The sequence below is a fragment of the Serratia sp. SM04 genome, assembly GCF_040280225.1.
Lineage (GTDB): Bacteria > Pseudomonadota > Gammaproteobacteria > Enterobacterales > Enterobacteriaceae > Serratia > Serratia sarumanii.
The window spans coordinates 166,256-392,235 of the sequence record NZ_JBEOQT010000022.1 but is presented as its reverse complement, the minus strand read 5'-3'; the positions used below and the strand labels follow the sequence as shown (position 1 = coordinate 392,235).

General features: G+C 60.2%; 222 protein-coding genes, 1 other RNA gene, 3 pseudogenes and 1 other annotated feature (2 of these 227 running past the window's edge). Of the genes and pseudogenes, 107 read left to right on the top strand and 119 right to left on the bottom strand.

What is annotated here, in order from left to right:
- Positions 1–672, top strand: partial view of an AI-2E family transporter YdiK gene (ydiK, locus tag ABTW55_RS22570; protein WP_033646299.1) — the 3' portion only. The gene continues 429 nt to the left of window position 1, outside the view; the window shows 672 of its 1,101 coding nt (coding positions 430–1,101); the start codon falls outside the window, past its left edge; its stop codon occupies positions 670–672.
- A 256-nt stretch (positions 673–928) separates the two neighbouring features.
- An RNA gene (gene rprA / locus ABTW55_RS22565) (antisense sRNA RprA) lies at positions 929–1,040 on the top strand.
- Between the two features lie 110 nt (positions 1,041–1,150).
- Here the strand turns inward: rprA and ppsA are convergent.
- Complete coding sequence (gene ppsA, locus ABTW55_RS22560; protein ID WP_041034881.1) at positions 1,151–3,529, bottom strand: phosphoenolpyruvate synthase; 2,379 nt, start codon at positions 3,527–3,529, stop codon at positions 1,151–1,153.
- Positions 3,530–3,988: 459 nt separating this feature from the next.
- Between ppsA and ABTW55_RS22555 the strand changes: the two genes are divergently transcribed.
- The 9 genes from ABTW55_RS22555 (at position 3,989) to ABTW55_RS22515 (ending at position 12,927) form a co-directional block, all read left to right on the top strand.
- Positions 3,989–4,849 (top strand): pyruvate, water dikinase regulatory protein, encoded by an 861-nt coding sequence (locus ABTW55_RS22555; RefSeq protein WP_049234269.1) that lies wholly within the window; start codon positions 3,989–3,991, stop codon positions 4,847–4,849.
- A 197-nt stretch (positions 4,850–5,046) separates the two neighbouring features.
- Entirely contained in the window at positions 5,047–6,093 is a 1,047-nt protein-coding gene (locus ABTW55_RS22550) for a 3-deoxy-7-phosphoheptulonate synthase (protein WP_004931381.1), read from the top strand.
- Positions 6,094–6,198: 105 nt separating this feature from the next.
- A complete protein-coding gene (locus tag ABTW55_RS22545) occupies positions 6,199–6,684 on the top strand; it encodes a glutathione peroxidase (RefSeq protein ID WP_038871031.1) in 486 nt (161 codons plus the stop codon).
- 171 nt (positions 6,685–6,855) lie between these two features.
- Complete coding sequence (hemP, locus tag ABTW55_RS22540; RefSeq protein WP_016927944.1) at positions 6,856–7,038, top strand: hemin uptake protein HemP; 183 nt, start codon at positions 6,856–6,858, stop codon at positions 7,036–7,038.
- 94 nt (positions 7,039–7,132) lie between these two features.
- Positions 7,133–9,214 carry a TonB-dependent hemoglobin/transferrin/lactoferrin family receptor gene (locus ABTW55_RS22535; RefSeq protein WP_033646303.1) on the top strand — a complete coding sequence of 694 codons (2,082 nt, stop codon included), beginning with the start codon at positions 7,133–7,135 and terminating at the stop codon, positions 9,212–9,214.
- A 66-nt stretch (positions 9,215–9,280) separates the two neighbouring features.
- Positions 9,281–10,318, top strand: coding sequence for a hemin-degrading factor (locus ABTW55_RS22530; RefSeq protein WP_033638353.1), 1,038 nt, complete (start codon positions 9,281–9,283; stop codon positions 10,316–10,318).
- Entirely contained in the window at positions 10,315–11,145 is an 831-nt protein-coding gene (locus ABTW55_RS22525; RefSeq protein WP_060420821.1) for a hemin ABC transporter substrate-binding protein, read from the top strand. Before ABTW55_RS22530 ends, ABTW55_RS22525 begins: the two co-directional genes overlap by 4 nt.
- Positions 11,145–12,149 carry an iron ABC transporter permease gene (locus ABTW55_RS22520; protein WP_033638351.1) on the top strand — a complete coding sequence of 335 codons (1,005 nt, stop codon included), beginning with the start codon at positions 11,145–11,147 and terminating at the stop codon, positions 12,147–12,149. The genes ABTW55_RS22525 and ABTW55_RS22520 overlap by 1 nt, the downstream gene beginning before the upstream one ends.
- Positions 12,142–12,927, top strand: a complete 786-nt coding sequence (locus ABTW55_RS22515; protein ID WP_039566401.1) for a heme ABC transporter ATP-binding protein — start codon at positions 12,142–12,144, stop codon at positions 12,925–12,927. The genes ABTW55_RS22520 and ABTW55_RS22515 overlap by 8 nt, the downstream gene beginning before the upstream one ends.
- Before the next feature lie 37 nt (positions 12,928–12,964).
- On the opposite strand, the gene ABTW55_RS22510 is transcribed toward ABTW55_RS22515, so the two are convergent.
- From ABTW55_RS22510 to ABTW55_RS22440, 15 genes are all read right to left on the bottom strand, one after another.
- On the bottom strand, positions 12,965–14,407 hold the full coding sequence (locus ABTW55_RS22510) for a protein adenylyltransferase SelO (RefSeq protein WP_033653924.1): 1,443 nt from the start codon (positions 14,405–14,407) through the stop codon (positions 12,965–12,967).
- Positions 14,408–14,664: 257 nt separating this feature from the next.
- The gene (locus ABTW55_RS22505) at positions 14,665–15,396 is read right to left on the bottom strand and encodes an EAL domain-containing protein (RefSeq protein ID WP_033646308.1); all 732 of its coding nucleotides are present in this window, start codon (positions 15,394–15,396) and stop codon (positions 14,665–14,667) included.
- 510 nt (positions 15,397–15,906) lie between these two features.
- Positions 15,907–16,920, bottom strand: coding sequence for a lipoate--protein ligase A (locus tag ABTW55_RS22500; protein WP_060422292.1), 1,014 nt, complete (start codon positions 16,918–16,920; stop codon positions 15,907–15,909).
- A gap of 59 nt (positions 16,921–16,979) precedes the next feature.
- Complete coding sequence (locus ABTW55_RS22495) at positions 16,980–17,444, bottom strand: NlpC/P60 family protein (RefSeq protein WP_016927954.1); 465 nt, start codon at positions 17,442–17,444, stop codon at positions 16,980–16,982.
- A gap of 176 nt (positions 17,445–17,620) precedes the next feature.
- Complete coding sequence (gene arnF / locus ABTW55_RS22490) at positions 17,621–18,013, bottom strand: 4-amino-4-deoxy-L-arabinose-phosphoundecaprenol flippase subunit ArnF (RefSeq protein WP_033638346.1); 393 nt, start codon at positions 18,011–18,013, stop codon at positions 17,621–17,623.
- On the bottom strand, positions 18,010–18,354 hold the full coding sequence (gene arnE / locus ABTW55_RS22485) for a 4-amino-4-deoxy-L-arabinose-phosphoundecaprenol flippase subunit ArnE (RefSeq protein WP_033646309.1): 345 nt from the start codon (positions 18,352–18,354) through the stop codon (positions 18,010–18,012). Before arnE ends, arnF begins: the two co-directional genes overlap by 4 nt.
- Positions 18,351–20,015, bottom strand: coding sequence for a lipid IV(A) 4-amino-4-deoxy-L-arabinosyltransferase (gene arnT / locus ABTW55_RS22480; protein WP_033653922.1), 1,665 nt, complete (start codon positions 20,013–20,015; stop codon positions 18,351–18,353). Before arnT ends, arnE begins: the two co-directional genes overlap by 4 nt.
- Positions 20,012–20,917: a 4-deoxy-4-formamido-L-arabinose-phosphoundecaprenol deformylase gene (arnD, locus tag ABTW55_RS22475; RefSeq protein ID WP_033646311.1), complete on the bottom strand. Its 906-nt coding sequence runs from the start codon at positions 20,915–20,917 to the stop codon at positions 20,012–20,014. The genes arnT and arnD overlap by 4 nt, the downstream gene beginning before the upstream one ends.
- Entirely contained in the window at positions 20,914–22,896 is a 1,983-nt protein-coding gene (gene arnA, locus ABTW55_RS22470; RefSeq protein ID WP_033638761.1) for a bifunctional UDP-4-amino-4-deoxy-L-arabinose formyltransferase/UDP-glucuronic acid oxidase ArnA, read from the bottom strand. Before arnA ends, arnD begins: the two co-directional genes overlap by 4 nt.
- The gene (gene arnC, locus ABTW55_RS22465; RefSeq protein ID WP_194243198.1) at positions 22,896–23,906 is read right to left on the bottom strand and encodes an undecaprenyl-phosphate 4-deoxy-4-formamido-L-arabinose transferase; all 1,011 of its coding nucleotides are present in this window, start codon (positions 23,904–23,906) and stop codon (positions 22,896–22,898) included. The genes arnA and arnC overlap by 1 nt, the downstream gene beginning before the upstream one ends.
- Complete coding sequence (gene arnB / locus ABTW55_RS22460; protein WP_033653921.1) at positions 23,863–25,017, bottom strand: UDP-4-amino-4-deoxy-L-arabinose aminotransferase; 1,155 nt, start codon at positions 25,015–25,017, stop codon at positions 23,863–23,865. Before arnB ends, arnC begins: the two co-directional genes overlap by 44 nt.
- Positions 25,018–25,414: 397 nt before the next feature.
- Complete coding sequence (gene btuD / locus ABTW55_RS22455) at positions 25,415–26,170, bottom strand: vitamin B12 ABC transporter ATP-binding protein BtuD (RefSeq protein ID WP_033638333.1); 756 nt, start codon at positions 26,168–26,170, stop codon at positions 25,415–25,417.
- Positions 26,171–26,175: 5 nt separating this feature from the next.
- On the bottom strand, positions 26,176–26,727 hold the full coding sequence (locus ABTW55_RS22450; RefSeq protein ID WP_060387687.1) for a glutathione peroxidase: 552 nt from the start codon (positions 26,725–26,727) through the stop codon (positions 26,176–26,178).
- Positions 26,728–26,772: 45 nt separating this feature from the next.
- Positions 26,773–27,780: a vitamin B12 ABC transporter permease BtuC gene (gene btuC, locus ABTW55_RS22445; protein WP_033638330.1), complete on the bottom strand. Its 1,008-nt coding sequence runs from the start codon at positions 27,778–27,780 to the stop codon at positions 26,773–26,775.
- 178 nt (positions 27,781–27,958) lie between these two features.
- Positions 27,959–28,375: a DUF2502 domain-containing protein gene (locus ABTW55_RS22440; protein WP_033638328.1), complete on the bottom strand. Its 417-nt coding sequence runs from the start codon at positions 28,373–28,375 to the stop codon at positions 27,959–27,961.
- A gap of 232 nt (positions 28,376–28,607) precedes the next feature.
- Here ABTW55_RS22440 and ABTW55_RS22435 point away from each other — a divergent pair, with 232 nt between their 5' ends.
- On the top strand, positions 28,608–28,739 hold the full coding sequence (locus ABTW55_RS22435; protein ID WP_033653919.1) for a hypothetical protein: 132 nt from the start codon (positions 28,608–28,610) through the stop codon (positions 28,737–28,739).
- A 185-nt stretch (positions 28,740–28,924) separates the two neighbouring features.
- On the opposite strand, the gene ihfA is transcribed toward ABTW55_RS22435, so the two are convergent.
- The 10 genes from ihfA to ABTW55_RS22385 all read right to left on the bottom strand — a co-directional run bounded on the left by ihfA (position 28,925) and on the right by ABTW55_RS22385 (position 38,327).
- Complete coding sequence (ihfA, locus tag ABTW55_RS22430) at positions 28,925–29,221, bottom strand: integration host factor subunit alpha (RefSeq protein WP_004931414.1); 297 nt, start codon at positions 29,219–29,221, stop codon at positions 28,925–28,927.
- A 4-nt stretch (positions 29,222–29,225) separates the two neighbouring features.
- Positions 29,226–31,613: a phenylalanine--tRNA ligase subunit beta gene (gene pheT, locus ABTW55_RS22425; RefSeq protein WP_033653918.1), complete on the bottom strand. Its 2,388-nt coding sequence runs from the start codon at positions 31,611–31,613 to the stop codon at positions 29,226–29,228.
- 14 nt (positions 31,614–31,627) lie between these two features.
- On the bottom strand, positions 31,628–32,611 hold the full coding sequence (gene pheS, locus ABTW55_RS22420; protein WP_004931416.1) for a phenylalanine--tRNA ligase subunit alpha: 984 nt from the start codon (positions 32,609–32,611) through the stop codon (positions 31,628–31,630).
- Between the two features lie 172 nt (positions 32,612–32,783).
- Positions 32,784–32,906, bottom strand: a sequence feature (Phe leader region).
- A complete protein-coding gene (gene pheM, locus ABTW55_RS22415; RefSeq protein WP_121626058.1) occupies positions 32,858–32,902 on the bottom strand; it encodes a pheST operon leader peptide PheM in 45 nt (14 codons plus the stop codon). (Overlaps the previous feature by 45 nt.)
- Before the next feature lie 113 nt (positions 32,907–33,019).
- A complete protein-coding gene (rplT, locus tag ABTW55_RS22410) occupies positions 33,020–33,376 on the bottom strand; it encodes a 50S ribosomal protein L20 (RefSeq protein WP_004931417.1) in 357 nt (118 codons plus the stop codon).
- Positions 33,377–33,419: 43 nt separating this feature from the next.
- Positions 33,420–33,617, bottom strand: a complete 198-nt coding sequence (gene rpmI, locus ABTW55_RS22405; protein ID WP_004931418.1) for a 50S ribosomal protein L35 — start codon at positions 33,615–33,617, stop codon at positions 33,420–33,422.
- Between the two features lie 98 nt (positions 33,618–33,715).
- A complete protein-coding gene (infC, locus tag ABTW55_RS22400; protein ID WP_048233542.1) occupies positions 33,716–34,267 on the bottom strand; it encodes a translation initiation factor IF-3 in 552 nt (183 codons plus the stop codon).
- A 3-nt stretch (positions 34,268–34,270) separates the two neighbouring features.
- Positions 34,271–36,199, bottom strand: coding sequence for a threonine--tRNA ligase (gene thrS / locus ABTW55_RS22395; protein WP_025159696.1), 1,929 nt, complete (start codon positions 36,197–36,199; stop codon positions 34,271–34,273).
- Positions 36,200–36,414: 215 nt separating this feature from the next.
- Positions 36,415–37,038 (bottom strand): hypothetical protein, encoded by a 624-nt coding sequence (locus tag ABTW55_RS22390; RefSeq protein WP_060420816.1) that lies wholly within the window; start codon positions 37,036–37,038, stop codon positions 36,415–36,417.
- A 239-nt stretch (positions 37,039–37,277) separates the two neighbouring features.
- The gene (locus ABTW55_RS22385) at positions 37,278–38,327 is read right to left on the bottom strand and encodes a hypothetical protein (protein ID WP_039566428.1); all 1,050 of its coding nucleotides are present in this window, start codon (positions 38,325–38,327) and stop codon (positions 37,278–37,280) included.
- A gap of 382 nt (positions 38,328–38,709) precedes the next feature.
- Here ABTW55_RS22385 and ABTW55_RS22380 point away from each other — a divergent pair, with 382 nt between their 5' ends.
- Positions 38,710–39,399, top strand: a complete 690-nt coding sequence (locus tag ABTW55_RS22380; RefSeq protein ID WP_033653915.1) for a MarC family NAAT transporter — start codon at positions 38,710–38,712, stop codon at positions 39,397–39,399.
- A gap of 36 nt (positions 39,400–39,435) precedes the next feature.
- On the opposite strand, the gene ABTW55_RS22375 is transcribed toward ABTW55_RS22380, so the two are convergent.
- The 6 genes from ABTW55_RS22375 to ABTW55_RS22350 all read right to left on the bottom strand — a co-directional run bounded on the left by ABTW55_RS22375 (position 39,436) and on the right by ABTW55_RS22350 (position 47,093).
- Positions 39,436–40,569, bottom strand: a complete 1,134-nt coding sequence (locus ABTW55_RS22375; RefSeq protein ID WP_033646319.1) for an ABC transporter substrate-binding protein — start codon at positions 40,567–40,569, stop codon at positions 39,436–39,438.
- Between the two features lie 150 nt (positions 40,570–40,719).
- Complete coding sequence (locus tag ABTW55_RS22370) at positions 40,720–42,003, bottom strand: serine/threonine protein kinase (RefSeq protein WP_033638320.1); 1,284 nt, start codon at positions 42,001–42,003, stop codon at positions 40,720–40,722.
- A 257-nt stretch (positions 42,004–42,260) separates the two neighbouring features.
- Entirely contained in the window at positions 42,261–43,598 is a 1,338-nt protein-coding gene (locus ABTW55_RS22365) for a cytochrome c (protein ID WP_033638319.1), read from the bottom strand.
- 12 nt (positions 43,599–43,610) lie between these two features.
- Positions 43,611–45,392, bottom strand: a complete 1,782-nt coding sequence (locus tag ABTW55_RS22360) for a GMC family oxidoreductase (RefSeq protein WP_060431868.1) — start codon at positions 45,390–45,392, stop codon at positions 43,611–43,613.
- 2 nt (positions 45,393–45,394) lie between these two features.
- The gene (locus ABTW55_RS22355; RefSeq protein WP_033638317.1) at positions 45,395–46,120 is read right to left on the bottom strand and encodes a gluconate 2-dehydrogenase subunit 3 family protein; all 726 of its coding nucleotides are present in this window, start codon (positions 46,118–46,120) and stop codon (positions 45,395–45,397) included.
- A 307-nt stretch (positions 46,121–46,427) separates the two neighbouring features.
- The gene (locus ABTW55_RS22350) at positions 46,428–47,093 is read right to left on the bottom strand and encodes a transglycosylase SLT domain-containing protein (RefSeq protein WP_004931439.1); all 666 of its coding nucleotides are present in this window, start codon (positions 47,091–47,093) and stop codon (positions 46,428–46,430) included.
- 109 nt (positions 47,094–47,202) lie between these two features.
- Between ABTW55_RS22350 and ghoS the strand changes: the two genes are divergently transcribed.
- From ghoS to ABTW55_RS22320, 6 genes are all read left to right on the top strand, one after another.
- Positions 47,203–47,502: a type V toxin-antitoxin system endoribonuclease antitoxin GhoS gene (gene ghoS, locus ABTW55_RS22345; RefSeq protein ID WP_033646321.1), complete on the top strand. Its 300-nt coding sequence runs from the start codon at positions 47,203–47,205 to the stop codon at positions 47,500–47,502.
- Positions 47,503–47,633: 131 nt separating this feature from the next.
- Positions 47,634–48,578 (top strand): metal ABC transporter substrate-binding protein, encoded by a 945-nt coding sequence (locus tag ABTW55_RS22340; RefSeq protein WP_033638313.1) that lies wholly within the window; start codon positions 47,634–47,636, stop codon positions 48,576–48,578.
- A complete protein-coding gene (locus tag ABTW55_RS22335) occupies positions 48,575–49,465 on the top strand; it encodes a manganese/iron ABC transporter ATP-binding protein (RefSeq protein WP_033638312.1) in 891 nt (296 codons plus the stop codon). Before ABTW55_RS22340 ends, ABTW55_RS22335 begins: the two co-directional genes overlap by 4 nt.
- Complete coding sequence (gene yfeC, locus ABTW55_RS22330) at positions 49,465–50,325, top strand: iron/manganese ABC transporter permease subunit YfeC (RefSeq protein WP_033638311.1); 861 nt, start codon at positions 49,465–49,467, stop codon at positions 50,323–50,325. The genes ABTW55_RS22335 and yfeC overlap by 1 nt, the downstream gene beginning before the upstream one ends.
- Complete coding sequence (locus ABTW55_RS22325) at positions 50,325–51,179, top strand: metal ABC transporter permease (protein WP_033646322.1); 855 nt, start codon at positions 50,325–50,327, stop codon at positions 51,177–51,179. Before yfeC ends, ABTW55_RS22325 begins: the two co-directional genes overlap by 1 nt.
- Before the next feature lie 239 nt (positions 51,180–51,418).
- Positions 51,419–52,288, top strand: coding sequence for a fructosamine kinase family protein (locus ABTW55_RS22320; protein WP_350429308.1), 870 nt, complete (start codon positions 51,419–51,421; stop codon positions 52,286–52,288).
- Positions 52,289–52,323: 35 nt separating this feature from the next.
- On the opposite strand, the gene ABTW55_RS22315 is transcribed toward ABTW55_RS22320, so the two are convergent.
- Positions 52,324–52,884 carry a YniB family protein gene (locus ABTW55_RS22315; RefSeq protein ID WP_033638308.1) on the bottom strand — a complete coding sequence of 187 codons (561 nt, stop codon included), beginning with the start codon at positions 52,882–52,884 and terminating at the stop codon, positions 52,324–52,326.
- 185 nt (positions 52,885–53,069) lie between these two features.
- Between ABTW55_RS22315 and ABTW55_RS22310 the strand changes: the two genes are divergently transcribed.
- From ABTW55_RS22310 to ABTW55_RS22295, 4 genes are all read left to right on the top strand, one after another.
- Complete coding sequence (locus tag ABTW55_RS22310) at positions 53,070–54,350, top strand: HdeD family acid-resistance protein (RefSeq protein WP_060420807.1); 1,281 nt, start codon at positions 53,070–53,072, stop codon at positions 54,348–54,350.
- A 64-nt stretch (positions 54,351–54,414) separates the two neighbouring features.
- Positions 54,415–55,080 carry a hexitol phosphatase HxpB gene (hxpB, locus tag ABTW55_RS22305; RefSeq protein WP_060420804.1) on the top strand — a complete coding sequence of 222 codons (666 nt, stop codon included), beginning with the start codon at positions 54,415–54,417 and terminating at the stop codon, positions 55,078–55,080.
- Between the two features lie 422 nt (positions 55,081–55,502).
- On the top strand, positions 55,503–56,051 hold the full coding sequence (locus ABTW55_RS22300) for a metal-dependent hydrolase (protein WP_060420801.1): 549 nt from the start codon (positions 55,503–55,505) through the stop codon (positions 56,049–56,051).
- Between the two features lie 181 nt (positions 56,052–56,232).
- The gene (locus tag ABTW55_RS22295; RefSeq protein WP_033653910.1) at positions 56,233–57,624 is read left to right on the top strand and encodes an L-cystine transporter; all 1,392 of its coding nucleotides are present in this window, start codon (positions 56,233–56,235) and stop codon (positions 57,622–57,624) included.
- 63 nt (positions 57,625–57,687) lie between these two features.
- Here the strand turns inward: ABTW55_RS22295 and phnX are convergent, their stop codons facing one another.
- Together phnX and phnW are read right to left on the bottom strand one after the other, a co-directional pair.
- Positions 57,688–58,497 carry a phosphonoacetaldehyde hydrolase gene (gene phnX / locus ABTW55_RS22290; RefSeq protein WP_060420797.1) on the bottom strand — a complete coding sequence of 270 codons (810 nt, stop codon included), beginning with the start codon at positions 58,495–58,497 and terminating at the stop codon, positions 57,688–57,690.
- Positions 58,498–58,506: 9 nt separating this feature from the next.
- Positions 58,507–59,610 (bottom strand): 2-aminoethylphosphonate--pyruvate transaminase, encoded by a 1,104-nt coding sequence (phnW, locus tag ABTW55_RS22285; RefSeq protein ID WP_060420795.1) that lies wholly within the window; start codon positions 59,608–59,610, stop codon positions 58,507–58,509.
- Positions 59,611–59,765: 155 nt separating this feature from the next.
- Here phnW and phnR point away from each other — a divergent pair, with 155 nt between their 5' ends.
- From phnR to ABTW55_RS22260, 5 genes are all read left to right on the top strand, one after another.
- Entirely contained in the window at positions 59,766–60,485 is a 720-nt protein-coding gene (gene phnR, locus ABTW55_RS22280) for a phosphonate utilization transcriptional regulator PhnR (protein WP_060420792.1), read from the top strand.
- A 175-nt stretch (positions 60,486–60,660) separates the two neighbouring features.
- A complete protein-coding gene (locus ABTW55_RS22275) occupies positions 60,661–61,671 on the top strand; it encodes a 2-aminoethylphosphonate ABC transporter substrate-binding protein (RefSeq protein ID WP_049196135.1) in 1,011 nt (336 codons plus the stop codon).
- 2 nt (positions 61,672–61,673) lie between these two features.
- Positions 61,674–62,804: a 2-aminoethylphosphonate ABC transport system ATP-binding subunit PhnT gene (gene phnT, locus ABTW55_RS22270; protein ID WP_373275071.1), complete on the top strand. Its 1,131-nt coding sequence runs from the start codon at positions 61,674–61,676 to the stop codon at positions 62,802–62,804.
- Position 62,805: 1 nt separating this feature from the next.
- A complete protein-coding gene (gene phnU / locus ABTW55_RS22265) occupies positions 62,806–63,669 on the top strand; it encodes a 2-aminoethylphosphonate ABC transporter permease subunit (protein WP_033653904.1) in 864 nt (287 codons plus the stop codon).
- A gap of 2 nt (positions 63,670–63,671) precedes the next feature.
- Complete coding sequence (locus tag ABTW55_RS22260) at positions 63,672–64,475, top strand: ABC transporter permease (RefSeq protein ID WP_060420789.1); 804 nt, start codon at positions 63,672–63,674, stop codon at positions 64,473–64,475.
- A 46-nt stretch (positions 64,476–64,521) separates the two neighbouring features.
- Here ABTW55_RS22260 and kdgR read toward each other — a convergent pair whose 3' ends face one another.
- Entirely contained in the window at positions 64,522–65,313 is a 792-nt protein-coding gene (gene kdgR / locus ABTW55_RS22255) for a DNA-binding transcriptional regulator KdgR (protein WP_060420786.1), read from the bottom strand.
- A 231-nt stretch (positions 65,314–65,544) separates the two neighbouring features.
- Here kdgR and ABTW55_RS22250 point away from each other — a divergent pair, with 231 nt between their 5' ends.
- A complete protein-coding gene (locus tag ABTW55_RS22250) occupies positions 65,545–66,939 on the top strand; it encodes an MFS transporter (protein ID WP_060420783.1) in 1,395 nt (464 codons plus the stop codon).
- A gap of 51 nt (positions 66,940–66,990) precedes the next feature.
- Here ABTW55_RS22250 and htpX read toward each other — a convergent pair whose 3' ends face one another.
- From htpX to ABTW55_RS22230, 4 genes are all read right to left on the bottom strand, one after another.
- Entirely contained in the window at positions 66,991–67,869 is an 879-nt protein-coding gene (gene htpX, locus ABTW55_RS22245) for a protease HtpX (protein ID WP_033638291.1), read from the bottom strand.
- 308 nt (positions 67,870–68,177) lie between these two features.
- On the bottom strand, positions 68,178–70,226 hold the full coding sequence (gene prc, locus ABTW55_RS22240; protein WP_033638289.1) for a carboxy terminal-processing peptidase: 2,049 nt from the start codon (positions 70,224–70,226) through the stop codon (positions 68,178–68,180).
- Between the two features lie 19 nt (positions 70,227–70,245).
- On the bottom strand, positions 70,246–70,956 hold the full coding sequence (gene proQ / locus ABTW55_RS22235; RefSeq protein ID WP_033638287.1) for an RNA chaperone ProQ: 711 nt from the start codon (positions 70,954–70,956) through the stop codon (positions 70,246–70,248).
- Positions 70,957–71,052: 96 nt separating this feature from the next.
- On the bottom strand, positions 71,053–71,550 hold the full coding sequence (locus tag ABTW55_RS22230; RefSeq protein ID WP_033638286.1) for a GAF domain-containing protein: 498 nt from the start codon (positions 71,548–71,550) through the stop codon (positions 71,053–71,055).
- A gap of 255 nt (positions 71,551–71,805) precedes the next feature.
- Between ABTW55_RS22230 and yebS the strand changes: the two genes are divergently transcribed.
- From yebS to ABTW55_RS22180, 10 genes are all read left to right on the top strand, one after another.
- Complete coding sequence (gene yebS, locus ABTW55_RS22225; RefSeq protein ID WP_033638760.1) at positions 71,806–73,053, top strand: membrane integrity lipid transport subunit YebS; 1,248 nt, start codon at positions 71,806–71,808, stop codon at positions 73,051–73,053.
- Positions 73,022–75,652, top strand: a complete 2,631-nt coding sequence (locus ABTW55_RS22220; protein ID WP_033647432.1) for a PqiB family protein — start codon at positions 73,022–73,024, stop codon at positions 75,650–75,652. Before yebS ends, ABTW55_RS22220 begins: the two co-directional genes overlap by 32 nt.
- Before the next feature lie 101 nt (positions 75,653–75,753).
- Positions 75,754–77,190, top strand: coding sequence for a 16S rRNA (cytosine(1407)-C(5))-methyltransferase RsmF (gene rsmF / locus ABTW55_RS22215; RefSeq protein WP_060420779.1), 1,437 nt, complete (start codon positions 75,754–75,756; stop codon positions 77,188–77,190).
- A gap of 273 nt (positions 77,191–77,463) precedes the next feature.
- Positions 77,464–78,003 (top strand): spore coat U domain-containing protein, encoded by a 540-nt coding sequence (locus ABTW55_RS22210; RefSeq protein ID WP_033638282.1) that lies wholly within the window; start codon positions 77,464–77,466, stop codon positions 78,001–78,003.
- Positions 78,004–78,005: 2 nt separating this feature from the next.
- Positions 78,006–78,509: a spore coat U domain-containing protein gene (locus tag ABTW55_RS22205; RefSeq protein ID WP_072008406.1), complete on the top strand. Its 504-nt coding sequence runs from the start codon at positions 78,006–78,008 to the stop codon at positions 78,507–78,509.
- Complete coding sequence (locus ABTW55_RS22200; RefSeq protein ID WP_033653897.1) at positions 78,509–79,063, top strand: spore coat U domain-containing protein; 555 nt, start codon at positions 78,509–78,511, stop codon at positions 79,061–79,063. Before ABTW55_RS22205 ends, ABTW55_RS22200 begins: the two co-directional genes overlap by 1 nt.
- 24 nt (positions 79,064–79,087) lie before the next feature.
- On the top strand, positions 79,088–79,852 hold the full coding sequence (locus ABTW55_RS22195; RefSeq protein ID WP_033653896.1) for a molecular chaperone: 765 nt from the start codon (positions 79,088–79,090) through the stop codon (positions 79,850–79,852).
- Positions 79,853–79,919: 67 nt separating this feature from the next.
- On the top strand, positions 79,920–82,340 hold the full coding sequence (locus ABTW55_RS22190; RefSeq protein ID WP_181424373.1) for a fimbria/pilus outer membrane usher protein: 2,421 nt from the start codon (positions 79,920–79,922) through the stop codon (positions 82,338–82,340).
- Positions 82,341–82,360: 20 nt separating this feature from the next.
- On the top strand, positions 82,361–83,296 hold the full coding sequence (locus tag ABTW55_RS22185; RefSeq protein WP_060420776.1) for a spore coat protein U domain-containing protein: 936 nt from the start codon (positions 82,361–82,363) through the stop codon (positions 83,294–83,296).
- A gap of 135 nt (positions 83,297–83,431) precedes the next feature.
- Entirely contained in the window at positions 83,432–83,671 is a 240-nt protein-coding gene (locus ABTW55_RS22180; RefSeq protein WP_004931517.1) for a DUF1480 family protein, read from the top strand.
- A gap of 55 nt (positions 83,672–83,726) precedes the next feature.
- Here the strand turns inward: ABTW55_RS22180 and ABTW55_RS22175 are convergent, their stop codons facing one another.
- Both ABTW55_RS22175 and ABTW55_RS22170 read right to left on the bottom strand, forming a co-directional pair.
- Complete coding sequence (locus ABTW55_RS22175) at positions 83,727–84,326, bottom strand: hypothetical protein (RefSeq protein WP_033646337.1); 600 nt, start codon at positions 84,324–84,326, stop codon at positions 83,727–83,729.
- Between the two features lie 4 nt (positions 84,327–84,330).
- Positions 84,331–84,723, bottom strand: coding sequence for an ASCH domain-containing protein (locus ABTW55_RS22170; RefSeq protein ID WP_033638276.1), 393 nt, complete (start codon positions 84,721–84,723; stop codon positions 84,331–84,333).
- Between the two features lie 338 nt (positions 84,724–85,061).
- Here ABTW55_RS22170 and yniD point away from each other — a divergent pair, with 338 nt between their 5' ends.
- A complete protein-coding gene (gene yniD / locus ABTW55_RS22165) occupies positions 85,062–85,154 on the top strand; it encodes a small membrane protein YniD (protein WP_223307179.1) in 93 nt (30 codons plus the stop codon).
- Between the two features lie 38 nt (positions 85,155–85,192).
- On the opposite strand, the gene ABTW55_RS22160 is transcribed toward yniD, so the two are convergent.
- Complete coding sequence (locus tag ABTW55_RS22160; RefSeq protein ID WP_162846222.1) at positions 85,193–85,345, bottom strand: hypothetical protein; 153 nt, start codon at positions 85,343–85,345, stop codon at positions 85,193–85,195.
- A gap of 157 nt (positions 85,346–85,502) precedes the next feature.
- On the opposite strand from ABTW55_RS22160, the gene ABTW55_RS22155 reads away from it, so the two are divergent.
- On the top strand, positions 85,503–85,712 hold the full coding sequence (locus tag ABTW55_RS22155) for a hypothetical protein (RefSeq protein WP_004931526.1): 210 nt from the start codon (positions 85,503–85,505) through the stop codon (positions 85,710–85,712).
- Positions 85,713–85,988: 276 nt separating this feature from the next.
- Here ABTW55_RS22155 and ABTW55_RS22145 read toward each other — a convergent pair.
- A pseudogene (locus tag ABTW55_RS22145) lies at positions 85,989–86,198 on the bottom strand (M10 family metallopeptidase C-terminal domain-containing protein); the annotation flags it as partial.
- A 47-nt stretch (positions 86,199–86,245) separates the two neighbouring features.
- Entirely contained in the window at positions 86,246–87,589 is a 1,344-nt protein-coding gene (locus tag ABTW55_RS22140) for a 2-hydroxycarboxylate transporter family protein (protein ID WP_060420773.1), read from the bottom strand.
- Between the two features lie 432 nt (positions 87,590–88,021).
- Between ABTW55_RS22140 and pckA the strand changes: the two genes are divergently transcribed.
- The 4 genes from pckA to ABTW55_RS22120 all read left to right on the top strand — a co-directional run bounded on the left by pckA (position 88,022) and on the right by ABTW55_RS22120 (position 94,026).
- Positions 88,022–89,641 (top strand): phosphoenolpyruvate carboxykinase (ATP), encoded by a 1,620-nt coding sequence (gene pckA / locus ABTW55_RS22135; RefSeq protein ID WP_060420771.1) that lies wholly within the window; start codon positions 88,022–88,024, stop codon positions 89,639–89,641.
- A gap of 207 nt (positions 89,642–89,848) precedes the next feature.
- Positions 89,849–91,153: an MFS transporter gene (locus ABTW55_RS22130; RefSeq protein WP_033653892.1), complete on the top strand. Its 1,305-nt coding sequence runs from the start codon at positions 89,849–89,851 to the stop codon at positions 91,151–91,153.
- Positions 91,154–91,327: 174 nt separating this feature from the next.
- A complete protein-coding gene (locus tag ABTW55_RS22125; protein ID WP_060420768.1) occupies positions 91,328–92,587 on the top strand; it encodes an MFS transporter in 1,260 nt (419 codons plus the stop codon).
- Positions 92,584–94,026: a glycoside hydrolase family 32 protein gene (locus ABTW55_RS22120; RefSeq protein WP_060420765.1), complete on the top strand. Its 1,443-nt coding sequence runs from the start codon at positions 92,584–92,586 to the stop codon at positions 94,024–94,026. The genes ABTW55_RS22125 and ABTW55_RS22120 overlap by 4 nt, the downstream gene beginning before the upstream one ends.
- A 41-nt stretch (positions 94,027–94,067) precedes the next feature.
- Here the strand turns inward: ABTW55_RS22120 and ABTW55_RS22115 are convergent, their stop codons facing one another.
- The 3 genes from ABTW55_RS22115 to ABTW55_RS22105 all read right to left on the bottom strand — a co-directional run bounded on the left by ABTW55_RS22115 (position 94,068) and on the right by ABTW55_RS22105 (position 97,072).
- Positions 94,068–95,069 carry a LacI family DNA-binding transcriptional regulator gene (locus ABTW55_RS22115; RefSeq protein WP_060420762.1) on the bottom strand — a complete coding sequence of 334 codons (1,002 nt, stop codon included), beginning with the start codon at positions 95,067–95,069 and terminating at the stop codon, positions 94,068–94,070.
- A 69-nt stretch (positions 95,070–95,138) separates the two neighbouring features.
- Complete coding sequence (locus ABTW55_RS22110) at positions 95,139–95,702, bottom strand: HutD family protein (protein ID WP_060420759.1); 564 nt, start codon at positions 95,700–95,702, stop codon at positions 95,139–95,141.
- Complete coding sequence (locus ABTW55_RS22105) at positions 95,702–97,072, bottom strand: formimidoylglutamate deiminase (RefSeq protein ID WP_060420756.1); 1,371 nt, start codon at positions 97,070–97,072, stop codon at positions 95,702–95,704. The genes ABTW55_RS22110 and ABTW55_RS22105 overlap by 1 nt, the downstream gene beginning before the upstream one ends.
- A 180-nt stretch (positions 97,073–97,252) precedes the next feature.
- Here ABTW55_RS22105 and hutC point away from each other — a divergent pair, with 180 nt between their 5' ends.
- From hutC to ABTW55_RS22085, 4 genes are all read left to right on the top strand, one after another.
- Entirely contained in the window at positions 97,253–98,008 is a 756-nt protein-coding gene (gene hutC / locus ABTW55_RS22100; protein ID WP_033646346.1) for a histidine utilization repressor, read from the top strand.
- Positions 98,009–98,165: 157 nt separating this feature from the next.
- Positions 98,166–99,389, top strand: coding sequence for an imidazolonepropionase (gene hutI / locus ABTW55_RS22095; protein WP_033646347.1), 1,224 nt, complete (start codon positions 98,166–98,168; stop codon positions 99,387–99,389).
- Positions 99,386–100,189 (top strand): N-formylglutamate deformylase, encoded by an 804-nt coding sequence (hutG, locus tag ABTW55_RS22090; protein WP_060420753.1) that lies wholly within the window; start codon positions 99,386–99,388, stop codon positions 100,187–100,189. Before hutI ends, hutG begins: the two co-directional genes overlap by 4 nt.
- Before the next feature lie 245 nt (positions 100,190–100,434).
- Positions 100,435–101,970 (top strand): serine hydrolase, encoded by a 1,536-nt coding sequence (locus tag ABTW55_RS22085; RefSeq protein WP_060420749.1) that lies wholly within the window; start codon positions 100,435–100,437, stop codon positions 101,968–101,970.
- Positions 101,971–101,973: 3 nt separating this feature from the next.
- Here the strand turns inward: ABTW55_RS22085 and ABTW55_RS22080 are convergent, their stop codons facing one another.
- Both ABTW55_RS22080 and ABTW55_RS22075 read right to left on the bottom strand, forming a co-directional pair.
- A complete protein-coding gene (locus ABTW55_RS22080; protein ID WP_060420745.1) occupies positions 101,974–102,504 on the bottom strand; it encodes a chorismate mutase in 531 nt (176 codons plus the stop codon).
- A 113-nt stretch (positions 102,505–102,617) separates the two neighbouring features.
- Entirely contained in the window at positions 102,618–103,103 is a 486-nt protein-coding gene (locus tag ABTW55_RS22075; protein ID WP_033646351.1) for an anti-virulence regulator CigR family protein, read from the bottom strand.
- A 443-nt stretch (positions 103,104–103,546) separates the two neighbouring features.
- Here ABTW55_RS22075 and ABTW55_RS22070 point away from each other — a divergent pair, with 443 nt between their 5' ends.
- A complete protein-coding gene (locus ABTW55_RS22070) occupies positions 103,547–103,726 on the top strand; it encodes a hypothetical protein (protein ID WP_025160261.1) in 180 nt (59 codons plus the stop codon).
- A gap of 53 nt (positions 103,727–103,779) precedes the next feature.
- On the opposite strand, the gene ABTW55_RS22065 is transcribed toward ABTW55_RS22070, so the two are convergent.
- The 5 genes from ABTW55_RS22065 to ABTW55_RS22045 all read right to left on the bottom strand — a co-directional run bounded on the left by ABTW55_RS22065 (position 103,780) and on the right by ABTW55_RS22045 (position 109,462).
- The gene (locus tag ABTW55_RS22065) at positions 103,780–104,661 is read right to left on the bottom strand and encodes a nucleoside-specific channel-forming protein Tsx (RefSeq protein WP_004941293.1); all 882 of its coding nucleotides are present in this window, start codon (positions 104,659–104,661) and stop codon (positions 103,780–103,782) included.
- A 372-nt stretch (positions 104,662–105,033) separates the two neighbouring features.
- A complete protein-coding gene (locus ABTW55_RS22060; RefSeq protein ID WP_004941292.1) occupies positions 105,034–105,306 on the bottom strand; it encodes a hypothetical protein in 273 nt (90 codons plus the stop codon).
- Positions 105,307–105,379: 73 nt separating this feature from the next.
- Positions 105,380–106,273, bottom strand: a complete 894-nt coding sequence (gene yddG / locus ABTW55_RS22055) for an aromatic amino acid DMT transporter YddG (RefSeq protein WP_060420742.1) — start codon at positions 106,271–106,273, stop codon at positions 105,380–105,382.
- Between the two features lie 91 nt (positions 106,274–106,364).
- Positions 106,365–107,735: an APC family permease gene (locus ABTW55_RS22050; RefSeq protein WP_033646354.1), complete on the bottom strand. Its 1,371-nt coding sequence runs from the start codon at positions 107,733–107,735 to the stop codon at positions 106,365–106,367.
- A 308-nt stretch (positions 107,736–108,043) separates the two neighbouring features.
- Positions 108,044–109,462 (bottom strand): glutamine synthetase family protein, encoded by a 1,419-nt coding sequence (locus ABTW55_RS22045; protein WP_033638248.1) that lies wholly within the window; start codon positions 109,460–109,462, stop codon positions 108,044–108,046.
- Positions 109,463–109,681: 219 nt separating this feature from the next.
- Here ABTW55_RS22045 and puuD point away from each other — a divergent pair, with 219 nt between their 5' ends.
- The 4 genes from puuD to ABTW55_RS22025 are packed head-to-tail and all read left to right on the top strand — an operon-like array spanning position 109,682 to position 113,801.
- Positions 109,682–110,443, top strand: coding sequence for a gamma-glutamyl-gamma-aminobutyrate hydrolase (gene puuD / locus ABTW55_RS22040; protein WP_043147308.1), 762 nt, complete (start codon positions 109,682–109,684; stop codon positions 110,441–110,443).
- Positions 110,440–110,997: an HTH-type transcriptional regulator PuuR gene (gene puuR, locus ABTW55_RS22035; protein ID WP_033638246.1), complete on the top strand. Its 558-nt coding sequence runs from the start codon at positions 110,440–110,442 to the stop codon at positions 110,995–110,997. The genes puuD and puuR overlap by 4 nt, the downstream gene beginning before the upstream one ends.
- A 15-nt stretch (positions 110,998–111,012) precedes the next feature.
- Positions 111,013–112,509 (top strand): aldehyde dehydrogenase PuuC, encoded by a 1,497-nt coding sequence (gene puuC, locus ABTW55_RS22030; protein WP_060420739.1) that lies wholly within the window; start codon positions 111,013–111,015, stop codon positions 112,507–112,509.
- Positions 112,510–112,520: 11 nt separating this feature from the next.
- Positions 112,521–113,801: an FAD-binding oxidoreductase gene (locus ABTW55_RS22025; RefSeq protein ID WP_033653879.1), complete on the top strand. Its 1,281-nt coding sequence runs from the start codon at positions 112,521–112,523 to the stop codon at positions 113,799–113,801.
- A gap of 43 nt (positions 113,802–113,844) precedes the next feature.
- On the opposite strand, the gene ABTW55_RS22020 is transcribed toward ABTW55_RS22025, so the two are convergent.
- Both ABTW55_RS22020 and ABTW55_RS22015 read right to left on the bottom strand, forming a co-directional pair.
- Positions 113,845–114,600: an SDR family NAD(P)-dependent oxidoreductase gene (locus tag ABTW55_RS22020; protein ID WP_025302549.1), complete on the bottom strand. Its 756-nt coding sequence runs from the start codon at positions 114,598–114,600 to the stop codon at positions 113,845–113,847.
- 315 nt (positions 114,601–114,915) lie between these two features.
- Positions 114,916–115,344: a universal stress protein gene (locus ABTW55_RS22015; protein WP_033638240.1), complete on the bottom strand. Its 429-nt coding sequence runs from the start codon at positions 115,342–115,344 to the stop codon at positions 114,916–114,918.
- 253 nt (positions 115,345–115,597) lie between these two features.
- Between ABTW55_RS22015 and ABTW55_RS22010 the strand changes: the two genes are divergently transcribed.
- On the top strand, positions 115,598–116,275 hold the full coding sequence (locus tag ABTW55_RS22010; protein ID WP_060420736.1) for an isochorismatase family protein: 678 nt from the start codon (positions 115,598–115,600) through the stop codon (positions 116,273–116,275).
- A gap of 213 nt (positions 116,276–116,488) precedes the next feature.
- Here the strand turns inward: ABTW55_RS22010 and ABTW55_RS22005 are convergent.
- A pseudogene (locus ABTW55_RS22005) lies at positions 116,489–116,566 on the bottom strand.
- 114 nt (positions 116,567–116,680) lie between these two features.
- Complete coding sequence (gene cspA / locus ABTW55_RS22000; protein WP_033638238.1) at positions 116,681–116,893, bottom strand: RNA chaperone/antiterminator CspA; 213 nt, start codon at positions 116,891–116,893, stop codon at positions 116,681–116,683.
- A 560-nt stretch (positions 116,894–117,453) separates the two neighbouring features.
- Between cspA and ABTW55_RS21995 the strand changes: the two genes are divergently transcribed.
- Positions 117,454–117,855, top strand: coding sequence for a hypothetical protein (locus tag ABTW55_RS21995; RefSeq protein WP_047571642.1), 402 nt, complete (start codon positions 117,454–117,456; stop codon positions 117,853–117,855).
- Between the two features lie 6 nt (positions 117,856–117,861).
- Here the strand turns inward: ABTW55_RS21995 and ABTW55_RS21990 are convergent, their stop codons facing one another.
- From ABTW55_RS21990 to ABTW55_RS21980, 3 genes are all read right to left on the bottom strand, one after another.
- Positions 117,862–118,506, bottom strand: a complete 645-nt coding sequence (locus tag ABTW55_RS21990) for a Qnr family pentapeptide repeat protein (RefSeq protein ID WP_033646359.1) — start codon at positions 118,504–118,506, stop codon at positions 117,862–117,864.
- Positions 118,507–118,550: 44 nt separating this feature from the next.
- Entirely contained in the window at positions 118,551–119,645 is a 1,095-nt protein-coding gene (locus ABTW55_RS21985; protein WP_230199939.1) for an SMP-30/gluconolactonase/LRE family protein, read from the bottom strand.
- Between the two features lie 151 nt (positions 119,646–119,796).
- Complete coding sequence (locus ABTW55_RS21980) at positions 119,797–120,006, bottom strand: hypothetical protein (RefSeq protein ID WP_025160266.1); 210 nt, start codon at positions 120,004–120,006, stop codon at positions 119,797–119,799.
- A 140-nt stretch (positions 120,007–120,146) separates the two neighbouring features.
- On the opposite strand from ABTW55_RS21980, the gene ABTW55_RS21975 reads away from it, so the two are divergent.
- Complete coding sequence (locus tag ABTW55_RS21975; RefSeq protein WP_033653875.1) at positions 120,147–120,497, top strand: GFA family protein; 351 nt, start codon at positions 120,147–120,149, stop codon at positions 120,495–120,497.
- Between the two features lie 12 nt (positions 120,498–120,509).
- Here the strand turns inward: ABTW55_RS21975 and ABTW55_RS21970 are convergent, their stop codons facing one another.
- Together ABTW55_RS21970 and ABTW55_RS21965 are read right to left on the bottom strand one after the other, a co-directional pair.
- Positions 120,510–120,926: a DUF2000 domain-containing protein gene (locus tag ABTW55_RS21970; protein WP_060420729.1), complete on the bottom strand. Its 417-nt coding sequence runs from the start codon at positions 120,924–120,926 to the stop codon at positions 120,510–120,512.
- Between the two features lie 99 nt (positions 120,927–121,025).
- Complete coding sequence (locus ABTW55_RS21965) at positions 121,026–121,484, bottom strand: hypothetical protein (protein WP_041034774.1); 459 nt, start codon at positions 121,482–121,484, stop codon at positions 121,026–121,028.
- A 227-nt stretch (positions 121,485–121,711) separates the two neighbouring features.
- Here ABTW55_RS21965 and ABTW55_RS21960 point away from each other — a divergent pair, with 227 nt between their 5' ends.
- On the top strand, positions 121,712–122,923 hold the full coding sequence (locus tag ABTW55_RS21960; protein ID WP_060420726.1) for a CynX/NimT family MFS transporter: 1,212 nt from the start codon (positions 121,712–121,714) through the stop codon (positions 122,921–122,923).
- Positions 122,924–122,987: 64 nt separating this feature from the next.
- On the opposite strand, the gene ABTW55_RS21955 is transcribed toward ABTW55_RS21960, so the two are convergent.
- Complete coding sequence (locus ABTW55_RS21955; RefSeq protein ID WP_162837928.1) at positions 122,988–123,125, bottom strand: hypothetical protein; 138 nt, start codon at positions 123,123–123,125, stop codon at positions 122,988–122,990.
- A 294-nt stretch (positions 123,126–123,419) separates the two neighbouring features.
- On the opposite strand from ABTW55_RS21955, the gene ABTW55_RS21950 reads away from it, so the two are divergent.
- Positions 123,420–124,535 carry an AI-2E family transporter gene (locus ABTW55_RS21950; protein ID WP_033646364.1) on the top strand — a complete coding sequence of 372 codons (1,116 nt, stop codon included), beginning with the start codon at positions 123,420–123,422 and terminating at the stop codon, positions 124,533–124,535.
- Between the two features lie 60 nt (positions 124,536–124,595).
- On the opposite strand, the gene ABTW55_RS21945 is transcribed toward ABTW55_RS21950, so the two are convergent.
- Positions 124,596–125,015 (bottom strand): GNAT family N-acetyltransferase, encoded by a 420-nt coding sequence (locus ABTW55_RS21945; RefSeq protein ID WP_033646365.1) that lies wholly within the window; start codon positions 125,013–125,015, stop codon positions 124,596–124,598.
- Between the two features lie 145 nt (positions 125,016–125,160).
- Between ABTW55_RS21945 and ABTW55_RS21940 the strand changes: the two genes are divergently transcribed.
- Positions 125,161–125,451 carry a hypothetical protein gene (locus tag ABTW55_RS21940; protein WP_060420723.1) on the top strand — a complete coding sequence of 97 codons (291 nt, stop codon included), beginning with the start codon at positions 125,161–125,163 and terminating at the stop codon, positions 125,449–125,451.
- A gap of 147 nt (positions 125,452–125,598) precedes the next feature.
- On the opposite strand, the gene tolA is transcribed toward ABTW55_RS21940, so the two are convergent.
- Positions 125,599–126,039 (bottom strand): cell envelope integrity protein TolA, encoded by a 441-nt coding sequence (gene tolA / locus ABTW55_RS21935; protein WP_033646367.1) that lies wholly within the window; start codon positions 126,037–126,039, stop codon positions 125,599–125,601.
- Between the two features lie 346 nt (positions 126,040–126,385).
- Here tolA and ABTW55_RS21930 point away from each other — a divergent pair, with 346 nt between their 5' ends.
- From ABTW55_RS21930 to uspF, 3 genes are all read left to right on the top strand, one after another.
- Positions 126,386–126,619: a YgdI/YgdR family lipoprotein gene (locus ABTW55_RS21930; protein ID WP_033638227.1), complete on the top strand. Its 234-nt coding sequence runs from the start codon at positions 126,386–126,388 to the stop codon at positions 126,617–126,619.
- 12 nt (positions 126,620–126,631) lie between these two features.
- Complete coding sequence (locus tag ABTW55_RS21925) at positions 126,632–126,859, top strand: YgdI/YgdR family lipoprotein (RefSeq protein WP_033638226.1); 228 nt, start codon at positions 126,632–126,634, stop codon at positions 126,857–126,859.
- A 217-nt stretch (positions 126,860–127,076) separates the two neighbouring features.
- On the top strand, positions 127,077–127,526 hold the full coding sequence (uspF, locus tag ABTW55_RS21920) for a universal stress protein UspF (RefSeq protein ID WP_033646368.1): 450 nt from the start codon (positions 127,077–127,079) through the stop codon (positions 127,524–127,526).
- 74 nt (positions 127,527–127,600) lie between these two features.
- Here uspF and icd read toward each other — a convergent pair whose 3' ends face one another.
- On the bottom strand, positions 127,601–128,854 hold the full coding sequence (gene icd, locus ABTW55_RS21915; protein WP_033638224.1) for an NADP-dependent isocitrate dehydrogenase: 1,254 nt from the start codon (positions 128,852–128,854) through the stop codon (positions 127,601–127,603).
- 131 nt (positions 128,855–128,985) lie between these two features.
- Here icd and rluE point away from each other — a divergent pair, with 131 nt between their 5' ends.
- The 4 genes from rluE to mnmA all read left to right on the top strand — a co-directional run bounded on the left by rluE (position 128,986) and on the right by mnmA (position 131,636).
- Positions 128,986–129,612: a 23S rRNA pseudouridine(2457) synthase RluE gene (gene rluE, locus ABTW55_RS21910; RefSeq protein ID WP_033653870.1), complete on the top strand. Its 627-nt coding sequence runs from the start codon at positions 128,986–128,988 to the stop codon at positions 129,610–129,612.
- A gap of 22 nt (positions 129,613–129,634) precedes the next feature.
- A complete protein-coding gene (locus ABTW55_RS21905) occupies positions 129,635–129,973 on the top strand; it encodes a lysozyme inhibitor LprI family protein (RefSeq protein WP_033638222.1) in 339 nt (112 codons plus the stop codon).
- Positions 129,974–129,982: 9 nt separating this feature from the next.
- Entirely contained in the window at positions 129,983–130,429 is a 447-nt protein-coding gene (locus ABTW55_RS21900) for an NUDIX hydrolase (RefSeq protein ID WP_041034763.1), read from the top strand.
- 106 nt (positions 130,430–130,535) lie between these two features.
- Positions 130,536–131,636 (top strand): tRNA 2-thiouridine(34) synthase MnmA, encoded by a 1,101-nt coding sequence (gene mnmA / locus ABTW55_RS21895; RefSeq protein ID WP_033638220.1) that lies wholly within the window; start codon positions 130,536–130,538, stop codon positions 131,634–131,636.
- A 47-nt stretch (positions 131,637–131,683) separates the two neighbouring features.
- On the opposite strand, the gene kup is transcribed toward mnmA, so the two are convergent.
- Positions 131,684–133,552, bottom strand: coding sequence for a low affinity potassium transporter Kup (kup, locus tag ABTW55_RS21890; RefSeq protein WP_033638219.1), 1,869 nt, complete (start codon positions 133,550–133,552; stop codon positions 131,684–131,686).
- 331 nt (positions 133,553–133,883) lie between these two features.
- Here kup and hflD point away from each other — a divergent pair, with 331 nt between their 5' ends.
- Together hflD and purB are read left to right on the top strand one after the other, a co-directional pair.
- Positions 133,884–134,510 (top strand): high frequency lysogenization protein HflD, encoded by a 627-nt coding sequence (hflD, locus tag ABTW55_RS21885; protein ID WP_033638217.1) that lies wholly within the window; start codon positions 133,884–133,886, stop codon positions 134,508–134,510.
- A 22-nt stretch (positions 134,511–134,532) separates the two neighbouring features.
- Positions 134,533–135,903 (top strand): adenylosuccinate lyase, encoded by a 1,371-nt coding sequence (gene purB, locus ABTW55_RS21880; RefSeq protein ID WP_033638215.1) that lies wholly within the window; start codon positions 134,533–134,535, stop codon positions 135,901–135,903.
- A gap of 51 nt (positions 135,904–135,954) precedes the next feature.
- On the opposite strand, the gene ABTW55_RS21875 is transcribed toward purB, so the two are convergent.
- The 3 genes from ABTW55_RS21875 to ABTW55_RS21865 form a co-directional block, all read right to left on the bottom strand.
- The gene (locus ABTW55_RS21875) at positions 135,955–136,659 is read right to left on the bottom strand and encodes a GNAT family N-acetyltransferase (protein ID WP_041034758.1); all 705 of its coding nucleotides are present in this window, start codon (positions 136,657–136,659) and stop codon (positions 135,955–135,957) included.
- 16 nt (positions 136,660–136,675) lie between these two features.
- On the bottom strand, positions 136,676–137,128 hold the full coding sequence (locus ABTW55_RS21870) for a GNAT family N-acetyltransferase (RefSeq protein ID WP_060425347.1): 453 nt from the start codon (positions 137,126–137,128) through the stop codon (positions 136,676–136,678).
- 115 nt (positions 137,129–137,243) lie between these two features.
- Positions 137,244–138,758, bottom strand: coding sequence for a PLP-dependent aminotransferase family protein (locus ABTW55_RS21865; RefSeq protein WP_060425345.1), 1,515 nt, complete (start codon positions 138,756–138,758; stop codon positions 137,244–137,246).
- A gap of 138 nt (positions 138,759–138,896) precedes the next feature.
- Here ABTW55_RS21865 and ABTW55_RS21860 point away from each other — a divergent pair, with 138 nt between their 5' ends.
- Positions 138,897–139,661 (top strand): GntR family transcriptional regulator, encoded by a 765-nt coding sequence (locus ABTW55_RS21860; protein ID WP_060425343.1) that lies wholly within the window; start codon positions 138,897–138,899, stop codon positions 139,659–139,661.
- Between the two features lie 21 nt (positions 139,662–139,682).
- Here ABTW55_RS21860 and ABTW55_RS21855 read toward each other — a convergent pair whose 3' ends face one another.
- On the bottom strand, positions 139,683–140,702 hold the full coding sequence (locus ABTW55_RS21855; protein WP_060425342.1) for an ADP-ribosylglycohydrolase family protein: 1,020 nt from the start codon (positions 140,700–140,702) through the stop codon (positions 139,683–139,685).
- Positions 140,703–141,082: 380 nt separating this feature from the next.
- Between ABTW55_RS21855 and phoP the strand changes: the two genes are divergently transcribed.
- From phoP to ABTW55_RS21835, 4 genes are all read left to right on the top strand, one after another.
- Positions 141,083–141,754, top strand: a complete 672-nt coding sequence (gene phoP, locus ABTW55_RS21850; RefSeq protein WP_033638204.1) for a two-component system response regulator PhoP — start codon at positions 141,083–141,085, stop codon at positions 141,752–141,754.
- Between the two features lie 5 nt (positions 141,755–141,759).
- Entirely contained in the window at positions 141,760–143,217 is a 1,458-nt protein-coding gene (phoQ, locus tag ABTW55_RS21845) for a two-component system sensor histidine kinase PhoQ (RefSeq protein ID WP_033638202.1), read from the top strand.
- Between the two features lie 84 nt (positions 143,218–143,301).
- Positions 143,302–144,423 carry a cupin domain-containing protein gene (locus tag ABTW55_RS21840; RefSeq protein ID WP_004941161.1) on the top strand — a complete coding sequence of 374 codons (1,122 nt, stop codon included), beginning with the start codon at positions 143,302–143,304 and terminating at the stop codon, positions 144,421–144,423.
- 270 nt (positions 144,424–144,693) lie between these two features.
- Entirely contained in the window at positions 144,694–145,479 is a 786-nt protein-coding gene (locus ABTW55_RS21835) for an ATP-grasp domain-containing protein (RefSeq protein WP_060420719.1), read from the top strand.
- Between the two features lie 420 nt (positions 145,480–145,899).
- On the opposite strand, the gene ABTW55_RS21830 is transcribed toward ABTW55_RS21835, so the two are convergent.
- The 12 genes and pseudogenes from ABTW55_RS21830 to pepT all read right to left on the bottom strand — a co-directional run bounded on the left by ABTW55_RS21830 (position 145,900) and on the right by pepT (position 154,400).
- Entirely contained in the window at positions 145,900–146,181 is a 282-nt protein-coding gene (locus ABTW55_RS21830; RefSeq protein ID WP_060420716.1) for a colicin immunity domain-containing protein, read from the bottom strand.
- Positions 146,178–146,606 carry a colicin D domain-containing protein gene (locus tag ABTW55_RS21825; RefSeq protein ID WP_230122093.1) on the bottom strand — a complete coding sequence of 143 codons (429 nt, stop codon included), beginning with the start codon at positions 146,604–146,606 and terminating at the stop codon, positions 146,178–146,180. Before ABTW55_RS21825 ends, ABTW55_RS21830 begins: the two co-directional genes overlap by 4 nt.
- Before the next feature lie 237 nt (positions 146,607–146,843).
- Complete coding sequence (locus ABTW55_RS21820) at positions 146,844–147,101, bottom strand: colicin immunity domain-containing protein (RefSeq protein ID WP_226873076.1); 258 nt, start codon at positions 147,099–147,101, stop codon at positions 146,844–146,846.
- Positions 147,102–147,106: 5 nt separating this feature from the next.
- Positions 147,107–147,433: a colicin D domain-containing protein gene (locus ABTW55_RS21815; RefSeq protein WP_072265006.1), complete on the bottom strand. Its 327-nt coding sequence runs from the start codon at positions 147,431–147,433 to the stop codon at positions 147,107–147,109.
- 117 nt (positions 147,434–147,550) lie between these two features.
- A complete protein-coding gene (locus ABTW55_RS21810) occupies positions 147,551–147,808 on the bottom strand; it encodes a bacteriocin immunity protein (RefSeq protein WP_060420710.1) in 258 nt (85 codons plus the stop codon).
- A 1-nt stretch (position 147,809) separates the two neighbouring features.
- Positions 147,810–148,149, bottom strand: a pseudogene (locus ABTW55_RS21805) (HNH endonuclease signature motif containing protein).
- A 173-nt stretch (positions 148,150–148,322) separates the two neighbouring features.
- Positions 148,323–148,583, bottom strand: coding sequence for a bacteriocin immunity protein (locus ABTW55_RS21800; RefSeq protein ID WP_072265005.1), 261 nt, complete (start codon positions 148,581–148,583; stop codon positions 148,323–148,325).
- Position 148,584: 1 nt separating this feature from the next.
- Entirely contained in the window at positions 148,585–148,962 is a 378-nt protein-coding gene (locus ABTW55_RS21795; protein ID WP_181423080.1) for a hypothetical protein, read from the bottom strand.
- Positions 148,963–149,109: 147 nt separating this feature from the next.
- Complete coding sequence (locus tag ABTW55_RS21790) at positions 149,110–149,367, bottom strand: bacteriocin immunity protein (protein ID WP_042784274.1); 258 nt, start codon at positions 149,365–149,367, stop codon at positions 149,110–149,112.
- 2 nt (positions 149,368–149,369) lie between these two features.
- Positions 149,370–151,622, bottom strand: coding sequence for an S-type pyocin domain-containing protein (locus ABTW55_RS21785; protein ID WP_072265004.1), 2,253 nt, complete (start codon positions 151,620–151,622; stop codon positions 149,370–149,372).
- 109 nt (positions 151,623–151,731) lie between these two features.
- Complete coding sequence (locus tag ABTW55_RS21780; protein ID WP_060420707.1) at positions 151,732–152,871, bottom strand: tail fiber domain-containing protein; 1,140 nt, start codon at positions 152,869–152,871, stop codon at positions 151,732–151,734.
- 299 nt (positions 152,872–153,170) lie between these two features.
- Positions 153,171–154,400 (bottom strand): peptidase T, encoded by a 1,230-nt coding sequence (gene pepT / locus ABTW55_RS21775; RefSeq protein ID WP_060420704.1) that lies wholly within the window; start codon positions 154,398–154,400, stop codon positions 153,171–153,173.
- Positions 154,401–154,457: 57 nt separating this feature from the next.
- On the opposite strand from pepT, the gene ABTW55_RS21770 reads away from it, so the two are divergent.
- From ABTW55_RS21770 to ABTW55_RS21745, 6 genes are all read left to right on the top strand, one after another.
- Positions 154,458–154,730, top strand: coding sequence for a hypothetical protein (locus ABTW55_RS21770; RefSeq protein WP_146224406.1), 273 nt, complete (start codon positions 154,458–154,460; stop codon positions 154,728–154,730).
- Positions 154,731–154,755: 25 nt separating this feature from the next.
- Entirely contained in the window at positions 154,756–155,871 is a 1,116-nt protein-coding gene (gene potA, locus ABTW55_RS21765; protein ID WP_060420701.1) for a spermidine/putrescine ABC transporter ATP-binding protein PotA, read from the top strand.
- A complete protein-coding gene (gene potB, locus ABTW55_RS21760) occupies positions 155,855–156,715 on the top strand; it encodes a spermidine/putrescine ABC transporter permease PotB (RefSeq protein WP_033646379.1) in 861 nt (286 codons plus the stop codon). The genes potA and potB overlap by 17 nt, the downstream gene beginning before the upstream one ends.
- Positions 156,712–157,494 (top strand): spermidine/putrescine ABC transporter permease PotC, encoded by a 783-nt coding sequence (potC, locus tag ABTW55_RS21755; RefSeq protein WP_033638190.1) that lies wholly within the window; start codon positions 156,712–156,714, stop codon positions 157,492–157,494. Before potB ends, potC begins: the two co-directional genes overlap by 4 nt.
- Positions 157,495–157,713: 219 nt before the next feature.
- On the top strand, positions 157,714–159,273 hold the full coding sequence (locus tag ABTW55_RS21750) for a PTS transporter subunit EIIC (RefSeq protein WP_060420698.1): 1,560 nt from the start codon (positions 157,714–157,716) through the stop codon (positions 159,271–159,273).
- A gap of 24 nt (positions 159,274–159,297) precedes the next feature.
- Entirely contained in the window at positions 159,298–160,683 is a 1,386-nt protein-coding gene (locus tag ABTW55_RS21745) for a glycoside hydrolase (protein WP_060420694.1), read from the top strand.
- Positions 160,684–160,700: 17 nt separating this feature from the next.
- On the opposite strand, the gene ABTW55_RS21740 is transcribed toward ABTW55_RS21745, so the two are convergent.
- On the bottom strand, positions 160,701–161,402 hold the full coding sequence (locus tag ABTW55_RS21740) for a MurR/RpiR family transcriptional regulator (RefSeq protein ID WP_033638186.1): 702 nt from the start codon (positions 161,400–161,402) through the stop codon (positions 160,701–160,703).
- On the opposite strand from ABTW55_RS21740, the gene ABTW55_RS21735 reads away from it, so the two are divergent.
- Positions 161,392–161,709 carry a hypothetical protein gene (locus ABTW55_RS21735; RefSeq protein WP_152903597.1) on the top strand — a complete coding sequence of 106 codons (318 nt, stop codon included), beginning with the start codon at positions 161,392–161,394 and terminating at the stop codon, positions 161,707–161,709. The genes ABTW55_RS21740 and ABTW55_RS21735 overlap by 11 nt on opposite strands.
- Positions 161,639–162,682: a spermidine/putrescine ABC transporter substrate-binding protein PotD gene (gene potD, locus ABTW55_RS21730; protein WP_033638184.1), complete on the top strand. Its 1,044-nt coding sequence runs from the start codon at positions 161,639–161,641 to the stop codon at positions 162,680–162,682. Before ABTW55_RS21735 ends, potD begins: the two co-directional genes overlap by 71 nt.
- Before the next feature lie 48 nt (positions 162,683–162,730).
- On the opposite strand, the gene cobB is transcribed toward potD, so the two are convergent.
- Genes cobB through lolC form a run of 5 tightly spaced genes read right to left on the bottom strand, consistent with a single transcriptional unit; the run spans position 162,731 to position 167,699 of the window.
- Entirely contained in the window at positions 162,731–163,567 is an 837-nt protein-coding gene (gene cobB / locus ABTW55_RS21725) for a Sir2 family NAD+-dependent deacetylase (protein ID WP_033638183.1), read from the bottom strand.
- A gap of 11 nt (positions 163,568–163,578) precedes the next feature.
- Entirely contained in the window at positions 163,579–164,499 is a 921-nt protein-coding gene (gene nagK / locus ABTW55_RS21720) for an N-acetylglucosamine kinase (RefSeq protein ID WP_041034741.1), read from the bottom strand.
- A 53-nt stretch (positions 164,500–164,552) separates the two neighbouring features.
- Positions 164,553–165,800: a lipoprotein-releasing ABC transporter permease subunit LolE gene (gene lolE, locus ABTW55_RS21715; protein ID WP_060420691.1), complete on the bottom strand. Its 1,248-nt coding sequence runs from the start codon at positions 165,798–165,800 to the stop codon at positions 164,553–164,555.
- Positions 165,800–166,504 carry a lipoprotein-releasing ABC transporter ATP-binding protein LolD gene (lolD, locus tag ABTW55_RS21710; protein WP_033638178.1) on the bottom strand — a complete coding sequence of 235 codons (705 nt, stop codon included), beginning with the start codon at positions 166,502–166,504 and terminating at the stop codon, positions 165,800–165,802. Before lolD ends, lolE begins: the two co-directional genes overlap by 1 nt.
- Positions 166,497–167,699 (bottom strand): lipoprotein-releasing ABC transporter permease subunit LolC, encoded by a 1,203-nt coding sequence (gene lolC, locus ABTW55_RS21705; RefSeq protein ID WP_060420688.1) that lies wholly within the window; start codon positions 167,697–167,699, stop codon positions 166,497–166,499. Before lolC ends, lolD begins: the two co-directional genes overlap by 8 nt.
- 38 nt (positions 167,700–167,737) lie before the next feature.
- On the opposite strand from lolC, the gene ABTW55_RS21700 reads away from it, so the two are divergent.
- The 4 genes from ABTW55_RS21700 (at position 167,738) to dauA (ending at position 174,027) form a co-directional block, all read left to right on the top strand.
- A complete protein-coding gene (locus tag ABTW55_RS21700; protein ID WP_060420685.1) occupies positions 167,738–167,986 on the top strand; it encodes a hypothetical protein in 249 nt (82 codons plus the stop codon).
- A gap of 22 nt (positions 167,987–168,008) precedes the next feature.
- The gene (gene mfd, locus ABTW55_RS21695; protein ID WP_060420682.1) at positions 168,009–171,482 is read left to right on the top strand and encodes a transcription-repair coupling factor; all 3,474 of its coding nucleotides are present in this window, start codon (positions 168,009–168,011) and stop codon (positions 171,480–171,482) included.
- A 138-nt stretch (positions 171,483–171,620) separates the two neighbouring features.
- Positions 171,621–172,106: a heme-degrading domain-containing protein gene (locus ABTW55_RS21690; RefSeq protein ID WP_060420679.1), complete on the top strand. Its 486-nt coding sequence runs from the start codon at positions 171,621–171,623 to the stop codon at positions 172,104–172,106.
- Between the two features lie 232 nt (positions 172,107–172,338).
- A complete protein-coding gene (gene dauA, locus ABTW55_RS21685) occupies positions 172,339–174,027 on the top strand; it encodes a C4-dicarboxylic acid transporter DauA (RefSeq protein ID WP_060420676.1) in 1,689 nt (562 codons plus the stop codon).
- Positions 174,028–174,074: 47 nt separating this feature from the next.
- Here the strand turns inward: dauA and kdsA are convergent, their stop codons facing one another.
- Genes kdsA through hemA form a run of 6 tightly spaced genes read right to left on the bottom strand, consistent with a single transcriptional unit; the run spans position 174,075 to position 179,449 of the window.
- The gene (gene kdsA / locus ABTW55_RS21680) at positions 174,075–174,929 is read right to left on the bottom strand and encodes a 3-deoxy-8-phosphooctulonate synthase (RefSeq protein WP_004941087.1); all 855 of its coding nucleotides are present in this window, start codon (positions 174,927–174,929) and stop codon (positions 174,075–174,077) included.
- 58 nt (positions 174,930–174,987) lie between these two features.
- On the bottom strand, positions 174,988–175,797 hold the full coding sequence (gene sirB1 / locus ABTW55_RS21675; protein ID WP_033646388.1) for an invasion regulator SirB1: 810 nt from the start codon (positions 175,795–175,797) through the stop codon (positions 174,988–174,990).
- Entirely contained in the window at positions 175,794–176,195 is a 402-nt protein-coding gene (locus tag ABTW55_RS21670; protein WP_170310367.1) for a SirB2 family protein, read from the bottom strand. The genes sirB1 and ABTW55_RS21670 overlap by 4 nt, the downstream gene beginning before the upstream one ends.
- Positions 176,196–176,236: 41 nt before the next feature.
- The gene (gene prmC, locus ABTW55_RS21665; RefSeq protein WP_033646390.1) at positions 176,237–177,070 is read right to left on the bottom strand and encodes a peptide chain release factor N(5)-glutamine methyltransferase; all 834 of its coding nucleotides are present in this window, start codon (positions 177,068–177,070) and stop codon (positions 176,237–176,239) included.
- Complete coding sequence (gene prfA / locus ABTW55_RS21660; RefSeq protein ID WP_060420673.1) at positions 177,070–178,155, bottom strand: peptide chain release factor 1; 1,086 nt, start codon at positions 178,153–178,155, stop codon at positions 177,070–177,072. Before prfA ends, prmC begins: the two co-directional genes overlap by 1 nt.
- Before the next feature lie 31 nt (positions 178,156–178,186).
- Positions 178,187–179,449, bottom strand: a complete 1,263-nt coding sequence (hemA, locus tag ABTW55_RS21655; protein ID WP_033638164.1) for a glutamyl-tRNA reductase — start codon at positions 179,447–179,449, stop codon at positions 178,187–178,189.
- 468 nt (positions 179,450–179,917) lie between these two features.
- Here hemA and lolB point away from each other — a divergent pair, with 468 nt between their 5' ends.
- The 3 genes from lolB (at position 179,918) to prs (ending at position 182,526) form a co-directional block, all read left to right on the top strand.
- On the top strand, positions 179,918–180,541 hold the full coding sequence (lolB, locus tag ABTW55_RS21650) for a lipoprotein insertase outer membrane protein LolB (protein ID WP_060420670.1): 624 nt from the start codon (positions 179,918–179,920) through the stop codon (positions 180,539–180,541).
- Entirely contained in the window at positions 180,538–181,404 is an 867-nt protein-coding gene (gene ispE / locus ABTW55_RS21645; protein ID WP_060420667.1) for a 4-(cytidine 5'-diphospho)-2-C-methyl-D-erythritol kinase, read from the top strand. The genes lolB and ispE overlap by 4 nt, the downstream gene beginning before the upstream one ends.
- Positions 181,405–181,578: 174 nt before the next feature.
- Positions 181,579–182,526, top strand: coding sequence for a ribose-phosphate diphosphokinase (gene prs / locus ABTW55_RS21640; RefSeq protein ID WP_004941061.1), 948 nt, complete (start codon positions 181,579–181,581; stop codon positions 182,524–182,526).
- Positions 182,527–182,711: 185 nt separating this feature from the next.
- Here prs and ychH read toward each other — a convergent pair whose 3' ends face one another.
- Positions 182,712–182,990, bottom strand: a complete 279-nt coding sequence (gene ychH / locus ABTW55_RS21635; RefSeq protein WP_025302491.1) for a stress-induced protein YchH — start codon at positions 182,988–182,990, stop codon at positions 182,712–182,714.
- A 301-nt stretch (positions 182,991–183,291) separates the two neighbouring features.
- Between ychH and pth the strand changes: the two genes are divergently transcribed.
- Positions 183,292–183,882, top strand: a complete 591-nt coding sequence (pth, locus tag ABTW55_RS21630) for an aminoacyl-tRNA hydrolase (RefSeq protein WP_004941053.1) — start codon at positions 183,292–183,294, stop codon at positions 183,880–183,882.
- Between the two features lie 37 nt (positions 183,883–183,919).
- Here pth and ABTW55_RS21625 read toward each other — a convergent pair whose 3' ends face one another.
- Positions 183,920–185,449 (bottom strand): SulP family inorganic anion transporter, encoded by a 1,530-nt coding sequence (locus ABTW55_RS21625; protein ID WP_033653847.1) that lies wholly within the window; start codon positions 185,447–185,449, stop codon positions 183,920–183,922.
- A 334-nt stretch (positions 185,450–185,783) separates the two neighbouring features.
- On the opposite strand from ABTW55_RS21625, the gene ychF reads away from it, so the two are divergent.
- Positions 185,784–186,875 carry a redox-regulated ATPase YchF gene (gene ychF / locus ABTW55_RS21620; RefSeq protein ID WP_033646394.1) on the top strand — a complete coding sequence of 364 codons (1,092 nt, stop codon included), beginning with the start codon at positions 185,784–185,786 and terminating at the stop codon, positions 186,873–186,875.
- 179 nt (positions 186,876–187,054) lie between these two features.
- On the opposite strand, the gene ABTW55_RS21615 is transcribed toward ychF, so the two are convergent.
- Positions 187,055–187,738 carry a helix-turn-helix transcriptional regulator gene (locus ABTW55_RS21615; RefSeq protein ID WP_230199940.1) on the bottom strand — a complete coding sequence of 228 codons (684 nt, stop codon included), beginning with the start codon at positions 187,736–187,738 and terminating at the stop codon, positions 187,055–187,057.
- Between the two features lie 375 nt (positions 187,739–188,113).
- On the opposite strand from ABTW55_RS21615, the gene ABTW55_RS21610 reads away from it, so the two are divergent.
- The 6 genes from ABTW55_RS21610 (at position 188,114) to ABTW55_RS21585 (ending at position 195,045) form a co-directional block, all read left to right on the top strand.
- Positions 188,114–188,647: a fimbrial protein gene (locus ABTW55_RS21610; RefSeq protein WP_015377562.1), complete on the top strand. Its 534-nt coding sequence runs from the start codon at positions 188,114–188,116 to the stop codon at positions 188,645–188,647.
- Positions 188,648–188,736: 89 nt separating this feature from the next.
- Positions 188,737–189,459, top strand: a complete 723-nt coding sequence (locus tag ABTW55_RS21605; protein WP_060387598.1) for a molecular chaperone — start codon at positions 188,737–188,739, stop codon at positions 189,457–189,459.
- A 20-nt stretch (positions 189,460–189,479) separates the two neighbouring features.
- A complete protein-coding gene (locus ABTW55_RS21600) occupies positions 189,480–192,014 on the top strand; it encodes a fimbria/pilus outer membrane usher protein (protein ID WP_060420664.1) in 2,535 nt (844 codons plus the stop codon).
- Between the two features lie 29 nt (positions 192,015–192,043).
- On the top strand, positions 192,044–193,384 hold the full coding sequence (locus tag ABTW55_RS21595; protein ID WP_043147257.1) for a fimbrial protein: 1,341 nt from the start codon (positions 192,044–192,046) through the stop codon (positions 193,382–193,384).
- Positions 193,384–194,133, top strand: a complete 750-nt coding sequence (locus tag ABTW55_RS21590) for a molecular chaperone (RefSeq protein ID WP_060420662.1) — start codon at positions 193,384–193,386, stop codon at positions 194,131–194,133. Before ABTW55_RS21595 ends, ABTW55_RS21590 begins: the two co-directional genes overlap by 1 nt.
- A 45-nt stretch (positions 194,134–194,178) precedes the next feature.
- A complete protein-coding gene (locus ABTW55_RS21585; RefSeq protein ID WP_060420659.1) occupies positions 194,179–195,045 on the top strand; it encodes a hypothetical protein in 867 nt (288 codons plus the stop codon).
- 5 nt (positions 195,046–195,050) lie between these two features.
- On the opposite strand, the gene ABTW55_RS21580 is transcribed toward ABTW55_RS21585, so the two are convergent.
- The 7 genes from ABTW55_RS21580 to ebgR all read right to left on the bottom strand — a co-directional run bounded on the left by ABTW55_RS21580 (position 195,051) and on the right by ebgR (position 202,677).
- Complete coding sequence (locus ABTW55_RS21580; protein ID WP_033638144.1) at positions 195,051–195,644, bottom strand: ATP-dependent Clp protease proteolytic subunit; 594 nt, start codon at positions 195,642–195,644, stop codon at positions 195,051–195,053.
- 43 nt (positions 195,645–195,687) lie between these two features.
- Positions 195,688–196,017: an SRPBCC domain-containing protein gene (locus ABTW55_RS21575; RefSeq protein WP_033646406.1), complete on the bottom strand. Its 330-nt coding sequence runs from the start codon at positions 196,015–196,017 to the stop codon at positions 195,688–195,690.
- Positions 196,014–196,328 carry a helix-turn-helix transcriptional regulator gene (locus ABTW55_RS21570; protein WP_033646407.1) on the bottom strand — a complete coding sequence of 105 codons (315 nt, stop codon included), beginning with the start codon at positions 196,326–196,328 and terminating at the stop codon, positions 196,014–196,016. The genes ABTW55_RS21575 and ABTW55_RS21570 overlap by 4 nt, the downstream gene beginning before the upstream one ends.
- 102 nt (positions 196,329–196,430) lie before the next feature.
- Positions 196,431–197,933, bottom strand: coding sequence for an amino acid permease (locus ABTW55_RS21565; RefSeq protein ID WP_060420656.1), 1,503 nt, complete (start codon positions 197,931–197,933; stop codon positions 196,431–196,433).
- Between the two features lie 58 nt (positions 197,934–197,991).
- The gene (locus ABTW55_RS21560) at positions 197,992–198,444 is read right to left on the bottom strand and encodes a beta-galactosidase subunit beta (RefSeq protein ID WP_060420653.1); all 453 of its coding nucleotides are present in this window, start codon (positions 198,442–198,444) and stop codon (positions 197,992–197,994) included.
- Complete coding sequence (gene ebgA, locus ABTW55_RS21555; RefSeq protein ID WP_060420650.1) at positions 198,441–201,530, bottom strand: beta-galactosidase subunit alpha; 3,090 nt, start codon at positions 201,528–201,530, stop codon at positions 198,441–198,443. Before ebgA ends, ABTW55_RS21560 begins: the two co-directional genes overlap by 4 nt.
- Before the next feature lie 166 nt (positions 201,531–201,696).
- Positions 201,697–202,677 carry a transcriptional regulator EbgR gene (gene ebgR, locus ABTW55_RS21550; RefSeq protein WP_033646411.1) on the bottom strand — a complete coding sequence of 327 codons (981 nt, stop codon included), beginning with the start codon at positions 202,675–202,677 and terminating at the stop codon, positions 201,697–201,699.
- 337 nt (positions 202,678–203,014) lie between these two features.
- On the opposite strand from ebgR, the gene ygjJ reads away from it, so the two are divergent.
- Together ygjJ and ygjK are read left to right on the top strand one after the other, a co-directional pair.
- Positions 203,015–204,085: a protein YgjJ gene (gene ygjJ, locus ABTW55_RS21545; RefSeq protein WP_047568003.1), complete on the top strand. Its 1,071-nt coding sequence runs from the start codon at positions 203,015–203,017 to the stop codon at positions 204,083–204,085.
- A 17-nt stretch (positions 204,086–204,102) separates the two neighbouring features.
- On the top strand, positions 204,103–206,478 hold the full coding sequence (gene ygjK, locus ABTW55_RS21540; RefSeq protein WP_080431127.1) for an alpha-glucosidase: 2,376 nt from the start codon (positions 204,103–204,105) through the stop codon (positions 206,476–206,478).
- Between the two features lie 43 nt (positions 206,479–206,521).
- On the opposite strand, the gene ABTW55_RS21535 is transcribed toward ygjK, so the two are convergent.
- Entirely contained in the window at positions 206,522–206,947 is a 426-nt protein-coding gene (locus ABTW55_RS21535) for a universal stress protein (RefSeq protein ID WP_060420647.1), read from the bottom strand.
- Between the two features lie 147 nt (positions 206,948–207,094).
- Positions 207,095–207,613, bottom strand: a complete 519-nt coding sequence (locus tag ABTW55_RS21530) for a hypothetical protein (protein WP_033638133.1) — start codon at positions 207,611–207,613, stop codon at positions 207,095–207,097.
- A 236-nt stretch (positions 207,614–207,849) separates the two neighbouring features.
- On the opposite strand from ABTW55_RS21530, the gene metQ reads away from it, so the two are divergent.
- The 5 genes from metQ to lhgO all read left to right on the top strand — a co-directional run bounded on the left by metQ (position 207,850) and on the right by lhgO (position 213,760).
- A complete protein-coding gene (metQ, locus tag ABTW55_RS21525; protein ID WP_033638132.1) occupies positions 207,850–208,665 on the top strand; it encodes a methionine ABC transporter substrate-binding lipoprotein MetQ in 816 nt (271 codons plus the stop codon).
- 185 nt (positions 208,666–208,850) lie between these two features.
- Positions 208,851–209,885 carry a TAXI family TRAP transporter solute-binding subunit gene (locus ABTW55_RS21520; RefSeq protein ID WP_033638131.1) on the top strand — a complete coding sequence of 345 codons (1,035 nt, stop codon included), beginning with the start codon at positions 208,851–208,853 and terminating at the stop codon, positions 209,883–209,885.
- A 13-nt stretch (positions 209,886–209,898) separates the two neighbouring features.
- Positions 209,899–211,854, top strand: a complete 1,956-nt coding sequence (locus ABTW55_RS21515) for a TRAP transporter permease (RefSeq protein ID WP_060420644.1) — start codon at positions 209,899–209,901, stop codon at positions 211,852–211,854.
- Positions 211,851–212,570, top strand: a complete 720-nt coding sequence (locus ABTW55_RS21510) for a FadR/GntR family transcriptional regulator (RefSeq protein ID WP_033638129.1) — start codon at positions 211,851–211,853, stop codon at positions 212,568–212,570. The genes ABTW55_RS21515 and ABTW55_RS21510 overlap by 4 nt, the downstream gene beginning before the upstream one ends.
- A complete protein-coding gene (gene lhgO / locus ABTW55_RS21505; RefSeq protein ID WP_060420641.1) occupies positions 212,570–213,760 on the top strand; it encodes an L-2-hydroxyglutarate oxidase in 1,191 nt (396 codons plus the stop codon). The genes ABTW55_RS21510 and lhgO overlap by 1 nt, the downstream gene beginning before the upstream one ends.
- 29 nt (positions 213,761–213,789) lie before the next feature.
- On the opposite strand, the gene ABTW55_RS21500 is transcribed toward lhgO, so the two are convergent.
- The 5 genes from ABTW55_RS21500 to ABTW55_RS21480 all read right to left on the bottom strand — a co-directional run bounded on the left by ABTW55_RS21500 (position 213,790) and on the right by ABTW55_RS21480 (position 219,224).
- Entirely contained in the window at positions 213,790–214,554 is a 765-nt protein-coding gene (locus ABTW55_RS21500) for an SDR family oxidoreductase (protein WP_060420638.1), read from the bottom strand.
- Between the two features lie 139 nt (positions 214,555–214,693).
- Positions 214,694–215,614 carry a sugar ABC transporter substrate-binding protein gene (locus tag ABTW55_RS21495; protein ID WP_033653836.1) on the bottom strand — a complete coding sequence of 307 codons (921 nt, stop codon included), beginning with the start codon at positions 215,612–215,614 and terminating at the stop codon, positions 214,694–214,696.
- A 64-nt stretch (positions 215,615–215,678) separates the two neighbouring features.
- A complete protein-coding gene (locus ABTW55_RS21490; protein ID WP_025160279.1) occupies positions 215,679–216,719 on the bottom strand; it encodes an ABC transporter permease in 1,041 nt (346 codons plus the stop codon).
- Positions 216,720–216,734: 15 nt separating this feature from the next.
- The gene (locus tag ABTW55_RS21485) at positions 216,735–218,219 is read right to left on the bottom strand and encodes a sugar ABC transporter ATP-binding protein (protein WP_033646419.1); all 1,485 of its coding nucleotides are present in this window, start codon (positions 218,217–218,219) and stop codon (positions 216,735–216,737) included.
- 75 nt (positions 218,220–218,294) lie between these two features.
- Positions 218,295–219,224, bottom strand: a complete 930-nt coding sequence (locus tag ABTW55_RS21480; RefSeq protein WP_033638124.1) for a sugar ABC transporter substrate-binding protein — start codon at positions 219,222–219,224, stop codon at positions 218,295–218,297.
- A 484-nt stretch (positions 219,225–219,708) separates the two neighbouring features.
- On the opposite strand from ABTW55_RS21480, the gene ABTW55_RS21475 reads away from it, so the two are divergent.
- From ABTW55_RS21475 to dcuR, 3 genes are all read left to right on the top strand, one after another.
- Entirely contained in the window at positions 219,709–220,551 is an 843-nt protein-coding gene (locus ABTW55_RS21475) for a class I fructose-bisphosphate aldolase (protein WP_060420635.1), read from the top strand.
- Between the two features lie 125 nt (positions 220,552–220,676).
- Entirely contained in the window at positions 220,677–222,290 is a 1,614-nt protein-coding gene (locus ABTW55_RS21470) for a sensor histidine kinase (RefSeq protein ID WP_060420632.1), read from the top strand.
- Entirely contained in the window at positions 222,283–223,002 is a 720-nt protein-coding gene (gene dcuR / locus ABTW55_RS21465; protein ID WP_060420629.1) for a two-component system response regulator DcuR, read from the top strand. The genes ABTW55_RS21470 and dcuR overlap by 8 nt, the downstream gene beginning before the upstream one ends.
- Positions 223,003–223,039: 37 nt before the next feature.
- Here dcuR and ABTW55_RS21460 read toward each other — a convergent pair whose 3' ends face one another.
- The 5 genes from ABTW55_RS21460 to ABTW55_RS21440 all read right to left on the bottom strand — a co-directional run.
- Complete coding sequence (locus ABTW55_RS21460) at positions 223,040–223,375, bottom strand: hypothetical protein (RefSeq protein ID WP_033653833.1); 336 nt, start codon at positions 223,373–223,375, stop codon at positions 223,040–223,042.
- A 43-nt stretch (positions 223,376–223,418) separates the two neighbouring features.
- The gene (locus ABTW55_RS21455) at positions 223,419–223,724 is read right to left on the bottom strand and encodes a hypothetical protein (protein ID WP_033646422.1); all 306 of its coding nucleotides are present in this window, start codon (positions 223,722–223,724) and stop codon (positions 223,419–223,421) included.
- A 171-nt stretch (positions 223,725–223,895) separates the two neighbouring features.
- Positions 223,896–224,114, bottom strand: coding sequence for a hypothetical protein (locus ABTW55_RS21450; protein ID WP_033646423.1), 219 nt, complete (start codon positions 224,112–224,114; stop codon positions 223,896–223,898).
- Positions 224,115–224,341: 227 nt separating this feature from the next.
- Entirely contained in the window at positions 224,342–225,541 is a 1,200-nt protein-coding gene (gene fabV / locus ABTW55_RS21445) for an enoyl-ACP reductase FabV (protein ID WP_033638117.1), read from the bottom strand.
- Positions 225,542–225,724: 183 nt separating this feature from the next.
- On the bottom strand, positions 225,725–225,980 hold the 3' portion of the coding sequence (locus tag ABTW55_RS21440; protein WP_033638116.1) for a DUF4377 domain-containing protein. It continues 95 nt past the right edge of the window; 256 of the gene's 351 nt are visible here — the last part of the coding sequence; its start codon lies off the right edge, out of view — the gene reads right to left on this strand; the stop codon is at positions 225,725–225,727.

Below are 225,980 nucleotides of genomic sequence, written 5' to 3'. Positions count from 1 at the left end.
CAGCCGTACTTCGGCCAAACCGCCACCTGGTTCGTGGCGCAGGCCGCGCATATCGGCCGTCTGCTGCTGCACTGCGCGCTGATGCTGCTGTTCAGCGCCCTGTTGTATGCGCGCGGCGAGCAGGTGGCGTTGGGCATCCGCCACTTTGCGGTGCGCCTCGGCTCTGCGCGCGGCGATGCGGCGGTGCTGCTGGGCGGCCAGGCGATCCGCGCCGTCGCGCTGGGTGTGGTGGTGACGGCGCTGGTGCAGTCGGTGCTGGGTGGCATCGGTCTGGCGGTGAGCGGCATTCCGGCCGCCACTCTGCTGACGATGCTGATCTTCATCTGCTGCGTGGCGCAATTGGGGCCGCTGCTGGTGCTGGTGCCGGCCATCATCTGGCTGTACTGGCACGGCGATACCACCTGGGGCACCGTGCTGCTGGTCTGGAGCTGCGTGGTGGCTACGCTGGATAACGTGCTGCGCCCGGTGCTGATCCGCATGGGCGCCGATCTGCCGCTGCTGCTGATCCTGTCCGGCGTTATCGGCGGCTTGCTGGCCTTCGGCATGATTGGCCTGTTCATCGGCCCGGTGGTGTTGGCGGTATCTTATCGCCTGCTGACCGCCTGGATGGATGAAGCGCCGGAGCCGACCACCGCGCCGGAGCAAGTCATCGAAGATTTGGAAAAACGCTGATTCTCCTCTTCCGCCCGCATCGTCGGGCGGAACTTTTCACTCCTGCCATTATTCCTACCCCATTCGAGTAATATCTCCGCCCAATATAATGCCGCCATATATTGATTACGGCACCGCGAATGAAAGGTGCAATGTAAATCCCTGTTTGTTGCAAACGGCAAAAAGAGATAACTCCCGCAAATAAAATGTGATGCCGCTATCGATTAGGATGATTCTTAATGACTAGTCGCGTTCAAAAATCTAGTATTATGGCCATCTATTGCTTCAAATCACTGATTTTAAAGCAACCTTTCTGAACAATGTAATGCCATACATGTGAATTGCTGTGTGTAGTCTTTGCCCATCTCCTACGGTGGGCTTTTTTTTTATTCTTTTTTCGTCGAATTGATTATTTTACGCGCCGTTATTTACATTCAGAAATAAAAAGGCCGCAGCGTTAACTGCGGCCCGGCGTTAATGCCTCAGCGATGCCGAGAAATTATTTCTTTTTCGACAAATTGATCCAGGTCTGCACCACGGTGTCCGGATTAAGCGACAGGCTGTCGATGCCCTGCTCCATCAGCCACTCGGCGAAGTCTTCGTGGTCGGACGGGCCTTGGCCGCAGATGCCGACGTATTTACCGTGGCGCTTGGCCGCCTGAATCGCCATCGACAGCAGCGCTTTCACCGCGTCGTTGCGTTCGTCGAACAGCTCCGACACCACGCCGGAATCGCGATCCAGCCCCAGCGCCAACTGGGTCATGTCGTTGGAGCCGATGGAGAAGCCGTCGAAGTGTTCGAGGAACTGATCCGCCAACAGCGCATTGGACGGGATCTCGCACATCATGATCACTTTCAGCCCGTTTTCGCCGCGCTTCAGCCCCTGACGCGCCAGCTCGGCCACCACCGCTTCCGCCTGCGCCACGGTGCGCACGAACGGCACCATGATTTCGACGTTGGTCAGCCCCATTTCGTTACGCACGCGTTTCACCGCCTCGCACTCCAGCGCGAAGCAATCGCGGAAGCTGTCGGCCACGTAGCGGCCCGCGCCGCGGAAGCCCAGCATCGGGTTCTCTTCGTGCGGTTCATACTTGTCGCCACCCACCAGGTTGGCGTACTCGTTGGATTTGAAGTCGGACAGGCGCACGATCACGCGCTTCGGCCAGAAGGCGGCGCCCAGCGTCGCGATGCCCTCGGTCAGGCGGCCGACGTAGAACTCGACCGGATGATCGTAACCCTGCATCAGCGCGCGAATCTCGTTTTGCAGCGCCGGCGTCTGCTGATCGAACTCCAGCAGCGCACGCGGGTGCACGCCGATCATGCGGTTGATGATAAATTCCAGCCGCGCCAGGCCCACGCCTTCGTTCGGCAAACGCGCAAAGTCGAAGGCGCGATCCGGGTTGCCGACGTTCATCATGATCTTCAGCGGCAGATCCGGCAGCTCGGTCACTTCGGAGCTCTGCACGCTGAAGTCCAGCATATCGCTGTAAACGAAGCCGGTGTCGCCTTCCGCGCAGGAGACGGTGACTTTCTGGCCGTCTTTCAGCACGTCGGTGGCGTGGCCGCAGCCCACCACCGCCGGGATCCCCAGTTCACGGGCGATGATCGCCGCGTGACAGGTACGCCCGCCGCGGTTGGTGACGATCGCGGCGGCCTTCTTCATGATCGGTTCCCAGTCCGGGTCGGTCATGTCGGTGACCAGCACGTCGCCCGGCTGGATGCGATCCATTTCGCTGATGTCGTGGATCACTTTCACCGGACCGGCGCCGATGCGGTGGCCGATGGCGCGGCCTTCCACCAGCACCGGGCTGGAGCCGTTCAGCTGGTAGCGCTCCATGGTCTGTTCGTTGGAGCGCACGGTTTCCGGGCGCGCCTGCACGATCAGCAGCTTGCCGGTATGGCCGTCTTTCGCCCACTCGATATCCATCGGGCGGCCGTAATGTTTTTCGATCAGGATCGCCTGCTGCGCCAGCGCCTGCACTTCGTCATCCGTCAGCGAGAAACGGCTACGCTGCGCTTCCGGCACGTCTTCGATGCGCACCTGCTTGCCGTGATCCTGCGACGGCGCGTACACCATGCGGATCTTTTTCGAACCCAGGTTGCGGCGCACGATCGCCGGCTTGCCGTTTTGCAGCGTCGGTTTGTGCACGTAGAACTCATCCGGGTTCACTGCGCCCTGCACCACCATTTCACCCAGGCCGAAGGCGGAGGTGATAAACACCACCTGATCAAAGCCGGACTCGGTATCGATGGTGAACATCACACCCGAAGAGGCCAAATCCGAGCGCACCATGCGCTGTACGCCCGCCGACAGCGCCACGCCGCGGTGGTCATAGCCCTGATGCACGCGATAAGAGATGGCGCGGTCGTTGAACAGCGATGCGAACACGTGCTTGATCGCCACCATTACGGCGTCGATGCCCTGCACGTTGAGGAAGGTTTCCTGCTGGCCGGCGAAGGACGCGTCCGGCATGTCTTCCGCCGTGGCGGAGGAGCGCACCGCGAAGGAAGCTTCCGGTTCGCCGTCGGCGAGCTGTTGGTAAGCCTGATGAATTTCGCGTTCGAACTCGGCGTGGAACGGCGTGTCGATCACCCATTGGCGGATCTGGGCGCCGGCCTTGGCCAGTTGTGCAACGTCGTCAACGTCGGTCTGATCCAGTAGCTGATAGATGCGCTGGTTAACACCGCTTTGTTCGAGGAAATCGTTAAACGCCTGTGCGGTGGTGGCAAAACCGTTCGGCACGGCCACGCCCAAATCGGAAAGATTGGTGATCATTTCACCGAGGGAGGCGTTTTTGCCGCCGACACGGTCAACGTCGTGCATGCCAAGCTGGTTGTACCAAAGCACATTACGCAAGTCTGGGCCATTGTTGGACATCGAGACAATCCTTATTGCTATCAGTAGGGTAAAGACGGATTTAATTCGCTTGCTTTACGGCGCCGCTAACACGGAGCCGAATCAGACTAGCACACTGATCCGGGGAAAATGGAAAGGTGAATCGATCAACCCACTGAAGAAAGTGGTTTTTAAGAGAATGTCCTAACCGGCTGATTTGCCTGGGAACCGTTCCCAATCGCACGAAAAGCTTAGTTCTCAACAAATTACGCTCTTTTTAAACTTCTGTTTTAATGACCACGCAAACGCTACCGTTTTTGGTGAAAATAGCGACAAATTTACGTTTCGGATCGAAAAGCGTCGCCGCGCCGCGATTTTTACCGCCGGCAAAACGCGCTTTTCTTCACGCGCCGCCGCAAGGCGCTTTACCGCCCCGCCGTCACAATTTTTCCCCTCGCCCCTTTACCGGTGGATCGTCTGCGGCTCATGATATTGACAGTGATGACAGCAGTAACACCGTTTTCAGGTAAGGAGCCTCGGGTGGAAAGAAGCGTTTTTTATATTTCGGATGGTACGGCGATCACCGCCGAAGTGCTGGGACACGCGGTGCTGTCGCAGTTCCCGGTCACGGCGACCACCTATACCCTGCCGTTTGTCGAAACCGAGGCGCGCGCTCGCGCAGTTCGCCAACAAATCGATGATATCTATAATGAAACCGGCGTGCGGCCGCTGGTGTTTTACTCCATCATCTCGCCGGAAGTGCGCGATGTGATCGTGCAGAGCCAGGGCTTCTGCCAGGATATCGTGCAGGCGCTGGTCGGCCCGCTGCAGGGCGAGCTGGAAGTGGAGCCGACGCCGGTGCCGAACCGCACCCACGGTCTGACCGCCAGCAACCTCGGCAAGTACGACGCGCGCATTGCCGCCATCGACTATACGCTGGCGCACGACGACGGCATTTCGCTGCGCAACCTCGATCAGGCGCAGGTGATCCTGCTCGGCGTGTCGCGCTGCGGCAAAACCCCCACCAGCCTTTATCTGGCGATGCAGTTCGGCATCCGCGCCGCCAACTACCCGTTTATCGCCGACGATATGGACAATTTGCACCTGCCGGCCTCGCTGAAACCGTTTCAGCATAAATTATTCGGCCTGACCATCGATCCGGAACGCCTGGCGGCGATCCGCGAGGAACGGCGTGAAAACAGCCGTTACGCTTCATTGCGCCAGTGCCGTATGGAGATCGCCGAAGTCGAGGCGCTGTTCCGCAAAAATCAGATCCGCTACCTCAATACCACCAACTATTCGGTCGAAGAGATCTCCACCAAAATCCTCGACATCCTCGGCATGAGCCGCCGCATGTTCTGACCTTTTCCTCACGGGGCCGCCGCGCCCCGCCACCTGCCGTTTATTTCAGCAGCCGCTGATTTTTTTGTGCTTTTTTTCGCGGCTTTGATCAACAGAACACAATCTCTACGGTTGAATTCAGCGCTTTTTGCGTTATTGTGATCGCCATCACTTCCCGGCACTCCTGCCGCAGAGAAGAACAGTTTCCAGGGAACAACATGCACAAAACAGATGAACTGCGGACCGCGCGCATCGACAGCCTCGTCACGCCGCAAGCGTTGGCGGACAAGCTGCCGATCTCGGCGGCCGTCGCCGACAACGTGACCGCGTCACGAAAACGCATTGAAAAAATCCTCACCGGTGAAGACCGCCGCCTGCTGGTGGTGATCGGCCCCTGCTCCATCCACGATCTCGACGCCGCCGTCGATTACGCCGGCCGGTTGAACGCCCTGCGCGAACGCTACCAGGATCGCCTGGAGATCGTGATGCGCACCTATTTCGAAAAACCGCGCACCGTCGTCGGCTGGAAAGGCCTGATCTCCGATCCGGCGCTGGACGGCACCTTCCAGGTCAACCGCGGCATCGAAATGGCGCGCCGCCTGCTACTGGAAGTGAACCAGCTCGGCCTGCCGACCGCCACCGAATTCCTGGACATGGTGGTCGGCCAATACATCGCCGATCTGATCAGCTGGGGCGCCATCGGCGCGCGCACCACCGAAAGCCAGATCCACCGTGAAATGGCCTCGGCGCTCTCCTGCCCGGTCGGCTTCAAAAACGGCACTGACGGCAACACCCGCATCGCCATCGACGCCATTCGCGCGGCGCGCGCCGGGCACATGTTCCTGTCGCCAGACAAACATGGCCAAATGACCATCTACCAGACCAGCGGCAACCCGTACGGCCACATCATCATGCGCGGCGGCAAAACGCCGAACTATCACGCCAGCGACATCGCCGCCGCCTGCGACAGCCTGCGCGAGTTCGATCTGCCGGAACACCTGGTGATCGACTTCAGCCACGGCAACTGCCAGAAAATGCACCGCCGCCAGCTGGAAGTGGCCGACAACGTCTGCCAACAGATCCGCGCCGGCTCCGCCGCCATCACCGGCGTGATGGCGGAAAGCTTCCTGGTGGAAGGCACGCAGAAGATCGTCGCCGGCCAGCCGCTGACCTATGGCCAGTCAATCACCGATCCTTGCCTGAGCTGGTCCGACAGCGAACAGTTGCTGGCGATGCTGGCGGATGCGGTCGATAGCCGTTTCTGACGCAACCTAGGCCGGGGCTTCGCCCCGGCTTTATCCCTCCCGCACCGCTCATCTATACTGATTGCAACCTATTTGCACCCGCCGAAACGCACCTGGAGCCCCGGCATGATTCACTCTCTGTTATCCATCCCCTGCGTCACGCTGCAGGGCGAGCAAAAAACGCTGGGCGATTTCCCGGCGCGCGCTTATCTGGTGGTCAACACCGCCAGCAAGTGTGGCTTCACCCCGCAATACCGCGGGCTGGAAAATTTGTGGCAATACTATCGCGAACGCGGCCTGGTGGTGCTCGGCTTCCCTTGCAACCAGTTTGGTTCTCAGGAGCCGGGCAGCCCGCTGGAGATCGCCAACTTTTGCAGCCTCAACTACGGCGTCAGTTTCCCGCTGTTCAGCAAGATAGACGTTAACGGCCCCGGCGCGCACCCGCTGTTCAATGAGTTGAAACGCCTGGCGCCCGGCATTCTGGGCAGCCGCCGCATCAAATGGAATTTCACCAAGTTCCTGCTCACCGCCGACGGCCAGCGCGTCACGCGCTTTGCGCCGATCACCAAGCCCGAGCGTCTGTTTGACCGCATCGAAACCCTGCTGAAATAACGCCCCTTTTTTACGGGCCGGGTACGCCCGGCCCGCCGCCGGATGTCCATTCGACAAAAAGGTTCCATCGGTAAGAAAATTTTCCTTGATGTAACCTTTCCTTCACATGATAATGATTCTCAGTTTGATATTAATTACCATTTAATGGTCTGTTTTATAAGCACAATGATAATGGATACTGCCAACACGCCTACCCCCGCCGCCGCGGCCCCGACCGAGCACAGCGCAAACGCGCCGCCCAGCTACGACAGCGCACAGCTGCTCGGCGCCGACGGCATCGCGTTCATTACCCATCAGGGCCAGCGCTATCAGCTGCGGCAGACCAAAGCCGGGAAATTGATCCTGACCAAATAACCACAGAACCCTCAAACGCCAGCCACCCCGATCTTTTGATCCAGGCAGCCAGCAAATCTATTGATATGTTTTATTACATACGGAGAGTTGCACCATGCCTCTGACATTTTCCACCCGGCTGCGTTTTTCCGCTTTGAGTCTGGCGATTGCCTGCGCTCTGCCTACGGTGGCCTTGGCACAAAACACCAGCACAACATCCTCTTCCAACGCGGCGCCGGCTAAAAAAGCCAAAGCCGCCGACGAGACCATGACCGTGGTCGCCACCGGCAACCAACGCAGCAGCTTTGAAGCGCCGATGATGGTCACGGTCATCGAAGGCAACTCGCCGGAAAGCCAAACTGCAGGCACCGCCGCCGATATGCTGCGCCGCGTGCCGGGCATTACCGTCACGGGTTCCGGGCGCAGCAATGGGCAGGATCTCATGATGCGCGGTTACGACCGACGCGGCGTGCTGACGCTGGTCGACGGCATCCGTCAGGGGACCGATACCGGCCATATTAACGGCACATTTTTGGATCCTGCGTTAGTGAAACGCATTGAAGTCGTGCGCGGCCCCTCCGCGTTGCTGTACGGTAGCGGCGCGTTGGGTGGTGTAGTGTCTTATGAGACCGTCGATGCCGCCGATCTGCTGCTGCCGGGCCACGATAGCGGGTTCCGCGTCTACGGCACCGCCGGCACCGGCGATCACAGCCTGGGCATGGGCGCCAGCGCCTATGGCAAGACCGATAACCTCGACGGCCTGCTGTCTTTCGGCACTCGCGACGTCGGCGATCTGCGTCAGGGCAACGGCTTCGATGCGCCTAACGACGAAACCATCAGCAACGTGCTGGCCAAAGGCACCTGGAAGCTCGACGACAATCAGTCGCTGAGCGGCAATCTTCGTTACTACAATAACAGCGCGCAGGAGCCGAAAAACCCGCAAACGCCAGCCAGCTCCAGTGGAAACTTAATGACCGATCGTTCGACGATTCAACGCGACGCGGCACTGAGTTACAAACTGAAACCCGCCGGCCAGGATTGGCTGGATGCGGAAGCGAAAGTGTATTATTCAGACGTAAAAATTAACGCTCACGCCAATGGCAGCGAAGATGAAGCACGCAAACAAACCACGAAAGGCGCCAAACTCGAAAACCGAACGCGCCTGTTTGCGGATACTTTCGCCTCGCACCTGCTGACCTACGGCACCGAGGCCTACAAACAGGAACAAACACCGGGCGGCGCTACCGAAAGTTTCCCACACGCAAAAATCAATTTCGCTTCAGGCTGGCTGCAGGATGAAATCACGCTGCGCGATCTGCCTGTCACTCTGCTCGCCGGCACCCGCTATGACAATTACAAGGGCTCAAGCGACGGCTATGCCGATGTGGATGCGGACAAATGGTCCTCTCGCGGTGCTGTCAGTATTACGCCTACCGACTGGCTGATGCTGTTCGGCTCCTATTCTCAGGCGTTCCGCGCGCCGACGATGGGTGAGATGTACAACGACTCCAAGCACTTCTCAATTCCAATGGGACCAACCACCATCACCAACTATTGGGTGCCTAACCCGAATTTGAAACCGGAAACCAACGAAACCCAAGAGTACGGGTTTGGTCTGCGTTTCGATGATTTGATGCTGGCCGATGACAGTCTGCAGTTCAAAGCCAGCTATTTCGATACCAAAGCCAAGGACTACATCACCACCGATGTCACGATGGAACTGGGACGCGGTCCGCGAGGTCCTTATTGCATCAGTTGCACCACATTCTCGACCAATATCGATCGCGCCAAAATCTGGGGTTGGGACGCTACGCTCAGCTATAAAACACCATGGTTCGGCTGGGATTTGGCTTATAACCGCACCCGTGGCAAAAATGAAGCAACCGGTGACTGGTTAAGCAGCATCAATCCAGACACCGTCACCAGTTCGCTGGACGTGCCGCTGGGCGAAACCGGCCTGTCCGCCGGCTGGGTCGCCACCTTCGCCGAACGCGCGACGCGCGTGGAGACCGGCACGGCCGAACAAGCCGGCTATGGCGTCAACGACTTCTATCTGAGCTACAAGGGCCGCGATCGGCTGCAGGGCATGACCACCACCGTGGTGCTGGGCAACGCCTTCGACAAGGAATATTACTCGCCGCAGGGCGTCCCGCAGGATGGCCGCAACGCCAAACTGCTGGTCAGCTACCAGTGGTAATCATTTGACTATCTGGCGGACAACCCGGTTGTCCGCCGTTCGCATTACAGCGCAGGAGAATCCCGCATGAGCAACACCCTATACGAACGCTACCAACAGGCTAAAATCGATCACCCCGGTAAATACGCCCGCGATCTGGCGGCGATCCTCGGCGTCAGCGAAGCGGAGCTGACGCACGCCCGCGTCGGCCACGACACCCGCCGCCTGCAGGCCGACGCGCGCACCCTGCTGACCGAGCTTGAGCAGGTCGGCGTCACCAAGTCCATCACCCGCAACAGCTATGCGGTGCATGAGCAGATGGGCCGCTACCGCAACCAGCACCTCAACGGCCACGCCGGGCTGATCCTCAACCCACGCGAGCTGGATCTGCGCCTGTTCCTCAACCACTGGACCAGCGTCTTCGCCATGAGCGAAACCAACAAGCGCGGCGTGCGCCACAGCATTCAGTTCTTCGACCAACAGGGCGATGCGCTGCACAAGGTCTACACCACCGAGGAAACCGATCTGCCGGCCTGGATGGCGCTGGTGGAGCGCCACCTGAGCGAAGAAAACCCGGCGCTGGCGCTGCAGCCCGCCGAGGCGGCCACCACCGATGAAACGACGCAGGATCATGCCAAAATCGACGGTGAGTGGCGCGCGATGACCGACGTTCACCAGTTCTTCCAGCTGCTGAGCCGCAACAAGCTGACGCGCCAACAGGCCTTCCGCGCCGTCGGCGACGATCTGGCCTACCAGGTGGACAACAGCGCGCTGTCGCAGCTGCTCGAAGCGGCGCAGCAACAGCAAAACGAGATCATGATCTTCGTCGGCAACCGCGGCTGCGTGCAGATCTTCACCGGCCAGATCGAACGTTTGATGCCGCAGGAAGGCTGGATCAACGTGTTCAACCGCCGCTTCACGCTGCACCTGATTGAAGACGCCATCGCCGAAAGCTGGATCACCCGCAAACCGACCAAAGACGGCATCGTCACCAGCCTGGAGCTGTTCGCCGCCGACGGCACACAGATCGCGCAGCTGTATGGCCAGCGCACCGAAGGCCAGCCGGAACAAACCCAGTGGCGCGAGCAGGTTGCCGCGCTCGCCGCCAAGGACATCGCCGCATGAAATCTTCCTTGATCCGCCGCCTGGCGTTGATGATGTCGCTGGCGCTGCCGCTCACCGCCGCAGCGGCGCAGCGCATCGTCTCGATCGGCGGCGACGTGACGGAAATCGCCTTCGCGCTCGGCGCCGCCGACGAGGTGATCGCCCGCGACAGCACCAGCCTGCATCCGGAAGCGGTGAAAAAGCTGCCGGACGTCGGCTACATGCGCCAGCTGAACGCCGAAGGCATTTTGGCGCTGAAGCCGACGCTGGTGCTGACGACCGAGCTGGCACAGCCGGCGCTGGTGCTCAAACAGCTGGCGGACAGCGGCGTCAACGTGGTCAGCGTGCCGGGTGACACCACCCTGCAGGCGGTGCCGCAGAAAATCGCTACGATCGCCGCAGCGCTGCAGCGCGTTGAGCAAGGCAAACAGCTGAGCGAGCGCTATCGACAACAGCTGGCGGCAGTGGATACCTCCCCGCTGCCGGTCAAGGTGCTGTTCGTGATGAGCCACGGCGGCATCACGCCGATGGCCGCCGGGCAACACACCGCCGCCGACGCGGTGATCGCCGCCGCCGGGCTGAAAAACGCCATGCAGGGCTTTGACCGCTACCGGCCGCTGTCGCAGGAAGGCGTCATCGCCAGCGCGCCGGATCTGTTGCTGGTCACCACCGACGGCGTGCGCACCCTCGGCGGCGAACAGCAGCTGTGGACGCTGCCGGGCCTGGCGTTGACGCCGGCAGGCAAGCAGCGCCGCGTGCTGATCGTCGATGACATGGCGCTGCTGGGCTTCGGTCTGGAAACGCCGGCGGCGCTGGCCAAGCTGCGCCACGCGGCGGAGCAAAAGTAATGCGCTGTCGCACCTCACCTCAGCTGGCCATCATCGGTCTGCTGGTGCTGCTGACGCTGCTGGCGCTGGTCGCCGCCAACCTGGGCGCGCTGACGCTGTCGTTTCGCACCCTATGGCGCGAGCCCTTCAGCGACGCAGCCTGGCACATCTGGTTGAACATTCGCCTGCCGCGCGTGCTGCTGGCGGTGGTGATCGGCTGCGCGCTGGCGGTGTCCGGCGCCGTGATGCAAGGGCTGTTCCGCAACCCGCTGGCGGATCCGAGCCTGCTGGGCATCAGCAGCGGCGGCGCGCTGTTTGTCGCGCTGTTCATCGTGATGCCGCTGGCGTTGCCGGTGACGATCGCGCTGTACGGTCATATGCTGGCGGCGTTCCTCGGCAGCCTGCTGGTGTCATTATTGATCTACGGCATCAGCCGCAGCGGGCACGGCAATCTGTCGCGGCTGCTGCTGGCGGGCATCGCCATCAACGCCCTGTGCATGGCGGCCATCGGCGTGCTCTCTTACGTCAGCAGCGATCAACAGCTGCGCCAGTTCTCGCTGTGGATGATGGGCAGCCTCAGCCAGTCGCAGTGGCCGACCCTGGCGGTTTCCGCCTCGCTGATCCTGCCTGCGGCGCTGCTGACGCTGCTGCAGGCGCGCCGGCTGAACCTGTTGCAGCTGGGGGACGAAGAGGCCCACTACCTCGGGGTGAACGTCCAGCGCGCCAAGCTGCAGCTGCTGTTGCTGAGCGCCCTGCTGATCGGCGCGGCGGTAGCGATGAGCGGAGTGATCGGCTTCGTCGGCCTGGTGGTGCCGCATCTGGTGCGCATGCGCCTCGGCGGCGATCACCGCTGGCTGCTGCCCTGCTCCGCGCTGGGCGGCGCCTGCCTGTTACTGGTCAGCGATACGCTGGCGCGCACGCTGGTGGCGCCGGCCGAAATGCCGGTGGGGCTGATGACCAGCCTGATCGGCGGTCCCTATTTCTTGTGGCTGGTGATGCGCCAGCGGGAGCGAGCCGGTGGATAACGCCGCCTGCCTGACAGCCCGGGAGCTGCGTTACAGCCTCGGTACGCGCCGGTTGATCAACGACGTTTCGCTCAGCCTTGCCGGCGGTGAAATGGTGGCGATTATCGGCCCTAACGGCGCCGGCAAATCGACGCTGCTGCGCTTGCTGACCGGCTATTTGACGCCGGACTGCGGCGAATGTCGGCTGCTTGACCGCCCGCTGGAACACTGGGCGCCGCAACAGTTGGCCAAAGTCCGGGCCGTGATGCGCCAGTACAGCAATTTGGCGTTTCCGTTCAGCGTGGAAGAAGTGGTCAGCATGGGGCGTTCGCCGCACGGCAAACGTGACGAGCATCAGGCGATCCAACAGGTGATGGCGCAAACCGACTGCCTGGCGCTGGCGCAGCGCGACTACCGCCAGCTGTCCGGCGGTGAACAACAGCGGGTGCAGCTGGCGCGGGTGTTGGCGCAGCTGTGGCAACCGCAGCCGTCCCCCGCCTGGCTGTTCCTCGACGAGCCGACCTCGGCGCTGGATCTGTATCACCAGCAGCACACCCTGCGCCTGCTGCGCTCGCTGACGCGCCAACAACCGCTGGGCGTCTGCTGCGTGCTGCACGATCTCAATCTGGCCGCGCTGTACGCCGATCGGATCCTGCTGTTGCATCAGGGGCGGTTGGTGGCGAGCGGCACGCCGCAGGAAGTGTTGCAAACGGAGATCCTCACCCGCTGGTATCAGGCCGATCTCGGCGTGGTGCATCATCCCGAAGTGTCGCTGCCGCAGGTCTACCTGCGCCAATAAAAAATTTAAGGGCGCTATCAAGCGCCCTTTCTTCATCTCAGCTGGAGCAGGAAATCTCCAGGTGCTTGCCCCAGTCCGGCGGCAGCGCGGCGAGATCGTCATACTCCGGCACATCGTCGAACGGCCGCAGCAGAGCCTGATGCAATCGCTGCAAACGGCCCACGTCGTCGTTCTCCGCGTCCTCAATCGCCTGCTGCGCCAGGTAGTTGCGCAGGATCAGCCGCGGATTCACCGCCTTCATCGCCCGTTGCCGCTCCGCATCGCTCACCTGCTCCTGTTGCAAACGCTGACGATACTGCTGATACCAGGCGTCGAACGCCGCGCGATCGATAAACTCGTCGCGCAGCGGCGACTGCGCCTGCTGCTGTTCGGTCTCGCTCAACAGGCGGAACGTGCGGGTATAGTCCCGCCCTTCCTGCGCCATCAGGCTCAACAGACCGGTGAGCACGTCGTTGTCCTGCGCCGTCGGCGTGAAGAAGCCGAGTTTGGCGCGCATCTGTTCGCCGTAGGCGCGCATCAGCGCCGGCTCATACGCCGCCAGCGCCTGCTGCAGCTGTTCGGTGGTCATCAGCCCCGATAGGGTCTGCGCCAGACGATGCAGGTTCCACAACGCCACCGCCGGCTGATTGTCGAAGGCGTAACGCCCCTGGTGATCGGAATGGTTGCAGATATAGCCGGGCTGGTAGTCGTCAAGGAAACCGTAAGGGCCGTAATCGATGGTGATACCGAGAATCGACATGTTGTCGGTGTTCATCACGCCGTGCGCGAAACCGACGGTTTGCCAATGGGCGATCAGGCGCGCCGTCCGTTCGACCACGTCGGTAAACCACAACAGGTAGCGCTCGGCCTGATCCTGCAGCTGCGGCCAGTGACGGGCAATGACGAAATCCGCCAGCTGCCGTACCTGCTCCGGCTGTTTACGGTAGTAAAAGTGTTCGAAGTGGCCGAAGCGCACGTGGCTTTCCGCCACCCGCATCAGCATGGCACCGCGTTCCGGCTGCTCGCGGAACACCGGCTGCCTGCTGGTGACGATGGTCAACGCTCGGGTGGTGGGGATCCCCAAATGGTGCAGCGCCTCAGAGGCCAGAAACTCGCGGATAACCGAACGCAGCACCGCGCGGCCGTCCCCCATGCGCGAATACGGCGTAAGCCCGGCGCCCTTCAGGTGCCAGTCGCGGTGGCTGCCGTCCGCCAGAACTTGTTCGCCAAGCAAAATGCCACGGCCATCGCCCAACTGCCCGGCCCACACGCCGAACTGGTGGCCACTGTACACCTGCGCCAGCGGCTGCATGCCCGGCAGCAGCGTTTCTCCCGCCCAAATCGGGGTTTTATCCTGAGTAAACCAGCTTTCATCCAACCCCAGCTCGCGCGCCAGCGGCTCGCTGTGGTACAGCAGGCGCGCATCCTTAAGCGGCGTCGGGTTCAGAGCGGTGTAGAAACCGGGTAACTGTTGGTAGTAAGCGTTATCGAACTGCGGCATAGGCCCTCCGTTTCAGCGTAGTGTAGAGCCTGAACGAGCGGATTAACACCGAAGGAATGCAGGGAGAACGCATCCGCCTGTCGTCAGGACGGATGCGGGGAGTTTGGCGTTCCGCCTGGCTGAGGAAGCGCGGTTTAATGCCGGCTGATAAACGGTGTTATCAGCCCAACAACGAGGATCAATAACGGTAGCGGAATCACGGTAACCTCACTCCGCGCATGATTTACCTCATTGTGTGTAATTTTTTATATCACTTCTTAATTATTGAACTCGCTGGGCGTCGCCAGCAAAGCTTGCAGATTATCCACACCAACGCTGGGCCATAAAAAACCTTGCAGACCTAAAACACCGGCGTACCTGAGTTTATTAAAATACTCTTTTTTCTCTATTCCTCCGACGATCACGCCTTTACATAACAGGTTGATATTCTTTAACAACGAGTCGATGACCACGTCATATCCCTGATGGGTAAACAGCTGCCAGTAAAAACGCTTGTCTATCTTTACGTAGTCAAACAAACCATCGTACAACGCGGTCAGCGTGGCTTTACCGGAACCGAAATCATCGAGCCACAGCGTAAACATTTCGCTTAATCGCCGCACGCTCGGGTTGTTCTTCCCGGCCGAAAGATTCGGAAAACTCTCACTCACTTCAAATGCAATAAAAGGATATTGCCCGATCCGTTGGCACAACGCCGAATCGGAAAGAATAAGCTCAACGATGGTTTCTTCGATATTGATGGTCAACTGCACGTTGTTACCGGTAAACCAAGCCGCATGCTGCTCCGCAAGTTTCAGTTGCTCATTAAATAACTCAATCCTTTGTTCAGGCGCCAATAAATTAATCCCAATTTCGGCCGGCATGGCTAAATCACCGTCGAGACTGTTGAATCGGCTCAACATTTCCACCGCCAACAGCCCGCCCTCCATTGAGTAAACAGGTTGAAAAACATAGCTACTAATAAAGTCAGCTTCGAGTTGGATGTTCATTTTAATGCCACAGGATGAATGGCTAGCGTATCATCGTATATCAATACATTTTATCGATCAATCCCTCTGGGATTAATCGGAAATATCAATGTAAATACCCATGAAATATCATTTAATTGATAGATTAAAGCTATACGACAATCGTGAAAGGCGCAAAGAAAAGCAGCCTAACTTATGCCATGGCGCCCGCCAAACGCGTTATGTGAAAAGGTATTTGGCTTAAGTGGAATGGATTGACGGCCAAATTTGACTTATCTCCTTTGTTTTATTTAAGAAAAATCTTAAATAAAGTAAAATAATCTTCCCGCCTTAACGCCGATTTTTCCTGCCGTTAACGATGACTGATTAAATTTAATAACGCATCAATTCCGCCCGTTATTCTCAGCATTGAAAACGCAAAAAAATGCCCACCTTGATTTTCAGAAAATCTGCGCTACCGCCGTGCAAAACGTCGATTTCAGCGATAAAAAAAGGGATGAGCACGCTCATCCCTTCATCACCAGGCCTTCGCTAACGGATCGTTTCACTCAGCCATTGCCGCAGTTCGGCTAATTCGGCCGCCTGCTGAGGATAGTCCGCCATCAGTCGATCACAGCAGGCGGCAACGGGCTCGCTTCGATACGGGCAGCCCACCAGCATATCCGCCAGCCGCTGCAGCGGGGCAGGATTAAGGCTGTCGGTGAACGCCTGCGCGCGAACGATAGCCCCCTTCTCCACATCGAAGAACAGGTCTACGCCGCCCCAGACAAAGCGCTCGTTAAGCAAGTGGCTGAACGCCGGCGCCTTGCCGAAATTCCATTCCCAGCTGCTTTGTTTGGCGAACTGCGCGGCAAAATCGGGCAGATCGGGGAACACGTCCGGCGAAATGATCTCCGGCTCGGCCGTTTCGCCATAGTGGGCGAAGAAAGCCTGCACGATGGCGTCGCATACCTGCTCATGGCTGATGCCCGGCAAAAACTCCGCCAAATTGGCGACGCGTGAACGCACCGAGGTGATGCCCTTGGCCTGCAGCTTTTTGGGATCGGGATTGAGGTAGTCCGCCAGCCGTTCCAGGTCGGCGTTCAGCAGCAGCGTGCCGTGGTGGAAACCGCGATCCTGGGTTTCTCGATAGGCTGAGCCGGATATTTTACGCGGCCCGTCGGCGGTTTCCATCACCAGATCGTTGCGCCCCGACGCGCCGGCCGCGACGCCCAGCTGCCGCAGCGCTTGCAGAATGATGTCGGTCGAGACGCTCTTGTCGTAGCCCGGCTTGCCGGCCATAAAGGTGAAACAGGTGTTGCCCAGGTCGTGAAATACCGCCCCGCCGCCGCTGCTGCGCCGCGCCAGCCGAATGCCGTCCTGCTCCATGCGCCGGGTGTTGCACTCTTTCCAGGGGTTCTGCGACTGGCCAATCACCACCGTTTCGGCATTGCGCCACAGGAAGAGAATTTTTTGCGTGGTCATTTCGCGGAAGATGCACTCTTCCACCGCCAAGTTGAACCAGGGATCGTAGGAGTCGGAGATCAGTAAACGCAGGCTGTTCATGGCAGGCACCGTCCAAAACATGAGATGCCGCCATGATACACCAAATCAATGGGTTAAGGCTAAATGCGTCGCGCCTGCCAGTACACCCGCTTCCAGTAGACGTTATCGAGCGAGGAGCGGATCACCCCGCGGCTGGTCGACGCGTGGATAAATTGGTCGTTGGTATCGTAAATGCCGACGTGCAGGCCGTTCTCACCGCCGCCGGTTTTGAAAAACACCAGATCGCCCGGCATCAGCTCATCGCGAGAGACCTTGGTGCCCAGCGAGGTCTGTTCTTCGGTCGAACGCGGCAGTTGCATGTCAAAACGATCGCGGAACGTGCGGTAAACAAAGCCGGAACAATCTACCCCGCCCCGATCCAGGCCGCCGTAACGGTATGGCGTGCCGTACCACTGGCGCAGCTGCTCATTGAGCTGGGCCACCACCACGATAGAGTCCGCCAGGCGGCCGCTGGGCGGCGGCGCATGGCTGCTGCACCCGGCGAGGATCAAACTGGCTAATAAAAACCACACACGCATCCGCATAATATCCCTTCATTGAACACGTTGCCGCATTATGCCATCCGGTACACCACCACACCGCCTGCGAGGCAAAGCCGGCACCACGTAAGGAGAGCGCTATTTGGCGTTAATTTATCTCCCGCACGGGGAAAAAGGCAAGCGCCATAAGGGAGATAATGACAGGATCGCCGGTTTTGGCCCTATTCCGGCGATTTAGTCTCGGACTTGCTGTTAATCAGCCAGACGCCGAACAGAATAAACAGCGTGCCCAGCGTTTTCAGCAGCGTAGCGGACTCGTTGAACCACGGCAGGATCACCGCCGCCAGATAGACCAGCGCGTAACTGACGCTCAACAGAGGATAAGCGCGGTTTAACGGCAGGTGGCGCAGCGCAAAGAACCAACACAGCATCGACAGCGCATAACCGCAGATGCCGCCGCCCACCGCCAGCAGCGGCAGCCAGTAGCCGCCGATCAGCGCCAGCGAGACGTCGGCGAACGACATCAGCGGGATTTGCACCATGCCCCACTTCATCAGCAACTGCGCCAACGTCACCAGCAACACGCTGGCGGCGCCCCAGGCATAGCCCCTCATGAATGCACGCTCATCAGCAGGATCCCCAACATAATCGACGCTACGCCGCACCAGTGGCGGGCGGTCGTCGGCTCATGAAACAGCCAGCGCGCCGCCAGCGTCACCATCACGAAGTTCAGGCTGAGCATCGGGTAAGCCAGGCTGAGCGGCAGGCGTTGCAGCACATTGAGCCACACCGCCATGCCCAGCCCCAGCAGCAGCACCGCCAGCGCCAACCAGCGCAGCGTCAGCTTCAGCCGCGCCTCGTCCCCCCGTTCCCAACAGTGCGCCGCCTGTTTCTGGCACAGCTGCCCACCACAGGTGAGCAGGCTGACCACAATCACCAACAGAAAACCCATCATGGTTGCTGTTTATACCACATCAGCACCAGGCGGTTCATGCGATCCACCTTGTCTGCGGCGGGCAGTTCCTGCGGCAGCGCTTCGCCACGGGACAGTTGCAGCACCAGCGACACGTTCCCCTGCTTGCGCGCCTGCGCCAGCCACTGCGGGAAGTCGGCATCGCTGATCAGGTGCCCCTTGGCGTCCGGGTACTCCAGACCATAGGCCACCTCACCTTTCTGGCTGTACATCAGCACGTCGCTGCGCTTCAGCTCCCAGGCCAGGCCGGCTGCCAGCCCGACGCTGTCGCTCAACACATAGCGGCTGTCGCTCAGTTCGGCCATCGTGGCGCGGGCAAAGTTTTGCGGCAGTTTGGAATCGGTCACCTGTTGCGGGATGGCGTAACCGATCACCAGGCACAGCAGCACCGGGCAAGCCGCCGCCCAGCGCCATTGGCGGCCGTTGTCGCGTACGGAAACCAGCGCGAACAGCAGCCAGCCGCCGAAAGCGATCAGGCCGAGCACCAGTTTCGGCCACTCCTGCGGAGTAAACAGATGTGCCTTCGGCAGCAGACCGGAGCTCAACACCACCAGCGCCACGATGCCGATCAGGCCGAACAGGCCGTTCAGCCAGGCGTTGGCCTTGAACAGCCTGGCGCGCAGCGTGGCGGCGTAGTCTTCCGCATAGGCGGTCATCAGCAGCGCCAGCGGGGCCATGCACGGCAGAATGTAGGTCGGCAGCTTGCCTTTGGCGATGCTGAAGAAGATCAGCGGCATCAGCGCCCAGCTCAGCAGGAAGAACAGCTCCGGACGCTGTACGCGCTCGCGCCAACCCTTGAGCAGCGCACCAGGCAGCAGCGCCAGCCACGGCAGCACCGCCGCCAGCAGGACCGGCAGGTAATACCAGAACGGCGCTTTGTGCTGGGCGTTATCTTCGGCGAAACGCTGAATATGCTCGACCCAGAAGAAGTAATTCCAGAAATCGGGTTCACGTTGCGCGATCGCCAGCGCCCACGGCAGGCTGAGCAGCGTAGCGGTCACGATCGCCACCGGGCCATAGCACAGCAGATCCTTGATGCGGCGTTGCTGAATGACGATCGGGATCACCGCGATCACCGGCACCGCCAGCGCCAGGAAGCCCTTGGTCATAAAGCCCATGCCGCAGGCCAGGCCCAGCAACGCGTAAGCGCCCAGCTTGCCTTTGACCGAGGTGGCTTTTAGCGTCAGGTAATAACTGACCATCGCCGCCGCCAGCCACAGCGAGATCATCGGATCCAGCACGCTGTAGGTGCCGATGCTGAACACCAGCACCATCGACAGGAACATCAGCGCCGCCAGGCTGGCGCGGCGCGCATTGCGCCACATCAGCATCGCCAGCGCAAACACCAGCAGCGCGGTCATGCCGGTGCTGAACACCGAGCCGAAACGCACCGCAAAGTTGTTTTCGCCAAACAGCCACTGGCTGATGTTATTGAACCAGTAACCCGCCACCGGCTTTTCGAAATAGCGCAGCCCCAGCAGGTGCGGCACGACCCAATCGCCGCGCTGCAGCATTTCACGGCTGATCTCGGCATAACGCGTCTCATCCGGCTGCCACAGCAGGCGGCCGTTAAGCGGGATCAGGTAAACCAGAGCAAAAAAAACGGCCAGCACAATGGCCCAGGATCCTTTTAGCGCCTTCATGTAACGTCCTTCACATCGGTTTGACAGCCCAGCCAACCTTCGCGGCCGGGGAAAGGAGCGCGCTTGATGCGGCCCAACGGCAGTGACGCCAAATCTTGCGGTAACAGCGCGCTCAGCGGACAGAATTCGATGCCCTGCCGCTGTGCGCGTTGCAATAACTGTTCGAACATCGCCGCCTGCGACATGCCTTCCACTTCGGTGTGAATGGTGTACACCGGCACGCCGCGATCGTTCTCGATGGCGCGCAGAATATAGTCGTTGAAGTCGGCCATGCTGACTTCGCTGCCAATCACTTCATCGAAGGTCGGCAGCGTCACCGGGATCTGCACCGTACCGTGGCGCCCGTCGCTCAGCACCGGACGGAACGGATGGGTGCCGCGGCAATCGCTGTTGTAATGGAAGCCGAAGCGTTGTTTGACCTCCAGCACGCGCGTATCGGCGCGCCAGCCCGCCACGGCGGAGCATTTCACCGGCTGGCCGGTGCTGGCGCTCAGGGCGTCGACGCCCAGCTGTACCTGTTCGGTCAGCTGCGCCTCGCTCCACTTGCCGACCCTGGCCTGCCACCCCTGGTGATCCCAGGCATGCAGCCCGACCTCATGGCCGGCTTCGGCGGTGCGCTTCATCAGCGGCCCCAGCGCGCGTGAAATGTTGCGCCCCGGCCAGGCGGTGCCGGCCAGCAGAATGTCCAGACCGTACAGCGAGGCGGCGTTCGAACGCAGCATTTTCCACAAAAATTTCGGACGCAAAAGGCGCCAAAGATGGCGCCCCATGTTGTCCGGTCCCACGCTGAAGAAGAAGCTGGCCTGAATGTCGTACTTTTCGAACAGATCCAGCAACTGCGGCACCCCTTCACGGGTGCCGCTGAAGGTATCTACATCAACCCGCAGACCGACTTTCTTCATGCACCGTTCCCTTCCTGAACGGTAGTGCGCAGGAAGTAGTCCAGCGTATCGGCGATGGTTTGCTTCATCTCGATGGTCGGCTGCCAGCCCAGCAGGCGGTGAGCATTTTTGATGCTCGGCGTGCGGTGCTCGACGTCCTGATACCCTTTACCGTAGTAGCTGCTGCTCTCCACATCCTTGAAGCCGGCAAACGGCGGGAAGCGGTCGCGCAGCGGATGGTTGTTGAAGCTTTCCAGCAGCATTTCTGCCAGTTCGCGGATGCTCGCTTCGTTGGTCGGGTTGCCGATGTTGACGATCTGGCCGTCGCACAGGCCGTCGCGGTTCTCGATGATGCGGAACAGCGCTTCGATGCCGTCGTTGATGTCGGTGAAGCAACGTTTCTGCGCGCCGCCGTCCATCAGTTTGATCGGCGAACCTTCCACCAGGTTGAGGATCAGTTGGGTGATGGCGCGGGAAGAACCGATACGCGCCGCGTCCAGGTTATCCAGGCGCGGCCCCATCCAGTTGAACGGACGGAACAGCGTGAACTTCAGGCCTTCTTTGGCGCCGTAAGCCCAGATCACCCGATCCAGCAGCTGCTTGGAGACCGAATAGATCCAGCGCTGCTTGTTGATCGGCCCGACGATCAGGCGTGAATGGTCTTCGTCGAACTCTTTGTCGTCGCACATGCCGTACACTTCAGAGGTGGACGGGAAGATGATGCGCTTGTTGTATTTCACGCAGTCGCGAACAATCTTCAGGTTTTCTTCGAAGTCCAGCTCGAACACGCGCAGCGGGTTACGGGTGTATTCGATCGGCGTCGCGATCGCCACCAGCGGCAGCACCACGTCGCATTTCTTGATGTGATACTCGATCCACTCGGAGTGGATGCTGATGTCGCCTTCCACGAAGTGGAAGCGCGGGTTGTCGAGGAAGCGGCTGATGGCGTCAGAGCCGATATCCAGACCGTAGATGTCGTAGCGATCGTCGCGCAGCAGGCGCTCGGTCAGGTGGTTGCCGATGAAGCCGTTGACCCCGAGGATCAGTACGCGGGTGCGGCGTTTCATCGCGGCGTTCGGCTTGGCGGCCAGACGCACGTCGGTGACGATGCCCATTTCCTGCGCCAGGCGGCTGCCCTGCACGTACAGACCGCTGTCGTTTTGACCGGCGACGATCTCCAGCGCGCCTTCGCCACAGGCGATGACCAGCGGCGAGGTGCTCAGCACGGTGCCCGGCTGCTTATCGTGTTGGGTATCCAGCACGCGAGAGCGCCAGACGATCAGCTGGCGCTGGCCGAGGTAGCTGAACGCCCCCGGGTACGGCTCGGTGACGGCGCGCACCAGGTTGTTGATCTCTTTGGCGGATTTGTGCCACAGGATCTCGCCGTCCGCCGCGCTGCGGCGGCCGAAGTAGCTGGCCTGGGACTCATCCTGCTTGGTGAAGGTGGCAGTGCCGTTCTTCAGCTTCGGCAGTTGCTCTTTCAACACGATCTGCGCGGCTTCCAGCACTTTTTTGTGCAGCGTCAGCGCGGTATCGCTGTCGGCGATGGCCACTTTTTGCTGCCCGACGATGTCGCCGGCGTCCGGGCGTTTCACCATCTTGTGCAGCGTGGCGCCGGTTTCGGTTTCGCCGTTCACCAGCGCCCAGTTCACCGGCGCACGGCCACGGTAACGTGGCAGCAGCGAACCGTGCAGATTGAAACCGCCCTGCGGTGCCAGCGACAGGATCTCGTCGCTCAGCATGTGGCGGTAATAGAACGAGAAGATCACGTCCGGCTGCAGTGCGCGAATGCGGTCAACCCACAGCGGGTGGTTTACGTCCTCTGGCGCATAGACCGGCAGATCCAATTCGGCGCCCAAACGGGCCACGGAGGAGAAGAAGTTGTTCTCGCCAGGGTCGTCGGTGTGCGTGAACACGGCCTGCACGTCATAACCCGCCTCAGTCAGCGCTTTCAGACCGGCGCAGCCAATATCATGGTAAGCAAATACAATAGCTTTCATCATTCTTCTTCCTGAGTATTGTGGCCCTGCTGTGCACCGACCACTTTCTGAACAAAATAGCGAGGACGCGCGCGCACGTCGGTATAGATGCGGCCGATGTATTCACCCAGTAGCCCCATGCCGACAAACTGGGCGCCGATAAAGGTGAACAGGACGGCGAAAAGGGTGAACACGCCGCCGGCGGCCCATTCAGGGCCGAGCAGCAGACGCAGCGCTATCAGCACCAGCGCCAGCACAAACCCGGACAGCGCCACGATGCTGCCGACCACGCTGAGCAAACGCAGCGGCGTGGTGGTCAGGCAGGTGATCAAGTCATACATCAGGTTGATCAGCTTCATCAGGCTGTACTTGGAGTCGCCAAACTCGCGTTCGGCGTGACGCACGTCGATCTCGGTCGTGCGGCGGGCGAAGGTATTCGCCAGGATCGGGATAAAGGTGCTGCGCTCATGGCAGTGCAGCATCGCCTCAACGATATGACGACGGTAGGCGCGCAGCATGCAGCCGTAGTCCCCCATCGACTTGCCGGTGGCGCGTTGAATCATCATGTTGATTACGCGCGAGGCGCTTTTGCGGAACCAGGAGTCCTGACGGTTGGCGCGCACGGTGCCCACCACGTCATAGCCCTCTTCCGCCACGCTGACCAGCCGTGGGATCTCCTCCGGCGGGTTCTGCAGATCGGCGTCCAGCGTAATCACCAGATCGCCGGTCACCTGATTGAAACCGGCCATAATGGCCGAGTGCTGGCCATAGTTGCGGTTCAGCAAGACGGCGATCACGTGGCTATCCGGCTTTTCCGCCGCCGCAGTCAGCATGTCAGCGGAGTTGTCGCTGCTGCCATCGTCGACGAGGATGATTTCATAAGGTTGAGATAACTGCTTACAGGCGGCAGTAGTCCGCTCCAGCAACGCCGGCAGGCTTTCCTGCTCGTTGTATACCGGGATGACTACCGAGACTTTTTTAATCGGTTCAACGCGAGGCACGTAAAGACTCCACAACAGAAGACAAGGCATTGACCACGCGATCCACGTCGGCGTCGGTCATATCAGGGAATAGCGGTAAGGTGCACAGCCGCGCCGAGTTCCATTCGGTATTCGGCAAAGAAAGCTGCGGATAACGCTCACGGTAGAATTTCTGAGTATGCGCGGCGCGGAAATGCAGCCCGGTGCCGACGCCAACCTCTTTCAGGCGCTCCATCAGCTGGTCGCGATCGATGCCGCAACGCGCGGGATCGACGCGGACCATAAACAGGTGCCAGGCGTGGTCATGCGGATAATCCGGCACGCCCAACGGTTGGAACGGCGAGCCTTCCAGCGCGCTCAGGTAGCGCTGTGCCAGCGCCTTACGGCACGCGTTCAGCTCAGCAAAGCGCGACAGTTGCACCACGGCGATCGCCGCATGAATGTCGGACAGGTTGTATTTGTAACCCGGCTCCACCACTTCGGCCTGCGGTTTGCGGCCAAGCTGCTGGCGATCGAAGGCATCGACGGCCAGACCGTGGAACTTCAGGCAACGCAGGCGATCCGCCAGCGCATCGTCGTCGGTGGCGATCAGGCCGCCTTCGGCGCAGGTCACGTTTTTAATCGCGTGGAAAGAGAAAATCGCCGTGCCGCGTGCGCCGACCCATTCGCCGTTGTAGCGCGTGCCGACCGCGTGGGCGGCGTCTTCGATCAGCGGCAAGCGATGGCGTGCGGCTACGGCGCGCAGCGCATCCATTTGCAGGGGAGCACCGGCGTAATGCACCGGAACAATCGCTTTGGTGTTCGGGGTGATGGCAGCCTCGACATCGGCGGCGCTGACCATCAACGTATCACGGTCAACGTCGATCATCACCGGCGTGGCGCCCAGCAACTCGATCATGTTGAGGGTGGAGACCCAGGTTTGCGAAGGGGTGATGACTTCGTCGCCGGGGCCGATACCCAGCGCCATCAGCGTGATGTGCATGCCCGCCGTGGCGGAACTGACGGCGATGGCGTGCTTACAGCCGAAAGTGGAGCAGAAGTCACTTTCCAGTTGCTGGTTTTGCGGCCCGGTGGTGATCCAACCGGAACGCAACACTTTCTCTACCGCGGCGATTTCTTCATCGCCGATGGCCGGACGAGAGAAAGGCAAAAATTGATCCATAGTTAACCCCAAACGTATCGAGCTGCTTTTGATGACACTGTAAATCCCTTTCGTTTAACGAATATTAAACGCCAGAGAAGAATCGTTTCCGTGGATTAACTGACAATGTAAGGCCGCAAGCTTAACTAAACCTTAAGACGAGACGTGTCATCAGTGGGAGAACTGATGGATAGGTGCCGTCATCATTAATTTAAATTTACTATGAAAATCAATTTATTATATATATTAATAATTATTTACTTATTTTATTTTTGCCGAATCAAGCCTAGCACGTCATTGACGTTTTTCAATAAAACCCACGATAAAATGAGCGGTGGAACAATAATAGCCGATGATTACCCGGCTATTTATATTCACTACGTTTAGTTTTCGTTTACATTTATGCTGCCGGGACGAATTAAGCCGTGCGCGTCATGATCCAACGCTGGTTCCCCACCCATTGCAGGTGAAAATCCACTTCATAGATCTGCGACAACAGGTCGGGCGCCATCACCTCACGGGTGATGCCCTGCGCGACCAGCTGCCCAGCGTGCAGCAACCAAACCCGATCGGCCTGCTGCAGGGTATGATTCAGATCGTGCGCGCACACCAGCGCGCTGCGCCCACTTTGGCAGAATTCGCGCAGCAGGCGATCCAGCGCGACCTTTTGCGCCACATCCAGGCTATTGGTCGGTTCATCCAGCAACAACAATCGGCTGTGCGGATTGACGCTGGGCCACACCTGCAGCAACACCGCCGCCAGCCGCACCCGCTGCCATTCGCCACCGGAAAGCTGCGTCAACGTGCGTGACAGCTTATCCACCAGCTTCAACCGCTGGCACAGATAGAGGATGGCGTGCTCCACCTCGGTTTGCGCCGCGCCGGCAGGCCGGTGCAACGCCAAATACTGAAACACCGGCATCAGCGATACCGGCGGCTGTTGCTGGCTGAGATAACCGCGTCGGCGCGCCAGCTCGCTCCCCGGATAATCGGCTAACGCGCGTCCGTCCAGGCAGATTTCGCCCAGCCCCGGCAGCATGCCCGCCACCCGCGCCAACAGGGTGCTCTTCCCTGCGCCATTGGGGCCGATCAGGTGAACCTGCAACCCGCCGTCAATCTGTGCCGAAAAAGGCGCCAGGCGCCCCGCCACCCCAACCTCAACGAGTTGCAGCATCTGTCTTATCCTGCCAGCGCTTGTTTCACCGCCGCCACCAGCGCCGGATCTTCCGGCGTAGTGTCAGGCGAGAAGCGCTGGATCACCGTGCCGTCGCGCGCGATCAGGAATTTCTCGAAGTTCCACAGAATATCGCCGGTGTGCTTCGGCGCACGCCCTTTGCTGGTCATCCGCGCCAGAAACTCGCTGCCCTGCGGTGCGACAGCCTCCGGCTGTGCGGCAATCAGCGCCTGGTACAGCGGATGACGGCGTTCGCCGTTCACCTCAATCTTGGCGAACATCGGGAATTGCACGCCGAAGGTGCCACGGCAAAACGCCAGGATCTCTTCGTTGCTGCCCGGCTCCTGGCCCAGGAATTCATTGGACGGGAACCCGAGGACTTCCAGCCCTTGATCGCGGTAGGCTTCGTACAGCGCTTCCAGCCCTTCGTACTGTTTGGTCAGGCCGCACTCCGAGGCCACGTTGACCACCAGCAACACCTTACCCCGGTAGGCGCCCAGCGTGGTCGGCTGATTTTCAATGGTTTGTAACGGCAGGTTGTCGATTGGCTTGCTCATCGGTTGTCATCCTTTGGTTTTGTAATGGCAGGTGAATGAAGAGAACTACCTTACGCCTTTTGCCCGGGTCAGTAACCAGATAAATAGCGGCGCCCCCAGCGTGGCGGTCACCACGCCGATCGGCAGCTCGGCCGCCAGCAGCGCAATGCGGGCAACCACATCGGCCACCAGCAACACCCCGGCCCCGGCCAGCGCGCAGGCCGGCAACAGATAGCGTTGGTCGGTCAGGCCGATAAGCCGCAAGATATGCGGGATCACCAGCCCAACGAAGCCAATCACCCCGGCGAGCGCCACGCTGACGCCGACCAGCCAGCCGATCGCCAGCACCAGCAGGTTACGCCACAGATGCAGCGACAGCCCTAGTTGCCGCGCCTGTACCTCGCCCAGCGCCATCAGGTTGAGCGCTTTGCCCTGGCCACACAACCACAGCAGCACCGGCAGCAGCGCCAGCACCAGCCACTTTTGGCGCCAGTCGACACCGCCGAAACCGCCCATCATCCAGTACATCAGCTGCCGCAGATCGAGGCTGGTGCTGAAATAGACCGCCCAGGTCATCAGCGCGCTGCACACGATGCCCAGCGCCACGCCGACCAGCAACAGCCGCGCATTGGTCAGACGTCGGCGGCGAGCGAAGCCCAGCAACAGGAAGGTCATCGCCAACGCACCGGCTATCGCGGCGGCGCTCATCAGCGCCACCGGCAACAACCCCTGCCCCAACAACACCGTGAGCACCAGCGCTACGCCGGCGCCGTTAGCGACGCCCAGCAGACCAGGCTCCGCCAGCGGGTTTTCAAACAGCGCCTGCATTACCGCGCCCGCCACCGCCAGGGCGGCGCCGACCAGCATCACCGCCAGCGCGCGCGGCAAACGCAGTTGCCAGACGAACAGTTGCGCCCGATCGCTAAACCACTCTGACGGCCATATCCATTGGTCGCCGGCGCAAAGGCTGAACAGCAACGCCACCGCCACGCCCAGCGCCAACAGACCGATCTGGCGTTTATCGCGGTAGCGTTGATGTTGCAACAATAAGGTGAAGGTACGGCTGGTTGGCATGGCGCGGCGGTTCCCTGCCGGCCGCTGTCGTGGCCGGATAATTGACGTTTGAGTCGAATATTAGGGGGTTAACGCCGCAAGGGGAAGCCTTGCGTGGATGATGGCGCAGGAAAGCAGCGGCTGGCCTTGCCCGTCATCGCAACGATGATGGCAAAACCAGCCGCCGATAAACTCAGGGTTAACGATGCGGGCCGGCGTTGCCCGGTGGATAAGGCTGGCCGCGGCCGTCATCGCGGCGGTCGGAAGCACCGCGATCGTCATGATTGCGCTCGTGGTCGCGATTATCGCGATCGCCGCGGAACGGATTGCCGCTGCGTGCCGGCTCACGGTGATCATAGCCACGCGGCGGCGATGGCTGCCAGCGGCCGCCGTCCCAGTACATGCCGCGCGCATTGCGCTCACCCAGACCGCGGCCCTGATGCGCATGCCACCACTGCGGTGGACGCCAGTCGTAACCATCCCAGTAGTAGCCGCGACGGTCCTGATCCCCAAGATGCAGAGAAACGCCCGGCACATTGATATCGACAGAGACATCGGCCTGCGCCGCCAGCGGCAGCAACAGCGGGAAACACACCAGCAACAGGATCTTTTTCATTTTGCCTTCTCACTCTATTTTTCTTGCTGCAGTGGTTATATCAGCGCGTTTATTTAACCACTATCTCACCGATGCCTATTTTCAGATTGTTTTCGACGGCCTTACACAATCCCTACACTGTTTGCCCTCGCCTTTAATTATCATAATCGCTGACAAGGCTTAACGAATAACTGACGGCTCTCAAGCGGCGCGGCAATTATAATTAAGCGAATTTCCATCGGAGGATAATAAGATGATTAAACGTATAGGCAGCCTGCTGGCCGTTGTGGCCCTGACAGCAAGCCTCAGCGCCTGCTGCTGGGGCCCGCACTGGGGCGGCGGCCACCGTGGCGATGGCCCTGGCCATTATCACGGCCGTTATTGAAGCGAAAACAATGCCTCTCACCAAATAAAAGTTAAGAATATTCCGAAATCGAGATTAAATAAACTTTCGCCGTAGCGTTTGAACGCAGGATTTTAATTCTTACATTGCCCATTAGGAATAAACTGAATTTTATACCCAAAAAGAAAAAGGCCGCGCAAGCGGCCTTTTTTGATATCACACGTCACTCACCCTTTCGGGCTGGCGTTTTCTACCCGGCTTTTCAGCTTCTGCCCCGGACGGAAGGTCACCACGCGGCGCGCCGTAATCGGAATGTCTTCGCCGGTCTTCGGGTTACGCCCCGGACGTTGGTTCTTGTCACGCAGATCAAAGTTGCCAAAACCCGACAGTTTTACCTGTTCGCCATTCTCAAGGGCCCGACGGACCTCTTCAAAGAACAGTTCCACCAGGTCTTTGGCGTCCCGTTTGCTAAGCCCAAGCTTCTCAAACAGGTGTTCTGACATTTCAGCTTTAGTAAGCGCCATAGGTTCAATCCCTCAAGGATGCTTGGAATCGCTGTTTTAGAGCCTCTACGCATTTTGCAACGGTAGCGGCTATCTCCTCTTCTTCCAGTGTACGAGCGGTATCCTGCAATACCAGACTGATAGCCAGGCTCTTGTCACCTTCTGCCACGCCCTTGCCACGGTACACGTCAAACAAGTTTACGCCAACTACCTGATTTGCGCCAACTTTCTTACACTCGGCCAAAATATCTTCTGCGGGGACGTTTTCAGCCACCACAACGGCGATATCACGGCGGTTTGCCGGGAAGCGCGAAATCTCCCGCGCCTGAGGCACGGCGCGGCTCGCAAGCTTGTTCCACTCCAGTTCAAACACCACGGTGCGGCCGTTAAGATCCAGTTTACGTTCAAGTTCCGGGTGAATCACACCGATGAAACCTACGCGCTCGCCGTGCAAATAAATCGCCGCACTCTGCCCTGGATGCAGGGCCGGATTGGCTTCCGCCCGGAACTGAATTTCGGATAATTTACCGGTCAGTTCGAGGACAGACTCCAGATCCCCTTTTAAATCATAGAAGTCGACGGGCTTGCGCGCCAGATCCCAATGCTCATCGTGCGTATGGCCGGCGATCACGCCTGCCAGCATGACGTCCTGACGAATACCCAGATCTGCCGCACTATCAGGCACAAAGCGCAGACCGCTTTCGAACAGGCGCAGACGCGTCTGCTGACGGTTCTGGTTATACACCACCGCGGACAGCAAACCGGTCCACAGCGACAGGCGCATCGCCGACATTTCGACCGAAATCGGGCTCGGCAGGATCAGCGCTTCTTCATTCGGGTGCAGCAGCGCCTGCACTTTCGGATCGACGAAGCTGTAGGTGATCGCTTCCTGGTAGCCGTGATCGACCAGCATGGTCTTCACGCGCTTGAGCGTCAGATCGGCTTCGCGATGCTGGGTCATCACCAGATCGGCGCGCACCGGCACATCCGGGATGTTGTCGTAGCCGTAAACGCGCGCCACTTCTTCCACCAGATCCTCTTCGATTTCCATATCGAAACGCCAGCTCGGCGCGACCGCTTGCCAGCTGTCGCCCTGCTCGGTCACCTGGCAGCCCAGGCGGCGCAGAATGTCGCTGACCTGCTCGCTCGGCACCACGTGGCCGATCAGACGATCCAGCTTCTCGCGGCGCAGCGTGATGGTGGCGCGCTTCGGCAGTTCGTTTTCGTGGGTTACGTCGATAACCGGGCCGGCCTGGCCGCCGCAGATGTCGAGCAGCAGGCGCGTGGCGCGCTCCATCGCTTTGTACTGCAGCGCCGGATCGACGCCGCGCTCATAGCGGTGAGACGCATCGGTGTGCAGACCGTGACGGCGTGCACGGCCGGTGATCGACAGCGGGCTGAAGAAGGCGCATTCCAGCAGCACGTCCTGAGTTTCCCCGTTGACGCCGGAATGCTCGCCACCGAAGATGCCGCCCATCGCCAACGCTTTTTGATGATCGGCGATCACTAAGGTGTCGGCGCTCAGTTTGGCTTCGTTGCCGTCCAGCAGCGTCAGGGTTTCCCCTTCTTCCGCCATGCGCACCACGATGCCGCCGTCGATGCGGCCCAGATCGAAAGCGTGCATCGGCTGGCCAAGCTCCAGCAGCACATAGTTGGTGACGTCTACCACGGCATCGATAGAACGGATGCCGCAACGACGCAGTTTTTCGCGCATCCACAGCGGGCTTGGCGCCTTGACGTCGATACCTTTCACCACGCGCCCCAGATAGCGTGGGCACGCCTGCGGCGCGTCAACGCGGATCGGCAGCGTGGCGTCGATGGTGGCGGCCACCGGGCTCATGTCCGGCTCGGTCAGCGCAACCTGGTTCAGTACGCCCACATCGCGCGCGACGCCGATGATGCCCAGGCAGTCGGCGCGGTTCGGCGTGACGCTGATCTCGATGGTGTTGTCGTTCAGTTTCAGGTAGTCACGGATGTCGGTGCCGATCGGCGCATCCAGCGGCAGCTCGATGATGCCGTCATGATCGTCGGAAATGCCCAGCTCGGAGAACGAGCACAGCATGCCTTCCGAAGGTTCGCCGCGCAGTTTGGCGGCCTTGATTTTGAAGTCGCCCGGCAGCACCGCGCCCACGGTGGCGACCGCCACTTTCAGGCCGGTACGGCAGTTCGGCGCGCCGCAGACGATGTCGAGCAGGCGTTCGCCGCCTACGTTAACCTTGGTGACGCGCAGTTTGTCGGCGTTCGGGTGCTGGCCGCACTCGACCACCTCGCCCACGACGACGCCGTTAAACGCGCCGGCAACCGGATCCACGCCGTCCACTTCCAGGCCGGCCATGGTGATTTGATCGGATAATGCTTCGCTGCTGATGGCCGGGTTTACCCACTCGCGCAACCAGAGTTCACTGAATTTCATGTGATATTCCCGCCTTACTTAAACTGTTTGAGGAAACGCAGATCGTTTTCGAAGAATGCGCGCAGATCGGTGACGCCGTAACGCAGCATCGTCAGGCGCTCCATGCCCATACCGAAGGCGAAACCGGAGTAAACTTCCGGATCGATGCCCACGTTGCGCAGCACGTTCGGATGCACCATGCCGCAGCCCAGCACTTCCAGCCATTTGCCGTTCTTGCCCATCACGTCCACTTCAGCGGACGGCTCGGTGAACGGGAAGTAGGACGGGCGGAAACGAACCTGCAGGTCTTCTTCAAAGAAGTTGTTCAGGAAATCGTGCAGCGTGCCCTTCAGATTGGTGAAACTGATGTCTTTATCGACGATCAGCCCTTCCATCTGATGGAACATCGGGGTGTGCGTCTGATCGTAGTCGTTACGATAAACGCGGCCCGGCGCAATGATGCGGATCGGCGGCTGCTGGTTCTTCATGGTGCGGATCTGCACGCCGGAAGTCTGGGTGCGCAGCAGGCGCGTGGCGTCGAACCAGAAAGTATCGTGGTCGGCGCGCGCCGGGTGATGCCCCGGAATGTTCAGCGCGTCGAAGTTGTGGTAATCGTCTTCAATCTCCGGGCCGGTGGCAACGGAGAAGCCCAGCTCGCCGAAGAAGGTTTCGATACGGTCGATGGTGCGGGTCACCGGATGCAGACCGCCGTTTTCCATGCGACGGCCCGGCAGGGAGACGTCGATGGTTTCAGCCGCCAGGCGCGCGTTCAGCGCAGCGCTTTCCAGCGCGTTCTTACGCGCGTTCAGGGCGTCTTGCACCTCCTGCTTGGCCTGGTTGATCACCGCACCGGCCGCCGGACGATCTTCCGCCGGGACGTCGCGCAGAGACTGCATCTGCAAGGTGAAATGACCTTTCTTGCCAAAATATTCGACGCGCACCAAATCTAACGCGGCAACATCCTGGGCATCTTCTACGGCTGCCTTGGCATTGGCAACCAGCTCTGCGAGATGTGGCATTGCTTTCCTCTTCCTCTGGCCGGGATGGCCCTAAGTAATTGTTATCTATATTCGAACACGCCTTTGAGCAATCTTCAAAGACTTTTCAATGCGTTGCCGGCCGGGCGGCTCACCTGAGCTGAACGCCAGCCGTACTCACCGCAACGCGTTGCAAGGCGGGACGATGGCCAAAAACAAAAAAGCCTCCACGAGGGAGGCTTAGGCGCTACTTTTCGTTTCTTTTCTTACGCGCAAAGCCTCCTGAAATCAGGCGCTAAAGTAAAAAAAGAAACGAAAAATAGCTGCGTGCATGATTGCGGTACCTTGTCGATGATTGCCCACCAGTGATATAGCTGCGGACAATGAAAGTCAATATTTGTCGCTGAAAACAAAGATTAAAAGAGGGAGCAAGCTCCCTCTTCTACTGACTTACGCCAGAGCTGCTTTCGCTTTCTCAACCAGTGCGCCGAAGGCCACTTTGTCGAAGACTGCGATGTCAGCCAGGATCTTACGGTCAATTTCGATCGACGCTTTTTTCAAGCCGTTGATGAACTTGCTGTAAGACAGACCGTTCTGACGAGCAGCTGCGTTGATACGTGCAATCCACAGCTGACGGAACTGACGCTTACGTTGACGACGGTCACGGTAAGCATACTGGCCTGCTTTGATTACTGCCTGGAAGGCAACACGATATACGCGCGAACGGGCACCGTAGTAGCCTTTCGCCTGCTTCATAATTTTCTTGTGACGTGCGCGTGCAATTACACCACGTTTTACGCGAGCCATATGCTCTCTCCTAAAGTCTTATTCTAAATTCAAAAAAAATGGCTTATGCGTACGGCAGGCACGCGGTAACCAGGACCAGATCGTTTTTAGACACCATGCCTTTCGGACGCAGGTGACGTTTACGCTTGGTTGCTTTTTTGGTCAGAATATGACGCAGGTTGGCATGTTTACGCTTAAAACCACCGCTGCCGGTTTTTTTGAAGCGCTTGGCTGCACCACGTACAGTTTTAATCTTTGGCATTTTAATTAAATCCACTTCGCATTGTTAAACAACGAATCAGTTGGGCGAATAAAACCCACACAGCGCAAGCGCCGCGCGGGTTCCATTACTTGTAAGCCTTACTGTTTCTTCTTAGGAGCGAGCACCATAATCATCTGGCGGCCTTCGATCTTCGTAGGGAAGGATTCGACCACTGCCAGATCCATATCTTCACACAGGTCTTTACGGACGCGGTTAAGCACTTCCATACCGATCTGCTGGTGCGCCATCTCACGCCCGCGGAAACGCAGGGTGATTTTGGCTTTATCGCCATCTTCCAGAAAGCGAATCAGGTTGCGTAGTTTGACCTGATAGTCGCCATCATCGGTGCCAGGACGGAATTTGATTTCCTTGACCTGAATAACTTTTTGCTTCTTCTTCTGTTCTTTCGTCGACTTGCTCTTCTCGTAGAGGAATTTGCCGTAATCCATGATTCGGCAAACTGGCGGTTCGGCATTTGGGCTGATTTCTACTAAATCAACGCCCGCTTCCTCAGCTTTTTCAAGAGCTTCATTCAGACTGACAATACCAATCTGCTCGCCATCGACGCCGGTTAGGCGAACTTCTTGCGCGCGAATTTCTCTGTTAATGCGATTAGGACGCGCCGGTTGAACTCGTTTTCCGCCTTTAATACTTTATTCCTCCAGTTGATGAAGACTACGGCTGCGAATCTCTTTCAGCAGCTTGTCTACGACTTCGTTTACGTCCAGGCTTCCTAGGTCTTTGCCACGGCGGGTACGAACGGCAACTTTGCCTGCTTCGACCTCTTTGTCGCCGCACACCAACATGTAAGGGACTCGACGTAAAGTATGTTCGCGAATTTTAAAGCCAATCTTCTCATTTCTCAAGTCCGCTTTCACGCGAATGCCTGCATCCTGCAGTTTTTTGGTCAATTGCTGGACGTAATCAGACTGGCTGTCGGTGATATTCATCACCACCACCTGCACCGGAGCGATCCAGGTCGGGTAGAACCCGGCGTATTCTTCGGTCAGGATACCGATGAAACGTTCCATGGAGCCCAAAATGGCGCGGTGAATCATTACCGGCACGACGCGATCGTTGTTTTCGCCAACATACGAAGCGCCCAAACGGCCCGGCAAGAAGAAATCGAGCTGCACGGTACCACATTGCCATGCGCGATCCAAACAATCATGCAGGGTAAATTCAATTTTCGGTCCGTAGAAGGCGCCCTCACCCGGCTGATATTCAAACGGAATGCCGTTCTCGGTCAGCGCGGCGGCCAGGTCTTCTTCCGCACGGGTCCACATGTCGTCGGTGCCGATGCGTTTTTCCGGGCGAGTGGACAGCTTGACAGCGATCTTGTCGAAGCCGAAAGTGCCGTACACGTCATACACCATGCGGATGCATTCGTTCACTTCGGCGCGCACCTGCTCTTCGGTACAGAAGATGTGGGCGTCATCCTGCGTGAATCCGCGCACGCGCATCAGGCCGTGCAGGGAACCCGATGGCTCATTGCGGTGGCAGCTGCCGAACTCGCCCATGCGCAGCGGCAAATCGCGGTACGACTTCAGGCCCTGGTTGAAGATCTGCACGTGGCCCGGGCAGTTCATCGGCTTGATGCAATATTCGCGGTTTTCCGACGCGGTGGTGAACATGGCGTCTTTGTAGTTTTCCCAGTGGCCGGTTTTTTCCCACAGCACGCGGTCCATCATGAACGGACCTTTCACTTCCTGGTACTGGTACTCTTTGAGCTTCATGCGCACGAAGGCTTCCAGCTCGCGGAAGATGGTCCAACCGTCGTTGTGCCAGAACACCATGCCCGGCGCTTCTTCCTGCATATGATACAGGTCGAGCTGTTTGCCGATCTTGCGGTGATCGCGCTTGGCCGCTTCTTCCAGGCGTTGCAGGTAGGCGTTCAACTGCTTCTTGTCTGCCCAGGCGGTGCCGTAGATACGCTGCAGCATTTTGTTTTTGCTGTCGCCGCGCCAGTAAGCGCCGGAGGTTTTCTGCAGCTTGAAATGGTGGCAAAAACGCATGTTCGGCACGTGCGGGCCGCGGCACATGTCGACGTATTCTTCGTGGTGGTACAGGCCAGGACGATCGTCATGGCTGATGTTCTCATCCAGGATCGCCACTTTGTAGATTTCGCCGCGCTCAGCGAAGGTGTCGCGGGCTTCTTGCCAGCTGACCTTCTTCTTGATGACGTCGTAATCCTTATCGGCCAACTCGTGCATCCGCTTTTCCAGCAGATCCAGGTCTTCCTGCGTCAGGGTGCGGTCGATATCCACGTCATAATAGAAACCGTTGTCGATCACCGGACCGATCGCCATTTTGGTATCCGGCCACAGCTGCTTGATCGCATGACCCAGCAGGTGAGCACAGGAGTGGCGCATGATTTCCAGGCCGTCCTCATCTTTGATGGTGATGATGGCCAGCTGCGCATCCGATTCGATCAGATCGCCGGCGTCGACCAGCTCGCCGTTGACGCGGCCGGCGATACAGGCTTTCGCCAGGCCAGGGCCGATATCGCGCGCGACATCCATCGGGGAAACGGGGTGATCGAAATGACGCTGACTACCGTCAGGAAGGGTAATAACAGGCATTAATAATTCCTTATCTACAGTGGTGACCCACACGACAGATCACATGCAGTACGAAAATTGGATTTTGGGTTTGGTCAGCCAGGTTTCAGATCTCGCCCACAATTGCCAGATTGAAACCTCACTGGGTATACAGAATGGAACGCATACCTTCTCAGCCACATTCGGCTAAGCGAATAGTATCACTAAAATTGTTCCGGATAAATAAAGCGCCGCCCTCACGCTTTCGCGTCAGCCGGCGCAAAAGCGGTTTTCATGTAGCTGAGGGTGGCCAGCAGGCACAGGCCGTAGCCCAGCAGTTCGCAGCCCTCTTCCACCATGTTTTTCACCACCCGGTTGTAGCCGTCCAGCATCAGCGTTTGCCACAGCGCGCTCATGCCGAACAGGCGTGAAAACACCAGAATGCACAGCAGGCCGGCGCACATCATGCCGTAGGCGGGATGCGTCACGAAATAGGCCAGGCCGCGCACCGTCGCCGCGATGTGCCGCGCTGCATGCACCAGGCAGGCCAAGGCGACCGCCAGCGCGAACCACACCCAGGCGCCGTGCCACAGCGCATCGAAGGCGAAATCCATCTCGCGGATCAGCATGCAGAGAAAGAAACCGCCGACCAGCATCCAGGCGGAGCGGCGTTCAGCCTGCCGCCGGGCCGCGGCGAAGAAACCGCCGGAGATGGCGAGCAGCAAAAGCTCCTGCGCCGCTTCGGTCAGCGAGGTTTCATGCACGAAATTATGCAGCCAGTGTACGTCGATAAATACCAGGCCGACCAAGGCCGCCAAAAAAGCGCAGTAGAGCAGAAAGGCAACGGCTTTCCCCAGCAAAATATGCAGTTCTTGTTTCATAATCACACTCATTATTATTTACAGCGCATCTATGTTATCCACCTGTCCCCAGGGATCGTGGCAATTGATGCCTAATACCCTACACAGCGATTAAGGTGGTCATTAATCACGCCGCAAACAATAAAAACCCCGGCACATGGCCGGGGTAGGCGCCAGTCTTTCCTGGCTGTCATTTCATCGTCGTCGGTATTTCAGGCTCTCATCCCTATATCATCGAGACGCGCAAACGAGCCTGGAGATTACGCCTGCGGAGATGATACGGTTACACGTCGGGCATTGGTGTTAACGCCCCACAAGCCTGCCAATGCACTGACCACTGCGCCAATCAACAACGCAAAGAATGACCACAGGGCAGCCCGAGACAATTCGTCCGCAGCCGCGGCAGCCTGTTCGCGCGCCTTCTGTTTCAGCTCAGCATACTCCTGTTTTGCCTGATTGATTTTTGCTTCGGCTTCATCCAAGCGCTGATTAACCAGCTGCGCAGTTTTATTTTTGGCGTCGACCAAATTCTTCACCGTCTGGTCCACTTCCTGCGGCGTCATATTGGTATTTTCAACCAGAGCTTTTTTCAGTGTGTCTTGATCCACATCTTGCGAGATGGCCTCACCATGTTTTTTAAGCTTGTCGACCAGTTGCTTAATAATCGCATCGCTATTGTCAGGCTGAAGTGCCAGGGCTTTTACTGCGTCTGCCAAATCAGTCTTGGCCGCATTCAACTGTTGCTGCATGAATTCAGGCTGCAATGACGGAATACCACTTTTTTTGAGCGCCGTAACCACATCACCATGCAGCTGTTCAGGTTCCAACGTGGTGTCGATACCCAACTTGTCAAACACCTTACCGCCCACGTCTGCCAACCCGGTTGCACCTTTGCCAATCGCGGAACCGGCGCCGGAAAGCAAACTGCCAGAGGTCGAAGCGATAGCACCCAGCGCATTACCGGTGGCCTTCACTGCAGACCCGACCAGCATTCCACCCAACACCGCCGCCACAATCAGTGACGTAGCCCATACCAGGAAGCCATGAATAAGGCCGTCATTAGCAGCCAAACGTCCGGCAATAAAAGCGCCGGCAGCCAAGCTAATGATGATTGAAACAGCGGACCAAATCACTACGGTGGTACCGGCTCCGTTGATCGGATCGTCTGATGTCGGATCCACGATGGAAAATCCCAAACTGGTGCCCAACGTCGACAGCAACAGTGAAACAGCCAATACGGTGATCACACCACCGATGACGCTGCCCCAGGAGATTTTTTTCGCCGCTACCCATTCTTTTGCCACTTCCATAGTAAAACTCCTTTTAAGCTTTTCGATTATGAAGAAATGCCACAAAGCCTTACCAGTATAGAAGCGTTTAATCTCTTAAGCGGTTAAACGGTAAAAACAGTTAAAAATAATTAATAATATGTGCCCAGTATTAACGACGCTGTATGGGCGGGTGCATTTTGGCTAGCGTTCGGTACCGCGGGCGATTGCGGTCAATGAAGCGCCACTGGGGTGCGAGGATGGACCGAAGCTCACCGGCGAGTGCAACGGCAGTGATGAAACGCCGGCCGACGGTTAATTAACGTTACGAGCTGTCCCCATTGCCGCCAGGCGCACGGCAGGCTAGGCTGTTCAGCTCATGGGCCGCCGCGTGGCGGCTTGAACGTTGCACAGGGAGTTTTTTATGACGGGTATTTTGCAGTTATTCCAGGCCATCGGACTGGGTTTGGTGCTGCTGTTGCCGCTGGCCAACCCGCTGACCACGGTGGCGTTGCTGCTCGGGTTGTCCGGCAATATGACGCGCGAAGAGCGTAATCAGCAGTCGCTGATGGCCTCGGTTTATGTGTTCTGCATCATGACGGTGGCGTTTTACGCCGGGCAGGTGGTGATGAACACCTTCGGTATTTCGATCCCCGGCCTGCGCATCGCCGGCGGCCTGATCGTCGCCTTCATCGGTTTCCGCATGTTGTTCCCGCAACAAAGCGCCGATGAGGCGCCGGAGGTGGAGAGCAAGTCGCACGAGCTGCGCCATAAGACCTCGGCCAACATCGCCTTCGTGCCGCTCGCCATGCCGAGCACCGCCGGGCCGGGCACCATCGCGATGATCATCAGCTCAGCGTCGAGCGTCAAAGATAACACGCTGGGTTTTGAACCCTGGGTGCTGGCGGTGGCGCCGGTCGCCATCTTCCTGACGGTCGCGGTGATCCTGTGGGGCTGCCTGCTCAGTTCCGGCGCCATCATGCGCTTGGTGGGGAAAAGCGGCATCGAGGCGATCTCGCGCCTGATGGGCTTCCTGCTGGTGTGCATGGGCGTGCAGTTCATCATCAACGGCGTGCTGGAGATCATCTCCACCTATACGCCGGCCGCCGCTTAAAGATCAAAAACGGGCGCGTCGTCGCGCCCGTTGCCGTTATTTCCCCGTCGGCGCCTGCGCGCCCAAAATGCCTTTGCCTTCCGGCACTTCGGTAAAGCGGCTGAGGATCTCGCTGTAGGTCTTGGCCGGATCCAGATCCGGGAACTGCGCCGGATAGATAAACTTCGCCAGATACTCCAACCCGACAATGTTGTACGGATGGTTGTAGAAGTTATGGTAGATGCCGTAGAACCGCCCTTCTTTCACCGCCGACACCTGCGCGAAGCCCGGGCGCTGTTTCATGCGATTGAAAGCCTCATCCACCTGCTGCTGCGTGACGCCATAGCCGAACGGCACCGCGGCGTTGGTCTTGCTGGCCCACTGCGAGCCGGAAACGATGTAGGCATCCGGTTTCATGGCGATCACCTTTTCCAGCGCCACGTCGCCGGTCGCGCCCGGCAACAGCGCAGAGCCGATGTTGCGCGCGCCGACCGCTTCCACCAACGCGCCCCAGCCGACGTGCGCATGGGTGAAGCAGCAGGACTCCAGCCCGTTCAGGCCGGCCTTGGCTTCAAAGAACACCAGCGGCTTGGGTTCCACCGCCTGCGTCTTGGCCAGAATGGCCTGATAATGCTGCTGATAATAATCGGTATATTGCTTGGCTTCACTTTCCCGGTTGAGGGTTTCCCCCAGCAGCGTCACGCTTTTCGGCGTGTTTTCCACCGGCTTGAGCATGGTGTCGATAAACAGCACCGGCACATTCAGCGCCTTGAGCTTATCCAGCACGCCGGTTTGGCTCAGCGAAGGTTTGGAACGCAGCTGGGCGATCATCAGATCGGGCCGCTTGGCGATCACGCTCTCCAGATTCACTTCACCTTTGTCGCTGAATCCCATATCGATGATGTTTTTCGCCGCCGGCCATTTGCTCTGCAAGATATCCCAGGTCGCCGCGTCGCTTTTCTTCAGCAGGTTATTCCAGGCCACCAGCCGGCCGAACGGGTTGGCGCGATCGAGCAGCGCCAGCGTGAGAATGTCGCGCCCGTCCTGCACCACGATACGTTTCGGTTCTTGCTGGAGGGTGAGCGTCTGGCCGGAGGTGTCGGTCAGGGTCAGCGGATAGGTGGTGGCCATCGCCGGAGAGGCGAGTAAGGCGGCGCAAATCAGCGCCGGCAAAGTGATTCGACGGTGCACGAAAGACTCCTTAGTCATGAACGCAATCAGGAAATACTAATGAGAATGGCTTGCATTATCAAAGATAACGCCCGGCAACCCGACGATTAATTGCAAAGGGATGTGTAACGCAGGATTGAGAGGCGCGCCGAAGGCGGCGCGCCCAGGGGATCACACCAGGCCGTAAATCAGGGCCGACAGCGCGATCAGGCCCATCACCAGCACGAAGACGTTGCTCGCCGCGCGGTATTTGCGCATCGCCGGCACCGCGCGCACCGCGTACATCGGCAGGATAAACAGGATAGCCGCAATCAGCGGGCCGCTGATGGTTTCGATGATGTGCAGCGCGCTGGGGTTCCACACCGTCGCCGCCCAGGTGAGCAGGAACAGCGAAACCGCCGAGATGCGGTGCGTCATGCGCGAGCTGAGCGGTTTGCCGACCGCGCGCGTGACGCCGTCGATCAGGCTGGTCGCCCCCTCCGTGACCCCCAGCGAGGTGCCGAGATAGGATTTCGCCATTGCCAGCATCGCCATCACCGGGCCGAGATAGGCGATCAGCGGGTTGGAAAACTTGTTGGCCAGGGTGGTCAGCACCGTGATGTTCTGATCTTTCGCCTGCTGCATGTCTTCATGGGACAAACTCAGCACGCAGCTGAACACGAAGAACAGCACGGTGACGCAGATCAGCACATAGCTGTAGCGCATGATGCGCGCGCAGCGGCGTTCCGCCTTATCGCCATACAGGCTCTTCTGGGTCGAGGCGAAGGAAGAGATGATCGGCGCATGGCTGAAGGAAAACACCATCACCGGCACCGCCAGCCACAGCGAATGCCACAGCCCCGGCGTGTCGAAGCGGGTGGCGGCCAGGCCGTGAACGAAATTGGCGGTATTCCAGCTCGGCATCAGGTACAGCGAAATGCCCATCAGGAACACCAACAGCGGGAACACCAGCATGCCCATCGCCGCCACGATGCTGTCTTTGCCGCGCAGCAGCACCAGATTGAGCACCACCACCACCGCCAGGCTTAGCCAGATGCGCGGCAGCGGCGCCACGTGGAACTGGTGGATCAGGAAGCTGTCCAGCGCATTGGTGATCGAAATGCTGTACACCAGCACGATCGGGAAGAACGCCATCAGATACAGCATCATGATGATTTTGCCGGCCAGTACGCCGAAGTGTTCGACCACCACATCGTGAATATTGCCGTCGCGGCTGGAGCCGGAAAGCACGAAGCGGCTGAGCGCGCGGTGCGGCAAATAGGTCAGCGGGAAAGCGAACAGCGCCATCAACAGCAGCACCAGCGGGCCGTTCAGGCCGGCGTTGATCGGCAAGAACAGCGTGCCGGCGCCCACCGCGGTGGCATAGAGACCGAACATCCAGACGGTGTCGGTTTTGTTCCATTTGGCGGGCTGAGCGGCCGTCAGCGTGCCTGAATCGGGAGAAATCGTACTCATGAGACAGTCTACCTTAATCTGCGGCGCCAACGATTGCGCCTAACGGGATATCCTTCTCCGCGAATTTTTTAATAATAATCAGTGAATTAAAGCGATATTTCATACTTGCGCCTGATGAAAGGACGGCAAAGGATAATGAAAAATCCGTTGCGGGTCTATGTTTTATCGGCCGAACGAACGATTTGCGAACAGAAAATGCTGAAAAAACCGGCGCACCCAGTAAAAACTAAGGGCCCCTTGCGGAGCCCTTAAACGGTTTACTTCTTCGCGTCCGGATGGTCCGGCACCTCGGCGCTGCCCATCTCCTTCTCGTCGCGGATCATCGAGCGGTCTTTACGCACGTCGGCCACGTCGGAGGCGCTCACCGGTTTGGCGCTGTTGCCCCAGCTGGTGCGGATGAAGTTCACCACGTCCGCCACCTGCTGATCGTTCAGACGCCAGCCGAACGGCGGCATGGTGATGTTGGACACCGCCCCCTGCACCGCCGGCGTGGTATTGCCGGTCAGCACGATGTGGATCAGCGAGGTCGCGTCCTCGGTCTGCACCACCGGATTGCCCTTCAGCGATGGGAAGGCGCGCTTGTAGCCCACCCCGTCAGTGCGGTGGCAGGCCGCGCAGTTATCGACATACAGCGCCGCGCCGGGCTTGCTGTCGTCGCCGCGCCACAGATCCTTGGCCACGCTGTCTTCGACCGGCGCCGCCTGCTGCTTGCCGTCTTTCGGCGGCAGCGATTTCAGGTAGCGTGCGATAGCGGTCAGATCGTCATCGCTCAGGTATTGCAGGCTGTGCTCCACCACGTCGCTCATGCCGCCGAATACGATCGCCTTGTCGTTACGGCCGGTTTTCAGGAACTCGGTCAGCTCGGCTTCGCTCCAGCTGCCCAGGCCGTCCTTGTTATCACCGCGCAGGCTGGAAGCCACCCAGCCGTCGATCGGCGCGTTGCTGCCGGACAGGTAATCGTCGCTTTCGCTGTTGCTCAGCGCTTTTTCCTGCATGGTGATGCTGCGCGGGGTATGGCAGGCGCCGCAGTGGCCCAGGCCTTCCACCAGGTAGCGGCCGCGCTCGATGATCGGATCGGCCTTGGCGTCGGCGACGAAGTCCGCCGGCGACGGCGCGAACATGCCGCGCCAGATGCTCAGCGGCCAGCGCATCGACAGCGGCCACGGGATGTCGGAATCCTTGTTGGCCTGCTCCACCGGCTGCACGCCGTGCATGAAATAGGCATACATGGCGCGCATGTCGTCTTCTTTCACCAGCGCGAACGACGGGTACGGCATCGCCGGATACAGGGTACTGCCGTTTTTGGCTACGCCCTTACGCACCGCGTTGTCGAAATCCTCGAAGCTGTAATCGCCGATGCCGGTTTTCTTGTCCGGCGTGATGTTGGTGGAGTAGATGGTGCCGATCGGCGTCTCCATCGCCAGGCCGCCGGCGAAGGTTTTGCCGCTCTTGCCGTCGGTGTGGCAGGCCACGCAGTCGCCGGCGCGCGCCAGGTATTCACCGCGCTTGATCAGCTCGCTGCTGACGGTGGCGTCCTGCGCCCAAACGGAAAAACTCACTGCACTGAGAACCAGTGCCGGTACAAATGCTTTCATCGTTCGCCGTCCTTATGCCTGCACCAATGGGCCTGGGTTTTTCAGATACTGCTCGCGAATGGCGCGGGCAGACCAGTAAGCCAGCGCCGCCACGGTGCCGGTCGGGTTGTAGCCCAGCCCCTGCGGGAAGGCCGATGCGCCGATCGAGAACACGTTGTGCACATCCCAGCTCTGCAGATAGCGGTTGACCGCGCTGGTCTTCGGATCTTCCCCCATCACCGCGCCGCCGTTCATGTGGGTGGTCTGGTAGCTGGTGGTGTCGAAGTGGCTGTTGGCGTTTTTCGGGCTGCCGGCGATCAGTTTCGGGTTCATCGCCTTGGCGATCGGCGCCATCTTGTCGTACATGAACCGCGCCATCTTGATGTCGTTCTCCTGCCAGTCGAACGTCATGCGCAGCAGCGGCTGGCCAAAGACGTTCTTGTAGTTGGGATCGAGATCCAGATAGTTGTTGCGGTACGACTGGTGCGCGCCGTGGGCGTCCATCGAAACGTGGTGAGTGTAAGCATCCGCCACCGCCGCTTTCCATTTGCTGCCCCAGGCCGGGGTGCCCGGAGGCGTCGGCAGACCGGAGATCGGCTTGGTGCCCGCCTGGTTGACCCAGAACGGCGAACCGCCGACGAAGCCTTCTTTGGCATGGTCGAAGTTGTCGGCGTTGAAGTCGTCCACGCCCACGCCGTTGCCGCCGGCGCCGATAAACGGGTTGGTGAACACGTCTTTATCGAAGAACGCCTTGATGGTGGTCATGTTCTGGTAGGCGAAGTTACGCCCGACCACACCCTCGCCGGTCACCGGATCGTAAGGCTTGCCGATGCCGGACAGCAGCATCAGGTGCACGTTGTGGAACTGGAACGCGCCCAGGATCACCAGATCGGCCGGCTGTTCAATCTCGCGCCCCTGCGCATCGACGTAGTTCACGCCGGTGGCGCGGGACTTGTCGTCGGTCAGGTTGACCTTCAGCACGTTGGCGTTGGTGCGCAGCTCGAAGCGTTTCTCCATGCGCAGCGCCGGCAAGATGTTGACGTTCGGCGAGGCCTTGGAATACATGTAGCAGGCGTAGCCGCTGCAGAAACCGCAGAAGTTGCACGGGCCCATCTGCGCGCCGTACGGGTTGGTGTAAGAATCCGAGGTGTTGGCGGACGGCAGGTTGTAAGGGTGGTAACCCACCTCCAGCGCCGCCTTCTCGAACAGTTGGGCGGAGTAGGTATTTTTCTGCGCCGGCAGCGGGAAATCGTCGGAGCGATCCGGCGCAAAGCGGTTGCCGCCCTTCTGCGCCACTTTCTGCCCTTTGATGGTCCAGGCGGTGCCGGAGGTGCCGAACACTTTCTCCGCCTTGTCGAAGAACGGTTCCAGCTCGTCGTAGGTCACGCCGAAGTCCTGGATGGTCATGTCCTTCGGAATGAAGTTTTTGCCGTAGCGCTCTTCATAGTGGCTGCGCATGCGCAGTTCGATCGGATCGACGCGGAAATGCACGCCCGACCAGTGCAAACCGGCACCGCCGACGCCGGTGCCCGGCAGGAACGCCGCCAGCTGGCGGTAAGGCACCGCGGTCTGGCTGCTGTTATGGCGAATGGTGACGGTGCTTTTCGACAGATCCTGGAACAGTTTGCGGCGGATGTTATAGGTCAGCTCGTCGATCACCTGCGGATAAGACCCGTCCGGATAGGTATCGCGCATCGGGCCGCGCTCCAGCGCCACCACGTTGAGGCCGGCCTCGGTCAGCTCTTTGGCCATGATCGCGCCCACCCAGCCGAAGCCGACGATCACCGCGTCTACTTTTTTCATTACCGTTGCCATGCTTAGCCCCTCTCCCCACGAATCGAGACCGGCGGGAAGGGATAACGCTCCCCTCGCTCAACCCAGTCCATAAAATCGGCGCGCGCGCCCGGAAAATTAATCAGCTTCCAGCCCACCATGTCTTTGTTGCCGCCATGGATGGGATCGCTGAAGAAACCTTCGCGGGTGTTTTGCAGCAGATAGGAGAAGAACAGTTTCGACGGCAGCTGCGGGAACTCCGCCTCGCCGGACTCGAACTTTTGCAGCATGGCGTCTTGCTGCGCGCCATCCAGTTCGGCGAAGGGCTTGCCGGCGGTTTTCTTGCTGTAGGCGTCGGCGTCACTGATGCCGAGGTTGTAGATTTGCTTGGGCACCAGCGGCAGCTGATAGCCCATCTCCTTCGGCACATCGGGGTTGAACGGCCCCTGCATGTACCAGATGGCGCCGGTGGCGTACGGGGTATTCATCTGGCGATCGATAAACTCCGGCACGCCGGCTTCCAGTGCGCCGGGGCCGCGCTCGTCGGCCGGGATCAGGCGCGCCACGGCGGCCTTGATGAAGGCCCACTCTTCCGGGGTGAAAAAGGTCGGTTGGTAATCGTTCTGCGTTGAGGTGTTCGAGGCCGCGACCGCCGGTGTCGGTGCCGTCAGCGCGCCAACGCCGCTGCCACCAATTACCGCCGCAGGAATTAAGGTCATCGATTTCAACAAGAAATCGCGCCGCGAATTGTTGGTTTTATGATTCGACATGTCACATTCCATCCAAAGATAGTCACAACTATTTAACCGCAACCTTGCGATCGATACGGGTTTTTAAAATAATTTGTTACTTATTTGTATATTTATTGAAGGTCAGAATGCATCCAAGCGCAAAAATGTTACCGGTAACTTATTGAATGAACGTAAAGATTTATCTGCTAACGTAAATTTAACTTTTCGTGCGGTTTTTCCGATAAGCGGTGAGGAAATAACGAAAAATGAGAAGCAGCTCGCGCGCTGGAACGGTGCCGGAAACAAAATCGGCCGCGTTCAGCGGCTGATTCGACAAGAGAGAGGGTTACTGCGACATCGCCTGATAGGCGGTGGTCACCTTCCACAAATAGCGCGGTGCCTGCGGCGCCGGATGCTTTTTCTGGATGTGCTGATAAAACTCATCCGGGCTCATCTGATTAATGCGATTGACCGCCACGCGCTTGTCCGATGAGAAGGTGCGCAACATGGCGCCCGCCCCGTTCACGTACGAAACGATGGTGGCATAACGCAAAGTCTGTGGGTTGTTGATCCCGGCTAGCTGCTGGCTTTGAAGAATATTGATATAGGCCGTTCCCAGATCAATATTGACCGCCGGATCCTTCAGCTCACGCGAGCTGGGTTGCCCGCTTCTTCCTTTCATGCGATAGGCGTCGCGGCCGGCGGTAGAAGCCTTAAGCTGCATCAATCCCACTGCGTTCGAGGTGCTGACCACGTTCGGGTTAAACCCGGACTCCACCTGAATAATCGCTTTAATCAGCGTTTCGTCAACGCCGTAGTTGCTGGCGGCCTGACGAATGTAATCGTTATAGGCAACCGGCGTGCCTGTGCGGTTTACCGGTGCCTGCGGAGGGGGTTTTAACCAACCGCCGCGCGTTGTGCCACTGCCTGAAATATTGCTTGCCGTTTGCGGATCTTTGGCGCACCCCGACAAAAGCAAAATTGCCGTAAGGCAACCTATTTTTGTTTTCACAGAATCCCTCACTCCTTTCAATGAGTTGCGTAGCATATACAACTTGTAAGGACACCTGCAGTAATTTTTTGGGCTAATCTCAAGCTATCCATATACCAAGAGGTGATTTATGAGTCAATCTGCAACAAACTGCTTTGTGGTGACTTTTCGCTATCAGGAAGAGGGATTAACCGACCTGGCGAAGCTGACCGGGCAATTGACGCGCGAAGGTTTTGTCACGTCGGTGACAGACGAAAATGGCGTGCACCATGAGCTCGGCAGCAACAGTTTTGCGTTCATAACCGTGCTGGATCAAGAGGATGTACAGCGCCTGGCACAGGGGTTCGGCCAGTTGGCATTGGGAAAACAGCCGGAGGTGGCGATATGCGCCTGTAAGGACTACCTTCAGCGGTTACATACTGATACATAAAATGCTATAACTTCCCGGAGGGTATTATTTTTTCAGTTGGAGATGTACCCCGCCGGCGGTGGGCAAGTGACGCTTGACTTCGCTTCAATTGATATTGATAATCATTTTCATTTGAACCAGGAGACGTCATCATGCCATTGATAAGTTGCGCTTTTCGTCGCAGTCGCCCTTTCCGCGCTGCCACACTGTTACGCCCTTTCACGCTCGCCTGCCTGCTGCTCGGCGCCGCCTTGGTCAGCCAAAACGCGCTGGCGGAAAAAAAGCTGCGCGTGGTGACGACCTTTACCATCATTCAGGACATCGCCCAGAACGTGGCGGGTGATGCCGCCGTGGTAGAATCCATCACCAAGCCGGGCGCCGAGATCCACGACTATCAACCGACCCCGCGCGATATCGTCAAAGCGCAGCACGCCGACCTGATCCTGTGGAACGGCATGAACCTGGAACGCTGGTTCCAGCGTTTCTTCGAAAACATCAAGCAGGTGCCGGCGGCGGTAGTCACCGAAGGCATTACCCCGCTGCCGATCCGCGAAGGACCGTATAACGGCAACCCTAATCCGCACGCCTGGATGTCGCCGAGCAACGCGCTGGTATACATCGAGAACATCCGCAAAGCGCTGGTGGAGCACGATCCGGCCAACGCGGCAACCTATAACCGCAATGCCAAGGCCTACGCAGAGAAAATCGGCGCGCTGGACGCCCCGCTGCGCGAACGCCTGGCGCGCATTCCGGCCGCACAGCGCTGGCTGGTGACCAGCGAAGGCGCCTTCAGCTACCTGGCGCAGGACTATCAGCTGAAAGAAGTCTATCTGTGGCCGATCAACGCCGATGAGCAAGGCTCGCCGCAGCAGGTGCGCCGGGTGATCGACGCAGTGCGCGCCCACCATATTCCGGTAGTGTTCAGCGAGAGCACCATTTCCGACAAGCCGGCCAAACAGGTGGCGAAAGAAACCGGCGCCAAATACGGCGGCGTGCTGTACGTAGACTCGCTGTCCACCCGCGACGGTCCGGTGCCGACCTACATCGACCTGCTTAACACCACCGTGCAAACCATCGCCAAAGGATTCGATCAATGACCCATGAACCGTTTGTCCGCCCTGAGTTGAACGTGGACGACGTCACAGTGACCTACAACAACGGACACACCGCCATTCACAACGCCAGCTTTACCCTGAGCGGCGGTTCGATCTGCGCGCTGGTCGGCGTCAACGGCAGCGGCAAGTCGACGTTGTTCAAAAGCATCATGGGCCTGGTCAGGCCCACCGCCGGCCGGGTATCGCTGAGCGACAAACCGGTGGCGGAGGCGCTGAAAAAGAATCTGATCGCCTACGTGCCGCAGACCGAAGACGTCGACTGGAACTTCCCGGTGCTGGTGGAAGACGTGGTGATGATGGGCCGCTACGGCAAGATGAACTTCCTGCGCATTCCGTCGCGCGAGGATCGGCTGCGGGTCGACAAGGCGCTGGAGCGCGTCGGCCTGAGCGAGCTGCGCGGCCGGCAGATAGGCGAGCTGTCGGGCGGCCAGAAGAAGCGCGTGTTTCTGGCGCGCGCGCTGGCGCAACAGGGCACCGTGCTGCTGCTGGATGAACCGTTCACCGGCGTGGATGTGAAAACCGAGAATGCCATTATCGATCTGCTGCGCGCATTGCGCGACGAGGGGCACCTGATCCTGGTCTCCACCCACAACCTTGGCAGCGTGCCGGAGTTTTGCGATCGGGTGATCCTCATCAACCGCACGGTGCTGGCCGCCGGCCCGACCGAAACCACCTTCACCCAGAGCAATCTGGAGCAGGCGTTCGGCGGCGTGCTGCGCCATATCAACCTCTCCGGCCCGGATCTGCACGACGACAACGATCCGCGCACCGTTACGGTATTGACCGACGATGAGCGCCCGGCGGTGTTCTACGGCCACACCAAGAGCGATCCGCCGGCCAACAGCCAGGCCAGGGAGAAACAATCCTGATGCTGGACCTTCTGCTGCAACCTTTCAGTTACAACTACATGGTGAAGGCCATCTGGGTCAGCGCCATCGTCGGCGCCGCCTGCGCGTTCCTCTCCGCCTACCTGATGTTGAAAGGGTGGTCGCTGATGGGCGATGCGCTGTCGCACTCGGTGGTGCCCGGCGTGGCCGGCGCCTACGCCCTCGGCCTGCCCTACGCCGCCGGCGCCTTCTTTACCGGCATGCTGGCGGCGCTGGCGATGACGCTGGTGCGCCACATCACCCGGCTGCGCGAAGACGCCATCATCGGCTTTATCTTCTCCACCTTCTTCGCCGTCGGCCTGCTGATCGTGTCGCTCAACCCCACCTCGGTCAACGTGCAGTCGATCATCTTCGGCAACATCCTCGGCATCGCCGACGAAGACGTGCTGCAGGTGGAAATCATCATCGGCGTTTCGCTGCTGATCCTGTGCCTGGTGTGGAAAGACCTGCTGGCGGTGTTCTTCGACGAAAGCCACGCGGTGTCGATCGGCCTGTCGCCGCTGCGGCTGAAGATCCTGTTCTTCACCCTGCTCAGCGCCTGTACCGTCGCCGCGCTGCAAACCGTCGGCGCCATTTTGGTGATCGCCATGGTGATCACGCCGGGCGCTACCGCCTATCTGTTGACCGATCGCTTCAGCCGGCTGGTGATCATCGCCATCATCATCGGCGCATTGACCAGCGGCATCGGCGCCTACCTGAGCTTCTTCCTCGACGGCGCCACCGGGGGGGTGATCGTCACCCTGCAAACGCTGGTGTTCCTGGCGGCGTTCTTCTTCGCGCCGAAACACGGCCTGCTGGCGTCCCGGCGCCGCGTGGCGCATTCGCAAACCGGAGGCCGCTGATGGACACCCTGTATCAACTGCTCAGCGAACCCTTCGCCTACCCGTTCATGCAGCGGGCGATCGTTGCCGCCATCGTCACCGGCGTGGTGTGCGCCGTGCTCTCCTGCTACCTGGTGCTCAAAGGCTGGTCGCTGATGGGCGACGCCATCTCGCACGCGGTGCTGCCCGGCATCGTGGTGGCGTTCGTGGTCGGCATTCCGCTGGCGATCGGCGCCTTCCTCTCCGGCATCTTTTGCGCGGTAGCCACCGGCTACCTGAAAGAGAACAGCCGGGTGAAAGAAGACACGGTGATGGGCATCGTCTTTTCCGGCATGTTCGCCTTCGGCCTGGTGCTGTTCTCGCGCATCGATACCGACCAGCACCTGAGCCACATTTTGTTCGGCAACATGCTGGGCATTACCGACGGCGAGCTGAAGCAAACACTGCTCATCGCCGGCATCACCCTGGCGGTGGTGCTGCTCAAGCGCAAAGACTTCATGCTGTACTGCTTCGATCCGCATCATGCGCGGGTGATTGGCCTGCCGGTCAAGCTGCTGCACTACGGGCTGCTGTGCCTGCTGGCGATGACCATCGTCGCCTCGCTGCAGGCCGTGGGGGTGATCCTGGTGATCGCCATGCTGATCGCCCCGGGCATCATCGCCTTTATGCTGTGCCGCCGCTTCGAACGCATGCTGGTGGTGGCGACGGTGGTGTCGGTGTTCTCCTGCGTGCTTGGCACCCTGATCAGCTTCCACATCGACGGCGCCACCGGGCCCTGCATCGTCATCGTACAGGCCGTGCTGTTCGTTATCGCCTTGTTGTACAGCAAGCTGCGTCCGTTACAGCGTAACCAAAACGCCCTCACCGGCGGTTAATCCCCTCCGATGCGGCGATGCCCTCTGCTCGCCGCATCGCCTGCCCCCGCTCATTGCGTTGTTGTCATCAAGTTGCAACCGGTATTGCGCTTAAATTAATCAATAGGGTATATACTTTGAGCTGGCGAGACGCTGAAAAAATCGCCGCCTTTGACGCCGGCTGTGCGCCGCGTCGTGTTTTCACCACGGGAAAGACGCTAACCTAATGAATTATCAGGCAGCACAGAGGGGGAGATACCATGTGGCAAGCCGTTAGCCGTCTGTTAAGTGAACATCTTGGCAGCGCAGAGATACGCGAAAGGATTGAACTGCCCGGGGGCGACATTCACCCGGCGTGGCGCGTGAGTTACGGTGACAACGAGGTGTTCGTGAAATGCGACGCCCGGGAACAACTGCCGATATTCACCGCCGAGGCCGATCAGCTGGCGTTGCTGGCACGCAGCAAAAGCGTGCGGGTGCCGGAAGTGTACGGCGTCGGCAGCGATCGCGACTACAGCTTCCTGCTGCTGGAGTATCAGCAGCTGAAACCCCTCGACGCCCACGGCGCCTACTGCCTGGGCCAGCAGCTGGCGCATCTGCACCAGTGGAGCGAGCAACCTCAGTTCGGTCTCGACTTCGACAGCGATCTGATCACCACCCCGCAACCCAACGCCTGGCAGCGCCGCTGGTCGGAATTCTTCGCCGAGCAGCGCATCGGCTGGCAGCTGCAGCTGGCGGCGGAGAAAGGCATGACCTTCGGCGATATCGACGACATCGTCGATCGGGTGTATCTGCGCTTGCAGCACCACCAGCCGCAGCCTTCCCTGCTGCACGGCAACCTGTGGCCGGGCAACTGCGCGATGACCGCCAACGGGCCGATTCTGTTCGACCCGGCCAGTTACTGGGGCGACCGAGAGTGCGATTTGGCGATGCTGCCGCTGTATCCGGAGCTGCCGCCGCAGATCTACGACGGCTATCAGAGCGTGTGGCCGCTGGGTGCCGGGTTTATCGAGCGCCAGCCGCTGTATCAGCTGTACTACCTGCTCAACCGCAGCAACCTGTTCGGCGGCCAGCATCTGGTGGCTGCGCAGCGCGCGGTGGAGGCGCTGTTGCAGCCCGAGGCGTCGTAACGTTCCGGGGCGCCGCTCGGCGCCCCGTTCATGCCTCAGGCCGCGCCGGCCAACTGCCCCAACAGGCGGATCACGAACCAGGCGATCACCGCAATCACGATCGGCAGGATGTACAGCGGGAAGTATTGCAGGAAGATGGTGTGGTGCGGCAGCGTAATGCGCTCCTCCAGCTGCTGGCGCGTGTGCCCTTCGCTGCCCTTGGCCTGCTCCAGGATCATCTGGTCTTCCAACCCTTCGCGGATGAACTTGACCTGGCGCGACATGCGCGCGCCGGAAGCCTGCAGCGCCAGCCCGACGAAGATCAGTATGTAGATGATGATGAACATCAGATTGGCGCCGCTGAACAGGCTTTTATCCACGTCAGGCACCGGGGAGTTGTACCAGAAAAGGTTCAGGAACGGCGTATTGAAACGCACCATGTCCACCATCACGTGGACAAAATCCAGCATCACCGCGTTGATGCCCTTGGTTTTTTCACTGTGCTGGTAGACAAAGCCCAGCACGGAAATCAGCGTAGACAGCAACGCCGGGATAAAAACCACCCATCCGAGAATGCGTTTCAAAATGGCGATACGCCCGGCCTGTTGATACGTCATGTGTTCCCCTTGTTAGCGACGTAACCGAATCGGCTAAGTCTACCTGCAGTTGGCAAAGCTCGCCCACCGTTTTCTTCATTCCCGCTGTGCTACAAGCTTAGCCGAATTCGCCGAAATCAACTGCTTAACGCCGTCCGGGCACTATCATTGAAGAGATAAAGTTATCCATTCGGGCAGAGGCCGCCATGATTCGACTGATTATCTTATTGCTGGGCGCGCAGGCGCTGCACGGCCAGCGCCGCCTGCTGGTGCTGTTCGGTTGGCTGTGGATAGCCGCAGGGGCGCTGGTGCTGTTCGACATACTGCAGGATGGCCGATCCGTGCTGGCGCTGGATGCGCTGGCGGTCATCCTGGCGCTGGAGGGGCTGGTGGCGATATCCGCCGCGCTGGTGATCGGCTCTTCTGCCAGCAGACCGGTGCTGCTGAAGGGGCTGGGCTTCGTGTTTATGGCCTTTTTAATGTTGGACGTGCCCGCAGACGATAACATCGTCGCCACCGTGGTGTTTGGCAGCGCGCTGCTGCTTGACGGCGCCGTGCGCATCGCCTCCTCCACGGTGATTCAACACAGTCGATGGAAAACCGTGGCGCTGGCGGGCGGCGGCGAGATCCTGCTTTCGTTGATGATTTTTGTCGGCTGGCCGGCGCCGCACCGGATGACGGTGCCCTTTTGCCTCGGCGTGATGATGGTGCTTTCCGGCTGGGCTTTATTGCGTATCGCCCGGAGGCTGGCAAGCTTCTCTCTGAATCAGTACCCCGCGCGGCAGCCACCGCCCCCGGCGGACGAGGCTACGCCGCTCACGGTGTATGTCTGGACACCGATTGGTGCGGCTAAAGATCCACGCCGGCGTTACATCGTCGACCGATACATCGCGGCGGTCGACGGCGGCGGCAATATCTCCACCGGTCATGCCGCCCTGGCGCTCGCGCCGGATGTGTATATCAGTCACTACCCGCTCAACGACATCAGCCATTCCGTTCAGGATTTCCGCCAGTTGCTGCATGCCGGCGAACAGAACAACGTCGACGGGCGTTTCCTGCCCGACCTGCCGGGCGAGATCGCCGCCTGGTGCCCGCCGGACAAGAAAATTCAGTTCTATCGCTATAACCCGGCGGCGCTGCGCGCATTCTGGCTGCGGTATCGGCAGGACGCGACTTACAACCTGACTCGGCGCAACTGCTCCACCACGGTCATCGGCGCGCTCGACAGCGCGCTGGAGGGCGTGCTGGGCGATAAACATCTGTGGCGCCGTTTTCTGTTATTGGTGCTGGATCCCAATCTGTGGATGCTGGCGGTGCTGCGCAGCCGTGGCGAAAGCATGACCTGGACGCCGGGACTGGTGCTGGACTATGCCCGCATGTTGCAACAGGTCACCGAGCGCCAACACCAACGCTGGTGGTTAAAATTACGCGAGGTGTGGAATATCCTTCGCTTTGGCAAAAGCCAAACGCGCAGGCAAAGATTTTAGTCTCGCCACCGGCGATGATAGAGTATCGGGCACATTCACCCGCGCCGGCAGGAGTTAACCGTTAATGGCTTATTCGCAACGCATTGAAACCGCAATTTTTGATATGGACGGCTTGTTGATCGACTCGGAACCGCTGTGGCTGCAGGCCGAGCTGGATATCTTCGGCGCGCTGGGTCTGGATCTGTCCGATCGCCACAAGCTGCCGGACACCCTGGGGCTGCGCATCGATCTGGTGGTGAAAATGTGGTACCAGGCGATGCCGTGGCAAGGCGTATCGCTCGATGAGGTGTCGGCGCGGATTATCGAACGCGCCATCGAGCTGGTGCACGAGACGCGCCCGCTGCTGCCGGGCGTCCGGCAGGCGCTGGAGCTGTGCCGCGAGCAGGGGCTGAACATCGGCCTCGCCTCCGCCTCGCCGCTGCACATGCAACGGCAGGTGCTGAAGATGTTCGATCTTGCGGGCTACTTCGATCAGCTGGTTTCCGCCGAATACCTGCCGTATAGCAAACCGCATCCGGAGGTCTACCTGATCGCCGCCGAGCGCCTGGGCAGCGATCCGCTGCGCTGCATCACGCTGGAAGACTCCTTTAACGGCATGATCGCCACCAAGGCCGCGCGCATGCGTTCCATCGTCATCCCCGCCGCCGAATACCGCCACGATCCGCGCTGGGCGCTGGCGGACCACCAGCTGGAGACCCTGGAACAGCTCACCCCCGCCCACTTTGCCTGACCTGCGGCGCCGGCCACCGGCGCCCTGGCTTTGCCGCTCTGCGCATAAAGGGGATCCGCGCCGCAAAACAAACGAAACAGTGTTTCATTATTATTGAATTGGCATGTTGTTATTATTATGCTGGGCGGCAGGGAAAGCGACGGCCCGCGGAGCGTTGTCACTGCCACGCAGCGCTGTTCAAGGCCGCCGCTTCCTCCCGCCGCACGCCAAACAACCGCCCTCGTTTCTTTCCGTTCCCCACCGCCCATCGCCCGCCGTTAATTCTCACCGGTCAAAATCGATGATTTGTTACGCATTGCCGTAACAACCCGTTGTAAAACAGGGGAAAATAAACAATTGGTTACAGGGTAACTGCTTCCACTACTGGGAATTTTCCCATATACTGGATAAATTAACAGTTTACCAGCCGGAATCGCAACAGCATGACCGCGGAAGGACACCTTATATTCTCTGTCGCTTGCGCGATCTTCGCCAAGAAGGCGGAAGTGACGCCAGAGCTGGCTACCGGCGACTGGTGGCACATCATACCCGCCGCGCTGCTGACCTCGCTGCTGCCGGACATCGATCACCCCAAGTCGGTGCTGGGCCAGCGTCTGCGCTGGCTCGCCATTCCCATCGCCCGCGCATTCGGCCACCGCGGTTTCACCCACAGCCTGCTGGCGATCGCCGGCGGCATGGCGCTGTTCCAGATGGACGTGCCGCGCAGCTGGCCGATCCCGGCCGACGCGCTGCACGCCATGATCATCGGTTACTTCAGCCATCTGCTGGCCGATATGCTCACCCCCGCCGGCGTTCCGCTGCTGTGGCCGTGCCGCTGGCGTTTTCGTCTGCCGCTGCTCAACTCGCAAAAGGGCAACCAGCTGGAGCGTGTGTTGTGTCTATGCCTGGTGGCGTTTGCCATCTGCTGGCAAGGTGATTTCACCCTGCCGGTGCAATCCTATGTCGAGCAAATCATAAATATTAGACCCTGATCACAAAAACCCGCTCAACCAATCACCTTCATGTATATAAAACGAACAAAAACACACAAAAAGCTATATCAAATTCCATTTGGATATAAGTGGGCCACCCGGCAAACTGTTACGATATTTACATCGCGACATACGTGATGCGTAGTCGTTTTTATAAGAAAGATGATTGGAGACATTGGGGATGAATTTTCCGCTCGTGATTAACGTGCTGGTGTTTGTCGCGCTCCTGTTGCTGCTGGCGCAAACCCGCCACAAGCAATGGAGCCTGGCGAAAAAAGTGCTGGTCGGCCTGGTGGTCGGCGTGGTGTTCGGCCTGGGCTTGCAGCTGGTGTACGGCTCCGACAACCCGGTACTGAAAGAATCCATCAGCTGGTTCAACATCGTCGGCAACGGCTATGTGCAGCTGCTGCAAATGATCGTCATGCCGCTGGTGTTCGCCTCGATCCTGAGCGCGGTGGCCAAGCTGCATAACGCCTCTTCTCTGGGCAAAATCAGCGTCCTGACTATCGGCACGCTGCTGTTCACCACGCTGATCTCGGCGCTGGTGGGCGTACTGGTCACCAACCTGTTCGGCCTGACCGCCGAAGGCCTGGTGCAGGGCGCGCAGGAAAGCGCGCGCCTGACGGCAATCCAGACCAACTACGTAGGTAAACTGGCCGATCTGACCGTGCCGCAGATGGTGCTGTCGTTCATCCCGAAAAACCCGTTCGCCGATCTGACCGGCGCCAGCCCGACGTCGATCATCAGCGTGGTGATTTTCGCCACCTTCCTCGGCGTGGCGTCGCTGCAGCTGCTGAAAGACGACAAGCCGAAAGGCGAGCGCGTGCTGGTGGCTATCGACACCCTGCAAGCCTGGGTGATGAAGCTGGTGCGTCTGGTCATGAAACTGACGCCATACGGCGTGCTGGCGCTGATGACCAAAGTGGTTGCCGGTTCCAACATTCACGACATCGTCAAGCTCGGCAGCTTCGTGGTGGCCTCGTACATCGGCCTGGGCATCATGTTCGTGGTTCACGCCGCCCTGCTGGCCTTCACCGGCGTTAATCCGCTGAAATTCTTCCGCAAGGTGTGGCCGGTGATCACCTTCGCCTTCACCAGCCGCTCCAGCGCCGCCAGCATTCCATTGAACGTGGAAGCGCAGACCCGTCGCCTGGGCGTGCCGGAATCCATCGCCAGCTTCTCGGCGTCGTTCGGCGCCACCATCGGCCAGAACGGCTGTGCAGGCCTCTACCCGGCAATGCTGGCGGTGATGGTTGCGCCGACCGTCGGCATCAACCCGCTGGATCCGGTGTGGATCGCCACCCTGGTCGGCATCGTCACCATCAGCTCCGCCGGTGTGGCGGGCGTGGGTGGCGGCGCCACCTTCGCCGCGCTGATCGTGCTGCCGGCGATGGGCCTGCCGGTGACGCTGGTCGCGCTGCTGATCTCGGTCGAACCGCTGATCGACATGGGCCGTACCGCGCTGAACGTCAACGGCTCCATGGCGGCGGGCACCATCACCAGCCAGCTGATGAAGCAAACCGACAAAACCGTGATGGACAGCGAAGACGAAGTCGAATTGGCTCACCGTTAACGCCGTCTCAAAACGAAAAAACCGGGGATTCTCCCCGGTTTTTTTATGCCCCGCGCCCGGTCGTTACGGCCGCTCGCCGTCCGCCAGCCGCCGGTTGATGTCGGCGATAACGCCCGGCAATTGCGCCAGCGTGTCTATCACATAATGTGCGCCCGCCGCATACAGCTTATCGGCGGCCGCCGTACGGCGCAGCTCGATCTCTGCCGCCGCCATTTGGCGGTACTCCTGCCAGGTCGCGCCAAACTCGTTGCCGGACAGCGCCAATCCGACGCTCCACATCCCGGCGTTCAGCCCTTCATGAATGCCCGGCACCGCGTCGTCCACCTTCACGCAGTGCGCCACCGCATCGATGCCCAGCGCGATGGCGTTCTGCAGCGCCATCCACGGCCCCGGCCGGCCACCGGCCGCGAGATCGTCAGTGGCGACCCAGTAATCCGGCGTGTAGCCGCGCTGCGCGGCGGCAGGCACCAGCACCTCCATCACCGCACGCGGATAACCGGAGCAGGAGCCGATTTTAATGCCCTGTTCGCGCAGCCCGGCAATCACCTGTGGCACACCCTCGATGGGATCGGCGAAGTCGATCACTTTGGCGATTTGCAGCGGCATAAACGCCTGATACAGCGCGTCGATGTCCTGGTGGCTCATCGAGCGGCCCAGCTTCTGCCGCCAGCGCGCGTCGACCGCCGGCAGCTTGCCCAGCGCCTCGATGTGCTGCCATTTGCCCAGCCCCATCGGAATGCGCGCCTCCGCCAGGCTGATGTCGATATCGAAGGTTTGTTTGAATGCCTCGACGAAAATCTGCGTTGGCGCAAAGGAGCCGAAGTCCACCGTGGTGCCGGCCCAGTCGAGGATCACTGCGTTGATCTGTTTCATGGTCAATCCTTATTGATTCCAGTACATCGCCTGCCCGACGGCCGCCAGCAAACGTTCGATATCTTGCGGGTAAATTTCCCCGATGTTGCCGATGCGGAAGCAGTCGCTCTGCGACACTTTGCCGGGATAGATCACAAACCCTTGCTGCTTCAGGCGCTGATAAAATTCGGCGAAGCGGTAAGTGTCGGCCTTTGGCGAATAGAATGCGGTGATGATCGGCGAATGCAACGCATCATCGAGCAGAGTCTCAAAGCCCAGCTCGCGCATGCCCGCCACCAGCCGCCGCTGATTGGTTTGATAGCGGTGGTGGCGCGCGGCAATGCCGCCCTCTTGTTCCAGCTCTTTCAGCGCCTGCGCGAAGGCCAGCACGGTGTGGGTCGGCGACGTAAAGCGCCATTTGCCGGCCTGGTCTTCCATACAGCGCCACTGGGCATACAGATCCAGCGACAGCGAGCGCGAGCGGCCAGCGCATTTCTCCAGTTCGCTGCGGCGGGCGATGACGAAAGCGAAGCCCGGCACGCCCTGAATGCATTTGTTGGCGGAGCTGATCAGAAAATCGATGCCCAGCGCGTCTACATCCAGCGGGATGCCGCCGAAGCTGCTCATGGCGTCGACGATAAAGGTCTTGCCGTTGCGCGCCGCCAGGCCGGCGACCTTCTGCAGCGGGTTGAGCATGCCGGTGGTGGTTTCGCAGTGCACCATGGCGATATGGCTGATGCGCGCATCGCTTTTCAGCACCGCCTCCATCGCCGCCACGTCCGGCCCATTGACCTCGCCGCAGTCGAAAGCGTGGTGGTCGATATCCATCAGCCGCGCCATTTCGATCATCCGCGCCCCATAGGCGCCGTTGTTGACGATCAGCAGCTTGTCCTGCGGGCCGATGGCCGTGCCCAGCACGCCCTCCACCGCAAAGCTGCCGCTGCCCTGCAGTAACACCGAGGTGTAACCGGCGGACGGCGTCGCCAGCGCCACCAGCTGCTGCCGGATGCTTTGCACCACGCCCAGGTTGTAATCTTCATCCCAGGTGCAGCTGTCGAACAGCATCGCCTCTTTTACCGTTTTCGACGTGGTCAACGGGCCGGGGGTCAACAGCAGGTAGTTTCGATCGGACATGTTATTCACCTATTTGGTCTATACCAGATTGCAGGCATTGTGGCGGCAAATTCCTTCCCTGGTCAAACGACAAAGCGCGGTGAAACAAAAAATTCATCTGGCTATGTATAATAAGCGCGTGCCGGAATGACGGGCCGATGCCATAGCGAGATGAAATGAAAGAACATCAGGGCGAAATGCCCCACTACCTGCAGATCAAGGATCAGCTTCAGGCGCGCATCACCCGCGGCGCGCTGCAGGCGGGCGACAAGCTGCCTTCGGAGCGCGAGCTGTGCGCCATCTTCTCCACCACCCGCGTTACCATTCGCGAGAGCCTGGCGCAGCTGGAGGCCACCGGCGCCATCTATCGCGCCGATCGCCGCGGCTGGTTCGTCACGCCGGAACGGCTGTGGCTGGATCCGACGCAGAACACCAACTTCCACCGCCTGTGCCAGGAGCAGGGGCGCGTGCCGCGCACCGCGCTGCTGTCCGGCGAAAAAACCACGGTGCCGCTTGACGTGATGCAGCCGCTGGCGCTCGAACCCTTCGACCAGGTGTATCTGCTGCGCCGCGTGCGCTACGCCGACGGCCGCGCCATCTGTTATTGCGAAAACCATTGCCTGCCGCAGCGGGTGCCGGAACTGCTCAGCCACGATCTCAACGGCAGCCTGACCGAAGTCTATCAACAGCATTACTCGTTGATTTACAGCAACATGCATCTGTCGTTCTACCCGACGGCCCTGCCTTACCGCGCCGCCAACGCGCTCGGCGCCATGGTCGGCCTGCCCGCCTTATTGCTGCGCCGGTTGAATTACGACCAGCACGGCCGCATTCTCGATTTCGATATCGAGTACTGGCGCCACGACAGCCTGCGCATCGAAGTCGATACGCTTTAACCCCGCATGACAGGGGCTGCGCCCGCCGCCCCGCCTTTCTCCCCCACGCCCAATTCCCCGTTGCCGGCAAATATATTTTGCCGCTTTCATTTGTTTGTCATATTCGCCGATTAGCGTGACCGCATATCTGGTGTATACCAGTTACGCTTAAATCCGCAACAGTGAGGCTGAAGCTATGAAACTTTCTCGTCTGGTCGTGATGACCGCCATCGCACTCGGCTCCGCGCCGGCCTGGGCCGCCGACGCGGTGGTGACCGTCTACTCCGCCGATGGTCTGCACGCCGGCGATCACAGCTGGTATCAAACCCAGTTCGACGCCTTCACTCAGGCAACCGGCATCAAGGTGCAGTACGTCGAAGGCGGTTCCGGCGCCATCGTAGAGCGGCTGTCGAAAGAGCGCAGCAACCCGCAGGCCGACGTGCTGGTGACGCCGCCGCCGTTCATCCAGCGCGCCGCCGCGGAAAAACTGCTGCAGGATTTCACCCCGCAGGATGCGGCGCAGATCGCCGACGCTCAGCCGCAGTTCGTGCCGCTGGTAAACAACTACCTGAGCTTCATCTATAACGCCAAACTGCTGCCGCAGGCGCCTGCCAGCTATCAACAGCTGCTGGACGCGCAGTTCCGCAACAAGCTGCAGTACTCCACGCCGGGCCAGGCCGGTGACGGCACCGCAGTATTGCTGCAGGCGTTTCACAGCTTCGGTAGCAAGGACGCCGGTTTCGACTACCTCGGCAAGCTGCAAAGCAACAACGTCGGCCCTTCCGCTTCCACCGGCAAGCTGACCGCGCTGGTCAATAAAGGCGAGCTGTTGGTGGCCAACGGCGATCTGCAGATGAACCTGGCGCAAATGCGCAGCAACCCGAACGTGCAGGTATTCTGGCCGGCCGGGCCGGACGGCAAGCGCAGCACGCTGGCGCTGCCTTACTATGTCGGCCTGGTGCAAGGCGCGCCGCAAAGCGCCAACGGCAAAAAGCTGATCGACTTCCTGCTGAGCAAAGAAGCGCAGAGCAGCGTTAGCGCCATGTCCTACGGCATGCCGGTGCGTAAGGACGTCATCCCGACCGACGATAACTTCAAGCGGTCGCAGGCGGCGCTGAAAGGCGTGGACATCTGGGCGCCGGACTGGAATCAGGTGGTAAGCAGCCTGTCCGCCGATATCTCACGCTGGCACAAGGTGACCGAATGACGCTGACAATGCCTTCTACCCTCTCTTCCCGCGCCGAGGCGCGGGATAACAGCCTCGACATCGCCGGGCCGTCGGGCATCCAACTCGACCGCGTCAGCGTGTCGTATCGCGGCACCGAAGTGCTGAAACCCCTGACGCTCACCATCGCCCCCGGCGAAGTGCTGGCGCTGATCGGCCCCTCCGGCTCGGGCAAAACCACCGTGCTGCGGGCGATCGCCGGTTTCGTGCAGCCTTCTGCCGGGCGTATTGCCATCGGTGACGTCGATGTCACCGACGTGCCGCCCTATGAGCGCGGTCTGGGCATGGTGGTACAGAACTACGCGCTGTTTCCGCATATGCGCGTCGAGGACAATGTGGCGTTCGGCCTGCGCGCCCAGGGCAAGCCGCGCGGCCTCACCGCCGAGCGCGTCGAGGAGGCGCTGGCCATCGTCGGCATGTCCGCCTACGCCAGGCGTTATCCCAGCCAGCTCTCCGGCGGCCAACAGCAGCGCGTGGCGATCGCCCGCGCCATCGCGGTGCGCCCCAAAGTCTTGCTGCTGGATGAACCGCTGTCGGCGCTGGACGCGCAGATTCGCCACAGCATGGTGGAAGAGATCGCCCGCCTGCACCGCGAGCTGCCGGAGCTGACCATCCTGTACGTCACCCACGATCAGGGCGAAGCGCTGACGCTGGCGGACAAGATTGGCATCATGCGCGACGGACACCTGATCGCCCACGGCGAGACCCGCGCGCTGTACCGTCATCCCACAAACCGCTTCGCCGCCGAGTTCCTCGGCCGCGCCAACCTGCTGCCGGCCACCGCGCTGGAGACCACCGCCGGCCAAGGCATGACCACCGTCAGCTGCGCCGGAAAAGTGATCGGCTGTTTCACCTACGGCGCACAACGCGGCTTCGACAAACTGCTGTGCATTCGGCCGCAGCATATTGCGCTCGATGCCGATGCCCAGCGCAGCAACTGCATCGTCGGCACGCTGCGCGATATTCACTGGCAGGGGGAGTTGACGCACCTGCAGTTCGACGCGCAAGGCCACCCGCTGCGCGTGGTCACCACCCATCAGAGCCGGATGCCGCAGATCGGCGAGCGCGTGCCGCTCTATTTCGCCCCTGACGACGCGGTACTGATCGAGGACTGACATGACCGACTCTACGCTTATTCGCCCGGCCCGGCGGCCGCGTTCACCGCGCCGTTTATGGATCCTGCTGCCGCTGCTGGTGCTGGCGACGCTGTTTTTCTATCCGCTGGCGCTGATCGTCAAACAGGCGTTTACCGACGATCAGGGGCTGTTCAGCGCCGGCGCGCTGCAGCAGGTGTTCGAATCCCGACGCTTTGTCAGCGCCCTGCTCAACACGCTGCAGATTGCGCTGCTGGCGACGCTGGGCTGCCTGGTGCTCGGCACCCTGCTGTCGCTGCTGCTGGTGTTCACGCCGTTCCCCGGCAGCCGGCTGATCGCCTGGGTGATCGATACCTTTATCGCCATGCCGACCTTCCTGATCACCTTGGCCTTCACCTTTATCTACGGCTCCGCCGGCCTGCTGAACGGTACGCTGATGGCGACCTTCGGTTTTACCCTGCCGCCGGTAGACTTTCTTTACTCCATCTGGGGCGTGATCCTGGCGGAAATCACCGTGTTTACGCCGCTGGTAATGCGTCCGCTGATGGCGGCGCTGTCGCAGATCGATCGCAGCCAGCTCGAAGCCGCCAGCATCCTCGGCGCCCGGCCGGGGCGCGTGGTGCGCCAGGTGATTTTGCCCGCCGCGCTGCCGGCCTTGCTGGCCGGCGGCAGCCTGTGCTTGCTGTTGACCACCAATGAGTTCGGCATCGTGCTGTTTATTGGCGCCAAGGGCGTCACCACGCTGCCGATGATGGTCTACTCCAAAGCGATTCTGGAGTCGGATTATGCCGTCGCCTGCGCGATCGCCGTCGTGAATATCGCGCTGTCGCTCGGGCTGTTCTCCCTTTACCGCTACGCCGCGGCGCGCGCCGGGCTGAGGAACTGACGATGTTGATTTGGTCTCGCACCGGCCGCACCCTGACCTGCACGCTGGCGGTCACGTTGTTCGCGCTGTTCTTCTGCCTGCCGCTGGCGGTGATCCTGATGTCCAGCCTGAGCGAACAGTGGAACGGCGTGCTGCCGAGCGGTTTCACCTTTAGCCACTTCCGCCAGGCCTTTGGCGGCGCCTCCTGGGACGCGCTGGTCGCCAGCCTGGCTATCGGTTTCAGCGCCAGCCTGTTCGCGCTGCTGTGCGGCACCTGGGCGGCGTTGGCACTGCGCCACCATCAGGGGCGCGGCCAGCGCCTGCTGAGCACGCTGTTCTTCATTCCCAGCGCGGTGCCTTCGGTGTCGATCGGTCTCGGGATGCTGGTGGCGTTCAGCCAGGGGCCGCTGCAGATGAACGGCACCTTCCTGATCGTGCCCGTCGCGCACTTCGTGCTGATTTCCGCCTTCACCTTCGGCAACGTGATGGCCGGGCTGGCCCGGCTGCCTGGCGACTACGAGAACGTCGCCGCCAGCCTGGGCGCTTCGCCGCTGTTCCGCCTGCGCCACGTCACCCTGCCGATGATCGCCCCCTATATGATCTCCGCCTTCGCCCTCAGCCTGTCGCTGTCGATGGGAGAGCTGGGCGCGACCATGATGATCTACCCGCCGAGCTGGGCAACGCTGCCGGTCACTATCTTCAGCCTGACCGATCGCGGCAGCATCGCCAACGGCGCGACGCTGACCATGATCCTGGTGGCGGCCACGCTGTTGCTGATGTTAGTGCTGGAACGGATTTCGCAGCGGCTGACGCCGGGCATGAAATAGCCGCAAGGCGCTGCCATGGCAGCGCCTTGTTCATGGAAGCGAAGGGTCAGAACGGATAGTCGTGATAGCCCTGCTGTTCACTGATGCGCCGGGCGGCGACGTGCAACAGCGCCACATACTCCTCCCGCGCCGCTTCGGAAAAGCGCAGCGTCGGGAAAGAGATGCTCAACCCGGCGATCGCCACCCCAAACCGATCGAATACCGGCACCGCGATACAACGGATCCCCACTTCCTGCTCTTCGGCATCTTCGCCGTATCCCTGCTCACGCACCCGCTCCAGCACCGGCAGCAGTTCGGCGGCGCTGGTCAGGGTATGCTCGGTGCTGAGTGTAAATTCAATCTGCGACAGGATCTGCGCCACCTCATCCCGATCGCGCCAGGCCAGCAGCACTTTACCGATGGCGGTGCTGTGCAACGGGTTGCGGCGACCGATGCGCGAATACATGCGCAGGTTGTACATCGCGTCGATCTTGTGGATATAGACGATACCGTCCTCATCCAGGGCGCCAAGGTGGATGGTTTCGCGGGTGCGGTTCGACAGTTCGCGCATCTGCACGTCGGCGCTGCGGATCAGATCGACGTTCTGCAACGATTTGGCGCCCAGCTCGAACAGCTTGAGCGTCAGCGCATATTTTTCTGTCTCGCCTTCCTGCGAAACGTAGCCCAGCGCTTTCATGGTCTGCAGAAAACGGTAGACGGTGCTTTTGGACATCATCACCCGCTGGGACAGTTCAGTAATGCCAATCTCGCGCTCATCGCCGAGCGCCTGCAAAATACCGAACACTTTCATTACGGATGAGACGGCATCCGGTTGCTTGTCTGAATCTGCGTTAGCCATGGCGAATACCCTACTTAACGGTTCTGTTTCAGGAAATTTAAACAAGGGTTTCAGTATAATCGGAACAGATCGCGACGCGCAACGCAGTTGAACGCTAAGCGATTGAAGCCAAATGGATAACCGCCGGCCCGCTCACCGCCGTTTACAATTCAGCGGACAAGGGGCATGCAATCACGGGCGAATATGATTAGCATGATAATACTCCCCTGAATAAATACCGCTGAGACCAACATGCGTCCTTGTTCCGACGGCCTCCCCGTCCCGCAACGCTATGGGGCGATCCTCGCCATCGCCCTCGGCATTACCGTATCCGTGCTCGACGGCGCGATAGCCAACGTGGCGCTGCCCACCATCGCGCGCGATCTCAACGCCAGCCCGGCCAGCTCCATTTGGGTGGTTAACGCCTATCAGCTGGCGATCACCGTCTCTCTGCTGTCGCTGGCGTCGCTCGGCGATCTGATCGGTTATCGCCGCATCTATCAGGCCGGGCTGCTGGTGTTCAGCATCACCTCGCTGTTCTGCGCCCTGTCCGACTCGCTGCTCACGCTGACCATCGCCCGCGTGCTGCAAGGCTTTGGCGCCGCCGCCATCATGAGCGTCAACACCGCGCTGATCCGCATCATCTATCCGCAGCGTTTTCTCGGCCGCGGCATGGGCATCAATTCGCTGATCGTCGCCTGCTCCTCGGCGGCCGGGCCAACGGTGGCGGCGGCGATCCTGTCGGTCGCTTCCTGGCAGTGGCTGTTCGCCATCAACCTGCCGATCGGCCTCGTCGCGCTGCTGCTGGGCATGAAGTTCCTGCCGGCCAACGGCCAAAAAAGCGATAACCGCCGTTTCGATCCCACCAGCGCCGTGCTGAACGCGCTGACTTTCGGCCTGCTGATCACTGCCATCAGCGGCTTCGCCCAGGGCCAGAGCCTGACGCTGATCTTCAGCGAGATCGCCGCGCTGCTGGCGATTGGCACGGTGTTCGTGCGCCGCCAGCTGCGCCAGGAATTTCCGCTGCTGCCGGTCGACCTGCTGCGCATCCCGATTTTCGCCCTGTCGATGGGCACCTCAATCTGCTCGTTCGCCGCGCAGATGCTGGCGATGGTATCGCTGCCGTTCTTCCTGCAAAGCGCGTTGAGCCGCGACGAGGTGGCGACCGGGCTGCTGCTGACGCCGTGGCCGCTGGCGATCGTCGTCATGGCGCCGATCGCCGGCCGGCTGGTGGAGCGCGTGCACGCCGGCCTGCTGGGCTGCATTGGGCTGGCGGTGTTCGCGCTCGGGCTGTTCTCGCTGGCGCTGCTGCCCGCGGCCCCGTCGAATGGGGACATCATCTGGCGCATGGTGCTGTGCGGCGCCGGTTTCGGCCTGTTCCAGTCGCCCAACAATCACACCATCATCTCCGCCGCGCCGCGTAACCGCAGCGGCGGCGCCAGCGGCATGCTGGGCACCGCTCGCCTGCTGGGGCAAACCTCGGGGGCCGCGCTGGTGGCGCTGATGTTCAACCTGTTCCCCACCTCCGGCACCCACGCATCGCTGGTCCTGGCCGGCGTGTTCGCCACTCTGGCGGCGGCGGTCAGCAGCCTGCGCATCACCCAATCGACGGCGCAAACGGCGCAGCCAAGCCGCGAGGTGAAATAGCGGACATAAAAAAACCCCGGCGAGCCGGGGTTTTTCCTTTCATTCAGCCGATTACTTCAGGTACTGGCCGGAACGCAGCGCTTCGATGCGCTTGTCGAGCGGCGGGTGCGACATGAACAGCTCGCTGAACGACTTGGATTTGCCGTTGATGCAGAACGCCATCATGCTGCCCGCTTCCTGCGGCTCGTAGCTGGTTTTCAGGCGCTGCAAGGCGGCGATCATCTTCTCGCGGCCCACCAGCTTGGCGGAGCCGGCGTCGGCGTAGAACTCGCGGTGACGCGAGAACCACATGGTGATGATGCTTGCCAGGATGCCGAACACCAGTTCCAGCACCATCGACACCGCGAAATAAATCATCGGGTTGCCGTTGCCTTCCCCTTCACCGTCGCGGTTGCCCAGGAAGCCGGCGGCAACCTGCGCGATCAGGCGCGAAATGAAGATGACGAAGGTGTTCACGATGCCCTGAATCAGGGTCATGGTCACCATATCGCCGTTGGCGACGTGGCTGATTTCGTGCGCGATGACCGCTTCCGCTTCGTCGCGGCTCATGCTCTGCAGCAGGCCGGTGCTGACGGCGACCAGCGAGGCGTCGCGGCGCGCGCCGGTGGCGAAGGCGTTGATGTCCGGCGCGTGGTAGATAGCAACCTGCGGCATGGCGATGCCCGCCTGCTGCGACTGACGGCGCACCGTTTCCAGCAGCCAGTTTTCGGTTTCGTTACGCGGTTGTTCAATCACTTCCCCGCCGACGGAGCGCAGCGCCATCCACTTGGACATCAGCAACGACACGAAAGCGCCGCCGAAGCCGAACAGACCGGCCATGATCATCAGGCCCTGAACGCTACTGGATTGGATTCCTGTCAGGCTGAGCACCAGCCCGAAAACCAACATCACCGCCAGGTTGGTGAGCAGGAACAGAGCTATACGCATCATAAAATGTTTACTTCCTCATAAATGTTAACAAAACGCTGTCGAAGATACCCTAGATCGTATGGGCATTCGTCACAGTTTCAAGAGTCGCGCGTCATTAACCTACTAAAAATACGAAACTTTACAAAAACGGCGCGCGACCGGGATTTGGCAAATTGTAAACGATTGTTGCGCAAGGCGGAGGGTTTTTTGCCATAAATTTGTCAGGCGACGCATAAGCCCGCCCCCATTCCCCTGCAGGGAAGCAGGCCTTCGCGTCACCATAAAAAAACGCACCCGAGGGTGCGTTTTTCATCCTGCCGGACGCGGCCTTATTTGGCCGGCGTTGGCTGCTGAGCGGGCCGATCTTTTTCCAGATGAGCCAGCTCCAGCGCGATATGCACGGTTTCATCCAGGTACGGATCCGGTTCCTGGTAATCCTTCGGCAAATCGTCGAGCGATTTCAGCGGCTTCTTGCCCGCACGTTCCAGGCGCTCGTTGATGCGTTTCAAACGGGTCGCATCGTCGTCGTGGTTCTCTTTCTCGCGCACCGCCAGATTGAGGGACACGATGTTGCGTTTATCCTTCAGCGCCTTGTAATGCGCGATATCCTGCGCGATGTACTGGAACTCCGGATTCTGCGCGATGCGCTGCTGGTGATCTTTCAGCAGCTCCGGCTCGAACGGCGCCATATCGCCGGTCTTGCTGTAGGTCGCCGCATTGATGCTGTCCCACGGCATGGCGTTGTCTTCAAACGCTTCGCCGGTTTCCGCCGGATCGACGCCGGTCGGCATCAGAATGTCCGGGGTCACCCCTTTGCGCTGGGTGCTGCCGCCGTTGACGCGGTAGAACTTCTGAATGGTGTACTGCACCGACCCCAGCGCCGGCCACTCAGGGCGCAGCATCTGATCGTAGATGCGGTTCAGCGAACGGTACTGCTGCACGGTGCCTTTACCGAAGGTCGGCTCGCCGACGATCAGCGCACGGCCGTAATCCTGCATCGCCGCCGCGAAGATCTCGGAGGCGGAGGCGCTGAAGCGATCGACCAGCACCACCAGCGGGCCTTTGTAGTAGGTCACGCCGTCGGTGTCGGCGTCTTCACGCACTTTGCCGTTGTTGTCGCGCACCTGCACCACCGGGCCGCTCGGAATGAACAGGCCGGACAGCGACACCGCTTCGGTCAGCGCGCCGCCGCCGTTGGTGCGCAGATCGATGATCACGCTCTTGACGTTCTGCTTGGCCATCTTCTGCAGCTGCACTTTCACGTCATCGGTCAGACCGACGTAGAAGCCGGGGATGTCGAACACCGCCACCTTCTCTTTGCCGACGGTCTTGATGGTCATTTTCACCGCGCGGTCTTCCAGGCGGATGCGCTCGCGGGTCAGGGTGACCACGCGGGTTTTGGTGCCCTTGCCGGCCGGCAGGATCTCCAGGCGCACCTTGCTGCCTTTCGGCCCTTTGATCAATGACACCACGTCGTCCAGGCGCCAGCCGATCACGTCCACCATCGGTTTGCCGGCCTGGCCGACGCCGACGATGCGATCGCCCACGGTGATCGCCTTGCTCTTCGCCGCCGGGCCGCCCGGCACCATCGAGTTGATCAGGGTGTAGTCGTCATCCATCTGCAGCACCGCGCCAATGCCTTCCAGCGACAGGCTCATTTCGGTGTTGAACTGCTCGGTGTTGCGCGGAGACAGATAGTTGGTGTGCGGGTCGATTTCATGCGCGAAGGCATTCATCGCCAGCTGGAAGACGTCTTCGCTGTTGCTTTGCGTCAGGCGCTTGATGGCGAACTGATAGCGCTTGGTCAGCGTGTCGCGGATTTCTTTGTCGGTCTTGCCGGTCAGCTTGAGGTTCAGCTCGTCATAGGTGACTTTCGCATCCCACAGACTATCCAGCTCGGCCTTGTCTTTCGGCCACGGCGCTTTGCTGCGGTCGAGATCGATAGTGCCGTTGCCGGTAAAGTTCATCGGCTTGTCCAGCAACGACAACGCATAGGTGTAACGCTCAAAGCGGCGTTTCTGCGCCAGATTGAACAGCGCGTAGAAGGTGTCCAGCTTGCCGGTTTTCAGCTCTTCGCCCACCTGATTGCGTTTGCCGGCGAACTGCGCCACGTCGGAGGCCAGCAACACGTTATGGCTGTAGTCCAGCATGTTCAGGTAGCGATCGAAGATCTTGCCTGAAAACTCCGCGTCGAGGGCGAACTGGCGGTAATGAGAGCGAGTGAAGCGCGAGGTGACGCGCTCACTCACCGTAGCGTGCTGAGGTTCCTGTTGCAGTTGAGGCAGTTGGCCGATGCGGATGTTGGCTGTTTCCGCGCCGTAACTGACACCCGCCCACAGCAGCCCTGCAATCGCTGTTAATCTGACGAATTTGTTCATGCCTGGGTTGGCCTCCGTATCAGAACTGCAAGTGTTCTGCGCGCACAATCATCGCCAGACCGGAAGAGAGCTGCACACGTACGCCATCTTTAGCGATTTCGAGTACGGTAGCATCCATCGCGCTCTTGCCTGCTCTGACTTTGATTTCCTGGCCAATTTGCAGTTTAGAGATATCCGTGACTGGCGCATAACGCGGCTGGTTTTCCTCTTTTGCTGCACGAGGTTGACGAGCTGGCTGTGGGCGAGTTTGTGGGCGCGGCTTGCGGTTCTCCGGCGCGGCTCCGCCTTCGCGACGTGCAGCGGGCTTTTTACCGGCTGGGCGCGGACGGCGTGGCGCGGCATCGGCGGATTCACCGGCGGCTTCACGTTTTTTGGCGTTTTGTTCGGCACGCTGTGCCTGAACGCGCGCTTTGGCTTCTTCAAGCTGCTGGCGAGCATGATCGACATGCTGCTGCTCCAGTTCACCGCACGGATTGCCGTCCAGATCGACGCGCTGCGCGCCGACTTTGACGCCGTACAGGTAACGCCAGCTTGAGGTGTACAGGCGCAGGGCAGAACGCAATTGCGTTTTGCTGAGATTCTCTTCCCCCTGCACGCGCTCTACCAAATCCTGAAAAATACCGATTTTCAGCGGACGAGCTTCGCCTTCGGCGCTAAAGCAGAGCGGAAAACGCTCGGCAAGAAAAGCAATGACTTCTTTACTAGAGTTCAACTTAGGTTGATTTTCCATGAAATTTCCTGATTACAACGGTATTGCCAACAAGCCACAGGCATGAACAGGCGTCATTATAATGACGCCATCGGTAATTGCCACGTTAACCGTCGATCAACTTGCCGCCACAGTCACATATTTCGCACTGTCGCACTGTTCCAGTTGCTCACAAAGCCCCGCCACCACTGCTTTCAAGCCCGCTTCGTCCTGTTCGTCGAAGCGTTGATAAACCGTGCTGTCGATATCCAAAACGCCGATCGCTCGGCCGCCAACCGCCAGCGGCAGCACGATTTCCGCGTTGCTGGCCGCATCGCAGGCGATATGGCCCGGGAACGCATGCACGTCGCCGACGCGCTGCACGCGATTTTCCGCCACCGCCGTGCCGCACACGCCCTTGCCCACCGGAATACGCACGCAGGCGATCTTGCCCTGGAACGGCCCCAGCACCAGCTGGCCGCCATCCATCAGATAGAAACCGACCCAGTTCACGTCATCCAGACGCTCGTTGAGCAACGCGCTGGCGTTGGACAACGCCGCGATAAAGTTGGTTTCCCCGCCGAGCAACGCGCTCAGGTCACGTTTTAATTCCGCGTAGAATTGTTCTTTTGTCATGTGATAACCATTGAAACAGTGAAGATGGCCAGAAGCCCAAAGCTTAGGCCCTATAAAATAAGCATTAAATGCGTATAGCCACAAGGTTAATCATCTGTTGCTTCACAAAACCCTGTCGCTCGGGGTATGTTTGCCGCTCAGAATCCCGGTTTACCTCGTTTTACCGTCCGGCGCCCGATCGCCAGTGACGCGGCCGGTTTATTTTTCAGCTACGCTGACAGTTCCGGCGGGCTCAAGGGCAGCGACTTGTCAAAGATGAAAATACACGCGATCACCGCCCCCCTTTCCAAAGCGCGCCACCAGCGCTGCTGCGAGTGCGATCTGCTGTTCGTGCTGCCGCCGCTCAGCGGCAACCAGGCCGCCTATTGCCCGCGCTGCAACGCCAAGGTAGTGAACGGCCGCGACTGGTCGATGACGCGCCTGACCGCCATGGCGATCGCCATGCTGCTGCTGATGCCGTTCGCCTTCACCGAACCGCTGATCAGCATCCGCCTGCTCGGCACGCGCATCGACGCCAGTTTGCTGGAAGGCATCTGGCAGATGAGCCGTCAGGGCGACCCGCTTACCGCCAGCATGGTGGCGTTCTGCACCATCGGCGCCCCGCTGACGCTGGCGCTGTCGTTGCTGTACCTGCGCTTCGGCCACGCGCTCGGCATGAACCTGCGGCCGGTGCTGCTGATGCTGGAGCGGCTCAAAGAGTGGGTGATGCTGGACATCTATCTGATCGGCATGGCGGTGGCGGCGATCAAGGTGCAGGATTACGCCGACATCCAGGCGGGCAGCGCGCTGATCGCCTACCTGTCGCTCACCCTGCTCAGCATCCTGACGCTGATCCACGCCAACCTGGAGCAGCTGTGGGAGCGTTACTATCCGCAGGAACAGCCGAAAGGCCCGCCGGCGGCGCTGCACATTTGCCTGTCCTGCCACTATACCGGCTACCCCGACGCGCGCGGCCGCTGCCCGCGCTGCCACGTGCCGATGTGCCATCGCCAGCCTTACAGCCTGCAGAAAACCTGGGCGGCGCTGATCGCGGCGATGATCCTGTTGATACCGGCCAACCTGCTGCCGATTTCCATCATTTACGCCAACGGCGTGCGCCTCGAAGACACCATATTCTCCGGCGTGGTCTCGCTGGCCACCTCCGGCAACGTGCCGATCGCCGCCATTGTGTTCATCGCCAGCGTGCTGGTGCCCTTTACCAAAGTGATCGTGCTGATCACGCTGTTGTTCAGCATTCACTTCAAAACCTCGCACAGCCTGAAGACGCGCATTCGTCTGCTGCGTCTGGTCGCCTGGATCGGCCGCTGGTCGATGCTCGATCTGTTCGTTATCGCCTTGATGATGTCGCTGGTAAACCGCGACCAGCTGTTATCTTTTACTATGGGACCGGCCGCGTTTTACTTTGGCTCGGCGGTCATTTTGACTATTCTTGCCGTTGAGTGGCTGGATAGCCGATTGATTTGGGATGCACATGCAACAGGAAACGCCGACTACACCGACTGAAGCGCGGGTCAAGAACAAGCGCCGCATTTCACCGTTCTGGTTACTGCCGTTCATCGCCCTGCTGATCGCCGGGTGGCTGGTCTATAACAATTTCCAGGAGCGCGGCACCACCGTCACCATCGATTTCCAATCGGCGGCGGGCATCGTCGCCGGCCGCACGCCGGTACGCTATCAGGGCGTAGAGGTCGGCACGGTGCAGAAAATCAGCCTGAGCAAAGATTTGCGCAGCATCGTGGTGGAGGCCAGCATCAAAAGCGATCTGGAAGACTCGCTGCGCGAAGGCACTCAGTTCTGGCTGGTGACGCCCAAAGCCTCGCTGGCCGGGGTCTCCGGGCTCGATGCGCTGGTCGGCGGCAACTATATCGGCATGATGCCCGGCAGCGGCAAGGAGCAAACTCACTTCACCGCGCTCGATACCCAGCCGAAATACCGCCTGAACACCGGCGAGCTGATGATCCACCTGCACGCCGACGATCTCGGCTCGCTCAACAGCGGCTCGCTGGTCTACTACCGTAAAATCCCGGTCGGCAAGGTGTATGACTACACCATCAGCGAAGGTAACAAGGGCGTGACCATCGACGTACTGATCGACCGCCGTTTCGCCAACCTGGTGAAGAGCAACAGCCGCTTCTGGAATGTCTCCGGTTTCAAGGGCGATTTCAGCCTGTCCGGCGCGACGGTGCAAATGGAGAGCCTGGCGGCGCTGGTCAACGGCGCCATCGCCTTCGATTCGCCGGCCGATGGCCAGCAGGCCAAGGGCGATCAGAGCTATACCCTGTATCCGGATCTGGCCCACAGCCAGCGCGGCGTCAATATCCTGCTGGATCTGCCGAGCGGCAACAGCCTGAGTGAAAACCGCACGCCGCTGATGTACCAGGGGCTGCAGGTCGGCACCCTGACCAAGCTGACGTTGCAACAGGACAGCAAAGTGGTCGGTGAACTGACCATCGATCCTTCGGTGGTCGATCTGATGCGCAGCGGCACCCGCATCGTGATGCGCAGCCCGCGCATCAGCCTCAACGACGCCAAGCTCAGCCAACTGCTGACCGGCACCACGCTGGAGCTGGTGCCGGGCGAAGGTGAGCCGCAGCAGCGCTTCAACGTGCTGGACAGCAGCGAAACGCTGTTGCAGCAGCCGGGCGTGCTGACCGTCACGCTAAATGCGCCGCAAAGCTACGGCATCGACGTCGGGCAACCGCTGGTGGTGCACGGCGTGAAAGTCGGCCAGATCCTGAGCCGCACCCTGACCGCCGGCGGCGTGGTGTTCACCGCCGCCATCGACGCGCAGTATCGCGGCCTGCTGCACAAAGACAGCAAATTCGTGGTCAACAGCCGGCTCGACGTCAAGCTGGGCATCGACGGTATGGAAGTGCTCGGCGCCAGCGCTCAGGAATGGGTGGACGGCGGCGTGCGCATTATTCCCGGCAGCAAGGGGGAACCGGGCGGCCAATACCCGCTGTACGCCAACAGCGAAAAAGCCGAGGAAGGCATCGTCGGCAACGCCCCTTCCACCACCCTGACCCTCAGCGCCACCAGCCTGCCGGATGTGCAGGCCGGTTCGGTGGTGCTGTACCGCAAATTCCAGGTGGGCGAGATCGTCAACGTTCGGCCGAAGGCCAACGAGTTTGAGGTGGACGTCTACATCAGCCCGGAATACCGCAAGCTGCTGACCCGCGAAAGCATCTTTTGGGCCGAAGGCGGCGCCAAGGTGCAGCTCAACGGCAGCGGGCTGACGGTGCAGGCTTCGCCGCTTAACCGCGCGCTGAAAGGCGCCATCAGCTTCGACAACCTGCAGGGCGTGACGCTCAACAAGGGCGCCAACCGCGTGCTGTACGCCAGCGAAACCGCCGCCCGCGCGGTGGGCAGCCAAATCATGCTGCGAACCTACGACGCCAGCAAGCTGTCGGCGGGCATGCCGCTGCGCTACCTCGGTATCGACGTCGGCCAGGTGGAGTCGCTGCAGCTGGCGCCGGAGCGCAACGAAGTGTTGGCCAAAGCGGTGCTGTATCCGGAATATGTGCACACTTTCGCGCGCCTGGGCAGCCGCTTCTCGATCGTTTCGCCGGAGATCTCCGCCGCCGGCGTCAGCAATCTCGATACCCTGCTCCAGCCTTATATCAACGTGGAGCCGGGGCGCGGCCGCGAGCTGCGCACCTTCGAGCTGCAGCAGGCCAGCATCACCGACTCGCGCTATCTCGACGGCCTGAGCGTAGTGCTCGACGCCGCCGAAACCGGCTCGCTGCAGATCGGCACGCCGGTGCTGTTCCGCGGTGTAGAGGTCGGCACCATCACCGGCTTCTACCTTGGCGCCATGTCCGATCGGGTGCACGTCGCGCTGCGCATCAGCAAGAAATATCAGCATCTGGTGCGCAACAACAGCGTGTTCTGGCTGGCTTCGGGTTACAACCTGCAGTTCGGCCTGACCGGCGGCGTGATCAAGAGCGGCACCTTCCAGCAGTTCATCCGCGGCGGTATCGCCTTTGCCACGCCGCCGACCATTCCGCTGGCGCCGAAAGCCACGCCGAACAAACACTTCCTGCTGAATCCGGAAGAGCCTAAGGACTGGAAAACCTGGGGCACCGCCATTCCGCGCGATTAAATTTCGCATTTTCCTCAGGGCCTGGCATCGCCGGGCCCTGTTTTTTTCCGCTTTGTGATAAACTCTCGCCCTTATCTTTTTTGCACCCTGAGAGTTCGCCCGTGGCCAAATCCACCGCCGTTTTTCTGCCCCCCGCTTTCCTTGACGCCACCCGCGCCATCATGCCCGCCGAGCTGGCGATGGACGATTTTATCGCCGCTTGCCAGCGCCCGCTGCGCCGCAGCCTGCGCGTCAATACGCTGAAAATCAGCGTCGCCGACTTCCTGGCGCTGGTGCAGGATTACGACTGGCAACTGGAGCCCATTCCCTGGTGCGCGGAAGGGTTCTGGATCGAGCGCGACGATGAAGAGCTGCGCCTGGGTAGCGCCGCCGAACACCTGAGCGGCCTGTTCTACATTCAGGAAGCCAGTTCGATGCTGCCGGTCAGCGCGCTGTTCGCGGGCGGCGCGGCGCCGACTCGGGTGCTGGACGTGGCGGCGGCGCCGGGATCCAAAACCACCCAGATCGCCGCGCTGATGGGCAATCAGGGCGGGATCGTCGCCAACGAATACTCCGCCAGCCGGGTGAAAGTGCTGCACGCCAATATTAGCCGCTGCGGCGTGAAGAACACCGCGCTGACCCACTTCGACGGCCGGGTGTTCGGCGCCGCGCTGCCGGAGAGCTTCGACGCCATTCTGCTCGACGCCCCCTGCTCCGGCGAAGGCGTGGTGCGCAAGGATCCGGACGCCATGAGCAACTGGTCGCCACAGAGCGTGGCCGAGATCGCCGCCACCCAGCGCGAACTGATCGACAGCGCGTTTCATGCTCTGGCGCCGGGCGGCGTGATGGTTTACTCCACCTGCACGCTCAATGCGCAGGAAAACCAGCAGGTGGTGCGCTGGCTGCTGGACACCTACGGCGACGCGGTCAGCGTCGAATCGCTGGGCGGGCTGTTCCCCGGCGCCGACAAGGCGCTGACCGCCGAAGGTTTCCTGCACGTCTTCCCGCAGATTTACGACAGCGAAGGCTTTTTCGTCGCCCGCCTGCGCAAACGGCGCGCCGTGGCGCCGTTGCCGAAGCCGACCTACAAAGTCGGTAAATTCCCGTTCAGCCCGCTGTCCGGCAAAGAAGCGGCGCAGGTCGCCCAAGCCGCCGCCGCATCCGGCTTAACCTGGGGCGATGACGGCCGGCTATGGGAGCGCGACAAAGAGATCTGGCTGTTCCCGGCCGAGCTGGAACCGCTGTTCGGCAAGGTTCGCTTCTCGCGCATCGGCCTCAAACTGGCGGAGCGTTTCCCTAAAGGTTTCCGCTGGCAGCACGAGGCGGCGATCGCGCTGGCCGGCACCGGCGGCAAAGCGCATTTCGAGCTGGACGCCGCGCTGGCGCAGGAGTGGTATCACGGCCGCGATCTCTACCCGGAACTGCCGCCGGCGGGCGATGAATGCATCGTCACCTACCAAGGGCAGCCGCTGGGCATCGCCAAGCGCATCGGTAGCCGTATCAAGAACAACCTGCCGCGCGAGCTGGTGCGCGACGGCGCGCTGGATTTCCACCTGTAAACAATACCGCGCCGGGGAATTAAACGCCCCGGCGATAAAATAACGCTAATAATATTCCCATCACCGTTCGTTATTATTCTAATCATTTCAATTTATCGGTATACCTCACCTGTAAGCCCCGTCAGCCGGGGGATGGGAATAAAAAGTTTCTCGCTTTCATCAAGACAATTCCCGATTCTTATTCTATTAATTAAAGTGCAGCTAAATGAATACGTTCAACCCACCTCTGGGTGGCGTCTTTGCGGGCTTTCTCTCATACGGCAAGGAATTAAGATGAAAAAAACTCTGATGGCATTGACCTCGGTAGCAACCCTGCTGTGCGCCAACGGCGCGGCTAACGCAGCAGGCACCATTCAAGGCACGCTAGGCGTGACGCTGACCATCGGCGCCGGTTGCGTCGTGGGGGGCGGCAACAGCAGCGGTTCCGTCAACGACTTCGGCTCCATCAGCTTCGGCACTTACTCTTCACTGGCCAACATCATCGACGCCAGCGCCACCGGCGCAGGGGGGGCCGGTACGCTGTCATTGACCTGCACCACCGGCACAGACTACACGGTGGCGCTGGACAACGGGCTCCACGTCACGTCAGGCACCCAACGCCGCATGGCCAGCACCGCAGGCGCATTCATCAGCTATAACCTTTACCAGGATGCCGCGCGCACCACCGCCTGGGGCAGCGGCGCCAACGCGCTAACCGGCACCGGCACCGGCGCCGCCGTTCCGCTGATTGTGTATGGCCGTGTGCCGGCGGCCGGTTCTACCCCAGCGGCGGACACCTATAACGACACCGTCACGATGACGGTCACCTGGTAACGGTGCGGCTCGCGCTTTGCTGCGGCGGATTATGGGCGTGCAGCCTGTTGGCGCTGGCCGACAGTAAAACGGCGACCCTCGGCGTCAGCGCGACCTTGCTCAGCGCCTGTGAAGCCGGCAGCAGCTCAGGCGGCAACGTCAGCTTCGGCACGCTGAATTTCGGCACGCTGTATTTTCTCAGCACCGCCACCAGCGTCGCCGGGCAGCAAAACGCCGGCGCCATTCGGGTGAAATGCACCAACGGCACCAGCTACAGCGTTCTGCTTGGCGGCGGGCAAAGCGGCAATACCGCGGCCCGCTACCTGCAAAGCGCGGCCGGCCAACGGGTGAATTACAACCTGTACACCAACGCCGCCCACAGCACCATTTGGGACAATCTGACGGGCGTGTCACAAACCGCCAACGGTTCGGACAACTGGCTGCCGGTCTATGGCATGATTCCGGCGCAGTCCACGCCCCCGACAGGCAGCTACACCGATACGGTACAGGTCACGATCAATTGGTAATGACGATGCGCGCTTCCATTTGCGGTTTGCTGTTCTGCCTGCCGCTTTCCCCGGCCCAAAGCGATACCGGCGTCAACGACTTGACCAAAAGCCAGCCGTTCACCGTAAATGCAACCGTGGTAAAAGGCTGCGTATTGGGCAGCGGCGTCAGTGACGTGACCACCTTCGGCACCCTGAACTTCGGCCAGCTGTCCTCACTGAGCAACGCGGTCAGCGTCGTCTCCAGCAGCGGCGCCGGTTCGGTGCTGTTTCGCTGCAACCCGGGGCTGAGCGTTACGCTGGCCCTCGGCGTCGGCAATCATGTGACCGGATCCATCGCTGGCGGCAGAAAATTACAAAACGCCGCCACGTCGGAAACGCTGCTGTATCAACTTTATCAAGACAGCAACTACGCCACCCTTTGGGGGGATGGCGCCAACGGCGGCGCGGTGCAGACCGTCGCCGCCACCGGCAGCACGCAAGAAATCAAGGTTTACGCCCGTCTGTTTTCGACCAGTACCCTGCCCACCAGTGGCGTTTACAGCGATACGGTCTTGTTGACGGTCACTTATTAAGTTTTTTTGCAATAAGGATGAGTTATGCGCATACCCTTCCGCCTGCCGTTAACGGCAGCCCTGCTCCTGGCAAGCCAGCAGCACGCCCTGGCCGCGGCCTCCATTCTCATTTGGCCAATCGATCCGGTGATTGAAGATCAACAACAGGCCACCGCGCTGTGGCTGGAAAATCGCGACAGCAAACCGGTCTATATGCAAATTCGCGTGTTGGGTTGGCGGCAAACCGCCGGCAAAGACGATTACAGCAACCAAAGCGACGTGATCGCCAGCCCGCCGGTGGCGTCGATCGCGCCAGGCAAACGCCAGCTGATACGCCTGATCAAACAGTCGGCCCCGGCGGCGGGACAGGAACGTGCCTACCGCATTTTGGTCGATGAGGTGCCGGTGAAAGAACAATCGTCGGGCGCCGCCCCCGGCGGTGCGGAGATGGGGCTGAAATTCCAGATGCGCTACTCGGTGCCGCTGTTCGTCAGCGGCAAGGGCATTTGGACCAAACAGGACAGCGAAAAACCGCGCGATTACGCGACCGCCAGCCAACCTCAGCTCAGCTATCGTCTACAGCAGCAAAGCAGCGAACGCTGGCTGGAGGTACGAAATCAAGGCGCAGTGCATGCCCGCATGTCGAAAGTGACGCTGCAAGGGCGCAGCCTGAATCCCGGCCTGATGGGATACGTGCTGCCCGGTTCGCAAATGCGCTTCGCCTTGCCGCCCGCCGGCGGTTTCAGCAGCGGCAAGCTGATGGCCACGGTCAATGACAACAAACAGCCCGTAGCCATTCCGTCTTATTGAGGCCCAGGTGCAGCCGACAGGGAGGCTATCGACGCGGCGTTTCAGCCTTAAGCCGCTGGCGTTTGCCATGCTGAGCATGGCGGCCGGCGGCTGGCTGCCGTTTGCGCTCGGCGACGATCTGCCGCCGCCGCCCAGCGCCGTCAGCATGCCGGACACCACGCTGTATCTGGAGCCGGTCGTCAACGGGCGCCAAACCGGCAACGTCGTGCCGGTCAACTACCGCGGCGGCCATTACTACATGACGCCCCAGCAACTGCTCGACGCCGGGCTGCCGGTAGCGGATAAGCAGGCGAAAGAGATCGCCGTCGATCGGCTGGAGAAGGTGGATGTCAGCTACAGCGGCGAGAGCCAGCAGTTGCTGATCAACGTGCCCAACGACTGGTTGCCGCAGCAAACCATCGGCGCCCATTCACCGTTGCAGCGCTTGCCGGCGCAAAGCAGCCTGGGTTTGCTGTTCAACTACGACATCTATGCCAGCCAAAGCAACGGCAATGGCCGGCCGGGCTACCTGTCGGCGTGGAGCGAACAGCGGCTGTTCGACGGGTTCGGCGTCATCGCCAACACCGGCATCTACCGCAGCGGGTTTAACGGCGGGCCGAACGACGATGGCGGGCGCTATATTCGATACGACAGCTACTGGCGTTTCAACGACGACCAGCAGATGCTGAGTGTGATCGCCGGTGACCTTACCACCGGCTCGCTCCCCTGGAGCAGCGCCGTGCGCATCGGCGGCTTGCAATTGGCGCGCAATTTCGCGGTGCGCCCGGATCTTATCACCTACCCGCTGCCGCAATTTTCCGGCCAGGCGGCATTGCCCAGCAGCGTCGATTTATACATCAACAGCTATAAAAACAGCACCACCAACATCAATCCCGGGCCGTTCACCCTCAACAGCGTGCCCTACATTAACGGCGCGGGTCAGGCCACCGTCGTCACCACCGACGCCCTCGGCCGCCAGGTCAGCACCACGGTGCCGTTCTACGTGGCCAGCAACCTGCTGCAGACCGGCATGAGCGATTTCAGCATTTCCACCGGTTTGCTGCGGCGCAACTACGGGTTGAGTTCTGCCGATTACGGGCAATGGGTCGGCAGCGCCAGCTTACGTTACGGCGTCACTGACTGGTTAACCCTGGAAGGACGCGCCGAAGGCGCAGCCGAGTTGGCGGTTGGCGGCGCCGGCGCCGACCTTCGCGTCGGGCAATGGGGGGTTCTCAACGCGTCCTACAGCGTCAGCCAGGCCGGTGATGAAGCGTTTAACGGCGGCCGGGCGATACAATCCCCCACCTATTACGATCCGCTGACCGGCAGGCCGTTGCAACAGCCGGATCCCCAGCCCGTCTATCGCTACACCGGCAACCACGGCGATCAGAGCAGCTTTGGTTACACCTACAGCAACCAACGTTTCAGCCTCAACGCCCAACGCATCCTGCGCAGCGCCGATTTTGGCGACATTTCCGTGTATAAAAGCGACTACCGCCTGAGCCGTCGCACCGATCAGTTGACCGGCAGCGTCAGCCTGGGCCGGCTCGGCAGCCTCGGCGCCGGTTATTTTGACGTCCGCGACGCCATCGCTCAGCGAACCCGCCTGGTGAACCTGTCCTACAGCGTATCGCTTTGGCGCAACAGCAGCCTGTACGCCTCGCTGAACCGGGAAATCGGCAGCAGCGGTTACAGTGCCCAACTGCAGCTCTCCATTCCGTTCGACAGTTGGGGGACCGCCAGCTTCAGCGCCGCGCGCGACAACAACAACCGCTGGAGCGAACGCGTCAGCTACAGCCGCGCCGCGCCGACCGATGGCGGTTTCGGCTGGAATCTGGCCTACGCTAATAACCCGAGCGGCGGCGATTACCGCCAGGCCGATCTGACCTGGCGCACCCGCAGACTCGAAGCCCGAGCGGGCGTATACGGCACCCGCGATGAAACCAACCACTGGGGAGAAATCAGCGGTTCGCTGGTGGCGATGAACGGCGGCGTGTACGCCACCAACACCATCAACGATGCCTTTGCGCTGGTGTCCACGCAAGGATACGCCGACATTCCGGTGAGCTATGAGAACCAACCGATCGGCAAGACCGACGCCCAGGGCTATTTACTGGTGCCGACCGTCACCTCTTACTACCATGCGAAATTCCAGATTGATCCGCTCAACCTGCCCGCCGACGTCGCGCTGCCGACGGTGGAGAAAACCGTCGCCATTCGCGATCACAGCGGTTTTCTGGTTGAGTTCCCCATCCAACCCATCTCCGCCGCCGACGTCGAACTGGTTGACGAGCAAGGCAAACCGTTGGCCAATGGCAGCCAGGTGGCGGTGGTTGGCGGCAATCAGCAAAGCTATGTCGGTTGGGATGGCATGACCTATATCGACCCGGTGCAACAGCACAATCGGCTGAGCGTGATCCCGGCCGACGGCGGCCCGCCGTGTCAGGCGGAATTCAGCCTGGCGAAGCCTCAGGGCATCCAGCGCGTCGGCCCGGTTGTCTGCCGCTAATTCAACGACGGAGAGTCACTATGTTTCGGGGATTGAAAGCCTTCTTATTGTTAACCCTCTCGCTGCTGTTCTGTCAGCGCGCATTCGCCGACTGCGCCACCACCAACGGCACCGTCACCTTACCGGGAAGCAGCTCTTTCGTGGTCTACAACGGGCAGATCAACGCCCAGGGCACCGCCGGCCTCAACTGCACCGGCCTCGGGCTATCGCTGCTGTCGCAGAACACCGTCACGGTCAAGGTTGCGTCGACCACCAACGGCATGGCGGTCGCCAACACCGACGGTTCCGGCGATAAAATCGCCTACCTGATCTATCCCGACGCCAACTATCAATATCCCTACAGCATCGGGCAGACCATTGACTACAGCTCGCTGAACCTGCTGTCGTTGATCCTGATCTCCTCCAACGTCAACTTTCCGCTGTATATCAAAACCACCGCCGGCGCCAACGTGCGTTCGGGCACCTATACCGACACCATCAACCTGATCTGGAACTACCATATCTGCGGCCTCGGCGTGCTCGGCCTGTGCATCTGGTGGGACGGCGTCAACAAGGCCAGCACGGTCAGCGTCAGCGTCGCCATCACCAAAGACTGCCTGATCGGCACCGCGCCCAACGTCAACTTCGGCAGCATGGCGTTGGTCGGGCAGTTCAATCCTGTCAATCAGAGCATCACCCTGACCTGCACCAAAACCGAGGGATACAACACCTATTTCACCAACGGCAATAACCCGGTCTCCGGTTGGCGGCGTATGAAAAGCGGCACCAGCAATTTCATGCAGTATCAGATTTACTTGCCCAATACGACGACCGTTTGGGATAGCACCAACAAACAGAGCGGCGCCGGCACCGGGCTGGCGCAAAGCATCCCGTATAAGGCGGCGGTCAATGCGGCGCAGACGGAAGTGACGGTCGGTAGCTATCAAGACAATCTCAGTTTTGTGGTGGAGTACTAGGCGCGGTGCTTTGCCGCCGTGGAAATTGTTTCCAAAATGTAATTTTTATGTGGCATTTTTTGCTCATTTGGCTATGCTGTTACCGATGGCCGCACTGGTCTAACCTCCTACCACACCATTGAGCAAGGAGTTCCCATGAGCAAAACCGTCGTAAAAATTGGCAGCTTCGAGGTCGATGACGCGCATCTTCACGCCGGCGCCGACCGCGCCGGCACCCTGAGCATTCCCTGCAAGTCCGATCCGGATCTGTGCATGCAGCTGGACGGTTGGGATGAACACACCAGCATTCCGGCGATCCTCGACGGCAAACAGTCACTGCTGTACAAGCAGCACTACGATCGGCAGGCGGACGCCTGGGTGATGCGGCTGGCATGAAAATGCATCAGAACTGCTGACGACGCGCTGTTTTCATCGGAAACAGCGCGTTTTTTTACGCGATGGCGATGCCGCGGCCGGCAAAGAAAGGGGTGAAGCGGCTGAGCGGCAGGTGCACCCGCTCGCGCGTCGCCGGGCTGTCGCCCGAAGGATTGTGGAAGGTCACGCTTTGCGCATCGGCGGCGGTGATCAGCACCAGATGCCCGCCCCGCTGCGGCGGTATGCTCTCCGGCCGGCGAATGGAGGGATGCACCGAGGCGATAAAGTAACGGCATTCTTGAAGCAGCGCCGGCACGTCAGCGGCCTCCAGCCCCACCTTCACCTCCGCTTGCAGCGCGAACTGCTCGCGTACGAACTCAACGAACGGCGCGTAAATCAGCCCCTTTATCCGCTCCCCTTCGCGCACATAGGCGCCGTAAGGCAGGCTGCGCCGCGCCAGCTCCAGCAGCGGCGGCGCTTCGCCGTCGCGGTGGCCCAGCACCATTTTCAGACAGGCCATGCCGCACACGTGATTGGCCCACTCGACGTACTCCGCCCGATCGCGGGCGCCGCTGCGCGCCCAATTTTCGTCTTGCGCCAGCGTCGCGCGGCCGGCGATCAGATCGGCGGCCAGCTCCGGGCTGGCCCACTGGCACTCGTAGGGAACGGCGCGCATAAGATTAGAATTTGTCGACGACTTTGAAATTCATCAGCACCAGCGTCATGTCCGGCGAGAACAGATCGTACTCTTCGAAGAAGCGCTGCAGCTCTTTGCGCCAGTGCGCCAGCGAGCGATCGCCCTCGCCTTCGGCAAAGGCGTGCGCTTCATCGACCTGATCGTAAGTTTTCATTTCCACCGCGGTCAGCTCGACCGCGCAGACCGGCTCACCCTTGCCGTCCACCACCAGGAACCGATCGCCGGCCTGCGGGATCCCCTCGCCGTCGAGGTTGGAACAGGTGGCCGTTTTGGTGCCATTGAGGATCAATTGCACCACTTCATCGGCCTGCTGCTCGGTATCGCCGAACGCCCAGCGCTCAAGGTGCTCGTATTTCTGTGGAATTGCCGTCGCCATGATTATACCTTTAGGAAAAATGCATCAATGCAGACAGGATAGTACAACGTATTGCCGGCCGTCTGCATCCGTCGCAAGCGCGACTGCGCGTTCCGCCACCGCCGCCTTTACGCGTTTTTACCGTTCTTCGCTGTGCCTGTCGCGCTGTCGGGCGCATACTGTGAACATTATTCACCCAATGGCGACCGCCAGGCGGCAACATGCGGCAAAATGACATCGATGCTGACGATACCTTCAGCGATTTACTCAACGGCGTCGCGTTAGTGACGCTTTTCCTCATCATCCTCGCCGGTGGATGGTATTTCAGCTAAAGGGGAAACAACGTGGCAACAAAACGCATGGGCGCCAAGCTCAGTAAAATGGTGGTGGTGCTGCTGCTGATCTGCCTGGCGTTGCTGCTGTTGCGTTGGGCGGCGATAGCCTTTGGTTAATCCCGCGAAACGACGCCGGCCAAACGCCGGCGCCCTGCTCACCGCCGCCGCGGCGCGGTCGGCTCCAGCAACTCCCGCAAATAGGCCAAGCGCGCCTCTCCCTGCGGCAACCAGCGGCGACACAGCCAATGCTGCGTTTCACCCGTGCGGCTCAGGCGGTAGTACTCCGTAAAGGTTTCGACCCAGTTCATGATGTTTTCTCCTGCTTTTCGACACCGCAAGTATTGAGCGTAAAAACCAGAAGAAATACTGATGGCTTGTTTTTTATGCTTCCTGTTTTAGGCAGCCGGTAGCGAAGCCGCAGTTCAGCTGCTACATTGGGCAAAAATCAACCAACCGAGGTAGGCCATGACGTTCTCGGAACAGGAGATTAAACCCGTATGGGATGAGGTCGCACGCCTGATCGGCGACGGCGTGATGCAACTGCGCCATCGCGGTGAAGCGCTGTCGGTGGAAACGCTGGAAAAACATCTGGCGCGGCAGCTGGCGGACAGCAACGATATCGAACGGCGCATCCTGCTCGGCGCCGCCATCAACATGCTGAAAGGCGGAAAATGAATCGCCAACCGAAAAGGTTGGCGATCCGACAGAAGCCCGAGGTATGCAAGCCCGGCCTTCTGCGCGCTACTATGTCACGCTAATATGACGGAATTAATAGGAATTGTCGGGTTTTTGCCCAAAACGCCCTATTTTTGTTGCCTGCATTACGCCAGCACGAAATCATCCGCATCCAGCGGCTGCCCCACCACTTTCACCAGGAAATCGCTGCCGGTGTTGAACAGCGTCAGATCGATCTTGTCTTCACCGCGCACGAAGTCGCGGATCCAATCCGCCGGTGGCGGTGAGGAAGTCGCGATCGGTATTGGAATTGAAACCGTAGATCGTATCGCCGATGCGGGTGTGCATGTTGGCGCCGTAGAAATGCGGGATCGCCGTGATGTCGTTGAGCAATGGCCCGGATGAGTACGCGCCTTTAAAGTCCTGCCCGATGTTGCTTTCGCTGAAATAGCTCATCACGCTGTGGGTGCGGCTGTCCTCGAAATAAAAAACCGGGGCAATCCAACCCCGGCTATCCATAAGAAATTCTGGACTCAGACTAACCAACCGAGCAGCAGCGTCGCGCCAATGACCGTGGAAGCGCCGCCGATGCGCGTGGCGATTTGGGCGAACGGCATTAGCCCCATGCGGTTCGATGCCGACAGGATCGCCACGTCACCGGTGCCGCCCAGGCCGCTGTGACAACAGGTGACGATCGCCGCTTCCACCGGGAACATCTTCAGGTAAGGCGCAATCAGGAAACTGACCAGCCCCATCGACAGCACCACCGAACCGCAGACCACCACATAACCGACCGAGAACACCGCCACCACGCTTTCCAGCGGCACGTACAGCATGCCCAGACCGATCATCAGCGGCCACACCAGCGCGGTGGAGACGAACTTGTAGAAACTGTGCGCGCCGATCTCCATCGAGGCCGGGATCATCCGGCAGTATTTGCACAGCACCGCGAACAGGATCATCAGCACCGGGCCGGGAATATGCACGATGTGTTCAAACAGGCCGCCGACGATAAAGAAAGCGCAGATCACCAGCAACCCGCCGCCCATCAGTTGGAAATCGACGTTGCCGCTTTGCTCCTTGATGGCGAACATCGCGTTCTCCTGCGCCGAGCGGATCAGCATGCCGTCGCCGCTCAGCGCCTTGCGCTGCATGCCGATGCGCGCCAGCACCCCGGCGGTCACGATGGCGAAGATGTTGCCCAGCACCGCCGCCGGCGCCAGCTGCGCGACGTAGACGTCCGGCGTCGAGCCCAGGATCGCCGAATAGGCCAGCGACAGCGGTAAAATCCCCTCGCCGATGCCGCCGCCGATGATCGGCACGATGATGAAGAAAAAGGTGTGATAAAAGGTAAAGCCGAACAGCTTGCCCACCAGCAGCCCGGTGATCACCGCCGTCACCGTACCGACCACCAAGGGCACAAACATGCGAATCATCCCCTGAATCAGGATCACCCGGTTCATGCCGAGAATGCTGCCGACCACCAGACTGGCGATGACGAAATAGAGCAGGTTGGCGTCTTTCATCAGTAGATGAACGGTGCCCATGACGTTAGGCTGGAAGACATTGAAATAGACCAACACCGACGGCACCATCAAACACAGAATGGCCGGCCCGCCGATATCGCGCAGCACGGGAATGCTTTTTCCCAACTGCGCCAGCGCAAAGCCCAGCGTCATTATCACCGCCAGGCCGCCGATCATATTCTTCGGCAGGAAGTTGGCGTAGGCGGAAATCGCCACGACCGCGCAAATCGTGATAAACAACGCGATCGGCACCGCACCGATATCTATTTGACGAAGTTGATTAATTAATCCTGAGGATTCGGACGATGCCGCATTTTTATCACAGGCCAGTTCTGCATTTATCTGTTTCATTATTCACCCTGCTGACAAGCGTACAGTACGGTTAGATTCACCTGGCGCAACAGTCCTGCCATAGCCAAGCAAAAACAAATGATTACGAAAAATCCTATTGTGGATTTCGCTTTTTCTAATAAGAAATAAAACAGTGGACAGCCCTGACGATATGATAAAAAATAAAAATGCAAAACTAAATTACGCCGGCGAAATTCAATATTGTGACCCTCCGCCAAGGTTGGTTTTAATTAATTATCGTCAGCATTTTGTAATTAAAGTAAGCAGGCTTAAATTCGCTGCTATGCTATAGGAGGGCGAAAAAGCCCCCTGTTTTATTAATAAAGAACCGGAAACGCATTAGCTGAATCCGGTCAGCTTGATCCGAACCTTAATCCTGCGCGCGGCACCGCACGGGAAAGAGGCATAATATGACTCATAAGGAAGTAGAATATGTCTTCACGCGCTGTTACCCCACAAACCCTCGCTCGCTACGGCATCCATCAGGCCGCCGACATCGTCTATAACCCCAGCTATGAATTGCTGTTCGCCGAAGAGACCCGCGCCGACCTGCCGCCGCTGGAACGCGGCACCCTCACCCAACTCGGCGCGGTCAACGTCGCGACCGGTGAGTTCACCGGCCGTTCGCCGAAGGACAAATACATCGTGCGCGACGACACCACGCGCGATACCGTCTGGTGGTCCGACAACGGCACCGGCAAGAACGACAACCAGCCGCTCTCTCCGGAGGTCTGGCAGCATCTGAAAACGCTGGTGGGCAACCAGCTCTCCGGCAAGCGTTTGTTCGTGGTCGACGCGTTCTGCGGCGCCAACGCCGACACGCGCCTGAAAGTGCGCTTCATCACCGAGGTGGCCTGGCAGGCGCACTTCGTGAAAAACATGTTTATTCGCCCGAGCGACGCCGAACTGGCGGACTTCGAGCCGGACTTCGTGGTGCTGAACGGCGCCAAATGCACCAACCCGGACTGGCAGCAGCAAGGGCTGCATTCGGAGAACTTCGTCGCCTTCAACCTGACGGAACGCATGCAGCTGATCGGCGGCACCTGGTACGGCGGCGAGATGAAGAAAGGCCTGTTCTCGATCATGAACTATCTGCTGCCGCTGAAGGGCATCGCCTCGATGCACTGCTCGGCCAACGTCGGCGAGCAAGGCGACGTGGCGGTGTTCTTCGGCCTGTCCGGCACCGGCAAAACCACCCTCTCCACCGATCCGAAGCGCCAGCTGATCGGCGATGACGAGCACGGCTGGGACGACGATGGCGTGTTCAACTTCGAAGGCGGCTGCTACGCCAAGACCATCAAGCTGTCGCCGCAGGCGGAGCCGGAAATCTATCAGGCGATCCGCCGCGATGCGCTGCTGGAAAACGTCACCGTGCTGGCCGACGGCAGCATCGACTTCGACGACGCCAGCAAGACCGAGAACACCCGCGTTTCCTATCCGATTTATCACATCGAGAACATCGTTAAACCGGTGTCCAAAGCCGGCCATGCGCGCAAGATCATCTTCCTGACCGCCGACGCCTTCGGCGTACTGCCGCCGGTATCGCGCCTGACGCCGGAGCAGACCCAGTACCATTTCCTGTCCGGCTTCACCGCCAAGCTGGCCGGCACCGAGCGCGGCATCACCGCGCCGACGCCGACCTTCTCCGCCTGCTTCGGCGCTGCGTTCCTGACGCTGCACCCGACGCAGTATGCCGAAGTGCTGGTGAAACGCATGGAGGCCGCCGGCGCCCAGGCTTACCTGGTCAACACCGGCTGGAACGGCAGCGGCAAACGTATTTCGATCAAGGATACGCGCGGCATTATCGACGCCATTCTGAATGGCGACATTGAGCAGGCCGAGACGTTCACGCTGCCGATCTTCGGGCTGGAGGTGCCGACCGCGCTGCCGGGCGTCGATCCGTCGATCCTCGATCCGCGCAAAACCTACGCCGACGAGTCGCTGTGGCAGGAGAAAGCGCAGGATTTGGCGCAGCGCTTTATCGATAACTTCGCCAAATATACCGTCACCCCGGCGGGTGAAAAATTGGTGAGCGCCGGGCCAAAACGGTAACGGCATTCCCCCGCTCAAGGGCCGATTCGTCGGCCCTTTTTTGTTTTCACTCTTCCGCCATCCCCTGCGTTCGCCGATGTTTGCCCCGAATGGTGGCGTATCGACAGCATGCGCTGAGCGCCTCACAGTTCCCGCTGAAATCAATTGATTGTTTTGTCGTATAAATTTAGAACTGACAAACAATAATTCAAAAGTATGGGAACGGGGATGAATCAACAGACTCTCGACGCGCGCCGCTCGCGTCAGGCGTTGCTGGCCGGCTCGGTCGGCAACTTTATCGAATGGTATGAGTTCGGGGTGTACGGGTTCCTGGCCACCGTTATCGCCGCCAATTTTTTCACGCTGCAGGGTGAAAACGAAATCACCAGCCTGATCCTCACCTACGCCGCCTTCGCGCTGGCGTTTTTCTGTCGGCCGATCGGCGCGGTGATATTCGGCCGCATCGGCGATCGCATCGGCCGTCGCCCAACGCTGATTGCGGTTCTGCTGTTGATGACGCTGGCCACCGCGCTGATCGGCGTCATGCCGACCTATGCCTCGATCGGCGTCGCCGCCCCGCTGCTGCTGACGCTGCTGCGCATGTTTCAGGGGCTGTTCGCCGGCGGTGAATTCGGCGGCGCCGTGTCGCTGATGACCGAGTTCGCCCCGAAGGGCAAGCGCGGGCTGTTCGGCGCCTGGCAATCGCTGACCGTCGCGCTCGGCCTGCTGGCCGGGGCCGGGCTGGTGGCGCTGTTGGCCGCGCTGCTCAGCGTGCAGCAGCTGCATGACTGGGGCTGGCGCATTCCGTTCCTGCTGGCGCTGCCGCTGGGCGCCGTGGCGCTGTGGCTGCGGCTAAAGCTCGAGGAAACGCCCACGTTCACCCAGGCGCAGCAACATGCGGAACACGCCGCCGCGCCGCCGGAAGCGAAGCTGGGTGGCGTGGTGAAAACCATTTTGATCGGCATCGGCCGCATGATGGGCTGGTCGGCCGCCGGCTATACCTTCCTGGTGGTGATGCCTTCCTATTTGCAAACCTCATTGCACGCCACCTTCCAGCAGGCGCTGGTGGCGACGGTGCTCGCCAACGTCGGCTTCGCCCTGACCATTCTGCCGGCGGGCATTGTCAGCGACAAACTGGGGCGTAAAACGGTGATGCTGACGGCGGTGGCGGCGGTGATCCTGTTCACCTTCCCGCTGCTGCACCTGTTGCAGGATGCGCAGAGTTCACTGTGGGCCAAAGGGCTGGCGGTCATGATCGCCGGCGCCGTGGTTGGCCTGCTGGCCGGCCCCGGCCCGGCGATGCTGGCGGAGATGTTCCCGACCCGGGTGCGCTATACCGGCTTGGGGCTGGCTTACTCGTTGTCCAATGCGGTGTTTTCCGGCTCGGCCGGGCTGATTATCACCGGCCTCATCAAACAGACCGGCAATATCGACATTCCCGCCTACTACGTGGTCGCCACCTCGGTGGTCAGCCTGTTTGCGCTGATGACGCTGCGCCGCGACGATCATCTGCGCTCGCTGAACGAACGTTAATCCTCCGGGGGCGCATCGCCCCCTTGCCAACCCGTGACCTCGATCACAAGGCATAAATGTTAATGTTAACGTTAACTTTTGTGATTAACATCGCATGCGTGACATCTGCTGGCTTCATCCCTTTACGAGTTAACGTTAACAATGGAGTTAACTTCACTCACCGGGGCCCTACCCATGAACCGCGAAACTAAAAAATATTACGTGCTGCTCAGCGGCCTGCTGTTCTTCTTTTTCTTCACCTGGTCTGCCAGCTTTTCGCTGATCTCGCTATGGCTGAATCAGAAGATCGGCCTGAAAGGCGCCGAGACCGGCCTGATCTTCTCCGCTATCTCGTTGGTGGCGCTGTGCGCCCAGCCGCTGTACGGGTTTATTCAGGACAAACTTGGGCTGCGCAAGCACCTGCTGCAGTTTCTCGGCGTGATGCTGCTGCTGACCGGCCCGTTCTTTATCTACGTTTACGCCCCGCTGCTGGCGAGCAGCCTGCCGCTCGGCGCGCTGGTCGGCGGGGTATTTATCGGCGCCACCTTCTTCGCCGGCATCGGCGCGCTGGAATCTTATACCGAGCGAGTCAGCCGCATCAGCGGTTTCGAATTCGGCCGCGCCCGCATGTGGGGATCGCTCGGCTGGGCCAGCGCCACCTTTTTGGCCGGTTTTATCTTCAATATCGATCCGAACATCAATTTCTGGCTGGCCTCTGCCGCCGCCGTGGTATTCCTGTTGCTGCTCAGCCAGGTGCGCGAGCTGAAGCCGAACGCCATGGCCGGCCTGGCGTTCGGCAAACCGGAAAATCTGCGGCTGCAGGATGCGCTGGCGCTGCTGCGTATGCCGGGCTTCTGGGCGCTGGTGGTGTTTGTGCTCGGCATCAGCGTATACAACGTTTTCGATCAGCAATTTTCGGTCTACTTCGCCTCACAGTTCGCGTCACGCGAACAGGGCAACGAGATGTACGGTTTTCTCAACTCGCTGCAGGTCTTCCTCGAAGCCGGCGGTATGTTTCTGGCTCCGCTGCTGGTGAACCGCATCGGCGCCAAGCAGGGGCTGTTGCTGGCGGGCAGCGTGATGGCGCTGCGCATGTTCGGCTCCGGCTTGGTCAGCGGCGCCTTGATGATCTCCGCCATGAAACTGCTGCACGCCGTAGAGTTGCCGATCCTGCTGATCGCTATCTTCAAATACATCGCCAGCCGCTTCGACAGCCGCCTCTCCTCCACGCTGTACCTGGTGGGCTTTCAGTTTATCACCCAAGTGATGGCCAGCTTCCTGTCGCCGCTGGCGGGCTACGGTTATGACCGCATCGGCTTTGCCGACACCTATCTGCTGATGGGCTGTGCGGTCGCCGCCACGACGCTTGTTTCCTGTTTCCTGCTGCGCGGCGAACGTTCCGCCGGCGCAACCCCCTTTCAATCCGCCATTAAATCAAGCGAGTCTATCCAATGAACACTGCCTTAGCTCAAGCCGACCATGCGGTCGAGGCCCTGCGCGCAGAGCGCCAAGACGAATACTACCCGCAGTTCCATCTCGCGCCGCCCGCCGGCTGGATCAACGATCCCAACGGCCTGATCTGTATTGACGGCGTCTATCATGCCTTCTTCCAGCATCACCCCTACAGCGAACACTGGGGGCCCATGCACTGGGGGCACGCGACCAGCCGCGATCTGATCCGCTGGCAGCACCAGCCCATCGCCCTGGCGCCCGATGCGCCCTATGACAAAGACGGTTGTTTTTCCGGCTGCGCCGTGGATGACAACGGCGTGCTGACGCTGATTTACACCGGCCACGTGTGGCTGGGCGAGCCCGGCGACGACAGCCAGGTGCGGGAAGTGCAATGTCTGGCCACCAGCGAAGATGGCATACGCTTCGTTAAACATGGGCCGGTGCTGGCCCCGCCGGACGGCATTCAGCATTTCCGCGATCCGAAAGTCTGGCGCGAGAACGGCGAATGGTGGCTGGTGGTCGGCGCCAAAGAAAACGGTCTCGGCCAGGTGCGCCTGTACCGTTCTGCAGACCTGCGCGCCTGGCGCTTCGATCGGGTGCTGGCCGGCGCGCTGGCGGCGCATCAAGGGTATATGTGGGAATGCCCGGATTTCTTCCCGCTGGGGGAACAACACCTGTTGCTATTTTCGCCGCAGGGGCTGGCGGCACAGGGCTACCGCTACCGCAATCGCTTCCAGAGCGGCTATCTGCTCGGCCACTGGCGGCCGGACGGCGACTTCAGGGTGACGCAGCCCTTCTGCGAGCTGGATGCCGGGCACGATTTCTATGCGCCGCAAACCTTCACCGCCGCCGACGGCCGTCGGCTGCTGTTTGCCTGGATGGATATGTGGGAATCCCCGATGCCCAGCAAAGCGCACCGCTGGGCCGGCGCCCTCACCCTGCCGCGCGAGCTGACGCTGGCCGCCGACGGCAGCGTCCTCATGAACCCGGCGCGTGAACTGGCGGCGTTGCGCCGAGAATCGCACACCTTTTTGGCACAGACGCTGACCAATCAACATCTGCCGCTGGCGGACGACGTGCAGGAACTCACCCTGACGTTGAGACCGGCCGACAACGACGCCGAGCGTTACGGGCTGGCCATCGGGAATGCGGCGCGCCTGTTCGTCGACAATCAGGCGCACCGGCTGGTGCTGGAACGTTTTCATGACAACCCCGCCCTGTGCACCTGCCGCAGCGTGCCGCTGCCGGAAGGTGACACCCTGTCACTACGTCTCTTCATTGACCGCTCATCGCTGGAGATCTTCGTCAATCAGGGCCAGGCCTGCCTGACCAGCCGCATCTATCCGACGGCGGGCGAGCGCCACCTCAGCCTGTTCGCCGCAGGCGGCCGGGCACAGTTCGAGCCCATCACGGGATGGCGGTTGGCAAGCATCTGGGGATAATGGGAATGAGCACCGGGCGCGCAGCGACGCACCCGGTGCGCTTACAGCGAACCACGCTCCAACAGCGGGCAAGGCACTTTCACCGTCTCACGCTGCTCCCGCTGCTCAATCACATGCAGCGCCGCAAGGCGGCCCAGCTCGTAATGCGGCAGTTGCACCGTCGTTAATGCCGGCAGGAACAGCTCGCCGGTGCCGACCATATTGTCGTAGCCCAGCACCGCCACCTGTTGCGGTATCCGCCACCCTTGCGCCAGCAATACCTGATACACCAGAAAGGCTATCCGATCGTTTCCGCACACCACGACGTCGCAATCGCGCCGCCCGGGAGAGAAATGCCGCTCCAGCAGCGCGACGCAGTCGCGATAGCTTTGATCGCCGCCGCTCAGATCGAGATGATACTGCCGCAGCTGTTCAACATCGCGCCCCGCTTCGCGCCAGGCGCGTTCCAGACCGCGGCGGCGCAGGCCCGCCGCCAGCGTATCCGCCGGTAAATGAATGCACAGTGGCGCGCGATAGCCTTTGGCGATCAGCGTGCGCGTGGCGTCATACTGCCCTTGCTCGTCATCAGGAATGTAGCTGGCGATCGAATGCGCCGGGCTGACGCAGTTGGCCAGCACCAGCTTTTTGTCCAGCAGTTTGGCCGGCAATGTCACCTCGCGCAGCCCCATCGTGGTGAAGATCACCCCATCCGGACGATGCGCCAGCAGCAGATCGACGGTCTGTTCGGCGTTGTCGTCGGCAAACAGGTTGACGACGAAGCTGTTCCAGCCGCGTTCACGCGCGGTTTTCTCAATCGACAGGATCATTTCCACCGAGAACGGCGTCGTGGCGGTGTCCAGCGCCAGCACGCCGAGCGTCTGCACGCGATTTCCGTCACCGCGAATACGCCGCGCCGACAGATCCGGCACGTAGTCCAACTGGTCGATAGCCTGTTTGACGCGGCGGTAGGTTTCCGGCCGCAGCTTGCCGGGTTCATTGATGGCGCGGGACACCGTCATCAACGAGACTCCGGCAAGTTTTGCGACGTCTTTCAGCGAAGCCATGCGCCCTTCTTTATGATTAATGGGGAAAAGTGAATAATCCCATAACCGGGCGCAGGACTCTACTCTGCGTTAGCAGGCTATGATGTTCGCCCACAGGAGAGCGCCGTCGGCCGTCAGCGGCGCCACTTCACCGCCCGCCGCCTGCGCCGCCCACCAGACGCCCTCGCGCGCCCGCAGTTCGCCGCCCCCCGGCAGCGACCAGACCCCGCTCAGCACATACAGCACGCCCGCCTGGTTGGACTGCAGGGGGACGGGCGCCGTGCTGCGCCGCACCTCGGCCGCCTGCCGGCCGCGGCGCGTCATGATGTTGAAATCCTGGCTGGCGCCGCCCAGCAGCGTCGCTTCCAGCGCCACGTCGCCGGAGAACGCGAACGGCTCCCCGACGCGCGCCAATTGATGGTCGATATGCCCGGCGCTGAACAGCCGCACGCCGTCGCCTTCCAGCAGCGTGATCGAACGATCGATGCCCGCAAAGGCGGAAAACGGCCCGTCCTGCGCGATGGTGGCGATGCTGGCGCGCCAGTCAAAATCCTGCGCGCCCGGCGGCCAACTGACGATTTCACGGGTTTCCCCACCGCCGTTGCGCCACGGGCTGACCGGCAGCGCGGCGAAGCTAAAACGGGTCAGGCTCATTACGCCTCCTGCTGAAAGGTTTTCAGCACCTGCAGGAACTCGGCGCTGCTCTGCTGCTGTAGCGCGTGCCGCCCCTGCTCGATCACCTGCCGGCCGCCGACGAACACGTCGCGAATTTGCTCTTTACCGCCGGCGAACAGCCAGCGGTTGAGGATCGAGGCGTCCGGCGCCGCCGCCAGATACGGATCGTCGCCGTCCAGCACCAGCCAGTCGGCGCGATAGCCGCTCTGCAACCGGCCGATCGGCGCGCCGCACGCCTGCGCGCCGCCCTGCAGCGCCTGCAGGTACAGCACATCGCCCACCGCCGACTGTTCCGGCGTCGTCAGACGGTTGCGGCGCTGATCGCGCAGCCGCTGGCCGTATTCGAACCAGCGCAGCTCTTCCACCACGTTGAGCGAAACGTGGCTGTCGGAACCGATGCCCCAGCGCCCCTGCTGCTGCAGGTAAGCGTCGCCAGGGAAGATGCCGTCGCCGAGGTTGGCTTCGGTGGTCAGGCATAGGCCGGCCACCGCGCGGCTGCGCGCCAGCGCTTCCAGTTCGTCGCGATCCAGATGGGTGGCATGCACCAGGCACCAACGCTGATCGACCGGCAGATGGTCATACAGCCAGGCCACCGGGCGCTGCCCGCTCCACGTCAGGCAGTCGTTCACCTCTTTTTGCTGCTCGGCGATGTGAATATGCACCGGCAAAGTGCGATCCGACGCGGCCAAAATCTGCTGCATCTGGCCCAGCTCCACCGCACGCAGCGAATGGAAGCACAGCCCCTGATTCTGCAACGGGCGATCCACCAGCTGGCGGGCAATCACCTGCTGCTGGTGCAGATAGCTTTCGGTATCCTGGATAAAACGTTTCTGCCCCGGCTGCGCCGGCTGCGCGCCGAAACCGGCGTAGCTGTACAGCACCGGCAGCATCGTCATGCCGATGCCGGCCTGATGCGCGGCCTCGCTGAGGCGGCCGGTCATCTCACCGCGATCGGCGTAAGGCTTGCCGTCAGCGTCGTGATGCAGATAATGGAATTCGGCCACCTGGGTGTATCCGCCCTTGAGCATTTCGATATACAGTTGACGGGCGACTACCTCCACCTGCTCCGGCGTCAGGCGCTGCACCAGGCGGTACATCAGATCGCGCCAGGTCCAGAAGCTGTCCTGCGGGTTGCCCGCCACTTCCGCCAGCCCGGCCATCGCGCGCTGGAAAGCGTGGGAGTGCAGGTTCGGCATGCCCGGCACCGCATCGCCGTGCAGCCGGGTGCAGCCTTGCGGCTCAGCGTCGGCGGTAACTTGAGTCAGATAACCTTGCGCATCGACGTCCAGCCGGACGTTATGCGCCCAGCCCTCAGGGAGCAAAGCGCGTGGGGCAAAATAAGCAGGCATGGCAGTATTCCACTGTTGGTGTAACGGCGAATGAGGCGCGGCGATGGCGCGCCTTCGGAAATTTTTGGCGGCCGCCGGCAAGTTTCTGGCGCGACGGCCACTAGTTGTATATACATATACATACGCCGACATCAACAGTAAACTGGTGTTATTATTTTTTTATTTGACGAGGTTAACGTCGTGGCTGAACAACAGACCGTGTTACAACTGGCGGCTGCAATGAGCGATGCCCCCGCCCCGATCTACCAACGGGTCAAACAGGCGATCGTGAATCAAATCCGTGCGGGGCATTGGCAACCGCACCAGCGCGTGCCCTCCGAAAGTGAACTGGTGGCGGAACTGGGCGTCAGCCGCATGACCATCAACCGCGCGCTGCGCGAGCTGACCAGCGAAGGCTTTTTGATCCGCATGCAGGGCGTCGGCACCTTCGTCGCCGAAGCCAAGGCGCATACCGCGCTGCTGGAAGTGCACAACATCGCCGATGAGATCGCCGCGCGCGGTCATCGCCACAGCAGCAAAATCCTCGAGCTGAAGGCCCGTGCGGCCAGCGAGGAAGAAGCGACGGCGCTGGGCATTCAGCCCGGCCAACGGCTGTTCTACTCGCAGATCGTGCATTACGAGAACGATGTGCCGGTGCAGGTGGAAGACCGCTGCGTCAACCCGCTGGTGGCGCCGGACTACCTGAAGCAGGATTTCGATCGCGTCACGCCTTACACCTACCTGACGCAGGCCGCGCCGCTGACCGCCGGCGAACACATCGTCGAAGCGGTGATCCCCACCCGGCGCGAGCGCGAGCTGCTGCAGCTGGAGGACCACGAACCCGGCCTGCTGATCCATCGCCGCACCTGGTCCGGCAAAACCGTAGTGACCTCGGCCCGGCTGCTGTACCCCGGCAGCCGTTATCAACTGTTCGGCCGCTTCACCAGCGAAGTCTGATCCCCGGCGGGCGCGCCCTGCGCCCGCATCTCCGCTATCGATCACATCCTGATAACAAAATTTCGCCCGCCTCTTGTGACATCCCGATGAATGCGTTAGGTTGTTTTTAATTGTATATACAACCATGTGGGAGCTGCGGCTCCGGCGGAGGAAAGCAATGACGTCTGAGATTCACTGTGACAGCCTGTGGCACGGCGCCGATATCGTCACCATGCGCGACGGCAAGTATCACACCCTGACCGACGGCGCGATCGCCGTGCGCGACGGCAAGATCGTCTGGATTGGCGAACATGCGGCGCTGCCGTCCGGCCTGATCGCGGACGAAACGGTGAAATTCGACGGCGGCATCATCACCCCCGGTTTTGTTGACTGCCACACGCACCTGGTGTTCGGCGGCAATCGCAGCGGCGAGTTCGAACAGCGGCTGAACGGCGTGAGCTACGCCGAGATCGCCGCGCAGGGCGGCGGCATCATTTCCACGGTGAAAGCCACCCGCGCGGCCGACGAAGCGCTGCTGCTGGAGCAGGCGCTGTTCCGCCTGCGGCCGCTGCTGGCGGAAGGCGTCACCTGCGTGGAGATCAAATCCGGTTACGGCCTCAGCCCGGAAAGCGAACTGAAGATGCTGCGGGTGGCGCGCAAGTTGGGCGAGCTGTTGCCGGTCGAGGTGAAAACCACCTGTCTGGCGGCCCATGCGCTGCCGCCGGAATACGCCAACCGCGCCGACGACTACATCAATCTGGTCTGCGACACCATCATCCCGCAGGCGGCGGCAGCCGGCCTGGCGGATGCGGTTGACGCCTTCTGCGAACATCTGGCGTTCTCACCGGCGCAGGTGGAGCGGGTCTTCGCCGCCGCCGAGGCCGCCGGTCTGCCGGTCAAGCTGCACGCCGAGCAGCTCTCCGCCCTCGGCGGCAGCACGCTGGCGGCACGCCATCACGCGCTATCCGCCGACCATCTCGAATACGCCACCGAACAAGATGCCCGCGCCATGGGCGACGCCGGCACCGTGGCGGTGCTGCTGCCCGGCGCCTATTACCTACTGCGCGAAACCCAGTGCCCGCCGGTGGAGCTGTTCCGCAAGCACCAGGTGGCGATGGCGATCGCCAGCGACGCCAACCCCGGCACCTCGCCGGCGCTGTCGCTGCGCCTGATGATCAACATGGCCTGCACGCTGTTCCGCCTGACGCCGGAAGAAGCGTTGGCGGGCGTCACCACCCACGCCGCCAAAGCGCTGGGGCTGCAACACAGCCACGGCACGCTGGAAACCGGCAAGGTGGCGGACTTCGTTCACTGGCCGCTGTCGCGGCCGGCGGAACTGGCTTATTGGTTGGGCGGTCAGCTGCCCTGTACGGTGATTTTCCGAGGAGAAGTACGTCAATGACCATTCGCGATCCTTTTAGCTTCCAGACCGGCAGCCTGCCGCTGCTGATCAGCATCCCGCACGCCGGCACGCAACTGACGCCGGCGGTCGAGACCGGGCTGACCGACGACGCCCGCCCGCTGCCCGATACCGATTGGCACATACCACAGCTGTACGACTTCGCCCGGGCGATGGGCGCCAGCGTGCTGGTCGGCAACTATTCGCGCTTCGTCATCGATCTGAACCGCCCGGCGGACGACAAGCCGCTGTACACCACCGCCACCACCGGTCTGTATCCCGACGTGCTGTTCGACGGCCGCCCAAGCTTCCTGCCGGGCAAAGCGCCGACGGACGCAGAGCGCGCCGGCTATCTGCAGCAAATTTGGCAACCTTATCATCAGCAACTGCAAGACGAACTGGCGCGCCTCAAAGCGCGGCACGGCTATGCGCTGCTGTTCGACGCGCACTCCATCGCCTCGGTGATCCCGCGGCTGTTCGAGGGCAAGCTGCCGGATCTCAATCTCGGCACCAACGGCGGCGAAAGCTGCGCCCAGGCGCTGAGCGATCGGCTGGTCGCCTGCTGCGAGCAGCAACAGCAGTTCACCCACGTGCTGAACGGCCGCTTCAAGGGCGGTTACATCACCCGCGCCTACGGCCAGCCGCAGCAGCAACAGCATGCGATCCAGCTTGAGCTGGCGCAGGTGAACTACATGTCCGAACAGTATCCTTACGCGTTCGAACCGCAGCGCGCCGCCTCGCTGCAGCGCCTGCTCAAGCAGATGATTGAAGGCCTGTTGGACGGCGCCGCCAGACTCAACTGATCCCCTTTGCAGGCGCCGCCGGGCGCCTGTCTCTCCCCCTGCCTTTAACCGCATCGTCAGCCGCGTTCTGCGCGCCATATCAAAGTTTCGCGTGATTCCCCACCGACTGGTCTAAACAGCGCACAAAACAGCGGCCGACGAAAAACGCACTGCGCCACAATCAGCCGAAAAGCCCGCGCTCCTCGTCAGCGCCGGGCGGCGTGTGGCCGAACTGGCCCGTTTCGAACCATCACTCTGGAGGCCCTATGTCTGTAACACCGTTAAACTGGCGCGCTGCCGGCGCCGTTGCCGAACAATTGCTGGCCGGCTGGCAACGGCATGGCGAACCCGGCGGCGCCATCACCCTGTTTGACGCCGAACAACTCCGCGCCACCGCCTGCGCCGGCCTGGCCGATCTGGCGCAGAATACCCCCTTCACCGCCGACAGCGTGGTGCGCTACGCCTCCGTGACCAAGCACATCTTTGCCGCGCTGGCGCTGAACGCCACCGGCAGCGCCATTCGGCTCGAACAGCGCCTGGGCGAACTGCTGCCCGCCCTGCAGCCTGCGCTGGCGGACGTCACCGTCGGCCAGGCGCTGGACATGACCGGCGGCCTGCCCGACGTGCGCGAGACGCTCGGCCTGCTCGGCATCCCGCTGCACGCCGTCAGCGAGGCGCTGCCGGTGATGCAGTTTGTCGAGGGGCTGGAAAGATTGAACTACGAAGCCGGCAGCGAGGTCGCCTACAGCAATACCGGCTATCGGCTGCTGGAGGCCGCGCTGCGCAGCAAGGGGTATGATTTCGACCAACTGGTGCAACAGCACATCGCCCGGCCGCTGCAGGTGCAGATGCGGGCGCCGGAAAGCTGGTTCGACGTGGTGCCAGGGTTGGTGCCGGGTTACTGGCGAGCGCCGCAGGGCTGGCAACACGCCAGCGCCGGCCTGCACCTTTCCGCCTCCGGCAGCCTGACCGGCAGCCTCAACGCCCTCACCCGCTGGCTGCAGACGCTGCTGGCCAACGAAGGCACCGGCCAGGGCGTGCTGGCGCAACTCGGCGCACCGCGCCGCCTCAATCAGGGCCAACTCAGCGCCTATGGCCTGGGGCTGGCGCAAACCCCGCTGGGCCGCCGGCGCTTGCTCGGCCACGGCGGCTCCCACGCCGGTTACAAAACCTATTTCCTGCTGGCGCCCGATCGCCAGGCCGGCGTCGCGCTGGTGGCCAACCGCGAAGACTGCGACAGTTTCGGTATGGCTTTGCAGGTGATGGCGGCGCTGCTTGGCGAACCGCTGCCGCAGCGCAGCATGGCGATCCCCGACGGCCTTTACGCCACGCCGGCGGAGCCGCACTGGCTGGAGGTCAAAAATGGCAATCTGGCCTATCTGGGCAGCGATGAACCGCTGTATCAGGGCGAAGACGGCTACGCGGTGTCGCTGTCCGCCCATATGCCGATCAAATTGAAGTGGACTGGCGAAGCGGTCGAGGGCGAGGTCGGGCATGTGGCGCGCCGTTTCCTGCCGGTCACGGCCAACGGCGACTGCCTGAAGCATGTGCAGGGACTTTGGTATCACCCGCACTATCGCACCGCCTTTGAAATTCGCGGCGATCGGGTGCATATCGGCGTCGGCCCGGCGGCGCAGACCGGGACGCTCAGCCCGCTCGGCCAGGGCCGCATGCTGGTGGAGTGCCAGGACGGCCCGTGGTTAAAACGCTTTTGCCTCTATTTCCGCGGTTACAACGTGGATCTCATCGCCAACCGCAGCCGGATGCTGACCTTCCGCCGCAGCACCGTCGGCCGCGACTGACGCTCAGCGTGCGCTGCCGGTTTTGACCGCCAGCAGCGCATCCGCCAGCTGCCGTTTGTCGGCGGCGCTGAGATTCACCTGATCCACTGACGCCATAAACGCCGCCCGATCCGCCTCGCCGAGCGGGCCGGCGCGCAGCCGCTCCGCCAGCCGTTGCAATATCTGGCTGCTCAGCTGTGCGATCTGCGGGCGCACCTGCGCCAACGGCCGCGGCTGCCAGCCGGGTTCCGGGCTCGCCAGCCAGTCGGCGCGATAGCGGTACTGAATCGCCTTGGCAGCGTCCATCTGCGCGGCGATAAAAGGCCGCACCGACGCCGGCTCCAACCCCAAACGCCCCGCCTCCGCCTGCGCGCTGGCCAACACCTTCGCCTCCTGCGCCAGGTCTTCGATCGGCAAATGCCGCTGCGCCTTGTAACCGGCGACGTCCTTCATCAACGACAGCCGTTGGTTCACCAGCTCGCCGATAGCGGCTGCGCCCTCTGCCAACGCGGGAAAACTGGTCAAACAGCAGGCTATCAATAACGCCCTGAACATGGCGCCTCCCTTATGATGCAGTGAAACGTAAGGCCCAAAGTTCACCACGTCCGCCCCGCGCTGGCAAATAAAAAGGCCCCGCCGCAGCGAGGCCCGATAACGCTCGACAAACCTTAGTCGAACACGCCGTTGATGACGGAAGCCACAATCGCGGTGCTGAGTGCGACCAGCACCAGATCGTCGCCGGCGATACGCCACTCATAACCCGGGTACTGCGGCAGATCACGCAGCATCGAGTAAGGCACCACTTTTTTGGCGATGCCCGGCGGCAGCGGTTTACCGCGCGCCAGATTCTTGGCGATGCCCGGTGGCAGCGAGCTGTAGCCGGTCAGGCCGTAGTTGCGCGCCAGCGAACGGGCGCGGTCGCGCGAGAGGCTGACGGAAACCAGATTATCGTCGTTTCTATAACCGCCTTTATCTTTATTGCCTTTGTTGCCGTTGTTGCCATGGTTACCGCTATTACCGTGATTGCCGCTGTTGCCATGGCCATTACCGTTGCCGTTACCATTGCCGCCTTTGTCAGCCAGGGCCGGGGCGGATGACAACCCCAGCGACGCGATCAGCGCCAACACCGTGAGGGTCGTACGACGTTTGTTCATGTTGTGTATTCCTGCGTGGGGGACTCTGTTGACTATAGCGGGTCTTTTCCGGACGAAGTATAAGGAAAACTCCGAGATAACAAGTGCAGTTTGACGGCAGTCGCGCCAATAGCTTGTTTCAACACAACACGCCTCGAGAATTCCGAAACTTACCTCAGATTTTTCTTGAAGAAAAATAAGCCTTACGCTAGCGTGGGAGGGTAACAAAAAAGAGTTAGCGTGCTCTTTTTCGTCGCACCTCAAATCTTATTCTTATCATCCATAATGATAATAGCGAACACTTCCCGCCTCTCCGTGCGGGATTCTTTTTCCCGCCGCTGTCGCCCCAATCTGGTGCTTTATGTTGAGATTTGGTTGCCAATAATTTACATTCGCTGTCTGAGAAACCTCAACCTCCCGCGGTGGCCAGGCTGGCAACGGGTGGGCGTTCAGGAGCAAAAGACGTGCAAATGACCCTCATGGAATACATCACTCGGCACTTTAACGGCGATCTTCATCGTTACGCGCAGTCGGAAGGCGTCAGCCGTGAACAAATCATTAGTTGGATAAATAATGAATGTCACGTGATCAAAGGCAGGCTGTTTATGCCGGTGAAGCATCTCCCGGTTGAACAAGCCCAGTGATGACAAAAAAAACCCCGCCAGGCGGGGTTTTCTGTTTCTGATAACACGGAAAATCAGAAGTTATAGCCGACCACGAGGTAATAACCCCAGCCGGTAGACTTGATTGGGCCCTGCGGGGTGCCGATATCCGCGCCATCCTGCCACTGGCCGCCGTTATGGAAGTAACGCGCCACGAAAGAATAGTGCCAGTGATCGTAGTTCAGCGCCAAAATATGGCTGGAGGCGATCGAGTTGCTGGTGCGCACCTGTTTGCCGGTGCCGTCAACCCAATGGCTGTCCTTGCCCAGATCGGAACCGAAGTCGAAGTTGGTGAAGCCGATGTAGCTCAGGTTGCCGCCCCACACCTGGGTCAGCGGCACGAAGTATTTCACCTTGAAGCGGTAACCGTCCCAGCTGTTCTCGTTGGCGGCCTGGTAGTTTTCCCACTGGTATTTGGCATAGATGTTCATCGACAGGCTCATCGGCAGGCCGGTGTCGATATCGGTGCCCAGACCCATGTACCAGGTGTTCTGACGGCCGTCGGCGTTGTGGCCCAGATCATAGATGTAGTTGTTGGCGAAGTACCACTCTTTGAACGGACCGAAGCTCAGATCGGTGCCGGTCAGCTTGTCGATGGAGAAGCGCGGTTCAATCTCCATAAACAGCGGGGAACCTTTGTCCCAGATGCCGCGATCCGGGGTATTGCCCACGCCGAAGAACTTCGGCACGTCAACGTAACCGTAGAAATCGAACCAGTCTTTCTTGGCGAAGGCTTCGTATTCGAGATACACGTCGTTATTCAGCTGCGGCCCGAAGCGGGTGTGGTAGCTGCCCACCACGTTGACGCTCTGGTGCCACCAGTCGGAGACATATTGACTGTCTTTGCTATCAGCCATTGATGATGCACTGTAAGACGCTGCGAGCAGTACACCTGCTGCGAGAGCTATTTTTTTCATTTTATTACCACATGCTTAAAGGGCCATTTCCTGCCCGTTTAGAAAAGATGACAATGAGTCTGCCGACACCTGGCGTTGTCTTCACACAGAAACTCGGATGACGCGCGCATTATAGAAACCACTGACTGTAAGAATCTGTGATCCAGTTACGCATTTCGCGAATAGGTAATCGATTGCGTTCACATTTGTCAAATTATGTTTCATTCAAATTCACATTCGTTGTGATTTTTGTCATGCACATCGATTTTTAGCGCAGTTTTTGAGCCAACTGTCATCAGGGCGTCACCTGCCCGCCATTGAGCCGCGGCAAAGAAAAAGCCGACGTATAAACGTCGGCCTTCATAAAATCAGTAAAAAATACGCAAAGCGAAATCAGTTCACCGCTGGCACCGCCTTGGCGATGTTTTCCTGGCGGAACGCCACCTCTTCGCCGTTTTTCACCTCCCAGCTGGCGACCGGGATATCGGTCTTGGGCGCCGCCGCGACGACCGAGCCGTAAATCAGCTTGTCGTCGCGGCGCAAAATATAAACGTCGAGCTGATATTCATGCCGCAGATTCGCCGTGGTCAGGCGCACGGTATCGCCGCGCTCGTAGTGATGCACGTCGATTTCGGGTTGTTGAATAAATTGAATGTCGCTTCTCATCGTCGTCGTTCCTTCAGGCAACATGGCTAGTTAAATTCTAGTTCAACATTGCGCCGACGGCGGATAATTTCCGTTAATTTCCACGGGTTGCCCGCCAACAGATCAGCGAGCCGAGAGTGACCATCGCCACGCCCTGCCAGAAATTGACGGTCAGCGAGGTGTGCAACACCAGCGCGGCGAACACTGCCGACAGGACCGGGGTAAAATAAGAGACGGTCGCCAGCAGCGTCATGTTGCCGTGCAGAATGCCGACGTTCCAGGCGGCATACCCCGCCCCCATCGCCACCCCGGCGCACAGCAGCGTCACAGTCACGCCGGCGCTGAACTGCATGCCGCTTTCCGCGCTGAAGGCATATTTAAGCCACAGCGCCAGCGCGGTCAGCACAATGAACAGCACCACGCCGTTGCTGCCCTGGGCGATCTTCTTGGTCAGGTTGCAGTACAGCGCCCAGATCACCGCGCCGCTGAACGCCAGCCCGTAGCTGAGCGGATTGCTGCGCACGTTGGCCAGCATCTGCGCCGGTGACCAGCCGCCCTCGCCGCTCATGATCCAGCCGATGCCGAACAGCGACAGCAGCAGCCCCGGCAGCAGCCACCATTTCGCCTGTTGGCCGTTGAGTGCCAGCGCCATCAGCACGGTGAAACAGGGCCACAGGTAGTTGATCATGCCCACTTCTATCGCCTGCAGGCGGGTATTGGCGTAGCCGAGCGACAGCGACAGGCAGATCTCGTAGCTGACGAACAGCAGGCTGCCGACGATGAGATAAGGCCGCGGAAAGCTGCGCCATTTCGGCACGCCGAGCGCCACCAGCAAAAACGCCGCGCTGACGCTGTAGATCATCGCCGCGCCGCCGATCGGCCCCAGCCCTTCGCTGACGCTGCGAATCAGGCCGACGACGCTGCTCCACAGCACAATGGCCAACAAACCGAACAGCGTGGCGCGGGTACGCGAGGGTAAAGCGGGCATAAGGCGGATCCAATGGGTTATTTTTTATCAGGTTTTTCACTCTACTGCCGCACGCGCCAAAAAGAAAGGCGGGAAATTCCCGCCTGTGAGTTTATTGCTGCGGCTGCCGCTCGAGCTGCGGCGGCGGCTGGCGAAAACGCCGGGTCAGCCAGGCCAAATAGCCGAAGCCCAGCGTCGCCCAGATCAGCCCCATGGTCAGCGAGCTCTTCTCCAGGTTCAGCCACAGCACCCCCACCGTCAGCGCCCCCACCAGCGGCAGGAACAGGAAGTTGAAGCGATCCTTCCAGCTTTTATTGCGCCCTTCGCGAATGAAGAAGTGGCTGATCACCGACAGGTTGACGAAGGTAAAGGCCACCAGCGCGCCAAAGTTGATCAGCGCCGTGGCGGTCACCAGATCGAACGACAGCGCCGACAGCGCCACCAGCCCGACCATCAGCACGTTGAGCGCCGGCGTGCGCCATTTAGGGTGAATGTAGCCGAAGAATTTCTCCGGGAACACGTTGTCACGCCCCATCACGTACAGCAGGCGCGACACGCTGGCGTGCGACGCCAGACCGGAGGCCAGCGTGTTGATAAAGGTCACGCACAGGAAGATCGACTGGAACAGCTTGCCGCCGACGTACAGCGCGATCTCCGGCAGCGCGGCATCGGGCTGGTGGAAACGCTGAATGGTCGGGAAAAACAGCTGGATGAAGAACGACACGCTGATAAAGATCACCCCGCCATACAGCGCGGTCAGGAAGATGGCGCGCGGGATCACCTTGGCGGCGTCGGGCGTCTCTTCGCACAGCGTGGTGACCGCGTCAAAGCCGAGGAACGAGAAGCACAGGATAGTGGCGCCGGTAATGATCGGCAGCAGGTGCGCATTCTCACTGAGGAACGGCCGCAGGCTCCACACCGTGCCCATCCCCTCGCCGTTGTGCAGGCCGCGCACCACCAGGTAGATGAACACCAGAATGATCGCCACCTGCGCCAGCACGAACAGGGTATTGAAGTTGGCCACCAGATTGACGCTTTTCAGATTGATGGCGGTAATCAGGATAACGAAGCCCACCACCCACACCCAGGGCGGCACTTCCGGGAACAGCGCGGTCAGGTAAATCTTCGCCAGCAGCGTGTTGATCATCGGCAGGAACAGATAATCGAGCAGCGATGACCACCCCACCAGAAAACCGACGTGCGGGTTGATCGCCTTCTGCGCATAGGTGTAGGCGGAGCCGGCGGTAGGAAACTGGCGCACCAGTTTGCCGTAGCTGATGGCGGTGAACAGCACGCCGGCCAGCGCCAGCAGATAGGAGGTCGGCACATGGCCGTCGGTGAGGCCGGAGACGATGCCGAAGGTATCGAACACCGTCATCGGCGTCAGATAGGCAAGGCCCATCATCACCACCTGCCACAGCTTGAGGGATTTGCGCAGCTGCGGTTTGCCCGCCGGGCCGCCGTCGGTGGCTTTAATCGTCATGGCATTTCCCCTCTTGGTCCTCTGCTGTCAACCGTGCAACGTCATTCAGAGAGGCCGCGGGGAAACTGCTGCTCAGGCGGCGGGAAAAACGGGTTGAGGTCACTGTCGGGCGGCCGGCGACCGGCCCGTAGGCACTGCGGCACAGGCAAACGTCTGCGCATGGGAATGACTGAGTCATGGTTATTTCCTCGTCGGCGTCCTGTACGCCGTGATAGAAGAAATTCAGTACCGCAGCGCGCAGCCTCACCGGCCACAGGAGAGCCGATGAAATGCGCCGGACGCGCGCGGTAGTCGCAGGGTGAGTGGGATCAGGCGTTTTTCAGCATCCACTCGATTTCGGTTTCGGTGATCAGGCGCTCGAACTGCACCAGCTCATCGGTTTTGCAGGCCAGATAGACGTGGCTGAAACGTTCGCCCAGCAATGCATTGAGCACCGGCTGATGTTCGAACTCGTACAGCGCGTCGCTCTGGCGGATCGGGAACGGCAGCCCGTCCTGCTCCAGCCCGTTGCCGGTCACCGGCTCAGGCAGCGGCAGCGCGGTTTCCAGCCCGTAGACGATGCCGGCCAGAATGGCCGCCATCACCAGATAAGGGTTGGCGTCGGCGCCCGCCACGCGATACTCCACGCGGTGGTTGTCGCGATCGCCGCAGGGAATGCGCAGCGCCACGGTGCGGTTGTTATGCCCCCAGGAAGCCTGGGTCGGCACATACATGCCGGGCTGGAAGCGACGGTAAGCGTTGACGTTAGGCGCCAACAGCGCCATCGAGGACGGCATCAGGGCGATCATGCCCGCCAACGCCTGTTTCAGCAGCGCCGAGTCTTCGCCGTCGTCGTCGGCGAACACATTGTCGCCCTGCGCGTTCAGCATGCTGATATGCACGTGCATGCCGCTGCCGGCGTGTTCCTCATACGGCTTGGCCATAAAGGTCGCCTGCATGTTGTGGTTCTCGGCCACCATGCGCACCAGCCGCTTCAGCGCCAGCGCGTGATCGCAGGCCTGCAGCACGTCGTCGGTATGGTGCAGGTTGACCTCGAACTGCCCCGGCGACGCCTCCGCCACCGCGCCGTCCGCCGGAATGCCCTGCAAACGCGCCAGTTCGTCGATCTCGCTCAGCACGTCGGCGAAATGGTTGAGGTTATCGACGGAATACACCTGGCTTTGGGTGTTGCGCTCTTGCGTGCCCGGCGCGCACGGCGGCTGCAGATAGCCCTCCGCGTCGCGTTGACGATCGATGAGATAGAACTCCAACTCTACCGCTACCACGGGGGAAAGCCCGCGCTGACGCAAGCGCTGCCACACTCGGTTCAGCACATTGCGCGGTTCAACGTCAAAGGGAGTGCCATCTTCATCCAGCATGGTGAGCAGCACCTGCGCGATATATTGCGGGTCCGCCGCCGACGGCGTCAGCGTGCCCGGCACCGGCACGCACACGTGATCCGGTTCGCCCAGCTCCTGCCCCAACCCGGCCTCTTCTACGACGTTGCCGAGAATATCCATCGCAAATACCGACGCCGGGAAGTAACAGCCCTTCTCAAGTTTGTTCAGGCCGCCGACCGGGATGCGTTTGCCGCGGAAGCTGCCGTTCAGATCGGTCAACAGTACGTCGACATGTTGGGTTAACGGATAACGTTCCAGATACTTCTTCACTTCGCGCTGGAACGCGCTACTTCGTCTCTCTTCACTGTGCTGAACAAAGTTTTCCACTTCTACGATGTTGGTCTGCATGGTTCACCCGCCGTTTGTGTTTTGCTGTCGTCGATATTTATTGACCGTCTTGTTCAATATAATGCCCACAAATGAAACGTAGATGAAACAAATTTGTTTTGCAAGTGTTACTTTTGGTTTGAATATTGCCCAATCGACTGCTAGATTTATAGAATATTGAACGAAATCGGCGGTGGAGATGCTTATCGTTCATAATTTCGAACGTACCAAGGGGATAGCATGGACAATATATTTAACAGACCAGTCATCGGCGTCGTCATGTGCAGGTATAGGTTAAACGGGCACCTCACACAGACCTTGCAAGAAAAGTACCTGAATGCCGTTATCGCCGCCGGCGGCCTGCCGATCGCCCTGCCGCACGCGCTGGCGGAGCCGGAAATGCTGGCGGAACTGCTGCCGCGACTCGACGGCATTTTGCTGCCGGGCAGCCCCAGTAATGTGCAGCCGCACCTTTATGGTGAAAACGGCGATGAGCCTGACGCCGATCCTGGCCGAGACGCGTTGAGCCTGGCGCTGATCCGCCAGGCGTTCGACAGGCGCATTCCCCTTTTCGCCATTTGCCGCGGCATGCAGGAGATGGTGGTCGCCACCCAAGGCACCCTGCACCGCCGCCTGTACGAACTACCCGAGCTGCTGGAGCATCGTGAAGACCACGACCTGCCGCTGGAACAGCAATACGCCCCCGCCCACGAAGTCATCGTTCAGGAAGGGGGGCTGCTTTCGCAACTGATACCGGATTGCAACAGATTCTGGGTGAACTCGCTGCACGGCCAGGGCGCCAAAACCCTGGGCGCGAGCGTGCGCATCGAGGCGCACGCCGCCGACGGGCTGGTGGAGGCGATCAGCGTGCGCGATCAGCCCTTCGCGCTCGGCGTGCAGTGGCACCCGGAGTGGAACAGCGACGAGTACGCCCTGTCGCGCCTGTTGTTTGATGGTTTCATCACCGCCTGTCGGAACTATCAAAAGGAAAAACGCCCATGAGCGACGTCAGCTTGGCACCGGGAAAACGTCTGTCGCAGATCCGTCAACAATTAGGGTTGTCGCAGCGCCGGGTCGCCGAACTGTCTGGGTTAACCCACAGCGCCATCAGCACTATCGAACAAGATAAGGTCAGCCCGGCCATCAGTACGCTGCAAAAGCTGCTGACGGTATACGGTCTGTCGCTGTCGGCGTTTTTCGCCGAGCCGGAAAAACCGGCGGAGCCGCAGATCGTGATCGGCAGTGACGATCTGATCGAAATCGGCAGCCAGGGCGTTTCGATGAAGCTGATCCACAACGGCGACCCGAACCGCACGCTGGCGATGATGATCGAGACCTACGAACCGGGCACCACCACCGGCGAGCGCATCAAACATCAGGGGGAAGAGATCGGCACGCTGCTGGAGGGCGAAGTGGTGCTGCAGGTCAACGGCCAGAGCTATCACCTGCTGGCCGGGCAGAGCTACGCCATCAATACCGGCATCCCCCACAGTTTCAGCAACACGTCGGCGCGCATTTGCCGGATTATCAGCGCCCATACGCCGACGACATTCTGATCAACGGAGCCAGGCATGAACTTTCACCATTTGCAGTATTGGCAACAACGGGCGCAGACCCTGAAGATTGAGCACCGGTTGTTTATCGACGGCCGCTACCAGCCGGCCGCCGCGGGGAAATTTTTCGCCGTGGAAGATCCCGCCGGGCGCCGTGAGCTGGCGCAGGTTGCGCGCGGCGAAGCCGCCGACATCGATCGGGCGGTCAGCGCGGCGCGCGCCGTCTTTGAACGCGGCGACTGGGCGCAGGCCGCCCCGGCGCAGCGCAAAGCCACGCTGCTGCGCTTCGCCGATCTGATGGAGCAGCGTCACGAAGAGCTGGCGCTGCTGGAAACGCTGGACACCGGCAAACCGATTCGCCACAGCCTGCGCGACGACGTGCCGGGTGCCATTCGCTGCATTCGCTGGTACGCCGAAGCGATCGATAAGGTCTACGGCGAAATCGCCCCCACCGGCCGCGATGCGCTGGCGCTGATCGAGCGCGAGCCGATCGGCGTAGTCGGCGCCATCGTGCCCTGGAACTTCCCGCTGCTGCTGGCCTGCTGGAAGCTTGGCCCGGCGCTGGCCGCCGGCAACAGCGTGGTACTCAAACCCTCCGAAAAATCGCCGCTCAGCGCCATCCTGCTCGGCAAGCTGGCGCAGCAGGCCGGGCTGCCGGACGGCGTGCTGAACGTGGTGCCCGGCTATGGCCACGACGCCGGCAAGGCGCTGGCGCTGCACCGCGACGTCGACGCCCTCACCTTTACCGGCTCCACGCCGGTGGCGAAGCAGCTGATGATCTACGCCGGCGAATCGAACATGAAACGCGTCTGGCTGGAGGCCGGCGGCAAGAGCGCCAACATCGTCTTCGCCGACTGCCCGGATCTGGATCAGGCCGCCCGCAGCGCCGCCGCCGGCATCTTCTATAATCAGGGGCAGGTGTGCATCGCCGGCACTCGCCTGCTGGTCGAAGCGAGCATTGAGCAAGCGTTCCTGCAGGCGCTGCGCAAACACGCGGCGGCCTTCGTTCCCGGCGATCCGCTCGATCCCGACACGGTGATGGGCACGCTGATCGACAGCGGCCACTGCGAAAAGGTGGCCGGCTATATCGACCAGGGGCTGAGCCAGGGCGCCGCGCTGTTCCTCGACGGGCGCGACCATCCGCAGGGCGACCACGCCGGTTATCTGGGGCCGACCATCCTCACCCAGGTGAACAACGCCATGAGCGTGGCGCGCGATGAAATCTTCGGCCCGGTGCTGACGGTGACTACCTTCGACGACGAGCAACAGGCGCTGCAGCTGGCCAACGACAGCGACTACGGCCTCGGCGCCGCGGTCTGGACCCGCGATCTGGCCCGTGCGCACCGCATGGCGCGCCAGCTGAAAGCCGGCACGGTATTCGTCAACAACTACAACGACGGCGACATGACCGTGCCGTTCGGCGGCTACAAGCAGAGCGGCAACGGCCGCGACAAATCGCTGCACGCGCTGGACAAGTTCACCGAATTAAAAACCACCTGGATCTCGCTGGAATAAGGGCTTATCTCATGACTGAACACGTAAAAAGCTACTATGCGGCCACGGCCAACGCACATCAGCCCTATCCGCAACTGAACGAATCGATCGAGTGCGACGTCTGCGTGATCGGCGGCGGCTATACCGGCCTCTCCTCCGCGCTGTTCCTGGTGGAAGCCGGCTATAACGTGGTGGTGCTGGAAGCGGCGCGCATCGGTTTCGGCGCCAGTGGCCGCAACGGCGGCCAGTTGGTCAACTCCTACAGCCGGGACATCGATGTGATTGAAGAGCGCTACGGCGCGGAAAGCGCCCGCCTGCTCGGCAGCATGATGTTTGAAGGCGCGGAGATCATCCGCAGCCGCATCAGCCGCTACGCCATCGACTGCGACTATCGCCCCGGCGGCATCTTCGCCGCGCTGAACAACAAGCAGTTCCATGCGCTGATCGAGCAAAAACGCAACTGGGAACGTTACGGCAATACCCAGCTCGAGCTGCTCGATGCGGACCGGGTGCGCCAGGAGGTTGCCAGCGATCGCTACGTCGGCGCGCTGCTCGATCACAGCGGCGGCCACATCCATCCGCTCAACCTGGCACTGGGTGAGGCCGAGGCGATTCGCCTGCAGGGCGGGCGCATCTTCGAGCAATCGGCGGTGACGAACATCCGCCACGGCGAACCGGCGCTGATCAGCACCGCCAACGGCCAGGTGAAGGCGCGTTTCGTCATCGTCGCCGGCAACGCCTATCTGGGCGACAAGCTGGAGCCGCGGCTGGCCAAGCGCAGCATGCCGTGCGGCACTCAGGTGGTGGCCACCGAGCCGCTGGCGCCGGAGATCGCGCAGGCGCTGATCCCTCAGAACTACTGCGTGGAAGACTGTAACTACCTGCTGGATTACTACCGCATCACCGCCGATCATCGCCTGCTGTACGGCGGCGGCGTGGTGTACGGCGCGCGTGATCCGGACGACATCGACAACCTGATCCGGCCAAAATTGCTGAAGACCTTCCCGCAGCTGAAAGGGGTGCGTATCGACTATCGCTGGACCGGCAACTTCCTGCTGACGCTGTCGCGCATGCCGCAGTTCGGCCGGCTGGAGAATAACGTCTACTACATGCAGGGCTACAGCGGCCACGGCGTGACCTGTACCCATCTGGCGGGCAAGCTGATCGCCGAGTTGATGCGCGGCGACGCCGAACGCTTCGACGCCTTCGCCAAGCTGCCGCACCTGCCGTTCTTCGGCGGGCGCAATCTGCAGATCCCGTTCACCGCCATCGGCGCGGCCTACTACACGCTGCGCGACCGTATCGGCGTCTAAAACAGCAGGCCCGGTCATCCTGGCCGGGCCTGTGCGTTAACGCTTAGACGATCTTCGGTTGGCCGTCCGAGGCGGTCGCCCCGCCATCGACCGGAATGTTGGCGCCATTGATAAAGCTGGCGTCGTCGCTGGCCAGAAACGCCATCACCGCCGCCACTTCTTCCGGCTCCGCCGCGCGCCCCAGCGCGATGCGCTCATTGAACTTGTCGCGGATTTCCTGCGGCCAACCGTTGGTCATGTTGGTTTTCACCAGGCTCGGGCAGACCGAGTTGATGCGCACGCCGTCACCGCCGTGATCCAGCGCCATGGCGCGCGTCAGGTTGACCACCGCGCCTTTCGCCGCGCAGTAATAGGCCGCGCCCCAGTCGCCGCCCAGGCCGGACACCGACGCGGTATTGACGATGCAGCCCTTGGTCTTCAGCAGATGCGGCAAGGCGAATTTGGAGCAGAACACCACGCCGTCGATATCGACCCCGGCGATGCGCCGCCAGTCATCGACGCTGGTTTCCAGCACGCTGCCCGCCACGTGTACGCCGGCGTTGTTCAGCAGAACGTCGATGCGGCCCAGTTTTTCCGCCACCTCGTTCATCATTTTTTCAACCGCGACGTGATCGGACACGTCGATATGCACCGCCATCGCCCGGCCCTTCGGCAGCGAAGCAGCAACCTTGTCTACCGCCTCTTTAGCCCAGTCGGCCAGCACCACGATGGCGCCCTCGGCGGAGAACCGCCGCGCCGCCGCTTCCCCCATGCCATTGCCCGCACCGGTGATAACCACGACTTTATTGTCAAAACGCATGAGACCTCCTCCATGTGAACGTATTTATATAAGTCATACAAATCTCATTGCCCCGAGGATAAGACGCCCCTCCCCTGAGCGCCAGTCAAAACGTGCGGTTTATTAACCAAAAGGAGGTATGTCAGTGATTTCAATGCGCTGGGTTAACCTTTATCGGATTTTGACCAACATATTGATGGATAGAATAAAATTCCGGCCTGTCACTATTTTCAAGGCGGATTGTCAGCCAGCGGGACTATTGCGGATAGGAGGTTATGGCCGCTCAGAGATAAGCGATGTGAATGAAAAACGGCAGCCGCCCGCAGGCGGCCGCGACTATTTTTTCTCGATGGGGATCACCAGCAGATCGACGTTCAGCTCGTTGATCGCCTGACGCGCCGAAGAGACCAGTCGGCTCCAGACATCGTGATGGTGGCCGAAGATCACCAGATCGAACCCTTTCTCCTTCGCCACCCGGTTCAGTTCCTCCGTCAACGCGCCGCGGCTGACGATCACCTCTTCAACCGGATACGACGACTGCCCTTTGATCGCATTGAGCATATTCTTCACCCGCTCTGAAAAGGTGCGATCGGTGTAGTTATAATCGCCCACGCCCAGATCGACGTAATAACCGGCGCGATGAATGTCGATATAGATCAGGGAAAGTTGGGCATTGAGCGCGGCGGCCAGCCTGGCGCCCTTGCCCAGCAGGAACTCGGCGTCTTCGCTGAGATCCGTGGCGACAACGATATGCCGATAAGCCATGATGGCGGCCCTCCTCGTCAACTCCGTAAACAGGATGGCGCTCCTTGCCGCATGTTTCTCATGCACCTTAAGTTTAGCCTAGCGCCGGTTCGCTCGCCTGTCTCGCAATCGTTCCATCTGTGGAACGATGCATCCCGCCTTTGCGGTCTACCGGATTTTTCTCCCCTCCCTACACTGTAGGCAAGCGCTGAGTTTCAGCCTTATCAATCAAAGCAGATATCCATTGACCTCACGACAAGAGAAGGAAAAAACCATGAACACTCCAGCCAACTTCAACGGCCAGCGTCCTGTTATTGATGCCAATGACGCCGTCATGCTCCTGATCGACCACCAGAGCGGCCTGTTCCAGACCGTCGCCGACATGCCGATGACCGAACTGCGCGCCCGCGCCGCTGCCCTGGCCAGCATCGCCACCCTCAGCAAACTGCCGGTGATCACCACCGCTTCAGTGCCGCAGGGCCCGAACGGCCCGCTGATCCCGGAAATCCATCAGAATGCGCCGCACGCGCAATACGTCGCCCGCAAAGGGGAAATCAACGCCTGGGACAACCCGGACTTCGTGGCGGCGGTCAAAGCCACCGGCCGCAAGACTCTGATCATCGCCGGCACCATCACCAGCGTCTGCATGGCCTTCCCGTCCATCAGCGCGGTGGCCGAAGGCTATAAAGTGTTCGCGGTGATCGACGCCTCCGGCACCTACTCGAAAATGGCGCAGGAAATCACCCTGGCGCGCGTGGTGCAGGCCGGCGTGGTGCCGATCGACACCGCCGGCGTGGCCTCGGAGCTGCAGGGCAGCTGGAACCGCGCCGACGCTCAGCAGTGGGCCGAGGTTTACACCAAGATCTTCCCGGCCTATCAACTGCTGATCGAGAGCTACCTCAAAGCGCAGGACGTAGTGAAAAACAACGAACTGCTGGACTCCCAGCGTTAAGATCGCGGGCATAAAAAACCCCGGCCAAGGCCGGGGCTATTAATCGCGTGCCGGTGACTTTCCCGGCTGTCATGTTATGGCGTAAGCGTCCATCCAACACTCCAACATTACGCAGCCTAAGCGCGACTTTTTCACAACAGAAAAATAGACTGAAACGCGGCGTTATTAATTCTGCGGCAATCTGTTTTTCTGTTGCCAATAATAATTAATTATTGGAACGTCATCGAGGAATCGAACCCCAGTCCGCCAACGGATATTTCGTTGCCGCTCTTCCTGCTGAGCTAATGACGTATTGGTAAAGACTCCGGGCGAACCCGGAGTTTATTCAGGCTGAGGACGTTATTTCTTAACTGCTCCGGCTTAAACCCTCATCGCTATCGTAAGAAATCGGACCTCGGCCGAAAGTTATAACGCGACCACGTTGCCGGCAGAAGGGCCCTTCATGCCATTTTCGATAGTGAACTCAACCTGTTGGCCTTCGTCCAGCGTTTTGAAATCGTTGCTCTGGATAGCAGAGAAATGTACGAACACGTCTTTGCTGCCGTCTGCCGGGGTGATAAAGCCGAAGCCTTTACCTGCATCAAACCATTTTACCAAACCAGTCATTTTAGTAGACATAGAGATACTTCCTTTATATTTTTGCGACGCCATAGGGCGATAGAGGTCTGTTTTTATTGGAAACTTATGGGGCACTAGAGAAGAAAATTCGCGGAAGAAGAGGTATCTGAGGGATATCGCTAATACTGAGAACTGCTTTACTAAAACTGCTTTCATAAGGTCTGTACTACAAACCGATGACGCTATTTACACACGGCTGAGTTATTTAAGCAAGATATATTTTAAATTATATTCATATGCCTCATAAATTTATTATCGCAAAAGGCCGCTGACGCCTGTCGCTACGGGCGGAGTGAAACACAACGAACAGCTAGACTCGCAGCGCTGATCGCCAAAGATCACAGCACCGGGGCTGACTATGAAAGCGCAAATAGCCGCCGCTTCCGCGTTATGTTCTTCCCTTCACGCGAAACCGCTCTCTGCTATAAAAGCGGGGAGAAGCGCTTAATCGTCATGAAAAAGCCATAAAAACTTAATAAATCAATCTGTTCTCGACACTGGTACATTATCGTTGCTACGATAATTATTTATATTCGCAGGAAATGACCTCAAGGATGGCTATGATTGGCAAAAGAACACTGACGCTAGCTGCGCTGACACTCAGTTTGGCAGGCTGCCAGCCGGCACCGCCAAGCTATGTGGAAAACGCGAATGCCTTGATCGCCAAACAGATCAGCGCAATTAGCCTGCAAACGGCACAGTGCAAATTTGCCCAAGACGGGCACTATTGGATTTCGGCTTGCTCGTTGGGTACTGCGCACACCGCACCGGTGTTCGCCCTGTTCGAACAGGAAGGCGTTATGCAGGCCAACGACAATCTGGCCATCGCCGTCGTGCCGCTCAACGAGCAAGCTCGCCACCTCTCACAGGATCCGCGCTTCACTATCCCGGTAATGCAACGCCGCATTCCCGTAGACGCGGATAAAGCCTTCAATCGCTTATTTGCCCAATCATCGCCTTAACCCTTCTCAGCCGACGATCGCGATCCCCAGCCGCTCCAGCAGCTGCGCGGCCTGGTGGCTGTCCATTTTGACGCCCTGCAGATCGGTGGTGCGTAAATCCAATTCGCCCAGTTCCGCGTTGCTCAAATCGCACTGGGTGACATCGGCGGCGCGCCAGTCGAATCCGGAGAACTCGCCGCCGGACAGATCGGAGCCGCTGAAGCTGGCGCCGAGCACCTGTGCGCCGTGCCAGCGGTTTTCCCACAGCTCGCATTTCTCCAGCACCACCTTGGCGAAGTTGGCGTAGCTCAGGTTGCTTTTAGTGATATAGGCGCTGCAAAACCCGATGCGGCTGGTGATCATGTTCATAAAACTGGCGCCGCGAAAATCGGCGCCCTGCGCGCGGCATTCGCGGATCTCCAGCCCCAGGGCGCTGGCGTAGCGGAAGTCGGCCATCGACAAATCGCAGCTTCTGAAGCTGGCGTCTTTCAGTATCGCGCGGCTGAAATTGCCGCCCTGTCGGCTGTCACGATCGTAAAACTGGCAGCCGATAAACTCGGTGCCGGTCAGATCGGCGCCCGAAAAATCACACAGCATAAAGCTGCCGTTTTCAATCTTCTCGCCGGTAAAGCGGTTACGGTCAATCTTTTCACCCTTCAACATCAGACTCATCGCAGCGCACCTGTTTATTTATACAGTCAGTGCGGCATTTAATCCTATTCCGGCAGGGTTGGCAACCGTCGCCGATCGGCGGGCCTCCGCTCTAACGCCACCTTGACGATGCTGAATGTCCTGACGCTCTCCGCCTGAGCGACGTCGGCAAACAAACGAGGGTAACGGGAGTTGACCACCCACACTTCGCCATCGCGCAGCGCGGCGCCGGTCGGCCCATCCAATTCCGGCGGCGTGGCGACCGCCGTGATATGCGCGCTGGCCCAACCGTCGTTCGAGGCGAGCAGCGTTACGTTGCCGGACATGCCCCCTTTTCTCCCCGGAAAAGACTGTACGATCACCAATTCATGGGCGTTTTTGAGCCGCAGCCCGTCCGGCCCTTTCAGCCGCTGCGGCAGCCTGATTTCACTTATTGCAGATGCGTTATCCAGCGTCACCTTCCACAACAGCCCGCGGGTGTAGTCCGCCGCAATCAGATAGCCATCCGGGTGATACACGATGCCGTTGAGATAAGGCTGCGTGCCCTGCGCTGCGGCGGGTGCGTCGGCGGGCATCAAACGCGCCGAGCGCACCAGAATAGACACCTGGCGCGTTGCCCGGTCAATCTTGTAAATCTGCGGCTGGAAGCTGTCGGTCACGTAGATATTGCCCTGCGCGTCGAGCGCCAGATCGTTGGCCAGCGTCGGCCCACGGCTTAACGATGAAAGATCGTACGTCTGCTGCAGCGCGCCGGTATCGAGATTGAACTCCAGCACCTGCGCCACGCGATTGCGCGTGCCGGAGGTTGAGTTGAGGGATACGCCCACGTCTTCGTTGCACACCAGCACCCGGTTGCGCTCGGCGTCCACCAGCATGCCGGAGGTGGTGATAAGCCCATTGCCGGTGGAAAAGCGCCGATAGCGGCCATCCGGGTAGACCAGGCCGAGCTGCCCGCCACGCAGGGACGACACCAGGAACGCGCCGGCGCGCGCATTCCAGGCGATGCCCTCAGGATAAGCGCCGGCGGCATCCGGCGAGAAGTCGATGCGCTGCGCGGCCTGCGCCTGCATGACGCCGCTGAGAAACAGCGCGGCGCCGGCAAGCTGGGTGAGGCGCCGGCACCGCGGCAACAAGAAAGAAACGAGGCTGAAGCGGAACATAAGCATGATCCTGATGAGGACTCGGATCGCTAGAGTAGGATCGCGCCGCTCACGGCACCAGCCGGGAAAAAGGCAATGCGCTACTAAAAAAATCGCAGTAATCGCCGCAAAAAAAACCGCCCGGGCGGGCGGTTGAGGCGACGGCGAACCGTTACTTCAGGGCTTCCTGAATGGCGTCGGCCATCGGGCCGATGTGCTTCTCCGCCGCCTTCAGCTGGAAGTCCACGCCGTTGCCGTCGTTGGTATCCGACAGCGTGGCCTTGATCAGCTCCAGCGCCGCCTGCACCGCCACCAGCCGTTTATGCTGTTCGTCCGTGACCGGTTTGGCGCCCATATTGGCCGGATAGTAATGTTCTAACATCGCGATCTCCTTTTGATGACGTTAACCTCTAACCTACCAGAAAACCGCGCATTTACTAAGGAAACCAGGCCCTGCGCGGCCGAGTGACGATAAATTGCACTATACTGGGCAAACACGCCCCCTGCTACAGGACCATCGCCATGCCATTCCAGGGAAGCTGCCACTGCGGCGCCGTCACCTTCTCCGTGGACGCCGAACTGCCCACCGAGGCCCTCAGCTGCAACTGTTCGATCTGCCGCCGCAAAGGGCTGCTGCTGTCGTTCTTCCCCATCAGCGCTTTCACACTCAACAGCGGCCAGGACCAACTCAGCGCCTACACCTTCAATCAGCACAAGATCCGCCATCAGTTCTGCCGAGTCTGCGGCGCTCAGCCCTTCGCCTACGGCACCGCGCCGGACGGCGCCGCGATGTGCGCCGTCAACCTGCGCTGCGTGCCTGACGTCGCGCTGGATGCGTTGCAGATCCACAGCTACGACGGCGCCAGCGTCTGAGATGCCGCGTTTTCAGCGGTAGACGGAGAACTTCTTGGTCAACGGCTTAAGCTGTTCGGCGTCGCCGTAGAGCGCCACCGCCACGAAATCCAGCTGTTCGTAAGGGGTGGTGGCGGTGTCGGCGATCTGCTGTTCGGCGGAGTGCGACAGCATGGTGGTGGTGAAGAAGTTGGACAGTACACCCTCCTCCTTGCATTTGAGGATCAGGTTGCTGAGCTGGCTGCTGTTTTTAGCCTGCAGGATCACTATCGGATAGTGGCTCATATTGGCGCTGACGCCGTCGAGGCTGCTCGGGTAGTGGTGAAACTGGCGCTGTTCGATCAGATCGGTGATGCCCGCCGTCAGATGGCAGGAGGCGTTAAACAGCGTGGCCGGTTCGTGATTGCGGTTGAGGATGATATAAAACTTTTTCTCGTTGTCGCTGTACATACTCTTCTCCTTGAATAGGCAGTCAGTTTTATCCAACCTGCGCACGGTTTCAAGGCGCGATAAGGGGCCGCGTCCGGCCCCCGTAATAACGCTGCCGGCTCAGACGGCGCCTTCACCCGGGCCGAGCGGCTGCGCCACCTGATGCAGCACGGTGATGTGCTGCAAAAGCGTGCCGCCGTCGATCGGTTTCATCTGGCCATCGCGATCTTTATAGTGCGTCGGCTTGGCGCCGTGGAAGAACAGCCCGGCGTTGACCTGCACGCCCAGATAGCCCGCGCTGGCCGGCAGGCGCTGCACGTCGGTCCAGGGGTTGGAAACCGGCACGTACTGGAAACCCTCGCTCGTTTTGGCGTACAGCGGGCGCAGCAGCGTGACAAAGGCCATCATCGGCGACAGCGCGTCTTTAAAGATCTGCACCGGCCGATCGACCGTCATCAAGAAACCCAGCGGCTGCTCCTCAACCGTGTCGAGGCTCAGGCTGCTGCTGATATCATCACCCCGGCCGCCATAGCTCCATTCAATGGCCGGCGCCCCACTTTCGTTCATCATCTCTGACATACACTGCTCCTTATAAAATGAATTCAACACGCCTGCTGCGTGCCGGAACAGTAAACCGCTGCAGGGGGATCAGCGTCCACGCCGGGCGGCACGCTGGCGAACCAAACAACGAAGGCGCTCAATAAAGCTCGAAATGAATAATTTCCCCACGTGATAGCGCAGCATTTGAACGACCTCAGCCGTTGCAAGAGCACATAGTGATGGCGTTACCGCCACTGGAGAGTGTTATGACCGCGATTAAACCGGACGCCATCGACCGCGTTCTCCCCGCCGCCACGCCCTGGCTAGCCGTCATCAATGTGCTGTTCGCCGGCATCGCCGCGGCGCTGCACGTGGGCAAGGCCACCATCGCGCTGCCGGCGCTGGAGGCCGAGTTCGGCCGTTCGCTCGAGGCGCTGAGCTGGGTTATTTCGGCCTTTCCCTTCGTCGGGGTGTTCGGCGGCATCGCCGCCGGGCTGCTGGTGCGCCGCTGGGGCGACCGGCGGCTGCTGGCGCTCGGGCTGCTGATCATCAGCGCCGCCAGCTTTACCGGCGCCGCGCTGCACGACTTCAGCGGGTTGATCGTCAGCCGCTTTGTCGAAGGCCTCGGCTTCGTGATCGTGGTGGTCGCCTCGCCGGCGGTGCTGAACCGCATCGTCGCCCCGGCGCAGCGCAGCCTGGTGTTCGGCATCTGGAGCACTTTCATGCCGGCGGGCATCGCCATTTCGCTGTTTTTCGGCCCCCATCTCGCCGGCTGGCAGCAGAGTTGGCAGGCCGGTGCGGCGCTGACGCTGCTGGCCGCCCTGCTGCTGCCGCTGACCACGTCCCGCCGAACCGCCGAGACGCACGCGCCGTCCTTGCCGCTGCGGCAAGCGCTGGGCGCCCTGCTGCGGGCGCGCCGACCGCTGTTGCTGGCGCTGATGTTCGCCGCCTACAACCTGCAATTTTTCTCGGTGATGACCTTCCTGCCGATTTTCCTGATGCAGCGCATAGGCCTGACGCTGGCGGCCGCCGGCGGTATCAGCGCGGCGGCGGTGGCGGCGAACATCATCGGCAACCTCGCCGCCGGGCTCTTGCTGTCGCGCGGTCTGCGCGCCGGTAGCCTGCTCGCGGCCACCAGCCTGATCATCGGCGTCTTCGGCATCGGCATTTTCTTGCCGATAACGCCCAACGCCCTGCTGATCCCGCTGTGTTTCCTGTTCTGCGCCATCGCCGGCATGCTGCCCTCCACCATTCTGGCCGCCACGCCGGCGGCGACGCCGGAACCGACGCTGCTGCCGCTGAGCCTGGGGCTGGTGATGCAGGGGAACTATCTCGGCCAGGTGATCGGCCCGGTTGCGCTGAGCGCCATCGTGGCCGCAGCCGGTTGGGCGGCCCCGGCCTGGCTGGTGCTGGCGGCGGCCGTGTCAGGGGCGCTGTTGGCGCTGGCTTTTCTCAGCCGGCGGCATAAGGCGGGGTGATAAGCAGAAAGGTGGTTCTGTTTGTTATAAGCGGTGCTGAATTTTCCCTGGTGCAGGTGCCTGCCTATCGCGAAGGATAAGGCCAATGATGATCGAGACCCGACAATGACAAGGCGCCGGTGGCCGCGAAATACACCAGCAGGCCGGCAAAGGCGATCAGTAGCGTCTTCTCGATGACGCCGAGTCGTTTGTGTTCAGTCATTTGCATACTCCTTCGTGGTATCGGGCGAACGGCCGCCCTCATCAACACTAGGAAAGCCTGGCGCAGGCGGCAAGCGCGGCTCACAAAATGAAACACAATCGATAAATTTTGTTAATTATTTAGCCCTCTTTCTTTTCTCACGCCGCCGCCTGTTCACCCTGCGGCGCCCGCCTTGCCCTTAATAACCCTATGGAATACGCCACTAAAAATCCCCTACCGGTTAAGTAAAGGTGATGATAGTGTTGTTTTCATTCAGTTCATCTATGCTGAAAATTCATCTTTTGAGGGACGACTATGATGTCTAAAGGCATTTCCAAGGGATTCTTTATTCTGATCCTGTTCATCGTTACCGCCGCCTTTCTCGACGTGCTGGGGCCTTACTACTCCTCGGTGCTGTGGGCGGTCATTCTGGCGGTGATTTTCCATCCGGTAAAAAAGAAACTGAAGCAGTACGTCGGCGAACGCAACGGCGTGGTGTCGCTGCTGACGGTGGCGCTGATCTGCCTGATCGTGTTCACGCCGTTGGCGATCATCGCCTCGTCGCTGGCGATGGAATTCAACGTGATCTACACCAAGCTGCAGACCAACAACAGCCAGTTGCCGACCATGCTGGCGGACTTTATGCGCCACCTGCCCGGCTGGGCGCAGCGCTTCCTGGCGGAACATAACCTCAACAGCGCCGCCGAGATACAAAAGCAGCTTTCCGAGGTGGCGCTCAAGGGCGGGCAATATCTGGCGGGCAGCGTCTTCCTGATCGGCAAGGGCACCTTCAACTTCGTCGTCGGCTTCGGCGTGATGCTCTACCTGCTGTTCTTCCTGCTGAAAGACGGCCCCTATCTGGTGAACCTGGCGCTCGAAGCGCTGCCGCTCTCCCAGCACGTAAAACACCACCTGTTCGTGAAGTTCGCCGCCGTCTCCCGCGCCACCGTCAAGGGCACAGTGGTGGTCGCCGTGGTGCAAGGCGCGCTCGGCGGGCTGGCGTTTTACTTTACCGGCATCGACGGCAGCCTGCTGTGGGGCGCGCTGATGGCGTTCCTGTCGATTATCCCGGCCGTAGGCTCCGCTATCATCTGGGTGCCGGCGGTGATCTACTTCTTCGCTACCGGCATGCTATGGAAAGCCATTTTCCTGGTAGTGTTCTTCGTGGTGGTGATCGGCCTGGTGGACAACATTCTGCGCCCGCTGCTGGTGGGCAAAGACACCAAAATGCCGGACTACCTGATCCTGATTTCCACCCTGGGCGGCATGGAGATCTACGGCATCAACGGCTTCGTCATCGGCCCCTTGATCGCCGCGCTGTTCATCGCCTGCTGGAACATTCTGTCCGGCCGCGACAGCGAGGAGAACATCGAAGAGATCGACGAAGCGTTTATCGAGGAAGGCAAAAATCATCCCGACGCGGTGGAGTAAACCTCCCGCAGCGAATCACGCAGGGGCCCAATGGGCCCCTTTTTTGTCAGTGGTTTTGTATCAGCGCGCCGGGATAAAAAAGACCTGCTCCGGATCGCCGTCATCGAGATTGTCAATCTGGCCGCTGGCGACAAATCCGGCGTTCAGCAGCAGCCGCTGCATCGGCAGGTTGGAGCGATTGGTGGAGGTGAACAGCTTCGGGTGCCGGCAATGAGACTTCAACACCGCAATCAGCGCCTGCCCGACGCCCCGGCGGCGATAGCGCTCGCCGACCATCAACATCTCGATAAAGCCGCAGCCGAAGAAGTGATAGTGCAGCACCCCATAGCCCATCACCATGCCCTGTTCCTCGGCAAGAAAACAGATGCCCTGCGCGCACCAGGCACGGATTTGCGCCGCACGCTGCGGCGCATTCTGAGCAACGCTGTCCAGGGCGATCAGCGCTGCGGCATCGGTTTCAGCAGCAAGGCGCACAAGCATATTTAACCCCTCATTCATATGGATGACGGCGGTGCCGCTTCAACGAAACGGCAACCGAAGCGGGATAATTTTTACATCCCCGCCAAATTTTGTAATCCTATTATAGAGTTACTAAAAACACGCCAAGGAAGGAAAACATTTCCCGATGAAAATACCGCAAATCTCCGCCGCCCTGCTGTTTACCCTGCTGCTGGCGGGCTGCCAGTTCCACAAAACCGTGTTCCCGCCGCCGTATATCGGCACTCCGCAAGAGATCAGCACCTACGAAGTGAAAGGGCTGACCTTCGTCACCACCGTCACCTTCAGCGGCCTGTTTGCCGAAGAGCTGGTGCGCGAGTACGCGCAGAAACACCACTACCGCTATTACGTGGTCACGATGCGCAGCAACGGTTTTAAAGATCAAAGCGAGCGCGTGAGCGCAATGATGTATCGGTAAGTCTTGGCAACATATGCCGTGAAGACTGGATTCAACATTAGGAAACGCTATACGAAATATTGCACAACCCAATACTCACAGGCCGCATGAAAGTACGGCCTGCGACTTCTGTTTAACCCAGTTGCCGCCCTTTACCTTCTACTGTCACTACGGGCTAAATTCCAACGTGATAATTTGGAACGCCTTATGGACCTCTTCCGTTGGTGGCTTAGGAAAGCGAGAATCGCCAATTGCCTGCATGGCGGCACGGCAAAGAGCCGGATCGCCGCCTTCTGTTCGAACATTGATTGGCAGGCCGTCCGGTGCCGACGTAATGCGCAATGTGCAACGCTTGCCTGAGTAGGCTTCGGCGTCTTTAAAATGGCGTTGAATCTCAGCTTGCACCTGGGCCATGTAATGTACTTTCTCTTTTCCCGGCGCAGGCGTCTTTGGGTCACCAAGGTTGGCGAAAAGATCATCGGCCTCTTTCTTCGCCGGAACGGTTTGGCTGGGGACAGTGCTCTTGGCACACCCCGTTAATGCCAGTGCGAGCATCGCCGCCAATAAGGTGGCGGCGCCGGTTTTATAGCCTGAATGCGTTATTTTCATATCCCTTTCCTTATGGATGATTATCAGCCGAATCAACGTTGTATTCGAAAAGATCCCCGGTGAATACTTATACAGAATTAACGCCAAACCACCAATGACATCACGCACTGGCACGCGGAAAATCGTGAGTAGATGATGATATGAAACCCTAACCCCCTCACCGGGCCGCACGCCTGAGCCACCTGACCTATCGACATCTCCCGAATGGGTAATCACCCCATCAATAAATTAAGTTATTCTTACTTTTTTATCCCACCATAAGCACTTTCAACCCTGGCAATCTGGAAAATCTGCCTATACTTATTTTCCTGATATTAAATTCGTTTAAGTAACCAGGATGGTAGGTATGAAAAGCAAACGACTCTTTGCCGCGCTTCTTGCTGCAACTACGGTGATGTTCATTGCGGGCTGCGCTTCCAATCAGGCGATCAAAACAACGGATGGCAAGACCATTGTCACCGACGGCAAACCTCAGGTCGATACAGATACCGGGTTAGTCTCCTATCGAAACGCTGAAACGGGCAAAACGGAACAGATCAATCGAGACCAGATTGCAAACATGAGTGAGTTGGATAACTAAAAGGAGCTTCAAATGAAAAAAACGCTTGTTCTTCCCGCGATCGCCCTGGTTGCCATCGCCGCACTGTCAGGCTGCACACGCACCAGCTACGCCATCCATACCCACGACGGTCGAACGCTCATCAGTGACGGCAAGCCGAAAGAAACTTCTGCCGGGTTGCTCGGTTATACCGACGCCAATGGCGTTAAACAGCAAATCAACAAGACGGAAGTCAAAGAGGTTTCAGAGATCCCTCATTAAGGTTCCGATAATCTCAGCCAGCTAACACCAAGGGAGCCAATGGCTCCCTTTCTACTCTAAACCCGGCGTACTTGCCTGCATTTAACGATAACGTCGATAAACACCTGACATTTCAGCAGACAACGCTCTCAGGTTTGCCATACGGATCTCTCCTTTCCCTGCGTCGAACAGCTATAATCCAAGAAGTGGAGTTATTTGATAATGATAAGGAGGGAGTATGTATAAAACTATCTTGGTTCCAGTCGATATTACCGAGCCGGAATTAACGCAGCAGGTCATCCCACATGTCAACGCGCTCGCCAGGCTCGAAGACTCCCACGTCCATTTCCTGGCGGTGATCCCGTCACGCGCCACCTACGCCGCTTTCGGCTTTGCCGCCACCGCGGCGATAGAAACCAAAGACGAAATCATTGCGGTAGCGACCGAAGGGTTGGCGAAAGCGGCCAAAGAATTCAGCGTGCCTGAAGATAGAGTGACCACGCACGTTGCCGTCGGCGATCCTAAAGATCAGATCCTGGAACTCGCTGATGCGCTTAACGCGGAGATTATTGTGATGGGTTCCAACCGCCCTTCTGCGATCACTTACCTCCTCGGCTCCAATGCCACCGCCGTCGTGCGCCACGCCAATTGCCCGGTGCTGGTGGTGCGTGAATCGGCCAATCCTTGATATCCCATGCCCATTTGAACAATAAAAAAACGGGAGCCCTAAGGCTCCCGCTCTCATTCAAACGCCAAACACACTTACATGTGCTCTACGATAGCGTCGCCAAACTCTGAGCATTTCAGCAGTTTAGCACCTTCCATCAGGCGTTCGAAGTCATAGGTCACGGTCTTGGCGGCGATGGCGCCTTCCATGCCTTTAACAATCAGGTCAGCCGCTTCGAACCAGCCCATGTGACGCAGCATCATCTCTGCGGACAGGATGATGGAGCCTGGGTTCACTTTGTCCTGGCCGGCGTACTTCGGCGCGGTGCCGTGAGTCGCTTCGAACAGCGCGCAGTCGGAGCCGATGTTGGCGCCCGGTGCGATGCCGATGCCGCCGACCTGGGCAGCCAGGGCGTCGGAGATGTAGTCGCCGTTCAGGTTCATACAGGCGATCACGTCGTATTCCGCCGGGCGCAGCAGGATCTGCTGCAGGAAGGCGTCGGCGATCACGTCTTTAACCACGATCTCTTTGCCGGTGTTCGGGTTCTTGATCTTCAGCCATGGGCCGCCGTCGATCAGCTCACCGCCGAACTCTTCGCGCGCCAGCTCATAGCCCCAATCCTTGAAGGCACCTTCGGTGAACTTCATGATGTTGCCTTTGTGAACCAGGGTCACAGAGTCACGGTCGTTGGTGATGGCGTATTCGATCGCCGCACGCACCAGACGCTTGGTCCCTTCTTCGGAGCATGGCTTCACGCCGATACCGCACTGCTCCGGGAAGCGGATTTTTTTCACGCCCATTTCGTCGCGCAGGAATTTGATCACTTTGTCCGCTTCGGCGGAGCCGGCTTTCCACTCGATGCCGGCGTAGATGTCTTCGGCGTTTTCACGGAAGATCACCATGTCGGTCAGCTCAGGCTGTTTCACCGGGCTTGGGGTGCCCTGGTAGTAACGCACCGGGCGCAGGCACACGTACAGGTCCAGCTGCTGGCGCAGGGCCACGTTCAGAGAACGGATGCCGCCGCCGACCGGGGTGGTCAGGGGGCCTTTGATGGCGACGCGGTAGTCGCGGATCAGGTCCAGAGTTTCGTCCGGCAGCCACACGTCTTTACCGTAAACGTGGGTAGATTTTTCGCCGGTGTAGATTTCCATCCAGGAGATTTTACGTTCGCCGTGGTAAGCCTTTTTAACGGCCGCATCAACCACGTGGATCATGGCAGGAGTCACGTCAACGCCGATGCCGTCGCCTTCGATGAACGGGATGATCGGGTTATGAGGAACAACCAGTTTACCCTGGGCGTCAACCGTGATTTTTTTACCTTCTGCCGGAACAACTACTTTGCTTTCCATCAACCTCTCCTTCAAGCGCAATTTTGTTAATGCTTTGTAAGATGCGTGTAGATACTACTTGAATATTCGGTCCGCGCCAATCCGAAACGGATTCGGTTATAATGCGCTTATCATCCGTAATCTCAACCGTTATGAAAAAATTCTCTGTTAGAAATCACAAAGTTAAACGATTCAGCAAGCCGAATGCCGCCAAACCCGCCGCGCCGAAGGGGCCGCGCCGAATTGTGTTATTCAACAAGCCCTTCGACGTGCTGCCGCAGTTCACCGACGAAGCCGGCCGCGCCACGCTGAAAGAGTACATCCCCTTCCCCGACGTTTACGCCGCCGGGCGCCTGGATCGCGACAGCGAAGGGCTGCTGGTGCTGACCAACGACGGCCAGCTGCAGGCGCAGCTCACCCAGCCGGGCAAGCGCACCGGCAAAATCTATTATGTGCAGGTCGAGGGCGCGCCGCAGGAGAGCGATCTGGCGCCGCTGCGCAGCGGCGTCACGCTGAAAGACGGCCCCACGCTGCCCGCCGGGGTGGAGTTGGTGGCCGAGCCGCAGTGGCTGTGGCCACGCAACCCGCCGATCCGCGAACGTAAATCCATCCCCACTTGCTGGCTGAAAATCACCCTGTATGAAGGGCGAAACCGCCAGGTGCGTCGCATGACGGCGCATATCGGGTTCCCTACCCTGCGCCTGATTCGCTACAGTATGGGTAATCTTTCGCTGGGTTCACTGCAACCTGGTGAATGGAAAAGCATCGATTCCCTGTAGACCGATAACTGATGGAGGCGCCATGAGGAACACACTGACAGCGCTGCTGTTCACCGCACTGGCGGCCCCGCTCGCCGCCCAGGCCGCCAGCTTCGACTGCGCCAAGGCGGCAGGCAGCGATGAACGCGCCATCTGCGCCGACCGCACGCTGAACGATCTGGACGTGCAAATGGCCACAAAATATCAATTCCTGCGCGGCCTGTTCGCCATGGGCGCGCGCGGCGCGATGCAGGACAGCCAGCAGGACTGGCTGGCAAAACGCCAGCGGTGCGGCGGCGACACCGCCTGCCTGCTCAAAAGCTATCGCACCCGCATCGCCGAGCTGGACGATATCTACCGGCGCATCGACAAACCGCTGTAAGGAGAGCGCATGTTCAAACCGCACGTCACCGTGGCCTGCGTGGTGCACGCCGCCGGCAAATTTTTAGTGGTCGAAGAGACCATCAACGGCAAAGCGCTTTGGAACCAGCCGGCCGGCCACCTGGAGGCCGACGAGACGCTGGTGCAGGCCGCCGAGCGCGAACTGTGGGAAGAGACCGGCATCCGCGCCGCGCCGCAGGCGTTCCTGCGCCTGCACCAGTGGATCGCGCCGGATCGCACGCCGTTCCTGCGTTTTTGCTTCGTTATCGAGCTGGAACAGCCGCTGCCGACCGAGCCGCACGACAGCGACATCGATCGCTGCCTGTGGCTGAGCGCCGACGAGATCTTGCAGGCGCCCAACCTGCGTTCCGCGCTGGTGGCGGAGAGCATTCGCAGCTACCAGCAGCCGGAGCGCTACCCGCTGTCGCTGGTCGGCAGCTTCGCCTGGCCGTTTTAAGGGCGCGGGGCAGCACAAGATGAACAGTGCGCCGGCGCGGCCAACGTGGTAAAATCCTGCGCTTGTTTTTATCAGCACGGTTCGTGTTCAAGTTCGTGAGATCCCCATGTCAGACAACAGCCAGAAAAAAGTAATCGTCGGTATGTCCGGCGGCGTCGACTCTTCCGTTACCGCCTATCTGTTACAGCAACAGGGCTATCAGGTCGCTGGGCTGTTCATGAAGAACTGGGAAGAAGACGACGACGAAGAGTACTGCTCCGCCGCGACCGATCTGGCCGACGCGCAAGCGGTCTGCGACAAGCTGGGCATCGAACTGCACACGGTGAACTTTGCGGCGGAATACTGGGACAACGTGTTTGAGCTGTTCCTGGAAGAGTACAAGGCCGGCCGCACGCCGAACCCAGACATCCTGTGCAATAAAGAGATCAAATTCAAAGCCTTCCTGGAGTTCGCCGCCGAAGATCTGGGGGCCGATTTTATCGCCACCGGCCACTACGTGCGCCGCCAGGACGTGGACGGCAAGAGCCGCCTGCTGCGCGGCGTCGACGGCAACAAGGATCAGAGCTACTTCCTCTACACCCTGAGCCACGAGCAGGTGGCGCAAAGCCTGTTCCCGGTCGGCGAGCTGGAGAAGCCGGAGGTGCGCCGCATCGCCGAGCAGCTGGAGCTGGTCACCGCCAAGAAGAAAGATTCTACCGGCATCTGCTTTATCGGCGAGCGCAAGTTCCGCGACTTCCTCGGCCGTTACCTGCCGGCGCAGCCGGGCCCGATCGTCAGCGTTGACGGCCAGACCGTCGGCGAACACCAGGGCCTGATGTATCACACCCTGGGCCAGCGCAAAGGGCTGGGCATCGGCGGCCTGAAAGACAGCAGCGAAGATCCGTGGTACGTGGTGGATAAAGACGTGGCCAACAACGTGCTGGTGGTCGCCCAGGGGCACGATCACCCGCGCCTGATGTCTACCGGCCTTATCGCGCAGCAGCTGCACTGGGTGGATCGCCTGCCGCTGAGCGGCCCGTTCCGCTGCACGGTGAAGACCCGCTATCGCCAGCAGGATATCCCTTGCACCGTGACCCCGCTCGACAGCGAACGCATCGAAGTGCGTTTCGACGAACCGGTCTCCGCCGTCACACCCGGCCAGTCGGCGGTGTTCTACCAGGGCGAAATCTGCCTCGGCGGCGGCATCATCGAACAGCGCCTGGCGTAACTGCCCGGCAAAAGAAAAACGCTGCGTTTACCGCAGCGTTTTTTTATTCAAAATTCCACCTGCGCCCCCAGTTCGATCACCCGATTCGGCGGGATTTCGAACAGATCCGGCGCGCGCAGCGCATTGCGCTGCAACAGCTGGAACACCTTGCCGCGCACGCGCAAATACCAGGGCCGCTTGCCCAGCACCAGCGTATCGCGCGACATAAAGAACGAGGTCTCGTTCATGGTGAAGCTCATCCCCTCCAACCCACAGCGGTAAAGGATGTCCGTGACGTTGGGCGTCTCGCGCCAGCCGTAGCTCGCCACCACCCGCCAGAAACTCGCCGACAGCTGTTCGATCGCCACCCGCTGCACGTTATGCACGTACGGCATGTCGGTGGTGACGATGGTCAGCAGCACCACGCGCTCATGCAGCACCTTGTTGTGCTTCAGGTTATGCAACAGCACCAGCGGCACCGCGTGCGGCGTGCGCTCCATAAACACCGCGGTGCCCGGCACCCGCTTCGGCGGCGCCTCCTCCAGCGACTCGATCAGCGCGCTCAGCCCCTCCTGGTTGTCGCGCAGCCGGCGGATCAGACGCGAACGCTCGGTCTTCCAGGTCAGCATGATCAGCAGAATCATCAGCCCAAGCACCACCGGCAGCCAGCCGCCGGTCGCCAGCTTGATCAGGTTGGCGCCGAACAGCGGTACGTCGATGCACAGCATGATCAGCAGCATCAGCCCGCCCAGCGCGCGCGGCCAGCCCCAGTTTTTCACCGCCACGATGCTCAGCAAAATCGACGACAGCAGCATGGTGCCGGTCACCACGATGCCGTAAGCCGAGGCCAGGTTGCTGGAGTGTTTGAAACTGATAATCACGATCAGCACCGCCGCGAACAGCAGCCAGTTCACCACCGGAATGTAGATCTGCCCGGACTCCTGATCGGAGGTATAGATGATGCGCATCGGCGGCAGGTAGCCCAGCCGCACCGCCTGGCGCGTCAGCGAGAACACGCCGGAGATTACCGCCTGCGAGGCGATCACCGTCGCCAGCGTGGCGATCACCAGCAGCGGGATCAGCGCCCAGGTCGGCGCCAGCAGGAAGAACGGGTTGTTGATCGCCGCCGGATTGGTCAGCAGCAGCGCCCCCTGGCCGAAGTAGTTCAGCACCAGCGCCGGCGCCACCAGCGTAAACCACGCCAGACGGATCGGCTTTTTACCGAAGTGGCCCATATCAGCGTACAGCGCTTCGGCGCCGGTGACCGACAGCACCACCATGCCCAGCGCAAAGAACGACACCGTCTTGTATTCGAGGAAGAAATTCACCGCCCAGTAAGGGTTCAGCGCCCGCAGCACGCCAGGGTGCTGCAGAATGCCGCCGATGCCCAGCAGCGCGAGCGTCAGGAACCAGATAACCATCGCCGGGGCGAACAGTTTGCCGACGCTGCCGGTGCCGCGCTTTTGTATCGCGAACAACGCGGTCAGCACCAGCAGCGACAGCGGCACGATAAAGCTGTCCAGTTCGGGGGCGATAATCTGCAGCCCCTCGATGGCCGAAAGCACCGAAATGGCCGGGGTGATCACCCCGTCGCCGTAAAAGAAGCTGCCGCCCACCAGCCCGATCAGCACCGCCGCCGGCACCCAGCGCGCATCCAGCCTGCGGATCGCCAGCGACATCAGCGTCAGGATCCCGCCCTCGCCGTCGTTGTCGGCGCGCATCACGAAACAAATGTATTTAATGGACACCACCAGCGTCAGCAGCCAGAAAATCAGCGACAAAAAGCCGTAGATTGAGGCCGGCGTCATGGTGATGCCCTCCTCCGCCGTCAGGCATTCGCGCAGGGTATACAGCGGGCTGGTGCCGATATCGCCGTACACCACGCCGATGGCCGCCAGCGTTACCGCCGGCAGCGGCTGCTTGTTTTTTACGTGCATATGAAGATCTTTATTTGAGGGCTCACGTTGGCAGTATAGATGCAGCCGCCGCACTTTATTTGCCGCCGCAACAATAAGTTCGCACCGCCGCGCCGGCGATTTTCGCCGCCTGTCTGCGCAGTTCTGCGGCGTACGGCGCCTCCGCCTCGTCTCGGGCGTATTAGACGCTGGGTTTAGCCTCGATTTTGTGGCATGATCCGCGGCATTCGTTGTCATCGTTGTTACAGCCACGCCCGTTCGTTACCGTTCGCGGCCGCCGCCGTTACCCCTGCGATACACACAACCTTATGCAGTAAGCCATGTACCGTTCACAGCGTTTACAGGAGTAATCGTGGCGAAGAATTATTATGACATCACGCTGGCCATGGCGGGTATCAGCCAGTCGGCGCGTTTGGTTCAGCAGTTGGCCCATGAAGGGCAATGCAACCGCGAAGCCTTTCAGACCTCGCTGAAAAGCCTGCTGCAGATGGACCCGCCCTCCACGCTGGCGGTGTTCGGCGGTGAAGAACGCAATTTGATGGTCGGCCTCGAAACCCTGATGGGCGTGCTTAACGCCAACAACAAAGGGCCGGGCGCGGAACTGACCCGCTACACCATCAGCCTGATGGTGCTGGAGCGCAAGCTCAACGCCAACAAACAGGCGATGAACACGCTCGGTGAACGCCTCAGCCAGCTCGAACGCCAGCTGGCGCACTTCGATCTTGAGTCGGACACCATCATCAGCGCGCTGGCCGGCATTTACGTCGACGTGGTCAGCCCGCTCGGGCCGCGCATCCAGGTGACCGGCTCGCCGGCTATCTTGCAGAACCCGCAGGTGCAGGCCAAGGTTCGCGCCACGCTGCTGGCCGGCATTCGCGCCGCCGTGCTGTGGCAACAGGTCGGCGGCAGCCGCCTGCAGTTAATGTTTTCCCGTAATCGTCTGTTCAAACAGGCGCAAAATATCGTTGCTCATTGTTAATCGATCCCAGGAGTTGCTACCGATGGAATTATCCTCACTGACCGCCGTTTCCCCCGTTGATGGACGCTACGGTGATAAAGTCAGCGCACTGCGCCCCATTTTCAGCGAATACGGTCTGCTGAAATTCCGCGTACAGGTTGAAGTACGTTGGCTGCAAAAACTGGCGGCCTGCGCAGAAATCAAGGAAGTTCCCGCTTTTGACGCCGACGCAAACGCTTTCCTCGACAAAATCGTCGCGGAATTCAATGAAGAAGACGCTCAGCGCATCAAAACCATCGAGCGCACCACCAACCACGACGTGAAAGCGGTCGAGTATTTCCTGAAGGAAAAAGTGGCGGCGGTGCCTGCGCTGCACGCGGTGTCCGAGTTCATCCACTTCGCCTGCACCTCCGAAGACATCAACAACCTGTCGCATGCGCTGATGCTGCAAAGCGCCCGTCAGGACGTGGTGCTGCCTTACTGGCGCAAGATCATCGACGCGCTGAAAGGGCTGGCGCTGGAATACCGCGATATTCCGCTGCTGTCGCGCACCCACGGCCAGCCGGCGACCCCGTCGACCGTCGGCAAAGAATTCGCCAACGTGGCTTACCGCATGGAGCGCCAGTACCGCCAGCTGGAGCGCGTGGAGATCATGGGTAAAATCAACGGCGCGGTCGGCAACTACAACGCCCACATCGTCGCTTACCCGGAAGTGGACTGGCATCAGTTCAGCGAAGCGTTCGTGACCTCGCTCGGCATCACCTGGAACCCGTACACCACCCAGATCGAGCCGCATGACTACATCGCCGAGCTGTTCGACTGCGTAGCGCGTTTCAACACCATTCTGATCGACTTCGACCGCGACATCTGGGGCTACATCGCCCTGAACCACTTCAAGCAGAAGACCATCGCCGGCGAAATCGGTTCTTCCACCATGCCGCACAAGGTCAACCCGATCGACTTCGAAAACTCCGAAGGCAACCTGGGCCTGGCCAACGCCGTGCTGGGCCACCTGGCGGGCAAACTGCCGGTGTCCCGCTGGCAGCGCGACCTGACCGACTCCACCGTGCTGCGTAATCTGGGCGTAGGCCTGGGCTACGCGCTGATCGCCTATCAGGCCACCCTGAAAGGCATCAGCAAGCTGGAAGTGAACCAGGCGCACCTGCTGGACGAACTGGATCACAACTGGGAAGTGCTGGCCGAGCCGATCCAGACCGTGATGCGCCGCTACGGCATCGAGAAGCCTTACGAGAAACTGAAAGAGCTGACCCGCGGCAAGCGCGTGGACGCCGCCGGCATGCAGGCGTTCATCGATGGCCTGGCGCTGCCGGAAGAAGAGAAAACCCGTCTGAAGGCGATGACCCCGGCCAACTACATCGGCCGCGCCACCACCATGGTCGACGAGCTGAAATAAGCGCTTTAGCCTGACAACGCCAAGGCGGCCTGCGGGCCGCCTTTTTCTTTGCTATTCGCCGCGCAGCACCTGCAGCCGGGCTATCTGCCGCCCCTGCGCATCGAAGTTGTCCGCACTCAGCCAGCGCGCCAGCGCCTGCCGCACCGTCGGCCAGCGGTCGGCGGTGATGGCGAACCAGTCGGTATCCCGGCTGCGCCCCTTGACGATCACCGCGAAGCGGAAGTTGCCCTCGTAGCGAAAGCCAAAGCGCAGCGCGGCCTGGCGCGACGGCGCGTTATGACTGTCGCACTTCCACTCGCAGCGGCGGTAGCCCAGCGTGTCGAAGGCATAGCGCAGCAGCAGCGCGATGGCTTCGGTGGCGCTGGAGCGCTGTTTCATCAACGGCGACCAGCTGACGTGGCCGATCTCCAGCACCCCGTTGGCTTCGTCGATGCGCATCAGCGCCACCGTGCCCACCGGCGCATCGCTGGCGGCGTCGAACACCGTCAGATTAACCAGCGCCGGGTTGGCCTGCAGCGTCTCCAGATGCTGCAACATCGCCGCCGGCGTATCGGGCCGTTCGATAGACAGATAGGTCCAGTCGCGGCCGTCCGGCGCCAGCTGAAACGCCTCGAACAGCGCGGCGTAATCCCGCTGCGGCTCGAGCGGCGCCAGCGAACAGAAACGCCCGCCGAGCGTCGCGCCGCCGGGGCGGCGAGCCGGCTGCCAATCCGGCATCGGTTCCCCGATCGGCTGACCATAACGATTCATTGCCATAAACGCCCTCCTGCGATTAACGGGTATAAACGATAAACGAGCTTCTTCTGCCGATTTTGTCGTACAGCGAACGCGCCGGCGCGTTGTACTCCTGGGTCATCCAGTAGACCCGATCGCTGCCGCGCGTCTCTGCCAAGCGATACGCCTGTTCGAACAGCTTTTCCGACACCTTGTGGCCGCGCGCCTGCGGCGACACATAGAGATCCTCGATATAACAATAGCCGACCGCGCTCCAGGTGGACGGATGGAACACCAGGTTCATCAGCCCCAGCAGTTGGCCGTCGGCATCCTGCGCCACCAGCCCGTACACCTGTTCATCCTGCCCCAGGCGTTCGAAGGTGCGATCGGTCACCTGTGGCGCCACGTCGGCGCGGTAAAAATCGAGATAGCCCTGCCACAGCGCCAGCCATTGCGCTTTGTCGTCGCCATTGATTCTGCGGATAGTCACTTCAGGGTTGGATAGGTTCATAGCGCCTCACGGAGTAAGATATTATTTCCATTAGGGAAATAATCGGATAGCGGCAGAATACACCGCACGGCGGCGGTGCAATACGGACCAATTCAAAACGCAGAGCAGACCAATTTTAGCCGTCGCTTGCCACCGACAGCGCGTTGAACACCTGCGCCAGCGTCGCGATAAAGCGCACGATCTCATCCGGCGTATAGGCCGAGAAGCCGAGCACCAACGCCCCGCGCTGCGGCGTGCCGGTGTAGAAGTCCGCCAGGCCGTACAGCCGAATCCCCCGCTCGGCGGCCGCCGCCACCAGCCGCCGCTCCGTCGCCGCATCCGCCAACGGGCAAACCAGCTGCAGCCCGCCCTGCGGCAGCGCCGGGCGCGTCCAGGCCGCCAGGTGACGATGCACCGCGTCGTACAGCGCGTCCAGCCGCGCCTTGTACAGCGTGCGCATATTACGCAGATGCTCGGCGTAGCCGCCCTCGTGCAGGAAGTGGAACAGCGTCATCTGCGCCAGCGCCGACGTGTAGCCGTCCTGAAACTGCCTGGCGGCGACCAATGGCCGCACCAACTGCGGCGGCGCGATCATGAAACCGATGCGCAGCCCCGGAAACAGCGTCTTGCTGAAGGTGCCGATGTACAGCGTGCGCCCGCCGCTGTCCAGCCCCTGCAATGCCGCCTTGGTTTGCCGGTCATAGTTGAACTCGGCGTCGTAGTCGTCTTCGATGATCCAGGCCCGCTGCCGCTGCGCCCACTGCAGCAGCGCCAGCCGCCGCTCGAGGCTCAGCGAATACCCCAGCGGGTAGTGATGGGACGGCGTGATGTAAACGCCCCGTCCGCCGCCCGAGGCCTGCATCAACTGCCCGACGTCCAATCCCTGCTCGTCGATGCCGATCGGCCGCGCCTGCAGCCCCGCCGACTGCACCAGCTTTTTCGCCCCCTGGTAACCCGGCTCTTCGACGAACACCGCATCGCCGGGATCGAACAGCACCTGGGTACACAGCGCCAACGCCTGCTGAGAGCTGGTCACCACGATCACCTGTTCCGCCGTCGCCTTCACGCCCCGCTCCCGCTGCAGATAGCGCGCGATCTCCGCGCGCAGCTCCGGCAACCCTTGCGGATCGGCATACCCCAACAGCCGCTCGCCGTGCCGCCGTAGCGCCTGCTTTTCCTGCTGCAGCCATTGCTCGATGGGAAACGCCCGCAGGTCCGCCAGCGAAGGCGTCAGCGAAGCCTGGCGGCTGGTGTGCGGCGTATGGCTGACCGCCAGCAGCGCCCGGCCGCGATCGCTCAGCTCGCGCTCCGCCAGCCGCGCCTCTTGCCCCGCCGCCGTCGCCAGCAGTTCACGGCCGAGCAGCGTGTCGCAGCGATAACGCACAAAGCTGCCGCGCCCCACCGTTCGGCTGATGAACCCCTCCGCTTCCAGCCGCGCGTAGGTCTGTTCCACCGTGTCGCGCGCCACCGTCAGCCGGGCCGCCAACGCACGGCTCGGCGGCAGCTGCGTCCGCCAGGCCAGTTCTCCGGCGGCGATTAGTTGTATCAGGGCCTGATGCAGCGCCGAACGCCGGGTCAGACCTTGCCGCCGCTGCTGCGCGAAGGCGGCCAGGATCGCCGCGTCGTCCGCGTGTCGTGGGGTATCGCTCATGGGGTATTTGTTTCTCCTGGCTCAGGGGCCGACGCACTACTCTACCTCATTTCCTCCCAGCGGCGGCAGCAGTTGCGCTGCCCGGCGAAATCCCCTTAAATAAGCCATCGCATTGCGGCTACAGGACTTCCGTCGGCTATGAGCAAGGAGACCAACCAGCGTCTGCTGGACAAACTGCAGCAGGATCTGGCCAGCGCGGGCGCGATGCCGCTGTATTTGCGCTTCAACGCCTCGGTGCGCCAGGCCATCGAGCAGGGGTTGCTGAATGCGGGGGATTTTTTGCCCAGCGAGCGCCTGTTCACCGAACGGCTTGGCATCTCGCGCATCACGGTGCGCAAGGCGCTGGCCTGCCTCGAGCAGGACGGCATCATCGGCCGTTCGCGCGGCTACGGCACCTTTATCCAACCGCAGCGGCCCAAGCCGAAGCTGTTCTATTCATTGGCGGACGTCAAAGGATTCTCACGCGAGGTAATACAGCAGGGGCGCCGGCCGGATACGCAGTGGATCAGCCGCGAACGGATACCCGCCGGCGCTGAACTGGCTGAAAAGCTCCAGCTGGCGGCCGGAACGCCGATCTACCAGCTCAAACGCATTCACCTGATCGATCGGCGGCCAATGTCGGTGGCGGTGTCCTACGTAGTGGTGACGGCGATTGCCAACGTCGACGAGATCGGCATCTCGCTGTACGATTACTTCCGGCGCAATAAGGTGGAGATGGGATCGCTGCGCAGCCAGGTCAGCGCCGCGATGGCCGACGACGATATCCGTCAGGCGCTGCGGCTCTCGGAGCCGATGCCGCTGCTGATCGTGCGCCAAACGCTGTTCGACCACCAAAAAAAGCCGATCGAATACAGTGAAAGCTTCTGCCGCAGCGACATGTACGAATTTACCAGCGAAAGCTGACCCGTTGCGTCACGCGGCGGCTTACGCCTCGCCCTGCCGGCGGCGGCGAAAACGCGCAAACGCCTGAACGTAAGCCCCGATATCCAGCGGATTCACCCGTTTTAACTCCGCCAGCAGCCCCGGCTCAATCGCCTCGGCGCCGTGCAGCGCGCCGCAAACCGCGGTGGCCATCGCGCCGATGGTGTCGGTATCGCCGCCCAGGTTGGCGCACAGCACGGCGCACCGGGTAGGATCGGTTTGCGCCAGCTGCACCATCGCCAGCGCTGCGGGTACCGACTCGATGGTGCTCACCCCAGCGCCGATCAGCTGATATACCCGCTCGGAGGCCTGCTCGGTGTCGGTGGCTTCATCCACCACCTGAAACGCCAGTTCGATGCGCGCCGCCAGCGAAGGGCTGAACGTCGTCTCCTGCCGGCGCTGGGCATACTCCGCCACCTCCGGCAACGCCAGGCGAATGGAGGCCCAGTCAGCCCCTTCCACCGCCCGCGCGACGGCCCAGGCGATCGCCACGGCACCGGCGACGGCGATGTCGGATTTGTGCGTCGGGCTGCAGGCCAGCCACACCTGCTGGCAGAAATCCTCCAGCGGCGCGGAAGGCAGCACGCAGCCCAAAGGCGAAATGCGCATCGCCGCACCGTTGGTGATGCCGTTGTTTTCCAACTCGGCGATCGGCGTGCCCGCTTTTTGCTCGCTCAGCGCCAGTTTGGAACTGGGGCCAAGAATGTTCTTGTTGAAAGCGTCAAAACCGTCCACCCAGCGGATCACGTTGCGGGCGATCAGCTCCGGCACCACCTCGCCTTGCGCCTCCACCAGCGCATCGGCCAACGCCAATGCCATCGCGGTATCGTCGGTATATTGCCCGGCCTTGAAATAACAGGCGGCGGTGTTCTCCGCCGGCCCGTCGAGAAAGCCGTCTATCCAGCCGAAGTGGCGCTTAACCCGCTCGCGCGGCCACAGCTCGGAAGGCATGCCGAGCGCGTCGCCCAGCATCTGTCCGTAAAGTGCGCCCGCTATGCGTTCCGCCTGGGTTAACTGCTTCATCCGTCGCTCCTGAGAAAATGTGCCGATGCCTCAATAATACCTTATTAGTACCTTTAAAGCTTATCAAGCGCCCCGGCTCACACGTTCTTTCCGCGGGCAATGCCCAGCGCGTTTAAGTTGCGTTTAACGTCGCCCCGCCGCTGTTTATCCGACGTTTATCAGAACTTGTCGATAATGTCGGCGAACAAATTGATAACGCTTATTTTAATACATTGCTTCGGCTCTCTTGCGAGCCGGGCGGGTTATACCTACCATAGCCTCAGCACTTTTTGTCAACATGGTTCAGGTGGCCGCGTTATCCCCTGACACGCCGCAGAGCGTGTTCCCTTTTTATCGCGTGGGTGACAGGACGTTCACCCGCATAGTCACAGGAGTTCGCCATGCGAGTACTGGTTGTTGAAGATAATGGTCTGCTGCGCCACCACCTTTCCGTTCAGATGCGCGAGATGGGCCATCAGGTCGACGCGGCCGAAGACGCCAAGGAAGCCGATTACTTCCTGCAAGAGCACGCGCCGGATATCGCCATCGTCGATCTCGGCCTGCCGGGTGAAGACGGCCTGAGCCTGATCCGCCGCTGGCGCGCGCACCAGGCCAAGCTGCCGATCCTGGTGCTGACCGCCCGCGAAAGCTGGCAGGACAAAGTGGCGGTGCTGGAAGCCGGCGCCGACGACTATGTCACCAAGCCGTTCCACCTGGAAGAAGTGATCGCCCGCATGCAGGCGCTGATGCGCCGCAACAGCGGCCTGGCTTCGCAGGTGATCGTGCTGCCGCCGTTCCAGATCGATCTGTCGCGCCGCGAACTGAGCGTCAACGATCGGCAAATCAAGCTGACCGCCTTTGAATACACCATCATCGAAACCCTGATCCGCAACGCCGGCAAGGTGGTGAGCAAGGATTCGTTGATGCTGCAGCTCTACCCGGACGCCGAGCTGCGCGAAAGCCACACCATCGACGTGCTGATGGGCCGCTTGCGCAAGAAGGTGCAGGCGGAATACCCGCATGAAGTGATCACCACGGTACGTGGCCAGGGCTATCGTTTTGACGCGAAGTGAACATAATGTTCAACAAGAATAAAAAACCGTTTTCGCTGCGTGCCCGCTTCCTGATGGCGACCGCCGGGGTGATCCTGGCGCTGTCGCTCTCTTACGGTTTGGTGGCGGTCGTCGGCTATATCGTCAGCTTCGACAAAACCGCCTTCCGCCTGCTGCGCGGCGAGAGCAACCTGTTTTTCAGTCTGGCGCAGTGGAAAGACAACAAGCTCACCATCGCCATTCCCCCCGATATCGATCTCAACTTCCCGACGCTGGTATTTATCTACGACGATAAAGGCAACCTGCTGTGGAGCCAGCGCAAGGTGCCGGAGCTGGAGAAGCTGATCAACAAGGAATGGCTGGAGGAGTCCGGCTTTTACGAAATCGACACCGACACCCGCGTCAGTAGCGAAGTGCTGGGGGACAACCCCAAAGCGCAGGATCAGCTGAAGAATTACGACGATACCGATCAGAACGCGCTGACCCACTCGGTGGCGGTCAATACCTATGCCGCCACGCCTCGCCTGCCGGCGCTGACCATCGTGGTGGTCGACAGCATTCCGCAGGAGCTGCAGCGATCTGACGTGGTGTGGGAGTGGTTCAGCTACGTGCTGTTGGCCAACCTGCTGCTGGTGGTGCCGCTGCTGTGGCTGGCGGCCTACTGGAGCCTGCGGCCGATCAAGGCGCTGGTCAATCAGGTGGGCGAGCTGGAGAACGGCGAACGCGATCAGCTGGATGAGAACCCGCCCAGCGAGCTGCGCGGGCTGGTGCGCAATCTGAACATTCTGGTGCGCAACGAACGCCAGCGCTACACCAAGTACCGCACTACCCTGTCGGATTTGACCCACAGCCTGAAAACGCCGCTGGCGGTGCTGCAAAGCACCCTGCGCTCACTGCGCAGCGGCAAGCAGACCACCATCGAAGAAGCCGAGCCGATCATGCTGGATCAGATCGGGCGCATCTCGCAGCAAATCGGTTACTACCTGCACCGAGCCAGCATCAACTCCGGCCAGACGGTGCTGACGCGCGAGATCCATTCGGTGCCGGCGCTGCTCGACAGCCTGGTGGTGGCGCTGAATAAGGTTTATCAGCGCAAAGGGGTGGTGATCACGCTGGACATCTCGCCGGAAGTGACCTTTATGGGCGAGAAAAACGACTTTATGGAAGTGATGGGCAACGTGTTGGAAAACGCCTGCAAATACTGCCTGGAGTTCGTGGAGATCACCTCGCTGCACTCCGAGAAAAACCTCACCATCGTTATCGACGACGACGGCCCGGGGATCCCGGAAAGCAAGCGCCAGCTGATCTTCCAGCGCGGCCAGCGGGTGGATACTCTGCGCCCCGGCCAGGGCCTGGGTTTGTCGGTGGCGGCGGAGATCATCGAGCAGTACGACGGCGAAATCGTCATCAGCGACAGCCCGCTCGGCGGCGCGCGCATGCAGGTCACCTTCGCCCGCCAGCACGACACCCACCACAACGAGTAAATTATGCCGCTGCGGCCCCGATCCACGGGGCCAAACTTCCGTTATAATCGCACACAGGCTCACTCCTCTCTCCTGGAATAGAACATGGATTATCAATTAGACCTGGACTGGAACGATTTTTTGCAACGTTATTGGCAAAAGCGTCCGGTGATTCTGAAGCGCGGCTTCAAAAACTTTATCGATCCGATCTCCCCGGATGAGCTGGCCGGGCTGGCGATGGAAAACGAAGTGGACAGCCGCCTGGTCAGCCACCAGGACGGCCGTTGGCAGGTCGCGCACGGCCCCTTCGAGAGCTTCGATCACCTGAGCGAAAACAACTGGTCGCTGCTGGTGCAGGCGGTGGACCACTGGCATGAGCCTTCCGCGGCGCTGATGCGCCCGTTCCGCCAGCTGCCGGACTGGCGGATGGATGACCTGATGATCTCCTTCTCGGTACCGGGCGGCGGCGTCGGCCCGCACCTCGATCAGTACGACGTGTTCATCATTCAGGGCACCGGCCGCCGCCGCTGGCGCGTCGGGGAAAAAACGCCGCTGAAACAGCACTGCCCGCACCCGGATCTGCTGCAGGTGGAGCCGTTCGACGCCATCATCGACGAAGAGATGGAGCCGGGCGACATTCTCTACATTCCGCCGGGCTTCCCGCATGAAGGCTACGCGCTGGAAAACGCGCTCAACTATTCGGTGGGCTTCCGCGCGCCGAACGGCCGCGAGCTGGTGAGCGGCTTCGCCGACTACGTGCTGGCGCGCGAGCTGGGCAGCAAACGCTACGGCGATCCGGACGTTAAACTGCGCGAACACCCGGCGGAGATCCTGCCGCAGGAAGTGGACGCCTTACGGCAGATGATGCTGGATCTGGTGCAACAGCCGGAACACTTCCAGCACTGGTTCGGCGAGTTCATCTCCCAGTCGCGCCACGAGCTGGATCTGGCGCCGCCGGAGCCGCCGTATCAGGCCGGGGAAATCTACGAGCTGCTGCAGCAGGGTGAAGCGCTGCAGCGCCTGGGCGGGTTGCGCGTGCTGCGCGTCGGCGATCGCTGCTTCGTCAACGGCGAGCTGATCGACACCGACCAGTTGCAGGCAGCAGACGCCCTTTGCCAGCACTTCAGCGTCGACGCCGCCCTGCTCGGCGACGCGGTGGACGACCCGTCGTTCCTGGCGCTGCTGACCGCACTGGTCAACAGCGGCTATTGGTACTTTAACGACTGAGTTCTCGGGGCGACGGCGCCTACTGAATATGTCTACCGGCCCGCTTATGCGGGCCTTTTCTTTAGGGGGAAAAAGCTGGCCCGCCCTCAACAATACGTTTCTATCAAGACCTCAATTTATCCACCACACGAATACCCCTATTATTATTATTTTGAAAGTAATGCGTACCACATAAAATCAAACAAACCATTGCTTCTCAGCCCCACTGACGTTATTTTTAATGCCATTCACTGAATTATTTACAATACTAATTAATACAAGGTGTTATCCATGCAAATTATTTATCCTGATGATTATTCAAACCTAGGCAGACCGGATGAAAATTTTGCCGAGGAATTTACCTGCGTCAAAGATAGAGGAATACGCTGCTTTCTACTTTCCTCAGAAGCCGCAGCATTAGGAAAAACCCGTTTTTCGGGCCGCTTTGAACCAGGCATACCGGTAATCTGGCGTGGTTGGATGCTGAATGCAGAGGAGTATCGCCAACTGCACCGTACGGTAGCAGCTAATGGAGGGGAAATGCTTGAATCCCCGGATGACTATTTGCGTAATCACCATATAACCGGCTGGTATGAGCCATGTAAGTCATATACCGCAGAGACCGTGCTCGCCACGGCTGATACCGATTTCGACACTCTGGTCACCCAACTTTGTTGGCCCGCCTACTTTGTTAAGGATTATGTGAAATCGCTGACCACATCCCGAGGCTCGGTAGCTCACAATGCCGCCGAAATCAGAGAGGTTATTAAACTGATTGCGCATTACCGAGGGGAGCTTGAAGGCGGCGTTAGCTTAAGACGCTTTGAAAACTTGATTGACGACAGTGAGCGCCGATACTTTTCGCTAAACGGCCAGGTTTTTTCCGCCGATGGCGAAATACCTGATATCGTTCATCAGATCGCATCGCGTATTAAAACGCCTTTTTATTCGATCGATATCGCCAAAAATGCCAATGGCGAATTGCGCCTAATCGAAATAGGCGATGGTCAGGTATCGGATACCAAAGAGTGGAACGTTGCAGACCTGGTTACTGCATTTTGTATAGCGGGCGGTTAACACCCCATTAAATTCGAGTGGCTATAAGTAAGGTCAGCGTATCCAAAAAAACCTCCATCATGTGAATAACCGGGGTGATGCAGGCCATCTGATTCGCTGTACGTTATCGATATTTGATGTCACTACCGTCCCCGTATGCATAGGGGTTGCTAGTGCCAAAAAATAAAAATGCGCTATGTTAAAAGGACATTCTTTCTGACCTGACAGCATCTATCACTGTAGATTTCCAGATAAGCTAACGTCTCGACGCATCTAAATCAGCAATATTAGAATATCGGACTACAATACTAATGCCCACCATAAGCAAACATGAGTAGGTAAAAGCACCCAATAAACTTTCTTTACTGGGTGCTAAGAAAACCCTCTTTCTCATCGTCATGATGGGAGAGCGTGTCTATTTATTTACAAAATATATAGAACTTACTCTTTTTTGAGGAAATTATACTTCCCAAGCGTTTTTTTTACCTCTATCTTGAGTTCATTCTCATCCAAATCGCTACCATCCCGATTTGGAGAAGATGTATAGCAATCAGCCAAGCTGAAAAGCTCTGCTGCACAATACCCAACATCATTACTATCTTTTCTTAATGTCCCGTCATCGCGTTCTTTTCTCCACACATTAAGATACTGTGACTCATACTCATCAGCGGTTAATTTAGAGTCGAGTAATGCCTGCGCGATTTCAATCAACCTCATACTCATAACAACACTCCTTTTTCCATATAGTTTTTATACTGTGGCGTCCCAGGGCTTAATTTCATTCCCGTCGAGAAATATCCATCACGTCTAATTACAACAACATTATTGGTCCTTGAGTTAAAAAAGACTTTGGAGTCTTTCTCTCTTATGTAAGTCCCTTTTTCTACCGTGTCCTTATCATTCAAATGGGCCTCGAGCGCATCGCGATATTGAGTCAGAGTCTCTCTGTTTTTTCTGGTGTCCGCAACACCAAAGTCACTCGCGTGCTTGTACTTCTTATCCAGTTGCTGACGCGTAAAACGCCCCGAGTCCAACGGATCACTGACCATCACATAGACAGCTTCAACTCCGGTTTCCAGCGCATCCGGCTGCCAGAGGATAAAGTCTTGCAGATCCTGCACCACATCCGCCGGGAAGGTCGTGACCACGATGCTGTCCGCCTGCCTGATGCCGGACCTTGAAGGGTAACCGAGTAACCGTTATCAAATTAGCTCTTCACTTCCTTGCCATCGTTACGAAAAAATAAAATGCCCAATAGACTCTCGTCTATTGGGCGTTAGGGTCACTTTTGTTAACTATTCTGTCACTATGAAGGCGGTTCTTTTTACCTTCCCCCAATACCCAGATAATTTCAAATATACTAGAGCACCCATCCTAATAAGTGTTCAGATAAAATTGAATTTTTCTAGTGTCGTTATAACTGCGGCACGCAATCCGGCATCATCAAGTTCATAATCAGCACGTTCTGAATCAGGATTGTAAACTTCAGCTATCATAAATAGCTCTTCCCCACAATTCATAACGTTTCTATCCTGATCCTTAACCCCGTAGAGCATACGTCTTTCTACACATATTTTTTCGGAGAACTCCAATGCACCGACCTCTTTTCTTAGAAAACTCTTAGCCAGATCAATAATTGCCATCCGATTCATAAATCCCCCGTATCTAAATATATCCTACCGTTATCTGCGTCTGGATTTATCTTCCACCCTGATAAGAAATCGCCGTTTTCTTTTAAAACAGCAACATTCATTGTGTTAGGATTGAAAAACACCTTAGACCCTTTTTCTCGTCTATAAGTCCCTTTCTCAACCGTGTCCTTATCATTCAAATGGGCCTCGAGCGCATCGCGGTATTTAGCCAGAGTCTCTCTGTTTTTTCTGGTATCCGCAACACCAAAGTCACTCGCGTGCTTGTACTTTTTATCCAGTTGCTGACGAGTAAAACGCCCCGAAGGTGGTGAGCTTCGTAACACCTTCTGATAGCTAGGTTAGTTGATTGAAATACGAAAAAAAGCCCAACAAACGCTAGTTTTCCGGGCGTAGCTGAAATGCTCATTGCCGTTTAATCATCATAAGACGATTAGACACCGTTACCCTTGTTTGAAGCCCGGTTTCGCGTTCTTGGCACGCCATTCCTTAACTGTCTTAGTTACCCCTTCCGCTGAGTTATCCGCGCCAGAAACCGGATGATAGATGAGATCCCAGCCATCGGGGTGTTCTGTTAACTGACCAAATTGATAAATAGCATCATCATGCTCTGCTTCTGTAGGAAAATCGGCTTCTTTTATCCTCCTTACAAAATCAATAAATTGATTCTCTGTAAAGTCAGAAATGTTTTTAATCGTCATCTTACTTTCCTTTATGAATTTCGATATGTCGCTTAGGTGTCACCACATTAAGGTTATCGACATTGTAAACTTCACCACCTTTCGCCACTTCGTCCCGGTGATGAATCTCATACTTAACTCTTTTGCCTACTGAATCTTTAAGTTCGACCCAGTTTCAAACGCTCCATGTCATCAGAACCAAACTGTTTACTTAACTCAGGATCTGCGACAACTGCTTTCCAGAAAGTACTTCTGAAAGAATCAAAGCTCGCAAACTCCCGCCCACGCAGTTTATCCGCAATCTGGCTGGGAACCGGGGAACCCAGTTCCTGCCCCGCTGTATTCAACCAGCCGTCCCCCACTTGCTGCCCTTTACCGCTCACTTTACCCGGAGTTTACATCGAACTTCATAGCACCTTTAGATAGCTAGGCGAGCTGATTGAAATACGAAAAAACGTCCAACAAACTCTGGTTTGTTGCACGTTGCTTAAATCACCATCAGTGTTTACTAACCATAAGGCGGCTTAACGCACGGTTACCCCTGCTTGAAACCGGGCTTACCGTTTTTGGCGCGCCATTCTTTGACCTCTTTTACAATACCTTCAGGACTATCATCTTGACCATCTTTAGGATAATAAATCAGGTCAGAACCGTCAGGGTGTTCTGTTAAATTTTCAAATTTCAAAACGGCGATAGTGTGATCATTTTCTGTTTTATAATCAGAGACATTGCAAATTTTTCTAACGAAATTTAAAAACTCAGTTTCTGTATATTCTGAAATAGTGCTCTTTTCCATCTCATTTACCTTCTTTATGGATATCAATATGACGTTTTGGCGTCATTACACCTAAATTATCAACATCATAAACAGCGCCGCCATCTTTAATCTGTCTTATGTGGTGAAGTTCAAATCTAGCCCTTTCTCCAACACGTTCTGATTTGGGACTAAATGGAGAATATCCATTTTTTAAGTTTTCTAGATTATTACCTCTAAATTGTTTGCTCAACTCAGGATCTTTCCCCACCTCAGTCCAGAACGCCTTACGAAACGCGTCAAAGCTCGCAAACTCTCGCCCACGCAGTTTATCCGCAATCTGGCTGGGAACCGGGGAACCCAGTTCCTGCCCCGCTGTATTCAACCAGCCGTCTCCTACTTGCTGTCCCTTTCCGCTCATTTACCCTAAGTCTACTTTAGACTGCGCAGCACCTTCAAATAGTTAATCGAGCTGATTAAATACGAAAAACGCCCAACAAACACTAGTTTGCTGGACGCTGATGAAATGCTCATCACCGTTTATTAATCATAAAATGATTAAACTCGGTTACCCTTGTTTGAAGCAAGGCTTACCATTTTTGGTTCGCCACTCCTTAATTTCTTCGATAACGGCTTCAGGGCTTCCATTATTATTTCCTTCGGGATAATAAATCAAATCTGAACCACTAGGGTGCTCAGTAATATTGATAAAACTCTCGAGGTTGTTATCTTGAGTTTTCTCATCACCGTCACAATTAATGATTGCTTCAATTAGTTTTTTGAATTCAATTTCAGTGTAATCACTGATGTTTTTTTTCAGTTCCATTACTATTTACCTCTATGAATGTCAATATGGTGTTTAGGTGTAAGCACACGGAGATTGTCCATATCATAGACTCCACCATCCTGACTGATTAGTTTATCATGATGAAGTTCGAATGAACGCCGCCCCCCAACAGTATCTTTATTTCTAGCACGTGGAGCCAACCCTTGACTCATTCGTTTTTTATTAGCTGGAATAAATTGTTTACTCAGTTCAGGATCTTTCCCCACCTCAGTCCAGAACGCCTTGCGAAACGCGTCAAAGCTCGCAAACTCCCGCCCACGCAGTTTATCCGCAATCTGGCTGGGAACCGGGGAACCCAGTTCCTGCCCCGCTGTATTCAACCAGCCGTCTCCCACTTGCTGTCCTTTACCGCTTACTTTACCCGGAGTATATCTCGGACTGCGCACCATCACATAGACAGCTTCAACTCCGGTTTCCAGCGCATCCGGCTGCCACAGGATAAAGTCTTGCAGATCCTGCACCACATCCGCCGGGAAGGTCGTGACCACGATGCTGTCCGCCTGCCTGATTCCGGTGCCGGTATGCACTGGCGATTTAGGCCCCGGTGAGCCGTTGCCAGTATGCGCCGGCGCTGCCGGCCCGGTCGGTACCGGGTTAATCAGTATCGTCCTCGCCGGCCCCCCCGCCATTGCGGGCAGCGTGATTTTGTCCAGCCCCGTCAGCTCATCGCGAACGGGTCTGAATACCGGCACGCTCGGCGATACGCCGCCGACGCCCGTTCTGACGAAGTTGACGCTCTGTCTCCCGTCATCGTCAGTGGTGACAAATCCGCGCACCGGCAAATCGACCGAGGTCATGCCGGGCTGGATGGTCGCCCTGCCCGCCGCCGCCAGGCTCGCCTGGAGGGCAAACAGATTGACATCACGCCCTGGCACCCGATCGCTCCCTGCACCGACCTCCGTCGGGTAGAAGCCGAGGGCAAAAGCCCCCAGCACCGATCCAGCGGCGACTGCGGTGCCGGCGCGTATACTGCCAACTTCGTAGGCCGCCCGCCACGACGCGCTCGCTGCCCAGCCAGCCAGTTCGCTCGTGGTCGTCATCACACCTTGCCCGACCATCGACGTCTGCAGCATCGCGGGCGCGCGGTTAAGCACCATGGCGCCTGCGGCAGCCAGTGCCGCATTGGCCGCTTTTAGCTTTTCCGGGGAGTATGCCGGTGCATCCAGAATCCCCGCTTTGGCGAACAACGCTTTTCTTGCGGCTTCCGCCTTGCGGGCTTCTTCTATTTTTCGAGCCTCTTCAGCCTTACGGGCTGCCTCGGCCTTGCGGGCTTCTTCTGCTTTTCGAGCCTCTTCAGCCTTACGAGCTTCTTCGGCCTTGCGGGCCTCTTCTGCTTTCCGAACCTCTTCAGCCTTACGGGCTGCCTCGGCCTTGCGGGCTTCTTCTGCTTTCCGAGCTTCTTCAGCCTTACGGGCCTCTTCGGCCACTTCTCGTTCTACCTGTTTAAATTGCTGGTAGGCCGAGGTTAAAGAAGGCACTTCGACATTACGTTGCCGATACCCTGTGCGATCGCTCCCTTTGCCGCCGCCGTTGATCTCATACTGCTCAGTAATTTCGGTCATTACCCTATTATTATCAAGCCAGAAACCCGGTGGAATTTTCCCATTAAGCACCTCGGAATAGGTGGCTAATGACGCCTTATCCTCTGCGGCAGAATTGTTGCCGTTATTGTTCCCGTTGGGTACGTTCTGATAATTACCGATTCTATGATTGGTATCGATATTGCCAGCGAACACGATCCCGCCTTGAGCAGGCAACCCCACGCCAAGTACATTTTTAACTTGTGAGACAGAGGTAATAGCCCTGCTAACGGCGGCTTCATCGCTTGTACGAATTTCACCAACCTGCACCTGTATTTTTCCGTCAGCCTCCACACTTTTCAAAGCTACCTTTGCATAAGCTGTAACCGCACGTACTTTTTTTTGTAACTCCTTCAGGATATTACTAACTTTAGGGTCATTTTTGATTGCGTTCACCTGTCGCCGTATTGCCGCTCCTTGGGAGTCTCCACTGCTGCTACTGTCCCTGCCACCCTTACCGTTCCCCCCCTCCCAGTTGGTACTGTTATCTTGACCGGGATTTAAACCGTGTACTCCATCGATATGCACATCCCCCATGCCAGGAATATTTGTATCCATAGATCCACCGTGTCCTACATTGGGCCCCTGGTCTGAAGCCCCACCTTTAATACCGCCAGTTGGGCCACGGCTGTCTTTTCCATCTCCGCCACTCATGTGTCAGTCCTTTTATTTCGTTATTCGGCAGCAGAGTAAATTCTTAAGTGCTTATTACCTGCAACACCATCGATTAATACTCTGCGCAACCTACAAAAAAGTTTATTCATCAGGCGATCGCAATCGCTTTTTCCAAAGCAACCAATCGAGCTTCAAATGCTTCGCGCTCGGCATCTCGAAGTGAGCGCTCCTCCTTAAGCGCCTCAACCAGCAACGCCACCACGCCGTTGATATTGATGCCCCGCGCATCCTTCAGCACGCTGCCGTCGTTGAGCTTCAATTCGGTTTGGGTGACCGCCTGCGGCAATACGCTCTCCACTTCCTGAGCGATCACCCCGGCTTCAGGCACGCCCTGTTTGAGGTAGGTGTAGCCGCCGATGCGGGCTAGTTTGTCCAATGCGCCTTCGATTTGGGTGATGTCCGTTTTCATGCGGGCGTCGGAGCTGCTGTTCCAACCACCTCCGGTAACGGCATAGCCATCTTCTTTGAAAACGAACCAACTATTCCGACCGCCATTGCCCACGTTGATAACGAGTTCGTTGTATTTCACATGGTCATGGTGATAAATATTGGCATGCTTGTTATTCGGAGCTTGCAAGTACAATCCCTTGGTAAGGGATTCTTTATTGCTATCTGCATTCTGAGGAGGGCTGGCAAAAAACCAGCCGTCAGAATTGCGTTTGGTCAATTGCCCGACGGAAAGTTCCGCGTTAGTTCTGACCTGAAGTTCGTTCCAATTCCCCTGCCAGTCGCGGTAAGAAATTAACCCGAAGTTATCCTTCCCCGGAATGACGCGGGATCCCAACATGGTGGTTGTGGTGACATTGCCGCTAGTGAAATCACTTTTTAAAGGTGCGGAGTTATAGATTTGTCCATTGATAAGCGGGGTCGGGCCGGTGGTCGAGGTGGAGATACCTGCGTTGTGTGACACCACCGCCCCACCAGAAATGTCCACGCCGTTTTGCATCGCAACCCGGCCAGAAGCCAAATTGAATGAGAACGGGCGTAAGGTATTCCACTGCCCGTTAAGCGCCTGCCCTACCGGCGTCGTCAGCGCATAAAAATCGCGTCCATCGTTGCGCAGCATCACGCCGGTATTGCCATTTGCCAGCCGAAAACCGTTGGCCGATTTGGAGACGATTTCACCGTCGCTGACCACGCGCTGGCGCAGCGTAGACAGCGATTTCAGTTCGGCAATATCGTCGTTAACGCCGTTAATCACCTGAGCATTTTTCTTTTCTTCTGCCATGATTATTACCCTCTTACGTCCTGTTTGATGGCGGTTAACAGCGCTCATTCCCCCAGCATTCCCTGGCCACTGGGCTCACCGCACCGAAGCTGTAAAACCGGTTAAGCACACAGCAATCCTGTATGCATAACCAGCACTCTATCTCTGAGGATAACGGGATTCCCTCACCACGGGTTGTATGGTCAAGGGGACAACAATGAGGCAGGGAACGATAAGAGAACGGCGGGCGCGCTGTGCCCGCCGGGCGTATCAGAAAAGGGAATGCGGGCCGGCGCAAGCCGGCCGGGGAACGAAGGTGTTTACCGCGCCCTCTCGGCGGCCAGCGCCGCGATGCGCATGATCACCGCCACCGCTTGCTCCATGCCTTCCAGCGTCACGAACTCGTGCTTGCCGTGGTGGTTGTAGCCGCCGGTGAACAGGTTCGGGCACGGCAGGCCGCGGAACGACAGCTGCGCGCCGTCGGTGCCGCCGCGGATCGGCTTCATCACCGGTTCGATGTCGCAGTCGCGCATCGCCTGCTGCGCCAGCGCAATCACGTGCGGGTGCTCCGCCACCTGTTCGCGCATGTTGTAATAGCTGTCTTCGATGCTCACTTCGATATAGCAATCGCGCGGCAGGCCTTTGCCGACCTCGCGGGCGATGTCCACCATCTTGCGCTTCCGCGCCTCGAACCCTTCGCGCTCGAAGTCGCGCAGGATATAGTGCATTTCGGCGCGCTCTACGCTGCCCTTGATGCTGCTGAGGTGATAAAAGCCCTGGTAGCCTTCGGTGGTCTCCGGCGCTTCGTCCGCCGGCAGCGCCTGATGAATGCGGGTGGCCAGCGACAGCGCGTTGACCATCACGCCCTTGGCGCTGCCGGGGTGCACGCTGTTGCCGAGGATTTTGATCGTCACCGAGGCGGCGTTGAAATTCTCGCACTCCAGCTCGCCGACGCCGCCGCCGTCCACGGTATAAGCCCATTCGGCATTGAAGGCCGCCACGTCGAACAGCTGCGCCCCCTTGCCTACCTCCTCGTCCGGGGTGAAGGCTACGCGGATGTCGCCATGCGGGATTTTGCGCGCGCGCAGGCGCACCATGGCGGTGAGGATCTCGGCGATGCCGGCCTTGTCGTCGGCGCCCAGCAGCGTTTTGCCGTCGGTGGTGATCAGGGTTTGCCCCAGCATCTGGTGCAGGATCGGGAACATCACCGGCGACAGCACTTCATCGCCGATGCCGAGCGCGATGTCGCCGCCGCGATAGTTCTCGACGATCTGCGGATTGACGTGTTTGCCGCTGAAATCCGGCGAGGTATCCAAATGGGCGATAAAACCGACCGCCGGCACCGGCCAGGCGACGTTGCCCGGCCAGGTGCCCATCACGCAGCCGTGTTCGCTGAGCGACACCCGCTCGAAGCCGAGCGCGATCATTTCCTGCTGCAACGCGCGCGCCAGCTTCAACTGCCCGTCGGTGCTCGGCACATGCTTTACGTTCGCTTTGGACTGGGTGTCGAAAGAGACGTAGTTGAAAAAGCGGTCAAGTAATTTGTCCATGGTAGCGGCCCCTCAGAATATCGCGTTTCATTATGCGGAACCGATCAGGATCAAATATTGCGTCAGGTCATTTTTAACCAGAATTCGCCAATATCATTAATCTTTGTGATGATTTCTGAGGGAAATAACACTGTCATCACAGGGTCATTTGTCGCTATCATGATGAAAAACGCGGCATCTGGGCCGGATTGGCTTTCAATTCCGGCATTCAGCGTCTATCATGCGCGCTCGAAAAATTTCCATTGGCGCAACTGGTTTGAGCTTCATTTGATCAGCGGGCATCCCGCAAGCTCCGGCAGTCTTTTCCAGTTGCGGTTCTATCTGCATTAGCCCACGGGATAGAGTAATACGATAAATGACTGAGACATCCTCTCGAGCACCCCTTGTTGAACTGCATGCCCTGAGCAAAGCGTTCGATGGCAAAACCATCATTGCCGATCTCGAACTGACGATTAACCACGGCGAATTCCTCACCATTCTCGGCCCCTCCGGCTGTGGCAAAACCACGGTGCTGCGCCTGATCGCCGGTCTGGAAGACGCCGATTTGGGCCGCATCGTGCTCGACGGCCAGGACATCACCGCCATTCCGGCCGAGCATCGCCACGTCAACACCGTGTTTCAGAGCTATGCGCTGTTTCCGCACATGTCGGTGTTCGACAACGTCGCCTTCGGCCTGCGCATGCAAAAGGTGCCGGCGGCGGAACTGACGCCGCGCGTCGAAGAGGCGCTGCGCATGGTGCAGCTGGATGCCTTCGCCCAGCGGCGGCCGGGCCAGCTCTCCGGCGGCCAACAGCAGCGCGTGGCCATCGCCCGCGCGGTGGTCAACAAGCCGAAGGTGCTGCTGCTGGACGAATCGCTGTCGGCACTGGACTATAAGCTGCGCAAACAGATGCAGAACGAGCTGAAGGCGCTGCAGCGCAAGCTGGGCATCACCTTCGTGTTCGTCACCCACGATCAGGAAGAAGCGCTGACCATGTCGGATCGCATCGTGGTGATGCGCGAAGGCCGCATCGAGCAGGACGGCACGCCGCGCGAGATCTACGAAGAGCCGAAGAACCTATTCGTCGCCAGCTTTATCGGCGAGATCAACATTTTCGACGCGGTGGTCTTGCAGCGCCTCGATCCGCAGCGGGTGCGCGCCAACGTCGAGGGCCGCGAGTGCGACATCTACGCCGATCTGCCGGTGGAGCCGGGCCAAAAGCTGAAGGTGCTGCTGCGCCCGGAAGACCTGCGGGTGGAAGAAGTGAACGACAGCGCGCAGCACGACGGGCTGATCGGCTACGTGCGCGAGCGCAACTACAAAGGCATGACGCTGGAATCGGTGGTCGAGCTGGAGAGCGGTAAAATGGTGATGGTCAGCGAGTTCTTCAACGAAGACGATCCGGACGTCGATCACTCGCTCAATCAGAAGATGGCGGTGACCTGGGTTGAAAGCTGGGAGGTGGTGCTGGCCGATGAAGAAATCGCGTAAAGTCTTCCAGAATGTGGTGATCGTCGGCGTCGTCGCCTGGCTGCTGCTGTTCGTGTTCATGCCGAACCTGATGATCATCGCCACCAGCTTCCTGACCCGCGACGACGCCAATCTGGTGCAGATGGTGTTCACGCTGGACAACTACCGGCGCTTGTTCGATCCGTTGTATGCCCAGGTGCTGCTGCACTCGCTGAACATGGCGCTGATCGCCACCCTGTGCTGCCTGGCGATCGGCTACCCGTTCGCCTTTATCCTGGCGCGGTTGCCGCAGAAGGTGCGGCCGCTGCTGCTGTTTCTGCTGATCGTGCCCTTCTGGACCAATTCGCTGATCCGCATCTACGGCCTGAAGCTGTTTCTCAGCACCCGCGGCTATCTCAACGACGCGCTGCTGTGGATCGGCGTCATCGACAAGCCGCTGCGCATCATGTACACCTCGGAAGCGGTGATCCTCGGCCTGGTGTATATCCTGCTGCCGTTTATGGTGATGCCGCTCTACTCCAGCATCGAAAAGCTCGATAAGTCCTGCCTGGAGGCGGCGCGCGATCTCGGCGCCGGCAAGCTGCAGACCTTTATCCGCATCATCGTGCCGCTGACCATGCCGGGCATTATCGCCGGCTGCCTGCTGGTGGTGCTGCCGGCGATGGGGCTGTTCTTCGTCGCCGATCTGATGGGCGGCGCCAAGAATCTGCTGATCGGCAACGTGATTAAAAGCCAGTTCCTCAATATCCGCGACTGGCCGTTCGGCGCGGCCACCAGCATCTGCCTGACGCTGGTGATGGGGCTGTTGCTGCTGGTCTATTACCGGGCCGCCCGCCTGCTGAACAAGAAGGAGGATCTGGCATGATCGGACGTCTGCTGCGCGGCGGCTTTATGGCGCTGGTGTACGCCTATCTGTATATCCCGATCGTCATCCTGATCGTCAACTCCTTCAACGCCTCGCGCTTCGGCATCAGTTGGCAAGGAGCCACCACCCAGTGGTACAGCACGCTGCTGAATAACGACAGCCTGCTGCAGGCCGCGGGCCACTCGCTGACCATGGCGGTGCTCTCCGCTACCTTCGCCACGCTGATCGGCTCGCTGACCGCGGTGGCGCTGTACCGCTACCGCTTCCGCGGCAAGCCGTTCGTCGGCGGCATGCTGTTCGTGGTGATGATGTCGCCGGACATCGTGATGGCCATCTCGCTGCTGGTGCTGTTCATGCTGCTGGGCATTTCGCTCGGCTTCTGGTCGCTGCTGTTCTCGCACATCACCTTCTGCCTGCCGTTCGTGGTGGTGACCGTCTACGCGCGCCTGAAAGGCTTCGACGTGAAGATGCTGGAGGCCGCGCGCGATCTCGGCGCAAGCGAGTTCACCATTCTGCGCAAGATCATCCTGCCGCTGGCGATGCCGGCGGTGGCGGCCGGCTGGCTGCTGAGCTTCACCCTGTCGATGGACGACGTGGTCGTCTCCTCCTTCGTTACCGGCCCGAGCTACGAGATCTTGCCGCTGAAGATCTATTCGATGGTGAAAGTCGGCGTCTCGCCGGAGGTCAACGCGCTGGCCACCATTTTGCTGCTGCTGTCGCTGGTGCTGGTGATCGCCAGCCAGTGGGTGATGCGCGATCGCGCGCCCAAGGCCGAATAATCCTCCCCGCCGGGCGCTGCGGCGCCCGGTTGTGATCCCCTTCACAATCGGCACCGGTTGTCACTCCCTGACCATCGGTGCCTATTTCCGCCCCGCCGATTGCAGCGGCGAAAACTTCCCCCTATAACTGAATCCAGGCAAGGTGCCTTATTTTTTTCTCGCTTCCAGGGAGTTTATTCAGCAACGTCGTCATCCATTAAAATATAAAAAGGAACTGCCATGAAAGGTATTATCGATAATATCTTAAGCAAGCTGCAGCTTTTCTCCAAAGCCATGATGGGGCCGATATTTTTCCTGCCGGTGATCGGTCTGATTCTGGCGCTCAGTTCTATTCTCACCAATGCCACACTTATCAATGAACATTCCGCCGTGTTCTCTATCGGTAAAATGATCGGCGATACCTTCTGGCCGTTATTCGGCAATCTCGGGCTGATTTTCTGCATCGGCATCACCTACGGCCTGGCCAAAGACAAAAAAAGCGAAGCGGCGCTGGTTGCGGTGATGTGCTTTATCATGTTCCTCGGTGCCAATTCGTCTTATCTGCAACTCAGCGGCCACGTCGCGGCCAAGATCAACGGCGAATATTACGGTACCGGGCAGACTGAACTGCTGGGCTTTACCGTGGTGGATATGGGCATTTTCCTCGGTCTTATCCTCGGCGTCACCATCGCCTGGGTGCACAACCGCCTGTGCAACGTCGAACTCAACGGCGTGTTCTCGGTCTACGGCGGCGCCAAACTGGTGCTGATCGCCATGACGCCGATCATCATGCTGTACGCCGTCGCCTTCAGCTACCTGTGGCCGGCCATCTCACAGGGCCTGATCGCGCTGACCGGCTTTATGAAAAGCTCCGGCTCGCTCGGGGTTTTCGTCTACGGCTTCTTCGAAAAATTCCTCATCCCCACCGGGCTGCACCACTTTATCTGGTCGCCGTTCCAGCTCACCAGCATCGGCGGTTCGATCGTGCAGGACGGCCAGACCGTCTCCGGCTCGCAGGCGATTTTCCTGGCCTATATGCGCGACCCGAGCATCTCGCCGCTGATGAACGAAGCGCTGCGCTTCTCGCAGCAAGGGATGGTGACCATCTTCGGCCTGCCGGGCGCGGCATTGGCTTTCTATCACACCGCCAAACCGGAAAAGAAAATGCTGGCCAAGGCAATTCTGATCCCGGCCATCACCACCTCGATCCTGGTCGGCATCACCGAGCCGATAGAGTTCACCTTCCTGTTTATCTCTCCGCTGCTGTGGGTGATCCACGCCGTGTTGACCGCGCTGTCGCAGGTGGCCTGCAACCTGTTCCAGGTGCGCCCCTGGGGCGCCAGCGGGCTGGTCGAGTTCCTGGCCTACAACCTGCCGCTGCCGGTCTCCCTCACCCGCTGGCCGCTGTATGTGGTCATCGGCCTGGTGCAGTTTGCGGTGTATTACCTGGTGTTCAAAACGCTGGTGCTGAAGCTCAATCTGAAGACGCCGGGCCGCGAAGATGATCAGGACGTCAAACTCTATTCCAAACAGGATTACCGGAACCGCAAAAATACCCCGGACGAACTGAGCGGCATCATTATTCGCGCGCTGGGCGGCAAGGAAAACATTATTTCCGTCGACAACTGCTTCACCCGGCTGCGGGTGGAATTAAAGGATATGGCGCGGGTGGATGAAGCCGCGTTGAAAAGTACCGGCGCCAAAGGCGTGGTGAAGAATCGCCGTGAAGTGCAGGTGATTTACGGCGTCACGGTCGGCAAGGTCAAAAATCAGGTAGAGAAATATTTAGCGGCACTCTAACGCTTTATTAATGGGAGATATCGAATGAAATTAACCGTTCTCGGCGGCGGCGGCGTGCGTTCCCCGTTCCTCGCCAAATCCATCGCCTATAACGCCCATCGCATCGGCATTACCGAAGTGGTGTTTATGGATACCGATGAGCGCCATCTGGCGATCTACGGCGCCCTGGCGCAGGGCGTATTCCAGCGCATTCGCGGCGACATTGCTTTCAGCCTCAGCAGCGATGCGCGCCAGGCGCTGCAAGGCGCCGACTACATCATCACCACCCTGCGCATCGGCGGCGAGGAAGGCCGCATCCATGACGAGCGCATCGCGCTCAATCACCAGTTGCTTGGGCAAGAAACCACCGGCGCCGGCGGCTTCGCCATGGCGATGCGTTCGATTCCGGCGATCCTCGACTATTGCCGCCTGATCGAGCAGCTTTCCTCGCCGGACGCGGTGTTGTTCAACTTCACCAATCCTTCCGGCATGGTGACCGAGGCGATCATCAAATCCGGCTTCCAGCGCCGGGTCTACGGCATCTGCGACGCCCCCAGCGAGTTCATCCGCGAACTGGCCGAGCTGCTGGACTGCCGCGAAGACCAGCTGAGCGTCGACTGCTTCGGCCTCAATCACCTTTCCTGGTTCCGCAATGCGCGCGTCAACGGCGAGCCGGTCACGGAACGGCTGCTGGCGGATCCGCGCCTGTATCGCGAAACCTGCATGAAATACTTCTCGCCGGAGCTGGTGGCGCTGTCGGACAACCTGATGCTCAACGAGTATCTCTACTATTACTACTACCGTGAGCAGGCGATCGCCGCCATCGTCGAGGGCGGCGAGACCCGCGGCGAACAAATCGCGGCGATCAACCGCCAAATGCTGTCGGAGTTGGGCGAGCTGGACATCCCCCGTCAGTTGGAGCACGCCTTCTCTGTCTACTTCAGCCATTACCTGCAGCGCGAAAATTCCTATATGCAGCGCGAGTCCAGCCAGGGCAAGGTGAAAACGCGTGAGATGCTGACGCTGCAACAGTTTATCGAACAGCCTGACAGCGGCGGCTATGCCGGGGTGGCGATCGATATTCTGGAGGCGGTCAACAGCGGCCGGCAAAAACGCGTGGTGGTATCGATGCAAAACCGCGACACGCTCGATTTTCTGCACCCGGAAGACGTGATCGAAATCAGCTGCGAATTGAGCAGCGCCGGCATTCAGCCGGTCAAAATGCGCGATATTCCCGACACCCAGAAGAACCTGATTTCGCAGGTGAAAGAGTACGAACGGCTGGCTGTGGCAGCGATCCTGACCGGCAACCGCCAGTTGGCCATCAAGGCGCTGATGGTGCACCCGCTGGTCAACTCCTACTCGCTGGCGAAAACGCTGGTGGAGGAGTACCTGCAGGCCCACCGTCAGTATGCCGGGCACTGGCGCTAAGCGATGCGGCGCGGCCGTCAGCGGCCGCGTCGTTCAAACCAGGCGGTGATCACATTCTCGAATCCCAACAGACAGTGGCCGAAAAACGGATTGGGATAGTAGATATCGTGATCGTATTTTTGCCGGTCCTCAAACAGAAAGGTCATGTCGGCCTGCTGCGCCAGCGGGCTGTCGCCATCGCCGCAGAAGGCCGCCAACAGGATGCGGTTACGCTTCACCGCCTCGCTCCAGCTCAGCGCCGAGCCGCTGTTGCCCGACTTTGAAATCACGATCACCATATCGAAGCGAAAGCGCGTCTCACGGTCAAGAATGTCGAAATCCGGCCACAGCGACAGGTAACTGTCTACGCCCAGCGTCATAAACTTGTTGTACATATACTGCGCCACCAATTGCGAAAAACCGCTGCCGTGGATCAGGATTTTGCCGCTGTCGAGCAGATCGAGAAACTGCGCCGGCGGTGCCGCCGGCGTAGCGCGCTCCGCCTGATAGGCCGGCGCCATCGTCAGGTTGAATTTGATGAAATAGACCAGTTCGAGATAGCCGCGAAAGCCCAGCTTTTTGGCCAGCCGCACCAGCGTCGAGGGGGAACTGTAGCAGCGTGCGGACACCGCGCGGATGCCGTCGTCGATGCAGGCGTCCGGATTATCGAGAATGCAGTGCAAAATCGTCAGATCCGTCTTGCTGAGCTCCGCCTGGCTGAAGACCTGTTTGAAATTCATCGCCGCCCTCGTTTATTCGCCAAAATTATTGTTTCGCACGCGCTTCACCGCCTGTCCAGCGCGAGACAATCAAATTGTGATGCGCTTTAAGCCGCCAAACCCCTTGATTTGCCTGCGGGATAACCGCCTTTACCCACCCCGCCCCGCCCCCTATAATGGCCCCTTTCTGGGGTATGGCGCGGCCGAAAACGGCGGCTCATACGGGTTCGGCTCACTACTGCTGAAGGATACGCTGCATGAAAAAGTGGTCACATCTGCTCGCAGCCGGGATGATGGCGCTGAGTATCTGCTCTGCAAACGCCTCTGACGGCAAAACACTGTACTTCTATAACTGGACTGAATACGTCCCGCCGGGGCTGCTGGAGCAGTTCACCAAGGAAACCGGCATCAAGGTGATTTATTCCACCTATGAATCCAACGAAAGCATGTACGCCAAGCTGAAGACCTATAAAGACGGCGCGTACGATCTGGTGGTGCCTTCCACGTACTTCATCGCCAAGATGAGCAAGGAAGGCATGCTGCAAAAAATCGACAAGAGCAAGCTCAGCCACTTCAAGGATCTCGATCCTACCCTGCTGAACAAGCCGTTCGATCCCAACAACGACTATTCCATTCCTTACATCTGGGGCGCTACCGCCATCGGCGTCAACAGCGACGAGCAGGATCCCTCTACCGTTACCGCCTGGGCCGATCTGTGGCAGCCGCAGTACAAGGGCCGCCTGCTGCTGACCGACGACGCGCGCGAAGTGTTCCAGATGGCGCTGCTCAAGCTGGGCTATTCCGGCAACACCACCGACCCGAAAGAGATCGAAGCCGCCTATCACGAACTGCAGAAATTGATGCCGAACGTGCTGGCCTTCAACTCCGACAACCCGGGCAACCCGTTTATGGAAGGGGAAGTCAACGTCGGTATGGTGTGGAACGGTTCGGCCTTCGTGGCGCGCCAGGCCGGCACGCCGCTTGAGATCGTCTGGCCGAAGGAAGGCGGGATCTTCTGGATGGACAGCCTGGCCATTCCGGCCAACGCGCGCAACGTCGAGGGGGCGCTGAAGCTGATAGACTTCCTGCTGCGGCCGGAAATCGCGGTGCAGGTGGCGGAAACCATCGGTTACCCGACGCCGAACCTGGCGGCGAAAAAGCTGCTGTCGCCGGAGATCGCCAACGACAAGTCACTCTACCCGGACAAGGCGGTGATTGAGCACGGCGAGTGGCAAAACGACGTCGGCGACGCCAGCACGCTGTATGAGAGCTACTTCCAAAAGCTGAAAGCCGGGCGCTAATACGCCCCGCCATCCCATCAGGGCGCGCAGTGCGCCCTGATGCCTTTATCAGGGCCTGTCGGCCCGCGCTACCTTGCCCACCAGGAACTTGTGCACAAAGCGCGGCACCACTTCGCTGGCCAGGCCGTAGTGCTTCTCGTCGAACTGGCTCTCCACCTGGCTTGGCTCCAGGTTCAGCTCCATGGCGTAGGCGCCGCCCAGCCGCGCCTCATGCACGAAGCCGGCCGCCGGGTAGACATGGCCGGAGGTGCCGATGGCGACGAAGAAATCGGCCTTGCTCAGCGCCTGGTAAATGTCGTCCATGCCCAGCGGCATCTCGCCGAACCATACCACGTGCGGCCGCAGCGGCGCCGGGAACTGGCAGCAGTGGCAACGGTCGTCAACGCTGAGATCGCCGGGCCATTCGAACACCTGCCCCGACTGGGTGCAGCGCACCTTCAGCAGTTCGCCGTGCATGTGCAGCACCCGCTTGCTGCCGGCGCGCTCATGCAGGTTATCGATGTTTTGCGTAACCAGCAGGAAGTTTTCCCCCAGCCACTCTTCCAGATCAGCCAGCGCGCGGTGCGCGGCGTTCGGGGCGATCTCCTCCGTCTGCAGCTGGCGGCGGCGTTCGTTGTAAAACGCCTGCACCAGCGCCGGATCGCGCTGAAAACCTTCCGGCGTGGCGACGTCCTCCACCCGGTGCTCTTCCCATAGCCCATCCGCGGCGCGGAAGGTGCGAATGCCCGACTCGGCCGAAATGCCGGCCCCGGTCAACACCACCACAAACGGCTTTTTCAGCTCGGCCGCCGCCATGGTGTCACGGTGAAAAATGCGTGAACGAAAGCGCTGATGCAGCACATGCTTACTCTTGCGAAACTGACACAGCCGATGGCGAGTGTGCATTAACTCTCTCCTTACTTTTCCCTGTTTACCAAATTGAGGAACGCTGCGCCGCGCACGCCGCCGGCGTCGCCATAGCGCGCCTTCTCGATGCGCGGCAGCCGGGCCACCCGCAGCAGGTGCGCCGGCAACCGCTGCGGCAACGCCTGGTAAATGGCGTCGAAGTTCGACAGCCCGCCGCCGATCACCACCAGGTGCGGATCCAGCACCGTCAGCAGGTTGCCCAGGCAGATCGCCAGCACGTCCATAAAGCGGTCGACGTGAGCCACCGCCTGCGCCTCACCCGCCTGATAATGCGCAATGATCTCGGTGGCGGGCAAGTGCCGGCCATAGAAATGGGCGTACATCCATTCGAAACCGCGGCCCGATATGTAATTTTCAATGCAACCCTGGTGGCCGCACCCGCAGGCGACGCGAGGCACATCACGCCCCAGCACCTCGAGCGCGTCCACCGGCAGGCGCAAATGGCCGAACTCGCCGGCGATATAGTTGCGCCCAGGCACCGTCTTGCCGTCGACGATCAGGCCGCCGCCAACGCCGGTGCCGAGGATGATGCCCAGCACCGTCGGGTAGCGGCGAAACTCGTCGTCCCAGGCCTCCGACAGCGCAAAGCAGTTGGCGTCGTTGTCGACGCGCACCTCGCGCCCGATCAGCGCCGCCAGATCGCGCGGCAACGGCCGCCCCATCGCCGCCGGCACGTTGGCGGTAAACAGCGTGCCGTCATCGTCGTTGGGCAGGCCCGGAATGCCGATGCCGACGCTGCCGCGCCGGCCGCAAAACGCATCCGCCTCGAGGGTCAGATCGCCCAGCGTGGCCAGCAGCTGCCGGTAGTCTTCACGCGGCGTCGGCACCCGCTTTTGCCAAATGCGCTGCAGGTTGTCGTCGAATACCCCCAGCTCAATCTTGGTGCCGCCCATATCGAAACCGTAGTACATAACCCATCCCCAGGCTAAAAAAACGGGGCGGCATCGCTGCCTCCCCGTAGGTTTTATTGTCCGCTGAGCACCCGCGCCGGATCGATTCGGCTGGCGCGCCTCGCCGGATACCAACTGGCCAACAGGCTCAGCACGATGGCGGTCGCCAACACGATCAGCACGTCCAGCCAGTGCAGCTCGGAAGGCAGAAAATCGATGAAGTAGATATCGCCCGACAGGAAGGAGTGGCCGACCAGTTTCTCGATGCCCCGGATAATGTTGGTCAGCTGCAGCGAGGCGATCACCCCGATCACCACGCCGCTCAGGCTGCCCAGCAGCCCGGCCAGCAGCCCGTACCAGATGAAGATGGCGCGGATAAAGCCGTCTTTGGCGCCCAGGGTGCGCAGCACCGCGATGTCGGCGCTTTTGTCTTTCACCGCCATCACCAGCGTGGACACGATGTTGAAGCAGGCCACGCCGATCACCAGCACCATCGCCAGGTACATGATGGCGCGGATCATCTGGATATCGCGGTACATGTAGCCGTACTTGCCGATCCAGCTCTTGATGTAAATGTAGGCGTTGGTCACTTCGCCGGCGTCGCGCACCAGTTTGTTGGCGGCAAACACGTCGTTCATCTTGAGGGCGATACCCGTGACGCTGTCACCCATGTCGAGATACTGCTGCGCGTCGGCCAGCGGCACCAGCGCCAGGCTGTGATCGAGCTGGCCGCTGAGCTGCAAAATGCCGGTCACGTGCAGGCGAATACGCTTCGGTTGCAGCAGCTTCATTTCCGGGTCGCTGTTGGGGATCATCACCGTCACATAGGCGCCTTGCTTCACGCCCAGCGCGTCGGCCACGCCCTTGCCGAGGATCACCTGCTGTTCGCCGGCCTTGAAGTTGACCCAGGCATCACCCTGCACATACTGCGGCAGCGCGCTCAGCCGGCTCTCCTGCTGCGGATCCACGCCTTTGACTTCCACCGCGCGCAGTTGCGCGCCGTTCTCCATCAGGCCGGTAAAGTTAATGTACGGCGCGGCGGCCACAATGCCCGGCACCTTCTCCACCCGCTGCAGAATCGACGGCCAGCCGCTGAACGGCTGATTGACCGGTTCGAGTTCGCCGTGCGGCACCACCGCCAGAATGCGGTTTTTCAGCTCGCGCTCAAAGCCGTTCATCGCGCTCAGGCCGACGATCAACACCGCCACCCCCAGCGCGATGCCGATGGTGGAGATGACCGAAATCAGCGACACCATGCCGCCGCGTTTACGGCCGCGGCTGAAACGCAGGGCCGTCAGGAAGGACAGTGAGGCTCCCGCCATTACTCGGCCCCCATCAGGGTCAGCTGCGCCTGCAGGTGGCCGTCGGCCATTTCCAGCTGGCGGCTCAGGCGCTTGGCCAGTTGCAGATCGTGCGTCACCACCAGAAAAGCGGTGCCCTGACGCACGTTCAGCTCGCCCAGCAGATCGAAGATGCTGTCCGCGGTGCGTTTGTCCAGGTTGCCGGTCGGTTCGTCCGCCAGCACCAGCGCCGGATTATTGACCAGCGCGCGCGCGATCGCCACGCGCTGACGCTCGCCGCCGGAAAGCTCGGACGGGCGGTGCTTGCTGCGTTTTTCCAGCCCGACCGCCGCCAGCATCTCCCGCGCCTTCTCCTGCGCCTGCGCCGGTTTGGCGCCGCCGATCAGCAGCGGCATGGCGGCGTTTTCCAGCGCGGTGAAGTCCGGCAGCAGATGGTGAAACTGATAGATGAAGCCGAGCTGGCGGTTGCGCAGCTCAGCCTTGGCCGCCGAAGACATGGCGTTCAGCGATGCGCCCTTGAAGATCACCTCGCCGGAGGTCGGCGAGTCCAGTCCACCCAGCAGGTGCAACAGGGTGCTCTTGCCGGAACCCGAGCTGCCGACAATCGCCATCATCTCGCCCTGCTGCATGGCAAAGCTGACGTTGCGCAGCACGTCGGTGTGCAGATTGCCTTCCTGATAGGTCTTGCACAGGTTGTCACACTGCAGCAAAAGATGGTTACTCATAACGTAAAGCCTCAGCGGGTTGTACGGCGGCAGCGCGCCATGAAGGATAAAGCGTGGACAACAGGGAAACCGCCATCGCCACCACGGCGATGATCGTCACCTGCAGCGGATCGACCGCCACCGGCAGCGAAGCGCCGTCGATCAGGGCGCCGAGGATCGGCATTAGGTTATTCAGGTTGGTGGCCAGCAACACGCCGAGCAGCGTGCCGAGCAGCGAGCCGATGATGCCGGCGCTGGCGCCCTGCACCATAAACACCGACATGATCTGGCGGCGGGTCAGCCCCTGGGTCTGCAGAATGGCGACCTCGCCCTGCTTCTCCATCACCAGCAGGCCGAGCGAGGTAATGATGTTAAACGCCGCCACCGCCACGATCAGGCTGAGCAGCAGCCCCATCATGTTCTTCTCCATGCGCACCGCCTGGAACAGCTCGCCCTTGCGATCGCGCCAGTCTTTCCAGACCGTGCCCGCCGGCAACGGCTGTTGGCTGAGGGTATCGACCGTCAGAGACTGTTGCAGGAACAGGCGCCAGCCGGTGATGTTGCCGGCCGGGTAGCGCATCAGGCGCGAAGCGTCCTGTTGGTTGACCAGCAGCTGATAGCCGTCCACCTCGCTGTTGGCGTGGAAGGTGCCGATAAGGGTGAACAGGCGCTGGCTGGGAATGCGGCCCATCGGCGTGAACTGGCTGGCGCTCGGCACCATCACGCGCAGCGAATCGCCGCGTTTGACGCCGAGTTGCCCCGCCAGCTGTTCGCCGATGATGATGTTGTATTGGCCCGGCTGCAGCTGCTGCTGCTTGACGTTGACCAGATACGGGGTCAGCGGATCGGCCTCGTCGGGATTGACGCCGAGCATCACCCCGACCGCCACGCTGCGGGCGCTTTGCAGCACCACGTCACCGGTGGTCAGCGGCGCAACGCGCGTGACGCCCTGCAGCTTCTGCACCTCGGAGGCCGGCAGCTGCTGCGGGTTGACCGATCCTTGCGGGCTGGTGATCAACGCCTGCGGCATCAGGCCGAGGATGTTGTTCTCCAGATCCTTTTCGAATCCGTTCATCACCGACAGCACGGTGACCAACGCCATCACCCCCAGCGTAATGCCGATGGTGGAAAGCCAGGAAACAAACCGCCCGAAGCGGTCTGAGGCTCGCCCGCGCATGTAGCGCAGGCCAATGAATAACGCGACAGGTTGATACATGAAATCCGTTTGATAGCCGTGGCTTAAGCAAAGTGATCATGGATGATAAAGGCTCTCCCTCGTTTAGGGAACACCCGACGGCCTTTTATTGCGTGGCGCAGAGGAAAACGGCGGCGGCAGATGAGCGCAATATTGACCCGTCGCCGCAAAAAGTCGATGGCGTCAACCGGTTAAATAATCGGCAAAAAAGCGATGAGCAGCGCTTTTTGCTGTGTCAGTTTGCCGGCCGCTGGGCTACTATAAACAGCATAAAGGCGCTGGGTTATCCGTGCCGGAACGCCCTCTAACACATTGATTAAAGATACCTGAATGAGCACTTCCGATAGCCGTAACCGTTCCTCATCCCCTCGTTATTCTCTGCCCGATCGCGCAGGCGATCTGCGCCAGCTGGGGCAATTGACCGGCGCGGCCTGCGCCGTGGAGTGCGCCGAGATCGTCGAACGCCACCCTGGCCCGGTGATGCTGATCGCGCCGGACATGCAAAACGCCCTGCGGCTGCGCGACGAGATCCAGCAGTTCACCGACCAGATGGTGACCACGCTGTCCGACTGGGAAACCCTGCCGTATGACAGCTTCTCGCCGCATCAGGAAATCATCTCGGATCGTTTGTCGAGCCTGTATCATCTGCCGACCATGGCGCGCGGCGTGATCATTTTGCCGGTCAATACCCTGATGCAGCGCGTCTGCCCGCACGAGTTCCTGCACGGCCACGCGCTGGTGATGAAGAAAGGTCAGCGCCTGTCGCGCGACAAGCTGCGCGCGCAGCTGGAACAGGCCGGCTATCGCAGCGTCGATCAGGTGATGGAACACGGCGAATTCGCCACCCGCGGCGCGCTGCTCGATCTTTACCCGATGGGCAGCGATGAGCCTTACCGCATCGACTTTTTCGATGACGAAATCGACAGCCTGCGCATCTTCGACGTCGATACCCAGCGCACGCTGAGCGAAGTCGAGGCCATCAATCTGTTGCCGGCCCACGAGTTCCCCACCGACAAGAACGCCATCGAGCTGTTCCGCAGCCAGTGGCGCGAGCAGTTCGAGGTGCGCCGCGACGCCGAACACATCTATCAGCAGGTCAGCAAAAGCGCCTGGCCGGCCGGCATCGAATACTGGCAGCCGCTGTTCTTCAGCCAGCCGCTGCCGTCGCTGTTCAGCTACCTGCCGGCCAACACGCTGATCGTCAATACCGGCGATCTGGAGGGTGCCGCCGAGCGCTTCTGGCAAGACGTCAACCAGCGTTACGAAAGCCGCCGCGTCGATCCGATGCGCCCGCTGCTGGCGCCGGATACGCTGTGGCTGCGCGTCGACGCGCTGTTCGGCGAGCTGAAGGCCTGGCCGCGCATCGCGCTGAAAACCGATGAGCTGCCGGCCAAGGCCGGCAATACCAATCTGGACTACCACGCCCTGCCCGATCTGGCGGTGCAGGCGCAGCATAAATCCCCGCTGGATAACCTGCGGCGCTTTATCGAAGGCTTCGACGGCAGCGTGATTTTCTCCGTCGAGAGCGAGGGGCGGCGTGAAACGCTGCAGGATCTGCTCGGCCGCATCAAGCTGGCGCCGGCGCTGATTCAACGCCTCGATCAGACGGAAACGGCGGGCCGTTACATGATGGTCGGCGCCGCCGAACACGGCTTCCTCGACGGCCTGCGCCGGCGGGCGCTGATCTGCGAAAGCGATCTGCTCGGCGAGCGCGTCAGCCGCCGCCGGCAGGACAACCGGCGCACCATCAACACCGATACCCTGATCCGCAACCTGGCGGAGCTGCATCCCGGCCAGCCGGTGGTGCACCTGGAGCACGGCGTCGGCCGCTACGTCGGCCTGACCACGCTGGAGGCCGGCGGCATCAAGGCCGAATACCTGATCCTCTCCTACGCCGGTGAGGACAAGCTGTACGTGCCGGTTTCTTCGCTGCATCTGATCAGCCGCTACGCCGGCGGCGCGGACGAAAACGCGCCGCTGCACAAACTGGGCGGCGACGCCTGGACGCGCGCGCGGCAGAAAGCGGCCGAGCGGGTGCGCGACGTGGCGGCGGAGCTGCTGGATATCTACGCCCAGCGCGCCGCCAAGGCCGGTTTCGCCTTCAAACACAACCGCGAACAGTATCAGCTGTTCTGCCAGAGCTTCCCGTTCGAAACCACGCCGGATCAGGAACAGGCGATCAACGCGGTGCTAAGCGACATGTGTCAGCCTTTGGCGATGGACCGCCTGGTGTGCGGCGACGTCGGCTTCGGCAAAACCGAAGTGGCGATGCGCGCCGCCTTCCTGGCGGTGGAAAACGGCAAGCAGGTGGCGGTGCTGGTGCCGACCACCCTGCTGGCGCAGCAGCACTTCGACAACTTCCGCGATCGCTTCGCCACCTGGCCGATCCGCATCGAGATGATGTCGCGCTTCCGCAGCGCCAAAGAGCAGCAGCAGGTGCTAGACGACGCGGCAGAAGGCAAGGTGGACATCATCATCGGCACCCACAAGCTGTTGCAGAGCGATCTGCGCTGGAAAGACCTGGGGCTGCTGATCGTCGATGAGGAGCACCGCTTCGGCGTGCGCCACAAGGAGCGCATCAAGGCGATGCGTGCCGACGTCGATATCCTGACGCTGACCGCCACGCCGATCCCGCGTACCCTGAACATGGCGATGAGCGGCATGCGCGATCTGTCGATCATCGCCACCCCGCCGGCGCGCCGCTTGGCGGTGAAGACCTTCGTGCGCGAATACGACAGCCTGGTGGTGCGCGAGGCGATCCTGCGCGAAGTGCTGCGCGGCGGCCAGGTTTACTACCTCTACAACGACGTCGAAAACATCGAGAAAGCGGCGCAGCGCCTGGCGGAGCTGGTGCCGGAAGCGCGCATCGCCATCGGCCACGGCCAGATGCGCGAGCGCGATCTGGAACGGGTGATGAACGATTTCCACCACCAGCGCTTCAACGTGCTGGTGTGCACCACCATCATCGAAACCGGCATCGATATTCCCAGCGCCAACACCATCATCATCGAGCGCGCCGATCGCTTCGGCCTGGCGCAGCTGCACCAGCTGCGCGGCCGCGTCGGGCGCTCGCACCACCAGGCTTACGCCTATCTGCTGACGCCAAACCCGAAAGCCATGGGCGCCGACGCCCATAAACGGCTCGAGGCCATCGCGTCGCTGGAAGATCTCGGCGCCGGTTTCGCGCTGGCGACCCACGATCTGGAGATCCGCGGCGCCGGCGAACTGCTGGGCGAAGACCAGAGTGGCCAGATGACCACCGTCGGCTTCTCGCTCTACATGGAGCTGCTGGAAAGCGCCGTCGATGCGTTGAAAAATGGCCGCGAACCGTCGCTGGAAGATCTCACCAGCAGCCAGACCGAGGTGGAACTGCGCATGCCGACGCTGCTGCCGGAAGATTTCATTCCCGACGTCAATACCCGCCTGTCGCTGTACAAGCGCATCGCCAGCGCGAAGAGCGACGGCGAGCTGGATGAGCTGAAAGTCGAGCTGATCGACCGCTTCGGTCAGTTGCCGGACGCGGCGCGCAACCTGTTGCAGTGCGCGGCGCTGCGCCTGCATGCGCAGAAGCTGGGCATCAAACGCATCGAGAGCAACGAGCGCGGCGGCTTTATCGAGTTCGGCGACAACAACCGCGTCGATCCCGGTTATCTGATCGGCCTGTTGCAGGGCAATCCGCAGGTTTACCGCCTGGACGGCCCGAGCAAGCTGAAGTTCACGCTCGATCTGGCCGATCGCCAAAAACGCCTGGCGTTCACCGAAGAGCTGCTGGACGCCTTCCGCGAACACACGCTGGCGGCCTGAGGCCACGCGCCCCGCTCGCCGGGGCGCACACTCCCATCCCCGGCTGCGGCCGGGCGGTTCTATCTTATCGCCAAGCCTTCTATCCCTCCCCAGACGCTTCAGGCTACTCTGTGCCCTGTGTTATTGGGGGAGAACCGCATGAATATCGACGATGAACTGCAGGCGCTCAGCGAACAGGAAGCGACGCTGGCCTTTACCCATTTTGACGCCGCCACCGCCTGGGAACTGGGCGCGGCGCTGAAAACCGCCGCCGAGCGGCGCGGCCTGAGCATCGCCATCGAGATCCAACTGGCCGGGCAAACGCTGTTTTATTACGCCATGCCGGGCGCCACGCCGGACATTGCCGACTGGGTGCGGCGCAAGCGTAATCTGGTGAACCATTTTCACAAAAGCTCTTACGCCATCGGCCTGCGCCTGCAGCAGCGGCAAACGTCGCTGGAAGAGCGCTACGGGCTGAGCGTGCGCGACTATTCGGTGCACGGCGGCGCCTTCCCGCTCACCCTGACCGGCCTCGGCTGCGTCGGCAGCATCAGCATTTCCGGCGCGCCGCAGAAAGAAGACCATCAGCTGCTGGTGAGCACTTTAGCGAACTTTCTCGGCTTATCTCTTCCCGCCCTACACTAACCGTTAAAACCTCGATTATTCCTTTGCTTTTCAGCCGCAGAATCTGCGGCTGACTTATCTGTTATCGGCATTTAGCCCCAAACAAAAGGGCGACTCTCCGATTTCCTGCACCAAATTGATACAGGTCTGGTAATCCGCTGAGCAAAAGGCGTATGGTATCTGTCACGTGACAAGACGGACCTCATCGGGCCCGCCATTCCTTTCACTTTTGAAGATTTGGTACGCACCGTAGATGAAAACGCATGAAATAAACAAAATTCGTCCCTTCAGCGCGCTGATAGACGCCTGCTGGCGGGAACCTTATAGCCTGGCGCGGTTGCTGAAAGACGCTATCGCCGGGGTGACGGTCGGTATTATCGCCATCCCGCTGGCGATGGCGCTGGCGATCGCCAGCGGCGTGCCACCGCAATACGGCCTGTATACCGCCGCCATCGCCGGCATCGTCATCGCCGTCAGCGGCGGTTCGCGCTACAGCGTCTCCGGCCCCACCGCCGCCTTCGTGGTGATCCTGTATCCGGTTTCGCAGCAGTTCGGATTGGCCGGCCTGCTGGTCGCCACGCTGATCTCCGGAGTATTTCTGCTGCTGATGGGGCTGGCGCGCCTGGGCCGGCTGATCGAGTACATTCCGCTGCCGGTGACGCTCGGCTTTACCTCCGGCATCGCCATCACCATCGCCACCATGCAGATCAAGGACTTCTTCGGCCTGCAGCTGGCGCACACGCCGGAAAATTACGTCGGCAAGCTGTACGCCCTGCTGCAGGCGCTGCCGACGCTGGATTTCGGCGATACCCTGATCGGCGCGGTGACGCTCTTGATCCTGATCTTCTGGCCCAAGCTCGGCCTGCGGGTGCCTGGCCACCTGCCGGCGCTGCTGGCGGGCACTGCGCTGATGGGGCTGCTGGCGCTTTTTGATCACCCGGTGGCGACCATCGGCTCGCGCTTCAGCTACCTGCTGGCCGACGGCAGCAGCGGACAGGGCATCCCGCCGATCCTGCCGCAGTTGTTGCTGCCCTGGGATCTGCCGGGCGGCGGCGGGCAGCCGTTCACCCTGAGCTGGCAAACCGTTTCCGCCCTATTGCCGGCGGCGTTTTCGATGGCGATGCTCGGCGCGATCGAATCGCTGCTGTGCGCGGTGGTGCTCGACGGCATGACCGGCAAGAAGCACAACTCGAACAGCGAACTGATCGGCCAGGGCGCGGGCAACATCATCGCGCCGTTCTTCGGCGGCATTACCGCCACCGCCGCGATTGCCCGTTCGGCGGCCAACGTGCGCGCCGGTGCCACCTCGCCGGTGTCCGCCATCATCCACGCGCTGCTGGTGCTGCTGGCGCTGCTGGTATTGGCGCCGTGGCTCTCTTACCTGCCGTTGGCGGCGATGGCGGCGCTGCTGCTGATGGTCGCCTGGAACATGAGCGAGGCGCACAAGGTGGTTTACCTGCTGCGCCGGGCGCCGAAGGACGACATTCTGGTGCTGCTGCTGTGCATGTCGCTGACGGTGCTGTTCGACATGGTGATCGCCATTACCGTGGGCATCGTGCTGGCGTCGCTGCTGTTTATGCGCCGTATCGCCCGTATGACAAAGCTGAGTGAGCTGAGCGCCGACGGCGGCCGCCTGGTGCTGCGGGTGAATGGCCCGCTGTTCTTCGCCGCCGCCGAGCGCATCTTTACCGAACTGCTGGCGCGCAGCGAAGGTTACCGCACGATCGTGCTGCAGTGGGATGCGGTGCCGGTGCTCGACGCCGGCGGCCTGAGCGCCCTGCGGCGCTTTATCGACGAGCTGCCGGCGGACAAAAAGCTGGTGATCACCGACGTGCCGTTCCAGCCGCTGAAAACCCTGGCGCGCGCGCGGGTGCAACCGATAGAGGGCCGCCTGCAGTTCTACCCGACGCTGCCGGAAGCGCTGGCGGCCACCGGCGCCTAAACGTCAAAAAGCCCGACGAGTCGGGCTTTTTTTATGGCGACGAGCGCTTAGTTGCTGGTATCCAGCTCCGGGAAGCTCTTCACCAGGTCGTCGATGGCTTTCATCTGCGCCAGGAACGGCTCCAGCTTGTCCAGCGGCAGCGCGGACGGGCCGTCGCACTTGGCGTTGTTCGGATCCGGGTGCGCTTCGAGGAACAGACCGGCCAGGCCGACCGCCATGCCGGCGCGCGCCAGCTCGGCCACCTGAGCGCGACGGCCACCGGACGCGGCGCCGAACGGATCGCGGGTCTGCAGCGCGTGGGTCACGTCGAAGATCACCGGATGGCCGCCGGTCACGTTTTTCATCACGTTGATGCCCAGCATGTCGACCACCAGGTTGTCATAGCCAAAGTTGCTGCCGCGATCGCACAGGATCACCTGGTCGTTGCCGCCCTCTTTGAACTTGTCGACGATATTGCCCATCTGCCCCGGGCTGACGAACTGCGGCTTCTTGACGTTGATCACCGCGCCGGTTTTCGCCATCGCTTCCACCAGATCGGTCTGGCGCGCCAGGAAGGCCGGCAGCTGGATCACGTCAACCACTTCGGAAACCGGCTGCGCCTGCGCCGCTTCATGCACGTCGGTGATGATTTTCACGCCGAAGGTTTTTTTCAGCTCTTCGAAGATCTTCATCCCTTCTTCCAGGCCCGGACCGCGGTACGAGTGGATGGAAGAGCGGTTGGCCTTGTCGAAAGAGGCCTTGAATACGTAAGGAATGCCCAGTTTTTGCGTCACGGTGACGTAGTGCTCGCAGATGCTCATCGCCAGATCGCGCGATTCCAGCACGTTCATACCGCCAAACAGCACAAACGGCAGATCGTTTGCTACGTCGATATCGCCAATGCTAACCACTTTCTGTTTCATGCTTTCGCCTTTGTTAAGGTTGTAACCGTCGCCTTGCACACTGCGCGGAGTCATTGAATTAATGCAGCGTCACCTGTTTCGGCTCAATCGAATGGATCTGCACTTTGATCACTTCGCTGACCGGGTCTTCAGGACACTGCTCGACAAAATAGTTGAGATCGGAAATCGCGATATGGTTGCACTCCAGCTGGGCGTAAATCAGCCCGCGGTCGCGGATCTCGTACGGATCTTCCGGATCGAAGCACAGCACCGTTTCGCTGGTGCGCAGCGCCATTTCCAGCTGTTTTTCTTCCATCAGAGCGGCCTTCAGCGTATCGAGCATCTTGCGCACCACCATGATGTTCTCCGACTCGTCGAGGTCGTCGTCTTCCAGCTCGGCGCCCAGCCCCAGGTTGCCCTTGATCCACACTTCCAGCTGGTGTTCGCTCAGGGTTTCGCCGTTAAGCGGGTTGATCAGCCACAGCTCTTCGTCCAGCCAGTCGGCGCGCAGGATCAGCTGAGTGGGGAAAATCACCGGCAGCAGCGGCAGATCCAGCGCGTTGGCGATGTGCAGGAAAATGGTGCCCAGCGAGACCGGCGTGCCCTGCCGCCCTTCCAGCACCTTGTCCAGCCAGATGGCGTCCGACAGGCGGTACACGCCACTGGCGCCGCCGAAGCCCCAGGTCTTGTAAAACAGCTCGATGAGCGCATCCAGTTGCTGCTCCTGAGTGATATCGGCCGGCACCGCCGCGCGCGCTTCGTCCACCAGCTGTTGCAGCTTGCGCTCCACGTCGGCAGCCGGGAAATCGCGCCGCACCGACTGCGACACCAGGATCACCCCTTCGCTCAGCGGCGAGGCGTTAAATTCAAAATCAGCAATGCTACTCATAGGTATCCCATCAGAAACGGTATTTTCGTCGTGGCAAGTTTAATTATCAGGTACAGGCAGCCCAACGCCAGCACGAACGCCACGGTTCGCAGCCGCTGACTTTTGGTCTTCTTGCCCAATGCGACGTAGCCAAGCAGGATATAGATAATAACGCCAAACAGCTTCTCGGTCAGCCATGAGTCCATACCCAGCAGCGGATAAAACCCGAACGTCACCACCAGCGCGATGCCGCTGACGAACAGCAGCGTGTCGTTCAGGTGCGGCGCTACCTTGACCCAGCGGCGGCCCATGATCGGCGAGCGGCGCCACTGCCAAAAGAAACGCAGCACAAACAAGGTAATACTGATGGCGACCGTCAGCAAATGGAAATGTTTCAACGCGGTGTATGCAGTCATGATGCTCCCTTAAATGGCCCGGGCGTCGTTATTATCAGTGGCGATTATCCCGGCCATTGGCCGAGCGTCACGCGGTCGTTGTCGCCGTAATCGCGGTGGGTGGCGACAGCGGAAAATCCGGCGGCCTGCAGCAGCGCGCGCACGCTCTCGCCCTGCTGCCAGCCATGTTCCAACAGCAGCCAACCCTGCGGCTGTAAATGGTGCGGCGCCTGGCCCACGATGGCGGCCAGATCCGCCAGCCCATGATCGGCGGCGACCAGCGCGCTGCCCGGCTCGAAGCGCACGTCGCCCTGCGACAAATGCGGATCGGCGGCGTCGATATAGGGCGGATTGCTGGCGATCAGCGCGAAGCGTTGCCCCGCCACCGGCGCAAACCAGCTGCCCTGTAGAAATCGGACGTTGTCGATCTTCAGCTTGCGCGCATTATGCTGCGCCAGCGCGACCGCCTCCGGCTGCACATCGACGCCGATTGCCGAACAATCCGGGCGCTCGCTGGCCAGCGCCAGCGCGATGGCGCCGGTGCCGGTGCCGAGATCGAGGAAATGGCAGGGTTGCGGCGGCAGGCGCGCCAGCGCCAGTTCCACCAGGCATTCGGTATCCGGGCGTGGGATCAGCGTTGCGGGCGAAACCGACAGCGGCAGCGACCAAAACTCGCGCTCGCCTACCAGATAGGCCACCGGCTCACCGCGTTCGCGGCGCGCCAGCAGCGTCTCCAGTTGCTGTTGCTGCGGCGGCGTCAGCAGGGTTTCCCCGAACGCCATCAGGAAAGTTCTGGCCTTGCCGGTTACGAAACCCAACAGGATTTCCGCGTCGCGCCGGGCGCTGTCACTGTGGGTCAAACGTGCGGCGGCGGCTTTCAGCCAGTGTTGATAGTCCATCACTCTTGCTCGGCGGACAGCGCAGCCAGCTGGTCGGCCTGATACTCCTGCACGATCGGCTGGATCAGCATGTCCAGTTTGCCTTCCATCACCTCGTCCAGACGGTAGAGCGTCAGGTTGATGCGGTGGTCGGTCACCCGCCCCTGCGGGAAGTTGTAGGTGCGATTGCGGTCGGAACGATCGCCGCTGCCCAGCAGGTTGCGGCGAGTGGACGCCTCGGCCTGCTGGCGCTTGGCCATCTCGGCGGCGCGAATGCGCGCGCCCAGCACCGACATCGCCTTGGCTTTGTTTTTGTGCTGTGAACGTTCGTCCTGGCACTCCACCACGATGCCGGTCGGCAGGTGGGTGATGCGGATCGCCGAGTCGGTGGTGTTAACGTGCTGGCCGCCGGCGCCGGAGGAGCGGAAGGTGTCGATTTTCAGATCGCCCGGGTTGATGTCCGGCAGCTCGGCTTCCGGCACTTCCGGCATCACCGCCACGGTGCAGGCGGAGGTGTGGATGCGCCCCTGGGATTCGGTTTCCGGCACGCGCTGCACGCGGTGGCCGCCGGATTCAAACTTCAGCTGGCCGTACACGCCATCGCCGGAGACTTTGGCGATCACTTCCTTGAAGCCGCCGTGTTCGCCTTCGTTGGCGCTCATCACCTCGACGCGCCAGCGGCGGCCTTCGGCGTAACGACTGTACATGCGGAACAGATCGCCGGCGAAGATCGCCGCCTCATCGCCGCCGGTGCCGGCGCGCACTTCGAGGAAGCAGCTGCGCTCATCGTCCGGATCTTTCGGCAGCAGCAACACCTGCAGCTGCTGCTCCAGCTCTTCGCTGGCCACCCGCGCCTGTTTCAGCTCTTCCTGCGCCATCTCGCGCATCTCCGGATCGTCCAGCATCATTTCCGCCGTCTCCAGATCCTCCTGCACCTGACGCCATTCCAGGAAGCAGCGGCTGACGTCGGTCAGCTGCGCGTATTCTCGCGACAGCGCGCGGAACCGGTCTTGGTCGGCGATAACGCCGGCATCGCCGAGCAGCGCCTGCACTTCTTCATGGCGCTCTTGTAACGCTTCCAGTTTGGCAACAATAGAAGGCTTCATGCGTGGTAATAAACCCTGTTAATAGAGGAAACTAATGCTGATCCAGCCCGAGGCTGTCGCGTAATAACTGCAACCGCTCCACGTCGCCGTCGCCGGCGGCCTGCTGGAGGGATTTGGTGGGGGCATGAATAAGACGGTTGGTCAGTTTATGGGCCAGCTCGTGTATCACCTGCTCCACGTTGGCGCCCTGCGCGATGGCGGCCAGCGCTTTGGCCTCCATCTCTGCGCGAATTTGGTCGGCCTGCGAACGGTAGTCGCGGATGGTTTCCACCGCGCCCTGCGAGCGCAGCCAGGCCATGAAGTTGGTGCTTTCCTGCTGCACGATCGATTCCGCCTGCACCGCCGCCGCTTTGCGCTGCGCCAGATTGCTTTGAATGATGGCGTGCAGATCGTCCACGCTGTACAGATAGGCGTTGGCCAGTTTGCCGACCTCCGGCTCGATGTCGCGCGGTACGGCGATATCCACCAGCAGCATCGGCTGGTTGCGGCGCGCCTTCAGCGCGCGCTCCACCATGCCCTTGCCGATGATCGGCAGCGGGCTGGCGGTGGAACTGATGATGATGTCGGCGTCCGCCAGGCGTTCGTCGATCTCAGGCAGGGTGATCACCTCCGCGCCGACCTCGTCCGCCAGCAGCTGCGCGCGCTCGCGGGTGCGGTTGGCAATGATCATGTGCCGCACTTTATGCTCACGCAGGTGGCGCGCCACCAGCTCGATGGTTTCGCCGGCGCCCACCAGCAATACGTTGAGATCGGCCAGCGATTCGAAGATCTGCCGCGCCAGCGTACAGGCGGCGAACGCCACGGAAACCGCGCTGGCGCCGATGTCGGTTTCGGTGCGCACGCGCTTGGCGACGGAGAAGGATTTCTGGAACAGACGCTCCAGCTCGCCGGAGAGCGACTGGCCGCGTTGCGACTCGGCGAAGGCCTTTTTCACCTGGCCGAGGATCTGCGGTTCGCCCAGTACCAATGAGTCCAACCCGCTGGCCACCCGCATCAGATGGCTGACCGCGTCGTTGCCCTGATGCCAGTACAGGCTTTTCTTCACCTCTTCCGGACGCAGGTTGTGGTAGGCGCACAGCCAGGCGACCAGTTGCTCGTGCATGTGTTCCTGCTGCTCTACGCTGAGGTACAGCTCGGTGCGGTTGCAGGTGGACAACACGACGCCGCCCTGCACCAACGGTTGTTGGAGCAAGCTGGTCAGCGCCTCATCGATGGACTCTGGCGAGAAGGTCACCCTTTCACGCAGAGAAACCGGAGCGGTTTTGTGATTTATACCTAACGCCAGCAGGGTCATTGCTTCGAGTAATACTTATCTTGGTACGGGTTCTCGTTGAACGGCATTCTACTTGATGCGCGGGATCAATAAAAGTAACAACCGCATCTTCCGTTCAATCGCTGTCATAGATGACATCAATTAATGAATAAGCAATAAATACAGCAGGATAAATAGTCATGAGGTAGGTCGATTGCTTAAATTTTAGCGCAGTTTGCGATAACGCGCACGCTATTCGGCGTACACAACGGCGGCGTTTGCGCAACGAAGGCACCGCTTATCGGGCGCGCCTCCCCCGCCTTCAGGCGATTGTGTTACGCTTAATGGCGACCCCGACGCGCGTGCCGGGTTGGCATTGCGCCGGTAAAAGCGGCAAGATTCAACGCGATGCAGCAAAAAATTGACGCGCCGCCGCCGCCCCGTTAGCGTGAGCGCTGAATCCGGGTTTCGTCGCGCATGCCCGCAAGGACAAAAGGACAAGAGAAAGTTATGCCAATACGCAAAGTTAGTTTGCTCCGTCTGATCCCGCTGGCCAGCCTGGTGCTGGCCGCCTGTACCACCACCAAGCCGACCGGCCCGGCCACCAGCCCGACCTCACCGCAGTGGCGCGCCCATGAGCAGGCGGTGCAGCAGCTCAACACCTATCAGACCCGCGGCTCCTTCGCCTACTTGTCTGATCAGAAAAAAGTCTACGCCCGCTTCTTCTGGCAGCAGTTCTCGCCGGAGCGCTACCGTCTGCTGTTGACCAACCCGCTGGGCAGCACGGAAATGGATCTCAACGTGCAGAAAAACGTGGTGCAGTTGACCGACAACCAGGGCAAACGCTACGTCAGCGACAACCCGGAAGAGATGATCCGCAAGCTGACCGGCATGGCGATCCCGCTGAACAACCTGCGCCAGTGGATGCTCGGCCTGCCGGGCGAAGCCGGCGATTTTGCGCTGGATGACCAATATCGCCTGAGCAAGCTGACCTACCAGCAAGGCGGCCAGACCTGGAAAGTGGATTACCAGGGCTACAGCAACGAGGTGCAGCCGACGCTGCCGAACCGCCTGGAGCTGCAGCAGGGCGACCAGCGCATCAAGCTGAAAATGGACAACTGGACGCTCAAATGATCCGCCAGTGGCCCTCCCCCGCGAAACTCAACCTGTTTCTGTACATCACCGGCCGTCGTGAAGACGGCTATCACCTGCTGCAGACGCTGTTCCAGTTTTTGGACTACGGCGACACCCTGACCATTGACCCGCGCCAGGACGATCGCATTAACCTGCTGACGCCGGTCGACGGCGTGCCGGACGAGCAGAACCTGATCGTGCGCGCCGCCCGCCTGCTGCAGCGCTATTGCGATGAACGCGGCCTGCAGACCGCACCGCGCGGCGCCGACATCAGCATCGACAAACGCCTGCCGATGGGCGGCGGTTTGGGCGGCGGCTCCTCCAACGCCGCCACCGTGCTGGTGGCGCTGAACGAACTGTGGCGCTGCGGTCTTGGCGACGACCAACTGGCCGAGCTGGGGCTCAGCCTCGGCGCCGACGTGCCGGTGTTCGTGCGCGGCCACGCCGCCTTCGCCGAAGGCATCGGCGAGCGCCTGCAGCCGGCCGAGCCGCAGGAAAAGTGGTATCTGGTGGCGCATCCCGGCGTCGGCATCCCGACGCCGGTTATCTTCGGCGACCCCGAATTGAAAAGAGACACCCCGGTTCGCTCCTTAAGTGAGCTGTTGCAGGCACCGTACGCAAATGATTGCGAACCGATCGCAAGAAAACGTTTTCGCGAGGTTGAACAGCTTCTTTCATGGCTGTTAGAATACGCCCCGTCACGCCTGACTGGCACAGGTGCTTGTGTGTTTGCTGAATTCGACACAGAAATCGCCGCCCGTCAGGTGTTAAATCAAGCCCCGGAGTGGTTGTGTGGTTTTGTAGCGCGCGGCGTTAACGTCTCCCCACTACATCGCATTCGTTCCGGGCGGTTTGAGTCGTAGCTCAACGTTTCGCTGCGCAGGGTCATGCACACCTGGCCCTGTTATCCCTGCGCTGCCTGCGGTCTCAATTTTAGTTTTACATACCCGTATGTATATTGCGCCGGCGTCGCCGACTGCCCCTTGGCGATGTCGTATGACAATATCTTCTCTGGACGCAAGCCTGAGGTTCTTCTCGTGCCTGATATGAAGCTTTTTGCTGGTAACGCCACCCCGGAACTAGCACAACGTATTGCCAACCGTTTGTACACCAGCCTTGGTGACGCCGCTGTAGGTCGTTTTAGCGACGGCGAAGTGAGCGTGCAAATCAACGAAAATGTACGCGGCGGTGATATTTTCATCATCCAGTCCACCTGTGCCCCGACCAACGACAACCTGATGGAACTGGTTGTGATGGTCGACGCCCTGCGTCGCGCCTCCGCAGGTCGTATTACCGCCGTTATCCCTTACTTCGGCTATGCCCGCCAGGATCGCCGCGTGCGTTCCGCGCGTGTGCCGATCACCGCCAAGGTGGTTGCCGATTTCCTCTCCAGCGTAGGGGTTGACCGCGTTCTGACGGTGGATCTGCATGCTGAGCAGATTCAAGGCTTCTTCGACGTTCCGGTAGACAACGTGTTCGGCAGCCCGATCCTGCTGGAAGACATGCTGCAGCAGAACCTGGAAAACCCGATCGTGGTTTCCCCGGACATCGGCGGCGTAGTGCGTGCCCGCGCCATCGCCAAACTGCTGAACGACACCGACATGGCCATCATCGACAAACGCCGCCCGCGCGCGAACGTTTCTCAGGTGATGCACATCATCGGTGACGTGGCAGGCCGCGACTGCGTGCTGGTCGACGACATGATCGACACCGGCGGTACCTTGTGTAAAGCGGCTGAAGCGTTGAAAGAACGCGGTGCCAAGCGCGTATTCGCCTACGCGACGCACCCGATCTTCTCCGGCAACGCCGTGGACAACATCAAGAACTCGGTGATTGATGAAGTGATCGTCTGCGACACCATTCCGCTGTCGCCGGAAATCAAGGCACTGAAAAACGTTCGCACTCTGACCCTGTCCGGCATGCTGGCTGAAGCCATTCGCCGCATCAGCAACGAAGAGTCGATCTCTGCAATGTTCGAGCATTGATGCGTCGTCTTTCCGGTGCGGCGCCCACCGCGCCGGAAAGATAGCGTGCCCGACAGCAGAAAAAGAAAAACCCGTTGGTGCGTAAGCAACAACGGGTTTTCTACTCGTAGTCCAACATGACCTCAAACCTTAATGCACGGCAGATTTTCCCTTGCCCTGCTCTCGCTTCCCTTCTGATTTTTTAATCAATGCGACGAACGATGTTGGTCGTTACGGCACCGTTTATCAAAGTGTTTTACCCACCAGTAGCGATCCGCCACCTGCTCGCGGCCGCCGATACGCGCGCCCACCAGCCACAACAGCGCGCCGACGAAGATACTCATGATGGCGCCGTGGGCGAAAAATTGCGGTAAATTGAACTGGGATACTTCAGCAATAATGGAGTATCCGACACCGCCGATCATCACGACCAGCCCCAGCCCCATAAAAAAGTTGCCCATTCTGTCCGCGCTTCTACGTTTCATATGCCACCTCCATGATTGCCATGTGCCAACCGGGATAACGCTGCAACTTGTTAACCCACTTTGATAAGTTAAGTATAGTCCTTGTTGCGGCAAGGGGATTGCGGAGGCGATCACAAATGGTAAAGAATTATTGACACTTCTTAACGCGCCGCTGAAAATTAGCGGACAAATTGAATTATTCAGCTAATGAATCATTCGTCTTTCTTACCTAAGACGACGGCGGGGATCGGATTTTGTCATTCGCCGCCCCGGCAGGTAGACTAAGGCCCTTTCCATTACCCTGATCATAGTGAATCTCCCAGTGAGCAGTATTAAATTGATAGTTGGCCTGGCCAACCCGGGCGCGGAATATGCCCAAACGCGCCACAACGCCGGCGCCTGGTACGTCGATCTGCTGGCCCAGCGCCACAATCAGCAGTTGAAAGAAGAGAGCAAGTTCTTCGGCTATACCGCTCGTTTGAACCTGGCGGGCAACGACGTGCGCCTGCTGGTGCCGACCACCTTCATGAACCTGAGCGGCAAAGCGGTGCTGGCGATGGCCAACTTCTACCGCATCGAACCGAACGAGATCCTGGTGGCGCACGACGAGCTGGATCTGCCGCCCGGCGTCGCCAAAATCAAGCTCGGCGGCGGCAACGGCGGCCACAACGGCCTGAAGGACATCCAAAACAAGTTCGGCAACAACCCGAACTTCTATCGCCTGCGCATCGGCATCGGCCATCCGGGCGACAAGAACAAGGTGGTGGGCTTCGTGCTCGGCAAGCCGCCGGCCAGCGAGCAGAAGATGATCGACGAAGCGATCGACGAGTCGCTGCGCTGCACCGAGATGCTGATGAAGGACGGGCTGGAAAAAACCGTTCAGCGCCTGCACAGCTTCAAGGCGCAGGCCTGAACCTTGCCGCAGCGGGCGCCCTGCCCGCTGCCTGCTTCTAGCCGCGCGGGTTGAAGGTCTCCTCGCTCACGCGGCGGTCATCGGCGGTGAAGCCCTCTTCCGCCACGTAATACTGCGGATCGTCCAGCTCATGGCTGCAAAACGGCCCGGCGCGCTTAAGTAAACGCACGCAGTCGCCGCTCAGGTGGCGCAGCCGAATGCTTTTCCCCGCCGCCAGGTAACGCGCCGTCAGCTTATCGATCGCCTCTACGCCGCTGGAATCCATCACCCGGGTGCCGGCAAAATCCAGCACCACGTTCTGCGGATCGCTTTGCGGCTCGAACAGCTCGGCGAAAGCGGCGGCAGAGCCGAAGAACAGCGGGCCATCGAGCTGATACACCGCCACGTCGCCCGTTACCTGCCGCTGGCGCACGCGAATGCGCGCCTGCTGCCAGGCGAACACCAGCGCCGAGATAATCACCCCGCTGATCACCGCCACCGCCAGATCGGTAAAGATGGTGATCAGCGTGACGGCGAGCATCACCAGCGCGTCCGCCTTCGGCATACGGCGCAAACGGCGCAGCGAACTCCACTCGAAGGTGTTGTAACACACCACCAGCATCACCCCGGCCAGCGCCGCCACCGGCAGCAGGCCGATATAGCGCGACAGGCTGACCACGAACAGAATCAGCAGGATGGCGCCCACCGTGCCGGAGAGGCGCCCGCGCCCGCCCGAGGTGAAGTTGATGATCGACTGGCCGATCATCGCGCAGCCGGCGAAGCAGCCGAACAGGCCGCACACCGCGTTACCGGCGCCCTGCGCGATGCTTTCGCGATTGCCGTTGCCCTTCTTGCCGCCCATTTCATCCAGCACCGTCATGGTCAGCAGCGATTCAATCAAACCGACCAGGGCAATCACCACCGCATAGGGCAGCACCACCCGCACCATTTCCAGGGTGAACGGCGCCGTCGGCAGGCTGAAGTGCGGCAGCGCGCCGGAAATATCCGCCAGATCGCCCACCCGCAGCGTGTGCAGATTGAGGCCGATCGCCAACGCCGAAACCACCAGCAGCGCCGCCAGCGAAGACGGAATGGCTTTGGTCAGGCGCGGGAACAGCACCACCACCGCAATCGCCAGCGCCACCAGGCCGTACATCAGCGGCCCCTGCCCGGCGATCATCTTCAGCTGCGCCAGCATGATGACGATCGCCAGACCGTTGACGAAGCCGTGGATCGCCGGCAGCGGCACCAGACGAATGAACTTGCCCAGCCGGAAGGCGCCGATCAGGATTTGAATGCCCCCGGCAAACAGCGTGGCCCACAGCACGTAGCCCATGCCGTACTGCGCCGCCAGGCTCATCAGCACCACCACAATGGAGCCGGCGGCGCCGGAAACCATGCCCGGCTTGCCGCCGAACAGCGCCGTGACCAGGCCGATAATAAACGCGGTATGCAAACCGACGATCGGCGAAAGACCGGCGACCAGCGAAAAGCCGACCGCCTCGGGGATCATCGAAACCGCCACCACAAAGCCCGCCAGGACTTCATTTTTAACGTCCGCGATCCTGACGTTACTCAGGTTAAACATGCATTATTCACTTATGACAGATGACATCATCTCCCCGCGTAGCGGGTATGGGGTACCGCAAGGTGCGGCAGACTGCAGGCGGGCACAGCTCAGGGTGGCGTAGGCAAGAAATACATCCGGCGCGTTTCCTGTCGGTTAATCGGAACGGCCAGTATGGGTAAATGTGATCCAAATCTCAATCAAAAACCGGCCGCGGGCGCTGGGCTCGCCCCGGCCAAACAAGTCTGATCGAGATAAACGCCCATTACGTGTATAATGGCGGCATTATTTTGCCCTTTATGCAGCCGATTAAATCTAACCGGCTGATAGTTAAGATATTTAAGGTGATTACAACATGGGATTCAAATGCGGTATCGTCGGCCTGCCTAACGTAGGCAAATCCACCCTGTTCAACGCGTTGACCAAAGCGGGCATTGAAGCAGCCAACTTCCCGTTCTGCACCATTGAACCGAACACCGGTGTGGTGCCGATGCCCGATCCGCGTCTGGATAAGCTGGCCGAGATCGTCAAGCCGCAGCGCATTCTGCCGACCACCATGGAATTCGTCGACATCGCCGGCCTGGTGAAAGGCGCGTCCAAGGGTGAAGGCCTGGGCAACCAGTTCCTGACCAACATCCGCGAAACCGAAGCCATCGGCCACGTGGTGCGCTGCTTCGAGAACGACAACATCATTCACGTCAACAACAAGGTCGATCCGGCCGAAGACATCGATGTGATCAACACCGAGCTGGCGCTGTCTGACCTCGACACCTGCGAGCGCGCCATCCACCGCGTGCAGAAGAAAGCCAAAGGCGGCGACAAAGACGCCAAAGCCGAGCTGGCGGCGCTGGAGAAATGCCTGCCGCACCTGGAAAACGCCGGCATGCTGCGCGCGCTGGATCTGAGCGACGAAGACAAAGCGGCGATCAAATACCTGAGCTTCCTGACGCTGAAGCCGACCATGTACATCGCCAACGTCAACGAAGACGGCTTCGAGAACAACCCGTACCTGGACACCGTGCGTAAAATCGCCGACGCCGAAGGCTCCGTGGTGGTTGCCGTGTGCGCCGCCGTGGAATCCGACATCGCCGAGCTGGAAGACGAAGAGCGCGACGAGTTCATGGCCGAGCTGGGCCTGGAAGAGCCGGGCTTGAACCGCGTGATCCGCGCCGGTTACGAGCTGCTGAACCTGCAGACCTACTTCACCGCCGGCGTGAAAGAAGTGCGCGCCTGGACCATCCCGGTCGGCGCCACCGCTCCGCAGGCGGCCGGCAAGATCCACACCGACTTCGAAAAAGGCTTTATCCGCGCGCAAACCATCTCTTATGACGACTTCATCACCTACAAGGGTGAGCAAGGCGCCAAAGAAGCCGGCAAAATGCGCTCCGAAGGTAAAGACTACATCGTCAAAGACGGCGACGTGATGAACTTCCTGTTCAACGTCTAAGCCCTTCCCCGCAGCATTGCTCTCGGCTGCCGGAAACGGAAAAATCCACGCTTCGGCGTGGATTTTTGTTTTTATCTCCCCAGACTCAGACTCCCCCATTTCCCCCTTCCACGCCGAGGGCCGGTTTGCCGCCGAGTGACCGGCGAATCGCTGCCGCCGCAAAACCCGTTAACGGCGCGCTACAGCAGCGCAATCATCTTCAGCAGTTCCACCCGATTGCGGGTGCCGAACTTCTTCCCGGCATTGTTGAGGTGCGAATAAACGGTTTTCGGGTGCAGGTTCAACCGCCGCGCGGTCAGGCGAATATCTTCCGTGCGCGCGGTTTCACACAGCACCGCCGCCTCGCCAGGCGTGATTGCCGCCGCCTGCTGCCGGTTCATCACGCGCCGCTCTCCTTCCTCCTCACGGCAGACCAGCGCCGCGCAGGTTTCCCGCACCATCTGCAGCGTTTCTCGTTTGTGCAAAATCGCATCCGGCTGCGCCGCGGCGATAAACGCCAGGATCAGCGGCGAAGTCTTATCGATAAAGAACAGTAACCGGACATCTTTATATTCACCACGTGAATATTTAATGAAATTTAAATACGCCTCGAACCGGTAAATCTCCTGAGGAAACTCCGTAATAATTAAATCAGGCGCCGGAATTATATTTTTAATAATATTCATATTGGGTGAGGATAAGGTTATCACGCCGCCGCCCAGTAATGTTTTCATACCCAGCCGGCACAGCGGTGAACCGTCGATATAAATCACTCTCACTTTAATTCTCCTTATCAGCATGAAAGCATGCTTCCACACCTCAGGCGGCTTGTCGTTGCTCTTTTTTGGGGTAATTCGCCTGCAAAGCACACCGATACAAAACATCTTGATAACATGTTTTTCAAATAATCACGCAACCGTCAGCATGTTGATTAATACGCAAAAAAGGCATGAATGTTTCAAATTATTTCCACAGAAAAAACTGGCGATCCAATAAAAACGCAACGCAATGATATAGATCTATTTTCTATTTTGTATGATATAAGCGGAAATGAAAAAAAATGTAACAACGGGCACCATAACCTTATTGCCTTATTCAAAACATCTATAGGGAAAATTCTTAGTTTGTTAGGATGAAAATCCATGTTTGCCGACGCGTTTAAAAAACAATTGCGCAACATGATTAATCAACAACCGCACGTCAGTAATTTATTACTGTCAGGAAAGCTTTTATCTAAAGTAAATTAAAGGGCATTTCACATGAATGTTAAATTAGTCGCATTATCCATGCTGGCTCTCTCCGGCGCCTGTGCGGCCGCTTCGTCCAATACGGTGCAATTTAAAGGCGAAGTCAGCACGCAAACCTGCTCGGTGAATATTAACGGTAACCAATCCAACCCGGTCGTTCTGCTGCCGACCGTCGCCGCCAGCAAACTCGCCACCAAAGGCGCCACCGCCGGCGACACCACCTTCACCGTCAACGTGACCGGCTGCGCGGCGGCAACCAGCGATACGGCGATCAAAACCGTGCTGGCTGGCAACAACCCGACCACCAACGGCAACCTGGGCAACGCGGGCGATGCGGCCAAGGTGTCCATTCAACTGCTGGACAGCGACGCCACTACGCCGCTGTCGTTCGCCAGCGGTTCGACCGTCACCACGTCGGCGATGACGCTGGCGAAAGACGCCACCTCCACCTCGCAGAACCTGGTGGCTCGCTACTACGCGGAAGACACCGGCGTGGCGGCCGGTTCGGTGATCGCCACCGCACAGTTCGCCATTAGCTACAAATAAGCCGGCGTCAGGCGCCATACCTGTTGATGCCAGCGCCGCCCTTCGCCGGGCGGCGCTGAATGACTCGCTCCCTATATCGGTTCACGTTTATGCCGCAGATAATCCGCTCCGCCCGCCGATGGGCCGCCCTGTCGCTTTGCCTGATGAGTTTTGCCGCTACCCACGCCTCGGCCAGCGTGACGCTGCTCGGCAACCGCGTGATCTACCCCGCCGAGGCGCGGGAAAAAACGCTGCAGTTCACCAACGACGACGGCACCCCGGCGCTGATGCAGATCTGGCTCGACATCAATAACCCCAAATCCACGCCGGAAAACGCCGATGCGCCTTTCGTCGCCTCGCCGCAGATCTTCCGCATGAATCCGCACAGCGGGCAGATGGTGCGGCTGTCGTTCGTCGGCCAGCCGCTGCCGCGCGATCGCGAATCGCTGTTCTATCTCAACTTCCTGCAGGTGCCCGCCGTGCGCCAGACGGACAGCGACAAGAACAAACTGCTGCTGGTGGTCACCAATCGGCTGAAGGTGTTCTATCGCCCCGCCGGGCTGGCCGGCGACGCCAACCACGTCATCGATCGGCTCAGCCTGCGCCAGGCCGGCAACGCGCTGCGCGTCGACAACCCGACCGGCTACTACGCCAACGTCAGCCAGGCCGCGATCCTGAGCGGCGCGAAGCGCATCGCCATCCCGCAGGCGGATCTGATCCCGCCGTTTTCACAGGCCAGTTGGCCGGTGAATGGGGAGGTGCGGCAGGTCGCACTGCGCGTCATCAATGACTATGGGGTGGAAATCTCACGCACCCTGAACGTCGCGCGCTGAAACCAGACAGGGAGGTATTCATGTTCGATGCTCGCAAGGCGACGCCGCTGCCCACACGCTGGTGTTGCGCGCTGCTGGCGCTGCCGCTGGGCTGCGCCGCCGCCGACGGCTATACCTTCGATCCCGCGCTGCTGCGCGGCAGCGTGCTGAGCAACAGCGCCCTGAGCCAGTTCAACCAACAGGACGCCGTCGCTCCCGGCAGCTATCAGATCGATCTGTACCTCAATGGCCAGTTTCTCGAACGCGATCAAATTCGCTTCGTACGCGCAGGCAAGCGGGTGCTACCCTGTTTTGATCGGCCGCAGCTGGCGCGCTTCGGGTTGAAAAATCCGCCGACGGCCGCCGAAGCGGAATGCCTGCTGCCCGGCCGGGATCTGAAGGACATCACGGTGAACGCCGATATCTCGCAGCTGCGGCTGGATCTGAGCATTCCGCAGGCGCTGTTGAACGGCCGGCCGCGCGGCAGCGTCAATCCCGCCAGCCTGGACAGCGGCGAATCGATGGCCTTCGTCAATTACAACCTCAACCAGTACCACGTCAGTTACCGACAGGGGCAAACCCGCGATCTCGACTCGACCTACGCCAACCTGAACGGCGGCTTCAACCTCGGGCTATGGCGCTACCGCCAGCAGTCCAGCTACCGCTACGATCGGGAGTTCGGCGGCCATCTGGACACCAGCCGCCGCTACGTGCAGCGCGCGATCTTGCCCTGGCGCAGCGAAATGCTGTTGGGCGAAGGCTTTACCGACGGGCACTTCTTCTCCGGCCTGGGCTTTCGCGGCATTCAGCTCAGTTCGGACGACCGCATGCTGCCGGATTCGCAGCGCGGCTATGCGCCGGTGGTACGCGGCGTGGCGAAAAGCAACGCGCGCGTGACGGTGCTGCAGGGCAAAAGCACGCTGTATGAAACCACCGTCGCGCCGGGGCCGTTCGCCATCAACGATCTGTACGCCACCAACTACGCCGGCGATCTCACCGTGGTGGTCACGGAAGCCGACGGCAGCGTCAGCACCTTCACCGTGCCGTTCGCCGCGGTGCCGGAATCCATCCGCCCCGGCCAGTCGCGCTACTCGGCGATCGTCGGCCGTTCCCGCTACGTCGGCGACAACGATCTGTTCAGCGAAGTGACCTGGCAGCACGGCCTGACCAACGCCCTGACCTTCAACCTCGGCAACCAGCTGGCGGACGGCTATCAGGCGATGATGCTGGGCGGCGTGTACAGCAGCTGGCTGGGCGCCTTCGGCATGGATACCACCTATTCCCACGCCAGCCTGCCGGACGGCGGCGCCGCCGGCTGGATGCTGCACCTCTCCTACAGCCGAACCTTCAGCCCGACGGACACCACCTTGTCCATCGCCGGCTACCGCTACTCCACCGAAGGCTTTCGCGATCTCAGCGACGTGCTCGGCGTGCGCCGCGCCGCCACCACCGGCCAAAACTGGCAGTCCGACTCCTACCGCCAGCGGTCGCGTTTCGAGGTCGCTGTCAATCAGGGAATGGGCGCGTTCGGCAGCCTGACGATGTCCGGCTCGACTCAGGACTACCGCGATCAGCGCGGCCGCGACAATCAGCTCCAGCTGGGCTGGGGAAAAACCTTCGGCAACGGCGTGGCGCTTAACCTCTCCGTCACCCGCACCCGCAGCCTGGGCTACAGCAACGGCGACTACCGCGGCTACGGGCCGCTGGATAACGTCTACAGCGCGCCGCTGGCGCAGAGCGCGCAGACCGTCACCGCCCTGTCGCTGAGCTTCCCGCTCGGGCGTTCGTCATCCGCCCCCAGCGTCTCGCTGTTGGCCAACCACAGCCAGGGCCAGGGCGGCAACTATCAGGCCGCGCTGTCGGGCAGCGTCGGCGACGAACAGCCGGTCAGCTACGGCCTGAACTTCACCACCGACGACGATCGCCAACAAAGCATCTGGGGCGGCAACCTGCAAACCCGTCTGCCTTACGCCAACGTCACCGGCTCGTTCTCCACCGCGCGCCAGTACCGACAAGGCTCCCTGTCGCTGCAGGGGGCAGTGGTGGCGCACCGCGGCGGCGTGACATTAGGGCCGTATGTCGGCGACACCTTCGCCCTGATCGAGGCGCCCGGCGCCAGCGGCGCACGGGTGATGGACGGCCAGGGGGCGCGCGTCGATCGCTTTGGCTACGCGCTGGCGCCGTCGCTGGTGCCCTATCACTACAACACCGTCGCACTGAACCCCGAGGGCATGAACGACAAAGCGGAGCTGGAAGACGGCCAGCGGCGCGTCGCCCCGTACGCCGGCGCCACGGTGCGCCTGCGCTTCAACACCGTGCGCGGCCAGGCGCTATTGATCACCGCGCAGCGGCCCGATAACGCGCCGATCCCGATGGGCGCCAACGTCCTCGACGCAACGGGCAACAGCGTGGGCATGGTCGGCCAGGCCAATCAGGTGTATCTGCGCAGCGACCGGAATGCCGGCGCGCTGACGCTGAACTGGGGCGACGCGCCCGGCCAACAGTGCACGCTGCATTACCGCCTGCCCGCCGGGGAAGACGGCCCGATTCAACGGCTCAGCGCCCCGTGCCGCTAGCCCGTTCACACTGATTCTCAGGAGAGACGATGAAACGCATTTCTTACCCGATCGCCGCCCTTGCTCTGCTCGCCCTGTCGCTGTACGGCGCGCCCGCCGCGCTGGCGCAATGCACCCGGGTCGCCCCCTGGATCGATTCCGGTTGCGATCCCTGCGGGGTGGGCACGGCGCTGGGCCGGGTTAACCTGACCAGCACTTACCTGCAGCCCGTCGGCACGCCGCTGGGCACCAGCGTGTTCGATCTCACCTCCGGCACGCGCTATCCCGATCCCAACAAAGTGTTGTATGAGTGCGACGCTGGCGATGCGGGGCAAATCTATGAAGTCTTCGCCACCAACGGCGACGATCGCGTCGGCGGCTATTACGATCTGGGTGCCCAGGACGGTAACCCCAACTACTACGCCACCTACTTCCCCTACGTCGGCATCCGCCTGACCCATCTGGATTCCGGCAAGGTTTTTACCCGCTACTGGCAGTCGGCGCCGATTACCCGCTACGCCACCGTCGGCAGCAAAATTCAGATCCGGGTGAAAGACTTCAGCGCCATCCGCGCCGATCTGATCCGCATCAGCTCGCTGCCGGGCGCGGGCGCCAGCAACTACTGCGGCTACAGCGCCAGCAACCCGCTGGTGGGCATGGCCTCGACCACCGGCAATTCGAACTATACCTGCACGCAGCCAAACGGCTATGTCACCTTTCAGGGGCCCGGCATCGCCTCGGATCCTATCGGCAGCGATTCCGCCACCAACTACGCCACCTGGGGCACCGGGCGCTGGAACGCGATGGGCATGGGCACCGCACCAATCTCCTCCTTGACCTATACCGCCACCTGCGTGGCGCGCAACGTCACGCCGCTGGTGATCCTGCCGACCATATCCGTCAGCCAGTTGACCGCCGGGCAAACCTCACAGGCGCAGTTCACCATCAATATCGAATGCGACAATGCCGCCGTGTCCGGCGTCAGCAGCAACAATACCGCCCTCGGCCTGCAAGTGCCGTATGAAAGCTACGTTGCGGCGCAGCAGCTGGGGCTGGTCAGCGCCAACGGCGGCGTGAGCTACCTGCTCTCCAGCGGCTACGGCACCGACAGCAGCGTCGCCACCGGCGTGGGCATCGCGCTCGCCAACGCCGGCAACGGCGCGCCGATGAACTTCGTCGGCTGGGCGCGCTGCAGCGCCGGGCAATGCCCGCAGGGCAACGACGCCGGCTGGTATCCGGTGCTCAACGGCGCCAGCGGCGGCGGCAGCACCGCGGCAGGGTTTACCCACTACACCACCCAGCTCACCGCCACGCTCGCCCGGCTGCCCGGGCAAACGGTCACCGCCGGCAAAGTGGACGCCAGGGCCTACGTCTGGGTTAAGGTGCAATGATGAGAAAGAAATATCTGACGATGGGATGCGCCCTGCTGCTGGCGCTGGCGGCCATGGGCGCGCAGGCGGGCATCATCGCCTCCGCCACCCGGGTGATTTTCCGCGAGGGCGACACGGAAAAAACCCTGATGTTGCTCAACACCAACGGCTATCCGATCGTGGCGCAAACCTGGGTCGATAACGGCGACGTCAACGCCGCCCCCGAACTGTCGCGCGCGCCGTTTGTCACCCTGCCCAGCGTATTCGCCCTGCCGCCTTCGGCGCTGAAAGGGCTGCGGATCCTGTTTGCCGGCGCGAACCTGCCCACCGACCGGGAGTCGGTGTTCTGGCTTAATCTGTATGAGATCCCGCCCAGCCAGCCGACCAGGCCACCGCTGACGTCGCGCGTGACGCTGGCGATGAACACGCAGATGAAAATCTTCTACCGCCCCAAAGCGCTAAAGGGAAACGCCGAAAACGCGGCCGAGGCCGTCTCGTTCTCGCTGCAAAAATCGCCGGGCGGCTATCTGCTGCGCTGTCACAACCGGTCGGCGTTTTATCTCTCCTTCGCCCGCATCGCCGTGCAAACCGGCAGGCGCGATTACCCGGTGCGGCAAGAAAGCGACATGATGACCGCACCGTTCAGCATGCAGGATTATCACCTCGACGGCGTTGCGGCGCCGACGCTCCCTTCTCAGATCACCGTTCAGGCCACCTTCATCAACGACCAGGGCCAGCAGATCGTCAAGTCATACACAGCAACCCCATAACGATAAAAAGCAGTACATTTTTTTAAGTACAGGAAATAGGGAAAAATGAGTCTAAGCAGATTCCAGCTACAGTTTCACCTGGAGAAACAGGCCAACAACATCAGGCAGTCACCGGCATTTCATACCGCCATCGTCAAACACGGGGAATTATTGAAGGAGACCTACAAGAAGCATCCGCTGTTTTACAAAATCATCTTCAGGAACAGCCGGTTCATCATTTGTTCCACCATCCTGTCCATTTACTACCACCAGCCCGCCGCCGGGCTGAAAGACATCAAAGCCTTTTTTAAAGGGAAGAACATCATCAGCGAGAACTCCCTGGACTCCTTTCTGTTCTTTTTGCGGGTCGGCCGCCGGCTGGAGGTCAAACCCTGTGAATATGACAAGCGCCAGCTGCGCTATAAGCCTACGCCGCACGCGCTGGCGGAAACCCAGGCGCTGATCGCCTCCATGGCATTGCCCTATCAGGCGCTGGCGCCACAGATGCCCATCGCGCCGCTGCTGGCGGCGCCCGACTTTCTGCCCACCTTTTTCGCCGCCTACGGGCAGCTGATGCTCAAGGAGATTTACCTGATCGATCTGGTGCCGCAATCCGGGCTGTTTATCAGCAAGGACGCCGGCCACATGGTGCTGCTGATGCTGCATATCGAAAGCATCCGGCAGGATTCCCCCTTTCTGCTGCTCTCCTCGGCGAAAATCGCCAAGTCGTGCTCCGTCTCACGCGCGCACGTGAATCGCATTCTGCAGGCGGCGGAAAAATCCGGCCTGCTGACCACCACCAATAACGTGGTGATCGAACTCAACAGTTCGTTCTTTATCATGGCGGAGCGCTATTTCAGCCTCTATTTCGCGATGGTCGAATTCGGGCTTGAACGGGTTTGGCACACGCCGCAGGCCACCGAGCCCCGCTGAGCCGTTTACCTTTCCCGCAGCACCCGATCGATCAACCCCCAGGCCGCCGCTTCGTCGGCGGTCATAAAGCGATCGCGATCCAACACCCGCTCCACCTCTTCGTAGCTGAGGCCGCAATGTTTGGCGTACAGCCGGATCACCGTGTCTTTGGTGCGTTTCATCTCTTCGGCATGAATCAAGATGTCGGAGGCCTGCCCCTGAAAGCCGCCCAGCGGCTGGTGCACGTGCAGGCTGGCGTTGGGCAGCGCCATGCGGTGGCCCGGCTCTCCGGCCATCAGCAGGAACGAGCCCATCGAGCGCGCGGTGCCCATGCACAGCGTATGCACCGGCGCGCGGATATACTGCATGGTGTCGTAAATCGCCAGCCCGCTGGTGATCACCCCACCCGGCGAGTTGATGTACAGGTGGATCGGTTTCTCCGGGTTTTCCGCTTCCAGAAACAGCAGTTGGGCGCACAGCATTTCGGCCACGTCGTCGTTGACTTCGCCATTGAGGAAAACGATCCGGTCGCGCAGCAGGCGCGAATAAATATCAAAGGAACGTTCTCCCCGGCTGGTCTGTTCCACCACCATCGGGACGAGCATCATCTTCTCACGCATCGGTGAACTCCTGGGTTGGCAAAAGGGAAATGAATTTAACGCGTCAGGCGGCGAGCATCATCGTCACCGAACCGTCATTGGCGGCGTCGAGCTGGTGGATAATCCGCAGCAGGCTGCCGCCAGCGGCGTCCGGCACTATCTGCAGCGTCACCACGCTTTCAAGGAACGGCGGCCGGTCGTCACGCAGACGGTAGCTCACCGCTTCGCCCGGCGTGGCGGCCAGCGGTTCGGCCTGCGCCAAATCCCCCGGAGGCAGCCACTGCTCGCGCAGCTCGGGAATGCTGAGCGCTCGCCACACTTTTTCCGGCGGCGCATCGAGCGAATACTCCAATATCAGCCGATCGCGCGGCGGCTGCTCAGCCTGTTTGTTCATTGATCCATATCCTTCAGCAAGGTTTGCAACGCGTCGATGCGCGCCGGCCACCAGGCGCGGTACTTCGCCAGCCAATCGGCGATCTGCGCCAGCCCTTCCGGGTCGACCTGGTAATTGACGAAGCGCCCCTGCTTCGTCTCGCGCACCAGCCCGGCATTGCGCAGCACCGCCAGGTGTTGCGACATCGCGGACTGGCTGATGGGCAGCCCTTCGCGCAGCGCGCTGGCGTTCATGCTGCCGACGGCGAGCTTGTCGAAGATGGTGCGGCGAGTCGGATCGGCCAGCGCCTTGAAGATGTCATTTTCGTTCATACAAATACATTAGTATTCACTTATGTATTATGCAAGCGCCAGGGCAGGATTTTTGCGCAAAGCGAGACTCCGCGCCGGGGCACGGAGCCGATAGAGGAGAAATTACAGCGGTTTATTGCAAACGGGCGTGGTCAGCGCGGATTGCCCGGCCTGCGCCCCTTCCTGCGCTTCGAGCGCGAGGCGCGCCAACGGCATGTCTTCGTGGTAGCGCGCCTCGGCGCTCAGGCTTTTCGCGTAGCGGTTGTACTTCCACCAGGCGTAGCCGAGGAACACCACCAGCCCGCCGACGTTATAGAACACGATGGTCATGATGCTGGCGCCGGTCGGGAACGTCGAGGCGAAGAAGCCGACGGTGAAGATGGCGATCAGCACGCTGACGATGGCGATGCCCTGCAGGCGCGAGCCCATTTTGAAATCGCGCGCCACCCGGTCGTACTTCAGGCGCAGATTCAGGTAGGCCAACATGATGAACAGCGGCGGCAGCATCGAGGCCGCGGCGGTCATGTTGATCAGCGTGTTCATCAAATCCTGCACGCTGCTGGAACCCAGCGTCGGGATCAGCATCAGCGGGATGACGATGAAGAACTGGATCCAGGCGGCGCGAGTCGGCACGCCGTGCCGGTTCAGACGAATGGTTTTCTCGCCGAAAATGCCCTTCGGGATCTCGGTGAAGAAAATCTTCACCGGCGCCGCCGTCCACATCAGCAGCGAGCCGAACATGGCGGTGAAGGAGACGATGCCGACAAAGCGGTTCATCAGCGCCGTCGGCAGGCCGAAGTGCGCCGACAGGCCTTCGAACACCTGCACCGTGCCGCCGGTGAAATGCAGGTCAGCGCGGTGGACGAACACGTTGATCAGCAGCGAAGACACCGAATACAGCACGCCGATGAACAGCCCGGAAACGATGATCACCTTCACGAAGGCGCGGCTGCCGCCTTTCACATCGTTCACGTACACCGCCACGGACTCCGCCCCGCCCGCCGCCTGGAAGATCCAGGCGGTAATGCCGAGGAACGCCCAGTTGAAGTTCGGCGTCATCGCCTGCACGTTGATCGGGTCGGCCGGTTCGATGCCGCCCAGCACCGCCGCGCCCGCCAGAACGATGTAGGAAAACGTCAGCAGCAGCATCAGCGACGAGGTCACCGAGGTCATCGGCCCCAGCAGTTTTGCGCCGCTGTTGGAAATGCAGGTCGAGAAGGCGAACAGGAAGATGCTGATGATCGCCGTGGTCAGCGGGGTAAACACGTAGTCATAGCCCAGGAACGCGTAAGAAGCGTAGGCGATGACGCGCGGCAGCAGCGCGGTGAAGAAGAACAGGTTCACGAACCAATAGGTGTAGGCGGTGATAAACGCCCAGCGCCCGCCGAGCGCGCTTTTCACCCAGGCATAAACGCCGGCCTCGGAGTTGCGGTTGAGCGAGACGAACTCGGCGATGATCAGGCAAAAGGGAATGAAGTAAATGATGGTCGCCACCAGGAACACCGGCGACGAGGCGACCCCGAGCTGAATATTGTTGTTAATCACGTTGTTGAAACTGAACACTGCCGCAAACGTCATCGACAGCAGGCCAAACTTGCCGATGGTGTTTCTGTTCGACGCAGCCATAGAGATTCTCCGAATGGTGTAGGGGACTTCGGTTTGTTGTTATCGATCGGCGAGTGCGCTATTTGTTAACAAAATAGCTGTCTTCCACCGTCACTTTTAAAATGACTTTTTTTACCTTGCCGCTTTCTGTGAAGCGGTGAGCCTGGTGGTTTTCGAAGATCGCCACGTTGCCTTTGCCGACCCGGCGCCTCTCGCCTTCGCCGCTGAAAAACTCGCGGTCGGTTTCGTCCTGATAGGGCGCCACCGTCGTCAGCGCCCGTTTGTCGGCAACCTCGACGGTCTCTTCCCCCTCGAGGTAATAGTGCACGTCGAAGTAGCGGCGGTTGCCCTCCAGCCAACCGTGCTGGCGGCCGGCGCCGACGCTCAGCCGATACGTCAGCGAGTCGCCGATCGAATGGCACACGTTCGGGTTGATACGATCGACATTGGCGATCGCCTCCATGCAGCGCAGCCACTTCTTGCCGCTGTGATAAATGCGCTGAAACTCCGCCAGGGATTCGAGAATGATCATGCGTTTTCCTCCGCAGACTGCGGGTGGTGGTGAGCGGGCGCGAAGTCATAACCGGCGAGCGCGGCGCCCTGCGTTTGCCGCCCGTCGAACGGCACCAGCGTGAAACCGTAGCTGAACGGCGCCAGATAGACCCGGTGGGTATCCAGCACTTCGGAGCCCCAGGAGTTGGAGCCGAGGCCGAGGATCTGGTCGTCCAGGTTCAGCGTCAGGCAGTCGCTAGGTTCCAGCTCGTTGATGTGCTGGGCCTGGTGCAGCATCTCGGCGCTGTAGGGCCACAGGCTGAAGTTGATCGGCCGCCGCGGCTGGATGAAGATCCCCTTGCCCGCCGCGTCCTGCAAACTCAGCCAGCGCACGTCCTGCCGATTGCCGTTGTCCTGCGGGAACGGATAGTGTTCGAACAGCGCGTCGGCGCGCTGCCGGTAGTGGCCGATCAGGTTGGCCCGGCAGCTGTCACGGTAGTTCTCGCCCGGCCCGCGGCCGTAGTATTCGACCTGCTCGAAGCGGCGGCTGATGCCGAAATCGAGGCCGATTTTCGGGATAATCTGGCGAAAATCGCCGTAAGGCTCACCGGCCAGATCCAGGCTGACGTAGCCCTGCGGGGAGATGCGCCAGCGGTAGGTGCAGCGCATGCCGAAGTCGAACACCGGCGGCGCGATCAGGCTATGTACCTCGATCAGCAGATCCTCGTCCTGCCATTGCCGATTGAGGCGGCGGAAGTGCTGCTGCATGATGGGGAAGTGATGCGGCAGCCAAATCCCCTCATATTCCTGTTTATGGTTATCGATCACCGGTTTGAAGAAGGTGATGCGCGGCGCGCGCCCCACCACTTCTTCATCGTCTACCCGCCACGACAGCAGTTCGCCCCTCAGCAGCGAGAACGCCAGCTGGAACCGGCCGCCGCTGACGATCAGCCGATGATTTTCCTCGCGGCATTGCAGCACCGGCGCATCGGCCGGTGGTGGAGCCGGTCGCCGCGTCGCCGCCCGGCGCAGATGCTGATAATGTCCCAGCCGCTGGCCGCTCTCGCTGTAGCGGGTGGCGCTGTCCTTATGCACCGCCACGTCGATCAGCGTTTCCCCCTGCCCCAGCGCCAACACCGGCAGGTGCATGTCTTCGCTCTCGCCCGGCTGCAGGTGCGGCAGCTTGAATTCGTAACTCGCCACCTGGCGGCCGTCGGTCTTGACGCTGACCTTCAGCGTGATGTCCGCCAGCGAGCTGAACCAATAGCGGTTTTTCACCCGCAGCACGTCGCCTGCGCCTTCCTCCGCCGTCACCTCCACCGGGCACAGCACCTGCTGGTATTCACGCAGGCCGGGGCCGGGGCGCTGGTCCGGGTAGATCAGGCCGTCCATGCAGAAGTTGTAGTTGTTCGGGTAGTCGCCGTAATCGCCGCCGTACTGGTAGCGCTCGCGCCCCTGTTCGTCGTGGCTCAGCAGACCGTGATCGCACCACTCCCAGATGTAGTGCCCCTGCAAACTGGCGTGGCGGTTGAACACCGACTGGTATTCGAACAGCCCGCCGGGGCCGTTGCCCATCGCGTGGGCGTATTCGCACAGGATGCGCGGTTTGGGGTGCGGGTATTCGCCGAAGGCGTTCATCATCGCCACGCGGGAATACATGGTGCTGATCACGTCGGTCACTTCGGCGTCGCGATCTTCTTCATAGTGGATCAGACGGGTCGGATCGAGCGCCTTGCAGCGCCGGGCCATGGCGCGAATGTTGCAGCCGTAGCCGGACTCGTTGCCCAGCGACCAGATAATGATCGACGGGTGATTTTTCTGCGCCGCCACGTGGCGTTCGATGCGCTCGACGTAGGCCTGCTCCCAGCGCGGATCGTCGGTGATGCGGCTCAGATCGCCGACGTTGGCGAAGCCGTGGCTCTCCAAATCGGTTTCCGCCATCACAAACAGGCCATAGAGATCGCACAGCTCGTAAAAGCGCGGATCGTTGGGGTAATGGGCGGTGCGCACCGAGTTGATGTTGTGCTGCTTCATCAGCACGATATCGCGCTCCACCCGCGCCATATCGACGGCGCGCCCTTTGCGGTGATCGTGATCGTGCCGGTTGACGCCGTGCAGCTTGAGATAGCGGCCGTTGACGTACATCAGCCCGTCGCGCACCGCAATCTCGCGGAACCCCACCCGCTGCGGCACCACGCCCAGCAGGTTGCCGGCGCCGTCATACAGGCTGAGCAACAGCTGATACAGATAGGGATTTTCCGCATTCCACTGCTGCGGGCAGCTGACCGGCAATTCGAAACGGCAGTTCAGCGCCCGCTCGACGCGCAGATCGTCGTGCCACTGCTCCGCCACGCAGCGATCGCCGTCGAACAGCTGCGCCTGCAGGCGGCAGCCCTCGGCGGCCTGCACACCGAGATGGCGCAGCTCGGCATCGATCGCCAACTGCGCGTCGCAATAGCGCTCATCGAAGGTGGTGACCAGCGTCAGATCGTGAAGGTGGGTAGCGCTCTGGCCGATCAGATAGACGTCGCGGAAAATGCCGGCCATCCACCACATGTCCTGATCTTCGATGTAGGTGGAGTCGGCCCACTGCATCACCCGCACCGACAGCAGATTCTCGCCCTGCCGCACATAGGGGCTGATGTCGAACTCGGCGCACAGTCGGCTGCCCTTGCTGAAGCCGACATAGTCGCCGTTGACGTACACCTCGAAGTAGGTTTCCACGCCGTCGAATTTGATCAGCACTTGCTGATTCTGCCAGCCGGCGTCGAGCGTAAAGTGGCGTTGATAGGCGCCAGTGGGGTTATTGGTCGGCACGTAAGGCACGTCGATCGGGAACGGGAAGCCCTCATCGGTGTACTGCAGGTGGCCGTGCCCTTCCAGCTGCCACATGCCCGGCACCGCCATATCGCCCCAGTCGTTCATCGGCTCTCGGTAAAATGCCGCGGGCACCTGCGCCGGGTGCTCGAAGAAGCGAAAGCGCCAGCGGCCGCTCAGCAGTTGGAAACGCCGGCTGGCGTTGCGATCGAAGCTCAGCGCCTGCCCGGCGTCCGCGTAGCTGAAGAAGCTCGCGCGCGGCGCCAACCGGTGCTCCGACTGTTTTTCAATGTTTTCCCAATTATTCACGTCACGTCTCCCGACACCTGTGCAATGCGGAAACGATAGTAAATATTTAGTAAAACCTACAGTTGATATTTACCAAATGACGACAGGATCACAATAAATCTCAAAGGCCTTTTTTTATCATGACGTTAATTTTGAGCGCCAACGCCCCCGCCGAGGCGGGGGCCGGTCAGGCGACGGTGGTGTCGCGCAGCTGCAGCGAGCTGGGAACGAAGATCGACAGCGGGACGGCGCGCTCATCGCGCAGCCGCTCCGTCAGCAGGTTGACGGCCTGTGCGCCCATGGTTTCCGAAGGGATGCGCACCGTGGACAAGGCGGGGAAAATAAAGCGGGCGGTGGGAATATCGTTGACGCTGATCAGCGCGATCTGCCCCGGCACCTGAATGCCGTGTTCGTGCAGCGCGCGCAGCACGCCGATCGCGATCGAATCGGTCGCCACCAGCAGCGCCGGCGGATAGCCATTCTGGCTCTGCAACATCGCTTTCGCGCACTGGTAGCCCGACTGGCTGCTGAAATCGCCGTGGTAAATGTCCTGCGCTCGCACCACATTTTGCTGCCGGCCATACTCGACGAACGCCTGCTCGCGCTGGTCGATGCCGGCCGGATGGTCGCGCCCGCCGATAAAGCCGATGCGCTGATAGCCGCGGCCGATGAAGTAGTCGATCACCTTACGGCTGATCTTGTACAGGTCGACATTGACGCAGTCGAACCGCTCATCCTCCACCACGCCGTCGATGAACACCACCGGCGTTTCCTGCTGCCTGAGCTGCTCATACAACGCGGGCTGTGGCCGGCCGATCACCAGCAGGCCGTCGGCCGCCGGCAGCGCCTTGTCGCCGTTGAAGTCGTAACCGGCGCTCAGCGCCACGCCCAGCTTTTCGCACTGCGTCTCGATGCCGTAGCGCATCGCCAGGTAATAGGGATCGTTGATCTCCACGCCCTGCGTATAGGTGAACAGCGCGGCGAAATGCAGGCGTTGCCCGCTTTGCCGTTTGGAAGGCGCGATCTTGTATTCGAGGCGTTCCGCCGCTTCCAGGATCTTCTGGCGGGTTTGCGCCTTCACGCTCAGGGTGGGGTCGTCATTCAACACGCGCGAAACGGTGGCGACGGACACATTAGCGGCTTCAGCAATTTCCTTCAGTGTGGCCATAGAGTCCCAATGCACAGACGAAAAACGGTAGCTTAATCGGATAGCGATGCGGCGTACAGCGCCGCCCGCCTCCTCTCCTTCCCAGACCGGGCCAGAACACGCTCATGCCAGCCGTTGCCGGGCGCCTGCAGCGAAAGATACCCATTTCGCCCGCTGTGATCAAGTTAACGATTTACTGATTAAAGCATATTTTTTACTAAAAATTTTACTAATATACCTGCCGTTTACCGCCCCGTGAAGGCGGACTTTTTCTCTTCTCCCAGGGAGCCGGGAGCGACCTCGCGTGAGCCGCCGCTCGGCTGACGTTCCGATCCATCCAACATCAGGCCTATGCCCCATGAAACCACTAAGCCATCACGCCCTGTTGCCCTTGTTGCTGCTCGTTAACGCGCCCGCCTGGGCGGCGCAGGAACCGGTGACCCCGGCGGAGCGCAATCAGCTCCCACCGCCGCCGCTACCCGATAGCGCCGCGACCGCCCTGCGTTTTTACGGCGAGCTCGGCATCGGCGGCAGCGTCTATTTGAACGGCGAACATCAACATAAATACAGCGACGGCACCTATATCGAAGGCGGCCTGGAGATCAAACGGGGCCACTGGTTCGGCCTGATTTACGGCGAAGGCTGGACCGTGCAGGCGGACAGCCAGGGCCACGCCTGGACGCCGGGCCATGGCTGGGGCGGCTTCGAGGGCGGGTTGAACCGCTTTTACGGCGGTTACCGCACCGACGACGGCACCGAGATGATGCTCAGCGTGCGCAACGACTCGTCGCTCGACGACCTGCAATGGTGGGGCGACTTCACGCCGGAATACGGCTACGTGATCCCCAACACCCGCGATCTCAGCTACGCCGCCAAGCTGCAAAACCTGACCGGGCGCTTTCGCTACAGCGTGACGGCGGCGCCGGAAAGCCGCATTGACGAGAGCAAGGCGCTGCTGCACTTCGGCAAATACGATCGCTATTCCGACAAGTACACCTATCGGGCGATGATCAACGGCTACACCCAGTACGACCTGCAGGACAATCTGACGCTGCTGAACGGCCTGGAAGTGACCGACGGCCTGGGGCAGCTGTTTTTGCTGGGGCTGCGCGGCCAACACCTGGCCGGCCGCGTCTGGCACCACACCGGCAAAGGCGACAGCGGCGGCCATCCCGGCAGCGAGTCGGGCCTGATGCTCAGCGCGATGACGGAAACTGCCAAAGGGCTGTATCTCTCCACCGCCTACAGCTACGCCCGCCACCGGTTTGATAATGCGGCAGATACCGCCACCTCATACGCCCAGTTCGGCGTCTGGTATGAATACGCCGGCGGCAAGCTGGCCACCGCGCTGGACAGCAAATTCTTCATGCGCAACGACAGCACCGGCGCCAGCAACTCGGTGTTCCTGATGCAATATTTCTATTGGTAACCGTTGAGGCTCCTACGATGAACATGACTCCCCTGACCCCGCTGGCCGCTGCCCTCACCCTCGCGCTGACGCTGACGGGCTGCGCGCCGAAAACGCCCGACGCCGACGCCCCGTTGGCCGAGCGCTATAAAAACGTCATCGACCGCCGCGGCGCGCCGCACTTTATGCTCGATTATGATTTCGACGATCACCAGCGCTTCAATCCGTTCTTCGATCTCGGCGCCTGGCACGGCCACCTGTTGCCGAGCGGGCCGGAAGGCATGGGCGGTTTCCCCGGCCCGGCGCTGCTGACCGAAGAGTACATCAACTTTATGGCCAACAATTTCGATCGGCTCAGCGTCTATCGAGACGGTAAGCCGGTGCATTTCACCATGACGGCCTACAGCCTGCCCGGCGCGCTGGTGCAGCGGCTCAGCGCGCCGGGCGTAACCGTCAACCTGACGCTGCGCTTCGCTGGCGCGCGCACCTCGCTGCTGGAAACCCAAATCCTGACCGACACGCCGCTGGAGCTGGTGTGGGACGGTGAATTGCTGGAACGCTACGCGGCCAAAGAGCAGAAGCCGCAGCCGCCGGCGACCCTCGCGCAGGCATTTCCTGACTACACGCGCCGCATTGTGCCAACGGCTGACGGCCTGCGCGTCACCTTCGGCAAAGTGCGCGCGCCGTCGCAGCTGATGACCTCCGGCCAGTCCGAGTATCAGATCCACAAATCGCTGCCGCAGCGCACCACGGTCGACGGCCATCGCTTCCGCGCCACGGCGCGCATCGCCGGCTCCACCACCCTGTACACCACCTACTCGCACCTGCTTACCGCCGAAGAAGCGCGGCGCGAACAACGCGCCATCGCCGACATCCTCGCTCACCCGCAGCGCTATATGGCCGCGTCGGCCCAGCGTTGGGAACGCTATCTCGCCACAGGGCTCAGCAACCCGCACGCCACGGCGGAACAAACCCGCGTGGCGGTCAAAGCGATGGAAACGCTGAACGGCAACTGGCGCGGTGCCGCCGGGGCGATGAAGTTCGACTCGGTCACCCCCTCGGTGACCGGACGCTGGTTCTCCGGCAACCAGACCTGGCCGTGGGACACCTGGAAACAGGCCTACGCCATGGCGCACTTCAACCCGGACGTGGCCAAGGACAACATCCGCGCGGTGTTCGCCTTCCAGATCCGGCCGGGTGATGCCCTGCGCCCGTGGGACGCCGGTTTCCTGCCAGATCTTATCGCCTACAACCCAAGCCCGGAGCGCGGCGGCGACGGCGGTAACTGGAACGAGCGCAACACCAAGCCGAGCCTGGCGGCCTGGGCGGTGATGGAGGTGTATCGCGTCACCGGCGATAAGGGCTGGCTGGCGGAGATGTACCCGAAGCTGGTGGCCTACCATGACTGGTGGCTGCGCAACCGTGACCACAACGGCAACGGCGTGCCGGAGTACGGCGCCACCCGCGACAAAGCGCACAATACCCCCGACGGACGCATGTTGTTCACCGTCAAGCGCGGGCAGCGCGAGCAAACGCTGGCCGGCCTCGACAATTACGATCGCATCGTGCGCGAGGGGCAGTACGACAGCATCGAGATCCCGGCGCAGACCGCCGCCTCCTGGGAGTCGGGCCGCGACGACGCGGCGGTATTCGGCTTTATCGATCCGGATCAATTGGCGCGCTACCTGGCGCAGGGCGGCAAACGCGAAGACTGGCAGGTGAAATTCGCCGAAAACCGCGCGCCGGACGGCACGCTACTCGGCTACTCGCTGCTGCAGGAATCGGTGGATCAGGCCAGCTACATGTACAGCGACAACCGCTATCTGGCGGAGATGGCCGATATTCTCGGCCACGGCGCCGAGGCCGCCGCCTTCCGCGCCAAAGCCGACCGGCTGGCGGCCTACATCAACACCTGCATGTTCGACAAGCACAGCGGTTTCTTCTATGACATCCGCATCGAAAAGCGGCCACTGGCCAACGGCTGCGCCGGCAAACCGATCGTCGAACGCGGCAAAGGGCCGGAAGGCTGGTCGCCGCTGTTCAACGGCGCCGCCAGCCAGCCGCACGCCGATGCGGTGGTCAGGGTGATGAAGGATCCGCGCGAGTTCAATACCTACGTGCCGCTCGGTACCGCGGCGCTGACCAATCCGGCGTTCGGCGCGGACATCTACTGGCGCGGCCGCGTGTGGGTCGATCAGTTGTATTTCGGCCTCAAAGGCATGGAACGCTACGGCTATCGCGACGATGCGGTGGAGATGGCGCAGGCTTTCTTCCGCCACGCCGACGGCCTGGTCGCCGACGGGCCGATCCGCGAGAACTACAACCCGCTCACCGGCAAGCAACAAGGCGCGCCGAACTTCTCCTGGAGCGCGGCGCACCTGTACATGCTGTATAACGACTTCTTCACGCAATAAGCCGCAGCGGCCACCGCCATCGTTGCCCGGCGGTGGCCCGCGTTTATGAGCGGATCGGGATCACCAGCACGTCGATATTCAGCTGGTTGATGGCGTTGCGGGTGGAAGAAAACAGGTTGCTCCACAAATCGTGGTGGTGGCCAAACACCAGCAGATCGATATTCTTGTCCACCACTGCCGTGCGCAGTTCGTCAACAAAGCCGCCGCGCCCGATAATCACCTCCGCGATCGGGTAATTGACGTTTTGCGTGGTGGGTTCCAGCTCTTTGCGGATCTTCTCTTCGAACGACGAGCCCTCATAGCTATGCTCCGAAAAGCCGATCGCCGCATGGTAAGTGTCGTAGTGGACGTCCACATAGATCAGCGAGAGTTTGGCCTTCAGCGCCTCCGCTAACAGCGCCCCCTTTTCGACCAATCGTTTGCCGTCATCGCTCAGATCGGTGGCGATGACAATATGGTGGTAACACATAGCGCCTCCTGTCATGGACTCGGTAGAGCCGAGGCTTCGATATCACGTCAGAGTCATATCGTTATGGTTAATTTTAGTTCAGAAACGGCGCGCGCGGCGGGAGAGATAACGGCGGGGAAGCCCCGTTGCCGGGGCGGAAGGGAGAGATTACTTTTCGCGCTGCGCCTCAAACCAGACGTTGCACAGCGACAGGATCAGCGTGTTGGCGTCTTTCACCAGCACGTTATCGCCGGGCACCCCATCGGTGCCCTGATCGGTGATGCCTTTGATGACGGTATCCGCGTGCTGAATGGCCACGCGCTCGACCGACGGCGTGCTGATGCCCAGCATCGGGAAATCGATGTAGGAACTGCTGCCGGAATTGTCCTCGACGAACTCCTGCGCTTCTACGGTGCTGACGGTGGCACCTTCGCTTTTCAGCGCCGTGCCGTTCCAGCTGAACGCATCCGCCTTATAGCTGATTTTACCGCCGATCAGGCTCTGCGCCTGCTGTTGATCCCAGCAGCCGGTGGTCTGAGTCGGCACAATTTTACTGACGCGCCAGTTGCCCAGCAGCTGTTTGGGGATCGGCCCGGTATCGCTCTCCGCCGCCCGAACCTGAGTCGCCGAGACGCAGGCCAACACCACCAGCGGCAGCAGCGCCTTGCTCCAAGTGTTCAATCGCATTGTTTTTTCCTTCGTTTCAGTACCCAGTCTGCCCTCGCGGGCCAACGGCTATCATAATAAGCCCGCCGATTCGCCGTCAAAACAATCCGCACCGCGCCAGGCGGCGGCCGCTCATAGCTAATCGCTATGAGTCATAGTGAATCAGTATTTTGTTTTATCCCAGCGATTACCTACAGTCACTGCCACTATTCTGCCAGCCAAAATTAGCAGGCAATGTTGACAAGGACCCTGGGAAAATGACATTTACGCTGAAAAACCTCACCCTGGCGCTGGCCGCCGCCGGCACGCTGCTGCTGACCGCCTGTGGCCCAACCGCACAGGACGATCACCACATCAAGGTCGGCATCAGCGCCGGCATCGATCAGTCGCTGTGGGCGGTGGTGCAAAAGGTCGCCAAGCAGAAATACGATCTGGACGTGGAGGTGGTGACCTTCAACGACTACGTGCTGCCAAACGAAGCGCTGAATAACGGCGATCTGGACGTCAACGCCTTCCAGCACAAGCCGTATCTCGACAAGCAGATGCAGGAACGCGGCTACAAGCTGGCGGCTGTGGGCAACACCTTCGTCTACCCGATCGCCGGCTATTCGAAGAAGATAACCGCACTCAGCCAGCTGCCGGACGGCGCGCAGGTGGCGGTGCCGAACGATCCGACCAATCTGGGCCGCTCGCTGCTGCTGTTGCAAAAACAGGGGCTGATCACTCTGAAAGACGGCGTCGGCCTGCTGCCGACCGCGCTGGACATCGTCGGCAACCCGAAAAAGCTGAAGATCGTCGAGATTGAAGCGCCGCAGCTGCCGCGCGCGCTGGACGATCAGAAAGTGACGCTGGCGATCATCAACACCAACTATTCCAGCCAGATAGGCCTGTCGCCGGCCAAGGACGGGCTGTTTGTCGAAGACAAAAACTCCCCGTACGTCAACATTTTCGCCAGCCGCATCGACAACAAAGACAGCGAGAAAGTGAAGGATCTGGTCAAGGCCTATCAGACCGACGAAGTGGCGGCCAGCGCCGCCGACATCTACAAGGGCGACGCCGTCAAAGGCTGGTAACCCTCCCCCGCATGCCCGTGGCGCCCGCCACGGGTTTTTCATTTCCGCCCTCCGCCGCGCCGTTCAATTTTCGCCCACTCAGATCACAAATCAAGCACGGCGCTTTAGGTGAATAAAGCTGCCATGTTGTATACAAGTTTGCGTAAATGTTTTCTATTTGTTTCAAAAAACCGCTGGGGAAAATAATGAAAAATAGAAAAATCAAAGCGTTGCTTGTTACCTGCGCCGTGGTCGGCGCCGCGTTGCTGGCCATCGCCGGTAAAGCGGAAAACGCCGATAAAACCTTCCTCTCCGTCGCCACCGCCTCCACCGGCGGCACCTACTACCCGATGGGCGTCGGGTTGGCCAACGTCTGGAGCAACCGGCTGAAACGCCAGGGGATACAGGTCACCGGCCAATCCTCCGCCGGTTCGATCGAGAATATCGATCTGCTGCAAAAAGACGAGGCGCAGCTGGCGATTTTGCAGAGCCTGATCGCCGTCGAAGCCTATCAGGGCGTGCGCAACTTCGACGGCCGCGCCTACGGCGATCTGCGCTCCATCTCCATGCTGTGGCCCAACGTCGAACACTTCGTAATGCTGGAAAGCCGGGTCAAAGACGGCACGCTGAACGATATCGCCGGCACGCGCTTTTCCGTCGGGCCGCAGGCCAGCGGCACCGAACAGTCGACGATGATCATCCTACAGGGCGTCAACCTGACCAAGAAGTCGCTGTCGGCGGAATACCTCGGCTACGGCGACACGGTTTCCGCGATGCGCGACGGGCGCCTGGACGGCGGCGCCCTGCCCGCCGGGGTGCCGGCCGCCGCCGTCACCGACATGTATGCCAGCGGCGTGCCGGCACGCATCCTGGAAGTCACCGACGAACAGCTGGCCAGCATCAACGCCATCGCCAACTCCTGGTTCCGCTTCGACATCAAGGCGGAGACCTACCCGCGCCAGCCCAAAGCGGTCGCCACCATCGCGCAGCCCAATATTCTGGTGGCCCTCAGCCGGCTCGATGAAAAGCTGGTGTACGACCTGACCAAAACGATGTTCGAGAACCTGCCGGAAGTGCACCAGGTGCACAGCTCGGCCAAATACATCTCGCTGGAGAATGCGCTGAAAGGCGTTTCCGTGCCGCTGCACCTCGGCGCCTATCGCTACTACCGCGAAGCCGGCGTCGAGATACCCGATTATCTGATCCCGCCGGAAGCCGCCGCGCTGGCCGCCAACCCCTAACCCAGGAGGACGTATGAGCACTCACCCTTCTTCACCGCAGCCCGCCGTCGATCTGGACAAGGAAGCCGGCGCCGGCAACCGGCCGCTGAGCGGCATCTATTTGCAGCTGGCAACCGTCCTGGCGATCGCCATTTCCGCCTATGCCATCTACGCCAACGCGCTGTCCAACACGCAGGAGTTCTACCGCAACACCACGTTCCTGAGCGGCATTCTGATCCTGGGCTTTATCCTGTTCCCCTTCTCGGCCCGGCACGCCACCCGCAGTTTCAACCGCTGGGACTATCTGTTCATCATCCTGACGCTGGTCAGCTACGGCTATTTCTACGTTAACTACGTCGATCTGCACGTGGTGCGCAAGAGCATCCCCAACGCCACCGATTATGTGATGGCGGCGATCGGTATCGGCGTGCTGTTCGAAGCCGCGCGGCGCACCACCGGCTATTTCATCCCCGGCCTGGCGACTTTCGCCATCCTCTATGCGCTGTTCGGGCAGTACTTCATGGGCATTTTCGGCCACGGGGGCTTCTCGGTGGAACGCCTGCTGTATCGGCTGTTCATGACCAGCGAGGGGATTTTCGGCATCACCCTGTCCACCGCCTCCACCGCCATCGTGGTGTTTATTCTGTTCGGCGCCTTTCTCAGCGTCAGCGGCGCAACCGCGCTGTTCAACGATCTGGCGCTGGCCGCCGCCGGACGCCGCCGCGGCGGCCCGGCCCAGGTGGCGGTGATCTCGTCGGCACTGACCGGCTCATTGAGCGGCAGCGCGGTGGCCAACGTCGCCACCACCGGCACCTTCACCATTCCGCTGATGAAAAGCATCGGTCTGTCGTCCCGCTTCGCCGGCGCCGTGGAAGCCACCGCCTCCACCGGCGGCATGATCATGCCCCCCATCATGGGCGCGGCGGCGTTTATCATGGCCGGCTTCCTCGGCATCTCATACACCACCATCGTCATCGCCGCCATCGTGCCGGCGCTGCTCTATTACGCCGCGCTGATCATGGCTATCGACCTGGAGGCCAAGAAACAGGGCCTGAAGGGCATCAACAAGGAGAACATCCCTCAGGTTCGCGCGGTGCTGAAGGCGCGCGGGCTGCTGCTGCTGCCGCTCGTCATCGTCATCGGCACGCTGCTGCTGGGCAAAACGCCGATCTATGCCGGCTTCCTCGGCATCATTTCTATCATCGTCGCCAGCTGGCTCACCCCCGACAGTTCGGTGCGCATGACGCCGAAAAAAATCGCGCTGGCCTTGAACGACGCGGCGCGCGGCTCGATCCAGGTCACCATCGCCTGCGCCGCCATCGGCGTGATCATCTGCGTGGTGACCATGACCGGCATCGGCTCCACGCTGGCGTTCAACATCGTCGCCATGACCGACAACACCCTGTGGATGATCCTGCTGGTGGTGATGCTGGTGTGCATCGTGCTCAGCATGGGGCTACCCTCCACCGCGCTCTACATCGTGGTGGCTGTGACCGTGTCGCCGATCCTGATCAAAGCCGGCGTGCTGCCGCTGGCGGCGCATTTCTTCGTGTTCTGGTTCGGCGCGTTGTCCAACATCACGCCGCCGGTGGCGCTGGCCAGCTACACCGCCGCCAGCATCGCCCGAGCCGATCCGATGCAAACCTCGTGGGACGCGGTGCGCCTGGCGCTGCCGGGCTTTATCATCCCGTTCATTCTGGTCTACAACCCGATGCTGTTGATGCAGGGCGACGATCTCAACCCGCTGTCGGTGCTGCATATGGTGATCAGCGCGCTGGTGGGGATCTACGCCCTGTCGATCGCCAGCGCCAATTTCTGGCTGATGAAGACCCACTGGCTGGAGCGGGTGCTGTTTACCGCGGCGGCGATTTTACTGATCAAACCGGGCCTGATGACCGATCTGGGCGGCGCGGCCCTGATCGCCGCCGCCGCCGCCATGCACCTGCTGCGCTATAAACAGCGCGCCGCGCTGCCGGGAGGCGCGTCATGATCCGCAAGGTCACGCGCCAGAAAGCCTCTCATCAGGTGCTGGCGCAGTTGAAAGCCGGCATCAACGACGGCACCTTTCCGGTCGGCGAGAAGCTGCCGTCGGAAAACGTGTTGGCGGACGCGTTCGGCGTCAGCCGGGTGCCGGTGCGCGAGGCGCTCGGCGTGCTGGAGGTCAGCGGCATCATCTCCTCACGCCAGGGCGGCGGCCACCGGGTGGAACAGCATTCGCTGCTGAGCAAATACGAACCGCTGGTGATGGAGGTAGCCGATCGCCGCGAGGTGGAAGCGCTGCTGGAAATGCGCGAAGTCATGGAACAGCAGGCGGCGCGCATGGCCGCCGAGCGCCGCACCGAACAGGAGTTGCAGGCGATCGAACAGGCGCACCTCGCCTTTCGTGACTGTACGCTGAACGACGGCCAGATCGGCTATCGGCAGGACTACCTGTTCCACCGCGCCATCATGCAGGCTTCGCATAACCCGTTTTTCGTGCAGATCCTCGATAACATGCACGAGCTGTATCTGGGGGTGCTGGTGTACTCGCTCAGCAAAAACCTAGGGCGGCAGGCCGAGCGCCAGCGGGTGATCGACGAACATGAGCGGGTATTTATCGCCATTCGCGACGGCGATGCGGCGGCGGCCACCGCCGCCATGCAAAGCCATCTGAACAACGTACGCGGCAAATTACGCCGCCTGGAAAACGAGGAGCAAGAGCCGTGATGTACGACGCGATCGTTATCGGTGCCGGCCTGGTGGGGCTCGGCGTGGTGAATGCGCTGCAGGAAGCGGATCCGCAGCGGCGCATTCTGATCCTGGAAAAAGAGCGCGGCCCGGCGGCGCACCAAAGCGGCCACAACAGTAACGTGGTGCATTCCGGCATCTACTACGCGCCCGGCAGCCTGAAAGCGCAGTTGGCAAAACAGGGCAACCGCAGCATGTTCGCCTTCTGCCGCGAACACGACCTGTATCACGACCAATGCGGCAAGGTGATTGTCGCCACCCAGCTAAACGAACTGGATCGGCTGGAGAACATCTATCAGCGCGGCCTGCAAAACGGCCTGCAGGTCACCCGGCTGTCGCAGGCGCAGCTGCGGGAGCGCGAACCGCACGTCAATGGCCTTGAAGCGCTGCTGGTGCCCGACGCCGGTATCGTCAACTACGCGGAGGTGGCCGCCAAGCTGGCGGAGATCATCGTGCGGCGCGGCGGCGAGATCGCCTACGGCCATCAGGTTGAGGCCATCCGCGAACACGCCGGCGGCGTCACCGTCACCGCCGCCGGCGACACCTTCGAGGGAAAACTGCTGATCAACTGCGCGGGGCTGTTCAGCGATCGCATCGCCAAACTGGCCGGTTACGAAACCGGCATGAAGATCGTGCCGTTCCGCGGTGAATACTATGTGCTGGACGACACGAAAAACCACCTGGTCAACCATCTGATCTACCCGGTTCCCAACCCGGACTTCCCTTTCCTCGGCGTGCATTTTACCCGTATGTATAACGGCAAGCGCGACGTCGGCCCCAATGCGGTGCTGGCCTTCAAACGCGAAGGCTACCGCAAATGCGACTTCAGCCTGCGCGATCTGAGCGAGGTGCTCGGCTATCGCGGCTTTTGGAAAATCGCCGGCAACTACCTCGGCGAAGGGCTGGCGGAAATGCGCCGTTCGCTGTCGCGCCGCCGCTTTGCCGAGAACGCCCGTCGGCTGATCCCGGCGCTGCAGGAGCAGGATATTCGCCCCGGCCCGGCCGGCGTGCGCGCCCAGGCGCTGACCGCCGACGGCAAGCTGGTGGACGACTTCCATTTCGTGCAGGGTAAACGCTCGCTGCACGTATGCAATGCCCCTTCTCCGGCGGCGACTGCCTCGCTGGAGATCGGCCGCGAGATCGTGAGCCGCCACCTGTCCGCTTTCTGACGCCCACTGAGGCCACGGCGCCCGTGGCCTCAGCCGCGCTGGATGGACACCCCGCCGTCCACCAGCATCGCGGTGCCGGTGACAAATGAAGAAGCGTCAGACGCCAGATACAGCGCCGCCTGCGCGATCTCCTCCGGCATCGCCAGCCGCTTCAGCGCGTGCAGTTCGGCCACCTGCGCCAACGCCTCCGGGGTATGGCTCATCTGCCGGCCCATCGCCGTATCGGTGCCGCCCGGCAGCAGCGCGTTCACCCGAATGCCGCGCCCGCCGAACTCCACCGCCAGCGCCTGCGTCAGGCCGATCAGCCCCGACTTGCCGGCCGCATAGGCCGCCGTACCGGGAAACGCCGCGGTGTGGCCGACGAAGGTGGAGGTGAAAATCACCGAGCCCGCGCCGCGCGCCAGCATGGCGGGGATTTGATATTTGGCGCCGTAGTAGGCGCTGGACAGGTTGGTTTCCAACACCTCGCGCCACTCTGAGGCACTCAACGCCAGCGACGGCCCCAGCGGCCCCAAGGTGCCGGCGTTGTTGAAGGCGATATCCAGCCCGCCGAATTCGTCGACCGCCGTCGCCGTCAGCCGTTCGGCGAAGGCTTCGTCACGCACGTCGCCCGCCACCGCAAGCGCCCGGCCGCCCTCGCGCCGAATGTCCTCCACCAGCTCCGCCAACAGCGGCTCGCGCCGCGCGCCCAACACCAGCGCAGCCCCCTGGCGGGCGAACAGCAGCGCCGCCGCTTTGCCGATCCCCGAACTGGCGCCGCCGATCACCGCCACCTTGCCGTTTAATGCATTCATCGCTCATCCTCACACGGTTTAAAGATCCTCAGTGTGAAGCAAGATCCGGCGCCGCGCTGGCCGCAAGCGGACATGTAACTGACGCCCATAAAAAAGGCGCTGCAAGCAGCGCCCCGGCAACGCGAATCTGACGGTTAACTCACGGCCTGGCCGCATACTTCTGCATCGTGGCCGGCGTCACCAGCTCGAACGGGATCCAGTAATACGGTTCGAGCTTTTCACCGTTGATCATGCGCTGCGCCACATCGACCGAGGCTTTGCCCTGGCCGACCGCGTCCTGGAACACCGTGACCTGCATCTTGCCGGAGGCCAGCGCCTTGAGGCCGTCCGGCGTGGCGTCGATGCCGCCGATCAGCACTTTCCTGTCCGCCTTGCCCGCCTGCTGCAGCGCCATGATTGCGCCGATCGCCATCTCGTCGTTGTTGGCGGCGACGATGTCGATCGCTTCGCCGTTGGTCAGCCAGTTCATCATCAGATCCATGCCTTCACTGCGTGAATAGTTGGCGCTCTGCTTCTGCACCACCTTCATTTTCGGGTACTTGCTCACCACCTGCTCCACGTCTTTGGTGCGCTGCAGCGCGCCGGCGTCGGTCAGGTTGCCGATCATCACCGCCACGTTGCCCTGATAGCCGGCCAGCCGCGCCAGCTCTTCCATCTGCAGCGTGCCGGATTCCCGCTCGTCGGAGCCGACGAACACCACGCCCTGCGGCAGTTTGGCATCGCCCGGCGTGCGGTTCACGTACACCAGCGGCACGCCGGCGGCCTGCACCATTTTGGTCATCACCGGCGTGCTGGCCGAGTTGACCGGATCGACGATAATCGCGTCCACCCCGGCGCTGATAAAGCTCTGCACCTGATCGGTCTGGCGGCCGACGTCGCCGCGCGCGTCCTCGAACTGCACGGTGATGCCGCGCGCCTTGGCCTCCTTGTCGATCGCCTGGCGGATGATGGTGAGGAAGTTCTGGTCGAAATAGGCCATCGACACGCCGATGGTTTGCGCCCATGCCGGGGTAGACGCGCACAGCGCCACCGCCAGCCACAGCCCTTTCAGGTAGTTCATGATGTGCCCCCCAGGTAAAAAAAAGCCGCCGGCCAACCCTGGCGCCGGCGGCAATTCACGGCAATCAGTGTTTTTTGCGGTTGCGCCGCATGTCGATCGACACGGCGGCGACGATAATCACGCCCTTGATGATGTCCTGAATGTAAGAGTCGACGCCGATAAAGGTGAAGCCGCTTTTGATAAGGCCCAGGATCACCGCGCCGATCAGCGTGCCGGTGATGCGCCCGACGCCGCCCATCAGGCTGCTGCCGCCGATCACCGCCGCGGCGATGGCGTCCAGCTCATACGACATCCCCATGCTCGACTGGCCGCTGCTGACGCGCGCCGCCAGCACCACGCCCGCCAACCCCGCCAGGCCGCCGGCGATGGTGTAAACCGTCACCAGGTACTTGTTGACGTTGATGCCGGAGACCCGCGCCGAGGTCATGTTGCCGCCGATGGCGTAGATGTATTTGCCGTAGCGGGTGTGCTTGAGCGCGATATGGAAGATCACCGCAATCACCAGGAAGATGATCACCGGCATTGCGCCCTGGCCGATCGATGTGAAGCCGTCCGACAGGAAGCTGACCGGGTTACCCTTGGTGTAGTACTGCGCCAAGCCCCGCGCCGACACCATCATCCCCAGCGTGGCGATGAACGGCGGAATGCCGGTGCGGGTGATCAGGAAGCCGTTGATAAAGCCGCAGACGATGCCCACCCCGATCCCCGCGCCGATCGGGATCGCCGCCGGCAGATCGAGCAGCCCCGGATACATCGGCGAGATGCTGTCCGAGGTCTGCGCCAGGCTGGCCGCCACCACCGCGGTCAGCGCAATCAGCGAGCCGGAGGAGAGATCGATGCCGGTGGTGATGATCACCTGGGTGACGCCCACCGCAATGATGCCGATGATCGCCACCTGCAGCACGATCAGCAGCAGGCGGTTCGGGTTCAGCAGGAACGACTGATCGCGCATGTACCAGCCGAGGATTTCGAAGATCAGCGCGATGCCGATCATCACGATGAAGATGCCGGTATCCTTCGGCATTTTGCCGCTCAGCCCGGAGAACAGCGTTCCCTTGCCCGTTGAATCGGCGGAGAGCGGCTTCTCAATCTTTACGTTACTCATGGTGTTCACCCTTCGTTATTCTGAGGCCAGCGCCAGGATCTTCTCCTGGTCCGCATCGTCTTTGTCCAAAATGCCGGTGATGCGGCCGCCGTGCATCACCATTACCCGGTCGCTCATGCCGAGGATCTCCGGCAGCTCGGAGGAAACCAGAATGATGGCGACGCCGCGGTTGGCCAGCTCGCTGATCAGGCGGTAGATTTCCGCTTTCGCCCCCACGTCGATGCCGCGCGTCGGTTCGTCGAGGATCAGGATTTTCGGCTGCGCCAGCAGCCAGCGCGCGATCAGTACCTTCTGCTGGTTGCCGCCGCTGAGGTTATTGATGATCTGATCCATGGTCGGCGTTTTGATGTTGAGCTTTTTAATCTGCTCCATGCAGTCTTTGGCCATCTGCACGTGGCTGACGAAACCGTTCTTGCCGATGTATTCCGACAGGTTGACGATGCTCATGTTCTCGACCACCGACAGCACCAGAAACAGGCCGGATTTCTTGCGGTCTTCGGTGAGGAACGCCAGCCCGCTCTCGATCGCCTTCGCCGGGGAATCCACCTTCACCGCCTGGCCTTCGATAAAAATCTCGCCGCCGTCCGCCGGGTGCATGCCGAACAGGCTTTCCATCACTTCGCTGCGCCCGGCGCCCACCAGCCCGGCGACGCCGAGGATCTCGCCGCGCTTGACGCTGAACGACACGTCATGGAACCAGCCGCTGCGGCGCAGCCCCGCCACCCGCAGCACTTCCTCGCCGATATTGTTGTTGAATTTGGGGAACATCTGCGTCAGTTCGCGCCCCACCATCATGGTGATCAGCGACTGTTTGGTCAGGTTTTCGGTTTTGTCGCAGGCGATGAAGGTACCGTCGCGGAAAATGCTCACTTCGTCGGTGATGGCGAAGATCTCGTCCATCTTGTGGCTGATATAGATGATGCCTTTGCCCTGCTCGCGCAGCTCGCGGATGATGGCGAACAGGTGCACCACTTCGCCTTCGGTCAGCGCCGAGGTTGGTTCGTCCATGATCAGCACGTCGGCGTTATAGGACACCGCCTTGGCGATCTCCACCATCTGCTGATTGGCGATGCTCAGCTCGCCCACCAGCGTGTCCGGCTGCAGTTTGATGTTCAGCCGCGCCAGCAGCTCGCGGGTTTGTTCGTTCAGCTGTTCGTGGTTGACGAACCCCAGCCGCGCCGGCTCGCGCCCCAGCCAGATGTTTTCCGCCACCGTCATGTAAGGCACCAGGTTCAGCTCCTGGTGGATCATGGAAATGCCCGAATGCAGCGCCTGCAGCGTGTCGCTGAAGGTGACCGGCCGGCCTTTGATTTTGATCGAGCCTTCGTCCGGGTGGTAGATGCCGATCAGGCATTTCATCAGCGTCGATTTGCCCGCGCCGTTTTCCCCCATCAGCGCGTGCACGCTGCCGGGTTTGATTTTAATCGAGACCTTATCCAGCGCTTTGACGCCGGGGAACTGCTTGCTGATGCCTTCGGCCTCAAGAACATAAGGGTACATACCGCTTACCTCCGCACTGACCCACGTTTTCCGCCGCGCTCGCCCCACACCGGCGCCCGCGGCGGGCTTCAAGGCTTATTTCTTGTTTTTATCGGCGAATTGCTGGTAATTGGCCTGGGTGATCAGTTGGTAAGGGATCAGCACGTTGCTCTCCACTTTCTCGCCTTTCACCAGTTGAACGGCGGTCTGCACCGCGCCTTCGCCCTGGCCTTTGGCGTCCTGGAACACGCTCAGCGCCAGATCGCCCTTCTTGATGAACTCCAGCGCGTCCGGCGTGCCGTCAACGCCGGCCACCAGCACGCCGGATTTCTTGGCTTGCTTCAGCGCCAAAATAGCGCCGATGGCCATTTCGTCGTTGTTGGAGGCGATGGCGTCGATCTGCTGGCCGGACAAAATCCAGTCGGTGGTGACGTCTACCGCCTCTTTGCGGAAGAATTTGGCGGTTTGCTTATCGATAATCTTGATGCCGGGGTAGTTGGCCGCCACCTCTTCCACGCCGCGGGTGCGGTCGCGCGTGGCTTCGCTCGACAGCTCGCCCATCAGGATCATCACGTTGCCCTTGCCGTTCATCAGCTTGGCCAGTTCCTCCATCTGCAGCTTGCCGGCCAGCTTGGAGTCGGAGCCGACGTAGGCCATGCCGGCCGGCAGCGCCACTTCCGGCTTGCGGTTGACGAACACCAGCGGGATCTTGGCCTTCTCGGCCAGCTTGATCATCGGCTTGACGCCCTGGGTATCCACCGGGTTGAGGATGATGGCGTCGACGCCCTGGCTGACGAAGTTTTCGATTTGTTGAATTTGCTGCGCGATGTCGCCCTTGGCGTCTTCGAACTGGCCGCTGACGTTGCCGTCGGCCTTCATTTTGTTTTGCATCGACTGGCGCAGAATGGTGAGGAAGTTGTCATCGAAGTAAGCCATGGAAACGCCGATCTTGATGTCTTTCGCCAGCACGCTGGCCGGCAGCATGCACATCAGTACCGAGGCGGCGATCAGTTTCTTCAGCTTCATGTTCGTTACCCTTTAATCGTTAGAATGAAGAGGTCTGTTGGTTGACAGCTAATGAAAAATATTTTTTACATTCAAACAACAATACGGTCGGTGTTATCCCTTTGATACGGCGAATTTACCGCGTTATCGCCGTATCAAGGCCGTTGTAAAAATGGTGATCGATGTCTCAAAACAGATTAAAAACAACCAATTGAAATAAACCCCTGGCACAACAAACGGCGTCTTTACCGCTTTTTTAAATGTTTATTTCATAATTGAGGTTATTGAAACTTTTTAACCCAAACAAGCGAAACATGCATTTTGGAATGGCTTATTAACAAAAACATGACACGGATCTAACAAATGAAGTGCAAGCCGCTGGCGAGCGTTCCCCTTTCGTGCGCCGGCAAAAACTGCGAGCGGCCGCGCAGTTTGCGGTTTCCGCGTTTCCCGACCATCCTTACTCGGCAATAATGGACATATCCCTATCTCAGGAGGACCTGACATGCAGCTCAGCAGCAAGGTGCGGATGAACCGCCTGTTCAACAACGGCAAGTGCCTGGACGTGGCGATCGATCACGGCATCGCCAACGAACCGGATTTCTTGATCGGCCTGGAAGATATCGAACGGGTGATGGGCAACCTGATCGCCGCGCGCCCCGACGCCATTCAGGTCAACTACGGCCAGGCGGATCTGCTGCAGCGCGCGCCGCAGCGCGAAAAACCGGCGCTGGTGATGCGCACCGACGTCGGCAACGCCTATAACGCCGCCCGCCACCGCGAGATGTGGGCAGTGCTGCACAATCCGGAGGCGCCAATCCTGGCGGCGCTGCAAATGGACGCCGCCGCGGTGGTGGTCAATCTGTATATGATCCCGGATGAGCCCGGCATTTTCCGCCAGTGCGTGGAGAACATCGGCCGCCTGCGCCACGCCTGCGATCGCTACGCCATGCCGCTGATGATCGAACCGCTGGTGATGGCGCCGGCCGGCCAGGGCGCCGCCTACGGCTCGCTCGGCAACGTGGAGAAGATCGTGCCGCTGGTGCGGCTGGCGCGCGAGCTGGGCGCCGACATCATCAAAGCCGACCCGACCGATCGGGTGGAAGACTTCCACCGCGTGGTGGAAGCGGCGCGCTGCCCGACGCTGGTGCGCGGCGGTGGCAAGGGGGAGCTGGGGCCGGTGCTGGAGAAATCCGCCGCGCTGATGGCCCAGGGCGCCTCCGGCATGGTTTACGGCCGCAACGTCTATCAACACAGCAATCCGTCGCAGGTGGTGCGCGCGTTGATGGCAATCATCCATCAGGGCGCCAGCGGCCAACAGGCGCTGGAGATCTACCACCAGCAGTGACCCGCTTTTGTAACTAAAATAAGCCCCCCGCACCCCGGCAGCATGCTATAACCTGCTGCCGGTAACTGCAGCTTGCCTCATTCCTCGCTAGAATACGCCGTGATATCGCCATTCGGAGAACCGCCATGCCAAAACAACGGGTGCCGCTCAAGCTGAGCACCTCCATCACGCTGATGGTGTCCGCCATCATCGCTTCGGTGCTGCTGGTGGTGTTCGCGCTGTTTTTCGTGCAGATGAGCCGCGAGGGGCAAGATCAGCTGCAGCAGAAAGCCATCGCCGTCGCCAATACGCTGGCGCTCTCCAGCACCGTGGTCGACGGCCTGCAGCAGCGTGACCAAAGCGGCGCCATTCAGCGCTTCGCCGAGCAGGTGCGCCATCAAAACGAGCTGCTGTTCGTGGTGGTGGTGGATATGCAGGGCATCCGCTATTCGCACCCCAAACCCTGGCTGATCGGCAAGCATTTTATCGGCGACGATCTGGCGCCCGCGCTGCAAGGCCACGTCAACAGCGCCATCAACCGCGGCACGCTGGCCCCGGCGCTGCGGGTGTTCGTGCCGGTGTATGACGCGCAGAAACAGCAAATCGGCGTGGTGGCGCTCGGCATCGCGCTGGACACCGTGCAGCGGGTGGTGGCGGAGAGCCGCTGGATCATCTATTGGACCATCGCCTTCGCCGCCCTGGTCGGCAGCCTGGGCACCTTCTTCCTGGTCTCCGCGCTCAAGCGCATCATGCTGGGTTTCGAGCCTTACGAAATCTCCAACCTGTTCGAACAGCGCAACGCCATGCTGCAGTCGATTAAAGAAGGCGTGATCGCGGTCGATAACGAATCCCGCATCACCATCGTCAACGACGAAGCCAAGCGCCTGCTGCGCCAGAGCGGCCCGGTGGAAAACCTGCTGCTGGAAGCCGCCAGCAAGCACTGGCCGGCGCAGCTGCATCTGGCGGAGGTGCTGGCCAGCGGCCAACCGCTGCGCGATCGGCAGATCGGCTTCAACGGCAGCGAACTGCTGACCAATACCGTGCCGGTGATCGTCAACGGCCAGGTGACCGGCGCCATCGCCACCTTCCGCGACAAGACCGAGGTCAGCCGCCTGCTGCAGCGGCTGAGCGGCATGGCGCACTACGCCGATGCGCTGCGGGTGCAGTCGCACGAATTTATGAACAAGCTGCATGTGATACTCGGCATGCTGCACATGAAGGCCTATCAGCAGTTGGAAAACTACATCATCAATACCGCCAGCAACTATCAGGAAGAGATCGGCGCGCTGCTGCGCAAGATCCACTCGCCGGAAGTGGCGGGCTTCTTCATCGGCAAGATCAGCCGCGCCCACGAAGCCGGTGTTGAACTGACCATCGAGGAAACCAGCCTGCTGCCGGAAACCGACGATGCGGAAACCACGCATGTGCTGATCAGCGTGCTCGGCAACCTGATCGAAAACGCCATCGACGCCATCGACGGCGTTGAGGGCCACGAGATCGGCCTGAGCTTCCATCATCACGACGATCAATTACACTGTATCGTCAGCGACGATGGCCCCGGCATCGATCCGGCGATCGGCGCGCGCATCTTCGAACACGGATTTTCCACCAAGGGAACGGGACGCGGCATCGGCCTGGCGCTGATCCGCAGCCATCTGGAGAAACTGGGCGGCAGCATCGATTTCGAGTCCGAACCGGGCGAGCTGACCCAATTTTTCGTGCACCTTCCCTATCAGGCCAAGAGCAGAACTCATGATTAACGTACTGATTGTCGACGACGACCCGATGGTGGCGGAGCTGAACAAATACTACCTGAGCCAGGTCGGCGGTTTTCACTGCCAGGCGACGGTCGCCACTCTGAGCCAGGCGCGCGCGCTACTGGCCGATGCCGGCGTCAGCATCGATTTGGTGCTGTTGGATATCTACATGCAGCAGGAGAACGGGCTGGATCTGCTGCCCGGCCTGCGCGAGCTCGGCGAGAAGACCGACGTGATCATCATCTCCTCCGCCAGCGACGTGAACACGGTGCAAAAAGCGCTGCACTACGGGGTGGTGGATTATCTGATCAAACCGTTCCAGTTCAGCCGCTTCAAGGAGGCGCTGAGCCACTACCGGCAGCAGTCGCAGCTGTTGGCGCAGCGCGAGTTTTCGCAGGCCGACGTCGACAGCCTGCTGCGCCGCCAGCCCGGCGGCCAGGAGAACAAAAAGCTGCCGAAGGGGCTGACCAGCATCACCCTGAGCACGGTGTGCGAGTGGATCGAACAGCAGCACGATAACGAGTTTTCCACCGACAATCTGGCCAACGCCATCGGCATTTCGCGGGTCTCCTGCCGCAAGTACCTCATCTATCTGGCGGAGAGCGGCATTCTCGGCACCCGTATTCTGTACGGCGCCACCGGCCGCCCGGTCTATCTGTATCAGCTGAAACCGGACGCGATCGCCATGCTGAAGGAGCATTGCCGCCCGGCCTAAACGACGCCGGGCGCTGATGGCGCCCGGACGATTAATGTTAGAAGCTGTGCGTGTAACACTTCGCCTCGCGGTGAGGATCTTTCGAGCGTCTCCGCAGGCAGCGCTGCTTTTTCTGTTGCTGCTCCAGGTTCCGCTGCTGCCGCTCGGCGGTCTCTGCCGCCTCGCGCTGCTGTTCGCGCGCAATCGCCTGCTCGTTGGCCAGCGTCAGGTTATCGACATTCCACACCTTGTGGCGCAATGCGTCGCGCTTTTTCTGGTACTCCTCGGTGACCTTACTGTCCTTCGGCGGCGCCGCATGGTATTCCAAATCCACCCGCGCCTGCGCGAAGCAGCAGCTACACAAGGCCACGCCGGCCAACACAATCCTTTTCATCAATGACTCCTTTTACATCGCTTGACTCTGCGCGCACGCCGGCTCAACACCCGTTTGGCGATGCCGGCGGTTTTTCCTCGGAATGCGGCGCTCGCTGCCCACCGGTGACGGGCGCTTTGCCGGGCTCGATACCGCACTCCGCCAAGCGCGCCAGCTCCTCCGCATCGCGCTCTGTCGGCGTCGCTTCCTCACTCATTTCCTGCCGCAAATCCTGCGCCAATGCTTTCAGGCGCTTTTGAAACAGCACCGGCGACACGCCTTCGCACGGCCTGTCGTAACGCGCCGCGCCGGCGCTTTGGCTTAACGGCAGCAACAGCAAGAGAAAGATCGCGGCCATCTCCTTCGCCATGGGCAACTCCTTTGATTACGCCGAAATAAACCGGCGGTTCCCTATAAGGAAAACGAATTGTCTGTTAACGCAATGAATGGTTGGGCCACGGCAGAATAACGCAGGAAAGGTAAACCCTCCGACAATATCGGCAGAATGCGCGCATTAATTTGGCTGAATATATTTAGCGGCTTAACGATCGAATATTTTCGCCCCATCAAAGGTGCCGCCAATGCCGACGTTTCCTTCATGTAATACCGAGGAGGCGGACTCACCCGCCATGATGCGTTGCCGCTGCTCCCGCGTGGCAGGCTGCGGCTGAGACCAGTCTGGGGACGTCGACGTCGGCTGAATCGCGCTACAGCCGCTCAACAAAAACAACGATACCGTGGCACAATAACGCCATGTCATAATTTCCTCCTTAAAGGAAATAAAATACCCGCAGCCGGCGGCAAGGGTAAATAAAAAAATGACTTTCTTTAGTTTAATAACCGCCGTTATTTCACCATCCGACTGCCGATGTTAATCACCCGGTTCGTCTGTTAACCCAAAATAAACATTTTCGCTTAGCCACCCGATAATTCGCAGGCAATAAAAAAGGCCGGGCTAACCCGACCTTGTTTGACCGCTCGACGCGCTTAGACCAGCTCGATCACGTCGAAATTGGCTTCGCCGCTCAGATCGGCGTCGTAGTCAACGCCCTGCAGGCCAAAGCCGAACAGGCGCAGGAACTCCGCCTTGTAGCCCTGATAATCGGTCAGTTCGTTGATGTTGTTGTCGTTCAACTGCTGCCAGATGGCACGGCAGGTTTCCTGCACTTCGTCGCGCAGTTCCCAGTCATCCAGACGCAGGCGGTGTTTCTCGTCGGTGTCCGGCGCCGCGCCGCTGTACAGCTTGGTGGCGAACAGACGCTGGATCTGCTCGATGCAGCCTTCGTGAATGCCCTGCTCCTTCATGATTTTGAACACGATGGAGATATACAGCGGCATCACCGGAATGGCAGAGGAAGCCTGAGTCACCACCGACTTGAGCACCGCAACGTAAGCCGCGCCGCCTTTGGCCTGCAGCTTCTGGTTGATGGCGTGCGCCGCGCGATCCAGATCTTCTTTCGCCTTGCCCAGCGTGCCGTGCCAGTAGATTGGCCAGGTCAGATCGGTGCCGATGTAGGAGTAAGCGACAGACTGCGCGTTATCCGCCAGCACGCCCGCTTCGTCCAGCGCGTCCATCCACAGCTGCCAGTCCTGGCCGCCCATCACCTTCACGGTGTCGGCGATTTCTTGCTCGTTGGCCGGCTCGACCACGGCTTCAACCAGCACGTCTTTGTTGGTGTCCAGCGCAACGGATTTGTACGGTTCGCCGATCGGCTTCAGTGCGGAACGCACCACTTCGCCGGTTTCCGGCATCTTACGCACCGGCGAAGCCAGCGAGTAAACCACCAGGTCAACCTGACCCAGGTCTTTTTTGATCAGATCGATCACGGTCTGACGGCACTCGTTGGAGAATGCGTCGCCGTTGATGCTTTTCGCGTACAGGCCTTCTTCTTTAGCTGCCTTGTCGAAACCGGCGGAGTTGTACCAACCGGCGGAACCGGTTTTGCCTTCGCTGCCAGGCTTCTCGAAAAATACGCCGATGGTGGCCGCACCGCTGCCGAAAGCGGCATTGATGCGCGAGGCCAGACCGTAACCGGTGGATGCACCAATGACCAGCACCTTTTTAGGCCCGTTTTTCAGTTCGCCGCGCGACTTAACGTAGGCGATTTGCTCACGGACGTTGGCTTCACAGCCTGCCGGGTGAGCGGTGGTGCAGATAAAACCACGAATTTTAGGTTTGATAATCATAGTAATTTTTTCTTGGTAGCTAAAAACCGAAGGACAATATACCTGATTTTCTCAATATACTTAAGAAAGTGCGAAAACAAGCGCAGTGAACAGACCAGTCGGCAAGCCCACCGCCGAGGCATGTCATGATGGTAAAGGGATAATCATGGCAGGCCGGATTGCGATTACCCGGCCTGTCGAGGGTCACGCCTTGTTCTTTTCCAACTGCTCAATCAGCGTGTAACGCAGCGATGAGGCATCGGCCGGCACGTTCTCTACCGGAGTAACGCGCACTTTCAGCCGATACTGATAGCCCGGTTCGAAGGTGAAACCTTCGATGCCGGTATAGAACAACTCCCACGGCTGCTGCGCGGAGCGGCGCACCTGCATGCACTTCATCGGGGCGACGCCCACGCAGTCCACCAGCGCACTGTTCACCAGCAACACTTCCGTTTGGCCG

Bases quoted from the DNA above. Each gene is read 5' to 3' on its own strand.
- ppsA (WP_041034881.1), bottom strand. From the start codon at position 3,529: ATGTCCAACAATGGCCCAGACTTGCGTAATGTGCTTTGGTACAACCAG.
- ABTW55_RS22555 (WP_049234269.1), top strand. From the start codon at position 3,989: ATGACAGCAGTAACACCGTTTTCAGGTAAGGAGCCTCGGGTGGAAAGA.
- ABTW55_RS22550 (WP_004931381.1), top strand. From the start codon at position 5,047: ATGCACAAAACAGATGAACTGCGGACCGCGCGCATCGACAGCCTCGTC.
- ABTW55_RS22545 (WP_038871031.1), top strand. From the start codon at position 6,199: ATGATTCACTCTCTGTTATCCATCCCCTGCGTCACGCTGCAGGGCGAG.
- hemP (WP_016927944.1), top strand. From the start codon at position 6,856: ATGGATACTGCCAACACGCCTACCCCCGCCGCCGCGGCCCCGACCGAG.
- ABTW55_RS22535 (WP_033646303.1), top strand. From the start codon at position 7,133: ATGCCTCTGACATTTTCCACCCGGCTGCGTTTTTCCGCTTTGAGTCTG.
- ABTW55_RS22530 (WP_033638353.1), top strand. From the start codon at position 9,281: ATGAGCAACACCCTATACGAACGCTACCAACAGGCTAAAATCGATCAC.
- ABTW55_RS22525 (WP_060420821.1), top strand. From the start codon at position 10,315: ATGAAATCTTCCTTGATCCGCCGCCTGGCGTTGATGATGTCGCTGGCG.
- ABTW55_RS22520 (WP_033638351.1), top strand. From the start codon at position 11,145: ATGCGCTGTCGCACCTCACCTCAGCTGGCCATCATCGGTCTGCTGGTG.
- ABTW55_RS22510 (WP_033653924.1), bottom strand. From the start codon at position 14,407: ATGCCGCAGTTCGATAACGCTTACTACCAACAGTTACCCGGTTTCTAC.
- ABTW55_RS22505 (WP_033646308.1), bottom strand. From the start codon at position 15,396: ATGAACATCCAACTCGAAGCTGACTTTATTAGTAGCTATGTTTTTCAA.
- ABTW55_RS22500 (WP_060422292.1), bottom strand. From the start codon at position 16,920: ATGAACAGCCTGCGTTTACTGATCTCCGACTCCTACGATCCCTGGTTC.
- ABTW55_RS22495 (WP_016927954.1), bottom strand. From the start codon at position 17,444: ATGCGGATGCGTGTGTGGTTTTTATTAGCCAGTTTGATCCTCGCCGGG.
- arnF (WP_033638346.1), bottom strand. From the start codon at position 18,013: ATGAGGGGCTATGCCTGGGGCGCCGCCAGCGTGTTGCTGGTGACGTTG.
- arnE (WP_033646309.1), bottom strand. From the start codon at position 18,354: ATGATGGGTTTTCTGTTGGTGATTGTGGTCAGCCTGCTCACCTGTGGT.
- arnT (WP_033653922.1), bottom strand. From the start codon at position 20,015: ATGAAGGCGCTAAAAGGATCCTGGGCCATTGTGCTGGCCGTTTTTTTT.
- arnD (WP_033646311.1), bottom strand. From the start codon at position 20,917: ATGAAGAAAGTCGGTCTGCGGGTTGATGTAGATACCTTCAGCGGCACC.
- arnA (WP_033638761.1), bottom strand. From the start codon at position 22,896: ATGAAAGCTATTGTATTTGCTTACCATGATATTGGCTGCGCCGGTCTG.
- arnC (WP_194243198.1), bottom strand. From the start codon at position 23,906: ATGCCTTGTCTTCTGTTGTGGAGTCTTTACGTGCCTCGCGTTGAACCG.
- arnB (WP_033653921.1), bottom strand. From the start codon at position 25,017: ATGGATCAATTTTTGCCTTTCTCTCGTCCGGCCATCGGCGATGAAGAA.
- btuD (WP_033638333.1), bottom strand. From the start codon at position 26,170: ATGCTGCAACTCGTTGAGGTTGGGGTGGCGGGGCGCCTGGCGCCTTTT.
- ABTW55_RS22450 (WP_060387687.1), bottom strand. From the start codon at position 26,727: ATGAGCAAGCCAATCGACAACCTGCCGTTACAAACCATTGAAAATCAG.
- btuC (WP_033638330.1), bottom strand. From the start codon at position 27,780: ATGCCAACCAGCCGTACCTTCACCTTATTGTTGCAACATCAACGCTAC.
- ABTW55_RS22440 (WP_033638328.1), bottom strand. From the start codon at position 28,375: ATGAAAAAGATCCTGTTGCTGGTGTGTTTCCCGCTGTTGCTGCCGCTG.
- ABTW55_RS22435 (WP_033653919.1), top strand. From the start codon at position 28,608: ATGATTAAACGTATAGGCAGCCTGCTGGCCGTTGTGGCCCTGACAGCA.
- ihfA (WP_004931414.1), bottom strand. From the start codon at position 29,221: ATGGCGCTTACTAAAGCTGAAATGTCAGAACACCTGTTTGAGAAGCTT.
- pheT (WP_033653918.1), bottom strand. From the start codon at position 31,613: ATGAAATTCAGTGAACTCTGGTTGCGCGAGTGGGTAAACCCGGCCATC.
- pheS (WP_004931416.1), bottom strand. From the start codon at position 32,611: ATGCCACATCTCGCAGAGCTGGTTGCCAATGCCAAGGCAGCCGTAGAA.
- rplT (WP_004931417.1), bottom strand. From the start codon at position 33,376: ATGGCTCGCGTAAAACGTGGTGTAATTGCACGCGCACGTCACAAGAAA.
- rpmI (WP_004931418.1), bottom strand. From the start codon at position 33,617: ATGCCAAAGATTAAAACTGTACGTGGTGCAGCCAAGCGCTTCAAAAAA.
- thrS (WP_025159696.1), bottom strand. From the start codon at position 36,199: ATGCCTGTTATTACCCTTCCTGACGGTAGTCAGCGTCATTTCGATCAC.
- ABTW55_RS22390 (WP_060420816.1), bottom strand. From the start codon at position 37,038: ATGAAACAAGAACTGCATATTTTGCTGGGGAAAGCCGTTGCCTTTCTG.
- ABTW55_RS22385 (WP_039566428.1), bottom strand. From the start codon at position 38,327: ATGGAAGTGGCAAAAGAATGGGTAGCGGCGAAAAAAATCTCCTGGGGC.
- ABTW55_RS22380 (WP_033653915.1), top strand. From the start codon at position 38,710: ATGACGGGTATTTTGCAGTTATTCCAGGCCATCGGACTGGGTTTGGTG.
- ABTW55_RS22370 (WP_033638320.1), bottom strand. From the start codon at position 42,003: ATGAGTACGATTTCTCCCGATTCAGGCACGCTGACGGCCGCTCAGCCC.
- ABTW55_RS22365 (WP_033638319.1), bottom strand. From the start codon at position 43,598: ATGAAAGCATTTGTACCGGCACTGGTTCTCAGTGCAGTGAGTTTTTCC.
- ABTW55_RS22360 (WP_060431868.1), bottom strand. From the start codon at position 45,392: ATGGCAACGGTAATGAAAAAAGTAGACGCGGTGATCGTCGGCTTCGGC.
- ABTW55_RS22355 (WP_033638317.1), bottom strand. From the start codon at position 46,120: ATGTCGAATCATAAAACCAACAATTCGCGGCGCGATTTCTTGTTGAAA.
- ghoS (WP_033646321.1), top strand. From the start codon at position 47,203: ATGAGTCAATCTGCAACAAACTGCTTTGTGGTGACTTTTCGCTATCAG.
- ABTW55_RS22340 (WP_033638313.1), top strand. From the start codon at position 47,634: ATGCCATTGATAAGTTGCGCTTTTCGTCGCAGTCGCCCTTTCCGCGCT.
- ABTW55_RS22335 (WP_033638312.1), top strand. From the start codon at position 48,575: ATGACCCATGAACCGTTTGTCCGCCCTGAGTTGAACGTGGACGACGTC.
- yfeC (WP_033638311.1), top strand. From the start codon at position 49,465: ATGCTGGACCTTCTGCTGCAACCTTTCAGTTACAACTACATGGTGAAG.
- ABTW55_RS22325 (WP_033646322.1), top strand. From the start codon at position 50,325: ATGGACACCCTGTATCAACTGCTCAGCGAACCCTTCGCCTACCCGTTC.
- ABTW55_RS22320 (WP_350429308.1), top strand. From the start codon at position 51,419: ATGTGGCAAGCCGTTAGCCGTCTGTTAAGTGAACATCTTGGCAGCGCA.
- ABTW55_RS22315 (WP_033638308.1), bottom strand. From the start codon at position 52,884: ATGACGTATCAACAGGCCGGGCGTATCGCCATTTTGAAACGCATTCTC.
- ABTW55_RS22310 (WP_060420807.1), top strand. From the start codon at position 53,070: ATGATTCGACTGATTATCTTATTGCTGGGCGCGCAGGCGCTGCACGGC.
- hxpB (WP_060420804.1), top strand. From the start codon at position 54,415: ATGGCTTATTCGCAACGCATTGAAACCGCAATTTTTGATATGGACGGC.
- ABTW55_RS22300 (WP_060420801.1), top strand. From the start codon at position 55,503: ATGACCGCGGAAGGACACCTTATATTCTCTGTCGCTTGCGCGATCTTC.
- ABTW55_RS22295 (WP_033653910.1), top strand. From the start codon at position 56,233: ATGAATTTTCCGCTCGTGATTAACGTGCTGGTGTTTGTCGCGCTCCTG.
- phnX (WP_060420797.1), bottom strand. From the start codon at position 58,497: ATGAAACAGATCAACGCAGTGATCCTCGACTGGGCCGGCACCACGGTG.
- phnW (WP_060420795.1), bottom strand. From the start codon at position 59,610: ATGTCCGATCGAAACTACCTGCTGTTGACCCCCGGCCCGTTGACCACG.
- phnR (WP_060420792.1), top strand. From the start codon at position 59,766: ATGAAAGAACATCAGGGCGAAATGCCCCACTACCTGCAGATCAAGGAT.
- ABTW55_RS22275 (WP_049196135.1), top strand. From the start codon at position 60,661: ATGAAACTTTCTCGTCTGGTCGTGATGACCGCCATCGCACTCGGCTCC.
- phnU (WP_033653904.1), top strand. From the start codon at position 62,806: ATGACCGACTCTACGCTTATTCGCCCGGCCCGGCGGCCGCGTTCACCG.
- ABTW55_RS22260 (WP_060420789.1), top strand. From the start codon at position 63,672: ATGTTGATTTGGTCTCGCACCGGCCGCACCCTGACCTGCACGCTGGCG.
- kdgR (WP_060420786.1), bottom strand. From the start codon at position 65,313: ATGGCTAACGCAGATTCAGACAAGCAACCGGATGCCGTCTCATCCGTA.
- ABTW55_RS22250 (WP_060420783.1), top strand. From the start codon at position 65,545: ATGCGTCCTTGTTCCGACGGCCTCCCCGTCCCGCAACGCTATGGGGCG.
- htpX (WP_033638291.1), bottom strand. From the start codon at position 67,869: ATGATGCGTATAGCTCTGTTCCTGCTCACCAACCTGGCGGTGATGTTG.
- prc (WP_033638289.1), bottom strand. From the start codon at position 70,226: ATGAACAAATTCGTCAGATTAACAGCGATTGCAGGGCTGCTGTGGGCG.
- proQ (WP_033638287.1), bottom strand. From the start codon at position 70,956: ATGGAAAATCAACCTAAGTTGAACTCTAGTAAAGAAGTCATTGCTTTT.
- ABTW55_RS22230 (WP_033638286.1), bottom strand. From the start codon at position 71,550: ATGACAAAAGAACAATTCTACGCGGAATTAAAACGTGACCTGAGCGCG.
- yebS (WP_033638760.1), top strand. From the start codon at position 71,806: ATGAAAATACACGCGATCACCGCCCCCCTTTCCAAAGCGCGCCACCAG.
- ABTW55_RS22220 (WP_033647432.1), top strand. From the start codon at position 73,022: ATGCAACAGGAAACGCCGACTACACCGACTGAAGCGCGGGTCAAGAAC.
- ABTW55_RS22210 (WP_033638282.1), top strand. From the start codon at position 77,464: ATGAAAAAAACTCTGATGGCATTGACCTCGGTAGCAACCCTGCTGTGC.
- ABTW55_RS22200 (WP_033653897.1), top strand. From the start codon at position 78,509: ATGACGATGCGCGCTTCCATTTGCGGTTTGCTGTTCTGCCTGCCGCTT.
- ABTW55_RS22195 (WP_033653896.1), top strand. From the start codon at position 79,088: ATGCGCATACCCTTCCGCCTGCCGTTAACGGCAGCCCTGCTCCTGGCA.
- ABTW55_RS22190 (WP_181424373.1), top strand. From the start codon at position 79,920: ATGCTGAGCATGGCGGCCGGCGGCTGGCTGCCGTTTGCGCTCGGCGAC.
- ABTW55_RS22185 (WP_060420776.1), top strand. From the start codon at position 82,361: ATGTTTCGGGGATTGAAAGCCTTCTTATTGTTAACCCTCTCGCTGCTG.
- ABTW55_RS22180 (WP_004931517.1), top strand. From the start codon at position 83,432: ATGAGCAAAACCGTCGTAAAAATTGGCAGCTTCGAGGTCGATGACGCG.
- ABTW55_RS22175 (WP_033646337.1), bottom strand. From the start codon at position 84,326: ATGCGCGCCGTTCCCTACGAGTGCCAGTGGGCCAGCCCGGAGCTGGCC.
- ABTW55_RS22170 (WP_033638276.1), bottom strand. From the start codon at position 84,723: ATGGCGACGGCAATTCCACAGAAATACGAGCACCTTGAGCGCTGGGCG.
- yniD (WP_223307179.1), top strand. From the start codon at position 85,062: ATGGGCGCCAAGCTCAGTAAAATGGTGGTGGTGCTGCTGCTGATCTGC.
- ABTW55_RS22160 (WP_162846222.1), bottom strand. From the start codon at position 85,345: ATGAACTGGGTCGAAACCTTTACGGAGTACTACCGCCTGAGCCGCACG.
- ABTW55_RS22155 (WP_004931526.1), top strand. From the start codon at position 85,503: ATGACGTTCTCGGAACAGGAGATTAAACCCGTATGGGATGAGGTCGCA.
- ABTW55_RS22140 (WP_060420773.1), bottom strand. From the start codon at position 87,589: ATGAAACAGATAAATGCAGAACTGGCCTGTGATAAAAATGCGGCATCG.
- pckA (WP_060420771.1), top strand. From the start codon at position 88,022: ATGTCTTCACGCGCTGTTACCCCACAAACCCTCGCTCGCTACGGCATC.
- ABTW55_RS22130 (WP_033653892.1), top strand. From the start codon at position 89,849: ATGAATCAACAGACTCTCGACGCGCGCCGCTCGCGTCAGGCGTTGCTG.
- ABTW55_RS22125 (WP_060420768.1), top strand. From the start codon at position 91,328: ATGAACCGCGAAACTAAAAAATATTACGTGCTGCTCAGCGGCCTGCTG.
- ABTW55_RS22120 (WP_060420765.1), top strand. From the start codon at position 92,584: ATGAACACTGCCTTAGCTCAAGCCGACCATGCGGTCGAGGCCCTGCGC.
- ABTW55_RS22115 (WP_060420762.1), bottom strand. From the start codon at position 95,069: ATGGCTTCGCTGAAAGACGTCGCAAAACTTGCCGGAGTCTCGTTGATG.
- ABTW55_RS22110 (WP_060420759.1), bottom strand. From the start codon at position 95,702: ATGAGCCTGACCCGTTTTAGCTTCGCCGCGCTGCCGGTCAGCCCGTGG.
- ABTW55_RS22105 (WP_060420756.1), bottom strand. From the start codon at position 97,072: ATGCCTGCTTATTTTGCCCCACGCGCTTTGCTCCCTGAGGGCTGGGCG.
- hutI (WP_033646347.1), top strand. From the start codon at position 98,166: ATGACGTCTGAGATTCACTGTGACAGCCTGTGGCACGGCGCCGATATC.
- hutG (WP_060420753.1), top strand. From the start codon at position 99,386: ATGACCATTCGCGATCCTTTTAGCTTCCAGACCGGCAGCCTGCCGCTG.
- ABTW55_RS22085 (WP_060420749.1), top strand. From the start codon at position 100,435: ATGTCTGTAACACCGTTAAACTGGCGCGCTGCCGGCGCCGTTGCCGAA.
- ABTW55_RS22080 (WP_060420745.1), bottom strand. From the start codon at position 102,504: ATGTTCAGGGCGTTATTGATAGCCTGCTGTTTGACCAGTTTTCCCGCG.
- ABTW55_RS22075 (WP_033646351.1), bottom strand. From the start codon at position 103,103: ATGAACAAACGTCGTACGACCCTCACGGTGTTGGCGCTGATCGCGTCG.
- ABTW55_RS22065 (WP_004941293.1), bottom strand. From the start codon at position 104,661: ATGAAAAAAATAGCTCTCGCAGCAGGTGTACTGCTCGCAGCGTCTTAC.
- ABTW55_RS22060 (WP_004941292.1), bottom strand. From the start codon at position 105,306: ATGAGAAGCGACATTCAATTTATTCAACAACCCGAAATCGACGTGCAT.
- yddG (WP_060420742.1), bottom strand. From the start codon at position 106,273: ATGCCCGCTTTACCCTCGCGTACCCGCGCCACGCTGTTCGGTTTGTTG.
- ABTW55_RS22050 (WP_033646354.1), bottom strand. From the start codon at position 107,735: ATGACGATTAAAGCCACCGACGGCGGCCCGGCGGGCAAACCGCAGCTG.
- ABTW55_RS22045 (WP_033638248.1), bottom strand. From the start codon at position 109,462: ATGCAGACCAACATCGTAGAAGTGGAAAACTTTGTTCAGCACAGTGAA.
- puuD (WP_043147308.1), top strand. From the start codon at position 109,682: ATGGACAATATATTTAACAGACCAGTCATCGGCGTCGTCATGTGCAGG.
- puuR (WP_033638246.1), top strand. From the start codon at position 110,440: ATGAGCGACGTCAGCTTGGCACCGGGAAAACGTCTGTCGCAGATCCGT.
- puuC (WP_060420739.1), top strand. From the start codon at position 111,013: ATGAACTTTCACCATTTGCAGTATTGGCAACAACGGGCGCAGACCCTG.
- ABTW55_RS22025 (WP_033653879.1), top strand. From the start codon at position 112,521: ATGACTGAACACGTAAAAAGCTACTATGCGGCCACGGCCAACGCACAT.
- ABTW55_RS22020 (WP_025302549.1), bottom strand. From the start codon at position 114,600: ATGCGTTTTGACAATAAAGTCGTGGTTATCACCGGTGCGGGCAATGGC.
- ABTW55_RS22015 (WP_033638240.1), bottom strand. From the start codon at position 115,344: ATGGCTTATCGGCATATCGTTGTCGCCACGGATCTCAGCGAAGACGCC.
- ABTW55_RS22010 (WP_060420736.1), top strand. From the start codon at position 115,598: ATGAACACTCCAGCCAACTTCAACGGCCAGCGTCCTGTTATTGATGCC.
- cspA (WP_033638238.1), bottom strand. From the start codon at position 116,893: ATGTCTACTAAAATGACTGGTTTGGTAAAATGGTTTGATGCAGGTAAA.
- ABTW55_RS21995 (WP_047571642.1), top strand. From the start codon at position 117,454: ATGATTGGCAAAAGAACACTGACGCTAGCTGCGCTGACACTCAGTTTG.
- ABTW55_RS21990 (WP_033646359.1), bottom strand. From the start codon at position 118,506: ATGAGTCTGATGTTGAAGGGTGAAAAGATTGACCGTAACCGCTTTACC.
- ABTW55_RS21985 (WP_230199939.1), bottom strand. From the start codon at position 119,645: ATGTTCCGCTTCAGCCTCGTTTCTTTCTTGTTGCCGCGGTGCCGGCGC.
- ABTW55_RS21980 (WP_025160266.1), bottom strand. From the start codon at position 120,006: ATGTTAGAACATTACTATCCGGCCAATATGGGCGCCAAACCGGTCACG.
- ABTW55_RS21975 (WP_033653875.1), top strand. From the start codon at position 120,147: ATGCCATTCCAGGGAAGCTGCCACTGCGGCGCCGTCACCTTCTCCGTG.
- ABTW55_RS21970 (WP_060420729.1), bottom strand. From the start codon at position 120,926: ATGTACAGCGACAACGAGAAAAAGTTTTATATCATCCTCAACCGCAAT.
- ABTW55_RS21965 (WP_041034774.1), bottom strand. From the start codon at position 121,484: ATGTCAGAGATGATGAACGAAAGTGGGGCGCCGGCCATTGAATGGAGC.
- ABTW55_RS21960 (WP_060420726.1), top strand. From the start codon at position 121,712: ATGACCGCGATTAAACCGGACGCCATCGACCGCGTTCTCCCCGCCGCC.
- ABTW55_RS21955 (WP_162837928.1), bottom strand. From the start codon at position 123,125: ATGACTGAACACAAACGACTCGGCGTCATCGAGAAGACGCTACTGATC.
- ABTW55_RS21950 (WP_033646364.1), top strand. From the start codon at position 123,420: ATGATGTCTAAAGGCATTTCCAAGGGATTCTTTATTCTGATCCTGTTC.
- ABTW55_RS21945 (WP_033646365.1), bottom strand. From the start codon at position 125,015: ATGCTTGTGCGCCTTGCTGCTGAAACCGATGCCGCAGCGCTGATCGCC.
- ABTW55_RS21940 (WP_060420723.1), top strand. From the start codon at position 125,161: ATGAAAATACCGCAAATCTCCGCCGCCCTGCTGTTTACCCTGCTGCTG.
- tolA (WP_033646367.1), bottom strand. From the start codon at position 126,039: ATGAAAATAACGCATTCAGGCTATAAAACCGGCGCCGCCACCTTATTG.
- ABTW55_RS21930 (WP_033638227.1), top strand. From the start codon at position 126,386: ATGAAAAGCAAACGACTCTTTGCCGCGCTTCTTGCTGCAACTACGGTG.
- ABTW55_RS21925 (WP_033638226.1), top strand. From the start codon at position 126,632: ATGAAAAAAACGCTTGTTCTTCCCGCGATCGCCCTGGTTGCCATCGCC.
- uspF (WP_033646368.1), top strand. From the start codon at position 127,077: ATGTATAAAACTATCTTGGTTCCAGTCGATATTACCGAGCCGGAATTA.
- icd (WP_033638224.1), bottom strand. From the start codon at position 128,854: ATGGAAAGCAAAGTAGTTGTTCCGGCAGAAGGTAAAAAAATCACGGTT.
- rluE (WP_033653870.1), top strand. From the start codon at position 128,986: ATGAAAAAATTCTCTGTTAGAAATCACAAAGTTAAACGATTCAGCAAG.
- ABTW55_RS21905 (WP_033638222.1), top strand. From the start codon at position 129,635: ATGAGGAACACACTGACAGCGCTGCTGTTCACCGCACTGGCGGCCCCG.
- ABTW55_RS21900 (WP_041034763.1), top strand. From the start codon at position 129,983: ATGTTCAAACCGCACGTCACCGTGGCCTGCGTGGTGCACGCCGCCGGC.
- mnmA (WP_033638220.1), top strand. From the start codon at position 130,536: ATGTCAGACAACAGCCAGAAAAAAGTAATCGTCGGTATGTCCGGCGGC.
- kup (WP_033638219.1), bottom strand. From the start codon at position 133,552: ATGCACGTAAAAAACAAGCAGCCGCTGCCGGCGGTAACGCTGGCGGCC.
- purB (WP_033638215.1), top strand. From the start codon at position 134,533: ATGGAATTATCCTCACTGACCGCCGTTTCCCCCGTTGATGGACGCTAC.
- ABTW55_RS21875 (WP_041034758.1), bottom strand. From the start codon at position 136,659: ATGGCAATGAATCGTTATGGTCAGCCGATCGGGGAACCGATGCCGGAT.
- ABTW55_RS21870 (WP_060425347.1), bottom strand. From the start codon at position 137,128: ATGAACCTATCCAACCCTGAAGTGACTATCCGCAGAATCAATGGCGAC.
- ABTW55_RS21865 (WP_060425345.1), bottom strand. From the start codon at position 138,758: ATGAGCGATACCCCACGACACGCGGACGACGCGGCGATCCTGGCCGCC.
- ABTW55_RS21860 (WP_060425343.1), top strand. From the start codon at position 138,897: ATGAGCAAGGAGACCAACCAGCGTCTGCTGGACAAACTGCAGCAGGAT.
- ABTW55_RS21855 (WP_060425342.1), bottom strand. From the start codon at position 140,702: ATGAAGCAGTTAACCCAGGCGGAACGCATAGCGGGCGCACTTTACGGA.
- phoP (WP_033638204.1), top strand. From the start codon at position 141,083: ATGCGAGTACTGGTTGTTGAAGATAATGGTCTGCTGCGCCACCACCTT.
- phoQ (WP_033638202.1), top strand. From the start codon at position 141,760: ATGTTCAACAAGAATAAAAAACCGTTTTCGCTGCGTGCCCGCTTCCTG.
- ABTW55_RS21840 (WP_004941161.1), top strand. From the start codon at position 143,302: ATGGATTATCAATTAGACCTGGACTGGAACGATTTTTTGCAACGTTAT.
- ABTW55_RS21835 (WP_060420719.1), top strand. From the start codon at position 144,694: ATGCAAATTATTTATCCTGATGATTATTCAAACCTAGGCAGACCGGAT.
- ABTW55_RS21830 (WP_060420716.1), bottom strand. From the start codon at position 146,181: ATGAGTATGAGGTTGATTGAAATCGCGCAGGCATTACTCGACTCTAAA.
- ABTW55_RS21820 (WP_226873076.1), bottom strand. From the start codon at position 147,101: ATGGCAATTATTGATCTGGCTAAGAGTTTTCTAAGAAAAGAGGTCGGT.
- ABTW55_RS21810 (WP_060420710.1), bottom strand. From the start codon at position 147,808: ATGACGATTAAAAACATTTCTGACTTTACAGAGAATCAATTTATTGAT.
- ABTW55_RS21800 (WP_072265005.1), bottom strand. From the start codon at position 148,583: ATGGAAAAGAGCACTATTTCAGAATATACAGAAACTGAGTTTTTAAAT.
- ABTW55_RS21795 (WP_181423080.1), bottom strand. From the start codon at position 148,962: ATGAGCGGAAAGGGACAGCAAGTAGGAGACGGCTGGTTGAATACAGCG.
- ABTW55_RS21790 (WP_042784274.1), bottom strand. From the start codon at position 149,367: ATGGAACTGAAAAAAAACATCAGTGATTACACTGAAATTGAATTCAAA.
- ABTW55_RS21785 (WP_072265004.1), bottom strand. From the start codon at position 151,622: ATGAGTGGCGGAGATGGAAAAGACAGCCGTGGCCCAACTGGCGGTATT.
- ABTW55_RS21780 (WP_060420707.1), bottom strand. From the start codon at position 152,871: ATGGCAGAAGAAAAGAAAAATGCTCAGGTGATTAACGGCGTTAACGAC.
- pepT (WP_060420704.1), bottom strand. From the start codon at position 154,400: ATGGACAAATTACTTGACCGCTTTTTCAACTACGTCTCTTTCGACACC.
- potA (WP_060420701.1), top strand. From the start codon at position 154,756: ATGACTGAGACATCCTCTCGAGCACCCCTTGTTGAACTGCATGCCCTG.
- potB (WP_033646379.1), top strand. From the start codon at position 155,855: ATGAAGAAATCGCGTAAAGTCTTCCAGAATGTGGTGATCGTCGGCGTC.
- potC (WP_033638190.1), top strand. From the start codon at position 156,712: ATGATCGGACGTCTGCTGCGCGGCGGCTTTATGGCGCTGGTGTACGCC.
- ABTW55_RS21750 (WP_060420698.1), top strand. From the start codon at position 157,714: ATGAAAGGTATTATCGATAATATCTTAAGCAAGCTGCAGCTTTTCTCC.
- ABTW55_RS21745 (WP_060420694.1), top strand. From the start codon at position 159,298: ATGAAATTAACCGTTCTCGGCGGCGGCGGCGTGCGTTCCCCGTTCCTC.
- ABTW55_RS21740 (WP_033638186.1), bottom strand. From the start codon at position 161,402: ATGAATTTCAAACAGGTCTTCAGCCAGGCGGAGCTCAGCAAGACGGAT.
- potD (WP_033638184.1), top strand. From the start codon at position 161,639: ATGAAAAAGTGGTCACATCTGCTCGCAGCCGGGATGATGGCGCTGAGT.
- cobB (WP_033638183.1), bottom strand. From the start codon at position 163,567: ATGCACACTCGCCATCGGCTGTGTCAGTTTCGCAAGAGTAAGCATGTG.
- nagK (WP_041034741.1), bottom strand. From the start codon at position 164,499: ATGTACTACGGTTTCGATATGGGCGGCACCAAGATTGAGCTGGGGGTA.
- lolE (WP_060420691.1), bottom strand. From the start codon at position 165,800: ATGGCGGGAGCCTCACTGTCCTTCCTGACGGCCCTGCGTTTCAGCCGC.
- lolD (WP_033638178.1), bottom strand. From the start codon at position 166,504: ATGAGTAACCATCTTTTGCTGCAGTGTGACAACCTGTGCAAGACCTAT.
- lolC (WP_060420688.1), bottom strand. From the start codon at position 167,699: ATGTATCAACCTGTCGCGTTATTCATTGGCCTGCGCTACATGCGCGGG.
- ABTW55_RS21700 (WP_060420685.1), top strand. From the start codon at position 167,738: ATGGATGATAAAGGCTCTCCCTCGTTTAGGGAACACCCGACGGCCTTT.
- mfd (WP_060420682.1), top strand. From the start codon at position 168,009: ATGAGCACTTCCGATAGCCGTAACCGTTCCTCATCCCCTCGTTATTCT.
- ABTW55_RS21690 (WP_060420679.1), top strand. From the start codon at position 171,621: ATGAATATCGACGATGAACTGCAGGCGCTCAGCGAACAGGAAGCGACG.
- dauA (WP_060420676.1), top strand. From the start codon at position 172,339: ATGAAAACGCATGAAATAAACAAAATTCGTCCCTTCAGCGCGCTGATA.
- kdsA (WP_004941087.1), bottom strand. From the start codon at position 174,929: ATGAAACAGAAAGTGGTTAGCATTGGCGATATCGACGTAGCAAACGAT.
- sirB1 (WP_033646388.1), bottom strand. From the start codon at position 175,797: ATGAGTAGCATTGCTGATTTTGAATTTAACGCCTCGCCGCTGAGCGAA.
- prmC (WP_033646390.1), bottom strand. From the start codon at position 177,070: ATGGACTATCAACACTGGCTGAAAGCCGCCGCCGCACGTTTGACCCAC.
- prfA (WP_060420673.1), bottom strand. From the start codon at position 178,155: ATGAAGCCTTCTATTGTTGCCAAACTGGAAGCGTTACAAGAGCGCCAT.
- hemA (WP_033638164.1), bottom strand. From the start codon at position 179,449: ATGACCCTGCTGGCGTTAGGTATAAATCACAAAACCGCTCCGGTTTCT.
- lolB (WP_060420670.1), top strand. From the start codon at position 179,918: ATGCCAATACGCAAAGTTAGTTTGCTCCGTCTGATCCCGCTGGCCAGC.
- ispE (WP_060420667.1), top strand. From the start codon at position 180,538: ATGATCCGCCAGTGGCCCTCCCCCGCGAAACTCAACCTGTTTCTGTAC.
- ychH (WP_025302491.1), bottom strand. From the start codon at position 182,990: ATGAAACGTAGAAGCGCGGACAGAATGGGCAACTTTTTTATGGGGCTG.
- ABTW55_RS21625 (WP_033653847.1), bottom strand. From the start codon at position 185,449: ATGTTTAACCTGAGTAACGTCAGGATCGCGGACGTTAAAAATGAAGTC.
- ychF (WP_033646394.1), top strand. From the start codon at position 185,784: ATGGGATTCAAATGCGGTATCGTCGGCCTGCCTAACGTAGGCAAATCC.
- ABTW55_RS21615 (WP_230199940.1), bottom strand. From the start codon at position 187,738: ATGTTTTGTATCGGTGTGCTTTGCAGGCGAATTACCCCAAAAAAGAGC.
- ABTW55_RS21610 (WP_015377562.1), top strand. From the start codon at position 188,114: ATGAATGTTAAATTAGTCGCATTATCCATGCTGGCTCTCTCCGGCGCC.
- ABTW55_RS21605 (WP_060387598.1), top strand. From the start codon at position 188,737: ATGCCGCAGATAATCCGCTCCGCCCGCCGATGGGCCGCCCTGTCGCTT.
- ABTW55_RS21600 (WP_060420664.1), top strand. From the start codon at position 189,480: ATGTTCGATGCTCGCAAGGCGACGCCGCTGCCCACACGCTGGTGTTGC.
- ABTW55_RS21595 (WP_043147257.1), top strand. From the start codon at position 192,044: ATGAAACGCATTTCTTACCCGATCGCCGCCCTTGCTCTGCTCGCCCTG.
- ABTW55_RS21590 (WP_060420662.1), top strand. From the start codon at position 193,384: ATGAGAAAGAAATATCTGACGATGGGATGCGCCCTGCTGCTGGCGCTG.
- ABTW55_RS21585 (WP_060420659.1), top strand. From the start codon at position 194,179: ATGAGTCTAAGCAGATTCCAGCTACAGTTTCACCTGGAGAAACAGGCC.
- ABTW55_RS21580 (WP_033638144.1), bottom strand. From the start codon at position 195,644: ATGCGTGAGAAGATGATGCTCGTCCCGATGGTGGTGGAACAGACCAGC.
- ABTW55_RS21575 (WP_033646406.1), bottom strand. From the start codon at position 196,017: ATGAACAAACAGGCTGAGCAGCCGCCGCGCGATCGGCTGATATTGGAG.
- ABTW55_RS21570 (WP_033646407.1), bottom strand. From the start codon at position 196,328: ATGAACGAAAATGACATCTTCAAGGCGCTGGCCGATCCGACTCGCCGC.
- ABTW55_RS21565 (WP_060420656.1), bottom strand. From the start codon at position 197,933: ATGGCTGCGTCGAACAGAAACACCATCGGCAAGTTTGGCCTGCTGTCG.
- ABTW55_RS21560 (WP_060420653.1), bottom strand. From the start codon at position 198,444: ATGATCATTCTCGAATCCCTGGCGGAGTTTCAGCGCATTTATCACAGC.
- ebgR (WP_033646411.1), bottom strand. From the start codon at position 202,677: ATGGCCACACTGAAGGAAATTGCTGAAGCCGCTAATGTGTCCGTCGCC.
- ygjJ (WP_047568003.1), top strand. From the start codon at position 203,015: ATGAAACCACTAAGCCATCACGCCCTGTTGCCCTTGTTGCTGCTCGTT.
- ygjK (WP_080431127.1), top strand. From the start codon at position 204,103: ATGAACATGACTCCCCTGACCCCGCTGGCCGCTGCCCTCACCCTCGCG.
- ABTW55_RS21535 (WP_060420647.1), bottom strand. From the start codon at position 206,947: ATGTGTTACCACCATATTGTCATCGCCACCGATCTGAGCGATGACGGC.
- ABTW55_RS21530 (WP_033638133.1), bottom strand. From the start codon at position 207,613: ATGCGATTGAACACTTGGAGCAAGGCGCTGCTGCCGCTGGTGGTGTTG.
- metQ (WP_033638132.1), top strand. From the start codon at position 207,850: ATGACATTTACGCTGAAAAACCTCACCCTGGCGCTGGCCGCCGCCGGC.
- ABTW55_RS21520 (WP_033638131.1), top strand. From the start codon at position 208,851: ATGAAAAATAGAAAAATCAAAGCGTTGCTTGTTACCTGCGCCGTGGTC.
- ABTW55_RS21515 (WP_060420644.1), top strand. From the start codon at position 209,899: ATGAGCACTCACCCTTCTTCACCGCAGCCCGCCGTCGATCTGGACAAG.
- ABTW55_RS21510 (WP_033638129.1), top strand. From the start codon at position 211,851: ATGATCCGCAAGGTCACGCGCCAGAAAGCCTCTCATCAGGTGCTGGCG.
- lhgO (WP_060420641.1), top strand. From the start codon at position 212,570: ATGTACGACGCGATCGTTATCGGTGCCGGCCTGGTGGGGCTCGGCGTG.
- ABTW55_RS21500 (WP_060420638.1), bottom strand. From the start codon at position 214,554: ATGAATGCATTAAACGGCAAGGTGGCGGTGATCGGCGGCGCCAGTTCG.
- ABTW55_RS21495 (WP_033653836.1), bottom strand. From the start codon at position 215,614: ATGAACTACCTGAAAGGGCTGTGGCTGGCGGTGGCGCTGTGCGCGTCT.
- ABTW55_RS21490 (WP_025160279.1), bottom strand. From the start codon at position 216,719: ATGAGTAACGTAAAGATTGAGAAGCCGCTCTCCGCCGATTCAACGGGC.
- ABTW55_RS21485 (WP_033646419.1), bottom strand. From the start codon at position 218,219: ATGTACCCTTATGTTCTTGAGGCCGAAGGCATCAGCAAGCAGTTCCCC.
- ABTW55_RS21480 (WP_033638124.1), bottom strand. From the start codon at position 219,224: ATGAAGCTGAAGAAACTGATCGCCGCCTCGGTACTGATGTGCATGCTG.
- ABTW55_RS21475 (WP_060420635.1), top strand. From the start codon at position 219,709: ATGCAGCTCAGCAGCAAGGTGCGGATGAACCGCCTGTTCAACAACGGC.
- ABTW55_RS21470 (WP_060420632.1), top strand. From the start codon at position 220,677: ATGCCAAAACAACGGGTGCCGCTCAAGCTGAGCACCTCCATCACGCTG.
- dcuR (WP_060420629.1), top strand. From the start codon at position 222,283: ATGATTAACGTACTGATTGTCGACGACGACCCGATGGTGGCGGAGCTG.
- ABTW55_RS21460 (WP_033653833.1), bottom strand. From the start codon at position 223,375: ATGAAAAGGATTGTGTTGGCCGGCGTGGCCTTGTGTAGCTGCTGCTTC.
- ABTW55_RS21455 (WP_033646422.1), bottom strand. From the start codon at position 223,724: ATGGCGAAGGAGATGGCCGCGATCTTTCTCTTGCTGTTGCTGCCGTTA.
- ABTW55_RS21450 (WP_033646423.1), bottom strand. From the start codon at position 224,114: ATGACATGGCGTTATTGTGCCACGGTATCGTTGTTTTTGTTGAGCGGC.
- fabV (WP_033638117.1), bottom strand. From the start codon at position 225,541: ATGATTATCAAACCTAAAATTCGTGGTTTTATCTGCACCACCGCTCAC.